The following is a 230,686-nucleotide window of genomic DNA, read 5'->3' as shown; positions in this document are numbered from 1 at the left end:
CTGCCACGTCCTCTTCGCACAAACATTGCCGCCTGATTGGTGCGCCGATTCAGGATGGAACCGGTCGCCGGGGCTGTGAAATGGGGCCCAGCGCCTTTCGGGCCGCAGGCATCGCCGAAGCATTGCTTGGCCTTGGCCACCGCGTCACCGATCTGGGCAACGTCGCGCCGCTGACCGTCGAAACGGCGGTGCATCCCAATCCGGCGCTGAAGCATCTGCCACAGGTCGCCGGCTGGACCGCCGCACTGGCACAGGCCGCCTATGATGCCTCTGCCGATCCCGACGGCCTGCCGGTGTTCATGGGCGGCGACCACAGCATGGCCGCCGGAACCCTGACCGGGCTAGCCCGTCGCGCCGCCGAATCCGACCGCAAGCTGTTTGTCTTGTGGCTGGATGCCCATTCCGACTTTCATACCCTCGACACCACCGAAAGCGGCAACCTGCACGGCGTCCCGATGGCCTATGCCATCGGCAAGCCCGGTTTTGACGGCTATTTCCCCACCCCGCTGGCGACCGTCAACCCGCGCAACATCTGCATGATGGGCATCCGCAGCGTTGATCCTGCCGAGCGGGTGATGCCGGAGGACTCCGGGATCACCGTTCACGACATGCGCAAGATTGACGAATACGGCATCGCCCCGCTGCTGCGCGCCTTCCTGCAACGGGTCCACAAGGCCAACGGCCTGCTGCATGTCAGTCTGGATGTCGATTTCCTCGAACCCGGCATCGCGCCGGGGGTCGGGACCACCGTTCCCGGCGGTGCCACCTTCCGCGAGGCGCACCTGATCATGGAGATGCTGTACGAGACCGGTCTGGTTTCCAGCGTCGATCTGGCCGAACTGAATCCCTTCCTCGATGAACGCGGCCGCACCGCCACCCTGCTGGTCGATCTGCTGGCCAGCCTGATGGGCCGCCGCGTGCTCGATTACCCCACACGGAGCTTCGCATGATGATACCGAACCTGAACCTGGTGCCTTTCGTAAGCGTCGATCACATGATGAAGCTGGTTCTGCACATCGGCGTCGAACGCTTCCTGTCCGAACTGGCGGGCTATGTCGAAGACGATTTCCGCCGCTGGCCGGCCTTTGACAAGACCCCGCGCGTTGCCTCGCACAGCGCCGAAGGGGTGATCGAGCTGATGCCGACCAGTGATGGCGAAGTCTATGGCTTCAAGTACGTCAACGGCCACCCCAAAAACACCCGCGAAGGCCGCCAGACCGTTACCGCCTTTGGCGTGCTGTCCGATGTTGCCAACGGCTATCCGGTGCTGATGTCGGAAATGACCATCCTGACCGCCCTGCGCACGGCGGCAACGTCAGCGGTGGCGGCCAGGTATCTGGCCCCGCAGGGCGCCGACTGCATGGCGATCATCGGCAACGGCGCGCAGTCGGAATTCCAGGCGATGGCCTTCAAGGCCCTGCTCGGCATCCGCAAGCTGCGCCTGTTCGACATCGACCCGCAGGCAACGCAGAAGTGCATGAAGAACCTGCACGGGCTGGGCTTCGAGATCACCGCCTGCACCTCGACCGAACAGGCGGTCGAAGGCGCCCACATCATCACCACCGTCACCGCCGACAAGCAGTGCGCCACCATCCTGACCGACAACATGGTCGGCGCCGGGGTCCATATCAACGCCGTTGGCGGCGACTGTCCGGGCAAGACCGAGCTGCACCATGACATTCTGCTGCGCTCGGACATCTTTGTCGAATACCCGCCGCAGACCCGCATCGAAGGCGAAATCCAGCAGTTGCCCGCCGATCATCCGGTGATCGAACTGTGGGAAGTGATGACCGGACAGGTCAGCGGTCGCCGTGATCCGCGCCAGATCACCCTGTTCGACTCGGTCGGCTTTGCCATCGAAGACTTCTCGGCCCTGCGCTATGTGCGCGATCAGTTGCGCTCGGTCGGGCTGTACCAGAACCTCGACATGCTGGCCGACCCCGACGAGCCGCGCGACTTGTTCGGCATGATTCTGCGCGCACAGGCCGCCCAGACCCCGCCGGTGGCGGTCGGGGGCTGAACGTCCTCACAATTGGTCCTGTCTGGCCTGTTACCCCTTCAAACAGGCCAGATAGGGCGCCTTCAGGCCTTGCACCTGCGGCAGGGTCAGGGTGTAGGGCGGCGAGGCGCCGACCTTCTTCAGTGCGGTCAGCAGGCATTTTTCCGGGCTGCGCGGGCCAGCATCGGAATCATTCAGCACCTCGACATCGTCGATGCGCACCACATCCGGGGTGGGCGTGGCATCGTCGGACAGCGGCACCGCCAACCGGCCTTCAACTTCACCCAGACAGCAGGCAGCGCAGAACGGCAGGTCCTGGGCCTGCTGATCGCTCAGCCCCATCATCGCCCCGAGGTCGGTCGGCGTGATGGCCTGCGACACCCGCACGCCGCGCCCATCGACGGCCGCCGTCGAGATGCCGCCGTTGCAGCGGTCGCCGCCCACCGGGTAGACCTTGGCGCTCAGTTGCCCCTTGGCGTCGATTTTATAGCTGACCAGACTGCTGAAGGTGCCGGTGCCGCCGCCATTGGCCAGCGAGATAGCGAGCTTTTCCCCCGATGGCAGCGTCGCCACCGGCTGATAACTGAACCAGGTCGAAAAGCCTTCGGCCAGCCCGACCACCGACATCGAGCCGGGGCTGCCTTCGTTTTCTTCCACCGGAATATGGGCATAGGCGGCATTGCAGGTCTTCAGCGGCACCTGACGCTGTACCGGCGGCGGCTCGCCCATGCTGCCGCCCAGCGCATAGTCAAGGCACAACGGATGAACGAAATCGGCATCCTTGACATGCGGCGACTGCACTGGCGCAGGCACCGGCGGGGCCTTCAGGGCCGACAGGCGGGCATCGTACTGTTTGGACAGACAACCAGCCCACGCCCACAGCTCGGGGTCGGATGGCGCATCGCCGGTGGGACGAATGGCGCACGCCGTCAGGCGGCTTTTCAGCCATTCCCGCTGCTCGGTCAGCATCGCCTTGCTGCCATCGGGCGTTGCCGCCTTGCGGGCGGCGGAAAAGACCTCCGCCAGACGGGCGTCCTGATCGGCCAGCACCGCATCGTTACAAATCAGCAGCTCGACCGGCGCCTTGGCCTGATCACAGGCAAAGCTCGGCCCCTCGGCCCGCGCCGGGGAAGCCCCGACCATCGTTCCCCCGGTGATGATCGCTACACCGACCATCGCCCCCCATACACCAGCCCGCATCATCGTTTCCCCTTCCGGTCCCCGGTGGCAAAAGTCAGTCCTTGTCGCTGACCCCCGCCTGCGCAAAAGTCGCCATGCCAGCATGACAGGCGGCGGCGGCGCGGACAATCGGAACTGCGGTCACCGCCCCCGACGCCTCGCCCAGTCGCAGCCCCAAATCCAGCAGCGGCAGCTTGCCAAGCTGGGCAAACAGCAGGGCGTGGCCCGGCTCGCAGGATTTGTGCGACACCACGCAATGATCCAGCGCTCCGGGGCGGAACGCCTCCAGCGCCGCCGCCGCCGCCGTGCAGATGAAGCCATCGAGCACCACCACCATGCCCGCCAGCCGCGCCCCGATCACCGCCCCGGCAATCGCTGCCAGTTCACGCCCGCCCAGACGGCGCAGCATGTCCAGCGCATCGCGGGCCTCGGGCTTGTGCAGCGCCACCGCCTCGGCCACCACTTCGGCTTTTTTGCTCAGGGCCACCCCATGGACCCCGGTCCCCGGTCCGGTCCAGCCGGTGGCGGTGCCGCCAAACAGCGCGTGACAGATCGCCGCCGCACTGGTGCTGTTGCCGATCCCCATTTCCCCCAGACACAGCAGGTCAGCGCCCTGACGGGCCGCGTCGATCGCTGCCGCCACGCCGGTGGACAGCGCCGCCACCACCTCGGCTTCGCTCATCGCGGCCTGTTGCGTAAAGTCAGCGGTCGGCGTTTCCAGATCAAGCGACACCACCGCCAGCGTCACCCCGTTGGCCCGGCACAACTGGTTGATCGCCGCCCCGTCATGCTGGTAGTTGGCCACCATCTGCACGGTGACGGCAGCGGGATAGGCCGACACGCCGCGCGCCGCCACCCCGTGGTTCCCGGCAAAGACGATGCAATGCGGGGCGGCCACCGTTCCCGGATGCTTGTGCTGCCAGCTTGCCAGCCATGCCGCCAGGTCTTCCAGCCGCCCCAGCGAGCCGCGCGGCTTGGTCAACTGCGGTTCACGGGTTTCGGCTTGCCCACGGGCATCCAGATCCGGCCCCGGCAGGGTTGCCAACAGGCTGCGAACATCATCCAGCGACGAGAGAACAGGAACCGAAACGGTCGAGGCAGCAGTCACAGAGGCACCTATGGGCAAAGGACAGGGAATATTGTACCCCTGTTGTACACCTGCCATCCCCGGCAGCAACAGCCCGTTGGCGCGATGAACGGTATTTCATGATCGAGTCCTCACATACGTCACCCTCTGCTGGCTGGGCCGCCCGCCGACTGGCCGAGCTGCATCTGGCGGCTGTCTTTCTGACCCGCCTGCCCTTGCCGCACCTGCGCCCGCCGTTACCGGCCTTGTCGGCGGCGCTGTGGGCCTTTCCGCTGGTTGGGGCCGGGATCGGGCTGGCTGGCGGCGCAGTCTTGATGCTCGCCAGCGCAGTGGGCCTGCCGGGGCCTCTGGCCGCCGGGCTTGCCCTGCTGGCGACCGTCCTGCTGACCGGCGCGCTGCACGAAGACGGGCTGGCCGATATTGCCGACGGCTTTGGCGGTGGCGCCACCCGGGCGCGCAAGCTGGAAATCCTGCGCGACAGCCGGGTCGGCAGCTATGGGGTGGTGGCCCTGCTGCTGGTGGTCGGGCTGCGCTGGCAGGCGCTCGCCAGTCTGGCCGCAAATCCCCTGTCGGCAGCGCTGGTGCTGACCGCCGCCCATGCCCTCGCCCGTGCCAGTGTGCCGTGGGCGATGGTGCTGGGCCGCCCGGCCCGCAGCGACGGACTGGGGGCCGCCGCCGGGGAGGCCTCGCTGGTCATCGCCTTGATCACCCTGGCGGTCGGGATGGTGGTGGCCGTTGGGCTGGTGCCTGCTTTGGCGCTGCCGATGGCCGGTCTGATGCTGACGATCACTGCGGGCATCGGGTGGGTCGCCACTCGCCAGATTGGTGGCTATACCGGCGACGTGCTGGGCGCTATTGTCCTGCTGAGCGAAACTGCCGCCCTGATGGCAGCAACACGATAGGTTGGTCAGGAGACACCCCCGATGAGCGCCGTGATGGAACGCCGTACCGGTCAGACCCGCACCGGAGACCCGCAGACTCCAACGCGCTTTTGGTGGTTGCGCCATGGTCCGGTTCCCCGCGCCGCCGGGGGGGCGATCAGTGGCCGCGAAGACCTGGCCTGCGACCTGTCGAACACCGCCGCCCTTGACTGGCTGCGCCAGCGGGTTCCGGCAACAGCGGTGTTCATCGCCAGCCCGCTGATCCGGGCGGTCAGCACCGGCGAGGCGGTGATGGGCCGCAAGCCCGATGCCCTGTTCCCGTCACTGATGGAGCAGGATTTCGGCCGCTGGACCGGCAAGACCTGGCAAGAGGTCTCCGCCGAAGCCGACGCGCTGGGTTTTTGGGATGAGCCAGCCGATGCCGTGCCACCGAACGGCGAGAGCTTTTCGCAGCAATGCAGCCGGGTGGCGGCCTTTATCGAGCTGGCGCGTGAGCGCTGGGCCGGGCAGGACGTGCTGGTCGCCTGCCATGGCGGCACCATCCGGGCAGCGCTGGCCCATGCCCTCAGCGGGGCCTCGCGCCAGCCGGGGGTGACCACGCAGGTGATGTCCTTTGTGATCGACAACCTTTCCCTCACCCGCATTGATGCGTTACAAGAAGGGACAGCAATTTGCTCGGTTAATGAAAGGTATCAGCCCTGAGCCCGCTTCCGCGCCTCACTCTGGTGATCGGCGGTGCCCGATCCGGAAAATCCCGCCATGCCGAGGCGCTGGTCCGCAGCGCTGGCCGCGAGCGCGTCTATCTGGCAACGGCGCAGGTGTGGGACGAGGAAATGGCCGAGCGCGTCCGTCTGCACCGGGCCGACCGTCCGCAGGGCTGGCAGACCATCGAAGAACCTTATGCCATTGCCCCGCTGTTGGCGCGCGGCTTTGACGGCAAGCCGGTGCTGCTCGATTGCCTGACCCTGTGGCTGACCAACGTCCTGCTGGCCAGCGACGATCCCAGCCTGTCGGGGATGCCCTCGCCTGAACAGGCCTGTGAAACACTGCTGGCGACCCTTGCCACCTGCCCCGGCCCGCTGGTGCTGGTCAGCAACGAAGTCGGGCTTGGCATCGTGCCGGACAACGCCCTGTCGCGCCGGTTCCGTGATCTGGCCGGACGCCTGCACCAGAACGTTGCCGCACTGGCTGATCGCGTCGATCTGGTCACCGCCGGAATTCCCCTGTCCCTTAAGCCACAGCTTGCTTTAGCCCCGGTGGCTGAGTATCCCTAACCTCTCTCTGAACCTATCCATGGAAGCGCCCGATGAACAGTCTGCGTAAAATCCCGGCCACCGTGATCACCGGCTTTCTGGGCGCGGGCAAAACCACGCTGGTCCGCCATCTGATGGAACAGGCCAACGGCAAGCGGATTGCCCTGATCATCAACGAATTCGGTGATCTGGGGGTGGACCGTGAAATTCTCGCCGCCTGTGGCGTCGAAGGCTGCACCGAAGACACCATCATCGAGCTGGCCAATGGCTGCATCTGCTGCACCGTCGCCGATGAGTTCCTGCCGACGATGGACGCCCTGCTGAACCGGGCCGACCCGCCGGACCATATCGTAATCGAAACGTCGGGTCTGGCCCTACCCAAGCCGCTGGTGAAGGCCTTCCACTGGCCGGAAATCCGCCATCGCGTCACCGTTGACGGGGTGATTGCGGTGATTGATGCCAACGCCACCGCCGCCGGTCGTTTTGCCGATGACCCGGAGGCAGTGCAGGCGATGCGCGAGGCCGATGACTCGCTGGATCACGACAACCCGCTGGAAGAAGTGTTTACCGACCAGTTGCTGTGCGCCGACATGGTGGTGCTGAACAAGGCCGACCTGCTGGACGACGCCGGACTGGCGGCGCTGGAAACCGCGCTGAAAGCACAGGTGCGGCCCGGCGTGCATCTGGTGCCGACCGCCTATGGCAAGATCGACCCGGCGGTGCTGCTGGGGCTGGACAAGGCCGCCGAAGACGACCTCGACGCCCGCCCCAGCCACCACGATGGCGACGACGAGCACGATCATGAAGACTTCGAAACGTTTTTCATCGACCTCGGCCCGGTCGAAGACCTCGACGCCCTCGAGGCCCGTTTGCTGACTGCCATCAACGAACACGACATCCTGCGCATCAAGGGCTTCCTCGACGTGCCGGGCAAGGCCATGCGCCATCTGGTGCAGGCGGTCGGCCCACGGCTGGACCATTACTATGACCGCCCGTGGAAAGCCGACGAACAGCGGGCCTCGCGGCTGGTGGTGATCGGGCTGCACGGGCTGGACCGTGACGCCATCACCGCCCGCATCCGTGGGCTGGCTCCGGTGGCTGCTCTCTGATGCATCTGCTGGCCACCACTGCCGGAGCCATCGACGATGGCTCGCAGGCGCTCGATCTAGGGCAGACCCCCGGCGATGTGGTGGTCCTGTCAGCGGCAGAAAGCGAGCTGGCCTGTCTGGCCGCCGCCCATGCCCGCCTGCGGGCCTTGCCTGCCGATCAGACTCCGGCGGGAGGCTGGCCGTCGTTGCGGCTGGCCAGCCTGAACCTGCTCGGCCATAACCTGTCGGTGGACCTCTATGTGGACGCGGTGATCCGGCAGGCCCGGCTGGTGGTGGTGCGTCTGCTGGGCGGGCGCAGTTACTGGCCCTATGGCGTTGATGAAATCAGCGCCGCCTGCCGCAAACGCGGCATTCCGCTGGTACTTTTGCCGGGCGATGACCGCCCCGACGGCGACCTGTTGAGCAGCTCGACCGTTGACAGCGCCCGCTATCACCGCCTGTGGCATTACCTGATCCATGGCGGCGTCGATAACGCCGAACAGTTGCTGCGCCATGCCTGTGAGATGCTGGGCTGTACGCCGGTGCCGTCATGGCAGGAACCTACCCCGCTGGCGCCTGCCGGTCTGTGGGGCGCGGAACTGTCCTCGATCACCGACACTGGCACCGACACTGGCACCGACACCGGCAAACCGGTGGCGCTGGTGGTGTTCTACCGGGCGCTGGTGCAAGCCGCCAATACGGCCGTGGTCGAGGCCCTGTGTGACGCCCTGCGCGCCGAAGGACTGGCCCCGCTGGCGCTGTACGTCACCAGCCTGAAAGACCCGCTGGCCAGTGCGCTGGCCGAACAGGTGGTCGCCGATGCCCGCCCGGCGGTGATCCTGAACGCCACCGGCTTTGCCATCGGCAGCCCCAGCGACGGCGACCCGGCCCGCCAACCGCTGACCGCCACCGCCTGTCACGCCGGACCGTTTGCCGCCAGTGATGCGGTGGTGTTGCAGGTGGTGTTTGCCAGCGGCAGCGAAGCAGCATGGGACAGCGGGACCAACGGTCTGGGCGCGCGCGACATTGCGATGAACATTGCCCTGCCGGAAGTCGATGGCCGGGTGTTCAGCCGGGCGGTGTCGTTCAAGGCCGCCGCCACCCGCGATGCCGCCACCGAAATTGACTTGATCCACTATCAGCCGCGCCCCGACCGCATTGCCTTTACCGCCGCGCTGGCCGCCCGCTGGGCCAGGCTGCGCACCTCCGACCCCGCCCGCCGCCGGATCGGACTGGTGCTGTCGAATTATCCCAACCGCGATGGCCGGATGGGCAATGGCGTCGGCCTCGATACGCCTGCCGCCGCCGTTGACCTGCTGTCGGTGCTGGCCGGTGCCGGGTATGACCTTGGCACCACCGACCGGCCAGAGTCCGGCTCGGCGCTGATGGCCCTGCTGCGCGAAGGCGTCACCAATGACCTCGACGCCCGCAGCGGGCGACTGGTGCGCGAAAGCCTGCCGTTGCCGGACTATCTGGCCTTTTTCCGCACCCTCGACCCGACCGTGCAGCAGGCGGTCACCGACCGTTGGGGCACCCCGGAGCAAGACCCGCATTTCCAGCCGTCGGAGCTGTCCTGCGGCGGCTTTGCGCTGGCGATCCTGTGTTTTGGCCGGGTGGCGGTCGGGGTGCAGCCCGCCCGTGGCTACAACATTGACCCGGTCAGCAGCTACCACGACCCGGCGCTGGTGCCGCCGCACGGCTATTTTGCCTTTTATGCCTGGCTACGCGAGGCATTTCGGGCCGATGTGGTGATCCACCTCGGCAAGCACGGCACCCTTGAATGGCTGCCCGGCAAATCGCTGGCCCTGTCAGAACGCTGCTTCCCCGAAGCGGTGCTGGGGCCGATGCCGCACCTGTACCCGTTCATCGTCAACGACCCCGGCGAAGGCACTCAGGCCAAGCGACGGGCGCAGGCGGTGATCATCGACCACCTGACCCCGCCGCTGACGCGGGCGGAAAGCTATGGCCCGCTGCGCGATCTCGAACTGCTGGTCGATGAATACTATGAGGCCGCCGGCGTCGATCCCCGCCGCCTGAAGGTGCTGCGGCAACAAATCCTCGACCTGTCGCGCACGCTGGGGCTGGATCAGGATGTCGGCATCACCAGCGACGACAACGACGAACAGGCGCTGTCAAAGCTCGACAACCACCTGTGCGACCTGAAGGAACTGCAAATCCGCGACGGCCTGCACATTTTTGGCCGCTCGCCGGTCGGGCAGCAACGGCTGGACCTGCTGGTGGCGCTGGCCCGCGTGCCGGGCAGCCATGGCGTCAGCCTGCACCGGGCATTGGCCCGTGACCTCGATCTTGAGGCGTTTGACCCGCTGGACTGTGCCTATGGCGAGCCGTGGAACGGGGCGCGTCCCGCTGTGCTGGCAAGCCTGTCCGATGCGCCGTGGCGCTCGCAGGGCGATACCGTCGAGCGGCTGGAACTGCTGGCCAGTGCGCTGGTGGCCGGTGAGCAGCCGCCCCCCGGCCCGGCCAGCGCGCAGGCACTGGACTTTGTGCAGCAGCGCCTGATGCCCGCCGTTGATGCCTGTGGCGCCGCCGAACGGGCGGGCCTGCTGCGTGGACTCGACGGGCGCTTTGTGCCCCCCGGAGCCTCCGGTGCTCCCACCCGGGGCCGTCCCGACGTGCTGCCGACCGGGCGCAATTTCTATTCCGTCGATACCCGTGTGGTGCCGACTCCGGCGGCTTGGAGCCTCGGCTGGGCCTCGGCGCAGCGGTTGCTGGACCGCCATGCGCAGGACCATGGCGAATGGCCGACCACGCTGGCGCTGACCGCCTGGGGCACCTCGAACATGCGCACCGGCGGTGATGACATCGCGCAGGGACTGGCGCTGATGGGGGTAAAACCGACCTGGGATACCGCCTCGCGCCGGGTCACCGGCTTCGAGATTCTGCCCGCTGGCGTACTGGGACGCCCGCGCGTTGACGTCACCTTGCGCATTTCCGGCTTTTTCCGCGATGCCTTCCCGGCGTTGATCGACCTGTTCGACAGCGCCGCCCGTGCCGTTGCCGCCCTCGATGAACCGCCCGAGGTCAACCCGCTGGCCGCCCGCGTCCACAGCGAAACCGCCCGCCTGATGGCCGAAGGCCAGTCTGCTGCGGATGCCGCCACGCAGGCCGGGCACCGGGTATTCGGCTCGAAACCGGGAGCCTATGGCGCGGGCCTGCAAGCCCTGATCGACGAGCGCGGCTGGGACAGTGCCGACGATCTGGCACAGGCCTATCTCGGCTGGGGTGGCTATGCCTACGGTAAAGGCGGCGACGGCAAGGCCGCCCATGCCCTGTTCGGCCAGCGCCTGCAACAGGTGCAGGTGGTGGTGCAGAATCAGGATAACCGCGAACACGACCTGCTGGACTCCGACGACTATTACCAGTTTGAAGGCGGGATGACCGCCGCCGTGCGCAGCCTGTCCGGTCAACAGCCGGTGGTCTATCACAGTGACCATTCCCGCCCGGACGCGCCACGCATCCGCACCCTGACCGAAGAGATTGCCCGTGTGGTGCGCGGACGCGCCGCCAATCCGAAGTGGATCGAAGGTGTCATGCGCCACGGCTATAAGGGTGCCTTTGAAATGGCGGCGACGGTTGATTACCTGTTTGCCTTTCAGGCCACCGCCCGCTGCGTTGCAGATCACCATTTCGATGCCATATTTGACGCCTACCTTGGCGATGAAACGGTTCGCAGCTTTCTGGCCGAGCACAACCCGGCAGCCCTGCGGGAAATGGCCGACCGCTTTGCCGAAGCCATTGACCGCCGCCTGTGGTCACCCCGCCGCAATTCCACCCCCGGCCTGCTGGACGAGATAAGGATTTCCGCCCGTGACTGAGACACCCGACCAGCCCATCGTTGCCGATGTCGATGACAGCGAAAGCGAAGACGAGCGCCACAAACGCAAGATGGCGAAGAAAAAGGCCGCCCGCGACCGCATGATGGCGGCCAAAACCGCCGAAAAGGGCCTGATGATCGTCCACACCGGCGCTGGCAAAGGCAAATCGACTGCCGCCTTTGGCATGGGGTTGCGCTGCGTCGGTCACGGCTACAAGTTAGGGGTGGTGCAGTTCATCAAGGGGGCAATGGATACCGCCGAACGCGACATCCTGTCGCGCTTTGACAGCGTGACCTTCAAGGCGATGGGCGAAGGCTTCACCTGGGAAACCCAGGACCGCAACCGCGACATTGCCGCCGCCGAGCGCGCCTGGCAGGAAGCCCGCCTGATGTTGCAGGATCCCGAAACCCGCATGGTGATCCTCGACGAGCTGAATGTGGTGCTGCGTTATGGCTATCTTGATCTGGCGATGGTGCTGGACGATCTGGCCCACCGCCCGGCGGATCAGCATGTGGTGCTGACCGGCCGCAACGCCCCCGAGGCCGTCATCGAGGCGGCAGACATGGTTACCGAAATGACACTGGTCAAACACCCCTTCCGGTCTGGTATCAAGGCCCAGCCGGGGGTGGAATTTTAAATCATTGACCGTCCTTTTTCCTGTTTTGCATGACGCCTTCCGCCGTGGAGGCAAGAGAGGTCCGATGCGCTTTTTCACTCTGTTGACCGCTGCGGTGTCGCTGGTTCTGCTGACCACCGCACCCGCACGGGCGGATGAACGCTCCGACGCTTTGGCGACCGTCGCCAAGGCCACCTCGACCGTGCAGCACCTGCAAGCCGATGAGCACTTTCCCGAATACTGGCAGCCGTCGCTGGCGCGGGCGCGGGGGGTGCTGATCGTTCCCAGCTTTTACAAGGCCGGTTTCATTGTCGGCGGCGCCTATGGCAACGGCGTGCTGATGGTGCGCAACGACAGCGGGGTCTTTTCACCGCCGGCCTTTTACCGCATGACCGCGGGCAGCCTCGGCCTGCAGATCGGGGCCGAAGAGCGCGAGATCATGTACATGATCATGACCGACAAGGGTCTGCAGGCGATCATGGAAGACCGCTTCAAGGTCGGGGCCGGGGTCAATCTGGCGATTGTCACCTGGGGCGGCGGCGCCGAAGCCGCCACCACCAGCGCCGCCGGGGCGGATATTGTCGCCTTTTCCCATGCTGCCGGAGCCTATGGTGGCGGGGTGATCGAAGGGGCCGGGATCGAGCCGCGCCCGGACTGGAACCGGGCGCTCTATGGTGCCAATGCCAACAGCAAATCAATCGTCTTTGATCGCCGCTATACCCTTGAGGCCGCCAACGCGCTGATTGCCGCGCTGGATACGGCGTCGAACTTCCATCCGGCCAGCGGCACACCGGCTGCGCCGTCGTCGTCTTCCAACGGCTCGTACAACAGCACCCCCGCCAGCAACAGCAGCTCCTACAGCAGCAGCCAGCCGGTGAGTCAGAGCAGCAGCATGTCGGGGAGCAGCGCGTCGGGGAGCACTTCTGGCCGCTCGTCGATGGACGTGCAGGAACTCGACAGCCCCGGCACCACCGTCCAGAGCAGCAGCAGCAGTGTCAAAAGTTCTGGCGCGTCGTCGACCGGTTCGACGCCGGTCAAGCTGGTGCCGCAACAGGGCAGCACCCTGCAATAAAGTGTCCCCGCTGACAGAAAAATCCCGGACAGCCCGCTCTGTCCGGGATTTTTTTTTCGCCCGTTTTCGGCAAGACTACCTGCCGGATTGTCTTTGCAAAGGTTCCCGTCATGCCCCCAGCCTCGCCTGCTCCCCGCGCCCTGATGTTTCAGGGTACCGGCTCCGATGTCGGCAAAAGCCTGCTGGTCGCCGGGCTGGCACGGGCCTTTACCCGCCGGGGGCTGCGGGTCCGGCCGTTCAAGCCGCAGAACATGAGCAACAATGCCGCCGTGACCCCACCCTCGCCGGACTGTCCGCAGGGGGGCGAAATCGGCCGGGCGCAGGCATTGCAGGCGCGAGCCTGCGGGGTTCCCCCCAGTGTTTTGATGAACCCGATCCTGCTGAAACCGCAATCGGATGTTGGCAGTCAGGTGGTGGTGTGCGGCACGGTGCTGGGCAATGCCAAAGCCGCCGATTACCACCGGCTGAAGCCGTCGTTGCTGCCGCGTGTGCTGGACAGTTTCCACCGGCTGGCCAGTGAGGCCGATCTGGTGCTGGTCGAAGGTGCGGGGTCCGCCGCCGAAGTCAACCTGCGCGCTGCCGACATCGCCAACATGGGCTTTGCCGAAGCCGCCGACCTGCCGGTGATCCTGATCGGGGACATTGACCGTGGCGGGGTACTGGCGCAGGTGGTCGGGACCCACGTCCTGCTGCCCCCCGCCGAGCAGCAGCGGATCAAGGGCTTTGTGATCAACAAGTTTCGTGGTGACCCGGCCCTGTTTGCCGATGGCATGGCCCTGATGACCGAGCGCACCGGCTGGGCGGCCTGCGGCCTGCTGCCGTGGTTCCCCGATGCCGCCCGCCTGCCGCCGGAAGACGGCATGGCACTGGACAGTCTGCGCCCCTCCAGCGGCCCGCGGACCGACCGCCTGCGGGTGGTGGTGCCACGCCTGTCGCGCATTGCCAATTTTGACGACCTCGACCCCCTGCGCGCCGAGCCATCGGTCGAGGTCAGCGTCATTCCTGCCGGTCAGCCGTTGCCGCTGGATGCCGACGTGATCCTGTTGCCGGGATCAAAGGCCACCCGCGCCGATCTGGCGTTCCTGCGCTTGCAGGGGTGGGATATCGACCTGCTGGCCCACCATCGCCGGGGCGGCCGGATTGTCGGCCTGTGCGCGGGCTATCAGATGCTGGGGGAAACGGTCTTCGACCCCGACGGTCTGGAAGGCCGGGCGGGGGAAACTGCCGGACTGGGATTGCTGCCGCTATCCACCACCATCACCCGCCACAAGACCCTGACCGAGACCAGCGCCCACGACGAGCTGAGCGGCTGCCGGATTCAGGGCTACGAGATGCACATGGGCCAGACCATTGGCCCCGGCCTCGCCTCGCCGTGGCTGCGGCTGGATGGTCGCCCGGAAGGGTCGATCAGCCCCGACGGGCAGGTGATGGGCTGCTATATCCATGGGCTGTTCGCCAGCGATGCCTATCGGGCGCACCTGCTGGCGCAATGGGGCAGCCCCAGCACAGCCGCCTATGAGCAGGGCGTGGAGGCCGCGCTGGATGCGCTGGCCGATCATCTGGAGCGCCACATGGACCTGTCGGCCCTGCTGGCGCTGGCGACCCCGGTCAGCTAGAGCAGCGTGCGTTCAATCAGACGCAGGCACGCCGCTCTAACATTTTGTTTTGCCGCATTGTTGTTGCGAAAACCGGTTCCCACTTTTCGCACAATGCAGGTCTTTCCATGCCGCATTGTCTTTGCGAAAACCGGTTCCCACTTTTCGCACAATGCTCTAAGCCAACAACAACTGCACGATCCACAGCAGGGCGATCCAGGCGGCATTCAGCAGGCAGCCAACCACCATCAGCCAGACGGCGCGGCGGATGTCGCCTTCGTGGGCGTCCCGCCGCCCGTCGCCCAGCCATGGCTCGTTGACCAGACCTTCGCCGCTGTAGAGGCGCGGCCCGCACAGGGCCAGTCCCAGACCGCCGGCACAGGCGGCTTCGGGCCAGCCCGCATTCGGGCTGCGGTGCTTGCCAGCGTCCCGCAGCATGGTGCGCAGGGCCGACACCGGCGAGCCGTGGACCACAAACAGGCTGGCGATGCACAGCAACACCCCCCCCAAACGGGCCGGGAGCAAATTCAGCAGATCGTCAAAGCGCGCACTGGCCCAGCCAAAGGCCAGATAGTGCGGCTTTTTGTGGCCGATCATCGAGTCCAGCGTATTGACCGTCTTGTAGATCATGATCCCCGGCAACCCGGCCACCACATACCAGAACACCGGTGCCACGATGCCATCGGAAAAGTTCTCGGCACAGGATTCGATGGCGGCGCGCGACACCCCGGCCTGATCCAGTTGTTCCGGGTCGCGTCCGACGATCATCGACACCGCTCTGCGACCCCCGGCCAGCCCGTCCTGCGCCAGCCCCTCGGCCACCGCCTTGACGTGATCGTACAGGCTGCGCTGAGCCACCAGACTGACCAGCAACAGCAATTCCAGTACCCAGCCATAGGGCATGGTCATCGCCAGTTTCTGCACCAGCCAGCCAATCGCGCCGGTCAAGGCGCACAGGCTGAGCAGGACCATCACCCCGCGCACCTGCCGCTCACCGTGGCTGCGTTGCGGACGGTTGAGACGGCGGTCCAGAAAGGAAATCAGCCGCCCGATGGCCACCACCGGATGGGGGATCGCCCGGTACAGCCATGGCATCTCGCCCACCGCCACATCCAGCAGCAAGGCAAGGAACAGGATCAGGAACGGGTCATAGGCTGGCGTCGGCCAGATACCAAGGGGAAACATCGCCCACAGTTGCCTTCTTTGAAACGGCACGCTCAATTGCGCCGCATTACAAGACGCTTTATAGTCCGCCCCGCCTTTGTCCCCTGAGACAGGCTCAGGGTCGGACCCCGAAGGCAAGGACCAGGGTCCCGGACACAGGACCATATTTCGTTAACCCGCTCGAAGGCAAGGACCAAGCGACCGATGACCGAGACCTCCTCCCCCTGCGCGCCCTGCACCGACCCCGCTGAAAAGATCGGCGTGATGATCTGTGGCCATGGCTCCCGCGATGTCGCCGCCGTCGATGAGTTCAACCGGCTGGCTGTGCTGCTGCGCGAACGCCTGCCGCAATGGCCGGTCGAAAGCGGCTTTCTGGAATTTGCCCGCCCGATCATCCATCAGGGCCTCGACAAGCTGCGCGAAGCGGGCTGTACCCGCATTCTGGCCGTGCCGGGCATGCTGTTCGCCGCCGGTCACGTCAAGAACGACCTGCCGTGGGAAGTCAACGCCTATGCCGCCGCCCATCCGGAGCTGACCATTTCGTTCGGCAAGGAACTGGGCATCGATACCAAACTGTTGCAGGCCGCCCGCCAGCGGGTCGAAGAAGCCATTGCCGCCGCTGACCGCGACTTTGGGCCGGTTGACCGCGCCGACACCCTGTTGCTGGTGGTCGGGCGCGGCACCAACGATCCCGACGCCAATTCCAACGTCAACAAGGTCGCCCGCATGCTGTGGGAAGGCTGTGGCGTCGGCTGGACCGAAGTCGCCTATTCGGGTGTGACCGCGCCGCTGGTCGATGCCGGTCTGCGCCATTGCGTCAAGCTGGGCTACAAGCGGGTGGTGGTGTTCCCCTATTTCCTGTTCACCGGCATTCTGGTCCGCCGCATTTATGACTGGGTTGACGACGCCGCGGCCCTGTCGCCGGATATCCAGTTCGCCAAGGCTCCCTACCTCAATGATCACCCGCTGGTGATCGATAGCTTTGTCGAGCGGGTTCAGGGCATCCTGTCCGGCGATGTGGCGATGAACTGCCAGCTGTGCAAATACCGCGAGCAGGTGATCGGTTTTGAAAAGGATGTCGGGACCATTCAGGCCGGGCACCATCACCATGTGCGCGGTGCCGGGACCGATCATGATCATGGCCACGACCATGGACATCATCACCATCATGACCACGGGCATGACCACGGGCACCATCACCATGGGCATGATCATCACCACCATGATCACCATGATCATGATCACGACCACGATCATCACGGCCATGATCACCATCATCCGCAGTCCCACGACTGAACTTTTCCCCACGACAGGGGGCCATAACCGGCCCGCGACAAGGAGACAAACGGGTGAGCGGTGTTTCACGTGAAACAACGGCGGTGGGAAACACCGCCGCGCCGTGGCTGACGGTGGTTGGCATCGGGGATGATGGTGCGGCCAGCCTGACCGCGCCAGCCATTGCCATCATCCGCGCCGCCAGCATGGTGATCGGTGGGCAACGCAGCCTCGATCACCTACCCGCCGACTGTCCGGCGCAGCGGGTGGGCTGGACCACGCTGGATCAAACGCTGGATACCATCCTCGCCCGCCGTGGGCAGCCGACGGTGGTGCTGGCGACCGGCGATCCGATGTGGTTCGGGCTGGGGTCCACCCTGTCTCAGGCGTTGCAGCAGGCAGGCCATGATCCTCAGCGGGAGATGGCCGTCCTGCCAACCCCCGGCGCCTTTTCGCTGGCCGCCGCCCGTTTGTGCTGGCCGCTACAGGACTGTCTGTGCCTGACCGCCCACGGTCGGCCGGTTGCCGCCCTGCGCCTGCACTTTGCCCCCGGCCAACGCCTGTTGGTCCTGTCTCACGATGGGCAGACGGCGGCACAGGTGGCGGCAGAGCTGTGCGATTGTGGCTATGGCCCCTCGCAGATCACCGCCCTGTGGCATCTGGGGGGAATCAACGAAGGCCGGTTCAGCGCGCGCGCCGATCACTTTTCCGCCAATCCGGGATCTGAAGACCAGACCATCCCGGCGCTGAACACGCTGGCGATTGACTGCGTGCTGGCCGAGGGGGCCCGCCCGCTGTCGCGCACTCCCGGCCTGCCGGATGAAGCCTTTGAACACGACGGACAACTGACCAAACGCGAAGCCCGTGCCCTGACCCTGATGGCGCTGGCTCCGTGGCCGGGGGCGCACCTGTGGGATATCGGCGCTGGCTCCGGTTCCATTGCCATCGAATGGATGCGCGCCGCCCCGCGTACCACCGCGCTGGCGGTCGAGCGCGACCCGCTGCGACTGGCCCGGGTGGTCCGCAATGCGCAGGCGCTGGGGGTTCCTACCCTGCGCACCATGCTGGCCGATCTGCCTGCCGGGCTGCTGGCGCTGGATGACGAGCAGCCGCCGGATGTGATCTTTGTTGGCGGCGGCGTTTCGCGCCCCGGCCTGCTGGACAAGCTATGGAGCCGCCTGCCCGCTGGCGGCAGGCTGGTCACCAACGCGGTGACGCTGGAAGCCGAACAGGTGGTTTTGGACTTCCACCGCCGCCATGGTGGCGAACTGCGCCGTCTGGCGGTCAGCCGGACCCAGCCGGTCGGACGGTTGACCCGCTGGGATACCCTCGCCCCCCTGACCCAATTGTGTGCGGAGAAACCCTGATGGCAACCCTGTATGGCGTCGGTGTCGGGCCGGGTGATCCCGAGCTGCTGACCCTGAAAGCCGTCCGTATTTTATCCTCGGCGCAGGTGGTGGCCTATCCAGCCAACCCGCGCGGCGACAGTGTAGCGTTGAGCATTGCCGGGCATCACCTGCCCGCCACCGCCGAGCATATCGTGATGGCGATGGACTTTGTTCCCGATCGCCGGTCGGCCAACGCCGCCTATGACAGCGGCGCGGAACAGATCGCCGCCCGGCTGGCCGCTGGTCAGGATGTGGTGGTGCTGTGCGAAGGCGACCCGCTGCTGTTCGGCTCGTTTGCCTATCTGCTGCCACGGGTTCCCACCGCAACCCGCATCGAGGTGGTGCCCGGCGTGTCCTCGCTGACCACCTGCGCTGCGGCTGCTGTCCGCCCGCTGGCCCTGGGCAGCGAGCCGTTGTTGTGCCTGCCCGCCACCCTGCCTGCCGCCGATCTGGCGCGTGCCCTTGATGGGGTGGCAGCGGTGGCGGTGTTCAAGGTCGGTCGCCATCTGGCCACCGTCGCCGCCGCCTTGCAGCAGGCCGGGCTGGCCGAGGGGGCGGTGTGCGTGATTCGCGCCAGCCACCCGGACCAGCAGATTTTGCCCTTGCCCGAGGCCCTGCACCGGCCCGATGGTGTGCCCTATTTCTCGATGATCCTCGCCCGGCGGCCCTCGCCGTAACGTTCCCCTGCTGTTTCGGAAAGGCCTGCCTGTGTCTGCTCCCTCTTCCCTGATGTTGTCTTCCTCGCCGGTGGTGGTGGTTCTCAATCCGGTGGCCCTGCCAACCGCCCGCCGGGTGGTGGCCGCCCTGCCGTCGGCGGTTTTGCATGTGTTCGGCAGCCGGGTTCCAGCCTGCACCGATGCCGCCGAGGTTTTCGAGAATACCCTGCCTCATCTGCAGGCACTGTTTCAGGCCGGGCGGCCAATCATTGCGCTGTGCGCCAGCGGCATTGTCATCCGGGCACTGGCCCCGCTGTTGACCGACAAACAAAGCGAACCGCCGGTGCTGGCGGTGGCGGTTGACGGCTCGGTGGTGGTGCCGCTGCTCGGCGGCCATCACGGAGCCAACGCGCTGGCCCGGCAGGTGGCCGACGCCCTGCACGGGGTTGCCGCCATCACCACCGCAGGCGACAGCGTGCTGGGGGTGACGCTGGATCAGCCGCCCGCTGGCTGGACGCTGGCCAATCCGCAGGACACCGCCCCGCTGATGGCCCGCCTGCTGGCCGGTGAGCCGGTGCGGATTGACTGCGCCGACGGACTGGACCCGGCGCTGGCTGACTGGCTGCGCGCCGGATCATTGACCGAACAGGACAATGCCGCCCTGTGCCTGCGGATCACCGACCGGCAAGACAGCGGCTCTGCCGACACGCTGGTCTATCATCCGCCGGTGCTGGCGTTGGGGGTTGGCTGTGAACGCAACGCCCCGCTCAGTGACCTGTCGGCACTGGTGAGCCAGACGCTGGCGGCTGCCGGGCTGGCTCCGGCGGCGGTGGCGGCGGTGGTGTCGGTGTCGGTGAAGTCCAACGAAGCCGCCGTTCATGCGCTGGCCGAACAGATGGGCGTTCCGGCCCGCTTCTACAGCCCTGAACGGCTGGAAGAAGAAACCCCTCGCCTGCTGACCCCGTCGGAAGTGGTGTTCACCGAAGTCGGCTGTCACGGTGTGGCCGAAGGGGCCGCTCTGGCGGCGGTCGGGTCTGCTGGCGCGCTGGTGGTTCCCAAGGCCAAAAGCCGCCGTTCGACCTGCGCCATCGGCCGCTCGGCGGTGGCGATCGACGGGGCGGCCTGTGGCCGTCCGCGTGGTCGCCTGACCATCGTCGGCATCGGTCCGGGCAGCGATGGCTGGCGGACGCCTGCCGTGTCCACTGTCGTTGCCGGGTGCAGTGATCTGGTTGGCTATGGCCTGTATCTGGACCTGCTCGGCCCGCTGACCACCGGCAAGGTCCGCCATCAGACCGACCTTGGCAAGGAAGAAGAACGCGCCCGCAAGGCGCTGGATCTGGCCGCCGAAGGCCGAACGGTGGCGCTGGTCTGTTCCGGCGATGCCGGAATTTTTGCTCTGGCGACGCTGGTGTTTGAACTGCTGGACCACGAAGACCGCGCCGACTGGCGAATGGTCGAGGTCAGTGTCGAGCCGGGGGTATCAGCCATTCAGGCCGCCGCCGCCCGCGCCGGGGCTCCGATCGGGCACGACTTCTGCCTGCTGTCGCTGTCTGACCTGCTCACCCCGCGCGATGTGGTGCTGAAGCGGATTGCGGCAGCGGGCGAAGGCGACTTTGTGATCGGGTTCTACAATCCGGTCTCGCTGCGGCGGCGCGACCTGCTGGCCGAGGCACGCGACATCCTGTTGCAGCACCGCCCAGCCAGCACGCCGGTGATTCTGGCCCGCAATCTGGGCCGCGACGGTGAGAGCATCACCATCGTTGATCTGGCCGAGCTGACCCCCGACATGGCCGACATGCTGACGCTGGTGTTGGTCGGCAACTCGGAAAGCCGTCGCCTCAGCCATGATCGCCGCGACTGGGTCTATACCCCGCGCGGCTATGGCGACAAGTGGAAGCGGGGGTAAAAGCAGACAGGCCGCAGCCCTGACGCAATCCTTACCAAAAAACCATAGTGCTGCCTGAATTCTGCCCTATGCGGCGGGCATACTGTCAACACTGACCGGGACAACATCGCCCGGAACAGACCTGACCGGGGGCCAATGCCCCCACCCTTTCCGCCTGGAGCCGCCGATCATGAGCACCCGCCGCTTGTCCTCCCGCCGCCTGGCCGCCGCTGCGATTGGATCGCTGGTGGCCGGAGCCGTCCTGCTCAACAGCCTGTCAGCCTTTGCCCAGGGTCGCCCGGATGACCGGGGCGACAGCCACGGGCAGGAACAGGGGCAGATGCGACAGGACCATGGTCGCGGACCAGAACAGGGTAAGTCGCAGAACGGCCCGCAGGGAGGATCGCCGTTTGCCGACAACGAACGGTCGGCAATCAGCGGCTATTACGGCAAGCTGCCACCGGGTCAGGTGAAGCACGGCCGCATCCCGCCGGGCCATCAGGTGGTGCGCGGCGGCACCTTGCCGGTTGGCTATGGCGCGCCGCTGCCTCCGGGCCTGCAAAAGCGTCTGCCGCCACGTCCGGGCTATGAACGGGTGGTGGTGGGATCAGACGTCCTGCTGGTCGAAATCGCCTCACGCGTTATCGTCGATATCCTTACGGGTGCGGTGAAGTAACTTTTCCCCGCTTGTTCTGCCGGGCCGCAATGCCCATGTTCCACGATTGATGTTTCACGGCTCATCCACCTGATCTGAATGGCAGTGGATGGGCCGTTTTCCCATCTGCGAGGCCGCCATGTCCCATCGCGTTCTTTCTGCCCTGTTTGCCCTGTCACTGGTGGCAACGCTTCCTGTCGCAGCCCTGGCTGACGATGATGATCGGTATGATCGGTATGACCGCAATCGCCGCGATCAGCAATATGACGATCGGGATCGGGACCGGGATCGAGGCCAGTATCAGGACCGGGACAGGGGCCAGTATCAGGACCGGGATCGCTGGTCGCGGGAACGCTATGAGCATCAGGCCTCGCCCCCCCACTACGTTCCCGTGCCGGTTCCTGTTCCGGTGCCGGTCCCCGTTCCTGCCCCGCCCCCGCGCATGACTCTGACCGAGCGTATTTTCACCGCGCTGGAACAGGCCATCATCGGTGAGTATTTTTCCTATGGCGGCTCACGCTACGATTATCGCGACATGCCGCCGGACCGCATCCGCCGGGGAGATCGCCTGCCCTCACGCTATGTCGAAGACCTGCCTCCCGGCCTGACTGGACGCCTGCCAGTCCGCCCCGGCTTTGAGCGGGTGATCTATGGCCATGACATGCTGCTGGTCGATCAGCGCAGCCAGCGGGTGATCGACGTGATGCGCGATGTGGTGCCATAAGACGACAGCCATCGCACCTCACCTGCCAGACGCCGCCCGCTTTCGGGCGGCGTTTTCGTTTGCCGGGATTGTGCCCGGGCAGAGCGTTGGAATTACGCCAGAATTGTGAATCCCCCTTCTTGAAAAGACCCCACAAACTCCACAGCCTTGCCACAATCAGCCATCGTTTTGCCATCAGAGGTGGCGATACTCCTTTCTGTCAGCAGGGGACATCAACCTTCACCAACGAAGCCCCTCCTGCGATACCAGACAGCCAGATCCTGGCTCTGGGCCCCATCACGAGCCCCTTTCCAGCGGCTCACAGGACCAAGGTTCTTATGATGCGTACTGCGATGAAGTTTATTGCCCCCGCTCTGGTTGCCGGCCTGCTGTCCAGCGCCATGATGATGCCGGCTTCTGCGCAAACCACCAGCCCGACCGCCGCCCCGGTCAGCGGCGAGGTCAAGGAACCGGTCAAGGAGCAGGCCCCGACCAAGGAACACGGCAAGGAACAGGCCAAGGAACACGAAAAGGGTCACGAAAAGGACCACGGCAAAGAGCAGGGTAAGGAAGCCCCGAAGGACGCCGCCAAGGATGGCGCCAAGGCGCCGACCGCCCCCACGGACAAGGCCGCTCCGACCCCCACCACCCCGACCAAGACCCAGCAGTAACCCCCAGGATCGCATGGCGCGTAGCGCCTCTCCTGCCCCCCTCTTTCAAGGACATCAGTCATTATGCGCACGTCGCTCAAATTCCTCGCTCCCGCCCTGATCGCTGGCCTGATTTCCGGCGTCGCCCTGCAGGCTTCGGCCCAGACCTCCACCGCCACCACCCCGGCGACCACCACCGAAGCCACGACACCGGCCAAGGAACAGGCCCCGGCCAAGGAGCACGGCAAGGAACAGGCCAAGGAACAGGCCAAGGAACACGAAAAGGGTCACGAAAAGGACCACGGCAAAGAGCAGGGCAAGGAAGCCCCGAAGGACGCCCCCAAGGCGCCGACCGCCCCGACGGACAAGGCCGCTCCGGCCCCGACCACCCCGGCCAAGACGCAGCAGTAACTGTTGATGGCCCTGGACACCCCTCCCGCAAGGCACCTGCGGGAGGGGTGCCCGTTTTCAGGCCATCGACCGTATCAGGGTAGATCACTCCTGTTGCCGAAAAAGGATTTCTCCCATGGCTCTCCTGTCCCGTCATCTGCTGGCCGTTGCCGCTACCGGGGCCATGATTGGTCTGACAGCCCCGCAGGCCGCTCTGGCTGCTGACCTGCCCGGTGCTGCCGACATGGCCGCACAGCTGAAAAAGGCCAATGCCGAAAAAGCTGAAAAAGCCCGCAAGCAGGACGACCGTAACAAGGCCGCCGCCCGCAAGGCGGTCAAGGCCAAAAAAGAAGACAGTGACAGCAGCAGCAGCTCATCAAGCAGTTCGTCTTCAGATACGACCAGCGGGCCGGGCAATAATTAGTACTTTGTGCGTTTGCCTCTGACGGACAGTTCAGGCAAGGTGCGACCCTGTTGCCGTTTCCTCTGGCCTGCACGGGCCGGGCGGAGCCGGTATTGCGCCCCACAAGACAGGATTCGCCAGCCATGACCGTCTATTTCATCGGAGCCGGACCGGGAGCCCCCGATCTGATCACCGTTCGCGGCCTTCGCCTGATTGAACAGTGCCCGGTGTGTCTGTATGCCGGATCACTGGTTCCGGCTGAAATTGTCGCTGCGGCTCCGGCAACGGCGCAGGTGGTCGATACCGCCGCCCTTGATCTTGACCAGATCATCGACCTGATCACCGCCGCCCATGCCAAAGGGCAGGACGTGGCCCGCGTCCATTCCGGCGACCCGTCGATCTATGGTGCCATTGCCGAACAGATGCGCCGTCTTGACGCGCTGGGGATTGCCTATGATGTGGTCCCCGGTGTTCCGGCCTTTGCCGCCGCCGCCGCCGTCATCCAGCGCGAACTGACCCTGCCCGACATCAGCCAGACCATCATCCTGACCCGCACCGCCGTCCGTTCATCAGCCATGCCGGAAGGGCAGGACCTGACCACGCTGGGACAGGCGCGCGCCACCATGGCCATTCACCTGTCGATCAACAATCTGGCCAAGGTGGTCAAGGAACTGTCGCCCTTTTATGGCGAAGACTGCCCGGTGGTGGTGGTCTATCGCGCCACCTGGCCCGATCAGGCCATTTTGCGTGGCACACTGGGAACCATCCGCGAGCAGGTGAAAGCCAGCGGCATGACCCGCACCGCCCTGATCATGGTCGGGCAGGTGTTCGGCGACAGCGAATTCACCGATTCCAAACTATATGACGCCGCCCACAGCCACATCCTGCGCCCGGCCCGCGAGGCGTAACAGCCCGCTTTGGACAAAAAAAGACCCCCGGTCGGGGAGAGATCCGACCGGGGGTAAAGAGAGGGAGGAAAGAGACTGGATGTCACACCACATCCAGCCGGAGGAAACGCCGGATAACACACCAAATACAAAACACACAGCCAACCGACCTGTTGGCAAAACCGGAACGGCAGGCGTAAAGACCTCTGCCTTGCCAGACCCGAAAGGGGATACCGGCCCTACAAGGCTTCGATGCCAGTCTCGCCGGTGCGGATCCGCACCACCTCGGTGCAGTCGGTGACGAAAATCTTGCCATCGCCAATGCGCCCGGTCCGAGCCTGATTCTGGATGGTTGCCACCACCTGATCGACCTGATCATCGGTCACCACCACTTCCAGCTTCATCTTTGGCAGATAGCTGATCTCGTACTCGGCACCACGATACATTTCAGACTGCCCCTTTTGTCGGCCAAAGCCTTTGACTTCGGTGGCAGTCATGCCGTGCAGGCCCATCGCCACGAGCACTTCGCGGACTTCATCGAGCTTGAACGGTTTGATGACGGCAGTGATGAGTTTCATGATCGTTTTTCTGGCCAAAGCCTACCCTGTTCGACAAGACATCATTCAAAAGTCATGCCAACTCACCGGAAAGCAGGGAATGGCCCATTCGGGGGATACCCTGCGCCTCTCCGACGGATTGGCGTGGATACTTTTTATGCAATGACCCTTTTTTAATCATTTTGTACTCTTTCCAAAGAGATCCACGCCCCGCCGAAACGCTGGACAACCCCCTGTCACCGGTCCACAGTGCGGCGGTTTCTTTCCTTTGCCGCAGTGTTGCAGGAGACACGCCCATGTCCTCTTCCACTCCCCTTGCCTCCTCCGGGGCCACCCTGACCACCGACGTGCTGATCATCGGTGGCGGACTCGTTGGCGGAACACTGGGATGCGCCCTGGCTCAACATGGCATCGGTGCCGTGGTGGTGGACCGGGACAGCCAGGACCACCTGCTGGAAGACGACTATGATGGCCGCTCGTCGGCCATCGCCGGAGCCTGTCAGCGCATTTTGCAGGTGGTTGGCATCTGGGAACACATGAAACCCGATGTGCAGCCGATCCTCGATATTCGGGTCACCGACAGCGACAGCCCCTTTTACCTGCATTACGACCATCAGGATGTCGGTGAGGAAATGGGCTGGATGGCATCGAACCGCACCATCCGGCGCGGTATTTTTGCCCGATCTGCCGAGCTGCCCAACCTGACCATGCTGGCCCCGGTGTCGCTGGTCAGTCTGGAGCGGACGCAGGATGGCGTGACCGCCGTGCTGAGTGACGGGTCAACCGTGCGCGCTGCGCTGGTGGTGGCCGCCGATGGCCGCCGGTCGCAGGTGCGGCAGATGGCGGGCATTTCCATTACCACCCTGCCCTATCACCAGTCCGGCATCGTGATGACCGTCTGGCATGAAAAGGACCATCAGGGGATTGCCCATGAGCGCTTCCTTGCCTCGGGTCCGTTCGCCATCCTGCCGTTGCCGGGGGGCCATCATTCCTCGCTGGTGTGGACGGAAAAGGACAGCCTGATTGACTCCCTGCTGTCGCTGAGCCCGCAGGAGTTCCATGCCGAACTGATCAGCCGGTTCGGCTCGTTCCTCGGCGAGGTCAAGGTGGTCAGCAAGGTGTTTGCCTATCCGCTGACCCTGCAATTCGCCGACCGCTACATTGACCGCCGGCTGGCACTGGTTGGCGACGCCGCCCACGGGATGCACCCGGTCGCCGGACAGGGGATGAACTATGGCCTGCGCGACGTGGCGGCACTGGTCGAAGTGCTGGTGAACGCCAAGCGGCTGGGGGTGGATCTGGGCAGCACCGCCATCCTGACCGATTACCAGCGCTGGCGTCGCCCGGACAACATGCTGATGCTGGGGATGACCGACGGGATTGTCCGGCTGTTTTCCAATGACATCAAGCCGCTGCGACTGGCCCGCACGCTGGGGCTTGCCGCTGTCAACCGCCTGCCGAAACTGAAGGTCTTTTTCATGAAACATGCCATGGGGGACGTTGGCAAGCTGCCCCGTCTGATGCGGGGAGAATCCTGCTAGGGCTTCAGCCCGCAGCGGGCGACCGCCAATACCCCTGATGGGGGGCGGGATATCCGGGCTTTTGTCTGATCAGACGCGTTTCAGGGGGGGTAGTCCTTTTGGCTACCCCCTTTCTTGTTGCTCTGGGTGTGGTGCCTTTGATGACAAGAATCACTCATAAAGATTTTTATGGAATAATACTCTCATAGATTTTAGACGTTAGCCCCAAGACCTTTCCAGATAACAGCCGGATCATCGCTTCTGGTGTAGGGCCCCATTACGGCCAACATCTGTCGGCAGAAGAGATTTTCCTTATCCTGTTACGCAAAACGATTTCTTCTGCCAACACAAGCATGATCATGTATTCAGGCATGACAAGACAACATCCATAGGTTGTCGCCCTTCCCCGCCAGTCAACATGGAAAGATATTTCTTACATAATTTAACTCTCTTTACGGCATTGCCTTTCTCACCTCCTATACCGGGCATCACCATCATGAATGGTGATAGTACGGAGAAACACTTATGGGGAGGCAATCTTCATGTCCGAATCCTTTTTGGGCGAAATCTCATTGTTCGCCTTCGGCAAAAAGCCTGCGGAATGGACGCCTTGCGAAGGCCAGATCTTGCAGATCCAGTCCAATGCCGCCTTGTTCAGCTTGCTGACAACAACATACGGCGGCGATGGACGCACCACCTTCGCCCTGCCCGACCTGCGCGGGCGGGTGGTCGTTGGATACGGTGTAAACTCGTCAAACTCTTCCATCAAGCCCGGACAGATCATACCGATCGGAACCGCCGGGCAAGGTGGCAGCGAGAGCGTCACCCTGACCACGGCGCAGATGCCGCCGCATGTCCATTCGTTCAATGCCACCACCCTCAACCCGGCGGCATCCGGGGCGATTGCCGGAGCTATCCTGGGGACCTGTCAGCGCACCACAACCACCCCCACAGCAGCACCCAATCCGCCGAACTATTACGCTCCCGGTAGCGGCAGCATGACCTCACTGGCAGCAGCCTCCCTGTTGCCGACCGGCGGTGGTCAGGGCCATGAAAACCGCCAGCCCTATCTGGCCTTGCAGTATTGCATCTGCACACAAGGGATTTACCCCCCGCGCGAATGGTAATTGCACAGCCCTGCAAACGTCAGCTTTGACATCTGCGACTGCCAAGGAGAGACAAACGTGGACTCATTCATCGGCCAGATCCGGCTGTTTGCCGGAAATTATGCCCCTCAGGACTGGGCACTGTGCAATGGCGCCTCACTTGCCATCCAGGCCTATCCGGCTCTTTATTCCCTGATCGGCGTCACCTATGGCGGTGACGGCGTCACCAAATTCCAGTTGCCGAACCTGCAACTGGTGTTGCCCGTCGGCATCAACACGACAGCCACCACCACCACCAGCGCCTATCCCCTGGGGGCGACCGGCGGCACCTTTGCCGTAACCCTGACCGAGGCACAGTTGCCGCCGCATACCCACACCCTGAACGTGCTGACCACACCTGCAACCCAGACCGTTCCGCAGTCCGGCTCCATGCCTGCCGCCCTGCCGAATGGCTTTACCGGCTATGCCAAACCGGTCGCCGGCGGCACCCTGGTCGCCATGGCAACCACGGCACCCACCGCCGTCAGCGCAGTTGGAGGATCACAGCCGCACTACAATGGAATGCCGGTTATCAACATGAATTATATTATCTGTATTTCCGGCATCTACCCGAATTTATCGTAGCGCGTTTCAGGTAAGGACGCCTGCCTTCCCCCGACTGTGGCCGAAGAAGGGCGTGACAGCCTGTCGGACCAGACGCAGGAACCAGAGTCACACCATCACTCCCGGTCGAGCACGTAATTCATGGCAGGACCATAGGCGTCTGCCTCATTCTTTCAAGGAGACTTCCCATGAGTGACCCGTTTATTGGGGAAATCCGTCCATTTGCATTCAACTTCACGCCGCAGGGATGGCTTCCCTGTAATGGCAGCATCCAAAGCATCAACCAATATCAGGCCTTGTTCGCCATGCTTGGCTTCAGGTATGGCGGCGACAACAGAACAACCTTTGGCCTGCCCAACATGCAGGGCCGGGCGGTGGTCTCTCCCGCTAACGGCGGCCCTCTGCCCCCGAGCGCAACCGTCCTTTCCTCGGCAAACATGACACTGGGCAATGCCTGGGGGATCAACGAAGTTACCCTTTCCTGGAGCCAGATGCCCAGCCATTCCCACACCGCACAAGGCTATGGGCCAACAGTCGCGGTGACGCAGGTTGCAACGGCGGACAGCACCTGCTACCTCGGGCTCGTCCGGTCAGGGGCCAACACCTACGATATCTGGTCTTCCAACACCACTCCAACGGCCGAGATGAGCCAGTACAGTATCAGCGTTGCTGGCTCGGGGCAGGCCCACAACAACGTCCAGCCGTACTTGCCGCTCAATTTCTGCATTTGCTATGAGGGCATATTCATGCCGAATCCGAACTAACACAGTGCCCGAAACGGGGGAACCGGTTTTCGTGAAAACCGGTTTCCGCAAAAACCCTGCGACACACCTGAAACCTGAAGCCCGGGGGCACGGCTTACCGTTCAGGCTCACCGCTCCGGGTCTTGCCTGAAAAGAAGGGTCCGCCCGTGTCTTTTGAACAAGCATGTCTTTTGTACGGTGAAGGCAGGCTCGAGCCAGCCCGCACCCTTCTCGGCCAGATGGATGATGCTGGCGGCGCCGACGCGGCGGCCTTGACCCTGCTTGGCACCCTGCACCGGACGGCGGGGGCGCACCAGCAGGCGATCCAGACCCTGGAGCGGGCGGTCAGGCTGCGCCCGGACATGAATCACGCGCTGGTCGAACTGGCGCAGGCCCATCTGGCGAACGGGAACGAGATCCCGGCCATCGAGGTCCTGCGCGAGGTCAATCGCCGGGTTCCCGGCCATTCCAGCAACGCCCAACTGGCTGGATTGCTGCATGTGGCCGCCTCGGCCCTGATGAACGACGGCCACCTTGAAGGCGCCCGCACCCTGCTGGAAGAAGCCGCCGGGATCAATGCTGCCGTCTCTGGCATCCTGTGCGATCTGGCCGTCACCTATGAACGGTTGGGGCAATTCGTCGAAGCCCATAACACAATCAAGGTTGCCGCCGAACTGTATCCCGACGACCACATCACCCTGATCAACCTGTCGTCCATTGAAAGCACGATGGGCAATCAGGACAAGGCCGAGGCCGTCGCCCGGCACATCCTTGACAGCATTGACCCGCACAGCCCGGGGGGCTGGATCAATCTGGGCGTTGCCCTGCGTCTTCAGGGGCGTTTTGACGAGTCACGGCACGCCTTTGAAGAAGCGCTCCGTCATCAGCCAAACTCCGCCGTTCCCTATACCAATCTGGCCGCCATTGCCGGTTTGCACGGCGATTTTGACCGCAGTACGGCCCTGCATCAGCAAGCCTGCACCCTGTCACCCGGTAGTCAGGCGGGGATGATGACCTTTCTGCACGCCTGCGACGCCCTGCGCTCGGGCAACTGGGAACAGGGGTGGGAGCTGTACGAGGCCCGTTCCCGCTACCCGCGCAATAGCATCGTCTGGCATGGCATCGAACCGCTGCCCCGCTGGCCCGGTGGCGACCCGCGCGGCCTGCGAATTCTGCTGGAATGCGAACAGGGCCAGGGCGACAGCCTGCATTTCTTCCGCTATGCCCGCCAGCTGGCCGACCAGGGGGCAACCGTCGGACTGCTGGCCCCCCCGTCGCTGATCCGCCTGTTCCGGGTATCCGACCCGCGCCTGCAGGTCGAGGAACAGGGACTGCGGGCGGACCCCGCCTGCTGGGATTATGGTCTTCCCCTGTTATCCCTGCCGCACCGCTTTGGCATCCGGCCCGATGCCATTCAGGCGTTCCCCCCCTATCTTGCCCCGGCAGCGGAGGATACGGATGTCTGGGCATCCCGTCTGGCTGGTCTGCGTGGCCTGAAAGTCGGTCTGGTATGGGCGGGGGACCACCGGGCGCACGATCCGGTCGCCAGCAATACCGACCGCCGCCGCAGCATCGCGCTGGCCGCTCTGGCCCCGCTGGGTGGCCTGTCTGGCGTTGATTACGTCAACCTGCAACTGGGGCCACCGCGACTGCAATTGGCCGAGGCACCGTTTCCGATCCACGACTGGATGGACGAGGTGCGGGATTTCGCCGACACTGCCGCGCTGATCCGCCATCTGGATGTGGTGGTGACTGTTGATACCTCGGTTGCCCATCTGGCTGGCGGGCTGGATGTGCCGGTGCTGATGCTGTCACGGTTTGACAATTGCTGGCGCTGGCTGCACCGACGGGAAGACACACCGTGGTATCCCCGGATGCGCCTGTTCCATCAAGAAGAATGGGGACAGTGGGAAACACCGATCCACGCCCTGTATACCGCCCTTGGCGAACTGGCGCACACCCATGCCCGAGGCGGGAAAAACGCGTCAAGGTAAGGGTGGGGGGTCACTCGCTGCCGACCGGGCCACGGGTGACCTCCACCACACCCAATCCCTGCAAGTGGAGCAGGAACGCACCAGCATCGGTCGCAATGACGGCCCGCTCCCCGCCATAGAAGGACGTCAGGTCATCATAAAGGCTGCCAACCCGGATCGGATCGGCAAGCCGTGCCCAGATCTCGCGACTGGTGGCAGACAGGTTATAGTACATACCATTTTTGGCACTGAACAAAACGGTCTCGTCGTGCACATCAACAGAAAGAATGGTCTGATTTCTGGAAATCATGTCGGTTTCTTCAATCATGTCCCATTCCCTCCCGGAATACCTTGACTTGCCACTTTCTTATGGGTGACTCTTTTCACCTCGAAAGCAGGCCGAAAATTTATCCCATGTCTGAAATGCTTGTCCAGCAGAACACGGCGCATCCCCCGCTCCAGAACGGCCATGACTATACCCTGTTCGGATGGCGGGTCCACAGCGATGGGCAGTTCCCGGAGCTGGCAGCGTGGGATGGAGACCCCGGACACAGCCCCGACGTCCGCATTTGTCAAGGAGCAGCGGCCCCCCTTGAGGGTGCAGTCCACCGCTTTGGACCGCTGCTCGATTTCACCGACAGCACCTTCCGGTTCGTGGTCCCGGAGATTGCGACCTATCGGCTTGATGGTCAACGGGGCGAACCCTCAACGATCACCATCGCTCCGGCGGTCGGAATGACCATCGACAGCCCCGAGGTACGGTTGTTCTTTTTCGGGACCGTGCTGGCCGCCCTGTGCTATCGCCGGGGGCTGATCCCCCTGCATGCCAGCGCCATCGACATCAATGGACGGGCCTTGCTGCTGTCTGGCCCGTCCGGCCTTGGCAAATCGACACTGGCGGCCACGTTTTACCAGCATGGCTACCCCCTGTTGTCCGATGATCTGTGCGCGCTGGATGTTTCCATTCCCGGTTCCCCGACCATCCTGCCCTGTCTCGCCTATCTGAAGCTGTGGCAGGATGCCGCCCGGCATCTTGCCATCCCCACCGGGCCTCTGGAGCCGGTGCGGGAGGGGCAGAACAAGTTCAAGGTCCCCGTCCCGTCCGCCGCCAGACAGCGGATGGCACTGCGGCAGGTCGTCCTGTTGCGGAGGGTTGCGCAGCCGGATGACGGTGGGCTGTTTCCGCTGCGGGGCAGCACCGCCTTACGACAATATGACCTGTTCCACCGCCCCCGTCTGGGCATCGCCATGGGCTATCAAGCCGACATGTTGCTGGCACTGGCAGCAGTGGCACAGCACGTTCCCTTTGCCGAATTGCGCCGCCAGGATGACCTGTCCGCGCTGCCCGCTCTGGTCCGGCTCCTGCTGGCGCCGTGATTGGGCGCAAAACCGGTTCCCGCGTGTGCGCTCACGGCTCTGGCACCCGACAATACCATCACCCGGCAGAGATATCAGGACAGGGTCAATTGACAGGGCGGGATACAAAACTTAAGATTGTTCCCAAGGACTTTTCCTCTCCATGGGCATGACAGCAATGAACACTCAGACCGATTCCACACCGGCACCAGCCTCTTCGTCGCCCGCCCCCATTCCCACCTGGGTTCCGCCGCTGGACACCGTGACCGCCATGACGGTGACCGAATTCACCGCAGGCAACATCAGCGCGGGTGATGACGGCAGCGGAACCTATACGCTGTCCTGAGGTCTGCCCGCGGCTGGAACCAGCATAGAGAACCCCTCGCATGGGCCGTCTGGCACACGTTCTGGGATCGGTTGCCTTTGGGCATTCGGTCCTTGATCCACATCTGGGACAGCGATTGCTGGCGTCGTGTCTGGCCGTTGGTGGATATGGAGTCCACGACGATCACCTCTGTGCCCTGACCTTTCCCCAGCAGGCCGGACAGGCTTTTCCGCTATCGCTGTATCAGGATGAGCGCGGCAGCGTCACCCTGTTGACCGGCTGCCTGTTCGACTCGGCAGACGTTGCCCGCGGCCTGTCTGTTGCCACCGATACGCCCGATACCGTCCTGCTTGCCCACTGGATCACCCGACGCGGTGCGGAAACGCTGGGGAAACTGGCCGGAGACTTTGCGCTGGCGCACTGGTCCCCCGCCGATCAGCGGCTGGTGCTGGCCGTCGCTCCACTGGCTGGCAGGCTGCTGTACTGGCACCGGGATGGCACGGACTGCCACTTTGCCAACACCGTTGCCCTGCTGCACCGCATTCCCACCGTTCCCCGCACGCTGGACATGCTGGCGCTGACCACCCGCTTTGCTGGTCGGGTCGGCGATCTTGGTCGCAGTGTGTACCAGAATATCGGGCAGGTTCCCCCCGGTACCCTGCTGGACATCCGTGCCGATGGTCAGCGGCACGTGCCGCTGTGGCAACCAGAGAACAACCAGCGCATACGGCTGTCGTCCGATCAGGAGTACCTCGAGCAGGCCGACGCCCTGTTGCAGCAGGCCGTCACCCGCCGCCTGCGCCAAACCAGCAAACCGGCCTTTCTCGCCAGCGGCGGTCTCGACAGCACGGCGATGCTGACCGCTGCCTTGCGCCAGCAGCCGCCGGTGCCGGTCCACAGTTACACCGTCGTCCCGCCCCCCGGCCTGTCGGTGACCGCAGACCGGGGCTGGTATGCCGACGAACGCCCCAAAATCGCCGCGCTGGCGGCAGACTATCCGGCATTGCAGACAACCCTGTGCCACAGCAGCACCCCATCGGCCATTGAAACCGATCCCACCCTGTTGTTCCAGACCACCGGCCTGCCGTGCAGCAACGCCTGCCATCTGGGCTGGTTCTCTTCGGCCTATCAGGCGATGCAAAAACAGGGGCATGATGTCGCTCTGAATGCCGGTATGGGCAATTTCTCGCTCAGCTATGACGGTTTCTTGTGTTTTTACGATCTGGCCCGCGAGGGTCGCCCGCTGGCGGCGCTGCGCCTGTTGCGACAGGTCGCCCGCTATCAGGGAAAAGCCCTGCTGCCGTTTCTACGGGCCACCCTGATCAACCCGATGATTCCCAGGCCGCTGTTTTACCAATTGCGGCGGCTGCGCAACCGGCCTCCTCCCCTGACCGCCTTCAACCTGCTGCGCCAGTCGTGGATCGAGCAGGTCGGTGTCGAAGACTATCTTGACGCCCACGACGAAAGCCTGATCCGTGAACTGGGCACATCTTCACGCCAGCAGTGCCTGTATTTCCTCACTCAGCAGCGCGTCCTCAGCCTGCCCAGCAGCATGGCGCTGGAAATCACCTATGGCCTGCACCTGCGCGACGTGTTCGGTGATCGGGATTTGCTGGAATTCTGTCTGGCCATCCCGCGCGAGCACTACATCCTTGATGGTCGCCCCCGCAGCCTGATCCGTCGGCTGTTGCAAGACCATGCCCCGGACAGCATCGTCAACGAGTCTCTAGGGGGACAGCAGGCTGTCGAATGGCCTCACCGCCTGCAGCCGCAACGCGCTGCCTTTACCGATGCCCTTGACAGCTTTGCCGACAACCAGATGCTGTCCGAGATGCTGGACCTGCCGCGCCTGCGCCATCTGCTGGACCAGTGGCCCGAGGCCGACAAAATGCCCGCCAGCAACCGCCTGCTGTACGGCTTCACGGTGTCCAATGCCATCCAGATGGGCCGCTTTGTCCGCTGGGCCAGTGGCAGCAACCGCTAGACCATTGTACGTTCAATCTGACGCCACAGTACACCACAGTTGGTGGAGAATAGCGGACTACCGTCCGCACCTGCCCGGGGGACAAAGCCCCCGAACCCCCATTTTTTCTTTAAAAATCAAGTCAATGGGGTCTGGGGCCTTAGAGCGTTTTCACACCGAGCGGAAACGCTCTTCCCTTTTAGGGCCGCATTTTCCGAGCCGTTGACCGTCGACGGTCAACTTGAAAATGCTCTAAGGCCCCAGCGAGGCCTGGAGCAGCGCTCCATGATCTTTTTGTTTTTCGTCACGTCCTGTGGCGTGGTTTACCGGTCCTCATAGCCAAGGCGAGCCATAACCTCGCCATGCTGGTCTCGGATACGCCCGGCCTGCGCCGGGGTCAGCCTGTGCCGCCACCCCGCCACCGCCCCGCTGCCAAAGAAACGCTCACGCCCCGCATACTCGATAAAGCCCCGCTGCTGTTCCTGCTGGTGCAGGATTTCCAGCGACGTCGCCGCCACCGCTGCCACGATGCGGTCGTGATCGACCGGCAGATCAAACGCCCGCAAAATGCCCGCCATCACCTGCCGGGGCCGGGCGCGCAGGTCTTCATAGCGCACCAGATGAATCGGGAACGGGTCCGCTGCCAGCCAGCTACGGACGTTTTCACTCCAGCTCCCCCACAGATTGACCAGATACGTCGCCTGCTGATCATGGGACGTCGCCCGCTGCTGCCCCGCCGTTGCCATGACGGTAATCGCCTGATCCAGCGGACAGGAGAGAAAACGGGCCAAAGACAGGGCCACATCACGCGGGTCGCGGACCAGATAGACTCCCCCCAGACTGACATCGGCGGGGAGTGTCCACTGTCCGTCGGCCAGACGATGGCGCATATCATGGGTTTTCAGCATCACCGGATCGACATGGCGGTCCCGGATTGCCCGCATCACCTGTGGGCGCAACGCCAGAATTTCGGCTGGCAACAAGTCAGCGGTATCGATCCCCAGCACATCATCGGCAAAGGCCCGACTGTACATCAGGCCCGACGGGCTGATCCGGTTGATATCAACCGCCGCTCCGCCGTGCAGGTAACTGTCCAGCAACAGGCGGAGCCATGTGTTTCCCGAACGGGGATAGGAGGCAATCCAGTAGAGCCCTTGCATTTGCTCTGCCTCTCTCCCCGCAGGACTGTTTCACGCACGTCGTGAAACAGGATTATTTCCCGGCGCGAATCTGCGACAACAAGGCGTGCAGCTCGTCATCACTGGCCTTGGTATCGCCCAGCGAGGTCCCTTTCAGGCTGTCAGCCCAGACATCCGCCGATGCCTGTTCCACCGGTTGCTCTTCGGCTGCGGGCTGATCATCCCCGGCACCATTGTCTGCCGCCGGATCACCGCTGAAGGCCCCCATCCGGGCCAGAGCGGCCAGCGGATTGTCACCATCGACGGCGGCTCGCAGGGCACTCAGAACCGACTGGGCATCCACCACCGGAGCCTCAGCCTGTTCGGCATCATCTGCCTGCGGCGCGCTGTCGTCGATCATCTCGACGCTGTCCTGATCGAGCAGGGCGGCAACATCGAGATCGTCCTCATCGGACAACTCGTCGTCCAGCGGCGCCAGTCGTTCGGCGGCTTCCCGTTCGGTCTCGGCGGCCAGCTCGGCCTGCCAGGCATCGACGGATTCCTCCAGACTCTCCTCATCGCCCTCTTCGGTGGTCGGAGCGGTGCGGCCAAACGAGGCGGCAAAGGCGGCGTTGTCGGCTTCGAAGTCATCAAAGCCGCGCGCATCCGGCATCGGCGTCCCCGAGCGGTGGCGTTCCGACGGGTTGTTCAGGCGATAAAGAATGTCGTCCAGTTGGTCGAGGGTGTCGTAATGGATCACCACCTGACCGCCACGCCCAAGGAATTCGACCTCGACCTTCAGCCCCAGCACCCGCGCCAGATCGCGCTCCAATGCCAGCGTATCGGCATCCTTTTCGCGCTCGAACTTGGGCTTGCGCGCCTTGACCCCACCCTTGTCGGTGGCCAGCTTTTCCGTCTGGCGGACGTTCAGGCCCTTGGAGACCACCTGCTGGGCCAGCACCACCGGGTCTTCGGCATTCAGCAGGGCGCGGGCATGGCCTGCGGTCAGGCGGCCGTCGCGCATGTAATGCTTGACCTGCTCGGGCAAGGCCAGCAGGCGGATCATGTTGGCAACGTGCGAGCGGCTTTTGCCCAGCGCCTGCGCCAGATCGTCCTGGGTGCGCGAGAAGTCGTCGATCAGGCGGCGATAGCCTTCGGCTTCTTCCAGCGGCGACAGGTCACGCCGTTGCAGGTTTTCAATCAGGGCGACTTCAGCGGCTTCCTGATCAGTGAAGTCACGCACCAGTACCGGAACATCATGCTGCTGCGCCATCTGGGCCGCACGCCAGCGCCGTTCCCCGGCGATGATTTCGTAGCGGCTGGGGTCTTCCGGCAGCGGGCGCACCAGAATCGGCTGGATGATGCCCTTGGCCCGGATCGAGTCCGCCAGGTCCTGCAACGCATCCTGATCAAATTCGGTACGCGGCTGATAGCGGCCAGACTGCATGTGAGTGACCGGAATCTGGACCGTTCCCTTCAGGTCGATCACCACCGGCTCGTTGCTGCTGCTGGACGCCGCAGGTTGGGCCAGTGGCGTGTTCCCCAGCAATGCCGACAGGCCCCGTCCCAGACCACGCTTGCGTTTGTCTTCCATTATGCCTGTACCTCTCGATCACGCCGCAGAACTTCACCGGCCAGATGAACGTATGCCTGCGCGCCGGTGCTGCGGAAATCGTACAGCAGGACCGGCTTGCCATGGGACGGGGCTTCGGAAACGCGCACGTTGCGCGGGATCACCGTCTTGTAAACCTTGGCCCCGAAATAGGCGCGCACGTCATTCTCAACCATCGTCGACAGGTTGTTCCGCCGGTCGAACATGGTCAACACGATCCCCTGAATATCCAGACGCGGGTTTAAGGCACCCTTAACACGCTCGATGGTTTTGACCAGATGCGAGATGCCTTCCAGCGCAAAGAACTCGCATTGCAGCGGAACCACCACTTCATCTGCCGCCACCAGCGCGTTCAGGGTCAGCAAACCCAGCGCTGGCGGGCAGTCGATCAGGACGTAATCAAAGCGGTCGAGTCCTTCGGCCAGCGCCTGTTGCAAGCGGAACTCGCGGTTGCTCATCTCCACCAGTTCCAGCTCGGCCCCGGCCAGATCGACGCCAGAGGGCACCACCGACAGGTCGGGAACACTGGACGGACAAATGGCCTGCGCCAACTTCGCCTCGCCCATCAGGACTTCGTAGGTCGAAACGGTGCGCTGGCTCTGGTCGATCCCCAGACCGGTCGAGGCGTTCCCCTGCGGGTCCATATCGATCACCAGCACCTTCTTTTTGACCGCCGCCATGGCGGTGGCCAGATTGATGGCGGTGGTGGTCTTGCCGACGCCGCCCTTTTGGTTGGCGATGGCCAGAATCTTTGGCCCCTTGGCGTTACGCTGGGTCATGACGGCTTACCTCTTGGAGGTCAAACAGGGTAGCATCCGCATCACTGCGGCTCGGATGCCGTTGAGCAACAAACGACCAGCCTCGGCTGGCCTCGGCCAGTTCCTGTTCAGCCGTCTGGCCTTTCAGGAACAGGCAATGGGTGGCGGGCGTCAGGAACGGTTCGGCATAGTCCAGCAACTGGGCAATCGGGGCCAGCGCCCGCGCCGACACCACATCAACCGGAAACGGCGGGATGCTTTCGATGCGTTTGGCATGGACCTGTACCCGGTCAATCACCCCGGCCACACGGGCCGCTTCGCGCAGGAAGGCGCACTTGCGCTGATCGGATTCCGCCAGATGGACCATCGGCACGCCCATGATCGCCAGCACCAGTCCCGGAAAGCCGCCGCCCGAGCCGAGATCCAGCACCACCGAGGTCTGGGCGGGCAGCGTGTTGAACACCTGCGCCGAGTCCAGAAAATGCCGCCGCCACAGATCCGGCAGGGTCGACTTCCCCACCAGATTGATCCGCGCCTGCCATTTGCCCAGCAGGTCGGCATAGGCATGAAACCGGGTCAGTGTTTCATGTGAAACACCAGTAAGAGCCTGGAACTGTTCCGGCGAAAGGGGACTTGACACGCTGTTTCCTGTTTCACGTGAAACACAAAAGGGGGCTTCACAAAGCTATACTGTCCGAATTTATACAGTCTCGCAGCACCCCCGCCAAGGGTTGCCGGGAACACCGGCGATGAAACAGGCTGTCACAGGCACGAAAAAAGCGCGCTCTGTTGCCAGAGCGCGCTTTTTTATCGTTATCAGGTCCGGGGACAGCGATCAGGCCGCCGACTGTTTCTTTCGCACATGCCCCAGCAGAGCAGTCAACGCCGCCGGAGTCACCCCCGGAATGCGCGCTGCCGCCCCCAGAGTCGCCGGTCGGTGCTGGGTCAGCTTCAAGCGCATTTCCGACGACAGGCTGCCAACCTCGGCATAGTCGAGATCATCGGGGATCGCCAGTGTCTCGTCGCGGCGGAAGGCGGCCACATCAGCCAGTTGCCGCTGCAGATATCCGGCATAGCGGCCTTCGATCTCCAGTTGCTCGGCGACGTCATCGCGCAGCCCGGCGAAGGACTCCGGCCACAGGCGGCGCAGGGTGTCCCAGTTGACCTCCTGATAGCTGAACAGGGTAAAGGCCGATCGCCGCACCCCGTCCTGATTAATGGCGATGCCGTGCGCCGCCAGCTCGCGCGGGGTGGCGGTCAGGCCCTCCATCTCCGTGCGCGTTGCCACCAGCGCCGCCGCCTTGGCGGTATAGGCGGCGGCACGAACCGGACCCACACAGCCAATATCAATCCCCATCGCCGTCAGCCGCAGGTCGGCATTATCAGCCCGCAGCAGCAGGCGGTATTCAGCGCGGCTGGTAAACATCCGGTACGGTTCCTGCGTACCCAGCGTCACCAGATCGTCAATCATCACCCCGATATAGCCGTCGGCGCGATCCGGCACAAAGGTCCGCTCGCTGCCGCTGGCCTTCAGGGCGGCATTGATCCCGGCGATCAGACCTTGTGCCCCGGCCTCTTCATAGCCGGTGGTGCCATTGATCTGCCCGGCGAGGAACAGGCGGGCACCCTTGCGGGTCTCCAGCGTCGGCCGCAGTTCCCGCGGGTCAACGAAATCATATTCGATGGCATAGCCGGGGCGGATGATGTGCACCGTTTCCAGCCCCGGAATGGAGTGGATCAGCGCCTGTTGCACCTCGCGCGGCAGGCTGGTCGAGATACCGTTCGGATAGACGGTGTGATCGTCCAGCCCTTCCGGCTCGAGGAAAATCTGGTGGCGGTCACGCCCGGCAAAGCGCACCACCTTGTCTTCGATCGACGGGCAATAGCGCGGCCCGACGCTCTGGATCTGGCCGGAATACATCGGGGCGCGATGCAGGTTGGCCTGAATGATGGCGTGGGTTTCCGGGGTGGTCCAGGTGATGCCGCAGGCCACCTGCGGGGTGGTGATGCGGTCGGTCAGGAAGGAGAACGGCTTGGGCGGGGTGTCGCCCTCCTGCATCTCCAGCGTCTGCCAGGCGATGGTGCGGCCATCAAGGCGAGCCGGGGTGCCGGTCTTCAGGCGACCCAGCGCCAGCCCGATCTGCGCCAGACTGTCCGACAGGTGCAAGGCGGGGGCTTCGTCGATGCGGCCAGCGGGCCAGATCTCTTCGCCAAGGTGAATCAGGCCGTTGAGGAAGGTGCCGGTGGTCAGCACCACCGCCCCGGCCAGCAGGCGGCGACCGTCGTCGGTGATCACCCCCTGACAGGCATTGTCCTCGTCCAGAATCAACTGGACCGCCCCACCAGCCTGAATGGTCAGGTTGGCGGTTTCGGCCAGCAGCCGCTGCACCGCCTGCCGGTACAGCTTGCGGTCGGCCTGCGCGCGCGGGCCTTGCACGGCGGGCCCTTTGGACTGGTTCAGGACGCGAAACTGGATGCCGCCCTGATCAATGGCCCGCCCCATGATGCCGTCCAGCGCGTCGATTTCGCGCACCAGATGGCCTTTGGCGAGACCACCGATAGCCGGGTTGCAGGACATCTCGCCCACCGTTTCCGGCTTGTGGGTCAGCAGCAGGGTCTTCGCCCCCATGCGGGCCGCAGCAGCAGCGGCTTCGGTGCCAGCATGTCCGCCGCCAACGACGATGACATCCCAGGTTTCGTGGTCCATGGTCTTTTACTTTCCGATACAAAAATCGCGGAAGATCACATCCAGCAAATCTTCCACATCAACACGTCCGGTGATCCGCCCCAGCGCGCGGGTGGCCAGACGGAGGTCTTCGGCCATCAGCTCCAGCGCCGGAGCCTGCAACGAGCGGGACAGACAGTCGGCACAGTCCTCCAGCGCACTGCGATGGCGGGCGCGGGTCAGGGCCGGAGCACTCCCCTGCCCCTCAAGGCGGGTTTGCACTTCGGCAGTCAGGGCCGACAGGAAGGCATCCATCCCCTGCCCGCTGTGCACCGAAATGACCTGTGCCGGACGACCGGCAACGGTCGGGCAGGTCTGATGTTGATCAGCAGGCAGACAGTCTCCCTTGTTGATCACGACCACCGTCGAGTCGTCAACCAGATTGACCGTATGGGTATCCAGCGCGGGCCAGCTTGCACCATCAAAGACGGCAATCTTCAGGTCGGCCGTTTCGGCGCGCGCCCGCGCCCGGCGGATGCCCTCGGCCTCGATCGGGTCCGAGCCTTCGCGCAGGCCCGCCGTGTCGGCGAGGATCACCGGATAGCCACCAAGGTCCAGATGGACCTCGACCACATCGCGGGTGGTGCCCGCCGTTGCCGACACAATCGCAGCTTCGCGGCGGGCGAGGCTGTTGGTCAGGCTCGACTTGCCCGCATTGGGGGGACCGATCACCGCCACCGCCAAACCATCACGCAGCCGCTCGCCGCGGTGACCATCGGCCAGATGGCCGCGCATCGCCTGCAACAACGAGCGGATGCCAGCACGGGCACCTTCATCCACTTCGGCGGGCAGGTCTTCGTCGGGGAAATCAATGTAGGCTTCCAGATGGGCCAGCGAGCGGATCAGATCATGTCGCCAACCGTCGTACAGCCGGGCCAGAGCGCCATCCATCTGCCGCAGGGCCTGCCGCTGCTGGGCCAGCGTCTCGGCATCGACCAGATCGGCAATCGCCTCGGCCTGGGTCAGATCGAGTTTGCCGTTGTGAAACGCCCGCCGTGAAAACTCTCCGGCGTCCGCCGGGCGCACGTCGTCACAGGCACACAGTGCCGCCAGCAGGCTGTCGGTCACCGCCCGCCCGCCATGGCAATGCAGCTCCACCACATCTTCGCCAGTGAACGAAGCCGGGCCGGGGAACCACAGCACCAGCCCGTCATCGAGCAAGCCACCATCCTGCGGATGATAAAAACGCCGCCGCGCCGCATAGCGCGGCGCGGGGCAGGATTTGCCAGTGATCTTCTCCAGAGCCGCTGCCGCCCCGGCCCCGGACAGACGCAGGACCGCCACGCCACCGCGCCCGGCCGCACTGGCCAGGGCAACAATCGTATTCCGGCTGTACTGCATCATGGTCAATCCGGAATCCGGTCAATGATCTGCTGACGCTGGCGTTCCTTGCGATCAAGCATCAGTCGCTCGACCCGGCCACCGCCCTGCACATGCACCGCCAGAATTTCGTCGATGTCTGCCGGGGTGCGCACCGCGTACCACACGCCTTCGGGATAGATCACCATCACCGGACCCAGTTCACAGCGTTCAAGGCAGCCGGACTTTTGCAGGCGCACGCCCTTGGCCGGGGTCAGGCCCAGCGCCTTGGTGCGTTCCTTGATGTAGTCCATCAACTGCTCCGACCCACGGGCGGCACACGAGCCGCGTGAATGGTCGTCGGGGCGACGGTTGGTACACAAAAAGCCGTGCAGGGAGAAATAATGCTGTTGCGCCGTGTCCATTGCGGACTCCTGTTGTGCGTCATTGGGGGGAGCAGCGTCAGCCGTTCCAGACAAAGCCGCCATGATATACCGCAAAGCCACCGGCAATGCATCCGCCTGCACAGGACAGAGCGGCCATAACAGGCGCAACACCCCCCGTATCGCGGAGGAGCTTTTGTTTCACGTGGAACATCGCCACGGCCAGAGCCGCTATTTGCCCTGCCCGCCGCTGGCCGCCGATGCCCCTTTGGCAAACTGGGACCAGAAGAATTTCTGCATCTGCTCCAGCCCCTGCACCTGCGCGGGCAGCCAGGTCTTGAACAGGGTTTCCGGCTCCATCGCCTGCAGGTTGGCCATCATGCGATTCTGGATTTCCATCATCATCGCGTCCTGCATCGGCTTGACATCCGGCAGGCCCAGAAACGTGCGGGCTTCTTCGGGTGTGCAGTCAACATCAATACTGATCTTCATTCCCCGTTCCCTTTGCATCTTTTAGCAGAAACGCCTCTCTCGTCTTTACAGGGTACGGCAGCGCCCCGTCCGGTGCAATCAACACAATACCGCTCTCCCCTCTTGCGACCCCTTGCCATGGCGGGCACAGTGACCGACATAACCGTCTGCCTCTGGCCAAAGGACCATCCCATGCCGCAACTTTGCCTGCACAGCCCCGTCGGAGACCTGACCCTGACCGAAGAGGATGGCGCCCTGATCAGCGTCGATTGGGGATGGGGGATGCTCAGCGAAGAAACGCCGCTGCTGATCGAAGCCCGCGACCAGTTGAACGCCTATTTCGATGGCGACCTGAAGGCCTTTGATCTGCCACTGGCCCCGCCCGGCACCGCGTTCCGGCAAAAGGTGTGGGCCGCAATGCGGGACATTCCCTATGGCTCCACCCTCACCTATGGCGAGCTGGCGCAGCAGATCGGCACCTCGCCGCGCGCCATCGGTGGGGCTTGCGCCAACAATCCCATTCCGCTGATCATCCCCTGCCATCGCGTGCTGGGCCATGCCCATGGCGGCATGGGCCATTACAGCGGCCCGGAAGGGTTTGACGACCTCGATACCAAGCGCCAGTTGCTGCGGCTGGAACGCAGCGAATAAACCCCACTCCCCCGGATTCCATGGAGGTCCCGATGAGCACTGTTGTTCGTATTCACCAGACCGGAGGTCCCGAGGTGTTGCGGGTCGAACAGATCGACCCCGGCCTGCCCGGCCCCGGCGAGGTCCGCCTGCGCCACACCGCCATTGGCGTCAATTTCATTGATACCTATCTGCGCAGCGGCCTGTATTCGTTGCCGCACCTGCCGCACGGGCTGGGCTTTGCCGGGGCCGGAGTGGTCGAAGCGGTTGGCGAAGGAGTTACCGGCTTTGCGGTCGGGGATCGTGTCTGCTATGGCACCGGCCCGGCGGGCAGCTATGCCACCGAACGGGTGATGCCCGCCGCTGTCCTGATCAGGATGCCGGACACGCTGGCCGATGACATTGCCGCCGGGATGATGCTGCGCGGGATGACTGCCCAGTACCTGATCCGTCGCCTGTACCCGGTGCAGCCCGGCGATGTGGTGCTGTTCCATGCCGCCGCCGGTGGTGTCGGAGAGATTGCCTGCCAGTGGCTGAAGGCCCTGGGGGCCACTGTCATCGGCACTGTTGGCAGCGACGAAAAAGCCGAACTCGCCCGCCAGAGCGGCTGCCACCACACCATTGTCTACACCCGCGAAAACTTCAAGGAACGGGTGAAGGAGATCACCAACGGCGTCGGGGTGGCGGTTGTCTATGATGGCGTTGGCAAGGCGGTGTTCGAAGACAGCCTCGACTGCCTGCGCCTGCGCGGGATGATGTGCACCTATGGCAATGCCTCGGGGCCGGTGCCGCCGGTGTCGCCGATCACCCTGTCGCAAAAGGGCTCGCTGTTCCTGACCCGCCCGACGCTGGCACACTACACCAGCACCCGCGCCGAGCTGGAAGCCACCGCCAGCGAGCTGCTGGATGTTGTGGCCAACGGCACCGTCAAGGTCACCATCGGCCAGAGTTATCCGCTGACCGAGGCCAGCCGCTGTCATCAGGATCTGGAAGGGCGCAAGACTGTTGGCTCGACAGTCCTGCTGCCGTAATACTGTCGTGCCAAAACAAAGCCCGCTGTTTCACGTGAAACAGCGGGCTGTCTTTTTTACAATTCCTCACCGTTACTCACGATGCCGCCGCAGCAAAACATACAGCGCCCCATCACCGCCATCGGGGATTTGGGCATGGGAAAACGACAGGATCAAGGGCCGCAAGCGCGGATCATTCAGCCAGCGCGGCACCGCTCGCCGCAACACCCCTTCACCACGCGCTCCCTTGCCGGTGATCACCAGCACACAGCGCGCCTGATGGGCATGCTGGCCTTCGATGAAGTGATGCAGGGCAATATGCGCTTGCTCCTGCGTCATGCCGTGCAGGTCGATGCGTCCGTCAATGACCATCCTCCCCCGGCGGAACCGGTCTGCCGTGCGGCGATCCACCCCCGGCGAGGTGCCATGCTGCAATGGTAGATAGGCTGGCGTCTGGCTTTCGGGGCGAGCCTCTCCCCGCCCCTTGGCACCGACCACCAACGCCTGCAATGCCTCGGCCGATGCCAGAGCCGGAGCCGCCACCGGCTTGGCAACAACAGCAGGCACCACCGGACCCTCGGGCACAGGCAGAGGTGCCATTTCCTCCAGCGCGGCAATCATGTGTGCCCGCTGGTTGGCGTCCAACGGGGTGATGGTTTCCGCCACCCGCTGCCACAGGCTTTTTTCGTCGTCGCTGAGAACGCGCCCCCGGCGCTTACGCACCATCATTGACCACGATCACATGGACCTGGCGCGGTCCGTGTGCCCCCATCAGGATGGTCTGTTCGATATCGCCCGTCCGCGACGGACCGGTAATCAGGTTGACCGTGCGCGGCATGCTGTCCTGTGCCCGCAGGCGCGCCCAGACCGTTTCAAAGCCCCCGGCAACATCGACAGCCTGCACGCAGATGATGTGGATATCGGGCAGAAAATTCAGCGAGGTCGGCGCGTCGGGGCCAGAGGTCAGCACCAGCGATCCAGTTTCGGCCACGCCTCCCACCGCCGTCACCACCCCGATCAGGTCTTGCGGCAGTGCCACCCCCCGGCGCACGGTCAGCAAGCCATGGTCCTGCAGTGCAGCCAGACGCGGATCAAGCGAGGTGGTCAGCACCATCGGCAAATTCCGCTCTTTCAGAAACGACACCACCGCCTCGGGCACTGCCGCCCAGTTCGGAACTTCGGCCAGCGACGCCGCCGACGCCAGCACCATCTCCTTGAAGCGGGCCAGACAGCCCTTATCATCCTCGGCCCGTTGGGGCACGATCCCCACCGGGGTATCGTTCAGACGGGCCTGCACCGTTTGTTGCCGTTCACTCTCGCTGGGCGTTCCGGGCCGTCCCACACCGCTGGAACGACGGATACCCTCTAGAATGCTGTTGCGAGAAGTGCTCATGGCCAGTGCCTCGTGGTTGGGAGTCCCCCCTTTATAAGACGCTTCAGCGCTTGTCGCTATCCCGCCGGGAAAGAATTTCCCCCTCCAGCGGCTCGCCGGGGATGTACGGTGCCGGAGCGGGCGAGTCGTCCTGCGGGGCATCATGGGCAAAGACCGATGCCAGTTCCGGATCAATGCTGCCTGCTTCGGGGTTTGGCAAATGGCGAACAACAAAATGGCGCCAATGCCCGCCGGGGGCGGCAACCATCGTTTCCGGTCGCTCAATCAGCGACAGCCCCACCCCGCCGTACTCCCACAAAATCAGAAAGCTGCGCAGGTCGAGGATCAGCGCATGGATCGCTTTCTGGCGAAAGACCTGCTCCAGCCAGGGCCGCAGGACCATCACATAGACCAGTACGGCGACCACCATCGCTGCGGTCCCGATGATCATTCCCCCCGCCAGCAACAGGGTCAGAGACAGCAGCAGCAAGCCCAGCAGCGGCCCGACCGCCAACCACGGGTCAAAGATCGGGCTTTTCGGCGATTGCAGCTTGTCAAAATCGACGTAGACCGAAATCAGGTCACGCTGAAACGCCGCCTGCAGACGGGCATGAAGCTCGCGGTCACGGGGAGTTCTGCTGGTCATTGTCTTTCCGCCTTCGCCTTTCTGGCGATGTCGTTACAGGTCTGCGGTCTATCGCTCTTTGTTTGTTATATGAGCATTCGGACGATTGGCATAAAGATCCATAAAGGTGCGGCCATACTGAGGCGCGGCCATGGTGCGGCTATCCGTCCAGTCCTGAGCAAAGGGAATATGGTCAAACGAGCCACGACGCCCACCCCAGATGCGTAACGCCCACGCCCCCAGGCGGGTTGCCCAGCGGTACAGGCGCAGACGGCTGGCCAGCGCGGTATGCACCTTCAGCGCCCAGACGGCACGCGGCGGGGTCAGGTGGCGTTCAAATTCCTGCTCGCGCCAGGCCCGCAGCATGCGGGGAAGCGGAATTTTCATCGGGCACACGCTTTCGCACCGGCCACAGAGTGTCGAGGCGTTCGGCAGCGGGGCAGCGTTTTCGATCCCGATCAGCGCCGGGGTCAGCACCGACCCCATTGGGCCGGGATAGACCCAGCCATAGGCATGGCCGCCAATAGCCCCATAGACCGGGCAATGGTTCATGCAGGCCCCACAACGGATACAGCGCAGCATGTCCTGAAACTCGCTGCCCAGCATCTTGCTGCGCCCGTTGTCGAGCAGGATCACATGGTATTGCTCGGGGCCATCCAGATCATCCGCCCGCCGGGGACCGCTGGAGAAGGTGACATAGGTACTGGCTTCCTGCCCGGTGGCCGAGCGGGCCAGCAGGCGCAGCACCGTCGAGGCATCGTTCAGCGTCGGCACCACCTTTTCCAGCGAGGCCAGCACCACATGCACCTTCGGCAGCAACTGCGTCAGGTCGCCGTTGCCTTCGTTGGTGACGATCACCGAGGTACCGGTTTCGGCGATCAGCATGTTGGCCCCGGTGATCCCGACATCGGCGGCCAGAAACTTGTCGCGCAACTCCTCGCGCGCTTCGTCGAGCAGGCTGCGCGGCTCGCTCAGGTCGCGGTCGGCGGGGCGGTGGGTATGGGTGGCACGAAAGGCATCAGCCACCATCTCTTTGCGGACATGGATCGCCGGGGCAATGATGTGGCTGGGGGCTTCGTGGCGAAGCTGGATGATGTATTCCCCCAGATCGGTCTCAATCGGCTGCACCCCGTTCTTTTCGAGGTAATCGTTGAGGCCGATTTCTTCGGAGATCATCGACTTGCCCTTGGTGACGGTGCGCGCCCCCACCGACCGGCAAATGTCCAGCACCACCTGTTGCGCTTCGGCGGCGTTGGCGCACCAGTGCACCATGCCGCCCTGCTCGATGACCTTCTTTTCAAAGGCCTCCAGATACAGGTCCAGATGGGCCAGCACATGGTCCTTCAGCGCCTTGCCTTCTTCCCGCAGGTCTTCGAACTCCGGCAGGCGATCAATGGCGGCCAGTCGCTTGAAGCGAAAGCCGGTCTTCATCGTTTCCAGCGACACCCGCAGGTTATCATCGTTCACCGCATGGCGAACGTTGTCGTGAAACAAATGGCTGGTGGACTGCTGCATGGCTTATTCCCCCTCGCCGATGGCGGGTTGATCGCCCATGTTGGCCAGCACTTCGGCCACATGGCGCACCTTGATCGGGCTGCCCAGACGGCGCAGCCGCCCCTGCATGTTCAGCAGGCAGCCAACATCCCCGGCCAGCAAGGTATCGGCGCCGGTGGCAATGATGTCTTTCGCCTTGTCGGTGACCATCCGGCTGGAGATGTCACCGTACTTGACACAAAAGGTGCCGCCAAAGCCGCAGCATTCTTCCGGTGCCGACAGGTCGCGCACCTCCAGCCCGGCCACTCCGGCCAGCAAGGCCCGTGGCTGGGCCGCAACCCCCAGCTTGCGCTTGCCGGTGCAACTGTCGTGGTAGGCGGCAATGCCCTCCAGATGGGCCTGCACCTGCGTCCAGCCCAGCCGGTCAACCAGAAACGAGGTCAGTTCCCATGACTTTTCAGCGATTGCCGTGGCCCGCTGTTGCCATGCCGCATCATCGGAAAAGACCTGCGGCCAGTCCTTGACCATCCCGATACACGACCCCGACGGCGCCACCACATAGTCAACTTCAGCCTGTTCAAAGGCAGTGATCATCGCCCGGGCCAGCTTTTGCGCTCCGCGCCGGTCGCCGGAGTTCCATTGCGGCTGACCACAGCAGGTTTGCCCCTGCGGCACCACCACCTCACATCCGGCCTGCTCCAGCAACGCCACGGTGGCAAATCCCACCGCCGGGCGGAACATGTCGGCCAGACAGGTGATGAACAGGGCCACCCGGACCGGCGGACGGGGGGCGGAAATTTCAGACTGATCCATGGTCTTGTGCCACCTCTTGCCACAGGTGCCGTCCTGACCGGCATCCTGTGGACCATTGTTTCACGATAGAAGCCGACCGATTACGGACGGGCTGGCGGAGCCTCCTTGCGGTCCCGCGGCAACAGCAGATAATAACTCCCCGAGCTTTTCATCCGCCCGGCTTTTTCCAGGGCCGACTCGCCTGATCCCCAGAAAAAATCACCCCGGACCACCCCCTTGATCGCGCTGCCGACATCCTGCGCCACCATCAGCCGGGCCAACGGCAACATGTCAGGGTCAACACTCGACAGCCACAGCGGCACCCCCAGCGGCACATAGCGCGGGTCCACCGCCAGCGACCGGCCCGGCGTCAGCGGCACATCCAGCGCCCCCAAGGGCCCCAGCCCCTGCAGCTGACGGAAGAAGATATAACGGGGATTGCTGGCCAGAACCTCGGGAGCCTGATCCGGGTGGGTCTTCAGCCAGTCCCGAATGGCGGGCATCGACGCCTGCCCACTGCCAACCAGCCCACGATCGAGCATCGTCCGGCCAATACCAACGAACTTGTGGCCGTTGTTCCCGGCATAGCCGACCTGCACCACCCCGCCGTCGGGCAGCTCCAGAACCCCTGATCCCTGAATGTGCAGGATGTGGGCATCCACCGCATCGGCGGCCCATGCCACCACCGGCGCCCCACTGGCCGCCAGCGCACCGCCGTCAATCTGGGCCCGGGTCCAATAGGGCTCGATGGTCTTTTCGGTCAGGCGGCCAACCACCTTCACCCCGGCCATGTCCGAAAACAGCGCCCCCATATCGACGGTAATCAAGTCGGCAGGAGGCCCGTACAGCGGCACCTGATAGCCGGGCTGGCGGGTCAGCGAGCCTTTCAGCGTCGCCTCGTAATAGCCGGTAAAGGTGCCTTCGTATTTCGCCTGCCCGTCGGCCTCGACCATTCCGACGGCATAGGGCTGGAACGTTTCGCGCAACCAGCTGCGCAGGACGGTCTCTTCCTGACCGCTTTCCTGTCCGGGAGGCAGCAGGCGGTTCAGGCCGGCACACAACCGTTGCCAGTCGGCAACCGTACCGCCATAGGCCCCCGGCCCGACCCAGGCATCGGCGTCCGTGCGTTTGCCAAACGCCTCGCACGACCAGCGCAAGGCAGGCAGCGCCGCACTGGGGCGGTCGCCTCCCCAACCGGGCAGCGCATCAAAAGTGACCGGATGCAGACGCATCTCAGGGGCCAGCGGCGGCGGCCCGGCAGGCCTGGGCGGCGCAGGGGGCTTGTCCTGCTGATCACAGCCCACCAACGACAACGCCACCCCAAACAGGGCGGCGCTGCACAAACCGGTCCGCACACGGCGGCGAACAGAAACGGAGGTGTCCCTCACGATTACTCCTCGGGGGTAGTGGTCGTCACCAGACGCCAGTTCGGATCACGCGAGGCAATATCGCGGCTGAACGTCCAGGCGTCCACCAGTTGTTCAAAACGGCTCGGGTCACCTTCCAGAATGGCACCGCTGCGATCGCGCACCACGATCATCTGCTCGGTCACAAAACGAACGGTCAGGAACGCATTGCGACCATCCAGCCGGGCCGAGGTGATCGACGCCGCCCGCATGCCGATCAGCTCGGTTTCCAGCTTTTCGCCACGATCGGCAAAGCCCTTGATCGCTTCGGCAAACTGGCGATAGACCTCATCGGCCAGCAGGCTGCGCAGCATCTTGGTATCGCCCTGCACATAGGCGTTCAGGATCATTTCAAAGGCCGCCACCGACCCGGCGAGGAAGCGGTTTTCATCAAAGGCCGGATCAGCGGCCTTGATCGCCATCACCCCACCCATTGCTTCGGGGGCCACCAGCGGTTCGGTCGAACGGCGCAGGAACAGCGGCAATTCATCGGTGGACGAGCGGGCCGGGCGGGCCGCATCGTCCTGATCAGCCCGGCGGCGGGTGGCCAGGTCCACCACCACATCCTCATCCTGTGGGCGCTGCATCGGCGGCTTTTCGTTACCGGTCCGCCGTCCCAGCACCGACCGCAGGCGTAAAATCAGGAATCCCGCAACCAGGGCCAGGAAAATAATGTCGATGTAAGAAATACCTTGGCTCATGTCATCCCCAGCGGTCAGGCCCATTGGTCAGGCAGGTTATCGAATAGCACGTGGCACAGGGTGGCAGAAAAGACCGTGACACCTTATTTAAATGGGGTCCAGCCGATGGCTGGTCAACAAAAACCCGCCGTTCAAACAGGCTTTCGCAAGGTAAAGGGCAAGCATCGTGCCGATTTTGTCGTTATTGCTGGTGGTTGGCCTGCCTGCCGCTGAAATTTACACCTTTGTTGTCGTCGGCGAGCAGATCGGGGGGCTGGCAACCCTCGGGCTGGTGTTGCTGTCCACCGTTATCGGGGGCGCAATCATTCGCCTGCAGGGCCTGAGCCTGTTGCCGCAGGTGCAGCAGGCGATGGCTCGACATCAACCGCCCGCCGCTGCCCTGCTGAATGGCATGGCGGTGTTGCTGGCCGGTTTGCTGTTGATCATTCCCGGCTTTCTCACCGATGCGCTGGCGGTGCTGTTGCTGCTGCCCCCCTTGCGGCGCGGCCTGCTGATGCTGGGACTGGCGGCATTTGCCCGCCGCTGGACGGCATCGGCGTCGGCGGGGTCTTTCGGGCCGGGTGGTTTTGCGCACCCTCATCAGGACTTTCCGGGCGGCGGATTTGCTGGCCAAAGCAGAGCCGCCCCGGACATCGAAGGCGATTACCGCGATGTCACGCCCCATGCTCCCTCGGGGGCGGCCAGCAATGACAACCAGACCATCCTGCCGCCATCGGATAAAGGCCGGTAAGCTGGCATTTCGCCGCAAAGCGTGCTACAGCACATCAGCCATATGAGGGGCCATCGGGCAGGGCAAACCCTGCCGATGGACGCAGCAGGGAGCCACCCAATCATGACCGATGCCCAGCAAGACACCGCCAACGCCCAGCCGCTGGTGATTCTTGGCCAGTACATCAAGGACCTGTCGTTCGAAGCACCGGGCGCGCCGGAAATCTTCCTGAAGATGAAGGACGCCCCCGAAATTCCGATTTCGGTCGATGTCAACGCCCGCCATCTGGACGGCAATACCTTTGAAGTGGTGTTGCACTTCCAGGTCGAAGCCAAGATTGCCAACGAACCGGCGTTCCTGCTGGAGCTGGTCTATGGTGGTCTGGTGCAGATCAACCCGGCCGAGCCGGACCATGCCCAGCCGCTGCTGCTGATCGAAGCGCCGCGCACCATGTTCCCATTCGCCCGCAACCTGATCGCCGACATCACCCGTGACGGCGGCTTCCCGCCGCTGATGCTGCAGCCGATCGACTTTGTGCAGATGTTCCGCCAGCGCCTCGAAGCGGCGGCAGCGGCACAGGCAGCGGCAGAAGCCCCAGTGAACTAAAAAACACTGTTTCGGTGTTTCACGTGAAACAAAAACGGCGATACGGGGCCTTCCTGTATCGCCGTTTTTGTTGAGATCACCCTGTTTTTATTTGGGCTGCCGCCGATACTGTGGCCGTTTCGGGCGCACCCGCACCAACAGGTCATCCAGAGCGGCCACCGCATCAGGGTCAAGATCACGCAGGCATTCGGCCAACCGGTTGGCAAAGGCGGTGGCCTGCACCGACAGTCCGCTGGCATCCAGCGTGACCTTTGGCTTTGACAGCTCGGCCAGTCGTTTCAGGGCTTCGGCCTCGTCCCAGATCAAGCCGAAATAGCCGCACACCTCCAGCACCAACCCCGGCCCCGGCTGGCCGCGTTTGCCGTGTTCCAGCGCCGACAGATAGGCCGCCGAGACGTTCAGCGCCGCCGCCATCTCCTTTAATGTGATTCCGCGCTGGCGGCGCAAATCGCGCAACCGGGCTCCGAAAGGGGTCATTGCGTCCTGTTCCCTGCCTGTCGTGTGCTCTTTTTTTCACTATAGCGTATATTGCGCACGTTTTTTCGGCCCTTTTGCCGCTTTTGACCATCTGGCGGGTTCACTGTCCGCATGTGACCTGCTAAACAAAAGACCTCTTTTCAGACTATTTGTCCGCCCCCCGCTGTTCGAGGACCTCATGACGGTCGCCATCATCGACTACGGCTCTGGCAACCTGCGCTCCGCCGCCAAGGCGTTTGAACGGGCTGTGCGCGAAGCCAACGAGTCCCACACCATCGTCGTTACCAGTGATGCCGACGTCGTCCGCAAGGCCGACCGCATCGTCCTGCCCGGTGTCGGCGCCTTTGCCGACTGCAAGGCCGGCCTGAGCGCCGTCCCCGGCATGATCGAAGCTCTGGAACAGGCCGTCCATCATCAGGGTCGCCCGTTTCTGGGCATTTGCGTCGGCATGCAGTTGATGGCCGAACGCAGCCTGGAACACGGCAGCCATCAGGGGCTGGGCTGGATCGCCGGTGAGGTGGTGCCGCTGGACCCCGCCGACACGTCGCTGAAGATTCCGCACATGGGCTGGAACGAGCTGGACTTCGAGGCCGGGTGCCACCCGCTGCTGGCAGGCATTGCACCCAAATCGCACGCCTATTTCGTCCACAGCTACCACTTCACCGTTGCCAATCCGGCCGACCGTCTGGCCACCGTCGATTACGGCGGGCCGGTCACTGCCATGATCAGCCGGGACACCATGGTCGGCACCCAGTTCCACCCGGAAAAGAGTCAGGCTCTCGGGTTGGCCCTGCTGACCAATTTCCTGCGCTGGAAGCCCTGATCCCGTCCCGTGTCAGGTTGCTGTCATCCGTTCATTCCGCTCTTTCGTCGAAAGCCGTCGCCATGATCCTGTTTCCTGCCATTGACCTCAAAGATGGGGCCTGCGTCCGCCTGTACAAAGGCGAAATGGAAAAGGCCACCGTGTTCAACACCAGCCCCGCCGATCAGGCCGGGCAGTTCAAGGCAATGGGCTGTCCGTGGCTGCATGTGGTCGATCTGAACGGGGCCTTCGCCGGCAAGCCGGTCAATGCGCAGGCGGTCGAGGAAATCCTGGCGGTGATGGGCCCCGATGTGCCGGTTCAGCTGGGCGGCGGTATCCGTGACCATGCCACCATTGACCTGTGGCTGGACAAGGGTGTTCGCCGGGTGATCCTCGGCACCATCGCCGTGCGCGATCCGGCGCTGGTCAAGGAAGCCTGCCGCCGTCATCCGGGCCGGGTGGTGGTCGGAATCGACGCCCGCGACGGCATGGTCGCGGTCGAAGGCTGGGCCGAAACCTCGGAACTGTCGGCGCTCGATCTGGCCCTGAAGTTCGAAGATGCCGGTGTCGCCGCCATCGTTTACACGGACATTGACCGCGACGGCGCCCTGACCGGCTGCAACGTCGAGGCCACCGCCGCCCTCGCCGACCGCATTTCCACTCCGGTGATTGCCTCCGGCGGGGTGTCGTCGATCGACGACATCAAGGCGCTGAAGGCGGTCGAAAGCAGCGGGATCGAAGGGGTCATCTCGGGCCGGGCCATTTACGATGGCCGCCTTGATCTCGCCGAAGCCCTGGCCGTTCTCAACGGCTAACCCAAGGGATTAACGCCACCATGCTGAAGATGCGCATCATCCCCTGCCTCGACGTCAAGGATGGCCGGGTGGTCAAGGGGGTCAACTTCGTCGGTTTGCGCGACGCCGGGGACCCGGTCGAGCAGGCCCGCCTGTATGACGCCGCCGGGGCCGACGAGCTGTGTTTCCTCGACATCACCGCCAGCTCGGACAATCGGGCGACGCTTTATGATGTGGTCGCCCGCACCGCCGAAGAATGCTTCATGCCGCTGACCGTCGGTGGTGGCGTGCGCACCGTCGAAGATATCCGCAAGCTGTTGCTCGCCGGGGCCGACAAGGTGTCGATCAACACCGCCGCCGTCCACCGCCCGGAATTCGTCCGCGAAGCCGCCGAAAAGTTCGGCTCCCAGTGCATCGTGGTTGCCCTTGATGCCAAGGCCGTCGCTCCCGGCAAATTCGAGATCTTCACCCACGGGGGCCGCAATGCCACCGGGCTGGATGCGGTCGACTGGGCCAAGCGGATGGAAAGCTATGGCGCAGGCGAAATCCTGCTCACCTCGATGGACCGCGATGGTACCAAGCAGGGCTTTAACCTGCCGCTGACCCGCGCCGTCGCCGATGCCGTGCGCATTCCGGTGATTGCCTCCGGTGGCGTCGGTACTCTCGACCATCTGGCCGAAGGTGTGCTCGAAGGTCACGCCACCGCCGTACTGGCGGCGTCGATTTTCCACTTCGGCGAATACACCATCCGTGACGCCAAGGCCCACATGAAGGCCCGTGGCATCGCCGTGCGCGAAGACTAACCCCCGCATGGTCAAGATCAAACAGTTGATCAAGGAAGGACTCCTCCCGATGACCGAAGACCTGCACATCCTTGATGCCCTGGCAGCCACCATTGCCAGCCGCAAAGATGCCGACCCGGAAAGCAGCTATACCGCCAGGCTGTTCGCCAAGGGCCGCAAAAAGATCGCCCAGAAGGTCGGCGAGGAAGCCGTCGAAACCGCCATTGCCGCCGTGGCCGAAAAGCCCGCCAATGTGGTTTCCGAAAGTGCCGACCTGCTCTATCACCTGCTGGTCCTGTGGGCCGAGGTCGGGATTGCCCCGCAAGAGGTGTGGAGCGAGCTGGAACGCCGGGTTGGTGTTTCCGGGGTCGATGAAAAGAAAGCCCGCAAGAAGTAATCACAGGGGAAGCGCAGATGAGCTACGATTCCAACAACGTCTTTGCCAAAATCCTGCGCGGGGAGATCCCGTGCAAAAAGGTCTACGAAGACGACCATGTGCTGGCCTTTGACGACATTGCCCCGCAGGCTCCGGTCCACACGCTGGTGATCCCCAAGGGCCCCTATCGCTCGGTCAACGAAGTCGCCGCCAGTGCCAGCGAGGCCGAGCTGGCCGCCCTGCTGCGCGCCATAGGCACCGTTGCCAAGCTCAAGGGCTGCGATCAGTCCGGCTATCGTGTCATCACCAACATTGGCGATGATGGCCATCAGGAAGTCCCCCATCTCCACTTCCACATCATCGGCGGCGCCCCCACCGGCCCCATGCTCAGCAAACGCCCGGCATAAGAGGGGCGCAAATAGTCCCTGCGGGATGCGCTGCGCGCGGCCTTTTTTGGGGCCATTGGCCCCAAGCCCCAATAGAAAAGAAACAGGCCCCCTGCTTTAGCCGGGGGCCTGTTTCTTTTCTATCTGAAGGGGTGTGGGGTCCGTGACCCCACGAAAACCCGTGCGGAGCACCCCGTAAGGGCTACCCCTGCCCTCTTTATGCTGAGGGGGTGTCGCCAGCGAGCCAGAGGGATTTTTTGACTTTCTTTTCGAGGAAGGCGCGATGAGCGGCCTGCTCGGCGTCGGGGACGGCATGGGGACGCGGGGCGCGATAGGGACGGTCGATGTGAACACGCTCGTCGCCACTGGCGGCACCCTTGCCGACCAGTGCCAACCCGGGCTGACGACCGCCGCGCAGCTCGAGATAGACTTCGGCCAGCAACTCGGTATCGAGCAAGGCACCGTGGAATTCACGGTGCGAGTTGTCGATGCTGAACCGGCGACACAAGGCATCGAGACTGACCGGCGAGCCGGGGAACTTTTTACGCGCCATCGCCAGCGTATCAATGAACCGCTCGGGGGCATAGGGCGGCTTCCCGATCCAACCCAACTCGGCATTGATGAACCGCATGTCAAAGGCGGCATTATGGGCGATCATCGGGGCGTCACCAACAAACTCCAGCCACTCGTCAGCGATGTCGGCAAACAGCGGACAGTCGGCCACCCGCTCGTTGGTGATGCCATGAACGCGGGTGGCATCGGCGGGAATTTCGCGCTCGGGGTTGATGTATTTGTGGAAGGTCACACCGGTGGGCATGTGGTTGATCAGCTCCAGCGCGCCGATTTCCACCAGTCGGTGCCCTTCTGACGGCTCGAAGCCTGTCGTTTCGGTATCGAACACAATCTCGCGCATGGCAGTTACCCTCGTTTCAAGTGCGTCAACGCTCGTTTCACCGCCCGCCGGGTGACGGCCTTGCCCAACCCGGACGGAACGACCACATCAGCCCGCCGTCGCTTTTCGGCATCGGGGCACTGACGGGCGCGGATCTGGGCAAAGGTCTCGGCAGTCATGCCGGGGCGCGCCAGCACCCGCTGACGCTGGAGAAAATACGGAGCCGAAACGACCATCACCGCATCGCACTGCCGGTCTCCGCCTGTTTCATACAACAACGGCACATCCAGCGCCACCAGCCGACAGCGACGACGACGACAACGAGCCAGAAAAGCCGCCTTGTCGGCGCGAACCAGCGGGTGCAAGATCGCCTCCAGCCGCCGCAGGGCCGGGGTATTACCGAATACCTGCTGCCCCAGCGCCCGCCGGTCAATGCTGCCGTCGGCCCGTGAAACAGCGGGAAACGCTGCCGAGATCGCCGCCACCGCCTTGCCGCCCGCCGCCAGCAACCGGTGGACGGTGGCATCGGCATCATGGACGGGAATCCCGGCCTCCCGCAGCATGCGGGCGAGGGTGGACTTGCCCATCCCGATCGAGCCGGTCAGGCCGAGAATGATCATCGCCCGACAAAGCCCAGCATGTGGCTGCGCAGGGCCTCGTCAACGATCGGTTCGGAACCGAACCAGGCGGTGAAGCCGGGGCGGGCCTGATGCAGCAACATCCCCAACCCGTCAACGATGACATGACCGCGCTGTTTGGCCTGTTCCAGCAACGGGGTCAGCAACGGCACATACACAATGTCCGTCACCACCGCCGAGGGCGGCAAGGCTGCCAGCGACAGCTCCAGCGCGGGCTGGCCGTGCATGCCCTGGGTGGTGGTGTTCACCAGCAAGGCCGACCCGGCCAGCAGTGTTTCACGCTGCTCCCACTCCCCGACCTCGATCGGCTGGGCGGGGAAATGCCGAGCCAGATCCGCCGCCAGCGCCTCGGCACGGGCGCGGGTGCGGTTCAGCAGGCGGATGGCAGGAACGCCCGCCTCCAGCAGGGCACAGATCACCCCGCGCGCCGCTCCCCCAGCCCCCAGCACCACTGCCGGACCAGCGGCGGCGGTCCAGTCCGGCGCACCGCTGCGCAGGTTTTCGAGGAAGCCATAGCCATCGGTGTTATCGGCCGTGATGCTGCCATCGGCATTGACCACCAGCGTATTGGCCGCCCCCATCCGGCGGGCGCGGTCAGTGGCATGATCGGCGGCCTGCAAGGCGGCTTCCTTGTGCGGTACGGTGACGTTGGCCCCGCGCAGGCCCAGCTTGGGCAAGGCCCGGATGGCGTCGTGAATGTTTTCCGGTGCGACCGCCAACGGGATATAGGTGCCATCAATCCCGGCCCGTTCCAGCCAGAAGCCATGCAGGCGCGGGCTGAGGGAATGGCTGACCGGCCAGCCGATCACCGCCGCAACTTTGGCTTTTCCACTGAGGCTCATCGAGATGGTCCTTAAGACAGTTCACAACAAAAAATCGCGGAGCGCTGCTCCACACCTCGCTGGGGCCTTCAGGCCCCAGACCCCATTTCTTGAATGATCAAAGAAAAAAGGGGGGATTGGGGGCATTGGCCCCCAAACAGGTGCGGGCGGTAGCCCGCCTTTTCACTCCACCAGCACCCCGTGGGCACGCAGGAATCCCAGCAACGGCAGCAGGGGCAGGCCGAGGATGGTAAAGAAATTTCCGTCCATGCGAGAGAACAATTGCGCTCCCAGCCCTTCGAGGTGATAGCCGCCGACGGTTTCCAGCGCCGCCTCGCCCAGCTCGGCGAGATAGCGGTCCAGGAAAGCCTCGGTAAACGGGCGCACACTCATGCGGGCCTGATCCATGTGGTGCCACAGCCGTTGGCCGTCACGCACCACCACCGCGCAACTGATCAGGCGGTGGGTTTCCCCCCGTAACGACCACAAAATGGCGCGGGCATCCTCGAGCGAGGCTGCCTTGTCCAGCCAGCGTACCCCGCCCTGCCCGTCTGGAGCCTCCAGCATCTGGTCGGCCCCGACCACCAGCGCACCGGGATAGCGGCGGGACACCTGCATCGCCTTGATCTCGGCCAGCACCTCGGCCACATCGGCGGCACTGGCCCCTTCGGCCTGCAACGACTGTTTGACTTCGCTTTCATCGACGCGGGCGGGCTGAACCTCGACCGGCACCCCGGCCGAGCGCAACAGGCGGGCGCGGGCCGAGCTGCCCGAAGCCAGAACAACCAAAGGCACAGAGGACGTCACTGGGCATGCTCCTGTTGCTGACGCTGACGTTGATGGTCGGTATAGTATTGCAGGATGGTGGCGGCGGCTTCTTCAATCGACCGCCGTGAGACATCAATCACCGGATAGCCCAGTCTGGTGAACATCCGGCGCGCTTCCAGCACTTCATCCCGCACCAGTTCTTCATTGGCATAACTGCTGGCCGGGTCTTCGTTCATCATCCGCAAGCGGTTGCGGCGAATGTCGGACAGCGAGCGCGGTTCCCGGGTCAGCGCCACCTTCAGCGGCCCCCGTACCCGCAAGGCTTCCTCTGGCAACGGGATGCCGGAGACCACCGGAATGTTCATCGCCTTCAGGCCCCGGTTGGCCAGATACATGCAGGTCGGCGTTTTCGAGGTGCGTGAAACACCGAACACGATCACGTCAGCCTCGTCGATGCGGGCCAGGCTCTGGCCGTCGTCGTGCTCGATGGTGAAATTCATCGCGTCAATGCGGCGGAAGTATTCTGCATCCATCGAATGCTGCCGTCCCGGCCGACCATCTGCCTGGGCTTCCAGACGCGCCGACAGGGTGTTCAGCACCGGATCAAGCACCGGGATATGATCGACCTCCAGCTCGCGAAAGCCGGTTTCCAGAATGCCGCGAATTTCAGGGTCAATCACGGTATAAATCACCACCCCGCGATGGCTCTGGATGGCACTCAGCACCCGCCCGGCCTGCCCCGGAGTGCGGACCAGCCACCATTGATGGGTGGTCACGCTGCATCCGGCAAACTGCACCAGACAAGCGCGCGCAATGGCAGAAACCGTTTCCCCTGACGAGTCCGATACGAGGTGAAGATGGATGCTTTTATTGGGCATTGCCTGGTTCCTGCTCACAAGCGGTGCGGGGGATAACCGGTGCATGGCGGTGGACAACGTTTATGCCCCTGAAAAGACTCCTTTTCCATCCCCATTGCACTGGAAATGATGAGTCCGCTTATTCCCCTGTGAATCGCTGCCGATGGAAAAGCGGGGATATGCGGAGAACCCGCGAACCGGCATGGTTATCCCCGTTATCCACAGAGTTGTCCCGACAAACCGCGACTCCGCAAGAGTCCGCAAGACTCCCCGTACACGCAAAAAGATTCCCCCGGAGTCGTCCCCAATCCCGCAAACTGTTGATTTCTGACTCTGTTTTCTGTGGATGCCCTGTGGACAAGAGTCCATCCACAGGATTCACAGGCATCCACAAACCACTACAACCCTTTATAAAAAAAAAAAGACCGTGTAAGAGCACGACCTGTGCATATCCTGTCTTCGTTTTCACCGCCGACATAAGGAACGCTCCGTGACCCAAGCAGCCTCGACCAACAAGCCATTCCTTCGCGCTCTGGCGGGAGAAACAATGACCCCCCCGCCGTTCTGGCTGATGCGCCAGGCCGGACGCTATCTGCCGGAATACCGCGCTACCCGCGCTGCGGCAGGCAGCTTCCTTGACCTGTGCTATAATCCCGAACTGGCCTGTGAAGTGACCTTGCAGCCGCTACGGCGGTATCAAATGGATGCCGCCATCCTGTTCTCGGACATTCTGGTGATCCCGGATGCTTTGGGACGTTCGGTTGCTTTCAAGCAAGGCGAAGGGCCGGTGCTTGATCCGTTGAGCGGAGCCGCAGACGTTGAGGCCCTGTTGGTTTCCAATGTACGGAGCCATTTGAAGCCGGTTCTCGAAACCGTCAGCCGCATCAAGGCGTCCCTGCCGGAAAAAACCGCGCTGATCGGCTTCTGCGGTGCCCCATGGACCGTTGCCACCTACATGATCGAAGGCGGCTCTTCAAAGGATTACGCCAAGACCAAGGAATGGGCCTATGGCCGTCCGGCGGTGTTTCAGGCGCTGATCGATATCCTGGTTGAAGCCTCCAGCGATTATCTGATTGCCCAGATCGATGCCGGCGCCGAAGCGGTGCAGATTTTCGACAGTTGGGCAGGGGTGCTGCCGGAAGAAGAATTCCGCCGCTGGGTGATGGCACCGATCAAGGCAATGGTCGAACGGGTGAAGGCGGTCCATCCGACCGTGCCGGTAATCGGCTTCCCGCGCGGAGCCGGGCTGCTGTACGAAGATTTCGCCCGCGAAGTCGGCTGTGATGCGGTCAGTCTGGATACCACTGTTCCGCTGGACTGGGCGGCGCGGGTGATTCAGCCGCTGGTCACGGTTCAGGGCAATCTTGATCCGATTCATCTGGTCAGCGGTGGCGAAGCAATGGACCGCGCCATAGATCGTATTCTCAACACCCTGGGGCGTGGGCCGTTCGTGTTCAATCTGGGCCATGGCATCACCCCGGCCGCCCCGCCGGAACATGTTGCCCGTCTGGCCGAGCGTATCCGCGCGTTCCGCTAACGCTGTCCTGAAGACATCAAGGGGAACAAGGACGTGGAGCGCTGCTCCACACCTCGCTGGGGCCAGTCGGCCCCAGACCCCATTCCTTTGATATTGAAAAAAACAGACATTCCGGGTCTCCGCCCAACAGAGGATTTACAAGACCATGGGAAAACTCGCTGTCGTTCTGTTCAACCTGGGTGGCCCGGACCGCCCCGAAGCGGTTCAGCCGTTCCTGTTCAACCTGTTCAATGATCCAGCAATCATCGGTGCTCCGAATCCGATCCGCTGGGCGCTGGCAAAGTTCATTTCCAGTCGCCGGGCACCGGTCGCGCGGGAGATTTACGCCCATCTGGGGGGGAAGTCTCCATTGCTGGAGCAAACCCAATCGCAGGCGCAGGCTCTGGAACAGGTTTTGAAGACGGCAGGTAGCGATCAGGTGCGGGTGTTCATCGCCATGCGCTATTGGCATCCGATGACCGCCGAGACGGTGGCCGAGGTGAAGGCGTTTGCCCCCGATCGGGTGGTGTTGCTGCCGCTGTATCCGCAGTATTCGCGGACCACCAGCGGCTCGTCGCTGAAGTTGTGGGCCGAGGAAGCCAAACGACAGGGACTGACCTGCCCCAGCCAGAGTATTTGCTGCTGGCCGACGATGGACGGCTTTGTCAGCGCCATGGCGTCTTCGGTTAGCGAGGCGGTTCACCGGCTGGCCAGCCACGGCGAACCACGGGTATTGTTCTCCGCCCATGGTTTGCCGAAAAAGGTGATTGCCGGTGGTGATCCCTATCAGTGGCAGGTCGAACAGAGCGCGGCGGCAATCGTCGAAAAGATGGCTCTGCCGGGGCTGGACTGGCAAGTGTGCTACCAAAGCCGGGTTGGACCACTGGAATGGATCGGGCCTGCCACTGAGGCGGAAATCCACCGTGCCGGGGCCGATGGCGTGCCGCTGGTGGTGGTGCCGCTGGCCTTTGTCTCCGAACATTCGGAAACGCTGGTTGAACTGGATATCGAGTACGGCGCGCTGGCCACCGAAGCCGGTGTTCCGGCCTATGCGCGCGTTTCAACGGTCCAGAGCAGCCCGACCTTCATCGATGGTCTGGCCGGGCTGGTGCGACAAACCCTGAGCAACGGGGCGGCACTTCAGGCTGAACAGCAGCAAAGAGTGTGCCCGGGCCAGTTTGGCAATTGTCCCTGCAAGGCAGGATAACAGGAGTTCAGTGATGCTGTTCGAGACCTTTTCCACCCCTTACCTATGGGTCAAGTGGGTGCATATTGTATCCGTCATCACCTGGATGGCTGCGCTGTTTTACCTGCCTAGGTTGTATGTCTATCACGCGCAGCTTGACCTTGCGACCGACACCGGCAAGGCGCAATCAGAGCTGTTCAAAGTGATGGAGCGCCGCCTGTTGCGCGGGATCATGAACCCGTCGCTGTTCGCCGTTCTGATTTCCGGAGCCTTGATGGCACCGAACTGGATCAGCCATGGCTGGCTGCATGCCAAATTGCTGATGGTGCTGTTCATGCTGGGCTGCCACGGTGCCTATGCCCGCTGGCGGAAGGATTTCGAGGCCGACCGCAACCAGCGCAGCCACAAATTCTACCGCATTGCCAACGAGGTTCCGACCATCCTGTTATTGATCATTGCGGCAATGGTGGTGGTCAAGCCTTTCTGATTGTCCTGAACTGCTCGGGGCCTGAGGCCCCGAACCCCCATTTTCTCTTTAAAAATCAAGTCAATGGGGTCTGGGGCCTCAAGGCCCCGGCGAGGTTTGGAGCAGCGCTCCATGATCTTTTTGTTTTTTGTCGCGTACTGTGATCTGACGCAGGTGCGCTGGTCTAGCAAAAGGCTCCTGTTTCGGCAGGAGCCTTTTTTGCATCCCAGGCAGCAAAAAGCTGCCGTCTTTCATACGAATATATTGACAAGATGGCCGAGGACGCCTAACGCTAACATGCAGGTCCAAGTGCGGGGCAAAGGTTCCGTCTTGTGTCTGGTATCGCCTTTCCTTTTCCCGCCATGTCCCTGTCGTCTGCGATTGGTGTTTAAAAGCCCTGCCGGTCCGTTTGATCGCAGTCAGCACCCAGCAGCACGGGCATGGGCGGTTTCCCTTTTTTAATCATCAGGGGTGTTCGCACCAGTCGCGTACACGCCCCCTATGTTAATGGCAGACCAATATGCATCTTCAGGAGCTGAAGGCCAAAACCCCGGCCGAACTTTTGGCTTTTGCCGAAGAACTCGAGATCGAAAACGCCAGTTCCCTGCGCAAGCAGGACATGCTGTTTGCGATCCTCAAGGCTCTGGCAGAACAGGATACCGCCATTTACGGCGACGGGGTTCTGGAAGTCCTGCAGGATGGCTTCGGCTTTCTGCGCTCCCCCGACGCCAATTATCTGCCCGGCCCGGATGACATTTACGTCAGTCCCAGCCAGGTCCGCCGCTTTGGTCTGCGCACCGGCGATACAGTCGAAGGCCAGATCCGCTCGCCCAAGGACGGGGAACGCTATTTCGCCCTGCTGAAGGTCAATGCGATCAACTTCGAAGACCCGGACAAGGTTCGTCACCGGATCAACTTCGACAACCTGACCCCGCTGTATCCGCAGGAAAAGCTGCGGCTTGAAATCGACAATCCGACCCGCAAGGACATCACGCCGCGGGTGATTGAAATGGTGGCCCCGCTCGGCAAGGGGCAGCGCGGCCTGATCGTGGCGCCGCCGCGCACCGGTAAAACGGTGATGCTGCAGTCGATTGCCAGTTCGATCGAAGCCAACCACCCGGAAGCCTATCTGATCGTCCTGCTGATTGACGAACGCCCGGAAGAAGTCACCGACATGGCCCGCACCGTGAAGGGTGAAGTGGTGTCGTCAACCTTTGACGAACCGGCCAGCCGTCACGTCCAGGTCGCCGAAATGGTGATCGAAAAAGCCAAGCGCCTGGTCGAACACAAGCGCGACGTGATCATCCTGCTGGACTCGATCACCCGTCTGGCCCGCGCCTATAACACCGTGGTGCCGTCATCGGGCAAGGTGCTGACCGGTGGTGTGGACGCCAACGCCCTGCAAAAGCCCAAGCGTTTCTTTGGCGCGGCGCGCAACATCGAAGAAGGCGGCTCGCTGACCATCATCGCCACCGCGCTGATCGACACCGGGTCGCGCATGGACGAAGTGATCTTTGAAGAGTTCAAGGGCACCGGTAACTCGGAACTGATCCTTGACCGCAAGCTGGCCGACAAGCGCACCTTCCCGGCGATTGACATCACCAAGTCCGGGACCCGTAAGGAAGAGCTGTTGGTGCAGAAGCAAGACCTGTCGAAGATGTGGGTCCTGCGCCGTATCCTCGCCCCGATGGGGACGCAGGATGGCATGGACTTCCTGCTCGGCAAGCTGCGCGATACCAAGAACAACGCCGACTTCTTTGACATGATGAATAACTAGGAGCAGGGCCCAAACAAGGACGTGGAGCGCTGCTCCACACCTCGCCGGGGCCGTGAGGCCCCGGACCCCATTTTGTTAATCACCAGAGAAATAGGGGCTGGGGTCTTGACGGTTAGGTTAGATCAATACCGATCACCGCCAGCCGTATTTCATGGTTCATCCGTTTTTCAAGCTCACGGGCCTGCTGTTGCAGATGGGATATCAGTGCCGTGAAATCCAGCATGATTTCGCTTTGCTTGTTTTCCCACCTGCGGGCCTTGTTCATTGTGATCAGCAGACACCCTGCCCGACACCTGTCATGCTGCATGTACTGACCAACCAATTGGTTCTCAAGGGCCTGTTCAAGGTCTTTTAGAGAATATTCATTGTTGGCCAGCTTCATTTCGATAACGGCTTGGGCATCTGAATGACGGGACAACAGACGGATATCTGTTTTCTTGCCATTGACGACCTCAGCTTCCCGGTCAACATGGTAGAGGTTGTTTTCCCGCTCCTGTAGCCTTTTGGCGAACCAGACCTGCATGTCCTTTTCTTGGTTCATCGCTGCAAGGTGGAAACGTTCAGAAAGTTCGTGGGCGGCAATCTCGTGCTGAAGGTCGGCAAGTCGGTCGATCATCAAATCGAACATGCCGTTGCGATTGATGGCAATACCCTCACCCCATTTTTCCAGCTGTGCGACATTCTGGTCCTGATACGCCGGGCCTTCAGCCTCGCTGGCTGCTTTTTCACGGGCGAGTTGGTCGATACGATCCTTCAAATGGGCGAATAACGGGTCTGTCCGTAGTGTTTGCTTCACTGCCCATGCCGCTGGGCCTGTCCGGTTCAGCAAGGCAGTCAGCACGGCAGATCGACCGTGTTGGGCGTTTTCCCGCAGGGTTGACCTGTGAGCCCCTGTTCCTATCCACTCGACATCATCAGAAACACGTACTTCTTTATAGGCGATCTGAACCAGTGCCAGCAGCATCTCTGGTGTCATTTCTGGATTGGACAGGTCAAAACAAAGACGGCTGTTATCCCCGGGGGAGCAGGTGGAAAGCAACGTCTGGCACAAACGGGATCGCACTGTTGGATCGAGTGCTGCGAGATTGTTGGTCAATGTCTCGATGGCCACTTGAGGGGCTGTCTTCAACAGCAGAACAAGCCACAGTGGTGCGAACGGGGTATCAAGTCCTGCGCCGAGACGGCTTTGGGCCAAGGCGATCATGGCAGAGGGATCAGTGGTGTTGCTGATTACAAAATGAATCACTCGTTCGATATGGTGATAAAGGTGAGTCGTGTCGTGCTCGTCAGAAGCCTCAATGGATTTTGCGGACAGCCAATTCCACACGCGCGGAACAAAGAACTTTCGGACAGCTTCATCAGCGGACACAAGCGCCTCGAAAAAAGGTCTGGCGGTAAAACCTCTCACATCGTCAAGCTGAAGCGATAATTCTATGCCAAGTGTTGCATCAACTGCGTTTGGCCAGAAGGTGATCAGCTCATTGAGCCAGGCAGGAACCTCGCTCAATGCCACACAGGCCAGACGAGCAGCCCGTTCTGCGGTATCACGATCCAAAGAATGTACCCAATCAGGCTGTTCAGCCTCGGCATACACGCCAGCAAGTGCCAGAATCCATGAATTGCGCTGCTCCTCTGGCTGTTCACTGGGGAGCCGTGGGTCAATGGTGCGCCAATAGGCGCAAAAGGCTTGCCGGACTTTCTCGGCAATCTGCTCACTAAAATGCTCAGTGATTATCGATCGGTCCCAACGGTAGAACCAGACAGGCTCTTGGAGGATGCAGCCAGAAACCTGCACAAAATCCTGAATAATTTCCGGAGGGTTGTTCTTGGAAAAGTAGGCATCCGGATCATCCAGCAGCTCAGCCCGCCAAATCTCCCTCGAGGCGATTGCCTTCTCTTCTTCAGCCTCACGCGCAGCCTTTTCTTCATCCCACTTTGCTATTTCCATCGCATATCTGGTGTTGGACTGAGCTGGGACGAGCCATGGTTCCAGTTGATCGAGCCAATCAGGCTCCTCTTTCGCAGCCTCCCGGATTGCCTTTTCCCGTTCTTCGATTATCTGACCATCACGGCGGAGCATCCAACAGGCATGTTGGAATGCGGATGTACGGGTGTCATGGGCCAGTGTCGCATCGGCAATGATCTCGATCAGCCAGTCAAAATCATCGTGGCTCCGGGGATCGACTGTTGAGTCATAATGACCATTTTTCCTGGGACTGCCGTTATCAGACGCAGGGATATGGGTGGTGTAAAAGTCCACTTCGGCACAATACGCCGCTTTTCGCCAGCGTGAGGGGGCTTGACGGAAAAAGCTCTGCAGGGCCTCGACAGGCTGCTGATTGCCAAGCTTTTCATCTTGCAGGCGAACTGCAATCACGGCCGCAGACACAACATCCGCTGCTGGAGGCCGTGTTATATCGAGGTGTTGCTCGCACAGTACCGCCAGAGCCGCCGACAGGTGAGAAAACCGACTGGTAAAATATGGCCAGTCATCACTGGGCTCGATATGGGCCTCGATCATGCGGGCAAGGGATGTGCGGAGTGCCGTACTCTGCTCATCGCTAAGCCCGAGCGTAGGTATCAACTGTGGCAAAAACCTATCAAGATTACCTCCATCTTCCTCAGCAACAACAATTTGGCCCAGCAAGGTCGCGAATTGCTCACTCGACATGTGCCGGGGAAATACCATGCCGAGCACGCCTCTTTTGACCGATGATGGCCAGTGAGGGTCTGTCAGAAGGGAGCTGACCACAGGATCAAGTCCTCCCGGTTCGGTCATCTCTGTCAGCACGTTGAAGGCGGCAATACGGTCCGCTGGGGAAGCCGCAGAATCGGTTACCACCCCCAACGCGATATCTTGGCAGTCCTGCATCCGGCCTGCCAGAATCAGGGCAAGCAGCAGCTTACGGACATCCGGGCTGGTCTTGCCCTCCCACCAAAGCTGTCGGACGGTCGGAGACAAATCAGGCGACGCAAAGCGCAGGACTTGTGCAGTGGGGATATGGATGCCGCGCCATGTGTCTTTCTGGTATCGCTCTACGTATGCCGTCAGGATGCGTTGACGGGTACTGACCGGAAAGCGCTCGGGGTCGCCATCGTCCATCAGGGCCGCAGGGTCACGATGGAGCATTTCGTCCCGGACAGCATCGTTCGGGATTGACAGCCAGGTGGCAACGGCACGCATCGACGGGAAAACGAACTGTTGCCCATAGCAATCCCCGAACAGCAAACGGAAGAGTGCGGAGCGGTTTATCCTGTTGTTGCGGCAGAGCCACTCAAGCCGCTGTGCGGCCAGAAACTCCGATGCCGAGCGGTGATGGAAACGGACCCGGCCATAACTGGCCGGGCCAAACAGGGGGCGTTGCAGCAACTCTGCCTGCTCGTTTGCGGTCCAGTCGCCCAGGATGATCGTGGGGTCTATTGCCGCCTCTTGCTCAATGTCATCAAGCGAGAGATCAGAAAAGCGGATGGTCCGCTTGCGCGTTAAAATCTGGGCAAGGGCGAGCCGTTCGGCCCCTTCCCGTGCTCGTTCAGGGGATAGGGTGGTGTGTTTCTTGCGGTTGCCCGTTTCCCGCAATTTGTGGCGGATATCTTCTTCGATCTGCTCCGACCGGGTGCCAAGTCGCCCGTGTTCCCGCCAATAGGAACAAATTTCGATCAGTTCCTGTGGCCGTCGGGCGAAGTCCCAAACATGTTTCCGCTCGATTTCCTGCATCAGACCTACCGGGTCTGTCACGCCGCAGGTAGTAGCAAGGTGCTCAACGTGCTGTTGGCTTAACGGGGTAAGCTTGACAATCAAGACCCCGCCTTCTGGAACAGGAATTTTGCGTTTTTTCCTGGCTTCAACCTGTGCGTTGCGCGTTTCGCCGCTGATCAGACGCCTGAAGGATTGCTCTGGAGTGTCGATGATCTCCGGCTCGGAGCGGGGAGGATCAACATGCAATTCGCCTGCAACAGCATCAAAATCCAGCGTGATTGGTCTGCTGGTCACAATGATGCGGGCACGGTGCAGGTGTTCATGAATCTCGCAAGAAAATTTGCACAGCGCTTGCCGGAAATCACCGTGGGAGAGAAGAAGCTCGTCGGCAGAATCGAGAAAAAAGTACGCTTCCGGGTGTTTCCCGGCGAGCCAGTCCTGATACCGCCTCCTATGAGGCGGGTCGAGCAACATGCTTAACCCGGTGCTGGCAATCCCCTCCAGAGTCAGGAAAAAAGCGGCCTTTCCCTGCTCAAACAATCGCTTGGCTTGCTGTTGGCATTCATATGTCTTGCCCGCACCTGCTGCTGAAAGAATCAGGACTCTGCGGGCATCATCCAGCAGATGATCCCAGCCGAAGGTCTCTCCCAATCTTATTAAATAAATATCAGGATCGGTTGTCGCTTCGCATGTCAGGGTCTGAAAGGAGCGACTAAGGCTGGTATTTCCAGACTGTATTGGTGCTTTCGTCATTATCTCTCACAGGATACGACAGCAAGGGAACAGGAGTGGGGACCGCTCAAATCCTTCGGGGCCTCAGGCCCAGATCAAAAATGTCAAAGTCATGGGGTCCGGGGCCTCCAGGCCCCGGCGAGGTATGGAGCAGCGCTCCACGTCCTTGCTGCCCTACTGACTGGCCCACACCACCCGCGCCAGCCACCACAGCGCCCGCACATCCAGCTCCTCTTCCGGGGTATCGGCCACGCCCAGCGGACGGACAGTCAGGCGGGTGGCGGTCTGGCGCAGCAGCTCGCAGACGCGGACGCCGTTATCGCGCAGAGACAGTACCACCCGGTCGCCCCGCCGCAGGGGAAAGCCGCTGGCGAGATCGTGGGGGACCAGCAACAGGCGGTCGCCGTCGCGGTACACCGGGCTCAGGGCATCACCGACCACTTCCAGAGCATAGCTGCCGTCAGTGTCTGATGGCAGGGTGACCGCATCCCATTGCGGAGCGGCCCGGTCGGGGGTGCCGTGGGGGGTGAACACACCGGCTTTTTCCGCATGATCCAGCCGGATCAGCGGCAAGGTGCGGGGAGCCGTCCCCGCAGGATCATTGCTGTGGATCAGACCCGCCAGATCACTGAGCGAACTGTTGGTGACCATCAGGATTTTGGACAGGCTTTCGGTTGAGGGCCACCGAAGTTTGCCTTCACTGATGCGTTTGGATTTGTTGAAGGTGGTCGGGTCCAGTCCGGCGGCTTTGGCCAGGCCGGAAACGGAATAACCATGGCGGCGGGCCAGGGCGTCAATCGCCAGCCATAAGTCCGCATGGGTCAGCATTGCCCGACTCCCCCCCATTCCTGTCTCACCAGTGGCCCGCTGTTTCCCCCCATGCGGACCACTGGTGTTTTTCCGGTATCAGGCCGAGGCGGCCAGACGGCGGGTCAGCGCCTGCCCCATTTCATCGGCCTGACGAATGGCGTGGTTGGCCCGTTCGACCATCGACTGCAGCACTTCGATATAGCGCTTCATGGTGTCGGAAACGGTGCGGAACTCGCTTTCGTGACGACCGGCGGCGGCAGCTTCGATGGCGATGTTGGTGGCGATACCGTTCGACTGGTCGGCGACCTGCCGGATGCGACCGGCATGGCCACCCAGCTTGCGGGCATTGTCCATCATCTGCCCCAGCAGGGCGGTGGCGCTGGCCAGGGCTTCGGCTTCGTTGCGCTGTGATGACTCATAGCCGTCGTTGGCGGCGGTTTCGCGGATCTGGCGCAGGGCTTCGAGGTCTTTGGTGGTGCGGTCGGACAGGTCGTTGGTGGCGATCTTCAGCGCGCTCATTTCCTGTTCCAGACGGTTCAGCTGGGACACCAGCTGACGGGTGTACTGGGTCAGCGCGCGCACTGCCACCCCGGCAGTCCCGGCACGACCGGCGGCCAGTTCGGCGTTCAGCGACAGGATGCGCATGTCTTCGGCCAGCTGGTTCAACCCCTGAAAGGCCTGAAACGCGCCCATGCAGTGGGTGGACAGGGCTTTGGCGCCTTCATCAAGGGACAGGGCCCGGGCGCGGGTGCTGCTCGCGCCGGGGCGGGTAGCAGGGGCAGAACTCGGCAAAGAGGACATGACGCACGCTCCACGGTGAGATCAAAGGTTTCAATCAAAAAGGCACGACTGCGAACCGTGACCCCCGATCACCATTCGCATCATCCCGGTCACCCCGTCGCCCTGGCGGGCAACGTCCTGACTGGCACGATCAGCGCGTTAGGATAGCGGGGGTGCTTCGAGTGGCAAACCAAAAAAGTGCATCCCTACCCGCTTTTCCATACTCTTGTATGCGATGGTTCCGGGCCAACTGTGCCAAAGAGCACAGAAGGGTGCTTGAGAAAACAGATTGTCACTATTCATCAATAATCAAGACCCGGCGGAGACAGGAAAATTCCGCCCCCGCCAGTCCCGTGGCTCAGTCGTCCAGATGGGCCTTGGTATCTTCGATCACCGACAGCACGAACCGGCCAAAGGAATCAAGACGGGCCTTCAGTGGCCATTCCGGGGCCTGACGCAGGGCGTTGCCCATCGCCAGGATCAGCGCCGCCATCACTGCGTCCTGAATTTCCGGGTCGATGTCGGCCATCACGTCATCCAGCCCGGCGATCAGGTCCATCACCCGCTCGGCATCGGCCGGGGAACGGACAGGCACGGCCACCACTTCTTCGCCATCGTCGGTTTCAACGGTCAGGGCAACGGCGGCCACATCGGCATCATCGTCGGGGGTCACGGGAGTGTCGTCAGTGTTCATCAGAGGAATCGTCCAGTAAGAAGGCCGCATGCCGGCGGCAGGAAGGCCAGTAAATCACTGCTTTTGCGCCGGGTCCATCGCCATCTGACAGAGGGGGCATGACGCTTTTGTGCCTGTCAGGCTCTGGCGGAACAACAATTGTTTCGCAAGTGCGAAAAGAATGGGGAGAACGGCATTCCCCTCTGGGATTGTTCCCTTGTGTTGAGTAGGATAGCAGGCAAGAAACGGTAGCCGTCACCGGCCATTACCCAACGGGAGGGTTCGCCACCATGAGTCGCCCAGTGATCATCAGCTGCGCCATCACCGGTAGCCGGACCCGCAAGTCCGATCACCCGGGGATTCCGATCAGCCCGAGCGAGCAGATTGAAAGCATCCATGCCGCCTACGAGGCCGGAGCCAGCATGGTTCACCTGCACGCCCGTGACGACGACGGACGGCTGTGCAACAGCCCCGAACGTCTGGCGCCGGTGATCGAGGGAGTGCGCGCGCTGTGCCCGGAAGTCATCATCCAGATTTCGACCATGGGCCACCACGCGGACCCGAAGGTGCGCGGGGCGGCGCTGGCCCTGAAACCGGACATGGCGAGTCTGATTCCCGGCTCGGTGAACTATTTCGATACCATCCTCGACAACAGTCCGGCGATGATCGAGGGGCTGGCCGGACTGATGGAACAGTACGGTGTCAAGCCGGAGTTCGCCGTTTTCGATCTGGCGATGTTGTACAATGCCAAGGGGCTGGTCCATTCCGGGTTGGCACGGGAACCACTGCACATGCAGTTGCTGTTCGGTATTCCCGGTGCCCTGCCCGCCCTGCGGCATCTGCTTGATACGATGGTGGCCGAACTGCACGACCTGTGTCCGGAAGCCACCTGGACCGCAACCGGTGTCGGACGGCATCAGGAAACGGTGATGGACTGGGCGCTGTATCGCGGTGGTCACCTGCGCACCGGACTGGGCAACACCGTCCGCCTGTCGCCGAACATGCTGGCCGAGGATAATGCCGATCTGGTGCGCCGGGCTGCCGGCCACTGTGTGTCGGTTGGAGCCTTTGTTGCCAGCCCGGCCCAGGCGCGTGACATTCTGGGGCTGCCTGCCGTCCCGCCGCCGCCGTCGGTTCGCGTCAAGCCCAAAATCGGCTGACCGGATCAGGTCGTTTCCGGCCCTGTCATCGGCTGTCCATGCCGTTTGCGCATGGCCCGGCGTTAAAACTTCCTTTGGCTTCTTTCATCAGCGCCCGTAAACTGGAACCATCCCAATGCATGGGACAGGATACCGATAACGGGGGCCATGATGGGGCACTATGGGGCATACGAGAAAGTGACGCGCGGCATTCGCATCACCGTTCGTCCCGTCTATCTCGAAGAACAATCCGAACCGGCGTCACACCACTACGTCTGGGCCTATCAGGTGCGGATCGAGAACAAGGGTGATGAAACCGTTCAGCTGATTAACCGCTACTGGAAAATCACCGATGCCAACGGTGCCTTGCAGGAGGTGCGCGGTCCGGGAGTAGTCGGCGAACAGCCGGTGCTGGAACCGGGGGATTCCTATGAATATACCTCGGGGACGCCGCTGCAGACGCCGTCTGGCCTGATGCATGGCTGGTACGAAATGGAAAGCGATGCCGGTGAACGCTTTCAGGCTGAAGTCCCGATGTTTTCCCTCGACAGTCCCTATGAACGGCGAGCACTGAATTAACGCCGTCGTTGCGACAGGAAAACGTCTGCACCCGACAAGGGGGCCATTTTCCCCCTTTTTTCTTGTTGACTGTCGCCCTAGGTAATACAGCAGCCCTGTTGTCGGCCAGAGAGGGATTTTTCCTCGGTCTGGCAGCGGGCTGAAGTTGACAATGTACGTCGGCTACTACAGCCCAAGGGTCTGGCTGACGCTGACAGGAGATTTGATGTGACCGTTTCCTCTCCCTCTCCCCGCCCGACCGATACCCTTGCCCCGACCCGTGAGGACGCCGAAACGGCCGTGCGGACGCTGCTGCGCTGGGCCGGAGATGATCCGACCCGTGAAGGTCTGGTGGATACCCCGGCCCGGGTGGCGCGCGCCTTTGAGGAATGGTTTGCCGGTTATGGCTCGGACCCGGCCGAAGTGCTGCGCCGGACCTTTGAAGAGGTCGAAGGCTATGACGAAATGGTGGTGTTGAAAGACATCCCGTTTGAAAGCCACTGCGAGCACCATCTGGCCCCGATCATCGGCTATGCCCATGTGGCCTACATTCCCCGGCGGCGGGTGGTGGGGATCTCCAAGCTGGCGCGGGTGGTGGAAATCTATGCCAAGCGCTTGCAGATTCAGGAAAAGATGACCGCTCAGGTGGCCAACACCATTCAGGAGGTTCTGGACCCGCTGGGGGTGGCGGTGGTGATTTCCGGCCAGCATCAGTGTATGACCACCCGTGGCGTACACAAGCATGGCGTTTCGATGGTCACCAGCCGGATGCTGGGGGCGTTCCGTGATGACCCGTCCACCCGCCGGGAGTTCCTGGCGATGATCGGCAATCCGAAATAATGTCCCCCCGCCCGGCCCCCTCCCCCATGCCGGACGACAGTGAACAGGGCCTCGACCATTTGGGCCTGATCGCTGAAATGATGCAGGAGTTCACCGGCAGCGGGAACTTTGAACGGATGGTGCATCGGGGGCTGGCACGGGTCAGCCGTCATCTGGGGGCCGAGGGCTCGTCGCTGTTCCTGACCGAGCCCCGGCGCGGGATCACTGCGCCGGACCCCACGCCGGATATTGTCTGTTATGCCTGCCATGGGCCGGTGGATCACAGCGGCTTGCGGCTGGCGTGGGGGACCGGCCTGATTGGCCGCTGCATCGCCCGCCACCAGAGCCAGGCCGTTGACTATGTCCATGGCGACCCGCCCCCCACCGATGAACAGATCTGTCTGTTGCTGGGCGGCGATCCGGGGCTGACCCTGCGCTCGCTGCTGATTGCGCCGCTGACGCTCAATGGCGAGGCGCTGGGGGCGGTGGCGCTGGTCAACAAGGGTGATGGCGAGCCGTTCAGCGATGCCGATGAGCGCTTGCTGATTGCCCTGTCATCGGCGGCGGCGCTGGGGATCATCAATATCCGTCTGGCCCGGCAACTGGCAGAGCAGGAGCGTCTGCGCCACGAGCTGGAGCTGGCCGCCGACATTCAGCGCGGCCTGTTGCCTGCCGCCCGCGATGATACGTTCCCCCTGCACGGGCTGAATGTGCCGCTGTCGCAGGTGTCCGGCGATTTTTATGATGTGGTGGTGCTGCCCGATGGCCGTCTGTGGGGGACGGTGGCCGATGTGTCCGGCAAGGGGTTGAATGCCGCCCTGTTGATGGCAAAAACCTCATCGCTGTTTCGCTGTCTGGCCAAGGACAGCCCGACGCCGACCCCGGCGGCCCTGCTGGCGCGCATTTCGGAAGAGCTGTGCGAAACCGCCTCGCACGGGATGTTCGTCACCATGGCCTGTCTGCTGTACGACCCCCGCGACCAGTCGGTGGTGATCGCCAATGCCGGTCATGAACCACCACTGATCCATGATCCGGTGGGCAACAGCTTTACCCCGCTGACCGTTGGCGGGCCGCCACTGGGCATTTTGCCCGGCCTGTTTGATCCCCACGATGCACAGCAACCGGTTCAGCAACGGTTGACCCTCCCCCCTGGGGCGAGCCTGATTCTGCTGACCGATGGCCTGACCGAGGCGGCCAACAGCCGGGGGGCAATGCTGGGCGGTGATGGCCTGCGCCCGTTGCTGTCGGCAACGGCTCCCCTGCGCGGACAGGACCGTCTGCATGCCCTGTTTGACCTGATTGGCGAAGCCGGATGGAACCGGCGCGATGACATGACGGTGCTGACCCTGACGCCCTCGCCTGCGCCCTGCTGGCGGCTTGACCTGCCTGCCGTTCCGGCCAGCCTGACCATCCTGCGCCGTTTCATCCACGCCTGCGCCAGTGTGTTGCAGGCGCCGGTAGACTGGGCCGACGATCTGGTGCTGGCGGTGGACGAGGCCGCGCAGAACATCATCCGTCACGGCTATGGCGGTGGTGACGTTCAGCGGCCAGTGTGGGTCGAGGTTCTGCCGCAGGCGGCAACGACTGACGCCGCCGGAGCGGTGGTGGTGCGCCTGCACGATGATGCTCCGACCGTTTCGCCCGCCATCCTGACCCCGCGGGAGCGGGCCTCCTTGCGACCGGGGGGACTGGGATTGCATTTCATCACCGCCCTGACCGATGCCTGGGAGCTTGAACCTCCTCCCGTGCCACACGATGACCGGCCTCGGGCTGGCGTTCCGCACGGAAACTGTTTACGCTTGGTCAAGCAGCGTCCTGCCGCCTCGATGCGGGTGGCGGTGCAGGAGACGAAGAAGGACTGAACCATGGCAAGCGTTGAAATCCGGCATGACAGCGGTGTGGCCATCGTGGCCCTTGCCGGAGAAATTGACTTGCAGACCTCGCCGTCGGTGCGGGCCGCCATCCTTGAAACGCTGGCCCTGAAGCAGCCGATGGTGATTGATTTGACCGCCGTGCGCTATATCGACTCCTCTGGCGTTGCCAGTCTGGTCGAAGGCTTTCAGACCGCCCGCCGTCAGGGCAGCGCCTTCATTCTGGCCGGGGTATCGGCCAGCGCGATGCGGGTGTTCCAGCTTGCCCGGCTGGATCGGGTGTTTGCGCTGGCCGAAACGGTTCCGCAGGCGCTGACGCAGGCCAGACGGGGCGCGGCATGAGCGCACAGTCTTCAGCCCATTCCGCACCGCTGCGCTGGATTTCCCGCCTGGGGGAAGCCACCGTCCACGGTGTTACGGAACTCGGTTTTGCTTCGGTCCTGCTGGGGCAGTCGCTGTTCTGGCTGCTGCTGGGACGACAGCGCCGCCAGCCGGTGCGCCTGTCGGCGATGGCGGCCCAGGCGATGGAAATCGGCGTTCTGGCCTTGCCGATCGTCTCGGTGCTGGCCCTGACCATCGGGGCAATGCTGGCGATTCAGGGGATTTATACCTTGCGGATGTTCGGCGCCGAAAGCCGGGTGACGCTGGGGGTGGCGCTGTCGGTCACCCGCGAATTCTCGCCGCTGATCACCGGCATTCTGGTCGCTGGCCGCTCGGGGTCAGCGCTGGCCGCCCGGCTGGGGACAATGAAAATCAGTCAGGAAGTCGATGCCCTGACGGTGATGGGGATCAATCCGGTACGCTATCTGGTGGCCCCGGCGCTGGTGGCGACGGTGGTGATGTTGCCGCTGCTGACCCTGTGGGCCGATCTGGTTGCCCTGCTGGGGGCCGGGCTGTATGCCTCGGTCGAACTGGGGATCAGCCTGTCGGCCTTTGCGCAGGATACCCTCGCCGCGCTGCATCCCAACGACCTGCTGCATGGATTGGGCAAGGCCCTGCTGTTTGCCGTGCTGATCGTGATGGTCGGGGTGGTCAACGGGGCGATGGTGACCGGCGGTGCCGAAGGCGTCGGGCGGATGACCACCCGGTCGGTGGTGCACGGCATTGCGGCGATTGTCATCACCGACATGCTGTTCGCTTTTGTGCTGACCCGTTAGGAACCCTCCATGAGCACAGAGAGCGTCATTGCGGTCGAATCCCTGGTCACCCATTACGGCAGCCGCCAAATCCTGAAGAACGTTTCCCTCGAAGTCCGCGCCGGGGAAATTCTGGTGATCATGGGCGGATCGGGGTCGGGGAAATCGACCCTGCTCAACCATTTGCTCGGGCTGCTGCGGCCAACCTCGGGGAATGTTCACATTCTGGGGCAGGACATCAACACCATCCCCGATATCGAACTGACCCTGCTGCGGCAAAAGATCGGCGTTGCCTTTCAGGGCGGGGCGCTGTTTTCGTCGCTGTCGGTGCTGGAAAATATCCTGCTGCCACTGCGCGAACACACCCGGCTGGACCGGATGACGATGGAAATCATGGCCCGCCTGAAAATGGAAGTGGTCAATCTGGCTGGCTTTGATGCCCTGATGCCAGCCGAATTGTCCGGCGGGATGATCAAGCGGGCGGCTTTGGCCCGCGCCATCGTGATGGACCCGCGCATCCTGTTTTGTGACGAACCGTCTGCCGGGCTGGACCCGGTGGTTGCCGCCCAGATTGATGACCTGATCCTTGATTTGCGCGATGCGATGGCAATGAGTGTGGTGGTGGTCACCCACGAGCTGGACAGCGCGTTCAAGATTGCCGACCGCATCTGTGTGCTGGATCAGGGGGAAATTCTGGCGATTGGCAGTGTGCCGGAAATTCGCGCCCACCCCAATGAACGCATCCAGAATTTGCTGAACCGCCGGGTCAAACCGGTGGACCTTGACCCGGAAGAATACTTGCGCCGTCTGACCGGCGGACGGCTGTAAGGAGCCTGAACACCATGACATTTCTCGACATGACGCTTTTTGCCAATGGGGGCCGGATATGACCGACAGCCGTATCAATTACACCGTTGTCGGCAGCTTTGTGCTGGTGATGCTGGTGGTGCTGGTTGGCATTCTGGCGGCGATGGTGGGCCGGGCCGGGTCAACGGACAGCTATTACACTGTCTATAGCAATGTTGGTGGCCTGAAGTTCGGCACGCAGGTGTTGTACGAAGGCTATCCGATTGGTCAGATTGAAGAGATCGTCCCGCAGCGCAGCGGTGCCAGCACCCGGTTCAAGGTGGTGATGTCGGTGAAGGAAGGCTGGGCGATCCCCAGGGACAGTCTGGCCCGCATTGCGGCATCGGGGCTGTTGTCGGCGGTGACCATCAACATTACCGGCGGCACACAGGACGAGATGATTACCCCCGGCGGTGAAATTCCGGGCAAGAGCGGTGGCAACATCTTTGCGGTGATGTCGGACGTGGCAGGCGAGGTCACCGAGCTGACCCGTGGCGGCATCAAGCCGTTGCTCGACACGCTGAACCAGATGGCGGGGAATGCCAACAGTCTGGCCACCAGCGACATTCCGGCGATTGCCGCCAACCTGCGCAAGGTGTCCGAGGCTCTGGCCGAGCGGGCACCGGAAATTACCGCCAACGTTGCCAGCATGACCGGCAAGCTGAACGAGGAAGTCCTCAGCAGCCAGAACGTTGCCAGCCTGCAGCGGGTGATGGATAACGCCGACAAGGCGACCGGGCAACTAAGCCAGATCGCCGGTAATCTGGGAACGATGAGCACCGAAGTGCAAAAGCTGGTTGAGCAGCTCGATACGATGGTCAGCGAGAACCGCAGCGATATCCGTGGGGCGGTGAAGGACATGCGCTATTCGCTGGATGCAATCTCGCGCAACATCGACAGCATCACCTACAACATGGACTCCACCACCCGCAACATGGCTGAATTCAGCCGGTCGGTGCGGCAAAATCCGGGGCTGTTGCTGGGCGGCAAGCCGCAGCGTGACGAGGAGAAGCGGTGATGAAACGGGCTATAATGGCGAACAACACCGGGCTTGCCGTGCTGGCGGCGGTGGGCATGGCGGTTCTGGTCGGTGGCTGTAGTCAGGAGCCGGTTCCCAAGGACGCCTTTTACCGGCTGGAGGTGGCCTCCCCGGCCTCGCCCCTGACGGCAAAGGCGCGGTTTGATGGAGCGGTGGAAATCCGTCCGTTTGCCGCCGATGGTTTGCTCAGTCAGCGGGCGATCGTGTTCAGCCAGCAGAGCGGACCGTCTCCGACAGACAGCCCGCTGGAGCAATACAGCTATCACTTCTGGGCGGAAGCCCCGCCGCAGGCCCTGCAAATGAGCTTGACCAGCAGCCTGCGCAACAGCGGTATTTTCCAGACCGTGGTAACGCCGGAATTGCGGGTGATGGTTGATTATGAAATTCAGGGGCGGCTGATCCATTTTGACCACCTGCGGACCGCCACATCTGCGGCGATGGACGTCGAGCTGGAGCTGGGCCTGACCCAGCGCAAGGGCTTACGCCTGATACATCTCAAGACGTACCACGTTCGTCAGGACGCCCGGGACAGCAGCGTTCAGGCCGCCGCCGAGGCGGCCCGCGATGCTTTGCGACAGATTTTTGGACAGTTTGAAAGCGATCTGTTGCAGGTCGACTCGTTGGCTTCAGCAGAACAGAGTGGACGCAGCAAGACAAATCGCTAGGGATTTGATCTCTGGTGAGACATTTTTTACTGTGATGTTAAAGGCATAAACGAACAGCGTTTATGCCTTTAATGCTTTATGGAGTCAGAATTTATTTTTTGTGGTTGGCCATGAATACTACCCTGCCGGGCGGAATTTGTAGGGGCATGCAACGGTGGCGTCTTTTCACAATGGAAAATACGTCCTATAAAAAAACTCAACCATACGTTCTCGTATGGCCAGTGGTGGTATCAGCCTCTGGTGCCATTGTGTTCCTGCCCTCCCAAGACGAGTTACGCCCATGGTTGCCGCACCCGCACCGCTGATCCCATCCACCGCTGCGACCCGCCTGCCGGACGGGGCTGCCCTTGCGGGCGTCAACGGGCCGGTTATCGACGGTATGCAGGCATCCCCGACCGTACCGTCGGCCTCGGTGCTGCAGTATGGCACCTATGACCGGGTCGGGAACGATCTGGTGATCCACGGCCCAGCCGGTGAACAGGTGGTGGTGGAAAATTATTTCCATGGTCATACCCCTGCAACCCTGCATGCTCCCGGTGGCTTTGAACTGGCGGGCAAGACTGTCATGGCCCTGGCTGGAGAGCATGCGCCGGTACAGGTGGCCGATGCCGGGGGCAACCAGCAACTGGCACAGGCCGCCAGTCCGATCGGGACTGCTGACAAGCTGAACGGTACGGTGACGGTGACCCGGGTTGACGGATCGGTGGTCACGCTGCAGGCCGGGGATGTGGTCTATCAGGGTGATGTCTTGCAGACTGCCGATGGCTCCAGCATTGGTCTGGTGATGGCCGATGGCACGGAATTGTCGCTGGGCAGCAAGGGCCGCATTGTCCTTGACGAGATGGTCTATGATGCCGGGAACGGTACAGGCCACAGTTCGGTCAGTCTGGTCTCCGGGGTCTTTTCATTCGTCTCCGGGCAGATTGCCAAATCATCCCCTGATGGCATGCAGATCAAGACGCCGGTTGCCACCATCGGCATTCGCGGGACATCCGGCACCATCCAGTTGGGCGATCTGGCGCTGGACAATGACAGCCAGATCCGGGTGATCCTGATCCCCGACCCGAACGGGACGGTGGGCGAAATCCAGATTACCACCATGGACGGTCGCACCAGCACCCTTAACACCGCCTTCAATGGCCTGAACATCGGCCAGAGCACCCTGCAAAGCTTCACCATGACCGTCCACGACTTTGTGGGCCAGTACGGTTCGGTGATCCAGAACCTGCGGTCGGATTTCTCGTCATCGCTGGGGCCGATCAACAATACCGCCCCGGAACAGAACAACGCGCCGCAAAACAACACGCCGGCACCGGGGGAAAACAAGGGCAGCGATGCGTCCGGAACGGAGAAGGACAGCTCTCAGCAGGCATCGTCTTCCTCTGGTGCCGACAGCAACCAGAATGCTCAGGACAGCAGCAGCGCCCCGATCAAGGTGGTGCTGACCGACACCATTGTCACCAAAACCACCACCAGCGCCTTTTCCACCACCACTGACAATGATACCCAGACCGCTGGCGATTCATCCGGCAGTTCGACCGGCAGCAGCAGCACCGGGCAGAGCGGTTCGACCGGCACATCGACCGGCAATGTCTTCAACAATAACGACAATTCTCTGAACAGCTCCACCAGCAGCGGCAGCGGCACGTCGGGTGGCTCGACCGGTTCGGGGTCTTCCGGTGGAGACTCGAGCAGCGTCAGCTACAACGGCAGCGTGATTGACCCGCATGTGTCGGGGGCAACTGTGTTCATCGACTATGACGGTGACGGCATTCTGGACAGCAACGAGCCCAATACCGTTACCGCCAGCGATGGCTCCTACAGCCTGACCGACAGTCTGGGTATTGGGGGACAGGTGGTTTCGATTGGTGGGGTCGATACGGTGACCGGCCTGAGTATCGGCACCTTGACCGCTCCCAGCGGGTCCAGCACGGTCACGCCACTGACCACCCTGATGCAGAACCTGATCAGCAGCGGCGCTGCCTCGTCGGCCAGTCAGGCGCAAAGTCTGGTCGCCAGTGCTTTGGGGCTGAATCTGTCCAGCATCAACCTGACCAATTATGACCCGGTCACCCAGTTGAGCGGCAGCAGCGCCACTCAGGCATCGCTGATCCTCAGCACCGGGGTGATGGTGCAGAACGTGGTGGCGATGATCACCGCCACGCTGGTCGGTGCCGGAGCCAGCGAAAGCAGTGCTCTGGAGGCGGCCTTTACCGCGTTGGCGACGGCGATGGACGGGGCCAGTGGCCGGTCGTTCCTGCAAGATGCCTCGGCGATCTCTTCCATCATCAGCGATGCCGCCAGCGACAGCAGTCTGAGTGGAACCATCGATGCCAGCAAGGTTGCTGCGGCCCAGACTGCGGTGGCCCAGACGATCAGTTCGCTGTCTGCGGCGATGGAAACCATCATTTCTTCCGGTGGCAGTGCAACAGCGTTGCTGGAGGATCTGAGCGCAGCAGCCCGGGTAGCCCAGCGTGATGCTCAGGCTGATATTGCGGCTGCCGTTGCCGACGGGACGGCGGAGACTCTGAGCAATACTTACTCATCGTCCTCGATTGCCTCCCTGATTGCCCAGGCCAGGGAAGAAGAGGTTTCCACCAGCGGGCCGATTGAAGGCACCAGTGGTAACGACAGCCTGACCGGCACCAGCGGGGCCGATGACATTCAGGGCAATGACGGCAACGACTGGCTGTCTGGCGGTGCAGGCAATGACCGTCTGTATGGCGGCAACGGCAATGACACCCTGCTGGGTGGGAGCGGGAATGATCTTCTGAACGGTGGCAGCGGCATTGATACCGCTGATTATGGTGGCAGTAGCGCCGCCTTGACGGTCAATCTCGCCACCGGCAGTGCCACCAGCAGCGAGGTTGGAACAGATACCCTGTCATCCATCGAAGTGGTGATCGGCGGCAGCGGCAATGACAGCTTTACCGGTGGCAGCGGGGCGGAAACGTTCTTTGGCGGTGCGGGCGACGACACCTTTATCGCTTCGGCAGGCGACGATGTGCTGAATGGCGGTGACGGCACCGACACGCTGGACTTCGGCGGGGTAAGTGCGGCGGTCACAGTCAATCTCGCCAGCGGGACGGCCAGCAGCACCGCCACCGGCAGCGACAGCCTGTCATCAATTGAGGTGGTGATCGGCGGCAGCGGCAATGACAGCTTTATCGGTGGCAGCGGGGCGGAAACGTTCTTTGGCGGCGCGGGCAACGACACTTTCATCGCCTCGGCAGGCGATGATGTGCTGAATGGCGGTGACGGCACCGACACGCTGGACTTCAGTGCGGTGAGTGCGGCGGTCACCGTTAACCTTGCCAGCGGCACGGCCAGCAGCACCGCCACCGGCAGCGACAGCCTGTCATCAATTGAGGTGGTGATCGGCGGCAGCGGCAACGACAGCTTTACCGGTGGCAGCGGGGCGGAAACGTTCTTTGGCGGCGCGGGCGACGACACCTTTATCGCTTCGGCAGGTGACGACGTGCTGAATGGCGGTGACGGCACCGACACGCTGGACTTCAGCGGAGTGAGTGCGGCGGTGACAGTCAACCTTGCCACCAGCACGGCCAGCAGCACTGCCACCGGCAGCGACAGCCTGTCGTCGATTGAGGTGGTGATCGGCGGCAGCGGCAACGACAGCTTTACCGGTGGCAGCGGGGCGGAAACGTTCTTTGGCGGCGCGGGTGACGACACCTTTATTGCGTCGGCAGGTGACGACGTGCTGAACGGCGGTGACGGCACCGACACGCTGGACCTCAGTGCGGTGAGTGCGGCGGTGATAGTCAACCTTGCCAGCGGCACGGCCAGCAGTACTGCCACTGGCAGCGACAGCCTGTCGTCGATTGAAGTGGTGATTGGCGGCAGCGGCAACGACAGCTTTACTGGCGGCAGCGGCGCAGAAACCTTTTTTGGCGGAGCGGGTGACGACACCTTTATCGCCTCGGCCGGCGATGATGTGCTGAATGGCGGTGACGGCACCGACACCGTGGATTACGGCAACACCAAAGTGGCCCTGACTGTCAACCTTGCAAATGGTACCGCCAGCAGCAGCGAAAGTGGCAGCGACAGCCTGTCGTCGATTGAAAAGGTAATTGGCGGCAGCGGCAACGACAGCCTGACTGGCAGCAGCGGTGCAGACACCCTGCTTGGAGGGGACGGCTCCGACACCCTGATCGGCAATGGTGGTGCTGATGTTCTGTCAGGGGGCAGCGGTAACGATACCCTGACCTACACTGGCAGTGAAGTGAGCCTTGATGGTGGCGATGGCTCGGACCGTTTGCTGTTGAATGCAGGCAGTTCGGTGGCGTTGGGCAGTCTGGTCGGGGTGGTCAGCACCATCGAGATCATTGATCTCGGGAACCACGAAACAACCCTGACCGTTACGGCGGATGATGTCTCGTCACTGATTGGCGGTAGTGACTGGTTCATTGTTGATGGTGGCAGCAGTGATGTTCTGGCCCTGTCCGGTGAATGGTTGAGTGGCGATATCATCACCGTTGATGGTGTTACCTACGACAGCTATGTGCAGGATGGCACGCTGATTCTGGTCGGGCAGGAACTTACGGTCGAACAGATCATTCCCGCCGTTGGTGAAGTCCTGAATGTCGAAGGCAGTTCCGTGCTGGCCGGAACCTATATCCATCTGGGGATTGGCTCGGACGGCTATCTGGGGGTTGGCAGTGGCGTGGTCAGTGAAACCGGCTGGGAAACCGCCAGTGGAGGCCTGAGTATGGCTGTCGACACTGATGGTTTTGATCAGGGTGATGCATCGGCAACCGGGGATTATTTCCTGCCGGGAACGCCGGTCGAAGGCTATTCCATCGGCTATGTCACCACCAGCGGCACAACGGTTCTGTCGGCGCACTACGCATCCTCTGCCGCAGTGAACGGCAGCACCTCGGCTGAAATTGATGGCACCGATCTGGTGGCAACCACCACGGCGACCAGCAGCGACGGTGCCCTGTCGATCAGTCAGGTTATCACTCTGGGCAGCGATGCCACCTATTATACGACAACGGTGACCCTGACCAATCTGACCGAAAGCACGATGAGCTCGATCCGCTACATGCGGAACGCTGATCCCGACATGGATTTCGACCTCCATCGGACCTATCTGTCGGTGAACGATGTTCTGGCCAATCCGTCGGAGTCCGGTGTTGCCGCCGTTCAGGCCAGTGGTCCGGTCAGCGGTGACCATGTGCTGTATTTCAGTGACAGCAGCAGCGCCCGGGCGTCGGCAAACGGGTTTGAAAATACCAATCCCTATGCCGACAATGTTTATGGCTCACCGAGCGATCCGAACGGGAGCAGCGATGACATTGGCATCAATATGGTGATCGACGGCGGGACGCTGGCTCCGGGGGCAAGCGTGACCGTCAGCTATGTCACCTCGCTGAATGTGGCGACCAACGGGCATGATTTCCTGGTCGGAACCTCGGCGGCCAATGTGCTGGATGGCGGCAACGGCAATGACATCCTGTGGGGGCTGGGAGGCGCTGACACCTTGCTGGGGGGGAATGGCAGCGATACCCTGATTGGCGGGCTGGGCAATGACCTGCTGACCGGGGGCAATGGTCCTGACACCTTCCTGTTTACCGCCGGGGTGGGCGACACGACGGCGGCCCGTATTGCGTCGCTGGGGACGGATGTCATCAGCGATTTTACCCACGGTGTGGACTCGCTGGTGCTGGATGGCGAGACCTTTAACCTCGGTGAAGCCTTTGCCTATCTGGAACAGGGGAGCAGCCTCAGCGATGCGGCGGTGTCGTTTGGAACGGGCAGTGGTGTGATTGTTGTTGGCTCGGACAGCGGAGAGGGTGGGGTAGAGCTGTGGTTCACCACCGACAGCTCGGCGGCAACCACCAGCAACAGCTATCAGATTGCCACCCTGCAACAGGCTGACCTGTCAACGGTCAGTCAGAGCGACATTCATGTCGGTTAGGTGTTTAGAGCGTTTTCACACCGAGCGAAAACGCGCTCCGTTTTTCGTGCCGCATTTTCAAGTTGACTGGAGACGGTCAACTTGAAAATGCTTTAGTCCCCAAGTGAACGTTCGGGGCCTGAGGCTCCGGGCAGGTGCGGACGGCAGTCCGTAAGCTGGCTTGCGCAGCAAACCGGGTTACGGGCATAGTGGCGCTGGATGGCTTCCGGCCACGGACCAGAGCCACCGCCACTTTCTACTGATGGCCCTAGAGCATTTTCCGTTCTCTCTGGAGCACGTCAAATACTCTAGTGTCTTGTATTTTAAGCAAATACGTTGTCGCAGATGGACCCATCTGCTCTGGATTTGCTCTAGAGGCTGCCCTGTGAACCGTCTTGCCTTCCTTTGCCTGCTCCTGATCATGGGAAGCGTTGCACGCGCTGCCCTTGCTGGCCCGTGTCTTGACAGTGCCCGTCGGGCGGAACAGGCCTTTGGGGTTCCCGATCTGATGTTGCAATCGATCGTCATGCAGGAGAGCGGTGACCAGCAATGGGCGCTGAATGCCGATGGTCAGGCCATTTATCCCGTTGATGAAATCGATGCCAAACAAAAATTGAGGCTTAACCTGCGGCGGGCTGACAATGTTGATATCGGGTGTGGCCAGATTTCGATGAAATATCACTCGAAATACTTCAGCATCCGGCCTGATATGGCGCTCGATCCCTGGATAAATATGGTTTATGCCTCTAAAATCCTGCTCGATAACTACCAACAATACAAATCCTGGACCAAGGCTGTCGCACACTATCATTCCGGTGACGAGCAGCGGCAACAGGAATATCTGTGTCTGATCATGCAACGCATGGCTCGTTTGAAGGGACAGAGTTATCGCTGTTCTGGTCGCTGATTTGCTGCTGCCATGCGATTTTTCTTTACCTGTCCGGGCTGGGCTGGCAGATACCTTGGAGCGAATTCTGCAATTCGATGGCGGGTCTTTGGACAAAAGGGACTGGAAAACGGTGATGGTCAGACTGAAAACATTTGCCGCGCTTGCCCTTGCTCTTCTGTGTGGTGTTTCAGGTACCGCTTTCGCACAGCAGAGACCCGATGACCTGCTTCTCCAGTTTCAGCAGCGCCTGCAGCAAGGTGATGCGAACGAGGATGATGGCGGTAGCGGCCAGAATCCCGTCCAGGACCAGACAGGTGGACGCGGTACAACCCTGACCCCGCAGCAGGACCTGTTCAGCCCGGCCAGCCCGATTGAACTTGCCTATCGCAAGCGGTTCCAGGAGTTTGACCAGACACCGTCTGTCCGCCTGCCAAGTGACATGGAGCAGGAACAGAGCCTGAAACAGCTGCAGAAAAGCGGCAAGTGGTCGTTTAACCTGAAGCAGATCGGTTATGACGTCCTGCAGGTTCCAGCGGGAGCCCCGGCTCCACGCCTGTTGGGAGGGGTCAGTGACAGCTATATTCTCGGGATTGGCGACCAGCTGTCGATTACCCTGCGCGGTCAAACCAACTCTACCCGCCAGTTGTACGTCGGTCGTGATGGACAGGTGATTTTGCCGAACCTGCCACCGGTCGTCGCCGCTGGTCGGTCCTTTGCTGATTTCCGCAGCGATCTGGAAGCTCAAGTGGCCTCCTCCCTGCTGGAAACGCAGGTTTTTGTCACTCTGGGCTCGGTGCGTCAGCTATCCATTCTGGTTGGCGGTGAAGTCAGCAACCCCGGTATGGTGACGGTCAGCAGCCTGTCTTCGGTGATTGATGCCCTGGCGGCGGCCAAAGGGATCAACAAGACCGGCACACTGCGCGCCGTGCAGTTGATCCGGGATGGCCAGACCCATACCCTTGACCTGTATCCGGTCCTGCTGGGGATCGGGAAACCGGAAGACATGGCTCTGCGCGAAGGTGACCGTATCGTGGTCCCCCCCGTTGGCCCGACTGTCGCCGTCTTCGCTGCTGTCAGCCGTCCGGGGATTTATGAAATAAAGGGCGGCTCGCTGCCGGTTCAAGAGGCTCTGCGGTTTGCCGGTGGCGCGCTGTCGGCGGATGGTCAGCGGTTTGTCCGCATCAGCCTCGGCCCTGATGGGCGTGGCGGTGTCAGTGAAACGACGTCGGCCAAAGGGACCCTGAAGCGTGGTGACATGCTGGGCGTCATCACCCGCTCTGGCGGCACCCGGGGAGCCATCTATCTGAGCGGGCATGTCACCAGTCAGGGGTGGATCTCGCTGTCTGCATCGCCCAGCCTGCGGGCTTTGCTGGCTGATCGCAGCCTGTTGCGGAATGAACCCTATTTGCCGTTCGTGGTGGTCAAGCGCCAGAACGCGGCCACCATGGCCACCGAGTACAAGGGTGTTGATGGAGCCCATCTGCAGCGGGGAGGGGAAGATTTCCCCCTGCAGGATCAGGACCAGGTCATCATTCTGTCGCAAAACGAAATTCGCTATCTGAATTCCTATGACGTGAGCCAGGTTCTGGCCGGTTCTGACCCGGCTTATGGCTTTAGTGCGTCTGATTGGGCAAACGAGCGTAACAAGGAAAAGGAGCTGGGGCAGGCTCAGACGCAGACCGGTCGGGCCAATGGTAATGCTCAGGCAGCGTCTGGTCAGCAAGACGGCCCGTCGCTGCAACAGGATCCGACGGCATCACTGGATGACAGGCGAGTGCGTAAAGCCCTGAAAACCTGTGAGGGTTTGCGGTTCCTTGCCAATGAGATTGCCGAGAAGGGCACCTTGACGATTGATCTGGGGCCTCAGGAGGCGTCTCCTCCCAGAAACGTGCAACCCTGTCCGGATATTTATGACAAATACCCGGCGCTATTGTCCTTTGTGCTCCATCATGCCATGTCGGTCAGTGGCGCAATCTATCGCCCGGGGCGTTACCCGGTCAGCGATGAGGGATTCCTGGCTGACATTCTGGCTGCTGCTGGTGGTGCGACCGGAAAGGCAGACCCGGATGGCGTGGAAGTTACCCAGTTGCGCGATGCCGTTGCCATGCGGCAGAAGATCCCCCTGGCTCTGGCGCAGAGTGATTTCCTGATCGGTCCATCGGCATCGGTGGTCGTGGCCGAGCGCTTTACCAATATTGATGGTGGCCTGGTGACGCTGGGTGGTGAAGTCCGCCATCCGGGTCGTTATGCCCTGTTGCGGGGCGAACGGTTGTCGCAGCTGTTGTCCCGGGCCGGTGGCCTGACCGATGAAGCCTATGTGTTGGGGGCGGTGTTCCGGCGCGACAGCATCAAGGCTGAAGAACAAAGCAGTTATGAGGCGCTGGCCCATGAAATCGAGATGGCCATTCCGACCATGCTGCAACAGCAGGCGGCGTTCTCGGAAAAGAGCAACGATGGCCAGACATCCATGATGGCCCTGCAACAGCTGGTGCGGTCGTTGCGGTCGGCCAAGGCGGCGGGACGCATGGTCATTGATGCTGATCCGGCCGCGCTGCAGAGCAACCCGGAATCCGATGTGGTCCTGCAGGCTGGCGATGCCCTGTATGTCCCCAAACGCCCGAGCCACGTCATGATCAGTGGTGAAGTGATGCACCCCGGGGCCCAGCGCTTTGAGTCCGGGCTGGCGGCCGAGGAATACATCCAGCGGGCCGGAGGCCTGCGGGATTCTGCCGATGAATCGCACGCGTTCATCATTCTGCCTAATGGGTCGGCGCAACCGCTGTCCACCAGCTCGTGGAATTATCGGGAAACCTTTCTGCCCCCGGGCAGCACCATCGTTGTGCCGCGAGACCTGAATCCGGCCCTGTTCTGGAGCTTTACCCGCGATGCTTTGGGTATCTTCAGCAACATGGCCATTTCGGCAGCGGCGCTGGCCTCGATCAACGATTAACGGAGACCGCACGGCGATCCGGATAGCAAGCATGGTCCGTCTCAGGGCAACCCTTTTCCTGTCATGCGCGGTCAGTGCCCTTCTTGCCTCACTGCAGGGAGGGTACGCCCGGGCTGAAGACGTTGGACGGGGTGCCTTCTCCCCCTCCCTGAACGACTACGGAACGACCGGCTTGCTCCAGATGCCTAACGGGCGGATGGGGCGGGATGGTGATTTCTCGCTCGGTTTTTCGACCAGCAGTCCCTATACGCGCTTTTTCCTGACGTCGCAGATTCTCCCCTGGCTGCAGGGAACATTCCGCTATACCGACATCAGTTATGCCTCCTACGGGATTGTTGATACACAATCCTACAAGGACAAATCCGTTGATGTGAAAATCCGGTTGTTACAGGAGGGGCCATCAACCCCCGAAGTCTCGCTTGGGTTCCGCGACGTTGGCGGGACCGGGGTTTTCTCCAGTGAATACCTGGCTGCCAGCCGCCGCTATTACGGCTTTGATTTCACCGGCGGGATCAGCTGGGGGAACATGGGGTCCCGTGGACACCTGCCCAATCCCTTTGGTGTGATCAGTGATCGAATGAAGGTCCGTCCTGATGGTACGGCGGCGGGCAACGTTTCAACCGGCACGCTGTCCACATCGTTCTTTCAGGGTGAAAACATTGGCCTGTTTGGAGGGGTTGAATGGCAAACCCCCGTCGATGGCCTGCGCCTGAAAGTCGAATACGACAGCAACAACTATCAAAATGAGTTTCAGGGCAAGGCCCTGAAAGTGACCAGCCCGATCAATGCAGCGATCGGCTATCGCGTGCTGCCCTGGCTGGACCTGTCCCTGGGATACGAACGCGGCAATACCGTCATGTTCCGTGGGGCGATGGTCAGTAATTTCAATGAAGACATGGGAGTGCCCAAGCTGGATGAAAAGGCACCCCTGCCGGTGACCGGTGCCCAGAAAGCGGCCCCTCCGACGTTGCCGAATCAGGACATGCTGAATACCAGTGTGGTGGGCGCATCAGTGGATACGCTGTTTGACACCATGCAACAGCATGGGGTGGTGGCGCAGTCCGTTGACCTGTCATCGCCGGTGATGACCATTCACCTGGACAAAACCTCTTCGACCAGAGCCGAAGACCTGGCGGCTGTCGGTTTGACAGTGGCCCAGATGCCGACGGTCAGCGGCATTGAAAAGGTTGTTTTCCGGGCCAGCGATGGCTCGACGCTCAGCACGATGGATGCCAACCGCTTGCTGCAGCAACAGGCTTCGCTGGGAGGGACTGCCCCGGTCCCCGAGCCGTCTGCTGCTGATACCGATGTGGCCGGGCGCCTGTTCAAGGCGCTGGACTATTACGGCTTTACCGGTCGGCGGGTGGCGATCAAGGGCAACCGGATCACGGTGGTTTACAGTCAGGGGAAATTCAGCAAGCTGCCGAGTGCTTTTGGGCGTGTTGCCCGGGCGGTTGCCCTTACGACGCCCCCCTCGGTCAGTGAGTTTGACCTGATCGAAGAAAATGCCGGTATTCCGGTTGGCCGTGTGGTGTTTCAGCGTGATGATGTCATCGCGGCGGCAACCTCGCAGAAAAGTATTGATGAGCTGTGGCTCAACAGCGAGACGCCATCCCCCGAGGTTCCTCAGGATCTGGCCTGGAATGACAACAAGGATATTTATCCGGCGGTGTCGTGGGGGCTGAGTCCGAATCTGCGGCAAAATATCGGTGGGCCAAACAATTTCTACATGTACCAGCTGTATGCCAATGCGACAGCCGACGTGCATTTGACCCACAATCTGTCGGTTTCCGGCTCGGTGGGGGGGAACATCTATAACAATTATGCCGACTTTACCTATGATGCCCCCAGTAATTTGCCGCGTGTGCGGACCGACCTGCGCAGCTATCTGATCTCCAGCGATGTCTGGCTGGATTCCCTGCATGCCGATTACATCACCCAGCTGGCGCCCGACTGGTATGGTCGGGGATCGGTCGGGATCTTTGAACTGATGTATGCCGGTGTTGATGGTGAAGTGCTGTATCGCCCGGTCGGAAAACGCTGGGCTGTTGGTCTGGATGTCAACCATGTCTGGCAGCGTGACTTTAATGGCGGTTTTGGCCTGAAAGATTATGACGTCACCACCGGGCATCTCACCTGGTACCATCAGTTGCCGTTCGACAACATGACAGCAGCCCTTAGTCTTGGCCGGTATCTGGCCAAAGACGTCGGGGCAACCCTGGCGATCGGACGCCGCTTTGATAATGGGATCACCCTTGGGGCCTGGGCAACCAAGACGGACATCTCGGCAGAAACCTTTGGTGAAGGCTCCTTTGACAAGGGTTTTTATGTCACCATTCCGTTCGGTTTGTTCTCGACGGAAAACACCAAAAACCGGGGAACATTCTCGTTCCGTCCGCTGACGCGTGACGGTGGGGCTCGCGTTGCGCTGCCGATTGAACTTTATGCGGTGACCGGTCCGGGGGATGCCAGTACCGATGGGTGGCAGGACAGCATGAAGTAGGCTTGCCGAGCAGTGTCAGAGGACGCCGCGTTACTGTCGTGTACTGTGATCTGACACAAGGTTTTCCTGACCTGGGAGTATCTCTGAGTATAATTTCATTATACGTCAGGAAAAAAGATGACGTGAAAGGCATTCCTTTGGGATTGGGATGCCATATATTCCTGACGATTATCTCCTGTGTTGAGGATGATTATCTTATTCAATTTGTTTCATTTTTGTTTAATCAGAAATATTTATGGTAATTTTCTGTTGCGTCATTATGTGTATCTGCCATAGAGTAGGGGTCTTTTACCCGAAACGCTTTATAGCCAGAGCGGCCGTGTTGCGTTTTCCGCTTCTGGTGCAAACAGACAAGACAGGGGTTAAAAAGAGCCCCGATTAGGAAAGGCAGAGACGTATGAGTGTCGGCAGATTCACGGGAATGGGTACCGATTGGTCGGTTCTGGAAGGCAAATCGGTTCTGGTTACTGGCGGCACCGGCTCGTTCGGGCGGAAATTCATTCGTGCCCTGCTGGACAACTGCACGCCGCGCCGGGTGGTGGTGTTCTCGCGCGATGAACTGAAGCAGTACGAGATGGACCGCGAGTTCCAGACCCATCCCGGCTATGGCCGCCTGCGCTTTTTCATCGGTGATGTGCGCGACCTTGACCGTCTGGTGATGGCCTTCCGCGACATTGACATCGTGGTTCACGCCGCCGCGCTGAAGCATGTGCCGATTGCCGAATACAACCCGTTTGAATGCATCCGCACCAACGTCATCGGGGCGGAAAACGTGGTCACCGCCTGCCTGCGCACCAATGTGCAAAAGGTGGTGGCGCTGTCCACCGACAAGGCCGCCAGCCCGCTGAACCTGTATGGCGCCAGCAAGCTGGCCTCGGACAAGATTTTCGTTGCCGGCAACAACATGGCCGGTGGCGACGGCCCGCGCTTTTGCGTGGTGCGCTATGGCAACGTGATCGGTTCGCGTGGCAGCGTGGTGCCGCTGTTCCAGCAGATGATCCGCGATGGCGCCAAAGACCTGCCGATCACCGACGAGCGGATGACCCGGTTCTGGATCACCCTGCAACAGGGGGTGGCCTTTGTGGTGTCCAGCCTGCAGCAGATGGACGGCGGCGAGATTTTCATCCCCAAGATCCCCAGCATGCACATGGTCGATCTGGCGGCAGCACTGGCCCCCGATCTGCCGCGCCGTATCGTCGGCATCCGTCCGGGCGAAAAGCTGCACGAAGTGATGATCACCGAAGACGACGCCCGCAATACGCTGGAGCTGGCCGACCGCTATATCATCGAGCCGTCGCTGGCGTTCTGGAAGCGTGGCGGCGTGGCGGCCAATGCCACGCCGGTTGGTGATAATTTCCATTATGCCAGTAACAACAACCCGGACGTCCTGGACGCCAACGGGCTGGCCGAGATGCTGCGGGACGCAGGTTTGCTCGAGACGGAGAGCTGTGGAGCCGGTCATGCTGCATACTGAAGCTCCTGGCCCGGTTCTGATCACCGGAGCGGGCGGAGCTCTGGGGCATTATTTCCGCTTGGCATGGGCCACAGATGGTCTGGCGGGGCGGCACATTGTCCCTCTGGTTCGTCCGGGCTCGAAGGTGGACGTCTGGCACCATGAGGATGGGGACTGTCTTGCGCCGTTCGAGGCCGTTGACCTGGCCAATGCTGCGCAAACCGATGCCCTGATTGCGCACTGGAAACCGGCGGTGGTGATCCACTGCGCGGCGCTGGCCAATGTGGATACCTGCGAGGACGATCGCGCGGCGGCCTTTCGTGACAATGTGGCAGCAACCCGGTCGCTGGTCGATGCGCTGGCCCGGCATGCTCCGTCCTGTCACCTGATCCATGTCTCTACCGATCAGGTTTACCGCGATGGTGGGGGACAAGGGGGCGACGTGGGGCCGGTCAACCTGTACGGCTGGACCAAGCTGTGGAGCGAGGATATTGCCCGTCAGCATGCCATTACAACGGTACTTCGCCTGAATTACGTCGGTAGGGGGACGCCGAGTCGCCCGGGGCTGGTCAGCTGGCTGGTCAACAGTCTGGAAGTCGGTAAATCCATCACCCTGTTTCAGGATGTCCTGTTCAATCCGTGCCATGGATCGCTGGTGCCGGTGCTGGCCCGGAAATTTGTGACCTCGGGACTCTGTGGTGTGTTCAATGTGGGGTCCAGTGGGGGCGGGCTGTCGAAAGCCGAGTTCCTGCTGCAACTGGCGCAGCGCCTGCACTTGCCAACGGAAACGGCCCATCTTGGCCGTCTGAGTGATGTTGCCCTGAAAGCGCCGCGCCCACTGGACATGCGGATGGATGTTTCTGCAACGGCGACTGCCCTGGGCGTTCCTTTGCCATCCATTGCCAGCACCCTCGACGAGCTGGTTGCCGAATGGCAGGAAGTGGAAAACGTCTGATGTCTGTTGATGAGCGGATTCTGGTTGTTGCAGCCCACCCGGATGACGAGGTTCTGGGATGCGGGGGAACATTGGCCAGGTACCGCGCCCTTGGGTGGCCTGTTCGGGTGGTCTTTTTGGCCGAAGGGGTGACGGCCCGCTATCAGCCGGAGCAGTTTTCCCTGCCCGAAGTGGTGGAAAAATCTGCGCGTCGCAATGCCAATGCCCTGAAGGCGCTGGCATTGCTTGGCGTCGATGCCGATCAGGTTTTCCTGGCCAAGCGCCCCTGTTGCCGACTGGATCAGGTTCCGTTGCTGGACCTGACCAAACAGATTGAAGCCCATATCCGCGATTTCCGCCCGACCCGCCTGTTTACCCATTCGGCAGATGATCCGAATGTTGATCATGGGGTCACGCACCGGGCGATGCTGCCAGCGGTTCGCCCGTTGCCGGGACAGAGCCTGCGCGCAATTTTTGCCTTTGAAGTCTTGTCGAGCACCGAATGGAACCCGCTGAAGCCCTTTGCGCCGACGGTGTTCACCGATATTTCGCAGACCATGGAGCTGAAGGTCGCGGCGATGGCCGCCTATGAAGACGAGATGCATCCGCCCCCGCATCCGCGCTCTCCCGAGGTTTTGCGGGCTCTGGGGCATTTCCGTGGGGCACAGGCGGGTATGACCTATGCCGAAGGCTTCGCCCTGATCCGGGGCCTGAACCTGTGAAGGCCTGGCCATCGCTTCTTGTCCGCTGTGATGCTGGCGGGGATCATGGGCTGGGGCACCTGATGCGCTGCCTTGCGCTGGCGGAAGCCCTGCGGGCTGTCGGTGGCCCGGTCGCACAGTTTCGCATGCAGGCGCCTGACGCCATTGTGCAGCGGGTTCGTGATGCCGGGTTTTCCGTGCAGGGGAGCACGCGGCAGGCTGGTCAGGACAGTGACGACCTTGTGCTCTGGTGCCAGCAGAACAGGGCCGGTGGTCCGCCGTGGGTGGTGCTCGATGGCAAGTATGTCGACCCTGCCCTGCTGTCCCCATTGGCCGAGGCCAGTCGCCTGATCTGTTACGATGACGCACCATACCGCGATTTTCCAGCGGCGGTGATCATCAACGCCCAGCCGTGGACTTCGGCAACCGATTACCCGCTGCGGGCAGGCCGTCTGGTGCTGGCGGGCGGACAGTACAACTCGATCCATCCGGGCTATTTTGCCGCTGCCGACAGACCGGACCGCCCAGCCATCCTGATCACGCTGGGCGGCGAAGACCCGGCCAACGATACGGCGTGGATCGCTCGCACGCTGGCCGATGAATTGAGCCGTTTTCCAGTGTTGGCGGTGATCGGCCCGGCTCACCCGGACCGGACGGCGGCCTGTGCAGCGCTGACCCGTTTTTTGCCCCGGAGTGAAATCATCCATGCCCCGCCGTCACTGATCCCGATGGCCGAGCGGTCTTTTCTGGCCCTGTCCGCCGGGGGAACCAGTTGCTATGAGTTGCAGGCCGCCGGGATTGCCGTGGCCGCCATTGCGGTGGAAGAGCATCAGGTGCCTTTTGTTGCGGCACTGGAACGACTGGGCGGTGTGGTTCCTCTGGCCGGTCCGGCCCCGGCCACTGGCGACCGCCCGGCAGCCGGGCCGCGTGCCATCCTGCACCGCCTGTTGCATGACCGGGAGTGGCGAGACGAGCGCATCGCCCGTGGCAGGGCCTTGTTCCCGGCCCCCGGAGGCCAAAATCTGGCCCAATCCCTGATGGAGCACCTGTGCTGATGTCTGTTTCTGCCGACCGTCTGATTCTGGGAACCGCTCAGCTGGGGCTGTCCTATGGCATCGCCAACCAGAACGGCAAGCCTGACCGGTCCGAGGCGATTGCTCTGGTCCATACCGCTCTGGCTGCTGGGGTGCGGGTGCTGGATACCGCCCGCTGCTATGGCGATTCCGAAGAGGTTCTGCACGATGCCTTGCAGGCGGCTCCGGGGGATCTTGCGCAGCAGGCAACGGTGATCACCAAGGTCAACACGCCTGAACCAGAGGAGGCCGCCGCCCTGAGCGATGCGGCTTTGGCGGACCTGGCCCGGGACGGCGTCCGGGCATCCTGTCAGGTGCTGGGCGTCGAGACGCTGCCGGTGGTGCTGATCCGTGAAGCCTGGCCCCTGCGCCGTCCGAACGGATTCTGGCAGGCGTTGCTGGAAATGCGGGAACAGGGTCTGATTGGAACCTTGGGGCTGTCGGCTCAGGCCGCCGAAGAGGCCGATCTGGCCGCTGCCTGCCCCGATATCGGCCATCTGCAAATCCCCTTTAACCTGCTGGATTATCGCTGGCGGGACGGGGGGGCGCTGGATCGTCTGGCCTCTCGACCAGACATCACCCTGCATGTGCGCTCGGTCTTTTTGCAGGGCTTGCTGTTGGGAGGGGATCGCGTGTTATGGCCTGCTGTTGCCAACGGCTGCGGTCCGGCGGTTCAGGCGGCCTTGCTGCGGGCCAAAGACGAATTGGGGCGGGCGTCGCTGGCTGATCTGTGCCTTGCGTATGTGCTTGGCTATCCGCAGGTTGCCGGGGTGGTTCTGGGCATGGAAACCAGTGCCCAGCTCGGCGATAATCTGGCTCTGCTGGCCCGGCCTCCGTTAACCGTTGACCAGCGCAAGGCCGTTGATGCGATGGTGCCCCGGGTTCCCGAGGCGCTGTTGAATCCCGGTCAGTGGTAAACGGACCGCATCGTTGATCGCATCCACAGTATAAAAACGAGGACACCCATGGTCGCACAGATGAAGATTGGTTCGCGCCTGATCGGGGACGGACACCCGGTTTTCGTGATGGCAGAGGCCGGAGCCAACCACAATGGCGACCTGGGGCTGGCGAAGCAGCTGGTGGATGTGGCCAAAGCGGCGGGCGCTGACTGCGTCAAGTTCCAGACCTTCACCGCCGCCGAGTTCTGTGCCGACCGCACCAAGACCTTCACCTATTTCAGTCAGGGCCAGCAGGTCACGGAAAGCGAATACGAGATGTTCCGCCGGCTGGAGTTCACCCGTGAGGAATGGGTGGAGTTGATGGCCTATTGCGACCAGCAGCAGATCATGTTCCTGACCACCGTGCAGGACCCGGTGAATCTGGAAATGATGCAGGACCTGGGGTTGCTGGCGATCAAGGTCGGATCGGATGATTTCGACCATTTGCCCAATCTGCGCACCTTTGCCGACACTGGTCTGCCGCTGATCATCTCCAAGGGGATGGCCGATGCGGACGAAGTGGACAAGGTGGTCAATGACCTGAAGCCCCGTTGTTCCAGTCTGGGGGTTCTGCACTGCGTTTCCCTCTATCCGTCAGACCCTGAGCACCTGAATCTGGCGCAAATCCCGGCGTTGCGGGCACGCCATCCCGAGGTGGTGTGGGGATTTTCCGATCACAGCCGCTCGACGGTGGCCCCGGCGCTGGCGGTGGCTTTGGGGGCGCGGATCATTGAAAAGCACATCACCCTCAGTCATGACCTGCCCGGCCCGGATCACTGGTTCTCGATGGACCCGGCTGAACTGACGGAAATGGTGGCCCATATCCGCTTTGCCGAGGCCGCACAGGGCAGCGGGTTGATCATCCCCAATGCCGCCGAAGAACGCAGCCGGACCATCATGCGCCGCCGCATCATCGCCCGCCATGACCTGCCCGCCGGAACCGTGCTGGACGAGCAGGCAGTGACCTTCAAGCGTGCGGAACAGGGCCTGTATGTCGGGGACTGGGACTCCGTGCAGGGCCACCGCCTGCGCACGGCCAAAGCCGCCGCCGAGGGCATTTGTGCTGACGACCTTGAGCCTGCAGGTGTCTGATGATCGTTTCCATTCATCAGCCTGCTTACCTGCCCTGGCTGGGGTATTTCGACAAAATTCTCAAGTCGGACCTGTTTTTGTATCTTGATACCGTCCAGTTCCAGAAGGGCAGTTTCCAGAACCGCAACAAGATCCGCACCAAGGATGGCTGGATCTGGCAGACAGTGCCAGTCCAGACCAAGGGCAAGCACTATGAGCAGACCATTGCCGAGGTAGACATCAACCCGGTGTTGCCGTGGCAGGCCAAGCACTGGGCCGCGATCAGTCAGAATTATCGCAAGGCGCCGTGTGCTGCCGACTGGCTGCCACGGCTCGAACCGTTCTATCACACCCCCTATCAGCGCCTGAGCGATCTGTGTTGGGACATGATGGATGTTTTTAATCAGGCCCTTGGGATCACCACCCCGATCCGCAAAACGTCTGACATGCCGCCGGTTGACGGGGCCAAAAGTGACCTGATCCTGAATCTGTGCCGCGCGGTCGGAGCGACAACCTATCTGTCTGGCTCGCAAGGGCGGGGATATCTGAACGAAGCCTCGTTCGCCGAGGCTGGAATTGCGGTTGTCTATCAGGACTACCAGCATCCTGCCTATCAACAAGCCTACCCGGGTTTTGAGCCCTATATGGGGGTTATTGACCTGTTGATGAATGAACCCAACCCAGTTAACCTGCTGGAAGGATAGTCAGCTGGTTTTCAACCGATTGTGATGACTTCCAGCGTGGGGAACCAGCGGAAAGTCCCCATCTGCGGCAAGGCGATACCAGCGGCGATTTCGCCGATCGGTCTCTGTTTGCCGATTTCCCGCTGGATGTGCTGGATCACGTCATCAGCCAGATTTGTCAGACCAGTGCCTGAACGGCAGGGCTGGTGGAATGTTGTGGCCCGGAAAAAGGCAGCCTTCTGAAGCTTTTTCTCGGGTGGGAAACAGCCCCCCTTCTCTTTTTACAAGAGCGGGGGGAGTGCGAAAGGCCAAGGTGATCTCTGGCATGGTCTGTGCCAGGCAGGCATCAGGAGACGGTGCCGGTTCTTACATCTGTGATCAACTTGATGTACAAAGACCCCTGACCTTAACACGCAAACGCAGGGCTGCCCTGATTGCCCGAAATTTGCTTTTGGCGTGAGATATGGCCGTGCCGCGCATTACCATCCCTTATGGTTTGAAAACAACCTATCTCCAGCGGATGCTGGCTGGCTTCCTGCTGGCGGCGACAATTTATCTTTATGATATTGCGGTCCCTCTACCCGGTTCATCGGTCCTTGCGATTCATCTTCCGCTCATTGTCGCTCTCTTCTTTCTTGTCGGAATGAAAAGGAAAAATGTTTTCTTTTTAATAAATATTTCTATTTTTTTGCTTGTATTCAATTTAATACAGAGTGTGTTTTACTCAATACCATCATCGCCACTTAGAATGTATTCTGGTTTATTTTTGTTCATTACGCTGATGGTCTGTACGGCTCGGCTATGGGATATTTCAAAAGACCATGGGCACCAACAGCTGTTTCTGTTTTGTCGATGGTTCTTTCGGCTTCATCTGGCTATTCAGATCTGCGGGACGGTTCTGGTGTTAGTGACAGGCCAGATTGCCCAAGGCGCTTATATCCCCGGGCTCCCCAGAACCTTCGGTTTTGCCGGAGAATCGTCTCACGTGGGGATGATCCTCGCCCCCCTGATCTTTTTGTCCGTCGCCTATCCGAGTATTTTTTCCAAATATGTTGGGGGAAAGATATCGCATGTCCTGCTATTCATCTCGGTTTTTTTCCTTGCCGCATCAGCAACTGGTGTTGCTATTTATGGCTTGGCCTTCCTGTGCCGCCTTTTCGTTCGTAGAAGTATTCTTCCCCTTCTTTTCGGAATGCCAATTGTTATTGTAATGGTCTTCATGATCCCTCAAATTTACGACCGTATCACAGGTGTTATAACGCTGGATCTCGATACTGTTTCACGTGGAGACAATCTTTCCGTTCTTGTCTTTGCAAAAGGAGCGGAAATGGCCATTTCTGCATTGGAATATTATCCATTCGGGGTCGGGATGCTGAATTTTCAGGCACTTTTACCATACAGTCTCGTGGCAAAGCTTGGTCCTCCCCTTGATACGCTGAATAATTTTGATGGTTCGTCCTTGTTGTTTAAAGGGGTTGGGGAGTTCGGGTATGCATTCCTTCTGCTGTACCTGCTGTCCTTGTGGAAGTTTTTCCGGTCCATCGCGATCGAACGCACACCCAGCCTGGATATGATCCTGCAAAACGGATTTATTTTTTCTTTCCTGATTGCGGCACTCCGTGGAGCAAGCTATTTCACAGGACCAGCAATGGTTGGTTTGTCTTTGATGCTTTACACCGTTTTCACCCGTTCTCCTGCAAGTCAGCACACAAGCCGTTCCATGCTTGGCAACCCCTGATCTGCACTGTTTGCCCTGCTGGCTTTTTGATGTGTCGCAGTGTTCCCGCGAAAACCGGTTCCCACTTTTCGCACAATGCTCTAAAGGATCGCCCCCATGGATCACGTTACCTACGTCAAAAACCTGTTCCGTCGCTCCATTGAGGCCAAGCAAAAGGCAATGGAAACCATCCCCGATGATGTCGTGGCCATGGCGTTGACCTGTGCCAACAGCCTTAAAAGCGGTGGGAAGATACTCTTTTGCGGGAACGGAGGGTCTGCTGCAGACGCCCAGCATCTGGCCGCCGAGCTTCTGATTCGTCTGCGGTCCGAAGTTGATCGGGCAGGCCTGCCTGCGCTCGCGCTGGCCATGGATAGCTCGTCAATGACAGCATGTGGCAACGATTATAGCTATACCGTGTTTTATGAGCGGATGGTTCTGGCTTTGGGCAAGCCTGGCGATGTGCTGATCGGTCTGACCACATCGGGGAAATCAGAAAACATCATTCTGGCCCTGAAGGCCGCCCGCACCATGGGCATTACCACCTTGGGCTTTTTGGGAGGGGACGGCGGTCCAGCCCGCGAGCATTGCGACCAGACCTTGATTGCCCCGACGTCCGAAACTGGTCGTGTGCAGGAAATTCACATTACTGCCGGCCATGCGATGATGGAATTGATTGAGGAAATACTTATTGAAAGTAAATACATAGAGAAAATATAAATAGTCTAATCTTATTTATCATTAAAAATAAGGTGAAGCGAAATTATATGTTCTTTTGGAAATGTCATCAATCAGTGGGAAGAAAAAGATGAAATATGAAAGATACACCGGTCCTGAAAGAGATGTTATATCAGATACTAATAACATGGATATGCTGAGGTTTTTCCTGGCATTTTCAGTTATGATGGTTCACATGAATAGATTGATCGGAGATCAATCCCTGTCAATTTTTGAGACATTTTTCAATTCCGGAATTGCTGTCGATACTTTTTTCATTCTCAGCGGGTTCTTGATCATCCGCAGCTATGAATCGTCTTCAAATCTGCGTTCTTACATAGGAAAGCGTATTCGCCGTATTTACCCCGGTTATGGCACAGTGATTTTTCTATCATTCCTGGTGGGGATTCTGATTTCGGATCTTTCCTTTTCCGAATACCTGTCATCTGGATCGTTAAAATATCTTTTGCACAATTTGTCGTTTATGAATTTCCTGACGCCCTCTCTTCCGGGTGTTTTCAGTCATAATACCGAGACGGCAATTAATGGAGCCCTGTGGACCATCAAGGTGGAGGTTATGTTCTATCTGAGCGTTGCACTGATCGTGTGGGCTATCCGGCGGTACGGGGCTCTGAAGGTCATTATCACTCTTTATATTTTATCTGTTACGTATCGCCTTGGATTAGAACACCTTGGAAAGCTGACACTGTCAAAGCAATTGCCCGGAAATTTATCTTATTTTATGTCTGGTGCCTTGATTTATTATTATTTTGATATCTTCAAAAAAATCAGATTATATACTCTTCTTCCTGCTATTGCCTTGTTCTTAATATTCAAGCAAGGTGATGTCGGGATAGTCATTCAACCATTGGCCATAGCCCTGGTTGCCCTGGCTTTTGTCTTTGTGGTTTATCTGGGCAATTTTGGTCGCTATGGGGATTTTTCCTATGGTATCTATATCTGGCATTTCCCGGTTATTCAGGCTTTGATCTGGGCAGGGGTTTTCAACAACCGCCTTGTTGGAAGCGTGTCAACGGTCACGCTCACTCTCGTGCTGGCAATCATCTCGTGGCACTGCATTGAAAAGCCATTCTTGAGGAAAAACAGCCACTATCGAGCAGTAGAAAAATAAAAAAGAAGCAATATACGACAGTGAGAAGAAAAAATGCGGGGTTCTGCTCCACATCTTCCCGGGGGCCTTGATGCCCCGGGCAGGAACGGGCGGTAGTCCGCTATCCTCCTTCAACTGTCGTATACTGTGGCTTTGCATCACAGGGCGGGCCAGTTTGAGAAAACACAAAAAAAGTGGGGCCAACATGACCCCACAAGCAGATGCTCCGTGATCGTGTCAGGGGGCTGCCCATACGGGTGCCCCCCCTTTGCGGACTACTCGCGGCGGCTCATGGTCCGCAGCAAGTCCAGGACGTGCTTGCGCATGTCGAGATTGGGCAGCTTCCAATAGCAACGAACCAGCTCGAGAGTCTCGGAGCGGGACATTTCGTCCATCTCGTAGGCTGGCATCGGCCGGTCAGACAGTTCGATGCCGGCTTCTTCCGGCAGGTGCTGGGTCGGGCGCTGCGAGGTGACATCGCCGCTGATGTCTTCAAAGAAGAACGAGATATCAACGCCCAGAACACGGGCAATATCGTAAAGGCGGGATGCGGAAACACGGTTTGAACCGCGTTCATACTTCTGAATTTGCTGGAAGGTCACACCAACGGCTGCCGCCAGCTGTTCCTGGCTCATCCCCAACAGGGTCCGACGCAGGCGCAAGCGCTTCCCGACGTGCACATCAACGGGGTCCGGGCCATATTCCTTCGCGGTAATGGGCTGGCGCCGGCGGGGCTTGCTTGTTTCGTTATCTGTCACGTTATCACCGTTACCGAGAAACGGCCTCATCGGGCAGTCCAAAACCACTGATGAGAGCCAATGGGGTTCTGTATCGCAACCATACCGATGTGGGCGGTTGTACACCACTAGAAACCTAGAACGCAATCGCACCATGAGTGCGGAGTTCGTAGTCTATACTTTATATTGGTTGAGTTTTTGGGAAAAACCCGTGGCATCACCCATTTTATGTGGATGCCAACAGTCCCGAATAGACGGTTTCCGTCATGGCATCCATTGCCCGTACCGGGGTGGGCTGTTACATAAGACTGCAAGCTCCCAAGTTCTCATAGGATCGTTGTGCCATGCGGCAAGCCACTGTTGAACGAAATACCCATGAAACCCAAATTTCCGTCTCGCTCAATCTGGACGGGACTGGTGTTTACGATGTTTCGACCGGAATCGGTTTTCTGGATCACATGCTGGAACAGTTGTCGCGACATTCCCTGATTGATCTGACGGTGCGCGCCAAGGGTGACATCCATATTGATTTTCACCATACGACCGAAGACAGTGGCATTGCCATCGGTCAGGCGGTGGCGCAGGCGCTGGGGGATCGCAAGGGGATTACCCGCTATGGTTCAGCCCTGATCCCGATGGACGAAACGCTGACGCAGGTTGCATTGGACCTGTCGAACCGCCCCTACCTGATCTGGAGGGTGGATTTCCGCCGCGACAAGATCGGCGAGATGGATACCGAGCTGTTCAAGGAATGGTTCCAGGCGTTCGCGCAGGCGGCCGGGATCACCTTGCATGTGCAAAACCTGTACGGCGAAAACAGCCACCACATCATCGAAAGCACCTTCAAGGCGCTGGCCCGCGCCCTGCGGCAGGCGGTCGAGATCGACCCGCGCAAGGCCGATGCCGTTCCATCGACCAAAGGGGTGCTTGGCGGCTCGCTGTAAAAGAAACGGGGGACCTGATGGACCCCCGTTTCTTTTATCGCTGCAGCCCTTTGGCGGCCAGCTCGTCCAGATAGCCCTGCCACAGGCTGTCGTGGTTCAGCCCCATCTGATAGAGAGCCTGCCACGTATACAGGCCGCTGTCATGGCGATCATCAAAGATGATCTTCAGGGCATAGTTTCCGACTTCTTCGGCCCCGACAAAGCCGACGTTGCGTTTACCGGGGACAGTCACCTTTTGATCGGGGCTGTGGCCTTGCACTTCGGCCGACGGGCTCAGCACGCGCAGGAACTCGGCGCTGAACACAAAATGTGCGCCATCGTCAAAATCGATGGTCAGCGTCCGGGTGGTGCGGTCAAGGGTGATGTCGCTGGGCCAGACAGTGACGCCCATCACGCACCTTCGCCATCAAGCTGGCGGGCGGCGTCAATCAGCATGATCGGGATACCGTCGCGGATGGGGTAGGCCAGCCCGGCTTGCGGCGAGATCAGCTCTTGCGCCTGCGGATCATAGGTCAGCGGGCCTTTTGACAGCGGGCAGACCAGAATTTCGAGCAGTTTGGGATCAACGGTACGCGGAGCTTCGGACATTACGGGGTTCCTTGGAATGGTGGGCACACGGCCCGGAGCATGGTCATGCCCTATTGCCGCGACTGCGGTTCGTTGCCGCTGGCATAGTGGGCCATATCAAGCAGGGTCTGTAGCAGGTCCGCACGATCCTGCAAGGTTTCAGCCTCCAGGATGGCCTGCTTTTCCTGCACGTCGAACGGGCAGATCATCGCCAGTGTGGTGATCAGGTCCGGGTCCTTCAGGTCTTCGAGAATGCGCAGGTTCATCGGCAGCTCACGCTGCTGAACGAAGCCGCTCATGCTGAGAAGCAGACGTTTGCGGTCCAGCTTCACGGCTGGCGGCGGCGCAAGGTCGTCGGCAAAGGCCCCCCATTGCGGCGAGATGACGCGATAGCCGCGCTGCCCTGGCACTTCGCCGGTGACCCGAAAGCGGATCAGGCCGGTCAGGGTGATCAGCAGGCGGCCATCATTGCTTTCGGTGAACGAGGAAATCCGCCCGGCACAGCCGACCTCACAGAGGGGCAGTCTGTCCTCGCCGGGAGACTGCTGCGCGCGCAACGGCTGGATCATGCCAATCAACCGGCCCGCTCCCAGCGCATCTTCAACCATGTTGAGATAGCGTGGCTCGAAAATGTTCAGCGGCAGCTTGCCCCACGGCAACAGCAGGGCCCCGGGGAGGGGAAAGACCGGCAGCGTCCGGGGCAAGGCATCAAAGCGGGGATGAAACGGGCCGGGCAAAACCATGGCGCCACCTGTGGGGCTGGGACAACAGGGACAGGGGGGGGAACCCTCCCTGCACGATGAATCAGGCCAGCCACACTGCCGACAGTTTGCGGCGGGCAGCCTTGGTGATCGGGTCTGCATGTCCCATGGCTTCAAACAGCTTCAGCAGCTGCTTGCGGGCTTCTTCTTCGTTCCAGCTACGGTCGCGGCGGATGCTGGCCAGCAGGATGTCACAGGCTTCTTCCTTGCGACCGGCAGCATAGTAAGCCAGCGCCAGATCAATGTAGGCCTGATGGTCATCGGGATTGGCGGCAACCTTGGCTTCCAGCGGGGCGCAGTCGTCGGCACCCTGTGCCAGCAGCGCCAGTTCGGTGCTGATCGCCTGAATCCCGGCATGCTTTTGCAGCGCGTCCGGCAGCGAGGCAATCACCTGAGCGGCCTCGTCGTTCAGGCCGCGCGCCAGATAGCAGCGCAGCATCCCGGCAATGGCCCCGGCATGGGCCGGGTCCTGGCCCAGAATCTGCTGATAGATCTGGGTGGCGGTGTCAACGTCGCCTTCGGCCAGGAACGCGCGGGCCTGCTCCAGCGCTTCGTCCAGCACGTTGGCCCCGCCGCCGACCAGCGTATCAATGAACCGCTTCAGCTGACTTTCCTGCTGTGCCCCCTGAAAGGCATCGACGGGGCGGCCACCCTTGAAGGCGTAAACGGTCGGGACGGTCTGAATCTGGAACTGGGCCGCGATCTGTTGTTCTTCGTCAACATTGACCTTCACCATCCGCACCTTGCCGCCGGACTGGCGCACCAGTTTTTCCAGCATCGGTCCCAGCGTTTTGCACGGACCGCACCACGGTGCCCAGAAATCAACGATCACCGGCACCTGTTGCGAGGCCACCACCACGTCCTCCATGAAGGTTTCGATGGTGGTATCCTTGATCAGATCTGCACCGCCGGGCGCAGCGTTCACCGGAATCGCGGACTCGTCCAGAATGAAGGCCATGAAAATATCGTCCTTTTGCTCGCCTGATCCGGCAGCCAACAGCCTGCCACAGGCTTCAGATAAGGGGGGCCCCCCGCTTCCGGCAAGGCCCTGAAGATGGATCTATTGAACCCCACTCTGCCAGAGGAGGCAAAGGGGCAAACTCGCCCGATGCTGAAAAAATGAATTATTTTCGCAAAAACTTCTTGCCAGCATTCTCCGGGCCGTCTATATACCCGCCACCGGCAAACGACGCCGCATCAAATCTCTGGAATGATGCAGTGATCGTTGGTCGGAACGCTGTGCGGGCGTAGCTCAGGGGTAGAGCACAACCTTGCCAAGGTTGGGGTCGAGGGTTCGAATCCCTTCGCCCGCTCCATCTTCAGGTCACCCACTTGAAGAGACGACATGATGATCATCCGGGCAACCGGAACGCTGTGCGGGCGTAGCTCAGGGGTAGAGCACAACCTTGCCAAGGTTGGGGTCGAGGGTTCGAATCCCTTCGCCCGCTCCATCAAAAAAGCCGCGAAGCTCACGCTTCGGCGGCTTTTTTGACATTCTGGGTCTTGTTGATACAAAACCCGTTTCCGGCGTTTGCGCTCGCTGTTTTGACAGGAAAGTCCGCCCATGCAGGTTTCAACTGTGGTGATCCTGACGGATTCCGTCCGCAATACCGGCGGGGCCGCCAAAGTTGCCCTCAGCAGCGCGGCAGGGCTGGTCCAAGCCGGGCTGCGGGTGATTTTTGTTGGTGGCGATGATGGTGCTGTGGACCCCGGGCTGGCTGCCAGCGGGGCAGACGTCGTCTCCCTTGGGCAGCCCTCGATTTCTGATCCCGCCCAACGGCGGAAAGCCTTTCTGACCGGCCTGTGGAACCGGGATGCTGCCCACCGGCTGCGCGGCGTTCTGGCTCCCCTCGACCCGGCAACCACCGTTGTTCATCTGCATAGCTGGTCAAAGTCCCTGTCAACGTCGGTTATCCCGGTCATTCGCCAAGGGTGCTTTCCGCTGGTTCTGACGCTGCACGATTACTTTACGGTCTGCCCCAATGGCAGCTTCTATGACCACAAGGCTCGCCATGCCTGCCATCGCACGCCTCTGAGTGCCGAATGCGTGTTGCGCAATTGCGACGCCCGCCATGCGGTTCACAAGGTCTGGCGGGTGGCCCGGCAGGCTATCCAGCGGGGGCCGGGGCAGTTTCCGGCGGCGGTGGATGCCTTTATTGCCGTTTCGGATTTCAGCCAGCGTATCCTGCAGCCCTTTCTGCCCGCAGACACCCCGATTCACCGGGTTGATAATCCGGTCGATTGCTTCCAGTCACCCTCTGCCAGTCCGGCGCAGGGCAAGGGAGTTTTGTACATCGGCCGCCTGTCACCGGAAAAAGGACCGGGTCTGCTGGCTGCAGCGGCTGTCGAGGCGGGTGTGCAGGTGACCTTTGCCGGGGCTGGTGAGCAGCAGGACGAGTTGCAGGCCCGCTATCCTCAGCATATTTTCACTGGCTGGCTGTCGTTTGCCGAAATCCTGCCACTGATTGAACAGACCCGGGCGCTGATTTTGCCATCCCTTTGGTACGAAACACTGGGCCTGACGGTTCTGGAAAGCGCTGCCCGTGGCGTGCCGGCGGTGGTGGCCGACACCTGTGCTGCCAGTGACGTGGTGGTGCCGGGGGAGACGGGCCTGTTTTTCACCGGTGGCGATCAGGCATCGTTGTCTGCCGTCCTGCGCTGCCTGTCCGATGATACGCTGGTTGCGCGGCTGGGCCTGGGGGCATATCAGCGCTTTTGGCAGGCCCCTCCGCTGCTGGAGCGGCACTGTGCCGGTTTGCTGCATGTTTACCAGACGCTTGCCTCCCGTGTCTGATTGGTCACAGGGGACAGGCAAAAGAAGATTATTGTTTGCGTTACAGTAACGGTGCCCTGATATATTTCTCCTTGATTATGGTATGACAGGGGCAACGCGTCATGCAGGGCAGGTGCTTTGGGCGCGTACACGGGTTCCAGAAGGGGGTTCATGAAGGACTATGAGCAAGGTTGCACTCATTACCGGCGTCACCGGACAGGACGGCAGCTATCTGGCCGAGTTGTTGCTCGAAAAGGGCTATATCGTCCACGGTATCAAGCGGCGGTCATCGTCCTTTAATACCGAACGTGTTGATCATCTGTATGTGGACAAGCACGAATGTGATCCGCGGTTCTTTCTGCATTACGGCGATCTGACCGATGCGACCAACCTGATTCGCCTGATTCAGGAAACCCAGCCGGACGAAATTTATAACCTCGGTGCCCAGAGCCACGTACAGGTGAGCTTTGAAACCCCCGAATACACCGCCAATGGTGATGGTCTGGGGACTCTGCGCCTGCTGGAAGCCATCCGCATTCTGGGGAAAACCGACAGCTGTCGTTTCTATCAGGCGTCCACCTCCGAGCTGTACGGCAAGGTGCAGGAAACGCCGCAAAAGGAAACCACGCCGTTCTACCCGCGCAGCCCCTATGCGGCAGCCAAACTGTATGCCTACTGGATCACGGTCAACTACCGCGAAGCCTATGGCATGTTTGCCACCAACGGTATCCTGTTCAACCACGAGAGCCCCCGCCGCGGCGAGACCTTTGTCACCCGCAAGATCACCCGTGCGGTTGCTGCAATCGAACATGGCCTGCAAAAGCGCCTGTATCTGGGCAATCTGGATGCCAAGCGCGATTGGGGCCACGCCCGCGATTATGTCGAAGGCATGTGGCGTATCCTGCAGCACGATGTGGCCGAAGACTGGGTGCTGGCCACCGGTGAAACCCGCACCGTCCGCGACTTCGTCGAGCTGTCGTTTGCCGCTGTCGATCGTTCGCTCGTCTGGGAAGGCACCGGCGTGGAGGAAGTGGGCAAGGACGCAAAGACCGGTGAAATTCTGGTCAGCATCGATTCTCGCTATTTCCGCCCGACGGAAGTCGAGCTGTTGCTGGGCGACCCGACCAAGGCGGCGACCCGGCTGGGATGGAAGGCCACCACCACTCTGGAAGAGATGGTGCGGGAAATGGTCGCCTCGGACCTGCAGTTGATGGAAAAGCAAAAGAACCGGCGCGATATTGAAGGTTAACCTGGAGCCGTGAGCGCAATAGTGGGAATCGGTTTTGCGCAAAATCACTGCGACAGATAAAAAGGTTAGACCAGCGTGCCTGCGTCAGGTTTACCAGCACGCTGGTCTAGAGCATTTTCAAGTTGACCGTCGACGGTCAACGGCTCGGAAAATGCGGCACTAAAAGGAAAGAGCGTTTTCGCTCGGTGTGAAAACACTCTAGTCTGTGAAGAGTGGGGCACAGTCCACAACGAAAGTGTAGATCGGCAGTGGCAAACAGAGGGACATCATGAAAGGGATTATTCTCGCCGGGGGATCAGGCACGCGCCTTTATCCGCTAACCCTTTCCATCAGTAAACAGTTGCTGCCGATTTACAATAAACCCATGATCTATTACCCGTTGGCCACCTTGATGCTGGCAGGAATCCGGGAAATCCTGCTGATCAGCACGCCAACGGATTTGCCGGCATTCGAACGGCTGCTGGGCGATGGTACAAAATGGGGTATTTCGATTGAATACGCCGTGCAGCCCAGCCCCGACGGATTGGCACAGGCATTTCTGATCGGCCGGGAGTTCATTGGGCAGGGCAGCTGTGCTCTGGTACTGGGGGACAACATTTTCTATGGCCACGGCCTGACCGACAGGGTTCGGGGGGCAGCGGCCCGGCCAAGCGGGGCGACAGTGTTTGGCTATCATGTCACCGACCCCGAACGATACGGGGTTGTTGCCTTTGATGCCGACGGTATCGCGACGTCGATTGAAGAAAAGCCGCTGGTCCCGAAATCATCCTGGGCTGTTACCGGGTTGTACTTCTATGACAATCAGGTGGTTGATATTGCTGCCTCCATCCGCCCGTCGGCCCGAGGGGAACTGGAGATCACCGACGTCAACAATCACTATCTGCAGCATGGCTCCCTGCGCGTCGAGCGACTGGGACGTGGCTTTGCGTGGTTTGATACCGGAACCCATGACAGCCTGCTGGAAGCCAGTTCCTTCGTGCAGAGCCTGGAGCGCCGTCAGGGCTATCATATCTGCGTTCCCGAGGAAATTGCCTTCTTCAATGGCTGGATTACGGCAGAGCAGCTTTATAAACAAGGCGAAGCCCTGGCAAAAAATGGCTATGGGCGGTATTTGATGCAGCTTGCCAAGGACGGGTTCTGATATGCTTCCCAAAGAAAAGAAGCCATCCTTGCTGATGGATACATTTTCATTTCATTCTTTCCTGAATTCAGGGTTCTTCTACTGCTGGAGCCTTGCCGACCAATACGATATTACCGTGCTGGTCGAGCAGGGGTATGAAACCTCTCCTGCCTTGCTCACGCTGCACGCCACCGGCAAAATTGCCCGTATCGAAGTCATGCCATCATGGAACCACCGTCTGGCCTTGTTTGGCTGGTTGGGGCAGAGGCTTCCCCGTCTGGTTGCCGAACTGCAGCCTTCTGTGGTGTTGATCAATAACTGGCATAGCTTTCATCAGAAAATTCTGTCCCGCCTTGTGCGGAAACTGTGTCCGCAGACACCGATTGTTGTGTGTCTGAGCGTGCACCACCCGGTAACGGATTGTATCATCACCGACCTCCATCTGGTGCATGCGCGGAAAAAATCGTGGCGCAAGCGGTGGCCCTGGCTACCGGGGGCGCTGTCTGACCTGTTCCATGACGTTTGGGGATGGTGGGTTAGTCTGCGTGATTTCACCCTGCTCCCCACATTGTTTGCTGGTGGTCCTGTGCGCCAGAGCCATTGCCCGTGGCGTGGTCGGCTTTTGCATAAGGACGTGGGTCAGCTTTATGACGCAATTGTCTGCTATTCCCCTGTCGAACGGCAGAACTATGCCATGGAAGCTCCTGATCTCGATCAGGTTCATTTGATCCGCCACCCGATGAGTGAAGCTGCAACCCAGGCGTTGTTTGCAGCCGAGGAAAGGGGCAACCGTATCGCGGCGTTACCGTCATCCTGTCTGGATTACGAGAATGGTCAAAGCCATGATCAGCAGGTGGACCATCTGGTAACCGTGTGGAGCCGCGCGTTGGAGATCATCCAGAAAAAAAGCCACCAGCCGGAAATATGGTGGAAACTACATCCCTCGTTTGTGGATGATCCGGTCATGCTGGACGTGACCCGCAAACTGGCTGACCGCTTGCCCGGCTTTCAATCGATGACCGGGAAAATGACTGCCGAACAGATGATTGTGCAAAGCTCGATTGTGGTCGGAGATGTATCCTCGGTTTTACTGTGGTCCATGCGCCTGGGCCAGCGCCTGACCATCAGCCTGGATCTCTTTGACATGCCGGGTGGGGATGAAATGTCGTACTATCCCGGAATCAAGGTGATCCGTTCATGGGATGAGTTGCAGGATCTGGATGATGCCGTCCTTGTCGATCACGGAGGGCAGGACACGGCCTATCCCACGATAGGGGAATTCCTGTCGGGATTCCGGCGAGAGGGTCTGGCAGCCTAGACCAGCGTGCGTTAAATGTGACGCCACAGTACACGACAGTTGGTGGAGAATGGCGGATTGCCGTCCGCACCTGCCCGGGGGACAAAGCCCCCAGCGAGGTGTGGAGCAGCGCTCCACGTCCTTGTTCCCTAACTGTCGTGTCCTGTGACGTGACGCTGGCACGTTGGTCTAACCTTTTGATCTGTCGCAGTAATTTTGCACAAAACCGGCTCCCACTTTTGCGCTCACGGCTCTAATAGGCTCCGTCCTGCTTCAGCACTGCCGGAATGGTTTTCATGATAATGACCAGATCATACCACAGCGACCAGTTCTTGATGTACCACTCATCATAATAGGCCCGGTCCATGAACGACGTGTTGCTGCGACCGCTGATCTGCCAGATTCCGGTGATCCCCGGACGAACGCGACAGTAATGCAGATAGGCATGCCCATAGGTTTCAATTTCGCGTTCCAACAGAGGCCGGGGACCGACCAGACTCATCTCTCCCTTCAGGACATTGATGATCTGGGGTAGCTCGTCCAGGCTGGTGGCGCGCAGGAAATGACCGACTTTGGTAACGCGCGGATCATTCCTGATCTTGAAATTATTCTTTTGGTACTCGTCCCACAAGGCAGGATTTTCGTCTTTCCAGCGGGCAAGAGCGGCCTCGGCATCAACACGCATACTGCGGAACTTGATGCAGCGAAACGTCTTGCCCTTATACCCCATCCGTTCCTGATAAAAAAATAGCGGTCCTCCATCCTCGGCCCTGATCCTGATCGCCAGAAAGGCCAGCAGGGGCAGGAACACCAGACAGGCAATCAGTGCCAGAATCAGGTCTACGCCGCGCTTGAGAACACGTTTTACCGGGCGGGCCAGCGAGTTGCGGGTGTGCAGGATGACGGCTTCGCGACCGAAAACATGGCTGACCTCCATCCCCATCAACGGTAGCCCCCGCAACGGAGGGGCGACATCGATCTGGTAGCCATGCGCAGATAAAAGATCAATAACGCGGAAATAGGACGGATCACCGACGTCGTCGGGGGCAACAACAACATGATGACCAAAAAACGGGGAATGCTCTGACTGGACGTCAATCTTCGGGTTCATCGGATCTTGCAACCCCAGACGTAACACCGGTACGGCTGGCGGCAAATCGGCAGACAGCGGGTGTTGTTCTGACAGGTTCACAAACCCGCGGACGTCGTAGCCCAGCACTTTCTCATGCGTCAGGGTGAAATAGGCTTCCACGGCATTATCGCCGCTGCCCACGATCAGGGTGGGGACATCCCAAAAGCCGATGGCCCGCAACCCGCGTTTGGCGAACGACCGGCCAAGCGGAATCCCGGCAGCCAGAAAGAACCATGGCGCGATACGGGAGAACGCATGATGGATGTCACCGGAAAAATCAAAAACCGCCAGATCCAGCAGCCCAAGGATTCCCAGTCCGGCCAGAATTTCGCGGGCGTCATCCCAGAACAACCGGCGGCGGGAATAATGTCCATAGAAGTAGGACATGCCACCGAACATGCAGAAAAGAATGGTGAACCAGTGAAGCCCCCCCAGAGAGGCCCCTCCGGCGATTCCTGGTTGAACTGACCGGGCCAACAGGGGTATCGCGCTGTCGGCCGGAGAGCGCAGCAAGCCATAGGCGGCACAAAACAACGCGGCATCAGACATCAGCAACGATGTTTTGCAAATCCGCCGTTTGACTTTATGCATATGCGTGATTTTCAGCACGGACAGCATGGTATTCCCCGCATGTCACTAGAGCAGTGAGCCTTCAACATGAATGATGCTCACAGCTCCAAGTTTCTGTTTTGCCACATTGTTTTTGCGAAAACCGGTTCCTGCTTTTCGCACAATGCTCTATCCCCCATGGAGTCATGGCCCCTTCCCCGGGGCCACCGCCATGATATCCGAGGAACAAACACAGGCTGCCGCCTGTATCACCTCCCCGATCTCCCATTTTTAAAAATCACATCAATGGCGTTCGGGGCTTCAAGGCCCCGGTGAGGTGTGGAGCAGCGCTCCACGTCCCTGTTCTCTTACTGTCGTGTCCGGTGGCATCACATGTAACGCACACTGGTCCAGAGCTGTGAGCCTTGAATGTGAATCGTGCTCACAACTCTAGTCTTTTGTATTGCCGCATTGTTTTTGCGAAAACCGGTTCCCGCTTTTCGCACAATGCTCTAAATGCATCAAACAGCCTGCACGCTGTCAATGGTGCATGGCAAGAATACCCCGTCAGACGCCGGACTGCGACCCTTTGACCCATGCCCCGCTGTCAGACGGGCCGACGGGCCCGCAACGCCTGACTGAGCGTCCCGTCATCAAGGTAATCCAGTTCCCCCCCGACCGGCACCCCATGGGCCAGTCCGGATACCCGCAGGGAATGATCCGGGGTTTCGGCGGCTTTTAAACGGTCGGCGATGTAATGTGCCGTTGTCTGGCCTTCGATGGTGGCAGGCAGGGCCAGAATGATTTCCTGCACCACTGGCTGCCCCGCCCGTTCCAGCAGACGGGGCAGGTGGAGGTCTTCCGGGCCGATCCCGTCCAGAGCCGACAGCAGCCCCCCCAGCACATGATAGCGGCCGGAAAAGGCCCGTGTCCGTTCCAGCGCCCACAGGTCATCGACGTCTTCGACCACGCAGATCACCCCGTCATCCCGGCGCGGATCGGCGCACAGGCTGCACGGAGAGGCGGTATCAAAATTACCACACTGAGGACAGGGCCGGACGCGCTCAGCCACCTGAGCCAGCGCCGCTGCCAGCGGTTCGAGAGCACTTTCCCGCCGCTTGATCAGGTACAAGGCAGCCCGCCGCGCTGACCGGGGTCCCAGCCCCGGCAGGCGCGCCAGCATTTGCATCAGATGCTCTATCTCCGGCCCGGCCATGCTGGTCCCTGGATCAGAACGGCAGCTTCATGCCCGGAGGCAGCGGCAGGCCAGCGGTGATCTTGCCCATTTCATCCTGCATCATGGTCTCGGCCTTGACCTTGGCGTCATTGTGGGCGGCCACGATCAGGTCTTCCAGCACTTCGATTTCGTTGGGATCGATCAGGCTGGGGTCGATTTTCAGCTTGCGCAGCTCACCCTTGCCGTTCAGCGTCACCGACACCAGACCGGCCCCGGCTTTGCCTTCGACTTCGGTTTCGCCCATTTTGGCCTGCATCTGCTGCATTTTGGCCTGCATTTCCTGGGCTTTCTTCATCATGCTGCCGAGGTTTTTCATCGGTCGTGCTCTCCGTAGAACAACGTTGGGAACAAACGAGGGTGGCTGCTTATTCCATCGAATGGAAGCCAAAATCAAGCAACAGATCGGGATCGCCCGCATCCGGGCCATCTTCGGGGTCATAGGTCTCCGGCGGTGCCGGCGGCAAAGCCTCGAACAGCGGCTTTTCTTCGAGGTCGCGCACCAGACCGATTGACGCCTTGGGGAAGGCTTCGAGAATTTTTTGCACCAACGGATTGGCCCGCGCCCCGGTCATCGTCTGCTCAAACAGCGTCGCCTCACCGGCCTGCTCTGAACCGCTAATGGTCCACGGGCGCCCGGTCCACTGGCTGAGCAGCTTGCTGACCTGCAGGGTAAAGTCACGCGGAATTTTTGGCGTCAGACGCAGGTCTATCCGGCAGGCGCGGCCATCATAGCGCACCAGATGGACATCCCGTTCCAGATGGACCTGCAAAACCGCTTCGCGTTTCTGGCGGAACAGGGCCACCACCCGGTCAAACGAGGCCGGAACCGGCAGCACGTCGCCCCCGCCGTCGGGTGCAGGCTGGGGGGCAGGCCGGGCTGGTGGCGGTGGCGGGGCCACAGACCGCTCCACCGGTGGCGGGGCCAGGTCGGCAGGAGGCAGTTCTTCGGTTGCCCAGGGTGGCACCTCGTGCGCAGGCGCTGGTGCGGACACAGGAGGTACGGGCGCAGGAGGCACGGACGGAACCGGCGGACGAACCGGGACCGGAGCGGGAGGCTCAACGGGGGCCGGAACAGGCGCAGGGGAGGAGGTGGGGACCGTCGGGCTGGCAGGCGAAGGGCTCGGACGGTTAGGGGCGCCCCCCGCCAGAGGAGGGTTTCCCGCTGGCCCGCCTGCCGCCTGCAGTTTGGCCAGTGCCTCGACCGGACTGGGCAGGTCCGCCGCATAGGACAGGCGGATCAGGCACATTTCGGTGGCTTGCAGGGTCGAAGAGGCACTGCGCGCCTCGCTGATCCCCTTCAACAGCATTTGCCAGGTGCGGGTCAGCACCGGCACCGCCAGCCGACCGGCCATGTCCTTGCCGCGCACCCGTTCAGTTTCAGCGGCCATCGGATCATCGGCACTGGCGGGCGTCACCTTCAGGCGGGTCAGCCAGTGGGTTAGTTCCAGCATGTCGTTCAACACCACCACCGGGTCGGCCCCGGCGGCGTACTGGTCGTTCAACAGGGTCAGGGCGGTCTGGATGTCGCCGCGCATCACCGCGTCAAACAGGTCAAACACCACCGCCCGGTCGGCCAGCCCCAGCATGTCGCGGACCTGCTGTTCGGTGACCATGCCGTCACCACCCGCTCCGGCCCCGGCCTGCGCAATCGCCTGATCGAGCAGCGACAAGCCGTCGCGCACCGAGCCATCAGCGGCCCGTGCCACCAGCCGCAGCGCGCCGTCTTCGATCCGGGCCTGTTCGGCGGCGGCAATGCGGGTAAAGTGGTCGGCCAGCGTTTCCGCCGTCACCCGCCGCAGGTCAAACCGTTGACAGCGCGACAGCACCGTCACCGGAACCTTGCGGATTTCGGTGGTGGCAAAGATGAACTTGACGTGTTCCGGCGGTTCTTCCAGCGTCTTCAGCAGGGCGTTGAACGCCCCGGTCGACAGCATGTGAACTTCGTCGATGATGTAAATCTTGTAGCGGGCCGAGGTCGGGCGATAGCGCACGCCCTCGATCAGCTCGCGAATGTCGCCTACGCCGGTCCGGCTGGCGGCATCCATTTCAAACACGTCCACATGACGGTCTTCGGCGATCGCCCGGCAATGCTCGCACTGACCGCACGGTTCGACGGTCGGGCCGCCGGTGCCGTCCAGACCGATACAGTTCAGGCAGCGGGCAATAATGCGGGCAGTGGTGGTCTTGCCAACCCCGCGGACACCGGTCAGCACATAGGCCTGCGCCAGACGTCCCGTGCGAATGGCATTCGACAGGGTGCGTACAAGGGCCTGTTGGCCGATCAGGGTGGAAAAATCTGCGGGGCGATATTTGCGCGCCAGCACGCGATAGGCGGCCTCGCTGGTAGCGACGGAAGATGGTTCGGTCTGGTCGCTCATCACCACGGCAAATGCCAAAAAACAGGGGAACCGGTTGGCAGAAAGGTGGAAGGCCGGACATGACCCGGATCTTACTCGTTACGGCTGCTCCCTTCCGGGCCTGACCGGGTTGGCGAGGGCTCCGTCCACGCCGACCTTCCGGGGGCAGTATATCGACCATAAACGCGCCGATGGCAAGAGGGAGTTGTGCAAACCGTAACAATAAGACGGCAGAAAGACACATGACGAACGGCTGCACCCGTGTCATGGTTGCCCGATGATGTCCGATGCGTCTTTTGCCCGCCAACCGGGGCGACCTGCTTTTACGGTCGAGGCCCTGGACCGTAGCGCCACCATGCGCAAATCCCCCGACCGCCTGCTGGCAGCCTGGGCTGATCCGCGCAGCCGGTTTCTTGTCTGCTGGCGTGACCAGCATCTGATGACCCCGGACCGCCAGACTGTCCAGACGGTCGAGGTCCGCCATCCGCTGGTCAGTGACACCGAGCCGCTGTTTCTCGGGCTGCTGGACGGCGTACCACATTTTGCGGTGCAACTGCGCAGCGGTGACGAGCCGCCGCCGGTGGCCGGAGGCGTATGGGACAGCCTGCGCACCGTCGGCCTGCTGGCTCCGGCAGACATCGCCGGGGTCGCTGCCATGGCTCAGGGCCTGTTCCACTGGCACCTGCGCCACCGCTTTTGCGGCCTGTGCGGCGCACCGACCAGCCACGAAGAAGGAGGCCACCTGCGCCGGTGCAGCAATCCGGCCTGCGCCGCCCCCCATTTCCCGCGCACCGATCCCGCCGTGATCATGCTGGTCAGCGACGGTCCCGACCGTATCCTGCTCGGTCGGCAAGCCGCCTGGGCCCCCGGCATGATGTCCACCCTGGCCGGATTCGTCGAACCGGGCGAAACGCTGGAACAGGCCGTCGCCCGCGAGGTGCTGGAAGAGGTTGGCTTGCAGGTGCGCAACGTCCGCTATTTTGCCAGCCAGCCGTGGCCGTTCCCCGCCTCGCTGATGCTGGGCTTTATCGCCGAGGCCGCCTCTACCGAGATCCGCGTCGATCAGGACGAACTGGAAAGCGCCCGCTGGTTTACCCGTGATGAATTGCGCAGTTTCCGCGACAGCCCGCAGGCCGAAGGTGATGGCTATGCCTTCCCCAGCCCGATCTCGATTTCCCGCGCGTTGATCAATCACTGGCTGGCCTCAGCCGGCTGAAAATAGCCCCGGCAGAAAAAAGTCACCGGTATCGCTTTCACCCGGTTGCTTTTTTCTGCCGGGGCTGTATATAGTGCCCTTCCCTTGCTGACCACGGCAAGGTCGATATGGCGATGCACCCGTAGCTCAGCTGGATAGAGTACTGCCCTCCGAAGGCAGGGGTCACAGGTTCGAATCCTGTCGGGTGCACCAATTTTCCCGGAAAATCAAACAGTTATGGCGACGCGCTGTTAGGCGTGGTCGGACGATTGTGCCGTCTTTTGCGCCCGTTCTGGGCGCTCTTCGTACGAGTCCCATACAGAGCTGTTTGTCTGCCCAGAGCAGTGAGCGTAAAAGTGGTTCCGGTTTTGCGCAAAATCAATGCGACAAAACAAAAGGTTAGACCAGCATGCGTTAAATCTGACAGGGGCGACGGCTCCTGCACACCGGCGTTGCAATGCGCCAATATGGTGGTTGTCAAGACACACCATTGAAGAAGGCCGTCCATGACCGAGGTTAGCACGAGAGGCCTGCGCTTCGGCCCATTACTGGGCGCGGACGCTGGCCAGGCTGGGACATGACGTGCGGCTGATCTCTCCGGCGCAGGCCAAGCCCTACGTGAAGCGCGGCCGGAAGAACGATGCGGCCGATGCCGCCGCTATCGCTGAAGCTGTCACCCGTCCGCACATGCAGTTCGTGCCGGTCAAGAGTGAGGAGACGCAGGCGATCCTGATGCTCCATCGCACCCGACGCCTGCTGATCACCCAGCGCACGATGCTCGGCAATGCGCTACGGGCACATTTTGCCGAATACGGCATCATCGAACCGCAGGGACAGGATGGGCTTGGCGCGATTGGTGGCATGCGCACTGGCTGCGCATGTCCGTGACACCGACACCAAGATTGATGCCTTGGATCACGAGATATTGAGATGGCACCGTAACAGCGCCGATAGCCAACGGCTGGCCTCTATTCCCGGTATCGACCCGCTGATAGCCATCGCCATCGCCGCCACCATGGGCGATCCCTCACGCTTCAAGACAGGTCGGGATTTTGCGGCCTGGCTGGGGTTGGTGCCGTCACAGAATTCCACCGGCGGCAAAACCGTACTGGGACCGATCACCAAGGCGGGAGACCGCTATCTGCGATCGCTCCTGGTGGTCGGCGCTACCTCTAGCCTGTGGCGGCGGCGCGCCGAAAAAGGCACATGGCTGGCGGCGTTGATAGCGCGCGGCAAATTTCTGTTGCTCTGGCCAACAAGATGGCACGGATCGCTTGGGCCATCTGCGCCAAGGGTGGCACCTACAAAGAACCGGCATCAGCCGCCGCCTGAAAAACGGGAAGAGCCAATCAAAATAATGGGGTCCGGGGCCTCAAGGCCTCGGCGAGGTGTGGAGCAGTGCTCCACGTCCCTGCTGTCCTACTGTCGTGTACTGTCATCTGACAGGCTTCGCAGATTTTCTTCTGCGGCCGTCCGGGCTGTTCCCAGCAGCAAGGCAATCTCGTGATAGCCGAGTTTCCCCACGTCCTTTTCAAAGCGCAAGGCAACAGTCCGGAGCGCCTCGAGGACTTTAACCCGTTCGTCTACAGGTGAAAGGGGGAGATCTTTTTTTTCGCTCATGGAGCCAGTCCCCCAGCAAAAGCACCGGAAAACATGGGAGGATACAGCACGGAAACAAACCTCCGGCAAGAGATGAACCCTCGCGGGCTAGAGCATTGTGCGAAAAGCGGGGAGCGGTTTCGCAACAACAATGCGGCAAGACAAAAGGTTAGAGCTGTGAGCATGATCCACATTTAAGACTCACAGCTCTAACGTGCTGACACTCTAGCAAAAGCAGTCCCGGTTCTGCAAACCATAAAAGTGTTTGTTGCGTTTGTTCTATATATGGTTGCAATGTTTCTTTATGGAAACGATCTTGGAAATATGTGTGTATCATACGGACAGGCCATCAAAAAAGCCACAGACCATTGGCCTGTGGCTTTTCTGTAAGGGCCCTCTCCCGGGTCCGCTCAGCGGATAGCCGGGAGAGACCAGACAGGTAACGGAGTGACCGTTATTCCTTGTCCTTCTGGGCCTGCTTCAGCGCGGCGCCGAGGATGTCGCCCAGCGAAGCACCCGAGTCGGTCGAACCGTACTCGGCCATCGCCTGCTTTTCTTCGTCGATTTCACGCGCCTTGATCGACAGGCTCAGCTTGCGGGTCTTCGGGTCGATCTGGGTGATCTTGGCGTCGATCTTTTCGCCAACGGCGAAACGCTCGGCGCGCTGATCGCCACGATCACGCGACAGGTCAGACTTGCGGATGAAGCCGGTGGCACCATCAACTTCGACTTCGACGCCGTTTTCCTGAACCAGGGTGATGGTGCAGGTAACGATCGAACCCTTGCGCAGGCCCGAAGTGGCCTGTTCGAACGGATCTTCACCCAGCTGCTTGATGCCCAGCGAGATGCGTTCCTTCTCGACGTCGACGTCCAGAACCTTGGCCTTGACGACATCGCCACGGCTGTATTCCTTGACGGCTTCTTCGCCAGCCACACCCCAGGCGAGGTCGGACAGGTGAACCATGCCGTCGATTTCGCCGTGCAGGCCGATGAACAGACCGAATTCGGTGATGTTCTTGATTTCGCCTTCGACGATGGTGCCCGGCGGGAACTTGTCCGAGAAATCGTCCCACGGATTGCCCATGCACTGCTTCAGGCCCAGGCTGATGCGGCGCTTTTCCGGATCCACGTCCAGGACCATGACTTCCACTTCCTGCGAGGTGGAAACGATCTTGCCCGGGTGGATGTTCTTCTTGGTCCACGACATTTCGGAAACGTGCACCAGACCTTCAACGCCCGGCTCCAGCTCCACAAAGGCGCCGTAGTCGGTGATGTTGGTCACGCGGCCAGCGAACTTGGTGCCAACCGGGTACTTGGCGGCGACGCCTTCCCACGGATCAGCTTCAAGCTGCTTCATGCCGAGCGAGATGCGCTGGGTTTCCGGGTTGAAGCGGATCACCTGCACCTTGACGGTCTGACCGATGGTCAGGGCTTCGGACGGGTGGTTGACGCGCTTCCACGAGATGTCGGTGACGTGCAGCAGGCCATCGACGCCGCCCAGGTCCACGAAGGCACCGTAATCGGTGATGTTCTTGACCACGCCGTCGAGGACCATGCCTTCCTTCAGGCCGGCCATCAGCTTGGCGCGTTCTTCGGCGCGGCTTTCTTCCAGCACGGCGCGACGCGACACAACGATGTTCCCGCGGGCGCGGTCCATCTTCAGGATCTGGAAGGTCTGCGGCTGGCCCATCAGCGGGGTGATGTCACGCACCGGACGGATATCAACCTGCGAGCCGGGCAGGAACGCCACAGCGCCGTTCAGATCGACGGTGAAGCCACCCTTCACACGGCCGAAGATCACGCCTTCGACGCGAGCGCCTTCGTTGGAAGCCTTTTCCAGGTCGTTCCAGGCTTCTTCGCGGCGAGCCTTGTCGCGGGACAGGACGATCTGACCATCACGGTCTTCGTAGCGTTCAACGAACACTTCGACTTCGTCGCCAACGCGCAGTTCGGCTTCGTCACCGGTGCGGGCGAATTCCTTGATGTTCACGCGGCCTTCGGACTTCAGGCCCACGTCAACCAGAGCGAAGTCGCCGTCGACGGCAACGATGGTGCCACGCAGCACCTGACCTTCAAGGCCGGATTCGGCGGAGAGGGATTCTTCGAGGAGGGCCTCAAAGCTTTCAAAAGCGGCATCAGCCATGGGAATACAGATCCTTTCGAGTGTCATTTTTCAGGCCGGCCGGTTGTATCCGGCGGTCTTTTGGCACGCAGCCCCCAATGGGCCCGCCTGCCGGCATATCTTCGGCAAAAACAAAAAAACCTCGCCGAACCAGCCTTTAAGGCTGGTCGACAGGGCCATGTTTTCAGCCGCGTTCCCCGATATGGGCCAGAACTGCTGCAAACGCAGCATCGGCATCCAGCGCCGAGGTGTCGAGCACCAGGGCATCGTCTGCCGGACGCAACGGCGCAACAGCGCGCGCCTGATCGCGTTCATCCCGGTCCTTCATATCCTGAAGAACGACGGACTCTATAACCGTTTCGCCCCGTTCCCGCAACTCCTTCACGCGACGGCGGGCACGTTCCTCGACCGAGGCGGTGACGAACAGTTTCACCCGGGCGTCGGGGCAAACCACCGTCCCGATATCGCGTCCGTCGAGCACCGCCCCACGGGCATCGCCCGGCGGGGTGCTGGCAAAGGCGCGCTGAAAATCAAGAAGGGCTTGCCGAACAGCGGGTTGGGCGGCAACCAGCGAGGCCGCCTTGCCACCGTCTTCCGAGCGCAGCAGCGGGTCTTGCTGCAAAACCGACAGGCTGTCGGGGGTCAGGGCCTGCGCCGCCGCTGCCGCCGCTGCCGGGTCGGCGGGGTCCTGCCCGGCTTTCAGCACCGACACCCCGACCGCCCGGTAAATCGAGCCGGTGTCGAGGTAGGCGAGTCCCAGCTCGTTCGCCAGACGGCGGGCCAGCGTGCCCTTGCCAGCCGCCGCCGGGCCATCGATGGCAATCACCAGCAGATCATGCGCCATGAATATCGGCTCCCAGCTCAATCATCATGTCGGCAAAGCCGGGGAAGCTGGTGGCAATCGCCGAGGCATCATCAATGCCGACCGCTTCGGCGGTGGTCATCCCCAGCACCAGATAGCTCATCCCGATGCGATGATCGAGGTTGACCGGGATCATCGCTCCGCCGCGCGGCGGCTGGCCGGTGCCGCGCACCACCAGCGTATCGTTTTCGGCCACGTCGGTGTCTGCGCCGCAGGCCTTCAGGCCATCGGCCATCGCTGCCAGACGGTCGCTTTCCTTCACCCGCAGTTCGGCCAGACCGACCATGCGGGTTTCCCCGCTGGCGCAGGCCGCTGCCACCGACAGGATCGGGTATTCGTCGATCATGCTGGGGGCGCGTTCGGGCGGCACCGTTACCCCCTTGAGGGCGCTGTAGCGGACTTCGAGGTCGGCCACCGGCTCGCCGGCTTCTTCGCGCTCGTTGACCAGTTTGAGATCGGCACCCATTTCCAGCAGGGTGGTGAACAGGCCGGTGCGCAGCGGGTTCATCCCGACATTGCGCACCACGATGTGCGAACCGGGAACGATCAGCGCCGCCACCACCGGGAACGCTGCCGAGGACGGGTCGCCCGGTACCTTGACGGCGCGACCGGTCAGCTCCGGCTGACCAACCAGGGTGATCACCCGCGCCCCGTCATCGCGCACACTGACCGTCAGGTCGGCACCAAAGGCGCGCAGCATCAGTTCGCTGTGGTCACGGGTGGCTTCCGGCTCGATGACCGTGGTGATGCCCGGAGTGTTCAGACCGGCCAGCAGCACCGCGCTTTTCACCTGTGCCGAGGCCACCGGCAATTCGTAGGTCTGCGGCACCGGCGTTGCCGTCCCGGTCACCGCCAGCGGCAGGCGACCGCCCGAGCGGCCGGTGAAGGTTGCGCCGAAATGCGACAGCGGCACCGTTACCCGCGCCATCGGACGCTTGCGCAGCGAGGCGTCACCGGTCAGCACGCTGGTGAACGGATGAGTGGCCAGCAGGCCCATCAGCAGGCGGGCACCGGTCCCGGAGTTGCCCATGTCCAGCACGTCGTCGGGTTCGCACAGGCCGCCGACACCGCGCCCTTGCAGACGCCACGACCCTTCGCCCAGCCGCTCGACCGTCGCCCCCAGTTGCCGCATCGCCTGGGCGGTGCGCAAAACGTCTTCGCCTTCCAGCAGGCCCTCGACGGTGGTTTCCCCCAACGCCAGCGCCCCGAACATCAGCGCCCGGTGCGAAATCGACTTGTCGCCCGGCACGGTCAAGGTGCCTTTCAGGGCACCACGCGGACGGGACAATAACGGCTGGGGAGCTTCGCTGCTGCTCATGACCTGTTCCATTTCCTGGCTGTTCTGCCCCGGACCAGACGGCCAGAGCAGATATCGCATCCATTCCGACGGGTTTGGTACCATAGGGCTGTCGCCCGGCATAGGGGCCGCTTTCGACAGGCGGTTGCATTTTTGCTTTTGACAGGGACCGCATAAAGTGGCAAATGCGCTTTTCGTACCTGACAAACATGCTGGAGGACTCGGGTGGTCAATCCGCAACTTGGCACCAAGCGTACCTGCACCACCTGTGGCGCACGCTTTTACGACCTGAACAAGACCCCGATCGTTTGCCCGAAATGTGGCGCGGAAAACGAAAAGGACGTGGTGAAGCTCAAGCGCGGCGGCAAGGGTTCGCGCAGCGATGCCGCCAAAAAGGCCGTGGTCGCTCGTCCTGTCGTTGAAGACGAGGATGAGGTCGATGAAACCTTGCTCACCGACGATGACGGTGACGAGGGCGATCTGATGGAAGACACCTCGGATCTGGGCGAAGACGATGACGATATGGCCGAAGTGATCGACCATATTGAATCCGGCGACGACGACGAATAAGTCGTTCCTGCCGGTTGCCCATGCCGACAGACACCGCCGCCGGGCCATGCCGGGTGGCGGTGTTTTTTTATCGTCTTCCCCCCATCCACCAGCCCTGACACAAAAAAATCACTGACCCTGTTTTTTTTGCTTGCCAGCCCCGGCCAGAGCCACTATGGTCCCGCTCCACCGAACGAGGTTACCCAAACAGCGGACGGTGCAGACGGAAAAGTCGGCTCTGCCGGAACATCAGTCTGAATTCTGAAAATAACGTGACTTATTGGGGCCATAGCTCAGCTGGGAGAGCGCTACAATGGCATTGTAGAGGTCAGCGGTTCGATCCCGCTTGGCTCCACCAAGTCAGGTTGTTTCAGGTGCAGGTTACCATACTACCGGCATTCGCCGGGTCCCTTGGGGCCATAGCTCAGCTGGGAGAGCGCTACAATGGCATTGTAGAGGTCAGCGGTTCGATCCCGCTTGGCTCCACCAATCAAAACCCTCCGCCTAAAGCGGGGGGTTTTGTCGTTTCCGGGATTTCATTTAATCTTTGTTTCCCCATGTCGTCTTTGAATCCCAAAAGAATGGGGTCCGGGGCCTGAAGGCCCCGGCGAGGTGTGGAGCAGCGCTCCATGATCCTGTTTCACAACTGTCGTGTACTGTGGCGCCAGCGTTAACGCACGCTGGTCTAATCCTTGTCTTTCAGCATCGACACCGACGCCACAATCAGCACCAGGGATGCCAGAATAATCAGCGTCCCGATCGCATTGATCTCGGGCGTGATGCCTCGGCGCAGGGTCGAGTAAATGTACATCGGCAGCGTGTTGTCGCGCCCGGTCAGGAAATAGGTCACCGGAATCTCGTCAAAGGACAAGGTGAACGAGAGCAGGGCACTGCCAATGATCGCCGAGCGGATACCGGGCAAGGTCACCTTGAAAAAAGTCTCGATCGGTCCGGCACCCAAATCTTGCGAGGCTTCTTCCAGACGGCGGTTAAAGCGCGACAGCCGGGTCAGAACCTGTGACACCACAATTCCCAGCAAAGCCGTTGAGTGGCCGATGATGATCGCCCCCAGCCCCAGCGGAATGCCAAGCTGGCGATAAAAGTTCAGCATGGCAATCCCGGTGACGATCCCCGGCAGCGACAGCGGCAACAGGATCGTCCGGCGAAACAGGCCCAGCCCCGGCAGGCGATAGCGGTCAATCACCAGAGCCGCCGGAACACCGATCACCACCGTCAGCACCGTCGCGCAGCTTGCCACGATCAGGCTGTTCCCCAGTGCGGTCAGCATCGCCTCGTTGGCCAGTACCTTGCGGTACCAGTCAAAGGTGAATTCGGCCAGCGGCAGGCTCATCACCGCGTTCGAGTTGAAGCTGAACACCACCAGCACCACGATCGGCAGATACAGGTAAACCATCGTCCCGCCAACCACGCCCAGCAACCCGCGTTGCCACCAATACAGCTTGTGCATGGTCTTGCTCCTTAATCGAGGTCGATCTTGCCATAGCGTTCAGAACGCTCGGAAATGGTGATGATGGTCAGCACAAGCAGCAGGATCACCGTCGATAACGCCGAACCCAGTGGCCAGTTCAGCGCGGCGCCGAACTGTGTTTGTACGGTGTTGGCGACCAGCATGCCGTCGGGTCCACCAACGAGGGACGGCGCCACAAAATCCCCGAATGCCAGACAAAAGGTCAGTGTTGCCCCGGCGACCACGCCGCCCCACGACAGCGGCAGCACCACCCGCAGGAAAGTCCAGAACGGGCCTTCGCCCAGGTCGTGCGAGGCTTCAATCAGGCGCGGCGGAATTTTTTCCAGCGCGGTGTAAATCGGCATCACCATGAACGGGATGAAGATGTAGGTCAGGGTGATGATCATTGCCGTCTGGTTATAGAGGAACAGTCCTGACGGCTGGTCGATGATCCCCGTCCACATCAGGAACGAGTTCAGGACACCGCCGGTTCCCAGAATGATCTTCCACACATAGGCACGCAGCAGATACGACACCCACAGCGGCACGATCACCACCATGTACAAAAAGTTCCGGACCTTGGCGGTACGCACGATAAAGATCAGGAAGTAGGCCAGTGGATAGCCCAGCGCCAACGCGAATACCGACACCAGTGCCGCGATTTTGCCGGTGCGCAGCAGGACTTCGAGGTACTGCGGATCGGCAAAGACCTGCCGGAAATTGCCAAACTGAAAATCGGGAACGAACAGCGGAAACTTGCGGGTCCAGAAACTGACCGCCAGCATCACCGCATAAGGGATCAGCAGGAATAGAGAGGTCCAGACCAGCGGCACACCAAAGACACCGGCAAAGCCTAACCAGTAGCGCTTTTGACGTGGGGTCATTGTTGGTCCTCCGCAAAGACCAAAGCATCGGCGGCGGTCATGGCAAAGCGGGCCACCTCGCCCATCGGCGGCAGGCTATCGACCATGGCGATGCTGTCCCGGCGCAGGTCGATGGCAAGGTCTTGATAGCGACCGCCGATCTTGGCATCCAGTCGCACGTCATAGCCGTGGAAGTGGCGGTTCATCACCCGCGCCTCAAAGACGCTGAGGGACTCCTTGCTTTCGCCGTCCGTCACCCGCTGGACACGCTCGGGGCGCAGCGAGATCACCGCCGCATCGCCCACCGCCAACCCGCGTGCGCTGTCGGCCAGCCGACCGCGCAGGACCGCTCCGTCCAGATCAACCTCGGCAAAGCCATCACCCAGCGCCGAGACCTTGCCGTGCAGCAAGTTCGAGGCCCCGATGAAATCCGCCACATAGGCCGAAGCCGGGCGGTCGTACAAATCTTCGGGGGTGCCGATCTGGGCAATTTTGCCGTCGTGCATCACCACGATGCGATCAGACATCACCAGCGCTTCTTTCTGGTCGTGGGTGACCATCAGAAAGGTGATCCCCAGTTGCTGATGGAGCTGTTTCAGCTCGACCTGCATCTTTTCGCGCAGCTTGACGTCCAGCGCTGACAACGGTTCGTCCAGCAACAGCACGCGCGGCTGGCAGGCCAACGCCCGCGCCATTGCCACCCGCTGACGCTGGCCCCCCGACAGTTGCCCCGGCCGGTTGTCGGCCTTGCCGAGCAGACCCACCATTCCCAGGGCGCTTTTTACCCGCTCGGCGACCAGTGCCTGTCCCAGCTTGCGTTTGCCGGTACGCAGGCCATAGGCCACGTTGTCCAGCACCGATAAATGCGGAAACAGCGCGTAGTCCTGAAAAACCGTGTTGATCGGGCGACGGTAGGGAGGGCTGTCGGTGATGTCCTGGCCATCCAGCGAGATTCGCCCCCGGGTCGGTTCTTCAAAGCCAGCCAGCATCCGCAAGGTGGTGGTCTTGCCGCAGCCCGAAGGCCCCAGCAGCGTCACGAACTCGCCTTCGAGGATGCCAAGGTTGATCCCGTCCACGGCCTTGAAGCCGCCGGTATAGATTTTGCTCACGTTTTCCAGTTGGATAATGGTCTTCATCACAGCCTGCCTCCCGACCAGCACAATATCTGCGGAGCCGCTCTGCCCCACACAGAGCGGCCCTGAGTGTCTGCCTATCCCTTTCGGACTACATCGCCGCCTTGACCGCGTTCCAGGTTTCCAGATAGGCGTCCAGGCGCTTGGGCATCTGCCACATCACCAGACTGTCGACATAGCCGGGGTCGTCGAGATGGCGGCTCCTGGCTTCCTCGGCGGGCAGGCAGGTCTTGGCTGACACCGGGTTGGTCGGGAAGTAATCGGTCGAGCCGACGATGCCGCACTGGCCCTTGGCCGACAGCATGTAGTTGATGAACTGATACGAGCAGTCAGTGTTCGGAGAGCCCTTCACCAGCATCATCGAGTCCATCCAGCCTTCGGATTTTTCCGCAGGATCGACTTCAGCGACGGTGAACGGCTTGCCCCCCTTGCGGATTTCCTTGGCAATCAGGCCGGTCCAGGCGTTGGAGACCCACACTTCGTCGTTCAGGAACAACTGGGCCAGTTCGCCTGCGGTGCTCCAGTACTTGCGGACCAGCGGCTTTTGCTCGATCAGCCGGGCCTTGATGGTCGCAAGCTGCGTGTCATCCAGATCATAGATGTTGTCATAGCCCAACATCCGCGCCGCCCAGTAAATGGCGCTCTTGTCATCCCACAGCGAGATACGGCCCTTGTACTCCGGGTTCCACAGCACCTTGATGCTGTTCGGCTGGGTGACTTTGTCCGTCCGGTACAACACCGACACCGACCCCCAGATCAACGGCACCGCCCACACCTCGCCGTTCACCGTCACGTCCGGGTTGCTGCGGAATTTGGCGTGGACTTGTCCGAACTCGGGGACTTTTTTCAGGTCGATCGAGTCCACAAAGCCGGCCAGCCGCATTTGCCCGATTGTATCAATCGACGGCACGATGATGTCGTAAACACCCGATCCCGCCGCCAGCTTGGGCGCGAAGTCGTCGTTGCTGCCGACGTAGGTGGCCGAGACCTTACAGCTGCTTTTGGTTTCAAAGTCCTTGATAAAGCTGGGGTCGGCATAACCTTCCCAGGTCAGGATGTTCAGCTCGCCAGCAAAGGCGGCGCTGGTCGAGGACACCCCAATTGCCAGGGCGAGAGTGGTGGAAACAGCCATAGAAACTGATCGGGTGATTTTGGAAGGGACACGGCTTTGCATCTCGGCGCTCCTTATGCGGCCCATCTGAGGGCAAAAGGCAAAAAAAGGGGGGAGAGGCGGTCAACGCCCACGGCGTGCTGTCCGCAAACAGAACGGGCGGCTTTTTCGTCAAAGCCGCCCGCGATAGCCTTAGCCAAAATTCATCATGATGTGACGGACGACCGTGTAGTCCTCCAGGCCGTACATCGACATGTCCTTGCCATGGCCGGACATCTTCATGCCGCCATGGGGCATTTCACAGACCAGCGGCATGTGCTGGTTGACCCACACGCAGCCGTATTGCAGCCGGGCAGAGACCTTGAGCGCCGTCTTGACGTTGCTGGTCCACACCGACGACGACAACCCGTAATCGCTGTCGTTCGCCCAGCCGATCACCTGATCGGTATCGTCAAAGCGGGTGATCGAGACCACCGGACCAAAGACCTCGCGCTGGACGATTTCGTCGGTCTGCAAGGCTCCGGCAACGATGGTCGGCTCGAAGTAAAAGCCATCGCCGGAGCGCTTTTTGCCGCCGGTGACGATCTCGACATGCGGCAGGGCTTCGGCCCGGGCGACAAAGCTTTCCACCCGGTCGCGCTGGCGGTCGCTGATCAGCGGGCCCAGCTCGGTGGTGGCGGCATCCGGGGCCCCCATGTCCAGCGACGACACCGCCCCCTGCAAGGCGGCGACCAGCTTGTCGTAAATCTTGCTGTGGGCATAGATGCGGCAGGCTGCCGTACAGTCCTGACCCGCGTTGTAGAAGCTGGCGATGCGCAGACCGGCAACCACTTCGTCGAGGTCGGCATCATCAAAAACGATCACCGGGGCCTTGCCGCCCAGTTCCAGATGCGTGCGCTTGAGGGTTTTATGCGAGGCCAGCAGGATTTTCTGCCCGGTGGTGGTGTCGCCGGTCAACGACACCATGCGGATTTTCGGGTGGCTGGCAATCACCGACCCGACGCTTTCGCCCCGGCCCGGGACGATGTTGACAACACCTGCCGGGAAAATATCGGCGAGGATTCTGGCCAGCTTCAGGGTGGTCAGCGGGGTTTGTTCCGACGGTTTCATCACCACGGTATTGCCCGCTGCCAGAGCCGGAGCAATCTTCCACGCCGCCATCATCAGCGGGTAGTTCCACGGCGCGATCGAGCCGACCACCCCCAGCGGATCACGGCGGATCATGCTGGTGTGATTGCTCATGTATTCGCCGGTCGCGCTGCCACCCATGCAGCGGGCGGCACCGGCAAAGAAGCGGAACACGTCGGCGATCACCGGAATTTCGTCTTCGAGCATCCGTTGGAACGGCTTGCCGCAATTCAGGGATTCCAGCCGGGCGAAGTCTTCGCCGTGGGCTTCGATCTGGGCGGCCACTGCCAGCAACATCGCCGAACGTTGGGAGGGCGTTGTTTGGGACCAGGACCAAAAGGCCCGGTCGGCCGCTCCGATCGCCGCCTGCAGCTGTTCGGCCGAGGTTTCACCGACCGTGGTAATAACCGCTCCGGTCGCCGGGTTAAGGATCGTTTCGGCAGGACCATCCCCGGCAACAAGCTGGCCATCAATGAGGATGCTGGTATCCATACACGTCACTCCTGTTGTTGTGGGCGTTTTCACGCCGAGCGAAAACGCTCTGGACTTTTCATGCCGCATTTTCCGCACCGGTGACTGTCAGCGGTCACCTTGAAAATGCTTTGGCCCGTGCACGGGGTAACACAACGGTAACGACGACCAGCAAGCCATGTGAAATATAAAATATTCCCCGTTTGCTATCGGAAAAACCGATTGCAGAACACCTCATTTATGGGGATGGCACCCCCTTCCAAGGGCATTTTTAGCCCATGAACCGGTTCTTTCCCGGTCGCTGTTCGCGGGCCAGATCAAGGAAGATGCGTGCCGGTTCCCCCAGCGGCGAGCCCTTGCGCCAGGCAATTCCGACATCGAGCGTTGCGGTCAGATCGTGTACTGCGCGCGCCTCCAGACGATCCCCTTCCAGCGACCATGGCCGATACAGCAGGTCGGGTAAAATGGCGATCCCGGCACCGGTTGCCACCAGACTGCGCGCGGCTTCCACCGATGAGGTTTTCAGCTCCAGCGTTGGCCGCAGGTTGGCCTGCCGCCACCAGCGTTGCGACGTCTCGGCCATTTCGTCGATGGTGAGCTGAATGAGCGGCTCGCCTGCCAGATCGCGGATTCCGATGGTTTCGTTTTTCAGCAACGGGTGATCGGGCGACAGCCACAGCCGATTGGGAGAGCGCACCAGTGCTTCGTAGCCCAGCGCCTGCTGGTTGCCCAGATTCGAGATCAGCATCAAGGCAATATGAAGCTCGCCATTGACCAGCAGATGCTCGATGTGGCTGCGCTCTTCCTCGAACACGCGCACGGTAATGTTGGAAAACACCTTGCGAAAACGCGCCAGCAGGTCCGCCAGCATGTAGCCCGACACCAGACTGGTCACCCCTAGATTCAGCACGCCGTTGATCGCCTCCGGGCGGTTGTTCAGCGCCCGTCCGGCGTCAGCTACCGAGGTCATGATCCGCCGTGCATGACGGACGAAAACATGGCCTTGATAGGTGAGGGTGACGCCCTTTGAGTGACGCTCGAACAGTTTGGCGCCGGTCTGGTCTTCGAGGACCTTGAGGCTTTCCGTAATGGCCGACTGGGAAATTCCCAGTGACGCGGCAGCCCCGGAAACAGAGCTTGTTTCGGCGATGGCGAGGAAGTACGAGATTTGGCGGAGTGTGATATTCACCGGCGGCCTCTCTGTATCGGTTTTGCCGCCTCCCCCATGGTCAAAACAGGATGTCAAGGGGGAACGGATCTCTTTTCTAATCTATGAAAGGGGTCATGCAAGCGATAGACCAAAGTGATCACATATGGCAGGCCATCGGTTTTCATGATTGCACTGTGCCCCAAAAGGTCGACTGCCCAGAAAACAGGTTGCGCCAGCGAGCAGATGCCCACGAAATACGCACACAGCCAATCGGCACCGATGGCTCATTTTGGGGGAGGAAAGGGAAGTATCGTGCTCGGGAATCTCAGCGACCTCGATTTGCGCCACTTGCGGGTCTTTCTGGCCGTCGTCGATGCGGGTGGACTGGCGATGGCCCAGCACACCCTGAACGTCAGTCCCTCGACCATCAGCATTCAACTGGCCAATCTGGAAGGCCGGTTGGGCTTTCGCCTGTGCGAGCGCGGACGCAGCGGCTTCCGCCTGACCCCCAAAGGCGCCCGCTTTACCGAACTGGCCCGCATCCTGATGGCCGCCATTGATGACTTTGGCCAGCAAGCGCGCAACATGGACCGTACGCTGGTCGGGACGTTGCGCATCGGTACCATCGGGCATTTGCCATTCAGCGAAAACATCCGCATCAGTCAGGCCATCGCCCGCTTTCGCCAGCGGGACGAAGCCGTCCGGCTGGAGCTGGTGATCCGCTCGCCGCGCATTCTGGAAGAGCAATTGCTGGCCGGAGATCTGGATGTGGCGATTGGCTATTTCTGGAACCGGATGCCAACCCTGCAGTTCACCCCGCTGTTCATCGAACATCAGGTCGCCTACTGCGGTGCCGCCCACCCGCTGTTTTCGCAGGCCGGAAGCGTTACACAGGATCAAGCCAATCAGCATTCCTGGGCCTGGCGCACCTATCCGCTGCCAGAATCCAGAATGGAAGCCCCGGCCCTGATTTCCGCCTCGGCGGACAACATGGAGGCGTTGGCGATCCTCGTTCTGTCCGGCCAGCATCTGGGGTTCATGCCACAACACTTTGCCTTGCCCTATCAAAAGCAAGGCTTGCTTGCGCCGCTGAATCCACAACGCCTGCAATACGACGTGACCTTTCATGTCGTCACCCGCCAGCAGCGCCGCCTGAACGATATCACCCGCGCCTTCCTTGCCGATCTGGCGGCAGTCCATCTGGATCAGAATCCGGGATAACATCGCCGACAGCGATACATTGATCGGCATCAAACTGAACATACGCTTGTTGTTATTTTTCCTGCATAACGGCCATGGTCTGCTGTTGATGGTTGGTTCGTTACCGTCAGGAGGTTGCCATGTCGGATCCCGCCAAGCTGTCGGCTCTGCGGCAGAAATACGCCCATGCCAAGGGCAGTGATGTTTTCGATCCGGAGTTCCGGGCGATTGCCGAAGCCCAGTTCCCCGAAGGCGACCGCCGTCTGCAACCCTATGCCGGTATCCCGACCTTTCTTGACCTGCCCTATGCCCCGGATGCCGCTGGCCGGGATGATTTCGGCGGGCTGGATGTCGCCGTGGTTGGCGTGCCGATGGATCTGGGGGTGACCAACCGCTCGGGCGCGCGCTTTGGCCCGCGGGCGGTGCGCTCCATCGAGCGGGTTGGTCCCTACAATCACGTCCTGCGCCGGATGCCGTCCCAGCATTGCAAAGCGGCAGACATCGGTGACGTGCCGTTCCGCAGCCGCTATAGCCTCGACCAGTCGCATCAGGACATTCAGGCGTTTTACCATCGCCTGATCGCCGCCAACGTCATTCCGCTGTCGGTCGGTGGCGATCATTCGATCACCTATTCGATCCTGAAAGCGGTCGGTGCCCGGCAGCCGGTGGGGATGGTGCATTTCGATGCCCATTGCGATACCGCTGGCGACTATGAAGGTGCCAAATTCCACCACGGCGGCCCGTTCCGCCATGCCGTTCTGGACGGTGTGCTGGACCCCGAGCGCTGCGTGCAGATCGGCATCCGCGGATCAGCCGAATATTTGTGGGAGTTTTCCCGCGAGTCCGGCATGACGGTGATCCATGGTGAAGAGGTCCCCAAGCTGGGTACCGCCGCCATCCTCGACACCGTGCGGCGGGTGGTGGGCGATGGGCCGGTCTATGTCACCTTTGATGTTGATTGCCTTGACCCGGCCTTTGCCCCCGGCACTGGCACCCCGGAAATTGGTGGCCTGACCACCCGCGAAGCCCTTGAGCTGCTGCGTGGTCTCGATGGCCTGACCATTGTCGGCGGTGATGTGGTTGAGGTGGCTCCGCAATACGACCCGACCACCAACACTGCCCATGCGGCGGCGCAGGTGCTGTTTGAACTGTTTACGCTGGTCAGCGGGCGCTTTGCCGCTGCCGCGTCTTCCCGCTAACTTCCAATCCGACAGGTGTGCCATGAAGACGACGTTTTTGTTCGCAGCCGCCCTCTGTGCCGCTGTTGCCGGTGCTGTCCAGCCGTCCCTTGCCCGTGACCTGACTGTTGTCGGTTTTGGCGGATCGGGGCAGGACGCCATGCGGGAAGCTTTCTTCAAGCCCTTTAGCGCCGCTAGCGGCCTGCCGATTTCCGAAGAAAGCTGGGATGGCGGTGTCGGCGTCCTGCGCGCCAAGGTCGAAGGCGGCCATGCGGCGTGGGATGTGGTCCAGATGGACTCCTCCGAACTGGCTATTGGCTGCGAAGAGGGGCTGTATGAAACCCTCGACTTTGACAGGATCGGCGGCAAGGCGGCCTATCTGCCGTTTGCCACCAGCCCGTGCGGCGTTGGCGTGCTGGTCTATGACTATGTGTTGGCCTATGACGGCGACAAGCTGAAGGACGGCCCGAAGAGCTGGGCTGATTTCTTTGACACCAAAAAATTCCCCGGCAAGCGCGCCCTGCGACAGGGTCCGCAGACCAATCTGGAAATCGCCCTGCTGGCCGATGGCGTGCCGCTGTCTGACGTTTACGCCCAACTAGCCACCGAAGAGGGCGTTGCCCGTGCCCTGCGCAAGCTGGACACCATCAAGAACGACCTGGTGTTCTGGAAAGCCGGAGCCCAGCCGCCGCAGTTGCTGGCGTCGGGGGAAGTGGTGATGACCTCGTCCTACAACGGGCGCATTTCCGCCGCCAACAGCAAGGACCATCGCAATTTCAAACTGCTGTGGAATCAGGCGATTTACGTGCTGGACAGCTGGGCGATCCTGAAGGGCAGCCCGAACATCGACAAGGCCTATCAGTTCCTGAACTTCGTCGGCAAACCCGAAGTACAAAAAGAACTGCCGAAGCACATCAGCTATGGCATCACCTCGGCCAGAAGCAGCTCGTTGCTGGATGCCGACCTGTTGGCCAGCCTGCCCAGCGCGCCGCAGAATCTGGCGATTGCCCTGCCCTACAACACCGATTTCTGGCTGGAACACACCGACCGCCTGACCGAACGGTTCAACAACTGGGCGGCCAAGTAACAACCGTTCTTGCCATCATCCCGGATCAGCCCGAGGCAAACGCTTTCGGGCTGATCCCCATTTCCTGCCGGAACATGTAGATAAAGGCTGACGGCGAGGCATAGCCCAGATCAAGGGCAATGCGGGTGATGCTGCGGCCTTCGCCCAGCCACTCCAGCGCGCGGAACAGCCGCAGCCGCTGCCGCCAGCGGCGGAGGGAAATGCCCACCTCCTGTTCGAAACGGCGGGTGATGGTCCGTGCCGACAGGCCAATCTGTCGCCCCCAGACCTCGACCGGGCGCGGGTCATCCGGGGCCTGATACAGCGCCTCGCACATCTGCCGCAGCGGACGGCTGTGCGGCCAGGGCAGCGCAAAGTCCTGCTGCTGCAATCGTTGAAGCTGATCCAGAATCACCGCATCCAGCCGGTCAAAGAAAGGCTCGGGTTCGGGGCGGCTCTGGCTTTGGACCAGCTCGACGATCAATTCCCGCAATAACGGTGAAACGGCAAACACCATCGGGCGGGTTGGCAAGCCATCTGCCACCTGATCGGCAACATACAGGTTGCGAAAGGCGGCATCCTGCAAGGCACCGGTACTGTGCATCATGCCGGTTGGAACCCAGATCGCCTGTTCCGGGGTGATCACATGCCACACCGTATCCACCTCCACCAGCAGGGTGCCAGAGGTGGCATAGACGAACTGGTTCCATGGGTGCTGATGCAACGGAAAGACATGGTGACGCGGCAAGGTCTGGGATCGCAGGGACAGCGGGCGCGGCAAATGGTCGAGGGCCGGAACCGCAACGATGGTCCAGGAAGAATTCAGGGGCATGGCTCTCTCACGGACTGACGGCCACTTTTGTCGTTTCATCGCTATAAATAGTCATCCTGTCGACAGTCGGCAAGCGACCGCGCTGTTAGACTGATCCCAACAAACAAGATGATGTTGGGAGGTTCCGTCATGTCATCCCCCGATGCCGCCGCATCACGCTGGCGGGTTATTCTGGCCGGTATCGCCGCACTGGTGCTCAGTGTCGGGCTGGCCCGCTTTGCCTATACCCCGATGCTGCCGATCATGCGCGCAGACGCTGGCCTGAGTGCAATGGCGGGTGGCTGGCTGGCAACTGTCAATTATGGCGGTTACATGCTGGGGGCGCTGATTGCGGCCTCAGTCGGCAACCTGAGCCACAAATATCACCTCTATCGCCTGTGGCTGGTGGCCGCCGTTCTGACCACCGGGGCGATGGGGTTGACGCATGACCCGGTGATCTGGGCCGTGCTGCGCTTTGTTGCCGGGCTGTCGAGCACCGCCGGGCTGCTGCTGGCCTCGGGGCTGGTGCTGAACTGGCTGCTCCGGCACGGTTTCCGCCCACAACTGGGGCTGCACTTCACCGGGCTGGGGCTGGGGGTGGCCATTTCCGGCCTGGCCGTCGAGGCCATGAGCCGGGGAGTGTCGTGGGATCAGCAATGGCTGCTGCTGGGGGGGCTTGGTCTAGTGTTCTTTCTGCCCGCCTGGCTGTGGATGCCCGCCCCGGCCAGTGTCCATCAGCAAACCCTGCTCACCGCCCCGCGCCATCCCGGGCAACGCTGGATGCTGTGGCTGATTGCGGCCTATTTCTGCGCTGGCTTTGGCTATGTGATCAGCGCCACCTTCATTGTGGCCATCGTTGAAAAGCTGCCGGTGCTGGCCGGGCAGGGAACCTGGGTGTGGGTGATCGTCGGCCTTGCCGCCCTGCCATCAAGCTTTCTGTGGGATGCTGCCGCCCATCGCTGGGGCCACGCCCGGGCGCTGTTGCTGGCCTATGCCACCCAGATCGTCTCGATCCTGTTGCCCGCCCTCAATGATGGCGCAGTCCTGAACATTCTGAGCGCCGTTCTTTATGGCGGAACCTTTGTCGGCATCGTCAGCCTGACACTGGCTTTGATCGGGCGTTATTTTCCCCTCAACCCGGCCAAGGCGATGGCCCGCCTGACCCTCAGTTACGGGGTCGCGCAGGTGCTGGCCCCGGCCATTGCCGGATACATCGCCCGCGAAAGCGGCAGCTATCGCGGCAGCCTGCTGATTGCGGCGGCCGCGATGATGGTGGGCATGGCCTGTCTGGTCGCAACCCAAGTGCAGGAACGCCGGGTTACGGCGAGCGAGGGAGCATGATCTGTTAGAGCGTTGTGCGAAAAGTGGGAACCGATTTTCGCAAAAACAATGCGACAGAACAGAAGGTTAGACCAGCGTGCCTGCGTCAGGTCACAGTACACGACACAAAGAAAACAGGACCGTGGAGCGCTGCTCCACACCTCGCCGGGGCCTTCAGGCCCCGGACCCCATTGACTTGATATTGAAAGAAAAAATGGGGGTCCGGGGGCATTGACCCCGGGCAGGTGCGGACGGCAGTCCGCCGTCCTTCCTCAACTGTCGTGTACTGTGGTGTTCCACCTTTCTGACGCGACCCTGATTACCCGGCAGCGGGTCTGGAAATCAGGATCTTGTCGATCCGGCGCCCGTCCATATCCAGCACTTCAAACCGCCAGCCATCCCACAGGAAATGCTCGCCAGCGGTCGGAATGCTGCGGGATTTTGACAGGATGAACCCGGCGACGGTGCTGTACTCGCCGCCGTCGCTGAGCAGGGCGCGGCAACCGGTCTTGTCGGCGGCTTCGTCCACCGCCACATCGCCGTCAATCAGCCACGAGCCATCCTCGCGCTGAATGATCGCCCCGTCATAATCCTCGCCGTGTTCGGACAGGCTGCCGACAATGGTCGACAGGATATCGGCTGCGGTCACGATGCCTTCGACGCTGCCGTATTCATCAACCACCAGCGCCATGTGGATCGGGGACCGCTTGAGAAGTTCCAGCACGAACAGCGCCGGCGCATTGTCGTGGACCACATCCAGCGGCTTGACCCGCGCGGCAATGTCAAGCGGCTGACCGTCCAGAAAACTGTTCAGCAGGTCTTTGGACTGAATCACCCCGACCACCTCGTTCGGGTCGCCCTGACAGACCGGAAAGCGCGAATGCGGACATTCCCGCATCCGCTGGATCATTTTCTCTGTCGACCACGCCAGATCAATCCACACCACGTCACTGCGCGGGGTCATGATGGCGCGGATACGGCGATCCCCAAAGCGCATTACTCCGGCCAAAAGCTCTTTTTCCTGCGGCTCGAACACCCCGCTTTCGGTGCCTTCGGCAATCATCGCCTTGACCTCTTCTTCGGTTACCGTCTGCTCGGCGGACTTCTTCACCCCCAACAGCTTCAAGGCCAGGTGACTGGAATGCTCCAGCACCCACACCACGGGCGCTGCCAGCCGGGCAATGAAGGCCATCGGACGGGCCACCATCGCCGCCACCCCTTCCGGGTTGGACAGGGCAATATGCTTGGGCACCAGTTCACCGACAATCAACGACGCATAGGTAATCGCCCCGACCACCACCGCCATGCTGAGGATGGGGGCTGCCCCGGCCAGAGACGGCAGGGTCTGTGCGATCCACAGGCTGAATTTATCGGTCAGCGTGGCCCCGGAATAGGCTCCGGCCAGAATGCCGACCAGCGTGATGCCGATCTGTACCGAAGACAGGAAGCGGGCCGGATTTTCCGCCAGCACCAAAGCCGTTTGCGCCCCCTTGCTGCCTTCTGCCGCCCGTGCCGCCAGTCTGGCCCTTCGGGACGAAACGATGGCCAGTTCGGACATGGCGAACCAGCCGTTCAACACGACCAGCACCACAATGACCGCAATCTCGAACAGGAAGGACATAATGAGGGGAGGGCTCCAGAAGTTAAAGCAAGCGCCATCGCGCCCTGCCGGTCACAGGGACGGCAGAAACGGGATGGCAGAAAGGGAGGGCCAGAACAGGGATGACAGGGAAACGTGACGGCGACAAACAACACCAGCCGGTCGGACCATGCCGACAGCTTTGAAACGAGCCCACAAACGGTGAACGGGCAGAGTTGGCGATCCGCCGGGGATGGTCTGGTGGAGGCTCGGGGTCCGATGCGTCGTCGTCAGGCACAAAGGGCTCTGCTGGCAGGAAGAGGATGCCTCTCACTGTAAACAAAAAAAAACTGCGAGGGAAACACGGATTCATGATGTTTTCCGGCTCGTCACCCTGCTGGGGTTTGCTGTCCACTGTTCCAGCCGCGCGGGCCGTGCTATGGACTGCCCTGCAAAACCTTCAACCCACCGCATGCGGAGTATCTCCGATGTCCGTTGGCCGGTCCGTTGCCACGCAGATCCTGTTTGGCGGGCTTACCCAGCTTCTGGTGAGCCTCCGAGGCCTGATCATCATGCCGATCATCGTCAAGACTGCCGGTGAATCGGTCTTTGGCAGCTATGTCCTGCTGTCATCGATTGTGGTGTTTGCCGGCGGCATCTCGGCGTTTGGCACCGATTACACCTATCGCCGCAGTCTGCCCGCGACGGACGGTGCCCGTCAACGCCGTGACCTGATGATGCCGGCACTGGCTTTTCGGCTGGTCTCCGTTTCGGTGCTGGCCGCGTTGCTCTATGCTGGTGGGCCAGCGCTGTTTGGCCTGATGGGAGAAAGCATGCCCTTTTCTCCCGCGTATCTGGTCCTGTGGCTGTTTGGCCTGATGGTCCATGACTATGCGACCACGTATTATCGCTACACCAACCGCTTTGGCATCTATAACCTGCTGACCATTGGCCAGATTTATGTCCACATCGGGGCTGCCGTTGCGCTGGTGTTCTGGGGGCAGGGGCTTGACCTCGACATGCTGTTGTTGTTGCAAGGCGGCTCCCTGCTGGCGTTGTCCTTTCCGACGCTTGTGTTTGGCGTGTTCCGTGAAACCGGTCTGTGCATCCCGCGTTTTGACTGGCCGCAGTTCCGGGCCGATGCCCGGCTTGGGCTGCCGTTGACCGGTGAGTTCATTGTCGATTTTCTGGTTGCGTTTGGCGACCGCTATCTGGTCGGCCTGTTCCTCAGCATGGCCGCTGTTGGGCAATACCAGTCATCCTATGCTCTGGCCGGGCTGCTGGCGTTTTTCCCCAAAATGCTGGCAACCGTCCTGCCGCCGCCCCTGTGTCGCCTGTGGGATGAGGGGAAACACCACGAGGTCGAAGAGCTTGTTTCCCAGTCCTTGCGGCTGTTTCTGGTGCTCGCCATTCCCTTTGTCGTGGGCGCCCTGATGGCCGGGCCATCGGTGGTGGCCCTGTTGACCACCCCGGCAATGGCCCTGGCCGGGCGCTGGGCCGTGGCCCTGATTTCTGCTGGCATGCTGTTTTACGGGATGGTCATCCTGCTGTCAGGCGTCGCCTTTGTGACGCGCCAGACATCGGTCATCCTGACCGCCAACGTGATTGCGGTGATTGGCAATCTGGGCCTGAATGCGGCACTGCTGCCATTTTATCCCGATGTTACCGTCCCGGCGGCGGTTTCAGTGGTGGCCTATGGATTGTCTTTTTCATACGCCCTGTACAAAATACGCCCACGCCTGCGGATTGCCTTTCGCTGGCCAAGCCTGCTGCGATCCCTGCTGGCGGCCGGGGTGATGGGGGGCGGGCTGTTTGCGTTCGGCTACGCGCCGGGCGCCCTTGGGCCGACGCAGGTTGGGCTGGTGGGCTTGCATATCAGTGCGGCCATCGTGCTGTATTTTGGTGTTTTCCTGCTGATTGGCGGGCTGTCTGCCGCCGACCGTCAGGCGCTGATCGGCTTGATCCGTCAGAAATCCAGATCAGCGTAATGCCGGGGAGGCAGAACACCGGGCACCTGATCCTGCAGCAAGGTCCGGAAGCAGGGACGGGATTTCAGCCGCACGTACCATTCCTTCGCCAGCGGATGCTGATCCCACGGGACATCGCCCATGTAGTCAATCAGCGAGATGTGGGCGGCAGCGGCAAAGTCGGCCAGCGTCAACTGGTTCCCGGCCAGCCATTTGCGGCGGTCGGTCAACCAGGCAATGTAGTCGAGGTGAATGTTGACATTGGCGCGCCCGGCCCGGATGGAGCGGGAATCCGGCGCACTGCCGCCAATCATCCGCTTCATCAGCTTTTCACTGACCAGAGGATAGGTGACCTCGGCATTGAATTTCAGATCGAACCATGCGACCAGCCGCCGCACTTCGGCCCGCTGTCCGGGGTTGCCCGGAATCAGGGATGGGGTGCTGTTGACATCTTCAAGGTATTCACAGATGGCGTTCCCGTCTGAAATGACCTGACCGTCCTCATCGACCAGCACCGGCACGGTTCCGGCCGGATTGAGGGCCAGAAAGTTTTCGTCCCGAACCCAGTCTTCCTGTATTTGTTCGTGAACAATCAGACGTTTTTCGTGCAGGGCCAAGCGGACCCTGCGGGCGACGGGCGACAGCCAATGATGATACAAAATCCGCATGACAGATATAAAAGCCCATTGCAGTGGCTGCGCAACCTCAGGATAGTTCCGTTTGGTCGCGTTCAGCCCGATTCCGTCTGAGCCCCGGCAGGGCGGGGAAGAGTGGTGATACAGGAGAGCTTGCCTGATGGAAAGCCGTAAGGAAATACCGCAAATCACACCAACGGACAGTCATCGCCGGATTGTTCGACGGTTGGTGCGGTCAGAGCGCAGCGCCAGCCTCGCCACCACCCTGTCGCGGGGCAATCAGGCCATTCCCTATGCGTCGGTGGTCACCTATGCCACCGATGAACGGGCCGCCCCGATCCTGTTGCTGTCATCGCTGGCTGATCACACGCAGGCCCTGAGGGATGATCCACGAGCCTGCCTGCTGGTCAGTCAGGTTCATGGGCTGCCCAATCCGCAGACCGGCCCGCGGGTCAGCCTGTTGGGGACCATGCAGAAGGTTGAGCGTGACGACCCCCGCCATCCGGCATTGCAGAGCCACTTCCTCGGCCGCCATCCGGCTGCCAGCCAGTATATCGGGTTTGGCGACTTTGCCCTGTGGCAGATGGAGGTCACCGAAGCCCATTACGTGGGTGGCTTTGCCCGCGCTGTCTGGCTGGGCAATGACTGGCTGTCTGTGGCCGAATGCGCCAGCACCATCGCCGATGGTGGTATGGAGGTGTTGCAGGGCTTTGATCAGGATCAGCAGAGCGCCATTGCCTATGCTCTGGTGATGACCTCGGGGCTGGACCTGTCGGTTGAAGACAGTCGCTGGCAGGTGGTGGCGATCGATTGTGACGGGGTGTTGCTGCGGGATGGCGAGGGCGGTGCTGCCGTTCCGGTCTGGTTGCCTTTTGCCGAAAGTGTGAGCAGCCGCCAAGAGTTGGCTGAATGTTTGGGCAGCCTGGCCCAACAAGGGCAGCGGATCGCTGTGGAGCAAGCCCTGAACAGGACATGAAATCGTTCTTTTTCAAGGCGTCCTCTTTTATTGCAGCGCACACACAGTATTGCCGGGCAGGATGGATTACTGAACATACGTTCTAATTTACTCTTTTGCGCCGCAATAAAAATGCTTCATCTGCGCAAAAAGCGCACTCTGTGCGTTGATGCAGTGCAATAATTACAAATTGGCCCAGCCAACCACGAACAAGCGGTTGCGAGAGGGGCAGACAGCCTATATTTTCCCCCGTGGGAGAGACCGGTTCTCGCCCTGAGCCACCCGGCCCAGGCCGGAATCGTCCATTCTTTGCCTGGGGTGCCGACGCACCACAGGCTGACGACGCGACGCAGGAGTCCATTTGGTGACGCAGTGGGGTTTATGCCGCCAGCCGACCCACCGACCGGCCAGTGCCATGGCCGTGCCAGGAAGGGTGTTGCTGTGCCGCCAACCCACGCTGTTGCCATCTCCTGAATTCCTCATAGCCGCCACGTTCGTTGATTCCATCGCCGTTTTTCACACCGACTGACCGAGGAATCGGCGCCCATGGCCTGCACGGAGGGGATACCAGGCAGGTCATCCCATGGCGCCGAAACGTCCATTGGAGAACCACTGATGACCGCAGCCCCTACCAAGAACGCCAAGCTTCTGGCCTGGGTCGACGAGATCGCCAAGCTCTGCAAGCCCGCCAGCATTCACTGGTGCGATGGCTCGCAGGAAGAATACGACCGTCTGTGCCAGGAGATGGTGGACGCGGGGACCTTTATCCGTCTGAACGCCGAAAAGCGCGCCAACAGCTATCTGTGCCGCTCGGACCCGTCGGACGTGGCGCGCGTCGAAGACCGCACCTTCATCTGCTCTGAAAAAGAAGAAGATGCCGGCCCGACCAACAACTGGATGGCTCCCGCTGAAATGCGCACCATCCTGACCGGCCTGTACGATGGCTGCATGGCGGGCCGCACCATGTATGTGGTGCCGTTCTCGATGGGGCCGCTGGGGTCCAAAATCGCCCATATCGGCGTTGAAATCTCTGACAGCCCCTATGTCGCCGTCAACATGCGCATCATGACCCGTATGGGTCAGGCTGTGCTGGACGTGCTGGGCGATGGCGAGTTCGTCCCCTGCGTCCATTCGGTCGGCAAGCCGCTGGCCGCTGGCGAAAAGGATGTCGCCTGGCCGTGCAGCGACACCAAGTACATCACCCACTTCCCGGAAACCCGTGAAATCTGGTCCTATGGCTCGGGTTACGGCGGGAACGCCCTGCTGGGCAAGAAGTGCTTCGCCCTGCGTATCGCCTCGGTGATGGCGCGCGACGAAGGCTGGCTGGCCGAACACATGCTGATCCTCGGCGTGAAGTCCCCCGAAGGCGAAAAGACCTATGTCGGTGCCGCCTTCCCGTCGGCCTGCGGCAAGACCAACTTTGCCATGCTGATCCCGCCCAAGGGCTTTGACGGCTGGGAAATCACCACCATCGGTGACGACATCGCGTGGATCAAGCCGGACGAAAACGGCATCCTGCATGCCATCAACCCGGAATACGGCCTGTTCGGTGTTGCCCCCGGCACCAATGTCAAGTCGAACCCGAACGCCATTGCCTCGCTGAACGCCAACTGCATCTTCACCAACGTCGCGCTGACCGACGATGGCGACGTGTGGTGGGAAGGCCTGACCGACGAAGCCCCGGCGCACCTGATCGACTGGAAGGGCAACGACTGGACCCCGGCTTCGGGGACCGCCGCCGCTCACCCGAACTCGCGCTTTACCGCTCCGGCCTCGCAGGTTCCGTCGATCGACCCGGAATGGGAAAACCCGAAGGGCGTGCCGATTTCGGCCTTCATCTTCGGCGGTCGCGTGTCCAAGAACTTCCCGCTGGTGTTCCAGGCCTATAACTGGAGCCATGGCGTCTACCTCGCCGCCACCATGGGTTCGGAAGCCACCGCCGCTGCCGTCAATCAGGCCGCCATGCGCCGCGACCCGATGGCCATGCTGCCGTTCTGCGGCTACAACATGGGCGACTACTGGAGCCACTGGCTGGATCTGGGCCGCAAGCTCCCCGAGCCGCCGCGCGTGTTCCGCGTCAACTGGTTCCGCAAGGACGAAAACGGCAAGTTCGTCTGGCCGGGCTTTGGTGACAACATGCGCGCCCTGAAGTGGATCGTTGATCGCTGCAAGGGTCGTGCCCATGCCGTCGAAAGCCCGATTGGCTGGATGCCGAACTACTCTGACCTGCACTGGTCGGGCCTTGATTTCCCGAAGGAAAAGTTCGACGAAATCATGAAGGTCTACAAGGACGCGGCAATGGCCGAAGCCGAAGACCAGACCAACCTGTTCGGCAAGTTCGGCGACAAGCTGCCGAAGGAGCTGGAGCTGCACCGCCTGATGCTGATCGCTCGTCTGGAGCGGACTGCCGATGTGTGGGAACTGATCGAACGCGGCAACGCTGCCTGATCGCGGCACGAAAAACGGAGAGCGTTTTTGCTCAGTGTGAAAACGCTCTCCGGAAACGGTACAGGCTGTCAATGAAAGGGGCGCTGCCAGTCATGGCAGCGCCCCTTTCATTGTTTCCTGACCGTCGTGTCCTGTGATTTTGCGCAAAACCGGTGCCTGCTTTTCGCGCCCCACGTTATTGGGCGAGGGCTTCCAGCGACTGCAGCGCCATGGAAACGGATTTACTGTCCAGTGCCCCATTGCCATAGCTCATGTGCGATGCAGTTTCCGCCAGACTGTCAAAGATGTCGCGGAACTGGTCGGTAATGTCATCCCGAATGTCGAAATCCTCGGTGCCATACCATGCCTCGACATAGGCACTGCCGATTTCGGTCAGGGCCGCCCAGTGATGGGCCTGTGACACATCGCGATAGCTCTGGGACAAATCAAAATTGTCGGCAAACAGGGCGTTGATCTGCTCGGCGTGGGGGGTGCTGTCATCATCGACCACCACATTGCCCAGCTCATCGACCATCAGGGGCACCGGTGTTTCCGGGTCTGCCCCCAGGCCGGTCAGCGCCTGTTGCAGGTCAGAGGCCAGTTGCGCCGTTTTGTCCTGCGTTTGCTGCAAGAACACGCCATGATTGACCCGCCCGGTCAGCGGATCAAATTCGCGGCCATAGAGCTGCTGCATGAACACCGACGGGTCGAGCGGCAGGTTGAGCCCCAAACCGGGAACGCCGCGCAGAACCTCGGGAATGGCCTCTTCCTCGACCGTCTGTCCGGCCAGAAGTCCGGCAAAATCCCAGTCTTCCTGATCCCTTGAGCGAACACGGGAGGTTTTCGACGTTCTGCGCGCGCGGGCAGCCGGTCGAACCGCGGACACCATCGCATTGCTATTCTGGAAATCGAGGCTCATAGCGTCGCTGGTCTCCGTTCTTGCCCTGACTTCTCCAGGGGCACTCCCATTCCGGGACCCCCGGTTCCGGGACTCCGCCGGTCAGTTTAAGGCCGGGAAGTTAAAAACTTCCTAGAATCACCCTGCTTTCTCAAGCGATCGTCAGTATGCCGGAAAAGCCGCGCCCTGACCACTGGATGGGGGGAATTTTCACCGTTTCCTGCGGTTTTCCCCTTGTCCGCCCGCTGTGCGGTTGGGTACTGTTCCAGCCGCACCGGGAACAGGATTTTCCGCGTGAAACAGGTCGGGCTGGCGACGCATCCTGTTGCAAGCCGGAAAAACGGTCCTTATATCTGGCACCGTTCAAGCCGTTTCCGTGGTGCTTGTGACCTCTGCCTGTGCGGCCTGTCGGCTGAAGGCATGATGGTCACCCCGGACGAGCGAGTAGTGAACGACAACCCCAGGGGAAGACCGGGGGCGCCTGCGTGGGCCACGGACTTCTGCCGCAACAAAAGGTGAGTATGATGAGTAAGGTCATTGGTATCGACCTCGGGACGACCAACTCCTGCATCGCCATCATGGATGGCAAGGACCCCCGTGTTGTGGAAAACGCCGAAGGCGCCCGCACCACCCCGTCGATGGTCGCGTTCAGCGACTCCGGGGAGCGTCTGGTGGGCCAGCCGGCCAAGCGTCAGGCCGTGACCAACCCGGAAAACACCCTGTTCGCCATCAAGCGCCTGATCGGCCGTCGTTTCTCTGACGCTGCCGTCAAAAAGGATCAGGGTCTGGTTCCCTACAAGATTATCGAAGGCGAAAACGGCGATGCCTGGGTGAACGCCCGTGGCGAAAAGTACGCCCCCAGCCAGGTGTCGGCCTTCATTCTGATGAAGATGAAGGAAACCGCCGAAGCCTTCCTCGGTGAGACCGTCACCGATGCGGTGATCACCGTTCCGGCGTACTTTAATGACAGCCAGCGTCAGGCGACCAAGGATGCCGGCAAGATCGCCGGTCTGAACGTCCTGCGCATCATCAACGAGCCGACGGCCGCCGCTCTGGCCTATGGCATGGACAAGAAGAACTCGGGTATCATCGCGGTCTATGACCTTGGCGGCGGTACCTTTGACGTGTCGATTCTCGAAATCGGCGACGGCGTGTTCGAAGTGAAGTCCACCAACGGCGACACCTTCCTCGGTGGTGAAGACTTTGATGCCCGCATCATCGAATATCTTGCCGACGAGTTCAAAAAGGAACAGGGCATCGACCTGCGTGCCGACCGTCTGGCCCTGCAGCGCCTGAAGGAAGCCGCCGAAAAGGCCAAGATCGAGCTGTCCAGCTCGAAGGAAACCGACGTCAACCTGCCGTTCATCACCGCTGACCAGACCGGTCCGAAGCACCTGAACGTCAAGATGACCCGCGCCAAGCTGGAATCGCTGGTCGAAGACCTGATCCAGCGCACCATCGAACCCTGCCGCAAGGCGCTGGCCGATGCCGGTGTCAAGCAGAGCGACATCGACGAAGTGATCCTGGTCGGTGGCATGACCCGCATGCCGAAGGTCAAGGAAGTGGTGAAGCAGTTCTTCAACCGCGACCCGCACCAGGGCGTGAACCCCGACGAAGTGGTGGCACTGGGTGCGGCCATTCAGGGCGGCGTGCTGAAGGGCGACGTCAAGGACGTGCTGCTGCTCGACGTGACCCCGCTGTCGCTGGGGATTGAAACCCTGGGCGGCGTGTTCACCCGCCTGATCGACCGCAACACCACCATCCCGACCCGCAAGTCGCAGACCTTCTCGACCGCCGACGACAACCAGACCGCCGTCACCATCCGCGTGTTCCAGGGGGAACGCGAAATGGCTGCCGACAACAAGTCGCTCGGCCAGTTCGACCTGATGGGCATTCCTCCGGCTCCGCGCGGCGTGCCGCAGATCGAAGTCACCTTTGACATCGACGCCAACGGCATCGTCAACGTGTCGGCCAAGGACAAGGCCACCGGCAAGGAACAGACCATCCGCATTCAGGCCTCGGGCGGCCTCAGCGACGGCGACATCGACCGGATGGTCAAGGAAGCCGAAGCCAACGCCAGCGCCGACAAGTCGCGTCGTGAAGCGGTCGAAGCCCGCAACCACGCCGATGGCCTGCTGCACCAGACCGAAAAGACCCTCAAGGAACACGGCGACAAGGTGTCTGCCGACGTCAAGGGCCAGATCGAGTCCGACATGCAGGCCCTGAAGGACGTGCTGGACAGCGGCGATGCCGCGCTGATCAAGTCGAAGACCGATGCCCTGATGCAGTCGTCGATGAAGCTCGGTGAAGCAATGTACCAGGCCAACGACGCCGACGGCGCTGCCGCTGGTGCCTCGGCTGGCGCTTCGACCGCCGATGACGGTGTGGTCGATGCCGACTTCGAAGAAGTCGACGACAAGAAGGGTGGCCGTTAAGCCGCTAATGTCGGCAGGCCAGAGGAGCGCGGGGCCGGATAACCGGCCTCGCCTTTTGGTCAGTCACGAACAAAGCCGTCCCCAGCGTGTTGTTCCTTTTGGCCGGAGCTGTCCTGACAGCTTTTCCAGCGGGGCGCATCGGTTGGGGATGGCTTCTTTTTGCGGACCGGAACCATGAGCAGCAAGCAGGACTATTACGACGTTCTGGGCGTTTCGAAAGGAGCGACCAAGGACGATCTGAAAAAGGCATATCGCACACTGGCGATGAAGTACCACCCGGACCGCAATCCGGGGGACAAGGAAGCCGAAAGCAAGTTCAAGGAAATCAACGAAGCCTATGAAATCCTGAAGGACGACGACAAGCGCGCCGCATACGACCGCTTTGGACACGACGCCTTCAACGGTGGCATGGGTGGCGGCGGTGCCGGTCGGGGTGGCTTTGACTTTGGCGGCGGCTTTGCCGACATCTTTGACCAGATGTTCGGGGACTTCATGGGCGGCCGGGGTGGCGGTGGCGCTGGTGGTTCGGCGAACATGCGTGGTTCGGACCTGCGCTATAATCTGGGCATTACCCTCGAAGAAGCCTTCCTCGGCAAAACCGCCACCATCACCATCCCCACCACCGCCTCGTGCGACAGCTGCCACGGCAGCGGCGCGAAGGACGGCAGTGCGCCGACGGTTTGCGGAACCTGTCATGGCAGTGGCCGGGTGCGGGCGCAGCAGGGCTTTTTCACCATCGAACGCACCTGCCCGACCTGTCAGGGTCAGGGGCGGGTGATCAAGGACCCCTGCGGGGCCTGTTCGGGCACCGGACGGACCCAAAAGGAAAAGACCCTCGAAGTCCGCATTCCGGCGGGCGTCGAAGAAGGCACCCGTATCCGCCTGTCCGGCGAGGGCGAAGCCGGTCTGCGCGGAGCGCCAGCGGGCGACCTGTACATTTTCCTGTCGATCAAGCCGCACCGGATTTTCCAGCGCGATGGTGCCAATATTCAGTTCAAGGTGCCGATCCCGATGGTCACCGCCGCTCTGGGTGGGGTCATCGAAGTGCCGTGCATTGATGGTAGCCGCACCAAGGTGACCATCCCGCCGGGAACCCAGTCAGGCAACCAGTTCCGTCTGCGCGAAAAGGGCATGAGCGTCCTGCGGTCGCAGGCACGCGGGGACATGTACATCACGGCGATGGTGGAAACCCCGGTCAACCTGACCAAAGAACAGGAAGACCTGCTGCGGCAGTTTGAAGCCGCTGGTTCGTCATCCGAAAAGGAACAAAGCCCTGAGAGCAGCGGCTTTTTCCGTCGGGTGAAGGATTTCTGGGACGATCTGACCGACTAGAGCATTGTGCGAAAAGTGGGAACCGGTTTTCGCATAAACAATGCGACAGAACAAAAGCTTAGAGCCGTGTACACGACAGCGGGGAAACAAGAGTGGGCTGCCGCCCACACCTCGCCGGGGCCTCAAGGCCCCGGCGAGGTGTGGAGCAGCGCTCCACGCCCTTGCTTCCCTCGTCAAGAAAACTGGCGGATGGTCTTGTACAGGATTTCAGCCTGCTTTTCCGCATCATCCCAGTTCCAGTAATTGGTCTTGAACTGGAAGATCTTCGGCTGCACCAGCTCGGCATTCGGGCACAGGCCCGGCGCAAAGTTCTGGTAGGTGCCGGTGTAGGCCGGATGAGTGACCGGGCAGCCGTTGGCAAACATCGGCTCCAGATAGCTCAGCTTCCACGCCGCATAGACGCCATCCCCGCCATTGGCCAGGAAGGCATCGCGGAACTGGTGCCAGCTGACGCCGGTGTGCTCCAGCTTGGCGACAAAGGTCCAGTAGCTGTTGGTGCAATCCGCCGGAGTCTTTTGCGGGACGAACCAGTCGCATCCCTTGACCGCTTCCAGGAACAGGTGGCCGACGTCAATGCGGCGCTGCACCAGTTCGTCGATCCGCTCGAGCTGGGCCAGAGCCACCGCTGCGCACAGTTCGGCCATCCGGTAGTTGAAACCGACCGACACATGGCGGGAATAGTTCGGGTCCTGAATGTCGTTCTTGGTGATCTTGCCCTTGCGCGACCCGACACCGGCATAGCCGAGGCTGTTGAAGCGACGCACGTTGTTGGCAAGGGTTTCGTCATTGGTGACGATCATCCCGCCTTCGCCTGCGGTCAGGTGCTTCGAGCTCTGGAAGCTGAAGCTCGACATGTGCCCCATGGTGCCGATCTGGCGACCCTTGTAGGTGTTGGTGATCGCTTCGGCGTCGTCTTCGATCACCACCAGATTGTGTTCCTTGGCGATCTGCATGATCGCATCCATGTCCGGCGACAGGCCGTACAGGGCCACCGGAATGATCGCCTTGGTGCGTTCGGTGACGCGTTCGCGGATGCTGGCCGGGTCAATCTGGAAGGTATCCGGGTCCACGTCGGCAAATACCGGCACGGCATGGGCCTGCAACACCACAAAGGTGGTCGAGGACATGGTGAGCGGCGGCACGATCACTTCGTCGCCCGGACCGACGCCCGCGGCTTCCAGCGCGGCGTGCATGGTGGCGGTGCCATTCATGAACGAGATGGCAAATTCCATCCCCAGACGCTCGGCGAACGACTTTTCGAGGCGGGTGCAGAACTCGGACCCCTTCGAGGTCTCAAAGCCATAGTCCAGACACTGGGTGACATAGCGGTGTTCCAGGGCCGAGACGCGCTCGATGACACGCTTTTCAGGAGCAGGATAGGAAAACATCGGTCATTCACCTGTTTCGGTACGATAAAGGGCGGAACGCGCAACCTCGGAATTCAGGGCTGCGATTTCAGGTTTTTGCTCCAGCAGCGCCAGCACCTTGTCCATGCCGGGCATCGGATCATCAGGAAATTCAGCAAAGACGGCCTGGAAGAACGCCATGTCTTCGGCGGTATCAAGGGTCCAGCGGCAGGCTGACAGATCGGGGGTGCCATGCACGCTGTGACAGCGGAACCGTTCCGGGTGGCGATAGAGATAAGGTGTTGCGTGCTCACGCTCATAGGCATCGTCAGAAGCATCATCCGCGGCCAGCAGGGCCGGGATGGCGACTACTTCGGTGTCCTGACCTTCGGGGAGCCACGGCGGCTGGTTGTTGCACACATAATCCCAGCGGCCCGGCTCGGCGAGGAAGGCGGCAATGGTGGCGTCCATCACCACCGGGTCCTTCAGCGGATCGTCAGCGGTCAGGCGCACCACCGCGCCCGTTTCCCATTCGTCCTGCGGGATCAGGGTGCGGGTGGCCTGCGCATAACGGTTCAGGACATCATGTTCCGAGCCGCGATAGACCAGAACCCCTGCCGCATGCAGCGCCTGTTCCAGCACATCATCGGCGGCGGCGGTAGAGGTGGCGACAATCACCCGGTCAATGAGGCGGGCGGCTTTGGCCCGATCCACCAGATGCATCACCACCGCTTTGCCTGCCAGATCCATTAGCGTCTTGCCCGGAAGCCGGGTGGAGCCCATGCGAGCCTGAATGATTGCCGTCACGGTCACAGTGTTTTGCCCCTGTCTGTGCGTCTTATAGATACAGAATTTCAGAACGTTACTCTTCCCGCAGGGGGCCTTCAACAAGAACCGCAGCACTTTGTGAACCGCAGCAACATGGCCCGGTTTTTCCATGAGCGTTTTCACACTGAGCGAAACGCTCTCCGTTTTTAGAGCCATCAGCGCAAAAGTGGTTCCGGTTTTGGGCGACCCTGTGTGGTCGGGGGCGGGAAGCCCGCTGCGTGGAAGAGCAGCAAAGGGGTGCACGAGCTTATCCCCCCTGATAAAACCAGCGAGTCGCAGCGGTCTTCCCACTTTCGTCCCATTCTTTTGAACATACTTATCCACAGATTTTGTGGAAAACTTTCAAGGCCGTTGATTGCCCGGAACACAGGGAGGGATTCCCTACTGAATTCATATCAATGTGTTGATTATAGAGTATTTAATTCTTCCATCAGAACTCGGCTCCAAAGCCTGACCAGCACGGAGGGATTCCTCCGGGCGACTCGGAGACTCAAGGTGCGGAAAAGTTATCCACAGCAAGAGTCGCGAGTCGCCCACAAACTTCCCAGAGGCTGCAGCCCCCCTTTGTGCACAAGGTTATCCACAGAATGACCTGCGACCATCAGGCATTCTCATAAACGCAGCCTGCTCTCCTGACGGATGAGCCGCGACACCGTGAATGATCGGCAAATTCTCCACGCCATTGGGGCTTTGGCCGGGTAAACGTCGCTGGACGGAGCGCTCTGCGCGGGACATACTGCGCCCCTCCCGGAATGCCTCGCGGGACCGGCGCAACCAAAGCCAGAGTGGGACGGATGATAGAGCATATCGAGCATGGCGGCGAACTGTTGGCCCTCATCATCAGGGCATCCTACGCCAAGCCAGGCATTTCCTTTTTTACCGATCCGGCGCTGTCACAACAGATTGCCTACATGCAGCACCCGGACGGCAAAATCATCGAACCGCATGTGCATAATCCGGTCCCGCGCGAAGTCCATCTGACGCAGGAGGTGCTGGTCCTGCGCAAAGGGAAAATGCGGGTTGATTTTTATGACGGCGCCCAGAGCTATCTTTACAGTCGAACCCTGGAAGCCGGTGATGTCATCCTGCTGGTGACCGGTGGCCACGGGTTCGAGGTGCTTGAAGAAATCGAAATGTTCGAAATCAAGCAAGGGCCGTATGCCGGCGACGCTGACAAGACCCGTTTTCGCGGTATCTCTGCCGATCAGGTGAAAGAATGACCTCTGCCCTTGCTGTTCCTGCCGTTTTTGATCCTGCGCTGTCGCTGGACGCCGTTGGCCCCATCCCGGTGAACGAGCCACTGCTGGACGGAAACGAGCGGGCCTATCTGCTCGACTGTATCGATACCGGCTGGATTTCATCCGAAGGTCCGTTCGTCGAACGATTCGAAGCCGCGATGGCCGCAAAGGTCAACCGGCGATATGGCGTCGGTGTCGCCAATGGCTCGGCGGCCCTCGACATTGCGGTGGCGGCCTTGCGGCTGGGCCCCGGCGATGAGGTTATCCTGCCGTCGTTCACCATCATCTCGTGCGCTGCTGCCATTGTGCGCGCCGGGGCTACGCCGGTGGTGGTCGATTGCGATCCGCTGACCCTGAACAGCACCGCAGACCATTACGCAGCGGCGATTACCCCGCGCACCAAAGCCTTGATGGTGGTCCATATCTATGGCCTGCCGGTGGACATGGACCCGATTCTGGCGCTGGCCGAACGCCACGGGCTGGCGGTGATCGAAGACGCTGCCGAAATGCACGGCCAGACCTACAAGGGTCGCCCGTGCGGCAGCTTTGGCCACCTCAGCACCTTCAGCTTTTACCCGAACAAACTGGTGACCTCGGGCGAAGGCGGAATGGTGATGACCGATGATCCCGAGCTGGCCGAACGCTGCCGCAGCCTGCGCAACCTGTGCTTCAACAATCGCCAGCGGTTCATTCACGATGAAATCGGCTGGAATTACCGCCTGACCAACATGCAGGCCGCCCTTGGGCTGGCGCAGGTGGAAAAGCTGGAACAGACCGTCGCCCGCAAGCGGGAGATTGGCCGGGTCTATACCGACCTGCTGGCCGACCTGCCCGGTGTGCAGATTCCGCTGACCGGCACCAACTATGCCGAGGGTCTGTACTGGGTCTTTTCGCTGATCCTTGATGACAGCATGGAGATGGACGCCAAGGCGGCGATGGCGGTTCTGGCCGACCACAAGATCGGTACCCGTCCGTTCTTCTGGCCGATGAACGAACAGCCGGTGTTCCGCAAGATGGGCCTGTTCGAGGGCGTCTCCTGCCCGGTGGCCGAGCGGATCGCCCGTCGGGGGTTCTACGTTCCCTCGGGCGTCGGGGTGACTGAAATCCAGATGCGACGGGTGGCGGCTGTGGTGCGGCAGGTCCTGAAATGAGCGGCACTTTTTCCCGCGAATACGTGGCAGTCTATGACCTGCTGTACGGCAGCAAGGACTATACCGCCGAAGCGGCCTTTGTCCTCGACCGCTTGCAGGCGGCCAGCCCGGCACCGTTGCGGACGGTGCTTGATATCGGCTGTGGCACCGGGCGGCACGCCCACCTGATGGCCGGGCACGGCGTCCGCGTGCAGGGCGTTGACCTGTCCGACAAGATGGTGGCGCTGGCCCGCGAGCGGGGGCAGGACCTGCCCACCGCGTCGGCGGTTGCCTTTTCGCAAGGGGATGTGCGGACCTTCGCGCTGTCGCAAACGTTCGATGCCGCAGCGGCCCTGTTCCATGTGTTCAGCTACCTGACCGCCACCGAGGGTCTGGAGGCCGGAATGGCCCGTGTCCGCCACCACCTGCCCACAGGGGCACCGTTCCTGTTTGATTACTGGTACGCAGAGGCCATCCGGCGCGATGGCGTCGAGCGTCGGGAGCGGGAAGCCGAAAACGATGCCTGGCGCGTCCATCGCCTGACCGAGCCGGTGTGGGAAAAAGACAACGATCTGGTGCGGGTCAATTTCCATGTGACGGCGACCGAGAAAAGCTCGGGGACCGTCCACCGCTGGCACGAAGAACATCCGATGCGCTATTTCGACCCGGATTTCCTCGAACACCACCTTGCCCGCCACGGCTTCAAGGTGGTCGAGCACGGCGAATGGCTGACCGGCGGCCCGCCGCAGGCGGGGGCGCTGGGGGCCTATCTGGTGGCTGTTGCCGTCTGATTTTTCCTTTTCCGTCCCTGCGTTTCCATCGGGCAGGGACGGTGCCTGTCGGCCATCACATAAAGGACCGGGATACCATGCGGATTGCTGTTTTTGTGGAAAACGCCCTCGGTTCGGGAGGGGCATTTCAGCAAACCCTGTCGATGGTCCGCGCCCTGCAATCCCTGCCTGACCACAGCGCGGTGGTGCTGACCCCGGTGGCGGAAAACATTGCCCGGCTGCAGGAACGGGGGATCGAGGCCCATCTGTACGCCGATGGCCCGTGGACCCGCTTTACCGATACGCTGGGCGGACTGATGCCGCGCAGCGCACAACTGGTGCGGCTTGGACGGCGTCTGGGCCTGAAACAGCTCGGCCAGAGCCTCGATCTGCGTCTTGAGGCCCTGAAGATTGACATTGCCTTCTTCAATGCCCGCTCGGCCACGCCGCTGCGGCTGGCGCGGCATCCGTATGTGTTCACCGTGTGGGACCTGTGCCATCGGGATCACCCGGAATTCCCGGAAGTGTTTGAAAACCGCGAATTTGAACGGCGGGAACAGGTTCTGAAGGCTGTTCTGCCCAAGGCGATTGCGGTGATCGCCGATTCCGGGATCGGGGCCGACAAGATTGCCGGTTGGTACGGCGTTGACCGCCCGCGGGTTCACGTCATTCCCTTTCTGCCGTCTGCTGGTGTCCGCCAGTACGCCGCCGGGGAACGGACCTCATCGCCGCAGGCGGTGCGCGAGAAATACGGCCTGCCCGCAGATTATGTGTTCTATCCGGCCCAGATGTGGGCGCACAAAAACCATGTCTACCTGTTCGAGGCGCTGGCCGAGCTGAAAGCCCGCCACGGCATCCGCCTCGCGGCGGCCTTAAGTGGTGGCGACAAGGGCAACAAGGCCTATCTGCAGGACTATGCCCGCCAGCTTGGCATCGCCGATCAGGTGTTCTTTCTGGGCTTTGTCGATGACGGGGAAATTCCGGCGCTCTATGACGGGGCGCGGGCGCTGGTGATGCCGAGCTATTTCGGCCCGACCAACCTGCCGCCGATCGAAGCCGCCCTGCTGGGCTGCCCGGTGATCTATGCCGATCAGCCGACTTTCCGCGCCCAGATGGGGGAGGCAGCGCTGTACTGTGACCTGAACGATCCGCTCAGTCTGGCCGGGCACCTGCACACGCTGCTGGACGATCCGGCCTGCGCAGAGCGCCTCAAGGCCGCCGGTCATGCCCTGACCGCGCCGCTGACCGAACAGCTTTATACGCAAAAGCTGGCGACCATTTTCGATGCCTACGCCCTCAAGCGGCGCCGCTGGCAGGCCTGAGAGGGACCATGATGTCATCCTTGCCAAACTTCATTTGTGTCGGCGCCCCCAAAACCGGCACCACCGCACTGCACGAGGACATGACCGCCCATCCGGACGTTTTTGTAACGCCGGTCAAGGAGACGCATTTCTTCCGTCTGGCCTTTGATGGCCTGCCGTGGAATGGTCCGGGCACGCCGCCGCCGATGGAGATTGACAGCCTCGACAAGTACAAGGCGCTGTTTGCCGGGGTCCGTGGTGAACAGGCGATTGGCGAGATTTGTCCGTCCTATTTCGCCGACCCCCGCACCCCCGGCCATATCCATGCTACCCTCGGCACGGTGAAGATCATCATCATGCTGCGCGACCCGGCAGCGCGGGCGTTCTCGCAGTTCCTGCACGCCCGCCTGATTGGCTGCGAGCCGGAGCCATCCTTCCTGAAGGCCATTGCGCTGGAGCCGGAGCGGGAGGCCGCCCAGTGGGGAGAATTCTGGTCCTATCTGGGCCAAAGCCATTATGCTCCGGTGCTGGAACGCTATTTTGCCACCTTTGGGCGGGACAACGTGCTGGTGATCCGCCATGACCACTATCTGCGCGACCGCGAAAACAGTCTGCGCGAGGTCTATCAGTTCGTTGGCGTCGATCCCGACTTTGCCCGCCAGCAACTGGCCCCCAAGCGCACCGTCAACATTTCGGGGGTGCCGTCCAATCCGCTGGCGGCCTTTGCCTTTCGCCACATCGAGCAAATGGCCAAAATCGGCCGCGTTCTGGCCCCCACCGGGCTGCGCCGGAAAATCAGGGCGATTCTTGACCGCTCGCTGACCAAAGCCACCCTGACGGCGGAAGAGCGAGAGTCGATCATCACCCGCCTGTCCGATGACCTCGCCCGCGTCGAAGAGCTGACAGGCTGGGATCTTCGCGACTGGAAAGCGACCACCCGATGAGCGCCCCAACAGCCAGCCCCCCTCTTGTCTCGATCATCACCTCGACCTTTAACGCCGGAAAGTATCTGGGCGACCTGATTGCCTCGATGCGGGCGCAGGATCGCGACGGTATCGAATGGATCATCGTCGATGGCGGATCACAAGACGATACCATCGCGCTGGCGCAGGCGGCGCAGGATGTGGTCTCGGTGCTGATCAGCGAGCCGGATCGCGGGATTTATGACGCCTGGAATAAGGGTGTTGCCGTAGCCAGAGGCGACTGGATTGCCTTCATGGGGGCGGACGACTATTACCTGCCGGGGGCTTTGGCCCGCTGCCGTCAGGCGGCGCAGGCGGCGGCCCCGGAGATCACCATGATCGTCGGGACCATCCATTGGGTCAACGAAGACGACAGCCGGATCGTGCGCACCATCGCCGAGCCATGGGACTGGCAGAAAATGCAGCGGTGGATGAACATTGGCCATCCGGGCACCCTGCACCACCGCCGCCTGTTTGAGCAGCACGGTGCCTTTGACATCGCGTTCCGCAGCGCGGCGGACTATGACTTCCTCCTGCGGGTCGGTCCGCAGGTGCGGGCATCCTTCATCGCCACTCCGCTGGCCCGGGTGCGGATCGGCGGGGCCAGCCAGCAGACCCAGGCCCTGCGCGAAGCCCAACAGGCCCGCCAGCGCAATCTGCACCTGTCCCGTTTACAGGTCGGCTGGGCCTATTGGGTCGCCCGCGTCAAAATGATCATTCGGGGCAGGATTGAAGCCCTGAAGGGGTGATGAACAGGGACGTGGAGCACTGCTACCACCGGCCAGCGGCCCGGCGGCGGTCTTCCTCGTCGAACAGGGCGGTCAGCTGCTTCAGCACCGTTCCCCCCAGTTCTTCGGCGTCCATGATGGTGACCGCCCGCCGGTAATAGCGGGTGACATCGTGGCCGATGCCAATCGCCAGCAGGTCAACCGGGCTGCGGGTTTCGATCCATTCGATCACCGCCCGCAGATGGCTTTCCAGATAGTTGCCGGTATTGACCGACAGGGTGCTGTCATCGACCGGCGCGCCGTCGGAAATCACCATCAGGATGCGGCGCTGTTCGGTGCGGGAAATCAGACGCTCATGCGCCCACAGCAGGGCTTCGCCGTCGATGTTTTCCTTCAGGATGCCTTCCTTCAGCATCAGGCCGAGGTTCTTGCGCACCCGCCGCCACGGCATGTCGGCGGCCTTGTAGATGATGTGGCGCAGGTCGTTCAGGCGGCCGGGGTTTTCCGGCTTGCCTTCCCGCATCCAGTCTTCGCGCGACTTGCCGCCCTTCCACTGGCTGGTGGTAAAGCCGAGGATTTCCACCTTCACCCCACAGCGTTCCAGCGTGCGGGCCAGAATGTCGGCGCTCATGGCGGCGACGGTGATCGGACGGCCGCGCATCGAGCCGGAATTGTCGATCAGCAGCGTTACCACCGTATCGCGGAAGGTGGTGTCCTTTTCCTGCTTGTAGGACAGCGACAGCGCCGGATTGGCAACGATGCGGGCCAGACGGGCGGCATCAAGGATGCCTTCTTCAAGGTCAAAGTCCCACGAGCGCATCTGCTTGGCCATCAGGCGGCGTTGCAGGCGGTTGGCCAGCCGGGTGACCACCCCTTGCAGGTGCGACAACTGCTGATCGAGCTGAAAGCGCAGGCGGGCCAGTTCTTCCGGGTCGCACAGGTCGGCGGCGTCGCGGATCTGGTCATGGGCGCGGGTATAGGCGTGATAGACCGACTGGGCGGTGCTGTTGTGGCCCATCGCCGGAGCCTGGGCGGTGCTGTCGCCCGCCGGTTCCTCGCTGGACGCACCGGGGGCGGCCATCTGGCTTTCCTGCTCGCCGGACTGCTTGGCGCCGTCGCTGTCACTGGCCCCGCTGGTGCTTTCCTGCTGCTCGCCGCCGCTGTCGCTGCCGCCCTGACTGTCGTCTGGTTCTTGCTCGTCCTGCTCGCCGTCCTGCTGCTGGCTCTGGTCGCTGGCCTGATCGTCGTCGCTTTGCTCGTCCTGCTGCTGTTCGGGCAGGTCGTCCAGTTCAATGTCCAGATCGGCAATCAACTGGCGCAGAACGTCGGCAAAGGCGCTTTGGTCGTCCAGCCGTTCAGCCAGCCGGTCGATGAACGGCGCACAGCGGGAAATCAGCGGGGCGCACAAATCCAGCAGGTGCTGTTCGGTCGCCCCGGCGGGGAATCCGCCAAAACGCTGGTGTGCCGCCAGCCGCAGGATTTCCTGCATCGGCACGGTGGCGGCATCACTGACCTGATCATAGCCTTCCGAGCGCAGACGGAATTCGACCGCTTCGGCGATGTTCTTGCCGACGCCAGCCATCCGTCGCGCCCCCAGCCCTTCGACGCGGGCCTGTTCGAGGGCGTTATAGACCTCGCGCGCTTCCGGGCTGTTGGGCAGGCGGCGCAGGTGAACCCGCTGGCTGTGGTGACGCAGGCGCAGGGCCAGCGCGTCACCGGTGCCGCGCATGCGGGCCAGATGCTCCGGCTCGGGCCGGGTCGGCGGCAGCGGCAGGCGGACCTGATTGCCGACAATCGCCCCGCCTTGGGCGTTGGGCATCGGGCTATAACCGACCAGCATGTCGGCCCGCCCGGCAATCGCCCGCACCGAGGCACCATTGGCCCGCTTGAACGCCTCCATCGGAACTTCGCCACCAACCAGACGCGACACCGCCTCGCGCGCCGCCGCACCGGGATGCGGGGCGGGCAGATGGTGGGCCGGGCCGCGTTTCATGCCGATATCCGACCGACCGCCGACATGGCTGACCCGCGCCCCTCCAGCCGGAGCCCCCGACACCGGGCGGGCCACGCCAGAGGGCGTGCCGCTGGCCGTCGGCGGCAGCGGAGAGGACGATGAAGACTTGGGATCAGCCATGGACTGCTTCCTGAGCAAGACGACAGACAGGACGGACAAACGGCCCGGAACAGGGGGAGGAGATGCCGCTTACGGCATCACCGCCCGCAGTGCCGATTCCGGCAGCTCGGTCCCCATGCAGCGCTGATAATACTCGGCCACGATCGGGCGTTCGGTTTCATCGCACTTGTTGAGGAAGCTGACGCGGAAGGCATAGGACAAATCGCCCCCGAAAATGGTGGAATTTTCCGCCCAGGTGATCACAGACCGCGGGCTCATCACCGTCGAGATATCCCCGGCAATGAATCCGGCGCGGGTCAGGTCGGCCACCTGCACCATCGCCGACAGGGTCTTGCGACCGGCTTCGCTGTTGAACTCGGGCCGCTTGCGGGCGACGATATCGACTTCGGCGTCGTGCTCGAGGTAGTTGAGGGTGGTGACGATGTTCCAGCGGTCCATCTGGCCCTGGTTGATCTGTTGCGTGCCGTGATACAGGCCGGTGGTGTCACCCAGACCAATGGTGTTGGCGGTGGCAAACAGGCGGAATGCCTTGTGCGGGCGGATCACCTTGTTCTGGTCGAGCAGGGTCAGCTTGCCTTCGACTTCCAGCACGCGCTGAATGACGAACATCACGTCCGGGCGACCGGCATCGTATTCGTCGAACACCATCGCGCAGGGGCGCTGCAGGGCCCACGGCAGGATGCCTTCGCGGAATTCGGTCACCTGCTGACCCTCGCGCAGGACGATGGCATCCTTGCCGATCAGGTCGATACGGCTGACATGGCTGTCGAGGTTGACGCGGATGCACGGCCAGTTCAGGCGTGAGGCGACCTGTTCGACGTGGGTCGATTTTCCGGTACCGTGATAGCCCTGGATCATCACCCGGCGGTTAAAGGCAAAGCCCGCCAGAATGGCCAGTGTGGTGTCGCGGTCAAAGCGATAGGTGGGATCGGCCTCTGGCACATGATCCGAGCTTTCGCTGAAGGCCGGAACCTGCATGTCCGAGTCAATTCCAAAGACATCGCGGACAGAGACGGTGACGTCGGGCATATCCAGGGAGTGTTCGCCGGCAACCATAAGATCGTCTTCCTTTTTCTTCCCGTTACAGCACGGGGCAACAGGGATGAGGCATGTCCGAGCGGGAAAAATTCCCCTGCGGGTCAGGCAAAAGCTGTTTTCCTCGACAGACTCTAGGCAGAGAGGCGGTATTTCCTCAAGTGTTTACCGCTTTCAGCAGAATTTTGTAGGCTTCGTTGATGTCTTTCAGCCGCTCTTCGGCCAGCGGGTCGCCGTGATTGACATCGGGATGGTTTTTCTTCACCAGCAACAGGTAACGCGCCCGCAGGGTTTCACGGGTAAACGGTGGCTCGATATCGAGGATGCGCAGGGCCTTTTCCTCGATGGTTTCGCCCCCGGAACGGCGCTGGCGGGCCTGCTGCCGGGCCTGCCGTTCGGCGTCATCGCGGCGGCGGCGGCGGTCTGCCTCGGCCTGGCGGCGGTCACGGTCGAAAATGCCCAGATCATCGCGCACATGCTCGTTCCATGCCTGACTGCCCGGCCCCTGAGCACCCAGCGCCCCCAGCTTCCACGTCGGGCGCTGCCAGCAGCTATCCTTGCGGATTTCCTCTTCCAGCTGTTCCTGCGACATGCCTTCGTAGAAATTCCACTTCTGGTTATGCTCGCGGATGTGCTCCAGACACAGCCACTTGTAGTCGGCAAGGCGGCGGTCGGTGGGGGCGCGATACTCGCCGGGCTGGTCGCAGCCGGGGGACGCGCAGGCGTGGCGGGGGGCCTCCTGTGCCTGCCGCTTTTTGCTGGCAATGCCGAAGGGATCAAAGGCCGAAGACGGTGGTGAACGACGGTAAGCCATGACGGAAACTATGGGGGCGGCACACCGCAAAGGCAATCGCGGCATTGGGGGACGAAGATTTATGGGGTAGCCAGCAAAGCCCGGCGTGAGGCACCTTACCGTCTCTGCCTTTCCGTTTCCAGCCGTGAGACTGTCCATGAGCCCCTCTGAAACCTATTATCAGCGTATCGAACGCAAACTTACGGCGGCACTGGCCCCGCTGTCGTTGACGATTGTCGATGACTCGCACCGCCATGCCGGTCATGCCGACCGCATCGCCGCCCTGAAGGATGCCGGTAATCCGACCCATGGCCATGCCCCGACCGACGGGTTGGGGGAAACCCATTTCACCGTCACCATCGTCTCCGACCACTTTGCCGGGCAATCGCGCGTGGCCCGGCAGCGGATGGTCTATGACCTGTTGCAGGACGAGCTGCGCGAGCGCATCCACGCGCTGGCGCTGAAGACGCTGACCGGCGAAGAAGCCAACGCCGCCCGATAAAACGGTTTCCCCGGCTTTCTGGTACCGTCCCCACTGTTGGCCGACCCTGTAACCTGTATTGATTTCACCGGGCGGATATCGCACAGTCGCAGCGCTTTTTTATGTCTTGCCCCTGCGGGATATCCGCCGATACCTCCGGGGCTCAAAGCCCCCCGTTCACGGGGCCATCGGTGACGGAGACAGCCCCAGTGCCCAGCCATCAATTCCACCCGACCATCCTGCGTGAATACGACATCCGTGGCATCATCGGTGAAACGCTGTCCGCCGCCGATGCCTATGCCATTGGCCGCGCGCTGGGGACGGTCTGCCGCACCAATGGCGGCACAACGGCCTGCGTCGGACGCGATGGACGCCTGTCCAGCCCGGAGCTGGAAGCCGCCACCGTACGCGGGCTGGCCGATTGCGGGCTGGCGGTGACGCGGGTCGGGCTGGGGCCAACCCCGATGCTGTATTATGCCCAAAAGGCCCGACAGGCCGACGTGGCGGTGATGATCACCGGCTCGCACAATCCGCCGTCCCATAACGGCTTCAAAATGATGATGGCGGGCAAGCCGTTCTTTGGCCCGGCCATCGCCAACCTTGGGACGGTTGCTGCCGCCGGAGCCTTTGCCGAGGGACAGGGCACCGTCGAGGACCAACCGATGCTGGTCGCCTATGTCGAACGCCTGTTACAGGACTGGGACGGCGGCGACCGTCCGCTGACCGTGGTGTGGGACGCTGGGAACGGGGCGGCAGGCGAGGCAATGAGCCTGCTGGTGGACAAACTGCCCGGCCGCCATGTGCTGTTGTACGCCGATATCGACGGGATGTTCCCCAACCACCACCCCGACCCGACCGACCCGCATACACTGGAAGACCTGATTGCCCGCGTCCGGCAGGAAAACGCCGACCTTGGCATTGCCTTTGATGGCGATGGCGACCGCATCGGCATCGTTGACAGCAGCGGGCGGATTCTGTGGGGTGACCAGATCCTGCAAATTCTGGCCGAGGATGTGCTGCGCGCCCATCCCGGCGCCACCATCATTGCCGACGTCAAGGCCAGTCAGGGGCTGTTTGACGAAGTCGCCCGCATGGGCGGCACTCCGCTGATGTGGAAAACCGGTCATTCTCTGGTCAAAACGAAAATGGCTGAAACCGGTGCGCCGCTGGCCGGGGAAATGTCGGGCCATATCTTTTTTGCCGACAAATACTATGGCTTTGATGATGCGCTGTATGCTGCCGTCCGCTTCCTCGGCATCGTCGCCCGCATGACCGAACCGCTGACCCAGCGGGCCGCGCGCATGCCCCGGATGATCAACACCCCGGAATTGCGCTTTGACTGCCCGGATGAAAAGAAGTTCGCGGTGGTCGAAGCCGTGCGCGCGGTCGTCAAGGCGCAGGCCGCCGATCTGTCGGAAGTCGATGGCGTGCGGGTACGCACCGCCGATGGCTGGTGGCTGCTGCGGGCGTCGAACACCCAGGCGGTTCTGGTCGCCCGCGCCGAAGCCGACAGCGCCGGGCATCTGGCCGAGACCTGCGCCGCGCTGGAAGCGGTGGTCGGACAGGCGTTGCACAGTGCGGGCCTTCCCGTGCCCGCGGCCCTGATCCCCGCCGCCCTGCTGGAGATTCACGCATGAGCACGGTGTTCGACCTGAGTGGCAAACGGGTTTTCGTTGCCGGGCATCGCGGGATGGTGGGCAGCGCCATCGTCCGCCGACTGGCCAGCGAAGGCTGCACCGTCCTGACCGCCAGCCGGTCCGAACTGGACCTGACCAACCAGCAGGCGGTCCATGACTGGATGGCCGCACAGGCCCCCGAGGTGGTGATTGTCGCCGCCGCCAAGGTCGGCGGCATCAATGCCAACAACACCCTGCCGGTTGATTTCCTCTATGACAACCTGATGATCGAGGCCAACCTGATCCATGCGGCCCATCGGTGTTCGGTGCAAAAGCTGCTGTTTCTCGGCTCGTCGTGCATTTATCCCCGTCTTGCTCCGCAGCCAATCCCCGAAGAGGCCCTGCTGACCGGCCCGCTGGAGCCGACCAACGAATGGTACGCGGTGGCCAAAATCGCCGGGATCAAGCTGTGTCAGGCCTATCGCCGTCAGTATGGTCGTGATTTCATTTCGGCCATGCCCACCAACCTCTATGGTCCGGGGGATAATTTTCACCCCCTGCACAGCCATGTCCCGGCAGCCCTGATGCGGCGGTTCCACGAAGCCAGGCATACCGGCGCTGAACAGGTCGAGGTCTGGGGCACCGGAACGCCACTGCGTGAATTCCTGCATGTCGATGACATGGCCGACGCCTGTGTCTTCCTGCTGAAATCCTATTCCGACGAACAGCACGTCAATGTTGGTAGCGGAGCCGAGCTGACCATTGCCGCCTTTGCCCAGGCGGTGAAAGAGGCGGTCGGCTATCAGGGCAAGCTGGTGTTCGATCACAGCAAGCCCGATGGCTCCCCGCGCAAGCTGATGAGCTCTGCCCGTCTGCATGGGTTGGGCTGGCGGCACAAGATTGCCTTGCCTGACGGATTGGCGCAGGCCTACCGCTGGTTCCTCGACAACGCTGCCGAGGCCAGACTGTAAAAGCCCCCCCCACCGCCGTTCCCCGTAACGCGAAAGAATGGTTGCGATGACCCATCCGCATATTCACCCGGTGATCCTGTCTGGTGGTGTTGGCAGCCGCCTGTGGCCGATGTCGCGCGCCCTGTACCCCAAGCAGTTGCTGCCGCTGGCCGAGCAGGAACCGATGCTGACCGCAACCGTCCGCCGGACCTGCGGGCCAGAGTTCGCCGCCCCCATTCTGGTGTGCAACGAAGCCCACCGCTTCATCATTGCCGAGCAGTTGCGCCTGCAAGGGGTGAAGGGGGCGTCAATCATTCTGGAGCCGATCGGACGCAACACCGCTCCGGCGGTGGCGGTGGCGGCGCTGGCGGTGCTGGCAAAGGACCCCGACGGCCTGATGCTGGTGATGCCGTCCGACCATGTGATCGGCAAGCTTGAGGCTTTTCATCAGGCGATCGGGCTGGCGGCACAGGCGGCAGCAGGCGGCAAGCTGGTAACCTTTGGCATTACCCCCACCGCGCCGGAAACCGGCTATGGCTACATCCGCGCGGGTGAAGCCTCGGCGCAGTGGCCGGGGGTTCACGCGGTGGAGCGGTTCGTTGAAAAGCCGGACCGGAAAACCGCCGAGGGCTTCCTTGCCGATGGCGGCTATTCGTGGAATGCCGGGATTTTCCTGTTCTCGGCCAAGGAGCTGTTGCAGGAACTGACCGCTTTGGCTCCGGAGATTGTCACCGCCGTACAGGCAGCGTGGACCGGCAGTGCCGAAGACCTCGATTTCCACCGCCTCGACAAGCAGGCTTTTGCGGCGGCTCCGTCGCTGTCAGTGGATGTTGCGGTAATGGAACGAACCCAAAAGGCGGCGGTGGTGCCGGTGGACATGGCATGGAATGATGTCGGTGCCTGGCCCGCCCTGTGGGAGATTTCCGAGAAAGACCCGCACGGCAACGTGTTGCTCGGCGATGTGATGGCCGTTGATGTCAAGGGCTCGTATGTTCGTTCGGAACGGGGGCCGCTGACGGCGGTGGTTGGTCTGGATGATGTGGTGGTGGTCGCCACCGATGATGCCATTCTGGTCACCTCGAAAGATCGGGCGCAGGGCGTCAAGGCGGTGGTCGAGGCCCTGGAAGCGCAGGGTCGGCATGAACATCTGTCCCACACCACCGTTTACCGCCCGTGGGGCAGCTACCGCACCGTTGATCTCGGCGACCGCTATCAGGTGAAGCAGATCATGGTCCATCCGGGGCATACGCTGAGCCTGCAATACCATTTCCACCGGGCCGAACACTGGATCGTGGTGGAGGGAACCGCCCGCGTCACCTGTGGCGAAAAGGTCTTCCTGCTGCAGGAAAACGAGTCCACCTATATCTCCGCCGGGACCATCCACCGGCTGGAAAACCCCGGCTGTGTCCCCTTGCGCCTGATCGAAGTGCAATCGGGCAGCTATCTGGGCGAGGATGATATCGTCCGGCTGGAAGATACCTACGGTCGCTGCTGACATTCGCCTGAGCCGAACAGCCCCCTGCGGTGCCATGCCATCGCAGGGGGCTGTTTTTATGGGCCATTTCATGATCTTCTGCTGATCCTGTTTTTTGCCCGCAACAGAGAGTGCCGGATGTCCCCCTCGCAGATTCCCCTGAAGGTTCGCCGCGTCCCGATTGATACCCATTCCGAAAACGTTGCGTTCCTGCGGCGGGACTGCCCGCTGTATCAGGCGGAAGGGTTGCGGGCGCTGACCAAGATCGAGGTCAGCGGGCGGCGGCGGCATCTGTTGGCGACGCTGAACCTGATCGAAGAACCGGCGGCTGAGGCCAGTTGCCCGGCGCTGATCGGCGCCAACGAACTGGGGCTGTCCACCGAAGCCTTTGACCGTCTGGGACTGGAGGAAGGCTGCGACGTCACCATCGAGCCTGCCCCGCCGCCGCGCAGCCTGTCGGCAGTGCGCCAAAAGATCAATGGTGCGGTGCTGACGGCACAGGATTACCAGTCGATTGTCGAAGACATTTCCAACCACCGCTATTCGCGGATGGAGCTGGCCGCCTTTCTGGTCGCTGCCGCTGCCTTTATGACCACCGAAGAAGTGCTGGCGCTGACCAAAGCGATGGTGGCAGTCGGCACCCGGCTGGACTGGCAGCGCGAGGTGGTGGTTGACAAGCATTGTATCGGCGGTATTCCCGGCAACCGCACCACCATGGTGGTGGTACCGATCATTGCCGCCCACGGTTTGGCGATGCCGAAAACCAGTTCGCGCGCCATCACCTCGCCCGCCGGGACTGCCGACACGATGGAGGTTCTGTGCAACGTCAACCTCGACATGGCGGCGATGCGGCGGCTGATCCACAGCGAAAGCGGTTTTCTGGTGTGGGGGGGGCATATGAAGATGGCCCCTGCCGACGACATCATGATCTCGGTCGAACGGCCTCTGGGGATTGATACGCAAGAGCAGATGGTGGCCTCGATCCTGTCGAAAAAGGTCGCCGCTGGCTCCACCCATCTGCTGATCGACATTCCGATGGGACCGCAGGCAAAGGTCAAAAGCCAGGTCGAGGCGGTGCGTCTGCGCAAAATGTTCGAATATGTCGGCACGGCGCTGGGGTTGACGCTGGATATCGTCATTACCGATGGTCACCAGCCAATCGGGCGCGGCATCGGCCCGGTGCTGGAAGCCCGCGACGTGATGCAGGTGCTGCGGCAGGAGCCGGACCGGCCGCTGGACCTGGAAGAAAAATCGATCATGCTGGCCGGGCGGATTCTCGACTTTGATCCGGCAGTTCCCGGCGGTCAGGGACAGGCCTTGGCGCGCGAAATCCTGCGCGATGGCCGGGCACTGGCCAAGATGGAGGCGATCATTGCCGCGCAAGGGGCCGCGCCCGAACCGTGCCAGCTCGGCAGCCTGACCCGCGACATTTACGCCCCCGCTGACGGGACGGTGGTGGTGATCGACTGCGCCCAGATGAACCACATTGCCCGTCTGGCAGGCTGCCCGATGGACAAGGGTGCCGGGATTGACCTGTTCACCCGCGTTGGGCAGGTGGTGCGCAAGGGCGATCTGCTTTACCGTATCCATGCCTGCCGCTCGGCGGATTTCGGGTTCGCCTCGCAGGCAGCAGACGAAAACATCGGCATCGGTCTGGGCTGAGGGGGCTGGGCCGAGCGGGGCGCGTCATCATCAGGGCCGCTCGCCCAGGGCTGCCTTGGCGGCGTTCCATTCCTTCAGCATCACCCTGGCACCCCGGCTGTTGTTGGTCCGTACATGCTCGCGGTAACGCTGGTCATAGTAGCCGTTGACCCCGATTTTGCGGGCGTCCCGGTCCCAGGCGATGCGGGCGCAGTCCAGCTTTACGCTACAGGCCTTGCTGCAGCATTCGGCATCAGAGACGGGGGCTCCGCAGATTTTACAGGTCATGGCACAGGCTCCGGCAGGTGGGGCAGACAACAAAAAAACCGTTGGGCTCTGGCGCCGGACGGGCACGTCAGGATACAGGCAATTTTGGTCGCTATGGGGACTTTTCCTATGGTATCTACATCTGGCGTTTCCCGGTCCTTCAGGCTTTGACCCAGGCAGGAGGGTTTCGACAACTGCCACGTTGGACGTCTGTCGCCGGTCACGATCACTCTCGCCCTGGCAATTGTGTCATGGCACTGTTTCCAAAAGCCATTCCTGAGGAACACCAGCCATTATCGGGCAGTGGAAAAAAGCAGAAAAGAAAGGCAGCGCAATGAGTCCCGATGATGTTACACGTATCGAAGACGATGAGTTATCATTCTTTGATCTCATCTGCATTGCGTTCCGGCGGAAACGTACTTTCATTATTTCGATTTCAGTCTGCTTTGTGATGGCCTTCATTGCCCTCAGGTTTAACAGTCCCGAGTACACAGCCCGACTGATGATCCGCCCCCTGGCGGCAGAGGACAGCCTGTCGGCAACGCAGGGATTGTCACTGAGCGGTGGACTGTTGGGGCAAACGACGGATGAAAATATCGCCCTCTACATCGGCACGATGTCTTCTGTTGAAATGATGCAGCGGGCAATCAGTCAGCGCGGTCTGGCTCAGCTGGTGCAGCCCAATCTGTGGGATGCGCAGAAAAAGGAATGGATTCCGCCTTCCGGTTTGCTGGCTGCCGTTCGTTCGGGCCTGAACAGCCTTGTCGGCCGGTCCTGGACCCGTAATCCGGCAGACCCGGCAATTGTCGGGGGGCTTGTCAGCAAGATGATCACGGTCGATCGGGCAGACAACAAGTTGACCCCGAATATCTATGCAGTGGTGGTCAAGGCAAAAAGTCCGGATATGGCCTTGAATGTCCTGACCATTCTGCATGAAGAGACGATTTCCGTGATTCGGGAAAACAAGATTCGCAATGCGCAGGCATTGTTGAACGGGCTGCGCAAGCGGTATACAGAATCGACGGAAATTGCCTATCGTTCTGCCTTTCTTGAGCAAATCATGCGGCAGGAAAAACGCCTGTTGATGTTACAGGACCCGCAATATCCGATTATTGATCTGGTTGACCCGCCTTCTTTTGCATCTGCACCGCAGGTCATTCCGATTGCAATCGGTCTTGCCGCTGGTCTGATGGCAGGCTTTTTCATCGCCTTCATTCTGAATATTCTGCTGTACCTGTTTAAAGGGCGCAAGACGGCTGGCATCTGACCCGCCTGGAGCCGTGAGCGCAACAGTGGGAACCAACCACGACAGCTTGTGAACAAAGACGTGGAGCGCTGCTCCACACCTCGCCGGGGCCAGTCGGCCCCAGACCCCATTGATTTGATATTAAAAGAAAAAATGGGGGTTCGGGGCCTCAGGCCCCGAGCGGTTTCAGGCGGCAGCCTGCACTTTCTTGTCAACTGTCGTGTCCTGTGGTGTGAAACATGCTCACAGTTCCAACCTTTTGATCTGTCGCATTGTTTTTGCGAGAACCGGTTCCCGCTTTTCGCACGGTACGTTAATCCTCATCCTCTTGCCCCCGTTCGATCACCGCCAGCAACAGGCGGGTGGCGGTGCGGTCCTGCGGGTCGAGGTCAGCCACTTTGCGCAGGGCCTCCAGCCCGTCGTCATGGGCACCTTGTCGGAACAGCACGTAGCCATAAGCCTTCAGGGCATACAGAAAGAACCGTGGCTCGGCCTCGATATCGTCAAGCGGCACATCAAATGCCGCATCCGCTGGTGTGACCAGCCGCCAGTCGGCAGGCAGGTTCAGCTGCCGGGCGGCGTCCTCGACGCACAACAGGGCATAGGGGGCAGCCCGGCGTAAATCCTGCCGATAAAAGAAATACTTGTAATGTCCCAGCTTGACCGCCCGATGGTCCGCTGCCAGCCGCCATGCTTCGGCCAGCCATGCTTCGGCTTGCGGCGGGTCATGCCAGTGGGCCGCGGCCAGATGCAGGGCCTTTTCCGCTGCGCGGGGCAGATCGCCGCCATAGTAAATACGGTCAGTCCAGTCGCTGGAAACATCAGAGGTCACGGTACGGTTTCTCCGCCTGGGCAGCACGCGCAAAAGCGGTTGCGGTTTTGCGCATAACCACTGCGATGCAAAGCCATTGATGAAGGGCGGGGAGCAAGGGTACGGTACGTGAACCGCGCCAGAGTGCCAACCTGCTTTTGCGGGAGGGTATAAATTGCGGGTGGGAGTTAGTCGCAATTTCAGCTAACCATCTCCCAACCAAGGCGCCCGACCGGTCCTCTCAGGGCTGACGGGCACTGCCGCTCGCAGAACACCCTTGGTTCGTGCCATTTGTCCGGTCCTTCCGGACGCATCAAGGATCACACTCACATGCCCCCTAAAGCCAATCCGAAAAAGCTCAACCAGCTGCAGGCCAAGACCCTGACCATCCTGCAGGTTCTGGGGTCCAGCGACTCGTCGTGCCAGCGCGAACCGGAAACCGGGCGTCCGTTCATCACCAATTTTCCCGATGCCCACGGCCATCATTTCCATGTCGGTCCCTATGTGGTGTCCGGCGCCGATGCCACCGGCCTGCGCAACGAAGCCGTCTGGGTTGCCTTGCAGCGCAAGGGTCTGGCCGAAAGCCGTCACCCGTTCGGGATCGTGCTGACCGAAGAAGGGCTGAGCTATGACACCGGCCTGAAGTCCGTCGTCCTGCACGGCTCGGACCACTAACATGGAGCCGGTCGATCTTTCCCGCAGACCGGATGCCGATCGGCCGGCCCCGTCTTCCCGCAGGACCCCGTCTTCCCGCAGGGCAGCGATGGCGTGGTGCCTGTTCGACTGGGCGAATTCTCCGTTCGCCACCATCATCACCACCTTTATCTTTGCCACCTACTTCACCAAGGCGGTTGCCAGCGATCCGGCCACCGGCACCAGTCAATGGGGGTGGGCGGTGGCCACCGCCGGGCTGATCATTGCGGTTCTGGCTCCCTTGCTGGGGGCTTGTGTCGATCGGTTGGGACAACGCAAACCGTGGCTGGCGGGCCTGTCGGGATTGTGTATCGTCGCCACCGCCATGCTGTGGTTCACCACCCCTGATCCATCCTCGGTGGGTTGGGCGCTGGGCTGGTTGGTGCTGGCCACGGTCGGCTATGAACTGGGGCTGATTTTTTATAACGCGATGCTGACCGACGTGGCCTCTCCGCAGCGGTTGGGGCGGCTCTCGGGCTGGGCGTGGGGGCTGGGCTATCTGGGCGGTCTGACCGCGCTGGTGATTGCCCTGTTTGTGCTGATCAAGGCCGACACACCCCCCTTCGGGCTGGACAAAAGCTTACAGGAACCGGTCCGCGCGACGGTTCTGTTGACCGCCGCCTGGTTTACCGTCTTTGCCATACCGCTGTTTCTGTGGGTGCCCGATGTGCCCCGGCGGGAGTCCGTCCGGCAGGCCTGTCGCCATGCTGTGGCAGACCTGAAACACCTGTGGCGCGTCCTGCGCGCTCACCCGACCGTTTTGCGCTTTCTGTTGGCCCAGATGCTTTATACCGATGGTCTTAACACCCTGTTTGCCTTTGGCGGCATTTATGCGGCGGGCACTTTCGGGATGAGCTTTGACCAGATTATCCTGCTCGGCATTCTGCTGAACGTTTCGGCTGGGGCCGGGGCCTTTCTGTTTGGCTGGTGCGATGACACCGTTTTGGTGCCCGCCGGACCATCACCATCGCCCTGCTGGCCATCCTGCTGCTGGGCGGAACGCTGCTGGTGATCACGTCGCAGGCGATGTTCTGGGGGGTGGCCGTGTTGCTGGGGGTGTTCTTTGGCCCGGCACAATCCGCCAGCCGCAGCCTGATGGCCCGATTGGCCCCTGCCGAAGCGCGTAACGAAATGTTCGGGTTGTTTGCCCTGTCTGGCAAAGTCACCGCCTTTGCCGGGCCGATGGTTCTGGCATGGGCGACGGCGGCCACCGGCAGTCAGCGGGTCGGGATGGCGAGCATCCTGTTTTTCCTGCTGACGGGCCTGTTCCTGTTGCGGCGGGTTCCTGTCCGGTAACGCTGTGCTCTGGCGCAACCTGTTCAGAGCATTTTCAAGGTGACCGTCTACGGTCAACAGCCCGGAAAATGCGGCACTGAAAACGCTCTAAGTCACAGCTCTGGTCCTATGACCCTTGGGTACCGTATAAACGAATTTGTCGCTGTCGAGCTATCTGCCATAAAAAGATCAGAATATTCAGGACCCCGCCCGAGATGATGCCAGCGATTGCGCTCAATGGCAGGGCGGAAACTGGCTCGAGCGAAGATTTTACCGAGATAATGATGGGCTTGATGGTCATTGATATGATTGGTGTTTCTTCATAGGACAGGATCATTGCCCGTTGTTCGTGGTGTATGATCTCGTCAAGGACTTCCCTCTTCGTAATGACATTGACCTGCTCCTCGTATCCCGCCTTCATCATGCGAACGATATTCAGGGCGTTTTGTAACCGTGACTGGCGCATTTCATCGATGGTTGCCTGGTGCAGCACCTCGAGCACGCGCACCGCAACGGCGGCATCCTCATGGGCAAAAGTGATGTTGAGGAGACGGCCGTAACCGCGGATCAATGTCAGGGATTTTCGGATCTTGTCTGCCATGAACAGGTGATTTTCAGGGCCATTCGGGGGCAGGTTTCTCCCGATCAGCCTGTTCAGAAAATTCCGGATTGACGGCAGGACGCCGTCTGACTGTATCCAGCGTTCCTGGTGCGAATCCCACAGTGCCGGATACAGGATTCGGGACAGGCCATAGTGATCAATTGCCCGGTCAAAAACCCGCTGGGAGGTGAAGGTCTGGTAATACACCATCATGTCATCATTCAGACTGTATGATGGCCGTTTGATGGTGAGACCAATCTTGCTTTCCTGCAGGAAACGATCCTCTGGTCCGAGGGTGTCAATCGTGAATTGTGCGGTAAAGACTGGCGGGTTTCCTCGCATGTATACGATCGAGAGAGCCATAAAGACGATCATGGTAACAATGATCGTTTTCTTTCCACGGGTCATCAGTCTGAGTAATGACAGGTTCAAAGGTGTATCATCCCGTGTCGTCATGTCCGCCATTACGCTTCCTGCTTTTGCGCTCACTGCTCCAGACGTGAACCCACAGTACACGACAGTTGGATTCAAAGAGCGTGCTACCGCCCGAACCCGTTTGGGGCTTGAGGCCCCAAGCCCCCATTTTGTTTTGCCGCATTGTGCGTCGTTGCCCGGCGCAGAGTATCTGATTCAGCGTGAAACAAACAGCCTCGACGGTCAGGTGTCGGACAGCCTGTTACAGCAGTCTGCGCCTGCGTCTCGTCGTCAGGTCGCGGTGCGTGCTCCACGCTTTGCGGGCCATTCCAATTTCTGCCAGCAGGCGTTGACGATCCTTTGGCAGGGTTCCCGCCAGCGGCACGGTGTTGGAAACATGATTGGAACGGAAAATGATCGGGCGCTGGGGGTGAAGCCTGTCGATCAGCAGTTCCAGCTCCTCCAGCATCCCCTGATCGCTGCGCGGCAAAAAAACACCCCGCTCAACGCGCTGAAAGCGGGTGATAAAATCGTCAATCCGCTCTTCCTCCAGATGGAGTTGCAGGGTCGAGACATAGGTCGGGGCACAGGCGCTCAAAACCTCGGCGGTGCCCCGGATGTGGCGCTCCCAGTCATTTTCTCCTGACAGTCCCAGAATCACCGTCGCCGAGACCTTGATCCCGGCATCCCGCGCCTTGATCACCGCCGTCACGATGCCGTCGGGGGAAGCCCCTTTGGTGATCCGGCGCAGGGTAACGGCATCACCGCTTTCGATCCCGACGTACACCAGGGATAGTCCTGCCTGCCGCAGGGCGGTCAGCTCTTCGGGGGTCTTTTGCAACAGGTTGGCCGGAGTGGCATAGGCCGAAATCCGGCTCACGCCGGGAAACAGCCGCCGGGCAATGGCGCACAGGGCCAGCAAATGATCGGTTGGCAACGCAAAGGCATCGCCATCGGCGAGAAAAATTCGCCGGGCCTCGGGCCACAGGCGGGCGAGGGTCGTCAGATCGGCCTCTGCTTCGGCGAGGGAGCGGGCGCGGAACTCCTTGCTGCGATACATCGAGCAAAAGGAGCAGCGGTTAAAGCTGCAGCCGATCGTCACTTGCCAGATCAGGTTGTCCCCTTCTGACGGTGGCCGGAACAAGGGCATGTCATACAGCCGGTCGAACATGACCTGTTTTCCTTTTTTTGAGCGCACACTGTTGTCATGACAGATGTTGTCATGACACAGGGGGCAGCATGTCATCCTGACGCCGCAAGGTGACATGGAAACGGCTGCCTCTGCCTTCTTCGCCGTCGACCCAGATCGAGCCGCCATGGCGTTCGGCGATCTTGCGGCAGATGGCCAGGCCAATCCCGTTCCCCTGCGAGTCTTCGCGGGATTGCAAACGCTGGAAAATCAGGAAAATCCGGTCCCGGAAGGCTTCCCCGATCCCCAGACCATTGTCCTCGACGACCAGGTGCCACAAACCGCCCTCAAAACGGCACTGAATCATCACCACCGGCGGACGGTCTGGATGACGGTATTTCAGGGCGTTCCCGATCAGGTTCTGAAACAGGCGGATCAACTGTGCGCCGTCCCCCAGAACGGTGGGTAACGGGTCGCGGATGATGATCGAGGCCTGCGTTTCCTTGATCGACAGGTCAAGGTTGGCCAGCGCCGTTTCAATCACCGGGCTGAGGTCCGTTGGCCCCAGTTCCCGGCCCTGTGTCCCGATCCGCGACAGTTGCAGCAAGTCAAGGATCAGGCTTTGCATGCGGTGTGATCCCTCGATTGCATAGCCGATGAACACCTGCGCATCTTCGTCAAGCTGGTCGGTGTAGCGCCGCTTCAGCAAGGACAGGTAACTCGACACAATGCGCAATGGCTCCTGCAAATCGTGGGAGGCGACATAGGCGAACTGTTCCAGCTCGTGATTCGAGGCATTCAGGCGGTCAATGGTGGCCGACAGCCGTCCTTCGGCCTGCCTGCGGGCGGTCACGTCCAGTGCAATGCCGATGGCACCGTCTTCATGGTCCAGCAACAGATCACTTTCGGTACCGTTTCCGCTCAGGGGAAGGCCATGCTTGATATAAGGGCTTTCCGGGCGAGCCGGATCAAACACCAGCAAGTGTTCCAGCCACACCGTCTTGTGGGCAAAACGGCTTTGGCCTTCAAAACGAACCGTCTGCCCCTCCAGCGCCTGCTGAACCTGCGGGGCAAAGCCGGGGAACAGGTCGTCATAGCGGCGGCCAATCAGGGCGTCCCGCGTCAGCTTCAACTGCTCCAGCCCGGCCCCCAGCGCATCGGTCAGCACGCCAGAGCGGTTGATGCGATAAAGGACCACTGGCAGGGCCAGCAAACCCTCGACCAGCTTCTGGATTTCATTCAACCGCTGATCCAGCCGTTTTTGCTCACTGACATCGGTTTCGACGGCGATGAAGTGGCTGATGTCTCCGTCATCACCCCGCACACCCGAAATGGCGGCGATCATCCAGCGCAGATGGCCATCTTTGGTGCGGTTCAGCAGTTCCCCACTCCAGACCTTTCCTTTGGTGATGGTATCCCACAGCTCGCGATAGACGGCCTCCTGCATCAGGCCGCTTTTGATCAGCCGGGGTGTTTCGCCCACAACGTCAGTCCGGCTATAGCCCAGCATCTCGGTAAAGGCCTGATTGACGTATTCGATGCGTCCCTGAGCCGAGGTGATCAGGACCGCCGTTGGTCCCTGCTCCAGTGCCTGCGACAGCACCCGGACCTGTTCCTGCAACCGGCCGCGCCCGATCACCTGCCAGATCAGCCCCCCCATCATCGCCAGCACAACCAGCAGCAACACCGGCACGGAGACCAGCACCACCCGTTGATCATCATACCAGCCATTCAGCAGGGCATGTTCACTGCGGCCAACCACCACCACCAGTGGATAGCGGGATGATACCTGCCAGTGCAGGTCACCAAACTGTGCAGACAATGGCAGGATATCGGCCAGCCGACCGCTTTCGGCCCGCTCAATGGCGCCACTCAACACCGCCGGAACCTGCTTCGGGATTTCGATCGGCAGAGCCGCAGAAGCCCGTACGGCCAGGATCGGTCCATCATAGCGGGCCAGAATCACTTCCTCGGCAATGCCGCCCCGATCCTGCGCCACCACCGCGTCAAAGCTGTCCTGCACAAACCCCGGATTGATCGCCGCGACCGCATAGAATGTTTCCTGCTGACCGCTTGCCATGGTCACCTGGAACGGGTAGGCCACCGGGATCACTGACACCCCGACCGGGGCCACCCCGGCCTGTCCAAGAAAGCGCCCGGCGACCGACAGGCCGATTTGCAGGTTGCCCGCCAGAGCCCGCGGCGCCTGATCTCCCAGTCCCAGGGCTGCCAGATCAATCTGCCCGCCGACGGCCGCCGACGGCGCACTGTCAAACAGGACGACCCCCTGTTGATCAAGAATCATGATTTGCCGCACATGCGGGGCAAAGCGCATCATGTCCTGCGCCATCCCGGCAACGACGTCACCCCGAACGACCTCGGCATGCAAGGCCGGATGGCCGCCCAGATCGGCCAGCCGGTAGGACAGGGATGCCAGCAGTACGTCAATCGACTCGACCGAGCGGGTCATGCCCTTTTCCACCAGCTCGGCGGAGGACGCCAGCGTGCGGGCGCTGGCCGACCGGCTTTGCTGCAGGGCGGTCCACAGCCCGACCCCTGCCGTTCCCAGAATCATGGAAACAACCACCCCGGCAATGACAATCATGGAAAAAACAAAGCGCCGGGACAGGGAGCGCTCGTTCAGGCGGGGGGTCACGGCGGTATCCGACCTTTTTTGTTGTCAAGCTTCAGGAACGCGGGTTCACGACCGGGGTTGAGTGCGATCTGGTGTTACTTGACCATACCTTGTGGGGAATGATCCATCGGAACTTAGGATAACGACCTCCCGCCGAAGCGCAATTCAGATTTATTCATGTCTATGGCAAAAAAGACCTCCTTCGGGTATGGTCAAGGAGCTTTTTGTCCAGACCAACAGGATTTCTGCCATGCGCCTTCCCCTGCTTCGTTCTGTCGGCCTGCTGGCCGTCGTTCTGGCCGCCTCCGTTGGTATTGACAGTGCGGGAGCCAGGGCTGCCTCCCATCTGGACAGCATTCAGAAGAGCGGGCGCCTGCGGGTCTGCATCTGGCCGGCCTACTTTGGTATTACCTATCGCAATCCCCGCAATGGTCAGCTGGAAGGCATCGATATCGACCTTGCCCACCAACTGGCCAGTGACCTGAAGGTGTCGGCCGAGTTTGTTGACAGTTCGTTTGCCGATCTGGTGAAAAACCTGACCACCGACGCCTGCGACATCGCCATGCACGCCGTCGGAGTCCGTCCGGACCGGGCCGAGCACATGGATTTCAGCGCCCCCTATCTGGTCAGCGGTATCTATGCCGTTGCGCCCCGGACTCATGCCTCGATCAGGACCTGGGCGGATATCGACCAGCCCGGCCATGTGGTGGTGGTCCAGAAAGGCACCTACATGGAGCCGGTGATGCGGGAAACGCTGAAAAAGGCCCAGGTGGCGGTGGTTGAGGATTTCAAGCAGCGGGAGCAGGAGGTCGAAAGTGGCCGTGCTGACGTGTTCATGACCGATTACCCCTATGGTCAGCGCATGGCGACCCAAACGCCGTGGGCGACTCTGCTGGCTCCGCCGACTCCGCTGGCTCCGACGCCCTATGCCTACGCCGTCCCCAAGGGGGATAGTGTCTGGCTGGCGCGGGTCAATCAGTTTGTCAGCGATATCAAGCGGGATGGTCGCCTGACCACCTATGCCGAAAAGAACGGTCTGGCCCCGATCATCGCCCCCTGAGCCTTGTCAGGGAAAGATGCGGACAGGATGAAAAAGCGGTCAGCGACACGGTTTTTCATCTTCTGTCGCGGTCGCCATTTTGTTGCGTATGCAACAATCGCAACAGTTAGCCTGTCCAACTGTGGCAGCATGATCCACTGCTTCCCCTGATCGCCCGCTGGTTCCGGTTGCGACCAGGATCGTTCCAGCGGACTGTCGTTTCCGGTTGGACCGCAAAGGCCCGGCCAACCCAGCAGCCGGGCCTTGGTGTCTCATCGGCGCGCTTCAGAATGCCCTAAAATGCCGCACGGCCTGTGAGCGGATGCCCGCTCAGCTCGCTGATCAGGTGCGCAGAAAGAACCAGAACAGCCAGCAAAGCGAATGCAAGCAGCCAGCGCCAGGGGACCACCCACAAGCGGCCCGGCTGGTAAGGCGCACGCTCCTTGATGACGGCCAGAATCACCACTGTCAGGGCGATCCCCAAACCGATCATGGTCTGTGAACGATCCATTATTTACCCTCTTCTGTTTCCAAAAAAGAAATTCCAGGAAGTACTTGAATATAAACGGCAAAAAGATCAATTCTTTTGGGCAGGCAAACTTGGGTCAGGGCAGAGGAATGCTGCTCTGCAACACCCGATCCCTGTTTGTGCCCAAGGACTGATCTGCAGACGGGCCTCCCCCTTCCCCCCCAAACCGCCTGTCTGCACCAAGGAGAGTTATGATGGCCAAGAAGGCGGCAGCGACCAAACAGGATTTGATTGAACGGGTTGCCAGGATGGCCCGTGATCGCAACAAGGGCGCGCCGGGACACGATAACGCTCCGGCTCCCGGTGTGGTGGCCGAGGCTTTTGCCCGTCAGTATTACCGTGATGTTCCGCCCGATGACGTTGACGGGCGCGACCCGGATCAACTGTACGGCGCGGTGGCGTCGCTGCTGGCCTTTGCCCGCCAGCGTCAGCCGGGGGCGCCGAAAATCCGGGTCTTTACCCCCCGCATCGAGCAGCACGGCTGGCAGAGTGACCACACGGTGGTCGAAATCATCAATGACGACATGCCGTTTCTGGTTGATTCCGTTACTGCCGCGCTGTCGATGCAGGATGCCCAGATCCTGATGGTGATCCATCCGGTGATGCACATCCGCCGTGATGCGACCGGCGAGCTGTTCGACCTGCTGGAACCCGATGCCGACCTGCGCGGCGAGGTGCTGGACGGCATGGTGACGGAATCGGTGATGCACATCGAAATCACCGAGATTTCTGACCCGGCCCGCTTGCAGGCCATTCACCGTGACCTGGAAGGCGTCCTGTCCGAAAACCGGGCGGCGGTCGAGGACTGGGAACTGGTGCGCGGGAAAGTGGCGCAAGCCCTGGACGACATTGCCGCAACCGAGGCCGGTCTGGCCGTCGAAGATGCCGGTGAAGTCCACGAATTCCTCAGCTGGCTGCTCGACAACCACTTCACCCTGCTGGGCTATCGCAACCATGTGTTCGATCACCACAGCACCCCGGATGGTGCCGATGGTGCCGGAGGACAGTGGACGGTCAGCGTCAGCGATGGTCTGGGCATCCTGCGCGATGAAAGCCAGCTGGTGTTTGACGAGCTGCGCAACCTGTCCGGCCTGCCGGCCGATGTGACCGCCTTTCTGAACCGTCCGACCTTCCTGCTGATCACCAAGGCCAACCGCCGGGCACGGGTCCATCGGGCAGTGCATATGGATGTGATCGGGATCAAGCGTTTTGATGCCGAAGGCCGGGTGATCGGCCTGCACATGCTGGTCGGCTTGTTCACCTCCAACGTTTACACCAACAGCGCCAGCTTTGTGCCGGTCCTGCGCCGCAAGATCGAGCGCGTTCTGGCCCGCACCGGCACCCGCCCGTTCAGCCATGACGGCAAGGCGCTGCTGAACATTCTGGAAAACCTGCCGCGCGACGAGCTGTTCCAGGCCAGCGATGAAAAGCTGCAGGAGATGGCGGTCAGCATCCTGCACCTGCAGGAACGCCAGCGGACGGCGGTGCTGGTCCGGCAGGACGAGTTTGAACGCTTTGTTTCCTGTCTGGTCTATGTGCCGCGCGACCGTTATGACACCGCGCTGCGGCTGGCGATCAAGGGCATTCTGGAAAACGTCTTCCACGGCGGCCTTGACGCCTATTACACCCAGGTGGCCGACAGCCCGCTGGCCCGTCTGCATTTCATCATCCGCACCCAGCCCGGTCGCCTGCCGGCCTATGACGTGACGGCGATCGAAGCCCGCATCCAGCTGGCCGCCCGCGCCTGGTCCGACCACCTGGCCGACGCCATTCTGGCCGCCAAGGGCGAAGAGCAGGGCACCCGCCTGATCCGCCGCTATGGCGATGCCTTCCCGACCTTCTACGAGGAACAGACCTCGGCACAAGGGGCGGTGTTTGACATCGACCGCATGGAAGAGGCGCTGGAACAGGCCAATGCCGGCAACAGCCATCCGCTGGCGATGAACCTCTATCGTCCGCTGGAAGCCGACGACGATGCGGTCCACTTCAAGATTTATCACCCCGACAGCGCTGTCCCGCTGAGCGAAATCCTGCCGATGCTGGAAAACATGGGTTTCAAGGTGATCGGCGAAGTGCCGTTTGAAGCCTCGCTGGGGGCGGAAAAGGGCCATCCGGCCCGTACCGTCTGGCTGCATGACTTTGACATGCGCGCCGCTGACATCGACCGGGTGGACATTGTCACCACCCGTGCGGCCTTCCAGGAAGCCTTTGCCCGCGTGTGGAACGGCGAGGCAGAAAACGACGGCTTTAACCGTCTGGTGGTCGCCGCCGGTCTGTCATGGCGGGACGTGGTGGTGCTGCGCGCCTATGCCAAGTACCTTCGGCAGGCCACCTTTACCTTCAGTCAGGCCAGCATCGAAGCGGCACTGGCAGCCCATCCCGACATTGCCCGCACACTGATCCGCCTGTTCCATGCCCGCTTTGACCCGCATGGTGCCGGTGGCGATGCCGCGGTGTTCCGTCAGCGGATCGTTGATGCGCTGGAACAGGTCTCCAGCCCGGACGAAGACCGCATCCTGCGGCGCTTCCTGAACCTGATCGACTGCACCCTGCGCACCAACTTTTACCAGAAGGACGCCGAAGGGCAACCGAAGGGCTATCTGTCGTTCAAGATCGACAGCCGCAATGTCGAAGGCTTGCCCCTGCCGCGTCCGATGGTCGAAGTGTGGGTCTATAGCCCGCGCGTCGAAGCCATCCATCTGCGTGGCGGCAAGGTCGCCCGTGGCGGTATCCGCTGGTCCGACCGCCGTGAAGACTTCCGTACCGAGATCCTCGGCCTGATCAAGGCCCAGATGGTCAAGAATGCGGTGATCGTGCCGGTTGGCTCGAAGGGCGGCTTTGTGGTCAAGCGGCCCCCGACCGAGGGCGGGCGTGATGCGTTCATGGCCGAAGGCATCGAATGCTACAAGACGCTGATGCGCGGCCTGCTCGACATCACCGACAATCTGGTCAGCGGGCAGGTGGTGCCGCCGGTCGATGTGGTGCGTCTGGACGAAGACGACCCGTATCTGGTGGTGGCTGCCGACAAGGGCACCGCGACCTTCTCGGACATCGCCAACGGCATCTCGCTGGATTACGGCTTCTGGCTGGGCGATGCCTTTGCCTCGGGCGGCAGTCAGGGCTATGACCACAAGGCGATGGGCATCACCGCCCGGGGCGGCTGGGAAGCGGTGAAGCGCCATTTCCGTGAAATGGGCCGCAACACCCAGGCCGAAGACTTTACGGTGATCGGCATTGGCGACATGTCCGGCGACGTGTTCGGCAACGGCATGCTGCTCAGCCCGCACATCCGCCTGATCGGGGCCTTTAACCACATGCACATCTTTGTGGACCCCAACCCGACCGATCCGGCGGCGACGCTGGCCGAACGTCAGCGCATGTTTGCCCTGCCACGTTCGAGCTGGGCCGACTATGACCGCGCGCTGATCTCCGAAGGCGGCGGCGTGTTCGAGCGCAGCGCCAAGAAAATCCCGCTCAGCCCGCAGATCAAGGCCGCCTTTGGCCTGACGGTGGACGAGATTGCCCCCAACGACCTGATTCTGGCGATGCTGAAAGCCGAAGTCGATTTGCTGTGGTTTGGCGGCATCGGCACCTACATCAAGGCCGCCAGCGAAGCCGACTCGCAGGTGGGCGACCGCGCCAACGATGCCATCCGCATCAATGGCCGCGATGTCCGCGCCAAGGTGATCGGCGAAGGGGCCAATCTGGGGGTGACCCAGCGGGGCCGTATCGAATACGCCCGTCAGGGGGCTGGTGGTCGCGGGGGCCGGATCAACACCGACGCCATCGACAATTCGGCCGGTGTGGACTGCTCTGACCATGAAGTGAACATCAAGATCCTGCTGAACGGCATCGTCGCCGAAGGCGACATGACCCTGAAGCAGCGCAACAGCCTGCTGGTGGACATGACCGAAGAGGTCGGCCTGCAGGTTCTGCGCGACAATTATCTGCAAACGCAGGCCATCAGCCTGATGCAGAGTCAGGGCGTTGACCTGCTGGACCATCAGGCCCGCCTGATGCGGATGCTGGAAAAGTCGGGTCGCCTGAACCGCGCCATCGAGTTCCTGCCCGATGACGAGGAACTGGCCAACCGGCAAAAGGCCAAGCAGGGCCTGACCCGGCCCGAACTGGCGGTGCTGATCGCCTATTCCAAGATGTGGCTGTTTGACGAAATCGTGCAGAGCGATTTGCCCGATGATCCGATGATGGTCGAGGATCTGGTCAGCTACTTCCCGGCGCCGTTGCAGCAGCGGTTCCGCGAGCAGATCGGCGCACACAAGCTGCGGCGTGAAATCATCGCAACGCATGCCACCAACAGCATGATCAACCGGGTCGGCGGAACCTTTGTCACCCAGATCATCGAAAAGACCGGCATGCCGCCCGCCGACATTGCCCGCGCCTATCTGGTAGCCCGCGATGCCTTTGGGGTGCGTGATGTCTGGCAGGGGATCGAGCAGCTCGACAACGAGGTGTCGGCGGAACTGCAACAGGAAATGTTGCAGGAAACCAACCGGCTGCTGGAACGGGCTACCCTGTGGGTGTTGCGCCATGCTGCCCGTCCGATTGATATGGGCCGTCTGATTGCCGACGTTGGCGAAGGGCGCATTGCCCTCAGCCAGTGCCTGCATGAGGTCTGCCCGTCCGATCTGGCCGCCGCCATCGAAGCGCGGGCCACCCGCTATGGTCAGGCCAACGTCCCGTCCCGTCTGGCCAGTCAGGTCGCCGAAATGATTGTGCTGGCGTCAGCACCGGATGTGGTGCGACTGGCACAGGATCAGGCGGTGCCAGTGGCAACCGCCGCCCGCTACTTCTTCCTGGTGGGGTCTCGCTTCCTGCTGGGTTGGCTGCGTGGCTGTGCCGAAGGGGTGGCCAAGCATGGCAGCCACTGGGAGAAGCTGGCGATTGCGGCGGTCATTGACGAGCTGTATGCCGATCAGCGGGCGATGACTGCCGCTGTGCTGCAACAGGCCGGAGGCAGCCTGCACGACCCGCTGGCCGCCATCGAATCCTGGGCCGATATCCGCCGACCGGCGGTGGAACGGGCCGAGCAACTGATTGGGGAACTGCGGGCCGCCGTCGCTGTCGATCTGGCGATGCTGACCGTGGCCAGCCGCCAGTTCGGTACCCTGAAGGGGCATTAAAGCATTGTGCGAAAAGTGGGAACCGGCACGGTACACGACAGTTTGAAAACAAGAGCGGGCTGCCGCCCGGACCGGCTCGGGGCCTGAGGCCCCGAACCCCCATTTTTCTTTTATGATCAAAGGAATGGGGTCTGGGGCCGACTGGCCCCAGCGAGGTGTGGAGCAGCGCTCCACATCCTTAGAGCGTTTTCACACCGAGCGAAAACGCTCTCCCTTTTTAGGGCCGCATTTTCCGAGCCGTTGACCGGAGACGGTCAACTTGAAAATGCTCTAAGGACTTGTTATCCAGGCAAATACGTCGTCGCAGATGTGTCCATCTGCTCGGGATTTGCTCTAATGCGCCTCGGCCCAGGTGTCGGCCACGCCGGTTTCCACCACCAGCGGCACTGACAACGAGGCCGCACCTTCCATCACCTGCCGCACCAGCGCGGCAGTGGCGTCGGCCTCGGCTTCGGGGACTTCCAGCACCAGTTCATCGTGGACCTGCAACAGCAGCCGGGCCTGAAGGCCCGCTGCCTGCAAGGCGGCGGGCAGGGCAATCATCGCCCGCTTGATGATGTCAGCGGCCCCGCCCTGAATTGGCGCATTGATTGCCGACCGTTCGGCAAAGCCGCGCAGGGTGGGGTTCTTTTCCCCGATTCCCGGCGTAAAGCACTTGCGGCCAAACAGGGTGCGCACAAAGCCGTTCTTGCGTGCCTCGTCCTTGGTCCGCTCCATATAGGCGAGGATTTCCGGGAAGCGGGCAAAGTAGGCATCAATGAACGCCTGTGCCTCGCCACGGGAAATCCCCAGTTGCCGCGCCAGCCCAAAGGCCGAAATGCCATAGATGATCCCGAAGTTGATCGCCTTGGCCCGGCGGCGGATCATCGGGTCCATGCCGTCCATCGGCACCCCGAACACCTGACTGGCGGTCAGGGCGTGGATGTCCTGATCCTCGGCAAAGGCCGTGCGCAGGGCCGGAATGTCGGCCACATGGGCCATCAGGCGCAGTTCGATCTGTGAATAGTCGGCGGCGAGGATTTTATAGCCCGGCTCGGCGACGAAGGCGGCGCGGATTTTGCGGCCTTCCTCGGTGCGGATCGGGATGTTTTGCAGGTTGGGGTCCGACGACGACAGCCGTCCAGTCGAGGTGATGGTCAGGGCAAAGCTGGTGTGGACCCGCTGCTGCTCGTCCATCGCCGCAATCAGGGCGTCGGTGTAGGTGCTTTTCAGCTTCTGGATCGAACGCCAGTCCAGCACGCGGGCGGGCAGGTCGTGGCCTGCGGCGGCCAACTCTTCCAGCACTTCGGCGTTGGTGGAATAGGTGCCGGTCTTGCCCTTTTTGCCGCCCTTCAGGCCCATTTTCTCAAACAGGATCTCGGCCAGTTGCTTGGGTGAGCCAACGTTGAATTCTTCCCCGGCCAGCGCGTGAATCTGCTTTTCCAGCTCGACCATCCGGCCAGCAAAATCGTTCGACAGTTCTTTCAGATACAGGGCGTTGATCTTGATCCCCTGCTGCTCCATCGCAAACAGCAGCGGCACCAGTGGCCGGTCGAGCGTCTCGTGGACCGCGACCATTCGTTCGCTCAGCAGGCGCTCGCGCAGCAGCAGGTACAGGCGCAGGGTGATGTCGGCGTCCTCGGCGGCATAGGCCAGCGCCTTGTCGAGCGGTACCTTGTCAAAGGTGATCATCGACCGCCCGGAGCCACAGACCTCACTGAAGGGAATGGTGGTGTGCGACAGGTGCAGTTTGGCCAGTTCATCCATGCCGTGACCGTGCAGGGAGCCATCCAGCACGTAGGACAGCACCATGCTGTCATCGACCGGGGCAACGACAGGCACCGTCGTTCCATGCAGGCGATAGGCCCGCCGCAGGATGTGCAGGTCGTATTTCAGGTTATGGCCGACCTTCAGCACGCCGGGGTTTTCCAGCAGCGGGCGCAGGATTTCCAGCGCCTCGGCCAGCGGAATCTGGCGCGGTGGTGCCCCGCCGCCACTCAGCAGATCGCCTGCGCCGTCCGGGTTGACGTGGGCCAGCGGGACATAGCACGCCTTGCCCGGCGTCAGGGCCAGTGACACCCCGACCAGATCGGCTTTCTGGGTATCCAGACCGGTGGTTTCGGTATCAATCGCCACCATCGTTTGCGCCTGCGCCACCCACCAGCGCAGACGGTCGGCATCCTGCACCAGTTCATAGGCAACGTCGCTCGGTGCTGCACTGGCGGCAGCCTGCGGCGTGCTGGCCTGTGCGGCGGCCCGACCCTGCACCTGTGCCAGCAGGCGGCGGAATTCCATCCGCTCAAGGAAGGCAGACAGGTCATCAACCACCGGCACGGTCTTGGTGAACTGCTCGATGGTTTCGGCCAGCGGCACGGTGTCGCACAACGTCACCAACCGCTTGGACACCCGCGCCAGTTCGGCATTGTCCAGCAGGGTCTGGCGGCGCTTGGGCTGCTTGATGGTTCCGGCCTGTTCCAGTAGGGCTTCCAGCGTGCCGAACTCGCCGATCAACTGGGCGGCGGTCTTGATGCCGATCCCCGGCACCCCCGGCACGTTGTCGGCGGCATCGCCACACAGGGCCTGCACGTCCACCACCTGCTCGGGCGGGACGCCGAACTTCTCGATCACTTCGGCGCGGGTGATCGCCTTGTTCTTCATCGCATCCCACAGGCTGATGCGGTCATCGACCAGCTGCATCAGGTCCTTGTCGGAAGAGACCACCGTCACCATGAACCCCTGCGCCGCCGCTTGGCGGGCATAGGTGGCAATGATGTCGTCGGCCTCGTAGCCTTCCATCTCGATGCACGGCACGTTCAGTGCCCGCACCGCCTCGCGGATCAGCGGAAACTGCGGCACCAAGTCTTCGGGGGCAGGGGGGCGATGGGCCTTGTAGTCCGGGTAAAAGTCGTTGCGGAATGACTTGCGGGCGGCATCAAGGATCACCGCCACATGGCTGGCGTCGGTATCCTCGATCAGCTTCATCATCATCGAGGTGAAGCCGGAAACGGCGTTGGTCGGCGTCCCGTCGCGGGTGGTCAGCGGTGGCAGCGCATGATAGGCGCGAAAGATGAATCCCGAGCCATCCACCAAGAACAGGTGCTTCATACCGTTTCCCAATCAGCAGGGTAAAAAAACAGAAGAACAGCAGGCTACCGCCCGTACCCTTTCGAGGGCCAATGCTCCCGTTTTTTCTTTGATAATCGAATTAATGGGGTCTGGGGCCAAGACCTGTGAGCTGTAAAGCTTACAGGTCTTTCTCTTTGAAGTGTCGTATTGTTTTTGCGAAAACCGGTTCCCACTTTTCGCACAATACTCCGAAGGCCCCAGCGAGGTGTGGAGCCGCGCTCCACGATCCTGTGCCCCCGTGCCTTAGTGGGCGGCGCTGATCTTCGCACCCGGCTTCAGCACGAAATGCCTGGAGCAGTACGGGCAGACCACGCCGTCTTCGGCATCGACGTGCAGGTAAACCTTGGGGTGGCCCAGGGCGGGGGTTCCGCCATCACAGGAAACTTCCAGAGCTTCGACTTCGATGACTTCCTGCACCGGGGTAGTGGCGGCCTGCGACATTTGTTCCTATCTCCCAACAGACGACAGCCGGGGGCTGCCTGTAGTGTCCTGACCGGGTCCGGCATTGACCCATTCAGAGGCGGATGATACCCGGATACGTCCGGTAATCAACGCCTGACATCAGGGCATGGATACTGGATGGTGTCTTTCCCGCCCCGGCGTTTCCTTTTTAGACGATGGACCCCCCTGATGACCGCTTCCGCTCCTGCCTTTCCCGCCGATGCCATCCGCATTCGCGGCCTGTCGAAAACCTATGCCTCCCGCAATGGCCAGCCGCCGAAGCAGGCGCTGAAGGGTGTGGACCTGACCATTCCGCGCGGCAGCTTTTTCGGCCTGCTGGGGCCGAACGGGGCGGGGAAGTCCACCCTGATCAACATCATGGCCGGGCTGGTGAAGAAGACCGCCGGGCAGGTGGAAATCTGGGACCGTGATCTGGACCGCGACGAGCGGGGCGCGCGACTGGCAATCGGCATCGTGCCGCAGGAGCTGAACCTCGACCCGTTCTTTACCCCGCGAGAGCTGCTGGAAGTGCAGGCCGGGTTGTATGGCGTGCCGCGTTCCGAGCGCCGCACCGACGAAATTCTGGCCACCGTTGGTCTCAGCGACAAGGCCGACGCCTATGCCCGTACCCTGTCCGGCGGGATGCGGCGGCGGTTGCTGGTGGCCAAGGCAATGGTCCATTTTCCGCCCATTCTGGTGCTCGACGAGCCGACCGCCGGGGTGGATATCGAGCTGCGCCAGCAGTTGTGGACCCAGATCCGGGCGATGAATGAACGCGGCACCACCATCCTGCTGACCACCCATTATCTGGAAGAAGCGCAGGAGCTGTGCGACCAGATCGCCATCATCAACCACGGTAGCGTGGTGGCCTGCGAACCGACCGAAGCCTTGATCGGGCGGCTGGATTCCAAGACCCTGACGGTGATGCTGACCGAGCCGTTGGGCGACATTCCGCCTGCCCTGCAAGCCTTTGGGGCGGAAAAGGCCCGCCGTGGCAACGGGCTGGTGTTGCGCTATCGCCCGTCGGAAACGGCCATTGCCGAGATTCTGGCCGCCATAAGCGCTGCGGGCCTGACCATTGCCGACCTGACCACCGACGAAGCCGACCTTGAGGACATCTTCCTGCAACTGACCCGTAGCACCGCCGCCTAGAGCATTGTGCGAAAAGTGGGAACCGGTTTTCGCAACAACAATGCGGCATGAAAAACCCGGCATTGTGCGAAAAGTGGGAACCGGTTTTCGCAACAACAATGCGGCATGAAAAACCCGGCATTGTGCGAAAAGTGGGAACCGGTTTTCGCAACAACAATGCGGCAATACAAAAGACTAGACCAGCGTGCCTGCATCAGATTTAACGCACGCTGGTCCAGGCTGGTGCTATAACCCTGCCATTAGAGCAAATACGTCGTCGCAGATGTGTCCATCTGCTCGGGATTTGCTCTGGTTACCTTTTGGAAACCGTTCCGGTTCTGGTCAGGACACCACGGCGATGATTCTCTATCGATTGATATGTGCGGAAAAGCACACCTTTGATCAATGGTTCGACAACATGGCGGACTATGATCTCAAACGGGACCAGCAGGCGATTGTCTGCCCCGAGTGCGGTGATACCCACATCAGCAAGGCGCTGATGGCCCCCAGCCTGACCGGCTCGGGCGGGACTGTCGGGCGCAGCGAACCGGCCCATGCCTGCGGTGCCGAACCCGGTGCGGGCTGCGGTGGTTGCCCGGCGATGATGGGGTAATCAACGGGGTGTGGGGTGTGGAGTCATGCTCCACACCCCACACCCCGTTGATACCCTGATCACCCGTTCAGGCGACGGCACACGGCGTCGTAGGTCTCGACCTTGCTGATTGCCCCCAGCGTGGTCAGTGTCGGAGCCGAGGCGAAAATGCGCTGGGCTGCGCTCACCACACCATCGGCGGTGACGCCTTCGATGCTCTCAACCAGTTCTTCGGCGGTAATCGACCGCTGGTAGGACATGATGTGCCGGGCTGCCTGCTCGCAGCGGTTCGAGGTGCTTTCCATCCCCATCAGGATACCGGCCTTCAACTGGGCGCGGGCGCGGGCCAGTTCGTCTTCGGTCAGGCCGTCGGTCACCTTGCGGATTTCATCGCACATCACCGGGATCATCTCGGCCACGTCGTCTTCGCCGGTCCCGGCGTAGATGGTGAACAGGCCGCCGTCGGTATAGGCGCTGGCGTAGGAATAGATCGAATAGACCAACCCGCGCTTTTCCCGCACTTCCTGGAACAGGCGCGACGACATGCCGCCACCCAGCAGGGTGGACAGCACCGCCGCCGAATAGAACAGCGGGTCTTCGTAGGCGATACCGTCAAAGCCGAGAACCAGATGCACCTGTTCCAGATCGCGGTCCTGCCGGAAGTCGCCGCCCTTGTAGGCCGCTGCCGTCGGCTTTTGCGCCGGAGCCGTCCGCAAGGCGGTGAACTGGCGTTCGACCTGACGCACGAAGTCGTCGTGGTCGATGTTGCCCGCCGCCGTCAGCACCATCGAGCCGGTGGTATAGCGGCTCTGCATGTAGTCTTTCAGCACATCCGAGCTGATCGAGCGCACGATGTCGGGACGCCCCAGAACCGGCTGACCCAGCGCCTGATCGGGATAGGCGGTGTTCTGGAAGTAGTCGAAGATGATGTCATCGGGGGTATCATCCGCCTGATGAATCTCCTGAATCACCACCGACTGCTCACGTTGCAGCTCTTCGGGGTCGAAGGCCGAATGCTGCAGGATGTCAGCAATGATATCGACCGCCAGCGCGGCATCATTCTTCAGCACCTTGGCGTAATAGGCGGTGTGCTCGCGCGAGGTGTAGGCGTTCAGATGACCGCCGACGTTTTCGATTTCCTCGGCGATTTTCTGCGCCGACCGCCGTTCGGTACCCTTGAAGGCCATGTGTTCCAGCAGGTGGGAAATCCCGTTGACCTCGGGCGTTTCATGGCGGGTACCAACATCGACCCACGCCCCCAGCGACACGGTTTCCACCGTGCGCATGGTATCGGTCAGGACGATCAGGCCGTTGTCGAGACGGGTTTCAGCGACACTCATCGGGCAGCAACCTTTTCACGCACAAAGGCTTCCAGTCCGGCCACATCATTGGGCAGGACGGTAAAACGTTCCGGACGGTCGAACAGGTCGGCCATGCGGGGTGGCAGGGCCGGGTGGACGCCGCTGGCATCCTTGACCGCCGCCGGGAATTTGGCCGGGTGGGCTGTCGCAAGCGCCACCACCGGCACCGCCGGGTCCAGATCGCCGCGTACCGCCGCATCGACACCAATCGCCGAATGGGGGTCCAGCAGCTCGCCACAGCCCTGATACCACTGACCAATCACTGTTTTGGTCTGTTCATCGGACAGGCGCACGCCCCGGAACAGACGGCGGGCATCGGCCAGCGGCGTTCCTTCCAGCGCATAGGTGCCGCTTTGACGGAAGCGGTTCATCAGGCTTTCGACCTGTTCGCCATCGCGTCCGACCAGATCGAACAGCAGTCGTTCAAAGTTCGACGACACCTGAATGTCCATGCTGGGGCTGATGGTCGGATGGACGCCTTCCATGGTCATCGAGCCGGTTTCAAAGAAGCGGGTCAGGATGTCATTGCTGTTCGAGCCGATCACGAAGCGTTCGATCGGCAGGCCCATCTTCATCGCCACATAGCCGGCAAAGACGTTGCCGAAGTTGCCGGTCGGCACCGAGAACGCCACCGGGCGATCCGGCGCACCCAGCCGCAGGGCGGCCCAGAAATAATAGACCACCTGCGCCATGATGCGGGCCCAGTTGATCGAATTGACCGCTGACAGGTTGAATTCGTCGCGGAAGGCGGTGTGGTTGAACATCGCCTTCACCGCGTCCTGACAATCGTCAAAGGTGCCATCAACGGCAACACAATGAACGTTGGCCGACGGCACGGTGGTCATCTGCCGCCGCTGGACGTCGGACACCCGGCCATTGGGGAACAGGATGAAAATGTCGATGGCGTCGCGGTCGCGGCAGGCTTCGATGGCCGCCGAGCCGGTATCGCCCGAGGTTGCCCCGACGATGGTCACCCGCTCGCCGCGCTTGGTCAGGACGTGATCAAACATCCGGCCGAGGAACTGCAGGGCGTAGTCCTTGAAAGCCAGCGTCGGGCCATGGAACAACTCCATCAGCCACAGGTTGCCGTCGAGCTGCTTCAGCGGGGCGACCGCCTTGTGACCGAACACCCCATAGGTCTCGCGCACGATCCGCTTCAGGTCGGCTTCGGCGATCGTGTCTTCCACGAACGGAGCCATCACCCGCACAGCAAGATCTGCATAGGACAGCCCGCGCAGGGCTGCAATTTCACTGCGGGAAAACGACGGCCAGCTTTCGGGCACATACAGGCCACCATCCCGGGCCAACCCTGCCAGCAACACATCATCAAAGCCCAGAACCGGGGCTTTCCCCCGCGTGGAAACGTACTTCACCGACCGCACTCCAAACGTTCATGCCTTACAGCGCATAACGAGCGAACCGGCGATGTTATAGGGTATGGTGCCGTCGGGCAATCTCCGAGGCGGGGGCAGGGGGCAAAAGGGGGAAAAAAGCGATACCTCCGCTTTTCGTAATCTTTTAGACTGATGGGTGTAGGGCAGGGCGACAACAGGGGGGAGTTGAGAGGATGACTGTGGGGGTCCAGGATCCGTACCGCCTGCTGGGCGTTCTGCGGACGGCTGACGAACGGACAATCCGCTCGGCCTATCGCCAGAAGGTCAAGGATTGCCATCCCGACCTTCACCCCGGCGACCGGCAGGCCGAAGAACGCTTCAAGGCGCTGTCTGTTGCCTATGCCATCCTGAACGATGCCGACAAGCGCCGCCGCTATGACCGGGGGGAGCTGGGGCCGGATGGCACCGCACGGGCCCGCCAGTCCTCTGCCGCCAGCAGCGGCCCGGACTTTGGCGGCATGCGCGGCCACAACAAGCCCTTTCGCGATCCCTATCTGGATGAATCCTTTGACGAAGCGGATGATCCGGCGATCTGGCAGAGCCGGACACAAGGGGCGTCGCCCCACAGCCGGGATGATTTTGCGCCGCCGCCACCGCCCGCTGACGACGACCTGACCGACCTGTTCCGCGAGATTTTTCAGGACGGAGCCTCTCGGCCTCAGGCCGGGCGTGGCAGTGGCGGCAATGGCCTGCGCGGGCGCGATGTGCGCTATACCCTAACCCTCAGCTTTGCCGAGGCGTGTTATGGCACCCGCAAGCGCTTGCCGCTGAACACCGGACGGGATGTGACGGTCCCCATTCCTCCGGCCAGCGAAAACGGTCAGGTGATCCGCCTCAGTGGTCAGGGCCAGCACGGGGCGACAGCGGCGCTGGCCGGGGATTTGCTGGTCGAGTTGCAGGTTCAGCCGCACCCGTTCTTTACCCGCAAGGGACTGGACCTGCATGCCCTGCTGTCGCTCAATCTGGCCGAAGCCCTGCGCGGGGGCCGCATCACCATGACCGGGCTGCGCGGGCAACTGGCGGTGATGGTTCCCGCCGGGATCGGTAACGGGCAGGTGCTGCGGGTCAGCAAGCTGGGACTGCGGGCCGGAGAAATGACCGGCGACCTGTACCTGACCATTGCCGTCGTCCTGCCGCCCAATGCCGACGACGCCTTGACCGGCTTTGTCTCCGACTGGATCGACCGCAATCCCTATCACCTGCCTGGCCGTTGATCTGATCGGGTGCCTTGATCTGTTGGCATCCGTGCCCCATCTTGGCGGAACACAAGCAGTATCCATAAAAAACGGGGGCCCTTGTGATCCCTGTTCAAGCGCGGTGATTTTTGATGTCTGATTCGCAAAACATCCCGACCTGGCACGGCACGACCATTCTGTCGGTGCGCAAGAACGGCAAGGTGGTGGTCGCTGGTGACGGTCAGGTGACGCTGGGCCACACGGTGGTGAAGTCCAATGCCCGCAAGGTGCGCCCGCTGGGCGATGGTTCGGTGCTGGCCGGGTTTGCCGGGGCAACAGCGGATGCCTTTACCCTGTTCGAGCGTCTGGAAGCCAAGCTGGAAAAGCATCCCGGCCAACTGACCCGCGCCTGCGTCGAGCTGGCCAAGGACTGGCGCACTGACCGTTACCTGCGCCGTCTGGAAGCGATGATGGCGGTGGTTGACCGCGATGTTTCGCTGATCCTGTCCGGCACCGGCGACGTGCTGGAACCCGAAGACGGCATCATCGGCATCGGCTCCGGCGGTTCCTATGCCCTGGCGGCGGCCCGCGCCCTGATCGACATGCCCGATATTGACGCCGAAGCGATTGTCCGCAAGTCGATGGCGGTGGCCGCCGACATCTGCATTTACACCAACCATAATGTTGTGCTGGAGAGCCTGTAATCATGTCGTCGTTCAGCCCGCGCGAAATTGTTTCCGAGCTTGACCGGCACATTGTCGGCCAGAACGAGGCCAAACGGGCGGTGGCCATCGCCCTGCGCAACCGCTGGCGGCGGCAGCAGCTGCCGGAGGGGCTGCGGGAAGAGGTGCTGCCGAAAAACATCCTGATGATCGGCCCGACCGGTGTCGGCAAAACCGAAATCGCCCGCCGACTGGCCCGGCTGGCGCAGGCGCCGTTCATCAAGGTCGAAGCGACCAAGTTCACCGAAGTCGGCTATGTCGGCCGTGACGTGGACAGCATCATCCGCGACCTGCTGGAAACGGCGATCACCGAAACCCGCGACCGCATGCGCAAGAATGTCGAAGTGCGCGCTGAAGCCAACGCCGAAGCCCGCGTACTGGATGCTCTGGTGGGGGAAAACGCCAGCGAAGGCACCCGCCAGACCTTCCGCAAAAAGCTGCGCGAAGGCCAGCTCGACGACAAGGAAATCGAGCTGAACGTGCAGGACACCAGCGGCATGACCATCCCGTCGATGGACATTCCCGGCATGCCGGGGGCGCAGATGGGGATGCTGAATCTGGGCGACATTTTCGGCAAGGCGCTGGGCAACCGCACCAAACCGCGCAAGATGACGGTGGCCGAGAGCTATCAGGTTCTGCTGCGCGAAGAAGCCGACAAGCTGCTGGACGAAGACGCGGTGGTCAAGGATGCCATCCGGTCAGTGCAGGAAGATGGCATTGTTTTCCTTGACGAAATCGACAAGATCGCCGCCCGGCAGGAAGCGCGGGGTGGCGACGTTTCGCGCGAGGGCGTCCAGCGTGACCTGTTGCCGCTGATCGAAGGCACCACCGTCAATACCAAGCACGGCCCGGTGAAAACCGATCACATCCTGTTTATCGCTTCCGGGGCGTTCCACCTCGCCAAGCCGTCGGACCTGCTGCCCGAATTGCAGGGCCGTCTGCCGATCCGGGTCGAGTTGCAGCCGCTGCGCAAGGAAGACTTCCGCCGCATCCTGATCGAGCCGGAAGCCAGCCTGCTGGTGCAGTACAAGGCGCTGCTGGCGACCGAAAAGGTGACGCTCGAGTTCACCGACGAGGCCATCGACGCGCTGGCCGATCTGGCCGCCGACATCAACCGCAGTGTTGAAAACATTGGGGCGCGCCGTCTGCACACCGTGCTGGAGCGCTTGCTGGAAGAGATTTCCTTCAGCGCCACCGACCGGGGTGGCGAGACGATCACCATCACCGCCGATATGGTGCGCGAGCGTGTTGGTGCGCTGGCGGTGAAGGGCGACCTGTCGCGCTTCATCCTGTAAAAAAGAGACGGCCCCAACCGACCCGAACAGCATCACCGCGCCCGGCTGCCCTGTGAACCATCAGAACAGGCTGCGGAAACGGGTGATGCTGTAGGGTGCCGGATCGACCACCGGCGGGCGACCGTCGATCAGGTCCGCCATCAGCAGCGCCGAAGTGGCCGAACAGGTCAGTCCCAGATGGCCGTGCCCGGTCGCATAGAACACACCCTGATGTTTTGCTGACCGGCTGAGCAGCGGAATGGTATCCGGGAAGGCCGGTCGGTGCCCCATCCACTCGCTGGCCTCGGCGCAGGCCAGTCGGGGCAGGGCCCGCTGCGCGTGGCGGACCAGCACTTTGGCCCGCCGGTAATCGGGCGGCTTGTCGAGGCCCGCCATCTCCACCGTTCCTCCCACCCGGATACCGCCTGCGGTCGGGGTGACCATGAAGGCATGGGCGGGCCAGATCAGCGAATGATGCAACGCGATGTCCGGGGCCATGATCTGGGTGTGATAGCCGCGCTCGGTTTCCAGTGGGATCGGTTCGGATAACAGGCGGGCCAGTTCGCCGGTATGCGCCCCGGCACACAGAACAGTCGCCGACACCGCCAGCGAACGCCCATCGGCCAGACGGATGGCATTCACCCCGCCTTCCTGATGGTCAAATCCGACCACCCGGCCAGTGATCATCGTACAGCGCCCGCTGGCCTGTGCCTGTTCGGCCAGTGCCACCACCAGCCGGTACGGGTCGCGTACTGACCGGTTGTCCGGCAACAGCACCGCCCGCGCCAGAGTCGGCGACAGGGCCGGTTCCAGCTCCACGGCTTCGGGCCCACGAAGGGGCTGAAAGGGCAGGCCCTGATCCTGCAACAGGGCGATATGGTCGGCATCCCGGCGGTATTCGTCATCGCTGGCATACAGGCACAGACAGCCGGTGGAACTCAGGTGGTCGTCCAGTCCGGCCCGGGCCAGCATCTGTTGCATGTCCCCCAACGCCCGCCGCGCCAGAACGGCCCCGGCATCGGCCAGCGCCCGCACCCTGCCGGGCAGGCTGGCCAGCAGGAACCGCCACGCCCAGGGGATCATGCGCGGCAGGTATGCCGGGTCAAGGCGAACCGGTCCTTCCGGGTCCAGCAGCCATCCGGGCATCTGTGCCCAGATGGCCGGACGCGAACCGGGGAGAAATTCGGTGACGGCAATGCTGGCCATATTGCCGAACGAGGCCCCTTTGCCGGGTTCCTCTCGTTCCACCAGAACCACCGCATGACCTCGGCGGGTCAATTCACAGGCGATCGCCGTACCGATGATACCGGCACCGATCACCGCAACAGGGAGCGTCTTTACAGCAGACATGGTGAAACTTCCCGATCAGGACAAGGGACGGAAACAGTGGCAATCCCGTCGGTGTCCTGCCAGCGACTTTTCCTCAAGACATCAGTCGTTCCTGGAATAGAGTGCTGCGCCAGAAAGATGATTTAGAGCGTTTTCATACTGAGCGAAAACGCTCTCGTCCGGCTTTCAGCAGTCCGACAGACATGCTCGCATCAGAAAGACGCCCGTGATATTGTCCGACCGCTTTTTGAGAACAAGGATTTGATCCCGTGGCAGCCAATTTTCAGAAACTGCAGGCCGCATCCCGTGCTTTCTGGCATTCCTTGCGCCGTTCCCTGCGCGATCACCCACACCTGCTGACCTCGCCGTCACAGCCACGGATTGATGATACTTTTCTGGTCGAATTCCCCAAAAGCGGCATTACCTGGCTGACGTTCCTGATTGCTTCGGTCAATTTGCAGAAAAGCGGTGTGGACCGAAAGCCGACCTTCTTTGCGATCAATGATACGGTACCCGACATTCACAGCTCGCGGCATCTGCCACCGCCGCTGCCGTTTCCGGGGCACCGCATGATCAAAAGCCATGCGCCTTATAATCCATTGTATAACAAGGTTATTTATCTGGTCCGCGACCCCCGTGACGTGATGGCCTCGTACCATGCCTTTGCCAGTAAACTGGGCTGGTATCATGGCTCGCTGGGCGAGATGATCCGGGACCGGGAGTTCGGGATCGAGGCCTGGTGCGCCCACGCGCAAAGCTGGCTGACGCAGACCCGCCCCAGCGTGTCGTTCAGCGTTGTGCGCTATGAAGACCTGCTGGCCGATCCGGCAGCGGTCCTGCGGCATGTTTACGAGCTGCTTGGCTTTGCGATTGAAGAGGATGTCATTCAAAAAGCAGTGCAGGCGGGCTCCTTTTCCGTCATGAAGGAAAATGAAGCCTTCTGTGCCGAAAAGAACCTGACCTTGCCCAAAGATTTTACCTTTGTCCGCAAGGGAGGCAGTTCGCACAAGGACGCGATGACCACCGAACACACCGACTACATCAACCGGGTGGCCGGGGACACGATGAAGGTGTTTGGCTACACCGTATAGAGCAGTGAGCGCAAAAGTGGGAACCGGTTTTGCGCATCATCACTGCGGCACATGAAATAGAGCAGTGAGCGCAAAAATGGGAACCGGTTTTCGCACACTGGTCTCGCCTGTTTATCGGACCTTGCGGATTCCGGGGCGCTGAAACAGCGGCAGGCCATAGCGTTTGGCAAACAGCTTCAGGCTTTTCAGGTGCATGGAATGGGCGGGGGTCCAGCGCAGGCTGCCACTGCTCTGGCGACGGTGGTCGTGGATAAAGCGAACCGCTGGCAGCAACTGGACCCGATACCCGTGCCGGTGAACGCGGGCGCACAGGTCTACGTCATCCATATAGAGGAAATAGGACTCGTCCATCGCGCCGGCCTGTTCGAACACATTCCGCCGCACGATCAAGCCGGTTCCCATCACCCAATCCACATCAAAGGGGGCTGTTCTGGGATGGTCCATCAGCAAGTGGCTGCGGTTGAGCCGGTTGAACGGGAAAAGGCGTTTCAGAGGTGACCTGCGAACCGCCACATCCAGTGCCGAATAAAATGTCCGCGCCGAATATTGCAAAGACCCGTCAGGATTGATCAGCTCTGCCCCCACCAGTCCGACATCCGGATGCGCGTCCAGATAGGTCAGTGCGATGTGTAAATTGGCGGTTTCAGGGACGCAATCGGGATTCAGTACCAGAATGTAAGGCGCCGTCCCGGCGCGTGCGCCGATGTTCACCCCGGACCCAAATCCGCCATTGGTCGGTGACAGGATCAGGTCAACTTCGGGCGGCAAGGTCTCTTTCAGACGCTGCCCCGATCCATCGGGCGACAGATTGTCGACCACGTGAATATTTTGTGGCCGGACTTGCCCTTGTTCCAGCAAACGGGTGACGCACTTCATCGTATCGTCGTAGGTTTTGTAATGTACAATGACAATATCGACGAGCGCCGAGTTGATCATACTGGCCGCCTTGTTCGTATCATCACACATGCAACACCCTGACATTCAAGCGTTTTCCCAATGGGGGCTCACTCTACCACGCAGCGAGCAGGGAGGCCAGTGCCGAGCATGTCGCAGCCGCAGGGGGACCGCGTCATGATGTGATGCGGGCACGGTATGCTAATGACATGAAAATAAACATGATTTCTATGGAGTTCGGGTTTTTCCCCCGTACGGTTCCCCCAAGTACCCCTATGGAGTCTCAGACTGATAAATACATGGTGGCCGCAAATGGACAGGAAAAAAATCCTTTACGCATCGACAGATCGTCTTCTGCCGTAAAATAATGCCCTGATATCAGCCTTTATGGTCGGCCATGATTTCACGACTCTGGATGAAATATACTTCTGCAAGCCGGAAGCCTGATGCAGTTTGCCCCATTATTTTCGCCTCTCCTGCGTGGTGCCGCATATGCTTTTTTTTGTGTGTTGCTAAAATAGCACAGGCTGGCATCCCTGCTCCATCAATGGGTGCCTGACTTGGTGTCGGAGTGGAATCGTGTTGTATCCCATATGGATAAGGTCTTTTGTGTTGGGCTGTGGTGTCGCCCTTATCCCTTTCCAGCACCGGCTGCAGTGCGGGATATGCACGGCATTGCTTCGGGAAAAGAACGCGTAACGCGGTTGTTTTACTGGCGCAAATCGGGCATATATGGTCTGCAAATCCCTTTACTGACAGGTGGTGACATGTCTGTGAAAAAACTCGTTCTCGCTTCTGTTATGGCTGCCAGCATGGCGCTGGCTCCGGCTCTGGTTCATGCGCAGGCCGCTGGTGGTGCTGCTGGTGCTGGTACGACCGGTAGCGGCGCTGGCGCGGGCGCTGGTGCCGGTGCGGGCGCTGGTGCCGGTGCCGGTGCGGGCGCTGGTGCCGCTGCTGGCGCCGGTGCTGCCGGTGCTGCTGCTGGTGGCATTGGTATTGGTGCCGCCGCTGCTGCTGCTGGTGTTGCCGCTGCCGCTGCCGTTGGCGTTGCCGTCGCTGCCAGCAGCGACAACAACAACAACACGACCTCTGGGACCACTGGTACCTCGGGTACCTCCGGAACCAACTAAGCTACCCTGCACCGCCTGTGCTTTTCTGGTCCGTCCAGGGAAAGCTGCCGAAGGTGCCCCTCTGTGGGGCACCTTCCCGGTGTCTCGATCGTTGAAGCCCTTGACGTGGCTTCATTTGGGTGAGGCTGAAATCAACGCCTGTAAGCGGGCGATCATTTCAGGCGCATCCCACTCGGTTTTTCCAAACAGACGGGCGACTTCACGCCCTTCGGCATCCAGCACCATCGACACCGGCAGGCCCGGTGTTTGCAAGGTCTGGCTGATCGTTGACTGCGGGTCCAGATAGGCCGTCAGGTGTGTAAGCCTGTTGGTTGCCAACCACGGAACAACCACCCCTGCCCCGCCCTTATCCTGACTGATGGCCACCACGGCAAAACGCTCGCCTCCCAGCTTGCTTTGCAAGCGGTCAAGCGACGGCATTTCCTTCACGCACGGCGGGCACCATGTGGCCCACAGGTTCAGCAGCACCACCTTGCCGCGAAACGATGACAGTTTCAGCGGTCGGTTGTCACCATCGCTAAAGGCCAGATCGGGCATTTGACACGGAGGTTTGGTCTCGATCAGGCGGTTGATGGTGGTCGGCAATAACGGCGTCGTTGCCAGCGAGCACGCCTGTTCCGGCGTCTGCGCATGGGCCTCCCCTCCCATAAGACTTGCAACCGCCGCTACAATAGTGACAATCGCCAGCATCCCTTTGCCCCACCGTTGGGGTGTGTTTCCGGCCTGATGCCTGTGTGCAAGGGTCGGGCGGTTGTGTCCTTCAGCATCGAGATCAGCGTCCATGAGCAACTCCTCGTCCTCCTCAACCAGTCAGATTTGGGGCGGCCGCTTCAAGAGCGGGCCGTCGGCGGTGATGGAGGCGATTAATGCTTCCATTGGCTTTGACAAGCGCCTGTACCGTCAGGATATCGCCGGATCGCGCGCCCATTGCAAGATGCTGGCGAAGGTTGGCGTGATCACCGAAGCTGATCGGGACGCCATTCTGGACGGTCTGGCGCAGGTCGAGCAGGAAATTGACGCTGGCACCTTCGAGTTCTCCAGTGCCCTCGAAGACATTCACATGAACGTCGAAACCCGCCTGAAGGCACTGATCGGCGAACCGGCGGGGCGTCTGCACACAGCCCGGTCGCGCAACGATCAGGTGGCGACCGATTTCCGCCTGTGGGTGCGCGAGGCCTGTGACCGGGTGCAGGGGCAGTTGCAGGCGTTGCAGAACGCCATGATTACGCAGGCGGAACAGCATTACGCCACCGTCATGCCGGGCTTTACCCACCTGCAGGCCGCCCAGCCGGTGACCTTTGGCCATCACATGCTGGCCTATGTCGAAATGTTTGGCCGCGACCGCAGCCGCTTTGCCGATGCCCGCGCTCGCATGAATGAATGCCCGCTGGGCTCGGCGGCGCTGGCTGGCACCGGCTATCCGATTGACCGCGAGATGACCGCCCGCGAGCTGGGCTTTGACCGCCCGACCTACAATTCACTCGACTCGGTGTCGGACCGCGACTTTGCGCTGGAATACATGGCCGCAGCGGCCATTACCGCGACTCACCTGTCGCGTCTGGCCGAAGAGCTGGTGATCTGGACCTCGGCGCAATTCCGCTTTGTCCGCCTGCCGGATGAGCTGTCGACCGGCTCGTCGATCATGCCGCAAAAGCGCAATCCGGACGCCGCCGAACTGGTGCGTGCCAAGGCCGGGCGGGTGATCGGTGATTTGAACGCCCTGTTGATCGTTATGAAAGGGCTGCCGCTGGCCTATTCCAAGGACATGCAGGAAGACAAGGAACCGGTTTTCGAAGTCTCGGACACCCTCGACCTGTGCATTACCGCTGCTGCCGGGATGATTGCCGACCTGACGGTCAACGTCGCCCGCCTGCGCGATCAGGCCGGGGTGGGCTATACCACGGCGACCGATCTGGCTGACTGGTGCGTGCGCAAGCTGAACGTGCCGTTCCGCCGGGCGCATGAAATCGCCGGGGAGCTGGTGAAGATGGCCGAAGATCGCGGCGTGGGTCTGGAAGACCTGTCGCTGGCCGATCTGCAAAGCATCGAAGCCGGGATTACCGAAGACGCCCTTGCCTGCCTGACGGTGGAATATTCGGTGGCCGCCCGTGCCAGTTATGGCGGCACGGCGCCGGATAACGTCAAGGCGCAGGCGGCTCTGGCCCGTCAGCGTTTTGTCGATAGCGAAGGAAACGGTTGATGAAAGCGGGCGTGCAGTTGGCACTCACGCTGCTGGTGGTGCTGGCACTGGCTGCACCGCTGGCGGCCTGCGGGAAAAAGAGCAGGCTTGAAGCCCCCGAGGGATCAACCTATCCCCGCGATTATCCGACTCAATGACCCCTTTCCGGGGCGCAAGACTGCGTCCCGGTTGCCCCCCTCTGGCAGCCCCGCGGGCTGTCGCGCTTTGCAAAGGTTTTTGGGACCATGCATCATTTTCACTATCGTAACGGTCGCCTGTACGCCGAAGACGTGGCGATTGACGATATCGTGCAGGCCGTTGGCTCGCCGGTTTACATCTATTCGACGGCTACCCTGACCCGCCACTTCCAGGTCTTTGCCGACTCGCTGAAAGAGTTTGGCGGGCTGGTCTGCTTTGCGGTGAAGTCGAATGGCAACACCGCCGTCATCCGCACGCTGGCCCGTCTGGGGGCTGGTGCCGATGTCGTTTCAGGGGGCGAACTGATGGTTGCCCGCGCCGCAGGCGTCCCGGCTGAGCGGATCATCTTTTCCGGTGTCGGCAAAACCCGGGCGGAAATGGAACTGGCGCTCGACGAAGGCATCCACCAGATCAACGTCGAAAGCGTGCCGGAACTCGATTTGCTGAACGAGGTGGCGCTGGCCCGTGGCGTCAAGGCTCCGGTGGCGCTGCGTGTCAATCCTGACGTCGGTGCGGGTGGTCATGCCAAGATCACCACCGGCAAAAAGGAAAACAAGTTCGGCATCGACTGGACGGCGGCTCCGGCGGCCTATCGTCATGCCTGTTCCCTGCCGGGTCTGGACGTCAAGGGCGTTGCCGTTCATATCGGCAGCCAGATTGCCGACCTGCAGCCGTTTGAGGATGCCTTCCTGCGCGTGCGCGATCTGGTGCTGATGCTGCGTGCCGATGGCATTTCGCTCAGCCGGATCGATCTGGGCGGTGGTCTGGGTGTTCCCTATGAAGACGGCAACGACATCCCGCCGCCGCCGGAATACGCCGCCATCGTGCGGTCGACGCTGGGCGATCTGGGGTGCAGCATCAGCGCCGAGCCGGGCCGCCTGATCGCGGGCAATGCCGGGCTGCTGGTCTCGGAAGTGATGTTCATCAAGGAAGGCTCGACCCGCACCTTTGCGATCGTCGATGCGGCGATGAACGATCTGGTTCGTCCGGCGATGTACGAAGCTTTCCACGGCATCATTCCGGTTGCCGAACCGGTCCCCGGCGAAGCCACCATTGACTATGATGTGGTTGGTCCGGTGTGCGAGACCGGCGACACCTTTGCCAAGCAGCGTCCGCTGCCGCCGCTGAAGGCCGGGGACCTGATCGCCTTCAAGACCGCCGGGGCCTATGGTGCCACCATGTCCAGCCAGTACAACGCCCGTCCGCTGGTGCCGGAAGTGCTGGTGGATGGAAACCGCTTTGCGGTGGTGCGTCGCCGTCCTACCTTCGAGGAAATGCGCGCTCTGGAGCAGGTGCCGGAGTGGCTGGCGTAAAGTAAAGCCTCGAGTAAAGCCGTGCGGCACGACAGGCGGCGATCAGCAGGGTGAGATCAGCTCATCAGGGGAGGGAGTTCATGGGTCATCCTACACCGGTACCTCCGTCCCTGCCTGACTGGCCTGCCCTGTTGGGGCCAGAGGAAGGCCGTCGGCTGTTGCGCCGGCTGGCCCTGTGCCGACTGGCGTTATGGGCTGAACGGCTGACTGCCGCGCTGTGGTCCAGCCTGACGCTTGCCGGGCTGGTATTGGCGCTGTTCCTCAGTGATGGCCTGCGCCTGTTGCCCGGCTGGCTGCACGCGGTGGTTCTGCTGGCTGTGGTCATAGCCCTTGGTCTGCTGCTTGTTGGTGGTCTGCGGCGTTTACGGCGGCCCACCCCTGACGAGGTGCTGGCCTTTGCCGAGGGCACCACGCCGCATCAGCCGCTGACCGCCCTGCGCGATTCCCCGCTGACACCGTTAACGGCCGATCCGCTGACCGCCGCTCTGTGGCAACTGCATCAACAACGGATGCTGGCTGCCGTGCGGGCCCTGCCGCTCCGCTGGCCGCGCCCGGTGCTGCCCGAACACGACCCGTGGGGCCTGCGGGTGCTGCCGGCTTTGGCGCTGGTGGTGGTGGCCCCGCTGGCGCTGGACGATCCGCTTACCCGACTGGCGCGCGCCTTTCAACCGACCCTGAGCTGGGGCAGCGCTACCGAACCGGCAACGGCAACCGTTTGGCTGACGCCCCCGGCCTATACCGGCTTGCCGCCGGTCCAGCGCAGCACCCGCACACCGGCTGAGGCGCCCGTGCGTGTCCCCGAGGGTAGCCACCTGCTGGTGTTGGTGCAGGGGGCTGAGCATCCGGTGGTGCGGATCGACTCCGTGCCGACCGATATTCCTCCGGTCAGTGAAGGCACCGGCAGCCACCGCCTCGACCTGCTGCTGACCAGTGAGAGCAGCGGTGAAATCCGGCTGGAGATTCGCGATGGCAGGCACACCATTGCCTCCTGGCCGCTGGAGATTACCAAGGACCGTCCGCCACAGATTGTGCTGGTTGATGATCAGCAGGGGCCGCCCCCCAATGGGCCGGGCGGTGTCCTGCAGGAACCCTATCTGGCGCTGGATGATTATGGCCTGACCAGTGTCACTGCCGAAGTCACCGGCCCGGATGGCCGCACCCGCCAGCTTTCCCTGCCGGTGCCCACCGCCCGGCGCGAGGCGGGCAAACCGCTGCGCTATCAGGGACAGGCGCGGCTGGATCTGGCCAGTGATCCGCTGGCCGGGCAAGACGTTGACCTGCGTCTGCTGGTGCAGGATGCCGCCGGGTCGGTCAGCGCCACCGCCACCGTGCGGCGGACCATCCCGGAACGGGTATTCCATAATCCGCTGGCCCGCGAGGTCGCCGAATGGCGGCGCCGCTTGCTGGCCGACTATGCGGCAATTCACCTGCAAGCCGCCGAGGGGCTGTATCAGATCGGCCAGAATCCGGCCATCCGTGATTTCGCCAGTCTGCTGGGGTTACGGGTTGCGGCCTCGGCGCTGTCTGCCCCGGACAGTGGGCGACTGGAGGCCCGTGACGCCAGCCTGCTGTGGGCCATTGCCCTGCGGCTGGAAGACGGTGACCGGGCCGATGCCGAGCAGGCGCTGGCGGCGGCAGAAAAGGCGCTGGATGACGCGATTGCCGCCAATGCCGACCCGCAAACGATTGCCGAGCGGGTCGATGCGTTGCGGCAGGCGGTTCAGGACTACATGCAGGCGGTGCTGTCGTCTTCGTCGGCGGCCTACATGATGCATCAGGGCGAAGCCGTCGATCTGGAGGCGCTGGGCAGTGACAGCCCGCAGATGGACCTTGATGCGATGCTGCAACAGTTGCGCGCCCTTGAAGAAGCCGGGGCCCGCGAGGCGGCCGATGCCTTGCGGGAAAAGATCCGCCAGTCCTTGCAAGCCTTGCGCTCGGCTCAGGCCCCTGATCCGGCGGCGTTGAAGGCAATGGCCGAGACCATGCAGCAACTGACGGCGCTGGCCCGGCAACAGCAAGAGCTGCTCGACAGCACATTCTCCAAAAGCACCAGCGATCCTTCTGACGATGCGGCCAGCGAGATGCAGGCCCACCAGACTGCCTTGCGCGACAAACTGCTGGACACGATGGCCAAGGTGGCAGGCCAGGCCGGTGGGGCGGCTCCTCCCTCGCTGGGGCAGGCGGAACAGGCGATGCAGCAGGCGGGCAAGGCGCTGGGGCAGGGACAATGGTCCAAAGCCACCGACTGGCAAGGCAAGGCTCTCGAGGCCCTGCAACAGGGCCGCCAACAGGCGCAGCAACAGATGTTGCAGGCGATGGGCGGCGGCAAGGGGATGATGGTCCTGCCCGGCGGTGGGCGCAAACGGGCAGGGGGCAATGGCCCGTTGCAAAACGGCCCGGCTGTCGACGACGGGACGGTCAAGGTGCCTGCGACCGGCGACGTGTCCCGTGGGCGGGAAATCCTGCTGGAACTGCGCCGCCGGGCCAATGATCTGTCCCGGCCACAGGACGAGCGGGATTATATCCACCGGCTGTTACAGCAGTTCTAGAGCAAATCCCGAGCAGATGGACACATCTGTGACGACGTATTTGCTTAAATAACAAGTCATTAGAGCATTTCTCGTGATCCTTGGAGACCGAGAAATGCTCTAGACCAGCGTGCGTTAAATGTGACGCCACAGTACACGACAGTTGGGAAACAAGGACGTGGAGCGCTGCTCCACACCTCGCCGGGGCCAGTCGGCCCCAGACCCCATTTCTTTGATTATAAAAGAAAAATGGGGGTTCGGGGCCTCAGGCCCCGAGCAGGTCCGGGCGGCAGCCCGCTCTTGTTTTCAAACTGTCGTGTACTGTGGTCACATTCACGCACGCTGCTCTATGCCGGAAAGGCCATCAGGAACGCCATCAGCTCGGCCAGCCGGTCGCGGTCGGCCCGGTACAGCAGGTGGCGACCCTGACGACGGCTGACGATCAGACCGGCGATGCGCAGGTCTTTCAGGTGAAAGGACAGGGTCGAGGACGGGATACCGAGTTCGGTCGCCAGTTCTCCGGCAGGGAGTTCCCCATGACGCAGCAGGGTGCGAAAGATATCCAGCCGGGCCTGATGGGCCAGCGCCGACAGGGTGGTGGTGGCAGCAGGGGTATCCATTGAAACGATCATTCCAGAATAATCGAAGATAGCACGGTACCAAACGCCATCTTCGGCAGGTCGTCAATCGTCCTTTGGCAATAACACCGTCAGGCCGTCAGGCAGGGAGCGCATTTCATAATGCAGCTCGGCCAGCATGGTTTCACTGATCGCATCCCGTTGTTGCGGGCCGCCCAGCAGGGCGATCACCGGGCCAAAGGTGGCCATCGCCCGGCGGGCCAGACGCAACACCCGCAACGAGCTGAGCAGCGGCCCGACCACCACCAGATGGATCGCCTGGATATCGCTTCGTTCAACCAGCAGGTCGAGGCAATCGGCAGGCGTTTCGCCGCCGCTGAGGACCAGCACCTGCCCCTTGGGGCCGACGGCCTTGGCCAGAGCGGTTTTCCATTCACTGCCCAAGGCACCGACGCGCACCGCCACGCCCCCCAACGGCAGCAGGGTGGGCAGATCCTGTTCGGGAGGATAATGGGCGGGTGCGGGACGGTTCATGATCATGCTCTCAGGTCAGGGATGATCTGGTTCAACTGTCCGGTGTTTCCACCGCTTTGTCCAGCGCGTTTGCGGGGGGCGTTTCTGCACCGGTGTAAAAGGCAGGCCATTCCCGCTGCACCACCTCGCCATCGCTGCGCAGGGCATAGCAACTGTCGAGAATCCCCGGCTTGTGGTCGGCGGCCTGCTCGCGGCGCTTTTTCTCGCGGGCGGGGAAAATGGTCTGGAAAGCGGTGGTGGCGATGGGGCGCAACAGCTCGCGCAGGTGGGTGCAGCCCGCCGCGCCGTCAAACAGCGAGCGGATGGCACGGTCAAAACCCTTGCCAATCTGCAGGCCCTTCAGGCGGTCATAGGCCGGGGCAATGTCCGGGCACTGGCGAAACGGGCCGTGTTCGGTCACCGCCTGTGCATCGACGATGGTCAGATCGTCGTCACAGGTGACCCGCAGCCACATGCCATGCAACGGCTCGCCGGGCTCGATCCGGCCGCGGTCATGGTTGGCAAAGCCATAGGTCTTGGTATCGACCATCCGGGCTTCGATATCCCACAGCCCGTCGTCGCGCTGATAGCCATAACACTCGATCGAGCGACGATGCAGCAGGCGACGCGGCGCGCCGGAGTCAACGGGAGAAAGGGTCTCGGTCATGGTCAGCCTTGCAGACAAAAAGAGAGCTTCTGCCTGCAAGGCTAAGACAAGGGCGTTTACGATGTCACGCGCACACTGTAGGTCAGGGTGGTTGACCCAGCGGCGGGCAGGGCAATCGACCACTCGGCGCGGCTGGCATCCGGGCTCTGATGGGCAGCACTTTCAGCCGTGATCGACCAATCCCCCGGCAGCGAGTCGATCACCTTGACCGTGACCGGAGTGTTTTGCGCATTGCGCAGGACGATCTTGTAGGCCGCTTCATAGGTGTTGTCGGAGACCTTGCGGAAACTGGTCTGGCTGCGGGTGACACCGATGTCAAAGGCTTCGCCCAGCGCCAGCCGCACCGCTCCCTTGTCCGAGGTCGAGGCGATACTGTCTTCGCCAAGGAAGCGGGCCGCCCCGCTGCTGTCGGCACCATAGACCCGCGCCGTCCCGGCAGGCAGGGGGGCCGACAGGCCTTCGTTGCGGAACGACAGGATTTGCGCCGGGTGGCTTTCTTCCCCGGAGCGTGAACCATAGCTGGAGCCACGGATTTCATAGAGGACTTCGGCGGGCAGCGAGGTGGTTTGCAGCAGGGCGAACTGGCGGGTTTCACCGTCGGCCAGCGTCACCTTGCCCGGCAGGGTGTACAGGTGATAGCCGCCCAGGCTTTCCCGCTGCGGGGTGCTGTCCTGCGGTGCCGGAGCCGCTGCCCCGACCCGTTCGGCCTTCATCATCATCGGGGCGGGCATCGGGACCGGCTCGGCCCGATTGACCTGCCCGGCAATCAACGCCACTTTGGCTTGCGACCATGCCGCGCCGCTGCCGTTGGTCAGGGTGGCCCAGGTGGTCAGGGCCACCGACTTGCCGCCGGGGGCGAGGGTCAGCACATGGTCGGCATGCCAGCTCAGCCCGCCACTGAGATAGCGCAGCACCACATCCTGCTCGCCATCGGGCATGCCCTGCACCACCGCGCTCAGGCGGGGGGTGACGGCCAGACCGGCGGGAATGCCGGAAAATTCCGGCTGGCCGGGCAGGCCACTGATCACTGTACCATTGTTGTCCAGCAACACATCCGGCTGGGCGCGCAGCAGGCGCATGGTCTGACGTTGCGGGGCTCCGGTGGGGGAGGTCTGAACCACGGTGATGGTCTGCCCGACATTGGCGCGCAGCAACTGCTGCAGGTCCAGCGGCGGCTGATAGCTTTGTTCGCGCACCACCGCACCCTTGGGAACGCTGACCTGCACCGAGGTTGGAAGCAGGTCCTGTGCCACGCCATCAAAGGCCAGTGTCCCGCTTCCACCGGCAAGGCTCATCCGGCGGTGGTCTTCGACCAGGGTCAGGCCATTCTGGTAAACGGTCAGTGCCACATCGGGCGAGCTGGCCGTTTCGGCATGGGCCAGCACCGGCAGGATCGAGGCCGCCGAGGCCAGCAGGGTAACGGCAAGAGACGGGCGCGCTTTCATCGGAGTCCTCATGAGTCAGAGGGAAGGAGAAGGGGGAGTGGTCGGTCGAACGCAAAGCATGCTATAGCAGCGGTCGACACCCTTCTGTTTGCACTGAAAACCGGGGGTGTGTTCATCCGCATTCAATTCAGCATGGTATGACGGCAGGACTATGGCGATCGATAGTCTTTTTGGTGTTTTTATTCTGGTTGGTGGTCTGGGCCTTGCCGGCGGCGCGGTGTTCCTGTTCCTGCGCAGCAACCAGCCACGCCGTTCGGATGGCGAGATGGTTGAACCGGGGTTCGGGCCGGGCTTTGGGCGGGGTCCGTCCCGTGGCGAACCTGCTTTTGAGGGGGGCGGAGACCAGACCTCGCTGGCCTATCGCCTGAGCCAGTCGCAGGCCGAGCTGGCCGGGCGTCTGGCGCACATGGCCGAGGTGCAGGCCGCCCATCAGGCCCAGCTTGCCGAGCAGTTGCAGGCGCAGGAACGCCATGTGACCCGCGTGCTGGAAGAACGCCTGGCCGACGTCATTCAGCGTGTTGGCGAAGGCTTGCTGGTCAGCAGCGAAAAGGCCGCCGCCCAGATGCATGACCTGCGCGAACGGCTGGCGGTGATCGACGCCGCCCAGCGCACCATCACCGACCTGTCGAGCCAGATCGTCAGCCTGCAGGACATCCTGTCCAACAAGCAGGCGCGTGGGGCCTTTGGCGAGGTGCAGTTGCAGGATCTGGTGCAGGACATCCTGCCACCATCGGCCTACAGCTTTCAGGCGGTGCTGTCGAACGGGCGGCGGGCCGACTGTCTGCTGGTGTTGCCCAATCCGCCGGGGGTGATCGCGGTTGATTCCAAATTTCCGCTGGAAAGCTATTACGCCCTGCGCGATGCCACCGACGACGCCAGCCGCCAGAGTGCCGCCAAGGGATTGGCCAGCGATGTGCTGAAGCACGTCAAGGATATTGCCGACCGCTATATCGTTCCCGGCGAAACGGCGGACTCGGCGCTGATGTTCCTGCCGTCCGAAGCGGTCTATGCCGAGTTGCACGCCCATTTCCCCGATGTGGTGGCCAAAAGCCACCGGGCGAAGGTGTGGATCGTCAGCCCGACCACCCTGATGGCGACCCTGAACACCGTCCGGGCCATCCTGAAGGACGCCCGCATGCAGCAGCAGGCAACAGTCATCCAGCAGGAAGTCCTGCGCCTGCTGGAAGACGTGCGGCGGCTGGATGGCCGGGTCGGCAAGCTGGCCAGCCATTTTTCACAGGTGCAGGAAGACGTCCGCCAAATCCAGATGAGCACCGACAAGGTGCTGCGGCGGGCCGACAGCATCGAGCAGGTTCAGGTCGGTGAGGTGGACCAGCCAGAGGAGCACCCCGGTGAGTTACCAGCCAACCCGGTGTGATCGGGTGCGCTGACCGCTGGCAGGTCCGGCGTTATTGTCCCTTTGGACAGGGACGATCGGCCATGCTGGGGTCGCACAGGCCAAAGTGCTTGAGGGTTTCAATCGCCACGTCCGACGCTGGGCCGGTGATCGGCGAGGTCTTTTGAGCATCGAAGCGGGCGGTTCGCCAGGTGCGCTGGGCGACGTACAGGGCCTTGTTGCCCTGCACCAGCCGGAAGAACGAGGTTTCGCCGGTGCCTGCCTGTGCCTGATTGCCACAGGCCATGATCCAGAATGCCGAGGGATAGCCGTTGGAAACACCGGTCTGCATCTGGCCGATGCGGACCGTTTCGCAGCTTTTCCGGTAGCTGGTGCTGTAGCGTTCGTAAAAGCTCTGGGCGGGCAGGGCGGTCATGCCCTGGAACACCTGAATCGACAGCATGTCCGTCCACTGGGTGGCATTCTGTTCCTGCGGGACATAGGCAACGATGTCGGCACCTTGCTGGCGGGTGCGGACCACTTCTTTCCAGCCATCGGGAATGCGCAGGAAAAACTGCTCGCCCTGCGGCGGGGCGACGCCGGTGGGCTGCTGCTGGGCTTCGGCGGCGGAGACACCGCTCAGCAGTCCCAACGCCAGCCCGATGGTTTGCAGGCCACGGCGAATCCGGTTTCTGGCAGGGGAGGTGAGGGGTGCGCGCACGGGAAGGCTCCTTGGAAGAACCCGGAGGACGACTCCGGGGAAAAAGTCCGCAGGCAGAGGCGCGGTAGATTGCCATTCTGCCAAGAGTGCCGCTACTATGCCGCAAATCCTGCGCTGGGGAAATGACCAGCTCTTTTGATTGCCCCCTTGATGTGACATCGGAAAGCCCCACCAATGCAGAAAGTCCTGCTCTGGTCCTATTATCTCTGTGCGGTCTGTGGTCTGGCAGGCAGTGTCTGGCTGGGCATGGCCTTTTACACGGCGATGCAGGCGACCCCCGAGACCTCTGCGGAACAGGCGATGGTGATTGCCGTGGTGGTGGGGGTGATCAGTCTGGTGGTGACGGTGGCCATGCCGCTGATTGCCGCCGGACAGGTGAAATACCGTCGGGGCATGCTGTTTCCGATGATCTATGCGATCCTGATTTTCGCCCTGATCCCGGTGGGTCCGCTGGTGGGGATCACGCAGGTGGTGCTGGCGTGGAAGCTACATCGGCCAGTGTAGGGGGCCAGTGTAGGGGGGGGGCCTGTGTGGGCTTCAGGCGCTCAGCAGGGTGGGTCTGCCGGTCTGCCCCGGCGAGATGATTGACACCGAGGCCAGCTTGTTGGGCGAGATTTTGGCTTCCTTTTTCATCACCGCGATGACTTCTGAAATGTCGTCGATGCTCCCCGGGGCATGGCCGCGCGGGATATGGACCAGTGCGGCGCTGGCGGCCAGCAGCGGCATGTGGCGCTGGTTGCCGTCGCGGTCCTTGGCGACGATGTAGCCGCGGGCACGGGACTCGGCGTCATAAAAGCTTTCGACCTCCTGCCGGAACCGCTCGATGACATGGCGGATCAGGGCCTGCGCGTCGTCAAATTCGACATCGCGGAAGGCGGCAAAATAATCGTCGCCGCCGACATGGCCGATAAAACAGCTATCGCGCGGCAAATCCTTGTTCAGGATGTCGGCAAACAGGGTGATGGCCCGATCACCCTGCCGGAAGCCGTAGGTGTCGTTGAACGGCTTGAAGTTGTCGAAGTCGATATAGGCGATGACATAGGACGCCGAGCGGTCGGCCATCGCGCCGCCGAGAAACTCGTTGATCATCGCATTGCCGGGCAGTTTGGTCAGCGGGTTCTGATCGCGCGCCATCGCCAGATTTTTCTCGTTGAGAATGCGCAGCAACGAACGGGCGGACAGAAAGCCCTGATACTGGCCATCCTGCACGATCAGCAGGCCCTCGGAGTCTTCGTCAGCAGAGAAAATTTCGAGGATTTTTTCCGCCGGGGTGTTGATGTCGGCCACCGGGCAGCGGACCAGAAAGCTGCTGAGCTGACGGCCATAGCCCTTGTTGGTCAGCAATTCCCGGCCAAAAGGCGAATAGGCATAGGATTTCAGGTCGCTTTCGCGCAGCAGGCCGAGCGGCTCCTGCCGGTCATTGATCACCGGGAAAAAGCTGACCGCCTGTTCGTGACGGACCCGTTCAAACACCGCGCCCAGATCGCTGTTCACATCAATCGGGATGATGTAATCGACTTCCTGCTGGATCAGCTTTTGATCGGAGCGGCCTCCCCGGCGGTCTTGTGCGTTCAGCCGGTCAATCACCCCGCAGGAGCAGGCGGTGCTGGGGGGCTGAAGCTGCGGAGCCGCCAGCAGGTAGCCCTGAATCAGGTCACAGCCGATATCCTTGCACAACAGGTATTCCCGTTCGTTCTCGACGCCTTCGGCGATCACCTGCACCCCCAGCAGATGGGCGAGGTTGACCATGTGGCGGAGAAAGACTTTCTTGCGAGTGTCCCGGCGCAGGTCGGCGATGAAAAAACGGTCGATCTTGATGTAATCGGGCTGGGCGAAATACAGCAACGGGAAACCGGCCGAGCCAGTACCGAAATCATCAATCGCCAGTCTTCCGACCGCCTGCCGCAGGATGTCGAGCCCCTGGGTCATCCGCTCGGACAGGGTGCCCGGCAGGTGTTCGGAAATCTCCAGCACCAGCGCGGTTGGTTGCAGGTCCTGCCGGCTGCGGATGGCCGACAGCAATTCGGCCAGATAGGCGGCATCATGCAGGCTGCGGCCATCAATGTTCAGGAACAGGCGCAGGTCCTGATAATCGGCATGCTGCTGAAAGGCGATCATGGCCTTTTCGTGCAGGGCGGCTTCGACTTCGACCAGACAGCCGCTTTTGTAGGCGTCTTCGAGGACGGCCTGAATCGAGCCATACCCCAGCCGGTCATAACCGCGCATCAGCGCCTCAAGGCCGATGCAGCGGGCCGAATGGATGCTGGCAATCGGCTGAAAGGCGATCTCTAGCTGGTCCATGATTGCCAGCCAGCGCGGCGGCAACGGCACCACCGAACGGTGGCGGGCAAAAACCGGCTGATACACCTGCGGGCGATGGTCGTTGTCCGGCAGGTCGAGGCAGGCATCCTGTTCGCGGGCAGCAAGTTCCTTGAGAAGAACGGCTTTGGTTGAATAGTCCCTGCTCGCAGGCATCGCGGGCCCCTTTGCTTGGTCGTAAAGAACCCCGGCACAGCCGGAGAGGGACGGATTGCGCCCCGTATATTGTCGCACTGTCGCGGGAAAAAGCGGCGGGCGCTTTTCAGCCGATGTGCGAGCGACCGGGGTCGATTAAAAAGAACGGGAGGGGAAGGTCAAGCACGCCCACCGGGCGACATAAAAAATTCACATCGCCCGATGGTGCGCTTTGGCCGTTGGCTCTTGACCAAAAAGGGGAATTCTATTGGCGTGCCAATGACAAGACCGCCTTCACCACCGCCTCGGCACCATCGGCAATCTGGCTGATGGTGGCATCGAGCATGTAGCAGGGGGTGGTTGCGATCTTGTTGGCGGCATCAATCACCACTTCCCCGTGGGTGGTGGCGCTATGGGTGCCCCCCATGGCGGCAATGGCCTCGGCGGTGCCACTGTCGCTGCCGATGGTGACAGTGACCGATTTCAGGACACGGGTGATCAGGGCCGGAGCAATGCACAGGGCGCCGATCGGCTTGCCAGCGGCATGGGTGGTGCGGATGGCCTGTTCAATGTCGGGATTGACGGTGCAGTCCGGGCCGTCAAAGGCAAACGAGCACAGGTTCTTGGCCGCCCCAAAGCCGCCGGGGAAAACGATGGCATCAAAGTCGGCGGCCTGATAGTCGCCGAGCGGGGCAATCCTGCCACGGGCAATGCGCGCAGACTCGACCAGCACGTTACGGCTGGCCCCATCGTCCGGCTGACCGGTCAGATGGTTGATGACGTGATGCTGGGCCACATCCGGGGCAAAGCACTGCACCGTTGCCCCCTGTCGCGACAGGGCCAGCAGGGTCAGGACGGCTTCATGGATTTCCGCCCCGTCATACACGCCACAGCCAGACAGGACGACCGCCACTTTGGGGGCGGCTTGCGAAGCAGACATCAGGAGTCCTCCGTAAGGTTTCTGAGTGGTCCCCCAAAGTGCGCTCTTTTCATGCTGGCGCAAAGGGGGTAGGGAGTCTTGTCCGGCTTGTTCTGCATCAGAGAGGTTCACCATGTCCACTCCCGCTGCCCGTGCCTATCAGGCCCTGAGTGATCGTTTCCGCCGCCTGAGCGCCCTGGAAGACGCGATGGGGATGCTGTCGTGGGACCGGTCGGTGATGATGCCTGCCGGTGGGGCTGCGTCGCGCGCCGAAACGTCGGCGGCGCTGGCCACCCTGCACCATGATTTGCTGGTTGATGGCCATGTCGGGGACTGGCTGGATGAGGCAGCGGAAGGGGCGGCAGGGCTGACCGCGTGGCAGGCGGCCAACCTGCGCGAAATGAAGCGGTCCTACATTCACTCTACTGCCCTGTCCGGCGAGCTGGTCGAGGCGGTGTCGCTGGCGGCCTCGGAGTGCGAGCATGTCTGGCGGACGGCGCGGGCGGAGTCGAACTTTGCGCTGGTGCAGCCAACGCTGACCCACCTGCTGGGGCTGGTGCGCGAGGTGGCGCAGGCCAAGGCGCAGGCGCTGGGCGTGTCGGCCTATGATGCCCTGCTGGACGAATACGAACCCGATGGCCGCTCGGCAGACATTGACGTGCTGTTCAGCGAGCTGGAAGCCTTTCTGCCGTCGTTCCTGCCGCAGGTTCTCGCGGCGCAAGGGGCCGAGCCTCCGGCACCGCAGGGACCGTTCCCGGTGGCGACGCAAGAGGCCCTGTGCCGCCGCCTGATGCAGACGCTGGGGTTTGATTTTGACCATGGCCGTCTTGATGTCTCGACCCATCCGTTTTGCGGTGGCACGCCGCAGGATGTGCGCATCACCACCCGCTACCGCGACGACGACTACAGCGGCTCGATGATGGGCGTGCTGCATGAAACCGGCCATGGCCTGTATGAACGCGGACTGCCGACCGAGTGGGCCGGGCAGCCGGTCGGCCGGGCACGCGGGATGAGCATCCATGAAAGCCAGTCGTTGCTGATGGAAATGCAGGCTTGCCGGTCGCGGGAATTTGTCACCTATACCGCTCCGCTGTTGCGGGAGGCGTTTGGTGGCAGTGGCCCGGCATGGGAAACCGACGCCCTGTACAAGCGGGCGATTCGGGTCGAGCGGGGGTTTATCCGCGTCGATGCCGATGAAGTCACCTATCCGTTGCACGTCATTTTGCGCTATCGGCTGGAAAAGGCCCTGATCGAAGGCCGGATGGAAGCCGCCGATCTGCCGGATGCGTGGAACGCGCTGTTCCAGTCGCTGGTCGGGGTGCCGGTGCCGGAAGATCGCGTGGGCTGTTTGCAGGACATCCACTGGTATGATGGCGCGTGGGGCTATTTCCCCACCTATACGCTGGGGGCGCTGACCGCTGCCCAGCTGTTTGCCGCTGCCGTGGCTGCCGATCCGCAGATTCCCGCCGGTCTGGAGCGGGGCGACTTTGCGCCGTTGCTGGCATGGTTGCGTCCGAATATCCACGCGCGGGCGTCGTCGCTGTCAACCCGTGACCTGTTGATTGCCGCCACCGGCAAGCCGTTGTCAACCGAGGCGTTCAAGGCTCACCTCCAGCGGCGCTATGCGGTGTAAGGGGGGCTTACGCGCCCCTGACAAAGTAACATCTGAGACAAATCGTCTCATGGGCTGAGTTTGTTAACGAATTATAGGTGGGATGGCAGAATACTGCCGGACAGGGAACTGTATATGATCGGCACACGGTGAGGTGGGCCGAGGGGATTGGCTGTCTAACAGGCCAATGGGCGGGCTGTGTCGTGCCCGGCTCCAGCAGTTGGGGAGGATACCGCGCATGTCAGGCCGCTCCTTGAAGGCCAGCAGGGTCAAAGTGATGATGACGGCCGGGGCCTTCTCCGGTGTCTTGTTGCTGTCTGGCGCGCTGATCGGGCTTCCCGCCTCCTCTGTTTGGGCCGGAGCGGCTCCGGCTGAAAGTGCGGATGGCTCCTTTGATGCTGGCCTGAAGGCCTGGCAGAACGGTGATTACGCCCTGGCGGCGCGGGAATGGCAAAAAGCCGCCGAAGCCGGGCAAAAAATGGCGGAAAGCGGTAAAGGTGCCCCCGAACCGGGCCAGATCGCGGCAATGCGCAATCTGGCGCATCTGTACCGCTGGGGGCGGGGCGTGCCGCGCGACCCGGAAAAGGCCCGCGAGTGGTACGAACGGGCGGCCAATCTGGGCTTTGACCGGGCGCAGTACAATCTGGCCGTGATGTACATGGGCGACTCCGGCATTCCTGCCGACTATCCCAAGGCTGCTGAATGGTTCCAGAAAGCGGCTTCGCTGGGCAGCCTGCCGGCGATGGTGGAACTGGCGCGGTTGCTGGAAAAGGGTCAGGGCGTGCCGCGTGACCCGGAACGGGCGCTGCGCTTGCTGGAAAACGCCGCCGAGGCCGGGCACGAGGGCGCGCGCGCCGAACTGAAGCGGATGCGCGAAGCGCAATCCGACAGTCTGGAGGCGGGGGCTACGGCCTCGGTGGTGGTGAACCCGTCCGCCGTCGATGAGCCGGTGGCGACCAGTCCGGCAAAAGCCGAAAGTCCGGCGCCGGTGGAAAAGACGTCCGAGCAAAAAAGTGAAGAGGCCCGCAAGGCGCTGGCCGAGAAGATAGCGGCCCAGAAAGCCGCAGCGGAAGCGGCGGCGGCAGAAAAACGTCAGGCCTTTGTAAAGGCGACGGCCGAAAAAGCTGCGGCGGACAAGGCTGCTGCTGAGAAAGCTGCCGCCGAGAAGGTCGCTGCGGAGAAGGCTGCGGCTGAGAAAGCTGCTGCCGAGAAGGTCGCTGCGGAGAAGGCTGCGGCTGAAAAGATTGCCGCCGAGAAAGTCGCTGCGGAGAAGGCTGCTGCTGAGAAAGCTGCTGCCGAGAAAGTCGCTGCGGAGAAGGCTGCTGCTGAGAAGGTCGCTGCGGAGAAGGCTGCGGCTGAGAAAGTTGCTGCCGAGAAGGTCGCTGCGGAGAAGGCTGCGGCTGAAAAGGCTGCCGCCGAGAAAGTCGCTGCGGAGAAGGCTGCGGCTGAAAAGGCTGCCGCCGAGAAAGTCGCTGCGGAGAAGGTTGCGGCTGAGAAAGCTGCTGCCGAGAAAGTCGCTGCGGAGAAGGCTGCGGCTGAGAAAGCTGCTGCCGAGAAGGTCGCTGCGGAGAAGGCTGCGGCTGAGAAAGCTGCTGCCGAGAAAGCCGCTGCGGAGAAGGTTGCGGCTGAAAAGGCTGCCGCCGAGAAGGTCGCTGCGGAGAAGGCTGCGGCTGAGAAAGCTGCTGCCGAGAAGGTCGCTGCGGAGAAGGCTGCGGCTGAGAAAGCTGCTGCCGAGAAGGTCGCTGCGGAGAAGGCTGCTGCTGAGAAAGCTGCCGCCGAGAAGGTCGCTGCGGAGAAGGCTGCGGCTGAGAAAGCTGCCGCCGGGAAGGTCGCTGCGGAGAAGGCTGCGGCTGAGAAAGCTGCCGCCGAGAAGATCGCTGCGGAGAAGGCTGCTGCTGAAAAGGCTGCCGCCGAGAAGATCGCTGCGGAGAAGGCAGCGGCTGAAAAGGCTGCTGCCGAGAAGATCGCTGCGGAGAAGGCAGCGGCTGAAAAGGCTGCCGCCGAGAAGATCGCTGCGGAGAAGGCCGCGGCTGAAAAGGCTGCCGCCGAGAAGATCGCTGCGGAGAAGGCAGCGGCTGAAAAGGCTGCCGCCGAGAAGATCGCTGCGGAGAAGGCAGCGGCTGAAAAGGCTGCCGCCGAGAAGATCGCTGCGGAGAAGGCTGCGGTTGAGAAGGCTGCCGCCGAGAAAGTCGCTGCGGAGAAGGCTGCGGCTGAGAAACTCGCCGCTCAGAAAGCCCCGACTCCATCGGGCAAGGCTCCGACCGTCAAGGCGATTGAGGTTGCCCCGCAGGCGGTGGATGGCTTTATGGCCCACCTCGGCCAGTTCCGCTCAAAAGCCGAGGCGGAACGGGCCTGGATGGCTTTACAGGGGAAAGTCCCGGCGCTGGCACAGGCTCAGGCGATCGTGATCAAGGGCTTTACGCCGGATCAGGGCTATTCCTACATGCTGTATGCGCAGACCACAGACAATGCCGCGCTGGTGTCACTGTGCAATGCGGTGACCGCCCAGAAGGGTGCCTGTGAAATTCATCGCTTTTACCGTTAGGCTCTGGATATGACCGACCCGACCGACCGCAGCATTTATCCCCATTGGGCACAGGATCATGTCCGCTTTCAGGATCTGGATCGGCTGGGGCATGTCAACAACATCGCCTTTTGCGTCTATTCCGAAACCGGGCGGGTGAAATTTGCCGAAGACCTGTGCCCCGGCTCGACCGATGGCAGCGGGATCGGCTGGACCATCGTCCGGCTGGAGGTTGATTTCCGCCAGCAAGGCCATTATCCGGCCACCGTCGATATCGGCACCGCGATTACCCGGCTGGGAACCAGCTCGGTGACGTTGGTGCAGGGGATCTTTCTGGGGGATCGCTGCATTGGCACCACCTCGAGCGTGGTGGTATGGACCGATGTGCAGGCGGGCAAGGCATTACCGCTGCCCGACGACATCCGGGCAGCGGCGCAAGGCTTTATGGCGCGTCCGTAGGGGCCGTCGGGCGATGGCACAGCGCCCGCCACAGCCCCCAGGTGACAGCGACCACCAGCAGACCGGCATAGACCACGTCTGACAGGAAATGGCCGCCCTGCAGGATGCGGACCCAGCCGACCGTCGCGCCGAACAGCAGGGCGACGGCAATGGCTTTGCCGCGCCACGGCGGCGGAACCAGAAAGGCGAAGGCGATCACCCAGAACCCCATCGCGGCATGCCCCGAGACAAAGGAGCAGTTGCTGGCGCATTGATCGGTGATCATGAATGGTGGGGTGAAATGGGCTTCGCCGCCAAACTGGCTGATCTGGCTGGGGCGGGCGCGGTGCCAATGGGCCTTGAACAGCTCGTTGGTCAGGATACCCGGCCCGATCACCAGACTGGACAGGATGTAAAAGGCAATCCGCCCGTCAATGCCCCAAAACGTCTGCTTCAGCAGCTTTCCAGCCAGATACAGCACCTGCACGAACAGGGCCGCGCCAATGACGATCGCGGGCAGACCTTTGCGGACGAATTCGGCCAGCGGATGGCTGCCCCAGCGCCAGCCGGCGGCACTGTCCCAGTACCAGCTGGAAACGGTCAGATCGATGCCGGGGAAGGTGACGAATATCAGCATCGATCCCAGCAGCCACGCCATCCAGTGACGACGGAGCGACGCGCCCCAGGCGGCGAGCAGGCTATCAATCATGGTGCTGGTATCCCTTGAACCCTTTGGCCCGGTAAACGTGCAGTGTCAGGGTATAGGTTGGGTGAATCGGTTTGCGGAACACCGCCAACGGCTCGACGGATTCAAAGAACGTGCTGAAAACCGGCGGCGGCGGGTCGCGCACCACCAGCAGGAAGTCCTTGCCTTCCCGTCCGTTCATGGTGGTGGTCAGCTCGTAATGGTTCATCACATGGCCGTCGGGATTGAAAATCACCGCATCCCAGCCCTGTGGCCGGGCATAGTACAGCATCGACGCCAGAACCTTGCGGTCCAGATACAGCAAGGTGGCGTCGGGGTTGGCGGCTTTGACCTCGCGCAGCCATTCCCCGGCATCATCCCAGCCACGCACCCGCTTTTGCAGGTCATAGCGGGCGGGGTTGGTGACGCCGACCGTGCGGGCAATGCTTTCCAGATCATAGAGGACGACGCTGGCCACAACGTGCAGGATCACCGAGGCTTTCAGCAGGTGCTGCCATGGCTTGCCGCTCTGGAGCAGCCAGCACACCACCAGCGGCGTGGCGGCGACATAGGCGGTGGCCGCCCAGTTGGCGTTGGCCCGCGACAGGAACGCCTGCACGGTGATCAGGGCCAGCGGCGGCAGGGTCAGCGCCAGCAGCAGTTTCCGCCCCGATGCCACCCGGCGGGCGTCATCGACCGCCAGAGCCGGTTGCAGACGCAGGGCAGAGCGCAAGCGCCACAGCACCAGAACCAGCAGGGTGGCAAACAGGAACGGCCCGAACACACCGAACTGGCTGCCGATGAATTCGGCCAGATGACCAAGGCTGTATTGCGGCCCCTGATCGAGATTGGCGTTTTCGCTGGTGTGGTGATAGCTGGCAAAGCCGTGGGCGCGATTCCACAGCCAGTTGGGGAAATAGATCGCTCCGGCCAGCACCGCCATGATTGCCGGACCGCTCCAGGCGCGCAGATGGCGCATCTTCTGGCGCAGGTCGGCATCCCACAGGTGATGAATGGCGCCACCGATCAAAAAGAACAGCATGGCGTATTTGGACATCAAGCCCAGACCGACCCACAGCCCGAGCACCGCCCACCAGCCGGGGCGGTTCGACCCGACGGCTTGCCCATAGGCGGCCAGCGCCAGCGCCCAGAACATCAGCAGATAGGCGTCTGTTGAAACGATCATCGCCGACACCGCCACGCCGGGCATGGTGATCCAGATGATCGCCGACCACAGGGCCACCTGCGGCGCCAGTGTGCGCGGGGCGACCTGCCGACCGACCATGAACAGGCTGAGGGCGGTGATTACATGGGACAGTGGGGCACTGAGCCGGACCCATGGCTCGGCATCGCTGCCACCCAGCGCGGTGGTCAGCCAGATCATCCAGGCGACCATCGGCGGCTTGGAGAAATAGCCCCAGTCGGGTTGCTGTGCCCACCCCCAGTACTGGGCTTCGTCGAACGACAGGTTGATCGGCGCGCCGAACAGCTCCATCAGCCGCCAGACGGTGATGACGACACAGGCCAGCACCGCAAGGCGCCAGGCAGCCGAAAGGGTCAGGGGAGGGGGAGACTGTTCAGCCATCTTCCATATGCAACAAGGTTGCGGTGCCCAGCAGCACCGTGATCAGGGTCGGACTCCACACCGCCAGCCACAGGGGCAGGGTGGCGCTGAGGCCGAGGGCGAAGGTCAGGCGGGTAAAGAAGTACAGCAGGAAACCGGCGCTGACACCCCCGACCACCCGGCGGAATCCACCGCCGCCGCGCTGGTTGGGACTGACCGAAAAGACGGCGGCCATCAGCACCATCGCGCACAGCTGGAAGGGGGTGGTGATCAGGCTGTGCCAGTACATGCGGTGTTGTTGGGTGGAAAAGCCGGCAGCATCGAAAAAGGCGATGAATTGCGGCAGTTCCCAAAAGCTGAGGGTTTCCGGGCTGGCAAAGTTTTCCTGCACCCGGCCCAGCGTCAGGCTGGTGGACAGCGTCAGGGTGTCTTCGTGCCGTCCGGCCTTGCCTGCTTCCATCACCCAGGCGTCATGCAGGACGAACTGGCCGTTTTCCAGCCGTCCGATGGCGGCATCAATCCGGCGGACAAAGCGTTCCGAGGGGCCGAGATAGATGAACGACAGCATCCGCATGTTCAGGATCATCTCTTCCTGCCGGACGTTGGCGGCATGGACCACCACCTGTCCCCCGGCCAGTTCGTGGCCGGCCGGGATCGACTCGCGCAGCCACAGGCCTTCCTTTGACAGGTCGAACGAACCCTGATGGTTCAGGATCAACTTGTCTTCCATCCGCTCGTAACTCTTATAGAGCGTGGCCGAGATCGGATTGACCACCCCGACATCCAGCGCCCCGATGGTACCGACCACCAGCATGGCCGGGCCCAGAATCTGCCACACGGACACCCCAACCGAGCGCATCACCACCAGTTCATGGTTCCGGGTCAGCCGCCACATGGCCACCATGCCGCCAATCAGCACCGCAAACGGCAGAACCGTATGGACCATGTTTGGCAGTTTCAGCAGCGACATGCCGAGCAAAATCCACAGGGTTGCCCCCGGACGATCGGCCGCCCGCCGGATCAGCTCGACAAAGTCCAGCAGCAGGATCAACCCCATGATCACCAGCAATGTCGCCAGCAGCGCCATCAGGAAATGGCGCCCGATATAGACCGACAATGTGGGATAAATGCGAAACACGGATCATCCTGTGGGCTGATGCAGGGGTGGTTCGGGGGTGGTGCAGGCGTTGGGCGACGTTATATGAGGTTAGCCCCCCGGCTCAAGGACTTCTCGCCCGCTTGAATGTGAAATACCTTTCAGGGACTGTATCCCGGAACACAGATAAGGATGAAACGACCATGGTACAACTGACCCGCATCTACACCCGCGGCGGAGACAAGGGCCAGACCTCGTTGGGCAGTGGCAAACGGGTCGCCAAGAACGACCTGCGCGTCGAATCCTATGGCACGGTGGATGAGGCCAATGCGGTGATCGGGATTGCCCGCCTGTACACGACGACCCTGCCGGTGGCCGATGCGATGCTGACCCGCATCCAGAATGACCTGTTCGATCTGGGGGCCGATCTGTGCATGCCCGAGGGCGGCCATTACGAAGAGCACGCCTTGCGGATTGTCGCCACCCAGGTCGAGCGGCTGGAGCAGGAAATTGATGCGATGAATGCCGCTCTGGCCCCGCTGAAGTCGTTCATCCTGCCGGGCGGGACGCCTGCGGCCGCACATTTGCACCATGCCCGCACGGTGGTCCGCCGCGCCGAGCGCCTGATTGCCGAGCTGGCCGAGCGCGAGCCGGTCAATGGGCAGGCACTGATGTATGCCAACCGGCTGTCTGATCATTTGTTCGTGATGGCGCGCGACCTGAATGCCCAGGCTGGCGGGGATGTCCTGTGGACGCCGGGGGCCCACCGCTGAAGCGACGCCTGCCGGGGCAGGAAGGACGCTCGTTCATTTCTGCCGGGCGGGAGATCGTTGTTACAGAACGATCATTGGCGTCTGATTGACTTCACCGCCTGCGCCCTTTAGTGTGCAGTGCAGTAGGGGACAGCATTTCAGCGGCTGTCCGGGGATGGAAGGCCATCCAGCGCAGGCAGCCTGCCATGCTGTCGGCTCCCCCGATGTCCGCTGATCTCAGGTCAGTAACACCAGATACAGAGTACGTTTCGCTCCGTCGGTACCCGCCGCCCGCCGTATTCGGCCAGATGGTTAAAGCGCACAATAAGCTTGACGGGATCCGACCCTGCCGGACTGTTCCGTGCCCGGCAGTCACCGTGTCACTCGTTGCACTCTTTCATTCCAGGGGAACCCCTCATGATCCAGAATATTGGCATTGTCGGTGCGGGCCAGATGGGCAACGGCATCGCCCACGTGGCGGCGCTGGCCGGATACGACATCACGCTGGTCGACATCAACGAAGCAGCCCTTGCCAAAGCCCTGAAGACCATTGAAAAGAACCTCGTCCGTCAGGTGTCGAAGGGCAAGGTGAGCGAAGACGACATGCGGGCGGCCATGGGGCGCATTGCCACCAGCACCGAGATGGTCTTCCCCGATGCCGATCTGGTGATTGAGGCCGCGACCGAAAACGAATCCGTCAAGCGCGAGATTTTCGCCAGGGTTTGCCAGAACCTGAAGCCGGAAGCGATCCTGTGCACCAACACCTCGTCGATCTCGGTCACCCGTCTGGGGGCTTCGACCGATCGTCCGGGCAAGTTCATGGGCATGCACTTCATGAACCCGGTGCCGGTGATGCAGCTGGTCGAGCTGATCCGTGGCATTGCCACCGAAGAAGACACCTTCCGTCAGGTGCGCGAGCTGGCCGAACGGATGGGCAAGACCGCCGTCGCCGCCGAAGATTTCCCGGCGTTCATCGTCAACCGCATCCTGCTGCCGATGATCAACGAAGCCGTCTACACCCTGTATGAAGGTGTCGGCTCGGTCAGCGCCATTGATACCGCCATGAAGCTGGGGGCCAACCACCCGATGGGCCCGCTGGAACTGGCGGACTTCATCGGTCTGGACACCTGTCTGGCGATCATGCACGTCCTGCACGACGGTCTGGCCGACACCAAGTATCGCCCCTGCCCGCTGCTGGTGAAGTACGTCGAGGCCGGCTGGCTGGGTCGCAAGACCGGCAAGGGCTTTTATGACTACAGCGGCGACAAGCCGATGCCGACCCGCTGATTTATCGGGATGTTCTGGTAAGGAAACGGGGCCGATGGGGAATACCTCACCGGCCCTGTTTCCTTATGCCTGTTGGTCTTCAGGATAGCGGGCGTTCAAAAAGAACAGCCCCTGCGCCGGAGCCGTTTGCCCGGCCGCCGAGCGGTTGCAGGCGGCCAGCGCCGCGGCCAGCCGGTCGCGGTCCCACTTGCCCTCGCCGACCAGAACCAGCGTGCCGACCATGTTGCGCACCTGATGATGCAGGAACGAGCGGGCACGGACGTAGACCTCCAGCATCTCGCCCTGTCGGCGGATACGCAGCTCGTCGAGGGTTTTCACCGGGCTTTGTGCCTGACATTCCGACGCCCGGAAGCTGCTGAAGTCATGCTTGCCGACCAGACACCGCGCCGCCTCGTCCATCGCTTCGGCATTCAGCGGCTTGGCATACCACCACACTTTCCCTGCCTGCAGGGCCGCCGGAGCCCGCCGGTTCAGGATGCGGTAAACGTAGGAGCGTTCGATGCAGGAAAAGCGGGCGTGAAAGTCGTCATCGACCACCTGTGCATCCAGAACGACCACCGGATCGGGGCGCAACAGGGCGTTCAGGGCGTCCCGAACCTTGTCGGCGCGGTCGCCCCGGGCAAGATCGACATGGACGACCATGCCCAGCCCGTGGACTCCGGCGTCGGTGCGGCCTGCGGCATGAAAGGTGACGGTTTCACCGCAATAACGCAGGGCCGCCTGTTCCAGACAGCCTTGCACCGACATGCCGTTGGCCTGCCGTTGCCAGCCGACAAAGGGGGTGCCGTCAAATTCGATGGTGAGTCTATAGCGTGCCATGGCGATGGTGTATCCTGCGTTGCCGGTCGCTGCAAGGGAAAGGCATGGGATGGCGCCGCTGGAATCCCCCCCTGCCAAATGGCCGGTTCCCCGCAAAGGCCATCGTTTTTACCGGAAGCTGTGATACAGTCCGGTCTTTCCTTATAGCGGTGTATGAGGGACGGTGGTGGAACGGCACCTGAGGTCGATAGCAGATCGCGAAGAGCTTGAACAGATCGAAGACAGCGACATGGATTCGCTGTTTGTTCTGCCGTTATCGATCATTCCGCTCAAGACGCCATCGTTGGGGCGGGCCCGCCTGATCAAGAACCAGCGCCTGCAAGGGGTGGTGGAGTTCTTTTCCGACCTGCACAGCGGATCAGGACAGGTGGAGGTTACGCAGCTTCCCAGCGCGATGGGGTGGGACATTGACCACGAAATTCCTGACGATCTGCTGATTCTGCGTCGCCTGGCACCGATGCCGAGCTATGACGTTTATTCCCTGCGCATTCTGTTGCGTGAGTCTGGTGTATCGGTTCACGACAGTACGGTCCTGCGGCTGAGTGACGCCAAAAACCGCGAGCTGTCCGGCTACATGAAGACCTTTACCGGCCCCTTGCTGCAGCAGATCTATGGCTCGGAAGGGATCGACATCAAGGATTTCAGTGACATCGTGGCGCTGTTCCGCGACCCGGACCCTAAGGCCGCCCGTCAGAAGCTGAAGATCATGGCGCAAAAGCTGGAAATCGACGTGATGGAGATTCCGGCTTTTCTCGAAGACTATGGCGATATCTTTTTGTCGCTCAGCTATTATCGCCAGTGTCTGGACCGCTTGCAGCCACACCTTGATAACTATCTCAGCTCGATGGACATCCTGCGGAAAAACTGGCAGGTCAAAACCGATTACACCCTGATGCGGACCTGCGATTCCATTGAACGGGTGTTGCGGGCCCTGTCGCAGGCCATTATCGCCCGTTTCGAGAACTTTGACCGTCAGACGCAGGAAATGTGGAGCTCGATTTCGGCCCAGCGTTTCCGGCAGGTCAAAATGATGATCGCCAGCTATCACACCACCATCGGCGGGATTCTGTGCGCCCTGACGGTCAAGATGAACGCCTGGGCCAAACATTTTCCCAAGCACAGTGTTGGCGGACCGTTGCGGCGGGGTGAATTCATCATGTCCGAGATGAAGCAGGGGATTGCCGAAATGCGCCGCCTGGAAAAGGCAACACCGGACCATTTATTCCAGTAAATGCAAAGGAAAGGGCTTCGCTGGTTCTCCCCCTGCGGGAGTCTTCCTATACCTTCGTGCAAAAAAGAATGCCCCGAACAGCAGTCCGTATTCGAAAATATGGCAAGCTATGGTAAACCTGATCCTGGAATGCAGAGGGGTTGGCCCCGTGGAGAATGGAACGCAGCAATGACCATCCAATGGGATGACAACATGAGCGTCGGCGTGCCGGTGCTTGATGAAGACCACAAAGTCCTGATCCGCCTGATCAATGACTACACCGATGCCATGGAAAATGACGAAGGTCTGATGGTGACCGACTCAATTTTTGCGGCGTTGGGCGATTATGTGCACTATCACTTCACCCGTGAAGAAAAGATCATGGAGCTTGCTCAGTACAATGATCTGGAGCAGCACAAGAAGTCGCACCGGGCTTTGGAAGAGCACTTCATGGAGCTGCGCGACAGCTATGTCCTGATGCCCGGCCCGTCAGCCGAACGGAAGGTCAAGGAATTCCTCGAAAACTGGCTGCGCTCCCATATCCTGAAGGTTGATATGGAATACAAGCCGGTGTGTTCCAAACTGGTGGCCGAAGGCAGAATCCCCGCCGAGTAAGGGGCAGCTGCCGTGACTGACGGAGCCGCAGGAGGGTCCGTCAGTCAGGGACTATCAGACGAAAAAGCGCCGGAGCACCGCTGTTCAGCAGGTTGGCTCCCAGATGCAGGGCATAGCCCCACAGCAGTATGCCGCCCCAGCGCACCGCCACAGCCGCAATCAGGCCGTAGGCAAAGGTGGTCAGGGCAAAGCTGGCGATCACGATTCCCGAGAGATGGTTGCCCCACAGCCAGCCCGGTAGATGGATGGCGGCGAACAGGGCGGCTTGCAGGATTGCCCCACGGGAAAACCCCCACAAAGCAGTGAAGCGGTTCAGGAAATAGCCTCGGAACAGGGTTTCCTCGATCACCGCAACCGCAGCCATTTGCGCCAGAAGAGCCGCCATCGGCCAGACCGGGGCCGCCCCGTCATGGGCGAACGGACGATAAAGGTCCAGCAGGTCGCCCGTGGGGGCGGTTGGGCTGCGCCAGAGCAGCACCAGCCAATAGCCGAAACAGGCCGCCATGGCCCGCAGCCGATGAGGTCGGGTCTGGGGTGTCGGGTAAAGGGCCTGCCGCCAGCCAAACGGAGACTCCACCGTTGCCGCCCATGCCAGCGGCAGCACGGCGAGAATGATCCAGCGCAAGGCAAGGTCAGCTCCCGCCCGGGTGATCGGGGGCCATGATGCTTCCCACGGGCTCAGTCCGACGACCCGCACGCTCCATCCCACCATGATCAGGGCCGCCAGAATCAATGGGGCCCAGCGAGAGGAGGGAGCCGCGTGGGACACTGTCGTTACACCGTCGGGGGAAGCAGGGGGCGGGCGTGGGCAACAATGAAGTCCGCAACCGCCGAAATATCGTTCAGGGCCAGCAGGGGGCGGTCAGAGGACTGTTCCGGTGGAGCATCGCAGGCGATGCCGACAATGTGCGGGTCCTGCGGCGCCAGTAACGGCTTGCCAACACTGGGGCGATGGACCTCCAGCTTGGGGTGGGCATAGGTTTTAAAGCCTTCGATCAGCAGCAGATCGACCGGAGTCAAACGGGCGACCAGATCGTGCAGCGGGATCTCTTCGTCAGGATCGGGGAAGTCGTGCATCAGGGCAAAGCGCTTGCCGGTCACCAGCATCACCTCGTGGGCTCCGGCGCGGCGGTGCTCATAGCTGTCTTTGCCCGGGGTGTCGATTTCCACCTTGTGATGGGCATGCTTGATTGTGGAAACCCGCAGGCCGCGCCGCCGGAATTCTCCCAGCAATGACAGAATCAGGGTGGTTTTTCCGCTGCCACTCCAACCCGCAATCCCCAAAACGTTCATCAAGGCTTTCCTATCCGGGCCGCCAGAAGGGTGGCGGCGTCTTTGAAATTCAGCAAATCCATGTCCAGGTCAAGCCGGGGCAGAATCTCTGGATAGGTGATAGCAAGGAATGGGCGGCAGTGGGTATAGAGATCGACCGAGGCAAAATCGCGATCATCAAGGGCCCGCAACAGCTTCTGCACACTCTCTGCCCCGTCTGGCAACGGCGGCAGGGGCGGAGGTGGTGGTGGAGGCGGCAGGATGCTGGCCAGCGCCAGGGTCAGGGTCTCGGCGTCGTGCAGGGCGTTTTCCAGATCATACAGGGCATCAAGATCAACGGTGGAGTTGCGCCGCAGCGAGCGCACGATGTCTTGGGTGATGCGATGGACGTCAATCAGCCCGATATGGCCCGCCGCACCACACAGGGCATGGGCCACCGCCAGAGCCTGGTGGGGGGCATTCTGGTGCAGGGCAACAACGATGCTTTCGGGGGCGGTGACGTTGCTTTCCAGCAGATGCTGTAAAAGGGACAGATACAGGCGTTCATCGCCATCCAGCCGCTCCAGCGCAGGCTGGGCGTCAAGGATGGCCTGAAAGGGGGCATAGACAGCCAGGCGGTCGGCGGACAGCGGAAACGGCATCGGGCACCTCGCGCGATGAGGGCTTTGGAGCAAACACCGCTCCAAGGGAAACGGGTCAGGAGGCTTGCGTAGCGGAGACTGGAAAGTTTTCGATTACCAGCTGATTCCGCCCGGCATGCTTGGCGCGATACAACAAGGTGTCGGCGTGGCGCAGGACATCATCCGGAGTCAAACCGTGGTGAGGGACAACGCAACTGACCCCCAGACTGACCGAAACGGTTGTTCCGCAAGACGAGGTCTGGTGGGGGATGGCCAGATCCCGCACGGCTTGACACAGGGCAGAGGCCAGTTGTCCGGCCCCGTCGATGGTGGTGGAGGGTAGCAGGCAGACAAATTCTTCGCCGCCATAGCGGGCGACCAGATCACTGCTGCGCTGCGTCTGTTCTTCAAAGGCGCGGGCAATGGCCCGCAGGCAGTCATCGCCATCCTGATGACCATAGGTATCGTTATAGGCCTTGAAGTGATCAACATCGGCCAGCACCAGAGCCAAAGGATCAGCACTGCGCATGGCGCGGCGCCATTCGTTCTTCAGGGTTCGGTCAAAACAACGACGGTTGGCCACGCCGGTCAGGCCATCAATCATCGCAATCCGCTCCAGCAGGTCGCGTTGATGCTTGAGTTCCAGATGATTGCGAACGCGGGCACGGACGATCGGCGGGTTGAACGGCTTGCTGATATAGTCGATGGCACCGATATCCAGCCCGGCAGCTTCGTCTTCGGCTTCGTCGCGGGCGGTGACGAAGATCACCGGGATCCCGTTCAGCTCAGGATCGGCCTTCAGGATACGGCAGACATCCAGCCCACTGATATCCGGCAGCATGACATCCAGCAGAATGAGGTCAGGACTTCGGCTGCGGGCAATGTCCAGTGCGTCCTGTCCGGTCGAGGCGACCAGAATGGTATGGGCCCCCTGAAGGGTCTGGGCCAGAGAACGGAGCGTTGCCGGCTGATCATCAATGATCAGGATTGTCGCGGGCTTGGTCTGCATGAAGGATCACACCCTGGCTGTCTTTCTACTCAGGATCATAGGGCTTTTCAGCCTTTGGTGGCAGGCGTGAGTCAGGGGAGTAAACAACGAGCAACAAACGGTCGTCAGAAAAATGTGAACTTTTTTGAAAAAGGGAGTTGACGGTTAGCGGCTGGGGGGATAGAACCTGCTCCACCGACGACGACGCGACGGCAACGACGCTGAAAACGCCGGGAAGTTCAACGGGTTAGCCGATTGTGAGAATGGTCTGGCGGACACGGTGAGCGGTTTCGGAACGAGGACGTGAGGCGCTGTAGCGCGGATCTGAAAAGTGACGAAGCGATGAAAAAAACCGGTTGACATGCTGCTGATGCAGCGGTAGAAACCGACCTCCCGCTGACGGGGAGCTTCGAGAGAGGCAAACGGTCAAGAAATTCAGGGCCTTCGGGGTCCGCCAGAAATGGTTCGCTGTTTGACATCGTGAAGAGACGGAAGGGATGCGTGGGCGGTTGCTCGATCAGTTGAGCAGTTGTCGCACACATCCTTAAGCCAAG

205 protein-coding genes, 5 tRNA genes, 1 other RNA gene and 1 pseudogene (1 of these 212 cut by a window edge) are annotated in these 230,686 nt (G+C 61.7%); 124 read left to right on the top strand and 88 right to left on the bottom strand.

Annotated elements, in window-relative coordinates:
* Both rocF and BW995_RS05065 read left to right on the top strand, forming a co-directional pair.
* Positions 1-950 carry the 3' portion of an arginase gene (rocF, locus tag BW995_RS05070; RefSeq protein ID WP_076399114.1) on the top strand. The gene continues 4 nt to the left of window position 1, outside the view, so only the last 950 of its 954 coding nucleotides appear in the window; its start codon lies beyond the left edge, outside the window; the stop codon is at positions 948-950.
* On the top strand, positions 950-2,020 hold the full coding sequence (locus BW995_RS05065; RefSeq protein ID WP_139332815.1) for an ornithine cyclodeaminase: 1,071 nt from the start codon (positions 950-952) through the stop codon (positions 2,018-2,020). Before rocF ends, BW995_RS05065 begins: the two co-directional genes overlap by 1 nt.
* 30 nt (positions 2,021-2,050) lie before the next feature.
* On the opposite strand, the gene BW995_RS05060 is transcribed toward BW995_RS05065, so the two are convergent.
* Positions 2,051-3,202: a lysozyme inhibitor LprI family protein gene (locus tag BW995_RS05060; protein WP_175616990.1), complete on the bottom strand. Its 1,152-nt coding sequence runs from the start codon at positions 3,200-3,202 to the stop codon at positions 2,051-2,053.
* A gap of 31 nt (positions 3,203-3,233) precedes the next feature.
* Positions 3,234-4,286 carry a nicotinate-nucleotide--dimethylbenzimidazole phosphoribosyltransferase gene (cobT, locus tag BW995_RS05055; protein WP_076399111.1) on the bottom strand — a complete coding sequence of 351 codons (1,053 nt, stop codon included), beginning with the start codon at positions 4,284-4,286 and terminating at the stop codon, positions 3,234-3,236.
* 98 nt (positions 4,287-4,384) lie between these two features.
* On the opposite strand from cobT (BW995_RS05055), the gene cobS (BW995_RS05050) reads away from it, so the two are divergent.
* From cobS (BW995_RS05050) to BW995_RS05015, 8 genes are all read left to right on the top strand, one after another.
* A complete protein-coding gene (cobS, locus tag BW995_RS05050; protein WP_076399110.1) occupies positions 4,385-5,167 on the top strand; it encodes an adenosylcobinamide-GDP ribazoletransferase in 783 nt (260 codons plus the stop codon).
* A gap of 21 nt (positions 5,168-5,188) precedes the next feature.
* Complete coding sequence (locus BW995_RS05045; RefSeq protein ID WP_084194593.1) at positions 5,189-5,848, top strand: histidine phosphatase family protein; 660 nt, start codon at positions 5,189-5,191, stop codon at positions 5,846-5,848.
* Between the two features lie 23 nt (positions 5,849-5,871).
* Positions 5,872-6,420: a bifunctional adenosylcobinamide kinase/adenosylcobinamide-phosphate guanylyltransferase gene (gene cobU, locus BW995_RS05040; protein WP_245821296.1), complete on the top strand. Its 549-nt coding sequence runs from the start codon at positions 5,872-5,874 to the stop codon at positions 6,418-6,420.
* Positions 6,421-6,452: 32 nt separating this feature from the next.
* On the top strand, positions 6,453-7,508 hold the full coding sequence (cobW, locus tag BW995_RS05035; RefSeq protein ID WP_076399108.1) for a cobalamin biosynthesis protein CobW: 1,056 nt from the start codon (positions 6,453-6,455) through the stop codon (positions 7,506-7,508).
* A complete protein-coding gene (cobN, locus tag BW995_RS05030) occupies positions 7,508-11,323 on the top strand; it encodes a cobaltochelatase subunit CobN (protein ID WP_076399107.1) in 3,816 nt (1,271 codons plus the stop codon). Before cobW ends, cobN begins: the two co-directional genes overlap by 1 nt.
* The gene (gene cobO / locus BW995_RS05025; protein WP_076399106.1) at positions 11,316-11,960 is read left to right on the top strand and encodes a cob(I)yrinic acid a,c-diamide adenosyltransferase; all 645 of its coding nucleotides are present in this window, start codon (positions 11,316-11,318) and stop codon (positions 11,958-11,960) included. Before cobN ends, cobO begins: the two co-directional genes overlap by 8 nt.
* 64 nt (positions 11,961-12,024) lie before the next feature.
* A complete protein-coding gene (locus BW995_RS05020) occupies positions 12,025-13,011 on the top strand; it encodes a lipid-binding SYLF domain-containing protein (protein ID WP_076399105.1) in 987 nt (328 codons plus the stop codon).
* Between the two features lie 110 nt (positions 13,012-13,121).
* Positions 13,122-14,627: a cobyric acid synthase gene (locus tag BW995_RS05015; protein ID WP_076399104.1), complete on the top strand. Its 1,506-nt coding sequence runs from the start codon at positions 13,122-13,124 to the stop codon at positions 14,625-14,627.
* 156 nt (positions 14,628-14,783) lie between these two features.
* On the opposite strand, the gene cbiB is transcribed toward BW995_RS05015, so the two are convergent.
* Positions 14,784-15,791, bottom strand: a complete 1,008-nt coding sequence (gene cbiB / locus BW995_RS05010) for an adenosylcobinamide-phosphate synthase CbiB (protein WP_076399103.1) — start codon at positions 15,789-15,791, stop codon at positions 14,784-14,786.
* Positions 15,792-15,974: 183 nt separating this feature from the next.
* On the opposite strand from cbiB, the gene BW995_RS05005 reads away from it, so the two are divergent.
* The 10 genes from BW995_RS05005 to cobM all read left to right on the top strand — a co-directional run bounded on the left by BW995_RS05005 (position 15,975) and on the right by cobM (position 24,683).
* Positions 15,975-17,066: a sirohydrochlorin chelatase gene (locus tag BW995_RS05005; protein ID WP_245821294.1), complete on the top strand. Its 1,092-nt coding sequence runs from the start codon at positions 15,975-15,977 to the stop codon at positions 17,064-17,066.
* Positions 17,067-17,119: 53 nt separating this feature from the next.
* The gene (cbiE, locus tag BW995_RS05000; RefSeq protein WP_245821293.1) at positions 17,120-18,412 is read left to right on the top strand and encodes a precorrin-6y C5,15-methyltransferase (decarboxylating) subunit CbiE; all 1,293 of its coding nucleotides are present in this window, start codon (positions 17,120-17,122) and stop codon (positions 18,410-18,412) included.
* Entirely contained in the window at positions 18,412-19,110 is a 699-nt protein-coding gene (gene cobI, locus BW995_RS04995; RefSeq protein WP_076399102.1) for a precorrin-2 C(20)-methyltransferase, read from the top strand. Before cbiE ends, cobI begins: the two co-directional genes overlap by 1 nt.
* Before the next feature lie 31 nt (positions 19,111-19,141).
* On the top strand, positions 19,142-20,995 hold the full coding sequence (gene cobJ / locus BW995_RS04990) for a precorrin-3B C(17)-methyltransferase (RefSeq protein ID WP_245821291.1): 1,854 nt from the start codon (positions 19,142-19,144) through the stop codon (positions 20,993-20,995).
* 169 nt (positions 20,996-21,164) lie between these two features.
* On the top strand, positions 21,165-21,650 hold the full coding sequence (locus BW995_RS04985; RefSeq protein WP_076399100.1) for a hypothetical protein: 486 nt from the start codon (positions 21,165-21,167) through the stop codon (positions 21,648-21,650).
* 88 nt (positions 21,651-21,738) lie between these two features.
* Complete coding sequence (locus BW995_RS04980) at positions 21,739-22,353, top strand: hypothetical protein (RefSeq protein WP_076399099.1); 615 nt, start codon at positions 21,739-21,741, stop codon at positions 22,351-22,353.
* A gap of 317 nt (positions 22,354-22,670) precedes the next feature.
* Entirely contained in the window at positions 22,671-23,003 is a 333-nt protein-coding gene (locus BW995_RS04975; RefSeq protein WP_076399098.1) for a hypothetical protein, read from the top strand.
* Positions 23,004-23,066: 63 nt separating this feature from the next.
* The gene (locus BW995_RS04970) at positions 23,067-23,393 is read left to right on the top strand and encodes a hypothetical protein (protein WP_076399097.1); all 327 of its coding nucleotides are present in this window, start codon (positions 23,067-23,069) and stop codon (positions 23,391-23,393) included.
* A 115-nt stretch (positions 23,394-23,508) separates the two neighbouring features.
* Positions 23,509-23,796 (top strand): hypothetical protein, encoded by a 288-nt coding sequence (locus BW995_RS04965; RefSeq protein WP_076399096.1) that lies wholly within the window; start codon positions 23,509-23,511, stop codon positions 23,794-23,796.
* Between the two features lie 122 nt (positions 23,797-23,918).
* Positions 23,919-24,683: a precorrin-4 C(11)-methyltransferase gene (gene cobM, locus BW995_RS04960; RefSeq protein ID WP_076399095.1), complete on the top strand. Its 765-nt coding sequence runs from the start codon at positions 23,919-23,921 to the stop codon at positions 24,681-24,683.
* Between the two features lie 218 nt (positions 24,684-24,901).
* On the opposite strand, the gene BW995_RS04955 is transcribed toward cobM, so the two are convergent.
* Positions 24,902-25,240, bottom strand: a complete 339-nt coding sequence (locus tag BW995_RS04955; RefSeq protein ID WP_076399094.1) for a P-II family nitrogen regulator — start codon at positions 25,238-25,240, stop codon at positions 24,902-24,904.
* 275 nt (positions 25,241-25,515) lie between these two features.
* Between BW995_RS04955 and BW995_RS04950 the strand changes: the two genes are divergently transcribed.
* The 5 genes from BW995_RS04950 (at position 25,516) to BW995_RS04930 (ending at position 31,185) form a co-directional block, all read left to right on the top strand.
* On the top strand, positions 25,516-26,760 hold the full coding sequence (locus BW995_RS04950) for a UbiH/UbiF/VisC/COQ6 family ubiquinone biosynthesis hydroxylase (protein WP_076399093.1): 1,245 nt from the start codon (positions 25,516-25,518) through the stop codon (positions 26,758-26,760).
* Positions 26,761-27,281: 521 nt separating this feature from the next.
* Positions 27,282-27,866: a phage tail protein gene (locus BW995_RS04945; RefSeq protein WP_076399092.1), complete on the top strand. Its 585-nt coding sequence runs from the start codon at positions 27,282-27,284 to the stop codon at positions 27,864-27,866.
* Positions 27,867-27,923: 57 nt separating this feature from the next.
* Positions 27,924-28,469: a phage tail protein gene (locus BW995_RS04940; RefSeq protein WP_076399091.1), complete on the top strand. Its 546-nt coding sequence runs from the start codon at positions 27,924-27,926 to the stop codon at positions 28,467-28,469.
* Positions 28,470-28,636: 167 nt separating this feature from the next.
* Entirely contained in the window at positions 28,637-29,212 is a 576-nt protein-coding gene (locus BW995_RS04935; RefSeq protein WP_076399090.1) for a phage tail protein, read from the top strand.
* Positions 29,213-29,358: 146 nt separating this feature from the next.
* The gene (locus BW995_RS04930) at positions 29,359-31,185 is read left to right on the top strand and encodes a tetratricopeptide repeat protein (protein ID WP_139332767.1); all 1,827 of its coding nucleotides are present in this window, start codon (positions 29,359-29,361) and stop codon (positions 31,183-31,185) included.
* 10 nt (positions 31,186-31,195) lie between these two features.
* Here the strand turns inward: BW995_RS04930 and BW995_RS04925 are convergent, their stop codons facing one another.
* Positions 31,196-31,492 (bottom strand): PqqD family protein, encoded by a 297-nt coding sequence (locus tag BW995_RS04925; protein WP_076399088.1) that lies wholly within the window; start codon positions 31,490-31,492, stop codon positions 31,196-31,198.
* 86 nt (positions 31,493-31,578) lie between these two features.
* On the opposite strand from BW995_RS04925, the gene BW995_RS04920 reads away from it, so the two are divergent.
* From BW995_RS04920 to BW995_RS04910, 3 genes are all read left to right on the top strand, one after another.
* Complete coding sequence (locus BW995_RS04920) at positions 31,579-32,541, top strand: hypothetical protein (protein ID WP_076399600.1); 963 nt, start codon at positions 31,579-31,581, stop codon at positions 32,539-32,541.
* Positions 32,542-32,683: 142 nt separating this feature from the next.
* On the top strand, positions 32,684-32,866 hold the full coding sequence (locus BW995_RS04915; protein WP_076399087.1) for a hypothetical protein: 183 nt from the start codon (positions 32,684-32,686) through the stop codon (positions 32,864-32,866).
* A 40-nt stretch (positions 32,867-32,906) separates the two neighbouring features.
* Positions 32,907-34,829, top strand: a complete 1,923-nt coding sequence (locus tag BW995_RS04910) for an asparagine synthase-related protein (protein WP_139332766.1) — start codon at positions 32,907-32,909, stop codon at positions 34,827-34,829.
* Positions 34,830-35,131: 302 nt separating this feature from the next.
* On the opposite strand, the gene BW995_RS04905 is transcribed toward BW995_RS04910, so the two are convergent.
* The 8 genes from BW995_RS04905 to BW995_RS04870 form a co-directional block, all read right to left on the bottom strand.
* Entirely contained in the window at positions 35,132-35,968 is an 837-nt protein-coding gene (locus tag BW995_RS04905) for a sulfotransferase domain-containing protein (RefSeq protein ID WP_076399086.1), read from the bottom strand.
* 52 nt (positions 35,969-36,020) lie between these two features.
* Entirely contained in the window at positions 36,021-37,520 is a 1,500-nt protein-coding gene (locus tag BW995_RS04900; RefSeq protein WP_076399085.1) for a ParB/RepB/Spo0J family partition protein, read from the bottom strand.
* Positions 37,520-38,317, bottom strand: coding sequence for a ParA family protein (locus BW995_RS04895; protein ID WP_076399084.1), 798 nt, complete (start codon positions 38,315-38,317; stop codon positions 37,520-37,522). The genes BW995_RS04900 and BW995_RS04895 overlap by 1 nt, the downstream gene beginning before the upstream one ends.
* A complete protein-coding gene (gene rsmG / locus BW995_RS04890; protein ID WP_076399083.1) occupies positions 38,304-38,936 on the bottom strand; it encodes a 16S rRNA (guanine(527)-N(7))-methyltransferase RsmG in 633 nt (210 codons plus the stop codon). The genes BW995_RS04895 and rsmG overlap by 14 nt, the downstream gene beginning before the upstream one ends.
* A gap of 195 nt (positions 38,937-39,131) precedes the next feature.
* Positions 39,132-41,003 (bottom strand): tRNA uridine-5-carboxymethylaminomethyl(34) synthesis enzyme MnmG, encoded by a 1,872-nt coding sequence (gene mnmG, locus BW995_RS04885; RefSeq protein ID WP_076399082.1) that lies wholly within the window; start codon positions 41,001-41,003, stop codon positions 39,132-39,134.
* A gap of 6 nt (positions 41,004-41,009) precedes the next feature.
* Positions 41,010-42,362, bottom strand: a complete 1,353-nt coding sequence (gene mnmE, locus BW995_RS04880) for a tRNA uridine-5-carboxymethylaminomethyl(34) synthesis GTPase MnmE (RefSeq protein WP_076399598.1) — start codon at positions 42,360-42,362, stop codon at positions 41,010-41,012.
* 5 nt (positions 42,363-42,367) lie between these two features.
* Positions 42,368-42,745 (bottom strand): (2Fe-2S) ferredoxin domain-containing protein, encoded by a 378-nt coding sequence (locus BW995_RS04875; RefSeq protein ID WP_076399081.1) that lies wholly within the window; start codon positions 42,743-42,745, stop codon positions 42,368-42,370.
* 189 nt (positions 42,746-42,934) lie between these two features.
* Entirely contained in the window at positions 42,935-43,195 is a 261-nt protein-coding gene (locus BW995_RS04870) for a DUF6489 family protein (protein ID WP_076399080.1), read from the bottom strand.
* A 171-nt stretch (positions 43,196-43,366) separates the two neighbouring features.
* Between BW995_RS04870 and BW995_RS04865 the strand changes: the two genes are divergently transcribed.
* Together BW995_RS04865 and BW995_RS04860 are read left to right on the top strand one after the other, a co-directional pair.
* Positions 43,367-43,825, top strand: coding sequence for a methylated-DNA--[protein]-cysteine S-methyltransferase (locus tag BW995_RS04865; RefSeq protein WP_076399079.1), 459 nt, complete (start codon positions 43,367-43,369; stop codon positions 43,823-43,825).
* 32 nt (positions 43,826-43,857) lie between these two features.
* The gene (locus BW995_RS04860) at positions 43,858-44,835 is read left to right on the top strand and encodes a quinone oxidoreductase family protein (protein WP_076399078.1); all 978 of its coding nucleotides are present in this window, start codon (positions 43,858-43,860) and stop codon (positions 44,833-44,835) included.
* Positions 44,836-44,907: 72 nt separating this feature from the next.
* On the opposite strand, the gene BW995_RS04855 is transcribed toward BW995_RS04860, so the two are convergent.
* The 7 genes from BW995_RS04855 to BW995_RS04825 all read right to left on the bottom strand — a co-directional run bounded on the left by BW995_RS04855 (position 44,908) and on the right by BW995_RS04825 (position 51,204).
* Entirely contained in the window at positions 44,908-45,543 is a 636-nt protein-coding gene (locus BW995_RS04855; RefSeq protein ID WP_245821289.1) for a Smr/MutS family protein, read from the bottom strand.
* Positions 45,530-46,207 carry a LutC/YkgG family protein gene (locus BW995_RS04850; protein WP_076399077.1) on the bottom strand — a complete coding sequence of 226 codons (678 nt, stop codon included), beginning with the start codon at positions 46,205-46,207 and terminating at the stop codon, positions 45,530-45,532. Before BW995_RS04850 ends, BW995_RS04855 begins: the two co-directional genes overlap by 14 nt.
* 43 nt (positions 46,208-46,250) lie before the next feature.
* Positions 46,251-46,832 (bottom strand): hypothetical protein, encoded by a 582-nt coding sequence (locus BW995_RS04845; protein WP_076399076.1) that lies wholly within the window; start codon positions 46,830-46,832, stop codon positions 46,251-46,253.
* Positions 46,833-46,880: 48 nt separating this feature from the next.
* Positions 46,881-48,326 (bottom strand): LutB/LldF family L-lactate oxidation iron-sulfur protein, encoded by a 1,446-nt coding sequence (locus BW995_RS04840; RefSeq protein ID WP_076399075.1) that lies wholly within the window; start codon positions 48,324-48,326, stop codon positions 46,881-46,883.
* Positions 48,327-48,329: 3 nt separating this feature from the next.
* Positions 48,330-49,118 (bottom strand): (Fe-S)-binding protein, encoded by a 789-nt coding sequence (locus tag BW995_RS04835; RefSeq protein WP_076399074.1) that lies wholly within the window; start codon positions 49,116-49,118, stop codon positions 48,330-48,332.
* Between the two features lie 80 nt (positions 49,119-49,198).
* Positions 49,199-50,485 (bottom strand): murein transglycosylase A, encoded by a 1,287-nt coding sequence (mltA, locus tag BW995_RS04830; RefSeq protein WP_076399073.1) that lies wholly within the window; start codon positions 50,483-50,485, stop codon positions 49,199-49,201.
* Positions 50,486-50,487: 2 nt separating this feature from the next.
* Positions 50,488-51,204 (bottom strand): Tim44/TimA family putative adaptor protein, encoded by a 717-nt coding sequence (locus tag BW995_RS04825; RefSeq protein WP_076399596.1) that lies wholly within the window; start codon positions 51,202-51,204, stop codon positions 50,488-50,490.
* Positions 51,205-51,370: 166 nt separating this feature from the next.
* On the opposite strand from BW995_RS04825, the gene BW995_RS04820 reads away from it, so the two are divergent.
* Both BW995_RS04820 and secB read left to right on the top strand, forming a co-directional pair.
* Entirely contained in the window at positions 51,371-51,934 is a 564-nt protein-coding gene (locus BW995_RS04820) for an FxsA family protein (RefSeq protein ID WP_076399072.1), read from the top strand.
* 102 nt (positions 51,935-52,036) lie between these two features.
* Positions 52,037-52,519, top strand: a complete 483-nt coding sequence (gene secB, locus BW995_RS04815; RefSeq protein WP_076399071.1) for a protein-export chaperone SecB — start codon at positions 52,037-52,039, stop codon at positions 52,517-52,519.
* An 87-nt stretch (positions 52,520-52,606) separates the two neighbouring features.
* Here secB and BW995_RS04810 read toward each other — a convergent pair whose 3' ends face one another.
* Complete coding sequence (locus BW995_RS04810) at positions 52,607-52,996, bottom strand: helix-turn-helix domain-containing protein (protein WP_076399070.1); 390 nt, start codon at positions 52,994-52,996, stop codon at positions 52,607-52,609.
* Between the two features lie 178 nt (positions 52,997-53,174).
* On the opposite strand from BW995_RS04810, the gene hisH reads away from it, so the two are divergent.
* The 5 genes from hisH (at position 53,175) to BW995_RS04785 (ending at position 56,157) form a co-directional block, all read left to right on the top strand.
* The gene (gene hisH / locus BW995_RS04805) at positions 53,175-53,819 is read left to right on the top strand and encodes an imidazole glycerol phosphate synthase subunit HisH (RefSeq protein ID WP_076399069.1); all 645 of its coding nucleotides are present in this window, start codon (positions 53,175-53,177) and stop codon (positions 53,817-53,819) included.
* A gap of 62 nt (positions 53,820-53,881) precedes the next feature.
* Positions 53,882-54,613, top strand: a complete 732-nt coding sequence (gene hisA, locus BW995_RS04800) for a 1-(5-phosphoribosyl)-5-[(5-phosphoribosylamino)methylideneamino]imidazole-4-carboxamide isomerase (protein WP_076399068.1) — start codon at positions 53,882-53,884, stop codon at positions 54,611-54,613.
* 20 nt (positions 54,614-54,633) lie between these two features.
* Positions 54,634-55,395, top strand: a complete 762-nt coding sequence (hisF, locus tag BW995_RS04795) for an imidazole glycerol phosphate synthase subunit HisF (RefSeq protein WP_076399067.1) — start codon at positions 54,634-54,636, stop codon at positions 55,393-55,395.
* Between the two features lie 49 nt (positions 55,396-55,444).
* Positions 55,445-55,771 (top strand): phosphoribosyl-ATP diphosphatase, encoded by a 327-nt coding sequence (locus BW995_RS04790; RefSeq protein WP_076399595.1) that lies wholly within the window; start codon positions 55,445-55,447, stop codon positions 55,769-55,771.
* A gap of 17 nt (positions 55,772-55,788) precedes the next feature.
* Positions 55,789-56,157, top strand: coding sequence for a histidine triad nucleotide-binding protein (locus BW995_RS04785; RefSeq protein ID WP_076399066.1), 369 nt, complete (start codon positions 55,789-55,791; stop codon positions 56,155-56,157).
* Positions 56,158-56,353: 196 nt separating this feature from the next.
* On the opposite strand, the gene dnaQ is transcribed toward BW995_RS04785, so the two are convergent.
* The 5 genes from dnaQ to BW995_RS04760 form a co-directional block, all read right to left on the bottom strand.
* Complete coding sequence (gene dnaQ, locus BW995_RS04780) at positions 56,354-57,049, bottom strand: DNA polymerase III subunit epsilon (RefSeq protein ID WP_076399065.1); 696 nt, start codon at positions 57,047-57,049, stop codon at positions 56,354-56,356.
* Between the two features lie 5 nt (positions 57,050-57,054).
* Positions 57,055-57,648 (bottom strand): dephospho-CoA kinase, encoded by a 594-nt coding sequence (coaE, locus tag BW995_RS04775; RefSeq protein WP_076399064.1) that lies wholly within the window; start codon positions 57,646-57,648, stop codon positions 57,055-57,057.
* Positions 57,645-58,508: a shikimate dehydrogenase gene (locus BW995_RS04770; RefSeq protein ID WP_076399063.1), complete on the bottom strand. Its 864-nt coding sequence runs from the start codon at positions 58,506-58,508 to the stop codon at positions 57,645-57,647. Before BW995_RS04770 ends, coaE begins: the two co-directional genes overlap by 4 nt.
* Before the next feature lie 162 nt (positions 58,509-58,670).
* Positions 58,671-59,294 (bottom strand): Maf family protein, encoded by a 624-nt coding sequence (locus BW995_RS04765; RefSeq protein WP_076399062.1) that lies wholly within the window; start codon positions 59,292-59,294, stop codon positions 58,671-58,673.
* On the bottom strand, positions 59,291-60,133 hold the full coding sequence (locus BW995_RS04760) for a pyruvate, water dikinase regulatory protein (protein WP_076399061.1): 843 nt from the start codon (positions 60,131-60,133) through the stop codon (positions 59,291-59,293). The genes BW995_RS04765 and BW995_RS04760 overlap by 4 nt, the downstream gene beginning before the upstream one ends.
* Before the next feature lie 469 nt (positions 60,134-60,602).
* On the opposite strand from BW995_RS04760, the gene hemE reads away from it, so the two are divergent.
* The 4 genes from hemE (at position 60,603) to rho (ending at position 65,057) form a co-directional block, all read left to right on the top strand.
* Positions 60,603-61,649 carry a uroporphyrinogen decarboxylase gene (gene hemE / locus BW995_RS04755; protein ID WP_076399060.1) on the top strand — a complete coding sequence of 349 codons (1,047 nt, stop codon included), beginning with the start codon at positions 60,603-60,605 and terminating at the stop codon, positions 61,647-61,649.
* 145 nt (positions 61,650-61,794) lie between these two features.
* Positions 61,795-62,835: a ferrochelatase gene (hemH, locus tag BW995_RS04750; protein WP_076399059.1), complete on the top strand. Its 1,041-nt coding sequence runs from the start codon at positions 61,795-61,797 to the stop codon at positions 62,833-62,835.
* Between the two features lie 13 nt (positions 62,836-62,848).
* The gene (gene hemJ, locus BW995_RS04745) at positions 62,849-63,301 is read left to right on the top strand and encodes a protoporphyrinogen oxidase HemJ (protein WP_076399058.1); all 453 of its coding nucleotides are present in this window, start codon (positions 62,849-62,851) and stop codon (positions 63,299-63,301) included.
* A 499-nt stretch (positions 63,302-63,800) separates the two neighbouring features.
* Positions 63,801-65,057, top strand: coding sequence for a transcription termination factor Rho (gene rho / locus BW995_RS04740; RefSeq protein WP_076399057.1), 1,257 nt, complete (start codon positions 63,801-63,803; stop codon positions 65,055-65,057).
* A gap of 112 nt (positions 65,058-65,169) precedes the next feature.
* Here the strand turns inward: rho and BW995_RS04735 are convergent, their stop codons facing one another.
* The 4 genes from BW995_RS04735 to BW995_RS04720 form a co-directional block, all read right to left on the bottom strand.
* On the bottom strand, positions 65,170-69,507 hold the full coding sequence (locus BW995_RS04735) for an NACHT domain-containing protein (protein WP_139332765.1): 4,338 nt from the start codon (positions 69,505-69,507) through the stop codon (positions 65,170-65,172).
* A gap of 153 nt (positions 69,508-69,660) precedes the next feature.
* A complete protein-coding gene (locus BW995_RS04730; RefSeq protein ID WP_076399055.1) occupies positions 69,661-70,314 on the bottom strand; it encodes a S24 family peptidase in 654 nt (217 codons plus the stop codon).
* Between the two features lie 78 nt (positions 70,315-70,392).
* The gene (locus BW995_RS04725; protein ID WP_076399054.1) at positions 70,393-71,097 is read right to left on the bottom strand and encodes a hypothetical protein; all 705 of its coding nucleotides are present in this window, start codon (positions 71,095-71,097) and stop codon (positions 70,393-70,395) included.
* 337 nt (positions 71,098-71,434) lie between these two features.
* A complete protein-coding gene (locus BW995_RS04720) occupies positions 71,435-71,770 on the bottom strand; it encodes a hypothetical protein (protein WP_076399053.1) in 336 nt (111 codons plus the stop codon).
* A 269-nt stretch (positions 71,771-72,039) separates the two neighbouring features.
* On the opposite strand from BW995_RS04720, the gene BW995_RS04715 reads away from it, so the two are divergent.
* The 20 genes from BW995_RS04715 to BW995_RS04605 all read left to right on the top strand — a co-directional run bounded on the left by BW995_RS04715 (position 72,040) and on the right by BW995_RS04605 (position 98,955).
* Positions 72,040-72,909 (top strand): BKACE family enzyme, encoded by an 870-nt coding sequence (locus BW995_RS04715; RefSeq protein WP_076399052.1) that lies wholly within the window; start codon positions 72,040-72,042, stop codon positions 72,907-72,909.
* A gap of 150 nt (positions 72,910-73,059) precedes the next feature.
* The gene (apaG, locus tag BW995_RS04710; protein ID WP_076399594.1) at positions 73,060-73,467 is read left to right on the top strand and encodes a Co2+/Mg2+ efflux protein ApaG; all 408 of its coding nucleotides are present in this window, start codon (positions 73,060-73,062) and stop codon (positions 73,465-73,467) included.
* 207 nt (positions 73,468-73,674) lie between these two features.
* Positions 73,675-74,286 carry a GTP cyclohydrolase I FolE gene (gene folE / locus BW995_RS04705; RefSeq protein WP_076399051.1) on the top strand — a complete coding sequence of 204 codons (612 nt, stop codon included), beginning with the start codon at positions 73,675-73,677 and terminating at the stop codon, positions 74,284-74,286.
* Positions 74,287-74,312: 26 nt separating this feature from the next.
* On the top strand, positions 74,313-76,127 hold the full coding sequence (locus BW995_RS04700; RefSeq protein ID WP_175616989.1) for an ATP-binding SpoIIE family protein phosphatase: 1,815 nt from the start codon (positions 74,313-74,315) through the stop codon (positions 76,125-76,127).
* Positions 76,128-76,130: 3 nt separating this feature from the next.
* Positions 76,131-76,478, top strand: coding sequence for an STAS domain-containing protein (locus BW995_RS04695; protein ID WP_076399049.1), 348 nt, complete (start codon positions 76,131-76,133; stop codon positions 76,476-76,478).
* The gene (locus BW995_RS04690) at positions 76,475-77,293 is read left to right on the top strand and encodes an MlaE family ABC transporter permease (protein WP_076399048.1); all 819 of its coding nucleotides are present in this window, start codon (positions 76,475-76,477) and stop codon (positions 77,291-77,293) included. The genes BW995_RS04695 and BW995_RS04690 overlap by 4 nt, the downstream gene beginning before the upstream one ends.
* Before the next feature lie 9 nt (positions 77,294-77,302).
* Positions 77,303-78,100 (top strand): ABC transporter ATP-binding protein, encoded by a 798-nt coding sequence (locus BW995_RS04685; RefSeq protein ID WP_076399047.1) that lies wholly within the window; start codon positions 77,303-77,305, stop codon positions 78,098-78,100.
* 58 nt (positions 78,101-78,158) lie between these two features.
* Positions 78,159-79,136, top strand: a complete 978-nt coding sequence (locus BW995_RS04680) for an MlaD family protein (protein WP_076399046.1) — start codon at positions 78,159-78,161, stop codon at positions 79,134-79,136.
* Positions 79,136-79,822, top strand: a complete 687-nt coding sequence (locus BW995_RS04675) for an ABC-type transport auxiliary lipoprotein family protein (RefSeq protein WP_084194590.1) — start codon at positions 79,136-79,138, stop codon at positions 79,820-79,822. The genes BW995_RS04680 and BW995_RS04675 overlap by 1 nt, the downstream gene beginning before the upstream one ends.
* 280 nt (positions 79,823-80,102) lie before the next feature.
* The gene (locus tag BW995_RS20395; RefSeq protein ID WP_175616988.1) at positions 80,103-85,760 is read left to right on the top strand and encodes a FecR domain-containing protein; all 5,658 of its coding nucleotides are present in this window, start codon (positions 80,103-80,105) and stop codon (positions 85,758-85,760) included.
* 364 nt (positions 85,761-86,124) lie between these two features.
* Positions 86,125-86,646 carry a transglycosylase SLT domain-containing protein gene (locus tag BW995_RS04650; protein WP_076399044.1) on the top strand — a complete coding sequence of 174 codons (522 nt, stop codon included), beginning with the start codon at positions 86,125-86,127 and terminating at the stop codon, positions 86,644-86,646.
* A gap of 115 nt (positions 86,647-86,761) precedes the next feature.
* Positions 86,762-89,578 carry an SLBB domain-containing protein gene (locus BW995_RS04645; protein WP_076399043.1) on the top strand — a complete coding sequence of 939 codons (2,817 nt, stop codon included), beginning with the start codon at positions 86,762-86,764 and terminating at the stop codon, positions 89,576-89,578.
* Positions 89,514-92,081: a YjbH domain-containing protein gene (locus BW995_RS04640; RefSeq protein WP_084194588.1), complete on the top strand. Its 2,568-nt coding sequence runs from the start codon at positions 89,514-89,516 to the stop codon at positions 92,079-92,081. The genes BW995_RS04645 and BW995_RS04640 overlap by 65 nt, the downstream gene beginning before the upstream one ends.
* A 421-nt stretch (positions 92,082-92,502) precedes the next feature.
* On the top strand, positions 92,503-93,555 hold the full coding sequence (gene pseB, locus BW995_RS04635; RefSeq protein ID WP_245821282.1) for a UDP-N-acetylglucosamine 4,6-dehydratase (inverting): 1,053 nt from the start codon (positions 92,503-92,505) through the stop codon (positions 93,553-93,555).
* Positions 93,542-94,489: an SDR family oxidoreductase gene (locus BW995_RS04630; RefSeq protein ID WP_076399040.1), complete on the top strand. Its 948-nt coding sequence runs from the start codon at positions 93,542-93,544 to the stop codon at positions 94,487-94,489. Before pseB ends, BW995_RS04630 begins: the two co-directional genes overlap by 14 nt.
* Positions 94,489-95,190, top strand: a complete 702-nt coding sequence (locus tag BW995_RS04625) for a PIG-L deacetylase family protein (protein WP_076399039.1) — start codon at positions 94,489-94,491, stop codon at positions 95,188-95,190. The genes BW995_RS04630 and BW995_RS04625 overlap by 1 nt, the downstream gene beginning before the upstream one ends.
* A gap of 62 nt (positions 95,191-95,252) precedes the next feature.
* Positions 95,253-96,224: a hypothetical protein gene (locus BW995_RS04620; protein ID WP_139332762.1), complete on the top strand. Its 972-nt coding sequence runs from the start codon at positions 95,253-95,255 to the stop codon at positions 96,222-96,224.
* Positions 96,224-97,159, top strand: coding sequence for an aldo/keto reductase (locus tag BW995_RS04615; RefSeq protein ID WP_139332761.1), 936 nt, complete (start codon positions 96,224-96,226; stop codon positions 97,157-97,159). Before BW995_RS04620 ends, BW995_RS04615 begins: the two co-directional genes overlap by 1 nt.
* A gap of 48 nt (positions 97,160-97,207) precedes the next feature.
* Positions 97,208-98,272 (top strand): N-acetylneuraminate synthase family protein, encoded by a 1,065-nt coding sequence (locus BW995_RS04610; RefSeq protein ID WP_076399036.1) that lies wholly within the window; start codon positions 97,208-97,210, stop codon positions 98,270-98,272.
* Positions 98,272-98,955, top strand: coding sequence for a WbqC family protein (locus BW995_RS04605; protein WP_084194585.1), 684 nt, complete (start codon positions 98,272-98,274; stop codon positions 98,953-98,955). Before BW995_RS04610 ends, BW995_RS04605 begins: the two co-directional genes overlap by 1 nt.
* Positions 98,956-98,966: 11 nt before the next feature.
* Here the strand turns inward: BW995_RS04605 and BW995_RS21215 are convergent, their stop codons facing one another.
* Complete coding sequence (locus BW995_RS21215) at positions 98,967-99,095, bottom strand: hypothetical protein (RefSeq protein WP_281251121.1); 129 nt, start codon at positions 99,093-99,095, stop codon at positions 98,967-98,969.
* A gap of 308 nt (positions 99,096-99,403) precedes the next feature.
* Here BW995_RS21215 and BW995_RS04600 point away from each other — a divergent pair, with 308 nt between their 5' ends.
* The 3 genes from BW995_RS04600 (at position 99,404) to BW995_RS04590 (ending at position 102,500) form a co-directional block, all read left to right on the top strand.
* Positions 99,404-100,672: a hypothetical protein gene (locus BW995_RS04600; RefSeq protein ID WP_139332760.1), complete on the top strand. Its 1,269-nt coding sequence runs from the start codon at positions 99,404-99,406 to the stop codon at positions 100,670-100,672.
* A gap of 96 nt (positions 100,673-100,768) precedes the next feature.
* Positions 100,769-101,371 (top strand): D-sedoheptulose-7-phosphate isomerase, encoded by a 603-nt coding sequence (locus BW995_RS04595; protein WP_076399033.1) that lies wholly within the window; start codon positions 100,769-100,771, stop codon positions 101,369-101,371.
* Positions 101,372-101,459: 88 nt separating this feature from the next.
* Entirely contained in the window at positions 101,460-102,500 is a 1,041-nt protein-coding gene (locus tag BW995_RS04590; protein WP_076399032.1) for an acyltransferase family protein, read from the top strand.
* Between the two features lie 254 nt (positions 102,501-102,754).
* On the opposite strand, the gene BW995_RS04585 is transcribed toward BW995_RS04590, so the two are convergent.
* Complete coding sequence (locus BW995_RS04585; protein ID WP_084194583.1) at positions 102,755-103,267, bottom strand: helix-turn-helix domain-containing protein; 513 nt, start codon at positions 103,265-103,267, stop codon at positions 102,755-102,757.
* 293 nt (positions 103,268-103,560) lie between these two features.
* On the opposite strand from BW995_RS04585, the gene hisB reads away from it, so the two are divergent.
* A complete protein-coding gene (gene hisB / locus BW995_RS04580; protein WP_076399030.1) occupies positions 103,561-104,160 on the top strand; it encodes an imidazoleglycerol-phosphate dehydratase HisB in 600 nt (199 codons plus the stop codon).
* A 34-nt stretch (positions 104,161-104,194) separates the two neighbouring features.
* Here the strand turns inward: hisB and BW995_RS04575 are convergent, their stop codons facing one another.
* The 4 genes from BW995_RS04575 to trxA all read right to left on the bottom strand — a co-directional run bounded on the left by BW995_RS04575 (position 104,195) and on the right by trxA (position 106,446).
* Entirely contained in the window at positions 104,195-104,551 is a 357-nt protein-coding gene (locus tag BW995_RS04575) for a gamma-butyrobetaine hydroxylase-like domain-containing protein (protein ID WP_076399029.1), read from the bottom strand.
* On the bottom strand, positions 104,551-104,748 hold the full coding sequence (locus BW995_RS04570) for a Trm112 family protein (protein ID WP_076399028.1): 198 nt from the start codon (positions 104,746-104,748) through the stop codon (positions 104,551-104,553). Before BW995_RS04570 ends, BW995_RS04575 begins: the two co-directional genes overlap by 1 nt.
* A 50-nt stretch (positions 104,749-104,798) precedes the next feature.
* Complete coding sequence (locus tag BW995_RS04565; protein WP_076399027.1) at positions 104,799-105,470, bottom strand: LON peptidase substrate-binding domain-containing protein; 672 nt, start codon at positions 105,468-105,470, stop codon at positions 104,799-104,801.
* Positions 105,471-105,531: 61 nt separating this feature from the next.
* On the bottom strand, positions 105,532-106,446 hold the full coding sequence (gene trxA, locus BW995_RS04560) for a thioredoxin (protein ID WP_076399026.1): 915 nt from the start codon (positions 106,444-106,446) through the stop codon (positions 105,532-105,534).
* A gap of 283 nt (positions 106,447-106,729) precedes the next feature.
* Here trxA and BW995_RS04555 point away from each other — a divergent pair.
* The 6 genes from BW995_RS04555 to BW995_RS04530 all read left to right on the top strand — a co-directional run bounded on the left by BW995_RS04555 (position 106,730) and on the right by BW995_RS04530 (position 111,948).
* A tRNA-Gly gene (locus BW995_RS04555) sits at positions 106,730-106,804 on the top strand.
* Positions 106,805-106,864: 60 nt separating this feature from the next.
* A tRNA-Gly gene (locus tag BW995_RS04550) sits at positions 106,865-106,939 on the top strand.
* A gap of 113 nt (positions 106,940-107,052) precedes the next feature.
* A complete protein-coding gene (locus tag BW995_RS04545) occupies positions 107,053-108,282 on the top strand; it encodes a glycosyltransferase family 4 protein (RefSeq protein ID WP_076399025.1) in 1,230 nt (409 codons plus the stop codon).
* Between the two features lie 160 nt (positions 108,283-108,442).
* A complete protein-coding gene (gene gmd, locus BW995_RS04540) occupies positions 108,443-109,510 on the top strand; it encodes a GDP-mannose 4,6-dehydratase (RefSeq protein ID WP_076399024.1) in 1,068 nt (355 codons plus the stop codon).
* Between the two features lie 268 nt (positions 109,511-109,778).
* Positions 109,779-110,651: a glucose-1-phosphate thymidylyltransferase RfbA gene (rfbA, locus tag BW995_RS04535; RefSeq protein WP_076399023.1), complete on the top strand. Its 873-nt coding sequence runs from the start codon at positions 109,779-109,781 to the stop codon at positions 110,649-110,651.
* Position 110,652: 1 nt separating this feature from the next.
* Entirely contained in the window at positions 110,653-111,948 is a 1,296-nt protein-coding gene (locus tag BW995_RS04530) for a hypothetical protein (RefSeq protein ID WP_076399022.1), read from the top strand.
* A gap of 232 nt (positions 111,949-112,180) precedes the next feature.
* Here BW995_RS04530 and BW995_RS04525 read toward each other — a convergent pair whose 3' ends face one another.
* From BW995_RS04525 to ffs, 5 genes are all read right to left on the bottom strand, one after another.
* Entirely contained in the window at positions 112,181-113,608 is a 1,428-nt protein-coding gene (locus BW995_RS04525; RefSeq protein ID WP_281251119.1) for an exopolysaccharide biosynthesis polyprenyl glycosylphosphotransferase, read from the bottom strand.
* A 607-nt stretch (positions 113,609-114,215) separates the two neighbouring features.
* Complete coding sequence (gene recR, locus BW995_RS04520) at positions 114,216-114,824, bottom strand: recombination mediator RecR (RefSeq protein ID WP_076399020.1); 609 nt, start codon at positions 114,822-114,824, stop codon at positions 114,216-114,218.
* A gap of 13 nt (positions 114,825-114,837) precedes the next feature.
* The gene (locus tag BW995_RS04515; protein WP_076399019.1) at positions 114,838-115,161 is read right to left on the bottom strand and encodes a YbaB/EbfC family nucleoid-associated protein; all 324 of its coding nucleotides are present in this window, start codon (positions 115,159-115,161) and stop codon (positions 114,838-114,840) included.
* A gap of 49 nt (positions 115,162-115,210) precedes the next feature.
* Positions 115,211-117,223: a DNA polymerase III subunit gamma/tau gene (locus BW995_RS20230; protein ID WP_084194663.1), complete on the bottom strand. Its 2,013-nt coding sequence runs from the start codon at positions 117,221-117,223 to the stop codon at positions 115,211-115,213.
* Between the two features lie 44 nt (positions 117,224-117,267).
* Positions 117,268-117,363, bottom strand: an RNA gene (gene ffs / locus BW995_RS04500) — signal recognition particle sRNA small type.
* A gap of 119 nt (positions 117,364-117,482) precedes the next feature.
* On the opposite strand from ffs, the gene nudC reads away from it, so the two are divergent.
* From nudC to BW995_RS21335, 4 genes and pseudogenes are all read left to right on the top strand, one after another.
* Positions 117,483-118,418 carry an NAD(+) diphosphatase gene (gene nudC / locus BW995_RS04495; protein WP_076399592.1) on the top strand — a complete coding sequence of 312 codons (936 nt, stop codon included), beginning with the start codon at positions 117,483-117,485 and terminating at the stop codon, positions 118,416-118,418.
* 115 nt (positions 118,419-118,533) lie between these two features.
* Positions 118,534-118,610, top strand: a tRNA-Arg gene (locus BW995_RS04490).
* 333 nt (positions 118,611-118,943) lie between these two features.
* A pseudogene (locus BW995_RS20225) lies at positions 118,944-119,285 on the top strand (IS110 family transposase); the annotation flags it as partial.
* Positions 119,182-119,904 carry a transposase gene (locus BW995_RS21335; RefSeq protein WP_084194581.1) on the top strand — a complete coding sequence of 241 codons (723 nt, stop codon included), beginning with the start codon at positions 119,182-119,184 and terminating at the stop codon, positions 119,902-119,904. The pseudogene BW995_RS20225 and the gene BW995_RS21335, both read left to right, overlap by 104 nt.
* On the opposite strand, the gene BW995_RS20725 is transcribed toward BW995_RS21335, so the two are convergent.
* The 4 genes from BW995_RS20725 to aroA all read right to left on the bottom strand — a co-directional run bounded on the left by BW995_RS20725 (position 119,817) and on the right by aroA (position 124,298).
* The gene (locus BW995_RS20725; protein ID WP_175616978.1) at positions 119,817-120,017 is read right to left on the bottom strand and encodes a hypothetical protein; all 201 of its coding nucleotides are present in this window, start codon (positions 120,015-120,017) and stop codon (positions 119,817-119,819) included. The two genes, BW995_RS21335 and BW995_RS20725, sit on opposite strands and share 88 nt — an antisense overlap.
* A gap of 433 nt (positions 120,018-120,450) precedes the next feature.
* Positions 120,451-122,139: a 30S ribosomal protein S1 gene (gene rpsA, locus BW995_RS04480; RefSeq protein ID WP_076399018.1), complete on the bottom strand. Its 1,689-nt coding sequence runs from the start codon at positions 122,137-122,139 to the stop codon at positions 120,451-120,453.
* A gap of 163 nt (positions 122,140-122,302) precedes the next feature.
* Positions 122,303-122,962 (bottom strand): (d)CMP kinase, encoded by a 660-nt coding sequence (cmk, locus tag BW995_RS04475; protein WP_076399017.1) that lies wholly within the window; start codon positions 122,960-122,962, stop codon positions 122,303-122,305.
* Positions 122,952-124,298, bottom strand: a complete 1,347-nt coding sequence (aroA, locus tag BW995_RS04470; protein ID WP_076399591.1) for a 3-phosphoshikimate 1-carboxyvinyltransferase — start codon at positions 124,296-124,298, stop codon at positions 122,952-122,954. The genes cmk and aroA overlap by 11 nt, the downstream gene beginning before the upstream one ends.
* A 204-nt stretch (positions 124,299-124,502) precedes the next feature.
* Here aroA and BW995_RS04465 point away from each other — a divergent pair, with 204 nt between their 5' ends.
* The 3 genes from BW995_RS04465 (at position 124,503) to BW995_RS04455 (ending at position 125,315) form a co-directional block, all read left to right on the top strand.
* On the top strand, positions 124,503-124,847 hold the full coding sequence (locus BW995_RS04465) for a TIGR02300 family protein (RefSeq protein WP_076399016.1): 345 nt from the start codon (positions 124,503-124,505) through the stop codon (positions 124,845-124,847).
* Between the two features lie 261 nt (positions 124,848-125,108).
* Positions 125,109-125,184: transfer RNA gene (locus tag BW995_RS04460), tRNA-Ala, on the top strand.
* Positions 125,185-125,239: 55 nt separating this feature from the next.
* Positions 125,240-125,315, top strand: a tRNA-Ala gene (locus BW995_RS04455).
* Positions 125,316-125,511: 196 nt separating this feature from the next.
* On the opposite strand, the gene BW995_RS04450 is transcribed toward BW995_RS04455, so the two are convergent.
* From BW995_RS04450 to BW995_RS04425, 6 genes are all read right to left on the bottom strand, one after another.
* Entirely contained in the window at positions 125,512-126,294 is a 783-nt protein-coding gene (locus BW995_RS04450) for an ABC transporter permease (protein WP_076399015.1), read from the bottom strand.
* Positions 126,295-126,305: 11 nt separating this feature from the next.
* The gene (locus BW995_RS04445) at positions 126,306-127,178 is read right to left on the bottom strand and encodes an ABC transporter permease (protein WP_076399014.1); all 873 of its coding nucleotides are present in this window, start codon (positions 127,176-127,178) and stop codon (positions 126,306-126,308) included.
* Positions 127,175-128,293, bottom strand: a complete 1,119-nt coding sequence (locus BW995_RS04440; RefSeq protein ID WP_076399013.1) for an ABC transporter ATP-binding protein — start codon at positions 128,291-128,293, stop codon at positions 127,175-127,177. Before BW995_RS04440 ends, BW995_RS04445 begins: the two co-directional genes overlap by 4 nt.
* Positions 128,294-128,381: 88 nt before the next feature.
* On the bottom strand, positions 128,382-129,422 hold the full coding sequence (locus tag BW995_RS04435; protein WP_076399590.1) for an extracellular solute-binding protein: 1,041 nt from the start codon (positions 129,420-129,422) through the stop codon (positions 128,382-128,384).
* A gap of 171 nt (positions 129,423-129,593) precedes the next feature.
* A complete protein-coding gene (locus BW995_RS04430) occupies positions 129,594-131,021 on the bottom strand; it encodes a gamma-aminobutyraldehyde dehydrogenase (protein ID WP_076399012.1) in 1,428 nt (475 codons plus the stop codon).
* A 250-nt stretch (positions 131,022-131,271) separates the two neighbouring features.
* Positions 131,272-132,189: a LysR substrate-binding domain-containing protein gene (locus tag BW995_RS04425; protein WP_076399011.1), complete on the bottom strand. Its 918-nt coding sequence runs from the start codon at positions 132,187-132,189 to the stop codon at positions 131,272-131,274.
* Positions 132,190-132,462: 273 nt separating this feature from the next.
* On the opposite strand from BW995_RS04425, the gene BW995_RS04420 reads away from it, so the two are divergent.
* From BW995_RS04420 to BW995_RS04410, 3 genes are all read left to right on the top strand, one after another.
* Positions 132,463-133,371, top strand: a complete 909-nt coding sequence (locus BW995_RS04420) for a LysR family transcriptional regulator (RefSeq protein WP_076399010.1) — start codon at positions 132,463-132,465, stop codon at positions 133,369-133,371.
* Between the two features lie 119 nt (positions 133,372-133,490).
* The gene (gene speB / locus BW995_RS04415) at positions 133,491-134,549 is read left to right on the top strand and encodes an agmatinase (RefSeq protein WP_076399009.1); all 1,059 of its coding nucleotides are present in this window, start codon (positions 133,491-133,493) and stop codon (positions 134,547-134,549) included.
* Positions 134,550-134,571: 22 nt separating this feature from the next.
* Positions 134,572-135,615 (top strand): ABC transporter substrate-binding protein, encoded by a 1,044-nt coding sequence (locus BW995_RS04410; protein ID WP_076399008.1) that lies wholly within the window; start codon positions 134,572-134,574, stop codon positions 135,613-135,615.
* A 25-nt stretch (positions 135,616-135,640) separates the two neighbouring features.
* Here BW995_RS04410 and BW995_RS04405 read toward each other — a convergent pair whose 3' ends face one another.
* Positions 135,641-136,426 (bottom strand): AraC family transcriptional regulator, encoded by a 786-nt coding sequence (locus BW995_RS04405; protein ID WP_076399007.1) that lies wholly within the window; start codon positions 136,424-136,426, stop codon positions 135,641-135,643.
* Between the two features lie 129 nt (positions 136,427-136,555).
* On the opposite strand from BW995_RS04405, the gene BW995_RS04400 reads away from it, so the two are divergent.
* The gene (locus BW995_RS04400) at positions 136,556-137,746 is read left to right on the top strand and encodes a YbfB/YjiJ family MFS transporter (protein ID WP_076399006.1); all 1,191 of its coding nucleotides are present in this window, start codon (positions 136,556-136,558) and stop codon (positions 137,744-137,746) included.
* Positions 137,747-138,044: 298 nt separating this feature from the next.
* On the opposite strand, the gene BW995_RS04395 is transcribed toward BW995_RS04400, so the two are convergent.
* Positions 138,045-139,346 (bottom strand): hemolysin family protein, encoded by a 1,302-nt coding sequence (locus tag BW995_RS04395; RefSeq protein WP_076399005.1) that lies wholly within the window; start codon positions 139,344-139,346, stop codon positions 138,045-138,047.
* 446 nt (positions 139,347-139,792) lie between these two features.
* Here BW995_RS04395 and BW995_RS04390 point away from each other — a divergent pair, with 446 nt between their 5' ends.
* Entirely contained in the window at positions 139,793-141,292 is a 1,500-nt protein-coding gene (locus BW995_RS04390; protein ID WP_076399004.1) for an oligosaccharide flippase family protein, read from the top strand.
* Here the strand turns inward: BW995_RS04390 and BW995_RS04385 are convergent.
* Entirely contained in the window at positions 141,271-141,939 is a 669-nt protein-coding gene (locus BW995_RS04385; RefSeq protein WP_076399003.1) for a glutathione S-transferase family protein, read from the bottom strand. The two genes, BW995_RS04390 and BW995_RS04385, sit on opposite strands and share 22 nt — an antisense overlap.
* 127 nt (positions 141,940-142,066) lie before the next feature.
* On the opposite strand from BW995_RS04385, the gene BW995_RS04380 reads away from it, so the two are divergent.
* Both BW995_RS04380 and BW995_RS04375 read left to right on the top strand, forming a co-directional pair.
* Positions 142,067-142,882 carry a HugZ family pyridoxamine 5'-phosphate oxidase gene (locus BW995_RS04380; RefSeq protein WP_076399002.1) on the top strand — a complete coding sequence of 272 codons (816 nt, stop codon included), beginning with the start codon at positions 142,067-142,069 and terminating at the stop codon, positions 142,880-142,882.
* Positions 142,883-143,476: 594 nt separating this feature from the next.
* Positions 143,477-145,309: a phosphoenolpyruvate carboxykinase (GTP) gene (locus BW995_RS04375; RefSeq protein WP_076399001.1), complete on the top strand. Its 1,833-nt coding sequence runs from the start codon at positions 143,477-143,479 to the stop codon at positions 145,307-145,309.
* Positions 145,310-145,484: 175 nt separating this feature from the next.
* Here BW995_RS04375 and BW995_RS04370 read toward each other — a convergent pair whose 3' ends face one another.
* A complete protein-coding gene (locus tag BW995_RS04370) occupies positions 145,485-146,207 on the bottom strand; it encodes a hypothetical protein (protein ID WP_076399000.1) in 723 nt (240 codons plus the stop codon).
* 503 nt (positions 146,208-146,710) lie between these two features.
* Between BW995_RS04370 and dnaK the strand changes: the two genes are divergently transcribed.
* Positions 146,711-148,621 carry a molecular chaperone DnaK gene (gene dnaK, locus BW995_RS04365; protein ID WP_076398999.1) on the top strand — a complete coding sequence of 637 codons (1,911 nt, stop codon included), beginning with the start codon at positions 146,711-146,713 and terminating at the stop codon, positions 148,619-148,621.
* 174 nt (positions 148,622-148,795) lie between these two features.
* Positions 148,796-149,953 carry a molecular chaperone DnaJ gene (gene dnaJ, locus BW995_RS04360; RefSeq protein WP_076398998.1) on the top strand — a complete coding sequence of 386 codons (1,158 nt, stop codon included), beginning with the start codon at positions 148,796-148,798 and terminating at the stop codon, positions 149,951-149,953.
* A 173-nt stretch (positions 149,954-150,126) separates the two neighbouring features.
* On the opposite strand, the gene BW995_RS04355 is transcribed toward dnaJ, so the two are convergent.
* Together BW995_RS04355 and BW995_RS04350 are read right to left on the bottom strand one after the other, a co-directional pair.
* Positions 150,127-151,341, bottom strand: a complete 1,215-nt coding sequence (locus tag BW995_RS04355) for a DegT/DnrJ/EryC1/StrS family aminotransferase (RefSeq protein WP_217696046.1) — start codon at positions 151,339-151,341, stop codon at positions 150,127-150,129.
* Positions 151,342-151,344: 3 nt separating this feature from the next.
* Positions 151,345-152,112, bottom strand: coding sequence for a cytidylyltransferase domain-containing protein (locus BW995_RS04350; protein ID WP_076399588.1), 768 nt, complete (start codon positions 152,110-152,112; stop codon positions 151,345-151,347).
* A gap of 809 nt (positions 152,113-152,921) precedes the next feature.
* Between BW995_RS04350 and BW995_RS04345 the strand changes: the two genes are divergently transcribed.
* From BW995_RS04345 to BW995_RS04320, 6 genes are all read left to right on the top strand, one after another.
* A complete protein-coding gene (locus tag BW995_RS04345) occupies positions 152,922-153,347 on the top strand; it encodes a cupin domain-containing protein (protein ID WP_139332758.1) in 426 nt (141 codons plus the stop codon).
* Positions 153,344-154,516: a DegT/DnrJ/EryC1/StrS family aminotransferase gene (locus tag BW995_RS04340; RefSeq protein ID WP_084194578.1), complete on the top strand. Its 1,173-nt coding sequence runs from the start codon at positions 153,344-153,346 to the stop codon at positions 154,514-154,516. The genes BW995_RS04345 and BW995_RS04340 overlap by 4 nt, the downstream gene beginning before the upstream one ends.
* Positions 154,513-155,286: a class I SAM-dependent DNA methyltransferase gene (locus tag BW995_RS04335; protein WP_076398996.1), complete on the top strand. Its 774-nt coding sequence runs from the start codon at positions 154,513-154,515 to the stop codon at positions 155,284-155,286. Before BW995_RS04340 ends, BW995_RS04335 begins: the two co-directional genes overlap by 4 nt.
* A gap of 77 nt (positions 155,287-155,363) precedes the next feature.
* Positions 155,364-156,587, top strand: a complete 1,224-nt coding sequence (locus BW995_RS04330; RefSeq protein WP_076398995.1) for a glycosyltransferase family 4 protein — start codon at positions 155,364-155,366, stop codon at positions 156,585-156,587.
* Between the two features lie 8 nt (positions 156,588-156,595).
* Positions 156,596-157,510 (top strand): sulfotransferase family protein, encoded by a 915-nt coding sequence (locus BW995_RS04325; protein ID WP_076398994.1) that lies wholly within the window; start codon positions 156,596-156,598, stop codon positions 157,508-157,510.
* The gene (locus tag BW995_RS04320; RefSeq protein WP_076398993.1) at positions 157,507-158,277 is read left to right on the top strand and encodes a glycosyltransferase family 2 protein; all 771 of its coding nucleotides are present in this window, start codon (positions 157,507-157,509) and stop codon (positions 158,275-158,277) included. Before BW995_RS04325 ends, BW995_RS04320 begins: the two co-directional genes overlap by 4 nt.
* A 22-nt stretch (positions 158,278-158,299) precedes the next feature.
* Here the strand turns inward: BW995_RS04320 and cobT (BW995_RS04315) are convergent, their stop codons facing one another.
* The 3 genes from cobT (BW995_RS04315) to BW995_RS04305 all read right to left on the bottom strand — a co-directional run bounded on the left by cobT (BW995_RS04315) (position 158,300) and on the right by BW995_RS04305 (position 162,239).
* Positions 158,300-160,390, bottom strand: a complete 2,091-nt coding sequence (gene cobT / locus BW995_RS04315; protein ID WP_084194576.1) for a cobaltochelatase subunit CobT — start codon at positions 160,388-160,390, stop codon at positions 158,300-158,302.
* A 69-nt stretch (positions 160,391-160,459) separates the two neighbouring features.
* The gene (gene cobS, locus BW995_RS04310) at positions 160,460-161,446 is read right to left on the bottom strand and encodes a cobaltochelatase subunit CobS (RefSeq protein ID WP_076398992.1); all 987 of its coding nucleotides are present in this window, start codon (positions 161,444-161,446) and stop codon (positions 160,460-160,462) included.
* 136 nt (positions 161,447-161,582) lie between these two features.
* Positions 161,583-162,239 carry a J domain-containing protein gene (locus BW995_RS04305; RefSeq protein ID WP_175616984.1) on the bottom strand — a complete coding sequence of 219 codons (657 nt, stop codon included), beginning with the start codon at positions 162,237-162,239 and terminating at the stop codon, positions 161,583-161,585.
* A gap of 136 nt (positions 162,240-162,375) precedes the next feature.
* Here BW995_RS04305 and BW995_RS04300 point away from each other — a divergent pair, with 136 nt between their 5' ends.
* From BW995_RS04300 to BW995_RS04280, 5 genes are all read left to right on the top strand, one after another.
* A complete protein-coding gene (locus BW995_RS04300; RefSeq protein ID WP_076398991.1) occupies positions 162,376-162,720 on the top strand; it encodes a BolA family protein in 345 nt (114 codons plus the stop codon).
* Positions 162,721-162,908: 188 nt separating this feature from the next.
* Positions 162,909-164,336, top strand: coding sequence for a phosphoglucomutase/phosphomannomutase PgmG (pgmG, locus tag BW995_RS04295; protein WP_076398990.1), 1,428 nt, complete (start codon positions 162,909-162,911; stop codon positions 164,334-164,336).
* Positions 164,333-165,286: a GDP-L-fucose synthase gene (fcl, locus tag BW995_RS04290; RefSeq protein WP_076398989.1), complete on the top strand. Its 954-nt coding sequence runs from the start codon at positions 164,333-164,335 to the stop codon at positions 165,284-165,286. The genes pgmG and fcl overlap by 4 nt, the downstream gene beginning before the upstream one ends.
* A gap of 46 nt (positions 165,287-165,332) precedes the next feature.
* A complete protein-coding gene (locus BW995_RS04285) occupies positions 165,333-166,760 on the top strand; it encodes a mannose-1-phosphate guanylyltransferase/mannose-6-phosphate isomerase (RefSeq protein ID WP_076398988.1) in 1,428 nt (475 codons plus the stop codon).
* A gap of 117 nt (positions 166,761-166,877) precedes the next feature.
* Positions 166,878-168,401 (top strand): thymidine phosphorylase family protein, encoded by a 1,524-nt coding sequence (locus BW995_RS04280; RefSeq protein WP_076398987.1) that lies wholly within the window; start codon positions 166,878-166,880, stop codon positions 168,399-168,401.
* A gap of 30 nt (positions 168,402-168,431) precedes the next feature.
* Here the strand turns inward: BW995_RS04280 and BW995_RS04275 are convergent, their stop codons facing one another.
* Positions 168,432-168,668 (bottom strand): hypothetical protein, encoded by a 237-nt coding sequence (locus tag BW995_RS04275; RefSeq protein WP_076398986.1) that lies wholly within the window; start codon positions 168,666-168,668, stop codon positions 168,432-168,434.
* A gap of 313 nt (positions 168,669-168,981) precedes the next feature.
* Between BW995_RS04275 and BW995_RS04270 the strand changes: the two genes are divergently transcribed.
* Positions 168,982-169,914 carry a Wzz/FepE/Etk N-terminal domain-containing protein gene (locus tag BW995_RS04270; RefSeq protein ID WP_076398985.1) on the top strand — a complete coding sequence of 311 codons (933 nt, stop codon included), beginning with the start codon at positions 168,982-168,984 and terminating at the stop codon, positions 169,912-169,914.
* Between the two features lie 292 nt (positions 169,915-170,206).
* On the opposite strand, the gene BW995_RS04265 is transcribed toward BW995_RS04270, so the two are convergent.
* On the bottom strand, positions 170,207-170,725 hold the full coding sequence (locus BW995_RS04265; protein ID WP_076398984.1) for a tetratricopeptide repeat protein: 519 nt from the start codon (positions 170,723-170,725) through the stop codon (positions 170,207-170,209).
* A gap of 309 nt (positions 170,726-171,034) precedes the next feature.
* Here BW995_RS04265 and BW995_RS04260 point away from each other — a divergent pair, with 309 nt between their 5' ends.
* From BW995_RS04260 to BW995_RS21280, 3 genes are all read left to right on the top strand, one after another.
* Positions 171,035-171,379: a hypothetical protein gene (locus tag BW995_RS04260; RefSeq protein ID WP_076398983.1), complete on the top strand. Its 345-nt coding sequence runs from the start codon at positions 171,035-171,037 to the stop codon at positions 171,377-171,379.
* 88 nt (positions 171,380-171,467) lie between these two features.
* Entirely contained in the window at positions 171,468-172,409 is a 942-nt protein-coding gene (locus BW995_RS04255; protein WP_322099111.1) for an MFS transporter, read from the top strand.
* Positions 172,358-172,693 (top strand): MFS transporter, encoded by a 336-nt coding sequence (locus BW995_RS21280; protein ID WP_322099115.1) that lies wholly within the window; start codon positions 172,358-172,360, stop codon positions 172,691-172,693. Before BW995_RS04255 ends, BW995_RS21280 begins: the two co-directional genes overlap by 52 nt.
* Before the next feature lie 106 nt (positions 172,694-172,799).
* Here the strand turns inward: BW995_RS21280 and BW995_RS04250 are convergent, their stop codons facing one another.
* From BW995_RS04250 to BW995_RS04240, 3 genes are all read right to left on the bottom strand, one after another.
* Entirely contained in the window at positions 172,800-173,738 is a 939-nt protein-coding gene (locus BW995_RS04250; protein WP_076398982.1) for a Wzz/FepE/Etk N-terminal domain-containing protein, read from the bottom strand.
* A 211-nt stretch (positions 173,739-173,949) separates the two neighbouring features.
* Entirely contained in the window at positions 173,950-174,858 is a 909-nt protein-coding gene (locus BW995_RS04245; protein WP_076398981.1) for a B12-binding domain-containing radical SAM protein, read from the bottom strand.
* A 49-nt stretch (positions 174,859-174,907) separates the two neighbouring features.
* Positions 174,908-177,472, bottom strand: coding sequence for an ATP-binding protein (locus BW995_RS04240; RefSeq protein WP_076398980.1), 2,565 nt, complete (start codon positions 177,470-177,472; stop codon positions 174,908-174,910).
* 229 nt (positions 177,473-177,701) lie between these two features.
* Here BW995_RS04240 and BW995_RS04235 point away from each other — a divergent pair, with 229 nt between their 5' ends.
* Positions 177,702-178,511 (top strand): substrate-binding periplasmic protein, encoded by an 810-nt coding sequence (locus BW995_RS04235; RefSeq protein ID WP_139332756.1) that lies wholly within the window; start codon positions 177,702-177,704, stop codon positions 178,509-178,511.
* 274 nt (positions 178,512-178,785) lie between these two features.
* On the opposite strand, the gene BW995_RS04230 is transcribed toward BW995_RS04235, so the two are convergent.
* Entirely contained in the window at positions 178,786-179,001 is a 216-nt protein-coding gene (locus tag BW995_RS04230; RefSeq protein ID WP_076398979.1) for a hypothetical protein, read from the bottom strand.
* A gap of 212 nt (positions 179,002-179,213) precedes the next feature.
* Between BW995_RS04230 and BW995_RS04225 the strand changes: the two genes are divergently transcribed.
* Positions 179,214-184,160: an NAD-glutamate dehydrogenase gene (locus BW995_RS04225; RefSeq protein WP_076398978.1), complete on the top strand. Its 4,947-nt coding sequence runs from the start codon at positions 179,214-179,216 to the stop codon at positions 184,158-184,160.
* 333 nt (positions 184,161-184,493) lie between these two features.
* Here BW995_RS04225 and polA read toward each other — a convergent pair whose 3' ends face one another.
* Positions 184,494-187,244, bottom strand: coding sequence for a DNA polymerase I (gene polA / locus BW995_RS04220; protein ID WP_076398977.1), 2,751 nt, complete (start codon positions 187,242-187,244; stop codon positions 184,494-184,496).
* A 264-nt stretch (positions 187,245-187,508) separates the two neighbouring features.
* Entirely contained in the window at positions 187,509-187,706 is a 198-nt protein-coding gene (locus tag BW995_RS04215; protein WP_076398976.1) for a zinc-finger domain-containing protein, read from the bottom strand.
* Positions 187,707-187,895: 189 nt separating this feature from the next.
* On the opposite strand from BW995_RS04215, the gene BW995_RS04210 reads away from it, so the two are divergent.
* Positions 187,896-188,858, top strand: a complete 963-nt coding sequence (locus BW995_RS04210) for an ABC transporter ATP-binding protein (protein WP_076398975.1) — start codon at positions 187,896-187,898, stop codon at positions 188,856-188,858.
* Between the two features lie 337 nt (positions 188,859-189,195).
* Positions 189,196-189,450: a DUF1178 family protein gene (locus BW995_RS04205; protein ID WP_076398974.1), complete on the top strand. Its 255-nt coding sequence runs from the start codon at positions 189,196-189,198 to the stop codon at positions 189,448-189,450.
* A gap of 59 nt (positions 189,451-189,509) precedes the next feature.
* On the opposite strand, the gene BW995_RS04200 is transcribed toward BW995_RS04205, so the two are convergent.
* Complete coding sequence (locus tag BW995_RS04200) at positions 189,510-190,769, bottom strand: M16 family metallopeptidase (RefSeq protein WP_076398973.1); 1,260 nt, start codon at positions 190,767-190,769, stop codon at positions 189,510-189,512.
* Entirely contained in the window at positions 190,766-192,163 is a 1,398-nt protein-coding gene (thrC, locus tag BW995_RS04195) for a threonine synthase (protein ID WP_076399583.1), read from the bottom strand. The genes BW995_RS04200 and thrC overlap by 4 nt, the downstream gene beginning before the upstream one ends.
* Positions 192,164-192,357: 194 nt before the next feature.
* Between thrC and BW995_RS04190 the strand changes: the two genes are divergently transcribed.
* The 3 genes from BW995_RS04190 (at position 192,358) to hslU (ending at position 195,376) form a co-directional block, all read left to right on the top strand.
* Entirely contained in the window at positions 192,358-193,398 is a 1,041-nt protein-coding gene (locus BW995_RS04190) for a DnaJ C-terminal domain-containing protein (RefSeq protein ID WP_076398972.1), read from the top strand.
* Between the two features lie 113 nt (positions 193,399-193,511).
* Positions 193,512-194,063 (top strand): ATP-dependent protease subunit HslV, encoded by a 552-nt coding sequence (gene hslV / locus BW995_RS04185; RefSeq protein ID WP_076398971.1) that lies wholly within the window; start codon positions 193,512-193,514, stop codon positions 194,061-194,063.
* Between the two features lie 2 nt (positions 194,064-194,065).
* Positions 194,066-195,376: an ATP-dependent protease ATPase subunit HslU gene (hslU, locus tag BW995_RS04180; RefSeq protein ID WP_076398970.1), complete on the top strand. Its 1,311-nt coding sequence runs from the start codon at positions 194,066-194,068 to the stop codon at positions 195,374-195,376.
* Between the two features lie 60 nt (positions 195,377-195,436).
* Here the strand turns inward: hslU and BW995_RS04175 are convergent, their stop codons facing one another.
* Positions 195,437-196,705, bottom strand: a complete 1,269-nt coding sequence (locus tag BW995_RS04175; protein ID WP_076398969.1) for an NAD(P)/FAD-dependent oxidoreductase — start codon at positions 196,703-196,705, stop codon at positions 195,437-195,439.
* 248 nt (positions 196,706-196,953) lie between these two features.
* Here BW995_RS04175 and BW995_RS04170 point away from each other — a divergent pair, with 248 nt between their 5' ends.
* Positions 196,954-197,775 carry a sulfotransferase domain-containing protein gene (locus BW995_RS04170; protein WP_076398968.1) on the top strand — a complete coding sequence of 274 codons (822 nt, stop codon included), beginning with the start codon at positions 196,954-196,956 and terminating at the stop codon, positions 197,773-197,775.
* 111 nt (positions 197,776-197,886) lie between these two features.
* Here BW995_RS04170 and BW995_RS04165 read toward each other — a convergent pair whose 3' ends face one another.
* The gene (locus BW995_RS04165) at positions 197,887-198,741 is read right to left on the bottom strand and encodes a glycosyltransferase family 2 protein (protein ID WP_175616983.1); all 855 of its coding nucleotides are present in this window, start codon (positions 198,739-198,741) and stop codon (positions 197,887-197,889) included.
* A gap of 695 nt (positions 198,742-199,436) precedes the next feature.
* On the opposite strand from BW995_RS04165, the gene BW995_RS20720 reads away from it, so the two are divergent.
* A complete protein-coding gene (locus BW995_RS20720) occupies positions 199,437-199,799 on the top strand; it encodes a hypothetical protein (RefSeq protein WP_175616982.1) in 363 nt (120 codons plus the stop codon).
* Between the two features lie 111 nt (positions 199,800-199,910).
* On the opposite strand, the gene BW995_RS04155 is transcribed toward BW995_RS20720, so the two are convergent.
* A complete protein-coding gene (locus tag BW995_RS04155; RefSeq protein WP_175616981.1) occupies positions 199,911-200,447 on the bottom strand; it encodes a TlpA disulfide reductase family protein in 537 nt (178 codons plus the stop codon).
* Positions 200,448-200,580: 133 nt separating this feature from the next.
* Between BW995_RS04155 and argH the strand changes: the two genes are divergently transcribed.
* The 4 genes from argH to BW995_RS04140 all read left to right on the top strand — a co-directional run bounded on the left by argH (position 200,581) and on the right by BW995_RS04140 (position 206,038).
* The gene (gene argH, locus BW995_RS04150) at positions 200,581-201,999 is read left to right on the top strand and encodes an argininosuccinate lyase (protein WP_076398966.1); all 1,419 of its coding nucleotides are present in this window, start codon (positions 200,581-200,583) and stop codon (positions 201,997-201,999) included.
* On the top strand, positions 201,999-202,136 hold the full coding sequence (locus tag BW995_RS20715; protein WP_175616980.1) for a hypothetical protein: 138 nt from the start codon (positions 201,999-202,001) through the stop codon (positions 202,134-202,136). The genes argH and BW995_RS20715 overlap by 1 nt, the downstream gene beginning before the upstream one ends.
* A gap of 87 nt (positions 202,137-202,223) precedes the next feature.
* The gene (gene lysA / locus BW995_RS04145; RefSeq protein WP_076398965.1) at positions 202,224-203,489 is read left to right on the top strand and encodes a diaminopimelate decarboxylase; all 1,266 of its coding nucleotides are present in this window, start codon (positions 202,224-202,226) and stop codon (positions 203,487-203,489) included.
* Between the two features lie 80 nt (positions 203,490-203,569).
* Entirely contained in the window at positions 203,570-206,038 is a 2,469-nt protein-coding gene (locus tag BW995_RS04140) for a DUF4175 domain-containing protein (protein ID WP_084194572.1), read from the top strand.
* Between the two features lie 326 nt (positions 206,039-206,364).
* On the opposite strand, the gene BW995_RS04135 is transcribed toward BW995_RS04140, so the two are convergent.
* The 4 genes from BW995_RS04135 to BW995_RS04120 all read right to left on the bottom strand — a co-directional run bounded on the left by BW995_RS04135 (position 206,365) and on the right by BW995_RS04120 (position 209,220).
* The gene (locus BW995_RS04135) at positions 206,365-206,637 is read right to left on the bottom strand and encodes an ArsR/SmtB family transcription factor (RefSeq protein ID WP_076398963.1); all 273 of its coding nucleotides are present in this window, start codon (positions 206,635-206,637) and stop codon (positions 206,365-206,367) included.
* Between the two features lie 63 nt (positions 206,638-206,700).
* Positions 206,701-207,129, bottom strand: a complete 429-nt coding sequence (locus BW995_RS04130) for a hypothetical protein (RefSeq protein WP_139332754.1) — start codon at positions 207,127-207,129, stop codon at positions 206,701-206,703.
* A 31-nt stretch (positions 207,130-207,160) separates the two neighbouring features.
* Positions 207,161-207,775, bottom strand: coding sequence for a DUF2889 domain-containing protein (locus BW995_RS04125; RefSeq protein ID WP_076398961.1), 615 nt, complete (start codon positions 207,773-207,775; stop codon positions 207,161-207,163).
* 56 nt (positions 207,776-207,831) lie between these two features.
* Positions 207,832-209,220: a DUF4139 domain-containing protein gene (locus BW995_RS04120; RefSeq protein ID WP_076398960.1), complete on the bottom strand. Its 1,389-nt coding sequence runs from the start codon at positions 209,218-209,220 to the stop codon at positions 207,832-207,834.
* 151 nt (positions 209,221-209,371) lie between these two features.
* Here BW995_RS04120 and BW995_RS04115 point away from each other — a divergent pair, with 151 nt between their 5' ends.
* On the top strand, positions 209,372-210,598 hold the full coding sequence (locus BW995_RS04115; RefSeq protein ID WP_245821278.1) for a DNA recombination protein RmuC: 1,227 nt from the start codon (positions 209,372-209,374) through the stop codon (positions 210,596-210,598).
* A 31-nt stretch (positions 210,599-210,629) separates the two neighbouring features.
* On the opposite strand, the gene BW995_RS04110 is transcribed toward BW995_RS04115, so the two are convergent.
* Positions 210,630-211,277 (bottom strand): hypothetical protein, encoded by a 648-nt coding sequence (locus tag BW995_RS04110; protein WP_076398959.1) that lies wholly within the window; start codon positions 211,275-211,277, stop codon positions 210,630-210,632.
* A 174-nt stretch (positions 211,278-211,451) separates the two neighbouring features.
* Between BW995_RS04110 and BW995_RS04105 the strand changes: the two genes are divergently transcribed.
* Positions 211,452-211,781 (top strand): hypothetical protein, encoded by a 330-nt coding sequence (locus BW995_RS04105; protein WP_076398958.1) that lies wholly within the window; start codon positions 211,452-211,454, stop codon positions 211,779-211,781.
* 33 nt (positions 211,782-211,814) lie between these two features.
* On the opposite strand, the gene BW995_RS04100 is transcribed toward BW995_RS04105, so the two are convergent.
* Both BW995_RS04100 and elbB read right to left on the bottom strand, forming a co-directional pair.
* A complete protein-coding gene (locus BW995_RS04100) occupies positions 211,815-213,752 on the bottom strand; it encodes a bifunctional diguanylate cyclase/phosphodiesterase (protein WP_245821276.1) in 1,938 nt (645 codons plus the stop codon).
* 244 nt (positions 213,753-213,996) lie between these two features.
* Positions 213,997-214,671, bottom strand: coding sequence for an isoprenoid biosynthesis glyoxalase ElbB (elbB, locus tag BW995_RS04095; protein WP_076398957.1), 675 nt, complete (start codon positions 214,669-214,671; stop codon positions 213,997-213,999).
* A gap of 112 nt (positions 214,672-214,783) precedes the next feature.
* Here elbB and BW995_RS04090 point away from each other — a divergent pair, with 112 nt between their 5' ends.
* The 3 genes from BW995_RS04090 (at position 214,784) to BW995_RS04080 (ending at position 219,245) form a co-directional block, all read left to right on the top strand.
* Positions 214,784-216,283, top strand: a complete 1,500-nt coding sequence (locus BW995_RS04090) for a carboxypeptidase M32 (RefSeq protein ID WP_076398956.1) — start codon at positions 214,784-214,786, stop codon at positions 216,281-216,283.
* Between the two features lie 457 nt (positions 216,284-216,740).
* A complete protein-coding gene (locus BW995_RS21405; protein WP_175616979.1) occupies positions 216,741-218,807 on the top strand; it encodes a tetratricopeptide repeat protein in 2,067 nt (688 codons plus the stop codon).
* A gap of 9 nt (positions 218,808-218,816) precedes the next feature.
* Complete coding sequence (locus BW995_RS04080; protein ID WP_076398954.1) at positions 218,817-219,245, top strand: acyl-CoA thioesterase; 429 nt, start codon at positions 218,817-218,819, stop codon at positions 219,243-219,245.
* On the opposite strand, the gene BW995_RS04075 is transcribed toward BW995_RS04080, so the two are convergent.
* The 3 genes from BW995_RS04075 to lptG are packed head-to-tail and all read right to left on the bottom strand — an operon-like array spanning position 219,229 to position 222,611.
* On the bottom strand, positions 219,229-219,933 hold the full coding sequence (locus BW995_RS04075) for a phosphatase PAP2 family protein (protein WP_076398953.1): 705 nt from the start codon (positions 219,931-219,933) through the stop codon (positions 219,229-219,231). The genes BW995_RS04080 and BW995_RS04075 overlap by 17 nt on opposite strands.
* On the bottom strand, positions 219,926-221,494 hold the full coding sequence (locus tag BW995_RS04070; RefSeq protein ID WP_076398952.1) for an ArnT family glycosyltransferase: 1,569 nt from the start codon (positions 221,492-221,494) through the stop codon (positions 219,926-219,928). The genes BW995_RS04075 and BW995_RS04070 overlap by 8 nt, the downstream gene beginning before the upstream one ends.
* Positions 221,487-222,611, bottom strand: a complete 1,125-nt coding sequence (gene lptG / locus BW995_RS04065) for an LPS export ABC transporter permease LptG (protein WP_076398951.1) — start codon at positions 222,609-222,611, stop codon at positions 221,487-221,489. Before lptG ends, BW995_RS04070 begins: the two co-directional genes overlap by 8 nt.
* A 161-nt stretch (positions 222,612-222,772) precedes the next feature.
* Here lptG and BW995_RS04060 point away from each other — a divergent pair, with 161 nt between their 5' ends.
* Together BW995_RS04060 and BW995_RS04055 are read left to right on the top strand one after the other, a co-directional pair.
* Positions 222,773-223,342: a cob(I)yrinic acid a,c-diamide adenosyltransferase gene (locus tag BW995_RS04060; RefSeq protein ID WP_076398950.1), complete on the top strand. Its 570-nt coding sequence runs from the start codon at positions 222,773-222,775 to the stop codon at positions 223,340-223,342.
* 396 nt (positions 223,343-223,738) lie between these two features.
* A complete protein-coding gene (locus BW995_RS04055) occupies positions 223,739-224,608 on the top strand; it encodes a 3-hydroxybutyryl-CoA dehydrogenase (protein WP_076398949.1) in 870 nt (289 codons plus the stop codon).
* A 63-nt stretch (positions 224,609-224,671) separates the two neighbouring features.
* On the opposite strand, the gene truA is transcribed toward BW995_RS04055, so the two are convergent.
* Positions 224,672-225,427 (bottom strand): tRNA pseudouridine(38-40) synthase TruA, encoded by a 756-nt coding sequence (gene truA / locus BW995_RS04050; protein WP_076398948.1) that lies wholly within the window; start codon positions 225,425-225,427, stop codon positions 224,672-224,674.
* 229 nt (positions 225,428-225,656) lie between these two features.
* Between truA and BW995_RS04045 the strand changes: the two genes are divergently transcribed.
* Together BW995_RS04045 and BW995_RS04040 are read left to right on the top strand one after the other, a co-directional pair.
* On the top strand, positions 225,657-226,658 hold the full coding sequence (locus BW995_RS04045; protein ID WP_076398947.1) for a hypothetical protein: 1,002 nt from the start codon (positions 225,657-225,659) through the stop codon (positions 226,656-226,658).
* Positions 226,659-226,826: 168 nt separating this feature from the next.
* A complete protein-coding gene (locus BW995_RS04040; RefSeq protein ID WP_076398946.1) occupies positions 226,827-227,252 on the top strand; it encodes a bacteriohemerythrin in 426 nt (141 codons plus the stop codon).
* Between the two features lie 40 nt (positions 227,253-227,292).
* Here the strand turns inward: BW995_RS04040 and BW995_RS04035 are convergent, their stop codons facing one another.
* From BW995_RS04035 to BW995_RS04020, 4 genes are read right to left on the bottom strand one after another with little or no spacing between them, the layout of a single operon-like run.
* Positions 227,293-228,021, bottom strand: coding sequence for a CPBP family intramembrane glutamic endopeptidase (locus BW995_RS04035; RefSeq protein ID WP_139332753.1), 729 nt, complete (start codon positions 228,019-228,021; stop codon positions 227,293-227,295).
* 5 nt (positions 228,022-228,026) lie between these two features.
* Complete coding sequence (mobB, locus tag BW995_RS04030) at positions 228,027-228,545, bottom strand: molybdopterin-guanine dinucleotide biosynthesis protein B (protein ID WP_076398944.1); 519 nt, start codon at positions 228,543-228,545, stop codon at positions 228,027-228,029.
* Positions 228,545-229,165 (bottom strand): hypothetical protein, encoded by a 621-nt coding sequence (locus tag BW995_RS04025; RefSeq protein ID WP_076398943.1) that lies wholly within the window; start codon positions 229,163-229,165, stop codon positions 228,545-228,547. Before BW995_RS04025 ends, mobB begins: the two co-directional genes overlap by 1 nt.
* A gap of 55 nt (positions 229,166-229,220) precedes the next feature.
* Positions 229,221-230,153, bottom strand: coding sequence for a diguanylate cyclase (locus BW995_RS04020; protein WP_076398942.1), 933 nt, complete (start codon positions 230,151-230,153; stop codon positions 229,221-229,223).
* Positions 230,154-230,686 lie beyond the last annotated feature (533 nt).

The organism is Insolitispirillum peregrinum (assembly GCF_900156605.1).
GTDB lineage: Bacteria > Pseudomonadota > Alphaproteobacteria > Rhodospirillales > Rhodospirillaceae > Insolitispirillum > Insolitispirillum peregrinum.
The sequence above is the reverse complement of the archived record's forward strand: the minus strand, read 5'-3'. Positions and strand labels throughout refer to the sequence as shown.

Coding starts and splice junctions, on each gene's coding strand:
- BW995_RS05065 (WP_139332815.1), top strand. CDS start 950: ATGATACCGAACCTGAACCTGGTGCCTTTCGTAAGCGTCGATCACATG.
- BW995_RS05060 (WP_175616990.1), bottom strand. CDS start 3,202: ATGATGCGGGCTGGTGTATGGGGGGCGATGGTCGGTGTAGCGATCATC.
- cobS (WP_076399110.1), top strand. CDS start 4,385: ATGATCGAGTCCTCACATACGTCACCCTCTGCTGGCTGGGCCGCCCGC.
- BW995_RS05045 (WP_084194593.1), top strand. CDS start 5,189: ATGAGCGCCGTGATGGAACGCCGTACCGGTCAGACCCGCACCGGAGAC.
- cobW (WP_076399108.1), top strand. CDS start 6,453: ATGAACAGTCTGCGTAAAATCCCGGCCACCGTGATCACCGGCTTTCTG.
- cobN (WP_076399107.1), top strand. CDS start 7,508: ATGCATCTGCTGGCCACCACTGCCGGAGCCATCGACGATGGCTCGCAG.
- BW995_RS05020 (WP_076399105.1), top strand. CDS start 12,025: ATGCGCTTTTTCACTCTGTTGACCGCTGCGGTGTCGCTGGTTCTGCTG.
- BW995_RS05015 (WP_076399104.1), top strand. CDS start 13,122: ATGCCCCCAGCCTCGCCTGCTCCCCGCGCCCTGATGTTTCAGGGTACC.
- cbiB (WP_076399103.1), bottom strand. CDS start 15,791: ATGTTTCCCCTTGGTATCTGGCCGACGCCAGCCTATGACCCGTTCCTG.
- BW995_RS05005 (WP_245821294.1), top strand. CDS start 15,975: ATGACCGAGACCTCCTCCCCCTGCGCGCCCTGCACCGACCCCGCTGAA.
- cobI (WP_076399102.1), top strand. CDS start 18,412: ATGGCAACCCTGTATGGCGTCGGTGTCGGGCCGGGTGATCCCGAGCTG.
- BW995_RS04985 (WP_076399100.1), top strand. CDS start 21,165: ATGAGCACCCGCCGCTTGTCCTCCCGCCGCCTGGCCGCCGCTGCGATT.
- BW995_RS04980 (WP_076399099.1), top strand. CDS start 21,739: ATGGGCCGTTTTCCCATCTGCGAGGCCGCCATGTCCCATCGCGTTCTT.
- BW995_RS04975 (WP_076399098.1), top strand. CDS start 22,671: ATGATGCGTACTGCGATGAAGTTTATTGCCCCCGCTCTGGTTGCCGGC.
- BW995_RS04970 (WP_076399097.1), top strand. CDS start 23,067: ATGCGCACGTCGCTCAAATTCCTCGCTCCCGCCCTGATCGCTGGCCTG.
- BW995_RS04965 (WP_076399096.1), top strand. CDS start 23,509: ATGGCTCTCCTGTCCCGTCATCTGCTGGCCGTTGCCGCTACCGGGGCC.
- cobM (WP_076399095.1), top strand. CDS start 23,919: ATGACCGTCTATTTCATCGGAGCCGGACCGGGAGCCCCCGATCTGATC.
- BW995_RS04955 (WP_076399094.1), bottom strand. CDS start 25,240: ATGAAACTCATCACTGCCGTCATCAAACCGTTCAAGCTCGATGAAGTC.
- BW995_RS04950 (WP_076399093.1), top strand. CDS start 25,516: ATGTCCTCTTCCACTCCCCTTGCCTCCTCCGGGGCCACCCTGACCACC.
- BW995_RS04945 (WP_076399092.1), top strand. CDS start 27,282: ATGTCCGAATCCTTTTTGGGCGAAATCTCATTGTTCGCCTTCGGCAAA.
- BW995_RS04935 (WP_076399090.1), top strand. CDS start 28,637: ATGAGTGACCCGTTTATTGGGGAAATCCGTCCATTTGCATTCAACTTC.
- BW995_RS04925 (WP_076399088.1), bottom strand. CDS start 31,492: ATGATTGAAGAAACCGACATGATTTCCAGAAATCAGACCATTCTTTCT.
- BW995_RS04920 (WP_076399600.1), top strand. CDS start 31,579: ATGTCTGAAATGCTTGTCCAGCAGAACACGGCGCATCCCCCGCTCCAG.
- BW995_RS04915 (WP_076399087.1), top strand. CDS start 32,684: ATGGGCATGACAGCAATGAACACTCAGACCGATTCCACACCGGCACCA.
- BW995_RS04910 (WP_139332766.1), top strand. CDS start 32,907: ATGGGCCGTCTGGCACACGTTCTGGGATCGGTTGCCTTTGGGCATTCG.
- BW995_RS04905 (WP_076399086.1), bottom strand. CDS start 35,968: ATGCAAGGGCTCTACTGGATTGCCTCCTATCCCCGTTCGGGAAACACA.
- BW995_RS04900 (WP_076399085.1), bottom strand. CDS start 37,520: ATGGAAGACAAACGCAAGCGTGGTCTGGGACGGGGCCTGTCGGCATTG.
- BW995_RS04895 (WP_076399084.1), bottom strand. CDS start 38,317: ATGACCCAGCGTAACGCCAAGGGGCCAAAGATTCTGGCCATCGCCAAC.
- mnmG (WP_076399082.1), bottom strand. CDS start 41,003: ATGGACCACGAAACCTGGGATGTCATCGTCGTTGGCGGCGGACATGCT.
- mnmE (WP_076399598.1), bottom strand. CDS start 42,362: ATGCAGTACAGCCGGAATACGATTGTTGCCCTGGCCAGTGCGGCCGGG.
- BW995_RS04875 (WP_076399081.1), bottom strand. CDS start 42,745: ATGGACACGGCGCAACAGCATTATTTCTCCCTGCACGGCTTTTTGTGT.
- BW995_RS04870 (WP_076399080.1), bottom strand. CDS start 43,195: ATGAAGATCAGTATTGATGTTGACTGCACACCCGAAGAAGCCCGCACG.
- BW995_RS04865 (WP_076399079.1), top strand. CDS start 43,367: ATGCCGCAACTTTGCCTGCACAGCCCCGTCGGAGACCTGACCCTGACC.
- BW995_RS04860 (WP_076399078.1), top strand. CDS start 43,858: ATGAGCACTGTTGTTCGTATTCACCAGACCGGAGGTCCCGAGGTGTTG.
- BW995_RS04855 (WP_245821289.1), bottom strand. CDS start 45,543: ATGATGGTGCGTAAGCGCCGGGGGCGCGTTCTCAGCGACGACGAAAAA.
- BW995_RS04850 (WP_076399077.1), bottom strand. CDS start 46,207: ATGAGCACTTCTCGCAACAGCATTCTAGAGGGTATCCGTCGTTCCAGC.
- BW995_RS04845 (WP_076399076.1), bottom strand. CDS start 46,832: ATGACCAGCAGAACTCCCCGTGACCGCGAGCTTCATGCCCGTCTGCAG.
- BW995_RS04840 (WP_076399075.1), bottom strand. CDS start 48,326: ATGCAGCAGTCCACCAGCCATTTGTTTCACGACAACGTTCGCCATGCG.
- BW995_RS04835 (WP_076399074.1), bottom strand. CDS start 49,118: ATGGATCAGTCTGAAATTTCCGCCCCCCGTCCGCCGGTCCGGGTGGCC.
- BW995_RS04825 (WP_076399596.1), bottom strand. CDS start 51,204: ATGAGCCAAGGTATTTCTTACATCGACATTATTTTCCTGGCCCTGGTT.
- secB (WP_076399071.1), top strand. CDS start 52,037: ATGACCGATGCCCAGCAAGACACCGCCAACGCCCAGCCGCTGGTGATT.
- BW995_RS04810 (WP_076399070.1), bottom strand. CDS start 52,996: ATGACCCCTTTCGGAGCCCGGTTGCGCGATTTGCGCCGCCAGCGCGGA.
- hisH (WP_076399069.1), top strand. CDS start 53,175: ATGACGGTCGCCATCATCGACTACGGCTCTGGCAACCTGCGCTCCGCC.
- hisA (WP_076399068.1), top strand. CDS start 53,882: ATGATCCTGTTTCCTGCCATTGACCTCAAAGATGGGGCCTGCGTCCGC.
- hisF (WP_076399067.1), top strand. CDS start 54,634: ATGCTGAAGATGCGCATCATCCCCTGCCTCGACGTCAAGGATGGCCGG.
- BW995_RS04790 (WP_076399595.1), top strand. CDS start 55,445: ATGACCGAAGACCTGCACATCCTTGATGCCCTGGCAGCCACCATTGCC.
- BW995_RS04785 (WP_076399066.1), top strand. CDS start 55,789: ATGAGCTACGATTCCAACAACGTCTTTGCCAAAATCCTGCGCGGGGAG.
- dnaQ (WP_076399065.1), bottom strand. CDS start 57,049: ATGCGCGAGATTGTGTTCGATACCGAAACGACAGGCTTCGAGCCGTCA.
- coaE (WP_076399064.1), bottom strand. CDS start 57,648: ATGATCATTCTCGGCCTGACCGGCTCGATCGGGATGGGCAAGTCCACC.
- BW995_RS04770 (WP_076399063.1), bottom strand. CDS start 58,508: ATGAGCCTCAGTGGAAAAGCCAAAGTTGCGGCGGTGATCGGCTGGCCG.
- BW995_RS04760 (WP_076399061.1), bottom strand. CDS start 60,133: ATGCCCAATAAAAGCATCCATCTTCACCTCGTATCGGACTCGTCAGGG.
- hemH (WP_076399059.1), top strand. CDS start 61,795: ATGGGAAAACTCGCTGTCGTTCTGTTCAACCTGGGTGGCCCGGACCGC.
- hemJ (WP_076399058.1), top strand. CDS start 62,849: ATGCTGTTCGAGACCTTTTCCACCCCTTACCTATGGGTCAAGTGGGTG.
- rho (WP_076399057.1), top strand. CDS start 63,801: ATGCATCTTCAGGAGCTGAAGGCCAAAACCCCGGCCGAACTTTTGGCT.
- BW995_RS04735 (WP_139332765.1), bottom strand. CDS start 69,507: ATGACGAAAGCACCAATACAGTCTGGAAATACCAGCCTTAGTCGCTCC.
- BW995_RS04730 (WP_076399055.1), bottom strand. CDS start 70,314: ATGCTGACCCATGCGGACTTATGGCTGGCGATTGACGCCCTGGCCCGC.
- BW995_RS04725 (WP_076399054.1), bottom strand. CDS start 71,097: ATGTCCTCTTTGCCGAGTTCTGCCCCTGCTACCCGCCCCGGCGCGAGC.
- BW995_RS04720 (WP_076399053.1), bottom strand. CDS start 71,770: ATGAACACTGACGACACTCCCGTGACCCCCGACGATGATGCCGATGTG.
- BW995_RS04715 (WP_076399052.1), top strand. CDS start 72,040: ATGAGTCGCCCAGTGATCATCAGCTGCGCCATCACCGGTAGCCGGACC.
- apaG (WP_076399594.1), top strand. CDS start 73,060: ATGGGGCACTATGGGGCATACGAGAAAGTGACGCGCGGCATTCGCATC.
- BW995_RS04700 (WP_175616989.1), top strand. CDS start 74,313: ATGCCGGACGACAGTGAACAGGGCCTCGACCATTTGGGCCTGATCGCT.
- BW995_RS04695 (WP_076399049.1), top strand. CDS start 76,131: ATGGCAAGCGTTGAAATCCGGCATGACAGCGGTGTGGCCATCGTGGCC.
- BW995_RS04690 (WP_076399048.1), top strand. CDS start 76,475: ATGAGCGCACAGTCTTCAGCCCATTCCGCACCGCTGCGCTGGATTTCC.
- BW995_RS04685 (WP_076399047.1), top strand. CDS start 77,303: ATGAGCACAGAGAGCGTCATTGCGGTCGAATCCCTGGTCACCCATTAC.
- BW995_RS04680 (WP_076399046.1), top strand. CDS start 78,159: ATGACCGACAGCCGTATCAATTACACCGTTGTCGGCAGCTTTGTGCTG.
- BW995_RS04675 (WP_084194590.1), top strand. CDS start 79,136: ATGAAACGGGCTATAATGGCGAACAACACCGGGCTTGCCGTGCTGGCG.
- BW995_RS20395 (WP_175616988.1), top strand. CDS start 80,103: ATGGTTGCCGCACCCGCACCGCTGATCCCATCCACCGCTGCGACCCGC.
- BW995_RS04645 (WP_076399043.1), top strand. CDS start 86,762: ATGGTCAGACTGAAAACATTTGCCGCGCTTGCCCTTGCTCTTCTGTGT.
- BW995_RS04640 (WP_084194588.1), top strand. CDS start 89,514: ATGCTTTGGGTATCTTCAGCAACATGGCCATTTCGGCAGCGGCGCTGG.
- pseB (WP_245821282.1), top strand. CDS start 92,503: ATGGGTACCGATTGGTCGGTTCTGGAAGGCAAATCGGTTCTGGTTACT.
- BW995_RS04630 (WP_076399040.1), top strand. CDS start 93,542: ATGCTGCATACTGAAGCTCCTGGCCCGGTTCTGATCACCGGAGCGGGC.
- BW995_RS04625 (WP_076399039.1), top strand. CDS start 94,489: ATGTCTGTTGATGAGCGGATTCTGGTTGTTGCAGCCCACCCGGATGAC.
- BW995_RS04620 (WP_139332762.1), top strand. CDS start 95,253: ATGCGCTGCCTTGCGCTGGCGGAAGCCCTGCGGGCTGTCGGTGGCCCG.
- BW995_RS04615 (WP_139332761.1), top strand. CDS start 96,224: ATGTCTGTTTCTGCCGACCGTCTGATTCTGGGAACCGCTCAGCTGGGG.
- BW995_RS04610 (WP_076399036.1), top strand. CDS start 97,208: ATGGTCGCACAGATGAAGATTGGTTCGCGCCTGATCGGGGACGGACAC.
- BW995_RS04605 (WP_084194585.1), top strand. CDS start 98,272: ATGATCGTTTCCATTCATCAGCCTGCTTACCTGCCCTGGCTGGGGTAT.
- BW995_RS04595 (WP_076399033.1), top strand. CDS start 100,769: ATGGATCACGTTACCTACGTCAAAAACCTGTTCCGTCGCTCCATTGAG.
- BW995_RS04590 (WP_076399032.1), top strand. CDS start 101,460: ATGAAATATGAAAGATACACCGGTCCTGAAAGAGATGTTATATCAGAT.
- BW995_RS04585 (WP_084194583.1), bottom strand. CDS start 103,267: ATGAGGCCGTTTCTCGGTAACGGTGATAACGTGACAGATAACGAAACA.
- hisB (WP_076399030.1), top strand. CDS start 103,561: ATGCGGCAAGCCACTGTTGAACGAAATACCCATGAAACCCAAATTTCC.
- BW995_RS04575 (WP_076399029.1), bottom strand. CDS start 104,551: ATGGGCGTCACTGTCTGGCCCAGCGACATCACCCTTGACCGCACCACC.
- BW995_RS04570 (WP_076399028.1), bottom strand. CDS start 104,748: ATGTCCGAAGCTCCGCGTACCGTTGATCCCAAACTGCTCGAAATTCTG.
- BW995_RS04565 (WP_076399027.1), bottom strand. CDS start 105,470: ATGGTTTTGCCCGGCCCGTTTCATCCCCGCTTTGATGCCTTGCCCCGG.
- trxA (WP_076399026.1), bottom strand. CDS start 106,446: ATGGCCTTCATTCTGGACGAGTCCGCGATTCCGGTGAACGCTGCGCCC.
- BW995_RS04545 (WP_076399025.1), top strand. CDS start 107,053: ATGCAGGTTTCAACTGTGGTGATCCTGACGGATTCCGTCCGCAATACC.
- gmd (WP_076399024.1), top strand. CDS start 108,443: ATGAGCAAGGTTGCACTCATTACCGGCGTCACCGGACAGGACGGCAGC.
- rfbA (WP_076399023.1), top strand. CDS start 109,779: ATGAAAGGGATTATTCTCGCCGGGGGATCAGGCACGCGCCTTTATCCG.
- BW995_RS04530 (WP_076399022.1), top strand. CDS start 110,653: ATGCTTCCCAAAGAAAAGAAGCCATCCTTGCTGATGGATACATTTTCA.
- BW995_RS04525 (WP_281251119.1), bottom strand. CDS start 113,608: ATGTCTGATGCCGCGTTGTTTTGTGCCGCCTATGGCTTGCTGCGCTCT.
- recR (WP_076399020.1), bottom strand. CDS start 114,824: ATGGCCGGGCCGGAGATAGAGCATCTGATGCAAATGCTGGCGCGCCTG.
- BW995_RS04515 (WP_076399019.1), bottom strand. CDS start 115,161: ATGAAAAACCTCGGCAGCATGATGAAGAAAGCCCAGGAAATGCAGGCC.
- BW995_RS20230 (WP_084194663.1), bottom strand. CDS start 117,223: ATGAGCGACCAGACCGAACCATCTTCCGTCGCTACCAGCGAGGCCGCC.
- nudC (WP_076399592.1), top strand. CDS start 117,483: ATGTCCGATGCGTCTTTTGCCCGCCAACCGGGGCGACCTGCTTTTACG.
- BW995_RS21335 (WP_084194581.1), top strand. CDS start 119,182: ATGCGCTACGGGCACATTTTGCCGAATACGGCATCATCGAACCGCAGG.
- BW995_RS20725 (WP_175616978.1), bottom strand. CDS start 120,017: ATGAGCGAAAAAAAAGATCTCCCCCTTTCACCTGTAGACGAACGGGTT.
- rpsA (WP_076399018.1), bottom strand. CDS start 122,139: ATGGCTGATGCCGCTTTTGAAAGCTTTGAGGCCCTCCTCGAAGAATCC.
- cmk (WP_076399017.1), bottom strand. CDS start 122,962: ATGGCGCATGATCTGCTGGTGATTGCCATCGATGGCCCGGCGGCGGCT.
- aroA (WP_076399591.1), bottom strand. CDS start 124,298: ATGAGCAGCAGCGAAGCTCCCCAGCCGTTATTGTCCCGTCCGCGTGGT.
- BW995_RS04450 (WP_076399015.1), bottom strand. CDS start 126,294: ATGCACAAGCTGTATTGGTGGCAACGCGGGTTGCTGGGCGTGGTTGGC.
- BW995_RS04445 (WP_076399014.1), bottom strand. CDS start 127,178: ATGACCCCACGTCAAAAGCGCTACTGGTTAGGCTTTGCCGGTGTCTTT.
- BW995_RS04440 (WP_076399013.1), bottom strand. CDS start 128,293: ATGAAGACCATTATCCAACTGGAAAACGTGAGCAAAATCTATACCGGC.
- BW995_RS04435 (WP_076399590.1), bottom strand. CDS start 129,422: ATGGCTGTTTCCACCACTCTCGCCCTGGCAATTGGGGTGTCCTCGACC.
- BW995_RS04430 (WP_076399012.1), bottom strand. CDS start 131,021: ATGGATACCAGCATCCTCATTGATGGCCAGCTTGTTGCCGGGGATGGT.
- speB (WP_076399009.1), top strand. CDS start 133,491: ATGTCGGATCCCGCCAAGCTGTCGGCTCTGCGGCAGAAATACGCCCAT.
- BW995_RS04410 (WP_076399008.1), top strand. CDS start 134,572: ATGAAGACGACGTTTTTGTTCGCAGCCGCCCTCTGTGCCGCTGTTGCC.
- BW995_RS04405 (WP_076399007.1), bottom strand. CDS start 136,426: ATGCCCCTGAATTCTTCCTGGACCATCGTTGCGGTTCCGGCCCTCGAC.
- BW995_RS04400 (WP_076399006.1), top strand. CDS start 136,556: ATGTCATCCCCCGATGCCGCCGCATCACGCTGGCGGGTTATTCTGGCC.
- BW995_RS04395 (WP_076399005.1), bottom strand. CDS start 139,346: ATGTCCTTCCTGTTCGAGATTGCGGTCATTGTGGTGCTGGTCGTGTTG.
- BW995_RS04390 (WP_076399004.1), top strand. CDS start 139,793: ATGTCCGTTGGCCGGTCCGTTGCCACGCAGATCCTGTTTGGCGGGCTT.
- BW995_RS04385 (WP_076399003.1), bottom strand. CDS start 141,939: ATGCGGATTTTGTATCATCATTGGCTGTCGCCCGTCGCCCGCAGGGTC.
- BW995_RS04380 (WP_076399002.1), top strand. CDS start 142,067: ATGGAAAGCCGTAAGGAAATACCGCAAATCACACCAACGGACAGTCAT.
- BW995_RS04375 (WP_076399001.1), top strand. CDS start 143,477: ATGACCGCAGCCCCTACCAAGAACGCCAAGCTTCTGGCCTGGGTCGAC.
- BW995_RS04370 (WP_076399000.1), bottom strand. CDS start 146,207: ATGAGCCTCGATTTCCAGAATAGCAATGCGATGGTGTCCGCGGTTCGA.
- dnaK (WP_076398999.1), top strand. CDS start 146,711: ATGAGTAAGGTCATTGGTATCGACCTCGGGACGACCAACTCCTGCATC.
- dnaJ (WP_076398998.1), top strand. CDS start 148,796: ATGAGCAGCAAGCAGGACTATTACGACGTTCTGGGCGTTTCGAAAGGA.
- BW995_RS04355 (WP_217696046.1), bottom strand. CDS start 151,341: ATGTTTTCCTATCCTGCTCCTGAAAAGCGTGTCATCGAGCGCGTCTCG.
- BW995_RS04345 (WP_139332758.1), top strand. CDS start 152,922: ATGATAGAGCATATCGAGCATGGCGGCGAACTGTTGGCCCTCATCATC.
- BW995_RS04340 (WP_084194578.1), top strand. CDS start 153,344: ATGACCTCTGCCCTTGCTGTTCCTGCCGTTTTTGATCCTGCGCTGTCG.
- BW995_RS04335 (WP_076398996.1), top strand. CDS start 154,513: ATGAGCGGCACTTTTTCCCGCGAATACGTGGCAGTCTATGACCTGCTG.
- BW995_RS04330 (WP_076398995.1), top strand. CDS start 155,364: ATGCGGATTGCTGTTTTTGTGGAAAACGCCCTCGGTTCGGGAGGGGCA.
- BW995_RS04325 (WP_076398994.1), top strand. CDS start 156,596: ATGATGTCATCCTTGCCAAACTTCATTTGTGTCGGCGCCCCCAAAACC.
- BW995_RS04320 (WP_076398993.1), top strand. CDS start 157,507: ATGAGCGCCCCAACAGCCAGCCCCCCTCTTGTCTCGATCATCACCTCG.
- cobT (WP_084194576.1), bottom strand. CDS start 160,390: ATGGCTGATCCCAAGTCTTCATCGTCCTCTCCGCTGCCGCCGACGGCC.
- cobS (WP_076398992.1), bottom strand. CDS start 161,446: ATGGTTGCCGGCGAACACTCCCTGGATATGCCCGACGTCACCGTCTCT.
- BW995_RS04305 (WP_175616984.1), bottom strand. CDS start 162,239: ATGGCTTACCGTCGTTCACCACCGTCTTCGGCCTTTGATCCCTTCGGC.
- BW995_RS04300 (WP_076398991.1), top strand. CDS start 162,376: ATGAGCCCCTCTGAAACCTATTATCAGCGTATCGAACGCAAACTTACG.
- fcl (WP_076398989.1), top strand. CDS start 164,333: ATGAGCACGGTGTTCGACCTGAGTGGCAAACGGGTTTTCGTTGCCGGG.
- BW995_RS04285 (WP_076398988.1), top strand. CDS start 165,333: ATGACCCATCCGCATATTCACCCGGTGATCCTGTCTGGTGGTGTTGGC.
- BW995_RS04280 (WP_076398987.1), top strand. CDS start 166,878: ATGTCCCCCTCGCAGATTCCCCTGAAGGTTCGCCGCGTCCCGATTGAT.
- BW995_RS04275 (WP_076398986.1), bottom strand. CDS start 168,668: ATGACCTGTAAAATCTGCGGAGCCCCCGTCTCTGATGCCGAATGCTGC.
- BW995_RS04270 (WP_076398985.1), top strand. CDS start 168,982: ATGAGTCCCGATGATGTTACACGTATCGAAGACGATGAGTTATCATTC.
- BW995_RS04260 (WP_076398983.1), top strand. CDS start 171,035: ATGCCCCCTAAAGCCAATCCGAAAAAGCTCAACCAGCTGCAGGCCAAG.
- BW995_RS04255 (WP_322099111.1), top strand. CDS start 171,468: ATGGCGTGGTGCCTGTTCGACTGGGCGAATTCTCCGTTCGCCACCATC.
- BW995_RS04250 (WP_076398982.1), bottom strand. CDS start 173,738: ATGGCGGACATGACGACACGGGATGATACACCTTTGAACCTGTCATTA.
- BW995_RS04245 (WP_076398981.1), bottom strand. CDS start 174,858: ATGTTCGACCGGCTGTATGACATGCCCTTGTTCCGGCCACCGTCAGAA.
- BW995_RS04235 (WP_139332756.1), top strand. CDS start 177,702: ATGCGCCTTCCCCTGCTTCGTTCTGTCGGCCTGCTGGCCGTCGTTCTG.
- BW995_RS04230 (WP_076398979.1), bottom strand. CDS start 179,001: ATGGATCGTTCACAGACCATGATCGGTTTGGGGATCGCCCTGACAGTG.
- BW995_RS04225 (WP_076398978.1), top strand. CDS start 179,214: ATGGCCAAGAAGGCGGCAGCGACCAAACAGGATTTGATTGAACGGGTT.
- polA (WP_076398977.1), bottom strand. CDS start 187,244: ATGAAGCACCTGTTCTTGGTGGATGGCTCGGGATTCATCTTTCGCGCC.
- BW995_RS04215 (WP_076398976.1), bottom strand. CDS start 187,706: ATGTCGCAGGCCGCCACTACCCCGGTGCAGGAAGTCATCGAAGTCGAA.
- BW995_RS04210 (WP_076398975.1), top strand. CDS start 187,896: ATGACCGCTTCCGCTCCTGCCTTTCCCGCCGATGCCATCCGCATTCGC.
- BW995_RS04205 (WP_076398974.1), top strand. CDS start 189,196: ATGATTCTCTATCGATTGATATGTGCGGAAAAGCACACCTTTGATCAA.
- BW995_RS04200 (WP_076398973.1), bottom strand. CDS start 190,769: ATGAGTGTCGCTGAAACCCGTCTCGACAACGGCCTGATCGTCCTGACC.
- BW995_RS04190 (WP_076398972.1), top strand. CDS start 192,358: ATGACTGTGGGGGTCCAGGATCCGTACCGCCTGCTGGGCGTTCTGCGG.
- hslV (WP_076398971.1), top strand. CDS start 193,512: ATGTCTGATTCGCAAAACATCCCGACCTGGCACGGCACGACCATTCTG.
- hslU (WP_076398970.1), top strand. CDS start 194,066: ATGTCGTCGTTCAGCCCGCGCGAAATTGTTTCCGAGCTTGACCGGCAC.
- BW995_RS04175 (WP_076398969.1), bottom strand. CDS start 196,705: ATGTCTGCTGTAAAGACGCTCCCTGTTGCGGTGATCGGTGCCGGTATC.
- BW995_RS04165 (WP_175616983.1), bottom strand. CDS start 198,741: ATGTGTGATGATACGAACAAGGCGGCCAGTATGATCAACTCGGCGCTC.
- BW995_RS20720 (WP_175616982.1), top strand. CDS start 199,437: ATGTCTGTGAAAAAACTCGTTCTCGCTTCTGTTATGGCTGCCAGCATG.
- BW995_RS04155 (WP_175616981.1), bottom strand. CDS start 200,447: ATGGGAGGGGAGGCCCATGCGCAGACGCCGGAACAGGCGTGCTCGCTG.
- argH (WP_076398966.1), top strand. CDS start 200,581: ATGAGCAACTCCTCGTCCTCCTCAACCAGTCAGATTTGGGGCGGCCGC.
- BW995_RS20715 (WP_175616980.1), top strand. CDS start 201,999: ATGAAAGCGGGCGTGCAGTTGGCACTCACGCTGCTGGTGGTGCTGGCA.
- lysA (WP_076398965.1), top strand. CDS start 202,224: ATGCATCATTTTCACTATCGTAACGGTCGCCTGTACGCCGAAGACGTG.
- BW995_RS04140 (WP_084194572.1), top strand. CDS start 203,570: ATGGGTCATCCTACACCGGTACCTCCGTCCCTGCCTGACTGGCCTGCC.
- BW995_RS04135 (WP_076398963.1), bottom strand. CDS start 206,637: ATGGATACCCCTGCTGCCACCACCACCCTGTCGGCGCTGGCCCATCAG.
- BW995_RS04130 (WP_139332754.1), bottom strand. CDS start 207,129: ATGAACCGTCCCGCACCCGCCCATTATCCTCCCGAACAGGATCTGCCC.
- BW995_RS04125 (WP_076398961.1), bottom strand. CDS start 207,775: ATGACCGAGACCCTTTCTCCCGTTGACTCCGGCGCGCCGCGTCGCCTG.
- BW995_RS04120 (WP_076398960.1), bottom strand. CDS start 209,220: ATGAAAGCGCGCCCGTCTCTTGCCGTTACCCTGCTGGCCTCGGCGGCC.
- BW995_RS04115 (WP_245821278.1), top strand. CDS start 209,372: ATGGCGATCGATAGTCTTTTTGGTGTTTTTATTCTGGTTGGTGGTCTG.
- BW995_RS04105 (WP_076398958.1), top strand. CDS start 211,452: ATGCAGAAAGTCCTGCTCTGGTCCTATTATCTCTGTGCGGTCTGTGGT.
- BW995_RS04100 (WP_245821276.1), bottom strand. CDS start 213,752: ATGCCTGCGAGCAGGGACTATTCAACCAAAGCCGTTCTTCTCAAGGAA.
- elbB (WP_076398957.1), bottom strand. CDS start 214,671: ATGTCTGCTTCGCAAGCCGCCCCCAAAGTGGCGGTCGTCCTGTCTGGC.
- BW995_RS04090 (WP_076398956.1), top strand. CDS start 214,784: ATGTCCACTCCCGCTGCCCGTGCCTATCAGGCCCTGAGTGATCGTTTC.
- BW995_RS21405 (WP_175616979.1), top strand. CDS start 216,741: ATGGCGGAAAGCGGTAAAGGTGCCCCCGAACCGGGCCAGATCGCGGCA.
- BW995_RS04080 (WP_076398954.1), top strand. CDS start 218,817: ATGACCGACCCGACCGACCGCAGCATTTATCCCCATTGGGCACAGGAT.
- BW995_RS04075 (WP_076398953.1), bottom strand. CDS start 219,933: ATGATTGATAGCCTGCTCGCCGCCTGGGGCGCGTCGCTCCGTCGTCAC.
- BW995_RS04070 (WP_076398952.1), bottom strand. CDS start 221,494: ATGGCTGAACAGTCTCCCCCTCCCCTGACCCTTTCGGCTGCCTGGCGC.
- BW995_RS04060 (WP_076398950.1), top strand. CDS start 222,773: ATGGTACAACTGACCCGCATCTACACCCGCGGCGGAGACAAGGGCCAG.
- BW995_RS04055 (WP_076398949.1), top strand. CDS start 223,739: ATGATCCAGAATATTGGCATTGTCGGTGCGGGCCAGATGGGCAACGGC.
- truA (WP_076398948.1), bottom strand. CDS start 225,427: ATGGCACGCTATAGACTCACCATCGAATTTGACGGCACCCCCTTTGTC.
- BW995_RS04045 (WP_076398947.1), top strand. CDS start 225,657: ATGGATTCGCTGTTTGTTCTGCCGTTATCGATCATTCCGCTCAAGACG.
- BW995_RS04040 (WP_076398946.1), top strand. CDS start 226,827: ATGACCATCCAATGGGATGACAACATGAGCGTCGGCGTGCCGGTGCTT.
- mobB (WP_076398944.1), bottom strand. CDS start 228,545: ATGAACGTTTTGGGGATTGCGGGTTGGAGTGGCAGCGGAAAAACCACC.
- BW995_RS04025 (WP_076398943.1), bottom strand. CDS start 229,165: ATGCCGTTTCCGCTGTCCGCCGACCGCCTGGCTGTCTATGCCCCCTTT.
- BW995_RS04020 (WP_076398942.1), bottom strand. CDS start 230,153: ATGCAGACCAAGCCCGCGACAATCCTGATCATTGATGATCAGCCGGCA.